The sequence below is a fragment of the Paenibacillus sp. QJM3NY_38 genome (genome assembly GCF_056173265.1).
Genome location: NZ_CM149665.1, coordinates 1835001 through 2065686, shown reverse-complemented (window position 1 = coordinate 2065686; position 230686 = coordinate 1835001). Strand labels below are relative to the sequence as shown.

Below are 230686 nucleotides of genomic sequence, written 5' to 3'. Positions count from 1 at the left end.
GCGCATCCGTTTCAGTACCGTATCATCCCCCGCTTGCAGCGGAATATGAAGGTGGCGGCACATTTTACTGGAGCGGTTCAGCACATCCAGCATCTTCTCATCGATCTGGCTTGCTTCGATGGAGCTGATGCGGATCCGTTCCAAACCGTCTACCCGGTCAAGATCCCACAGCAAATCGGACAATCTGTAATCTTCAAGATCATCTCCGTATCCGCCTGTGTGAATACCGGTCAGCACGATTTCCTTATAACCCGCTCCAACCAGCTGATGCGCCTGTTTAATGATGCTCTTCGGATCACGGCTGCGTGACAAACCGCGGGACCAAGGGATAATGCAGAACGTACAGAAGTTGTTGCAGCCGTCCTGGATTTTCAGAAATGCACGAGTGCGTTCCGCGAAATCCGGAACGTCCATTTCCTCAAATACCCGGGTCTTCATAATATTGCGGACAGCATTAATCGGCTGACGCGTCTTTTCAATATCATGGATGAAATCCATGATTTTATCGCGATCCTGGTTCCCGATCACAAGATCCACACCCGGTATATCCAGAATTTCTGCAGGCGAGGTCTGGGCGTAGCAGCCCGTTACAGCCACGATGGCCTCGGGATTGCGGCGAACCGCGCGTCTGATCATCTGACGGCTCTTCTTATCCCCTGTATTGGTAACGTGGCAGGTGTTAATCAAATAAACATCTGCGGTTTGTTCGAAGTCCACCTGGTCGTAGCCTTCATTTTTGAAGTATTGCCAGATGGCCTCGGTATCGTAAAAATTGACTTTGCAACCCAACGTATAAAACGCTACGGATGGCATGTTCAAACGCCCCCCATTTCTCCAGATTCATATAGTGCGCAGGCAAGCGCCGTCATGCCGGCAGTCTCGCAGCGAAGGATCCGTCTGCCAAGTCCAACGGATACGGCGCCTGCATCTTCGGCGGCTCGGCATTCCTCTTCCGTAAAGCCGCCCTCGGGTCCAACGACCAGCAGCAGGCTGGCCTCCTCGGCCGAATTCGACAGCGCCTGCTCTACAAAAGGCTTCAGCACGTCCCTCAGCTGGGAGCCATGCTCTTTTTCATAACAAAAATATACGGCATCATAGCCGGAAAACGCTGCAAGCAGATTTTTCCACGACAAAGGCTGTTCAACAGACGGTATCCGGTTACGATGCGCCTGTTCAGCCGCCTCTTTTGCAATCTTGCGCCAGCGCTCCAGCCGCTTCCCTTCCTTCTTGGCATCGTACTGAACAATCGTTCTGTCCGATAGAAAGGGCACAAAGGACACCGCGCCAATCTCGGTGCACTTTTGGATGACGGTCTCCATCTTATCGCCTTTCGGCAAGCTTTGAGCGATGCTCACTTGCAGACGCGGTTCCTGGGTCATCTCCATGGGTTCAATTACAACGGCAAAGACACCGGCCGCTTCGATGCTTTCAATCTCCACCATGGCTTCGCGTGATGCCCCATCGCTTACAATCAATTTATCACCAAGTCTGCCTCGCATGACCTTGGTAATATGACGGGCGTCATCGCCCGTAATCTCAACACGGTCTCCCTCGAATTGTTCGGGAGTCACAAAATATCGCTGCATCTTTAACCTCACCTAACTCCAAAATCGCCAAACCCCATCATACAACTTTTCGTGCTAACTGACCAGAGTAAATCAGAGCCGGTAACCGCCGGTCATCATAATGAACATGTCCAAAAATTTGGAAGACAGCGCATGTGCCGCATCATACAGGGGCTTGATCGTATAATCCTGGAACACGGGCAACAATATGATCAACAGGAAGAACAGGATCGACCATTGCTCAAACTTCTGAATCCTCGCACTGAGACGCGGAGGCAGCGCATTCTCAAGAACCCTGTAGCCGTCCAGCGGAGGCAATGGAACAAGATTGAACAGACATAGAAAGAAGTTGAGCAATATAAATATATTAAAGAACAAATGCACCGCTTGATCCGTCTTGGTAATTCCCACTGGAGGAATAATCCCAGTTTGGTACAGAACAGCATAAATGAGCGCACCAAGTATACCTAACATAAGATTACTCAGCGGACCCACCGCCGCCACAATAATGCTCATTCGGCGCGGGTTGCTGAAGTTCTCGCGATTGATCGGTACCGGCCGTGCCCAGCCAAAACCTGCAATCAGCAAGAGAATAATCCCCAGAAAATCAAAATGTACCGCCGGATTCAGTGTAACCCTTCCCAGCAGCTTGGCCGTTGGGTCTCCGAATTTATTCGCAAAATAGGCATGCGAGAATTCATGCACGGTAAAGGCAATAATCAAAGCAATCAGATAAAAAGGAAGTTGCTCCAGCGGATAAAATAACAGTTGGTCCAAAAACTCCATAATCAGTTTTTCCTCGCCACGAATGCAACCCAATCATCCTCGCGGCAGATGTCGGCAATTTCGAAACCGGAGGCAATCAGCGCCTTCTCTACGATCTCTTCTTTGTTCTTGTAAATGCCCGAGGCGATATAAGCGCCTCCCGGCTGAAGAGCCTGGTATACATCGTCGACAAACAACAGGATGACCTCAGCCAAAATGTTAGCCACTACAACTTGTACCGGCAGCGTCACGCCCAGATCCGATGGACCGGATTGATTGGTGATTACAGAGAGCAGATCGCTTTCCTTGACCGTAATCCGATCCTCCAAGCCGTTAAGGCGGGTATTCTCCATTGCGCTGGATACAGCAACCGGGTCCAGATCGAGAGCCAGTATCCGTGAAGCTCCCAAATGCGCGGCGCCGATGGAGAGAATGCCAGAACCTGTCCCGACATCTATGACTTCCTCTCCGCCCTTGATCACCATCTCGAGTGTGCGCAAGCATAACGAAGTCGTCGGATGCGTTCCTGTGCCGAATGCCATGCCCGGGTCCAGCTCAATAATCGATTCTTGATCGGATTCCGGCGTGTACTCTTCCCATGTCGGCTTGATTGTCAATCGCTCGGATACGCGGATCGGTTTGAAATACTGCTTCCAGGCCGTTGCCCATTCATTCTCATCGACGGTCTTCATCTCATACCTGACTTCACCTGTATCAATCCCGAATTCCTTCAGTTCATTCACGCGCGGCGTTATCTCATCACGGATCGCTTCCAGGGTCACCGTCTCATCAAAGTACCCTTTGATAACGGCTTGCCCTTCAGGAATATCGTTAAACGGAACGATCTCATCAAACCACTGTCCAAGGGATGTGTCCCGCTTCTTGTTTGTCGTACCGGATTCTTCGATCGAAACGCCTCCGGCTCCCGCCTCATGCAGGAAATTCGTAATCATCTCCACGGCTTCCTCCGTGGTATGTATCGTTAATTCATGCCATAACATGTGCTACTGTTCCTCCTCATTCATACATAGATATTATTGTACTATATTGAGGACCCCGGATACAAAGTTTGTACTAAAATACCATGAGGACTTTACCTACAAATCGGTCAAATGCGGTATAAGTCTATCAGCGTACTTTCTCAGAAGACAGACCTTATATGGCGGAAGTTTTACTTGCTGCATAAGGATGGATATCCTCCGAAGTTTATACTTTCTTATCTCTTCAACAAAAAAGCCCTGCTTACCACCTCCGTAACAAGAAAGGTAAGAGGGCTCTTCCAAACGCTGCAGCCAACAATTAATCTACATTTTTACTGGTTTCATCGAGAATTTTCTTCAATTGGCGTTCATCCGCCGCCTCGCTTCTGCGCAGAGCTTCCACATCATCGTGATCGGCTTCCATGGCCGAAAATTCAACATCCTCCGCCTTAGCGGATTGAAGCGCAATCATTTTCTCGGTTTTGCTTGATATCTTCCCTTTTTTTACGCGTCTCATCATGAATGCCGTTCTCCTTTCCAAAATAAAAGATCAGAGCCGTGCTTACCTTAAATCATGCCGCCGGATTCTTCGATTAACCGCATGGCTTGCGGGAATACGCCTTCGTCCAACACAACCGTCAGCAAAATATCCCGGCCTTCGGTTCCGTCCTCCCCGCCGCTGCTCATCCCGCTGGCGGACGGATCCGCCGCCCCGAGAATTCCGGCTCCCGGCCCCGAAATATCCGCATTTAAGGTCAGCGTCGTTAAGCTTGCAATGTTGCCTGTCAACGGATTCATCGGATCGTTGAGCTCTCCGCCGGGATCGGCGCTAAACCGGTCGATGGACATATCGGCAACGCGCAGCGACTGCAATTTGCGGGCTGCATGCTGGGCTTCTTCCGGGCTTTTAAAATACGCCAAAATATTTTTCTCTGCCACTTCATTTCACCTGCATTTCCTATTCAAGATTGCAACTTCCTAGCTGGAACTTCCCTAGGTTGCTTCATCGTCAAGTGTTTTATTCTTGAGGAATCGGCTGTTTAAGCTGGCAGACCACCTAAAGCTCCCTTCCGTCCCCAGAAAGAAAAAAACAGCAGGCCGAAGGTTGATCACCTTAAGCCTGCTGCTGTTCTTCTAAGTTATGAGGGGGGGTTAACCCCATCAGTTTGTATTAGTCACCGCGGAATGCTTTTTTTACACGGTCAAAGAAAGACTGTTCCTGCTCATGGGTCTGTTCGCCATCAAGGGAAGCAAACTGACGAAGCAGCTCTTTCTGATCATCACTCAGCTTGCTTGGCGTAACGACCACAACCTTGACGTGCTGGTCACCCTGTCCCATGCCGCGAAGCCGAGGCACCCCTTTGCCTTTCAGGCGGAAGAAGGTTCCCGTCTGCGTACCGGCCGGGATCTTCAGCTTCACTCTCTCCGTCAGCGTCGGGATCTCAATCTCGTCGCCAAGCGCAGCCTGAGCAAAGGTAAGCGGCACTTCACAATAAATGTCGTCCCCTTCGCGTTCGAAGAAGTCATGCGGCTTCACGCGGATGACAATATACAAGTCACCGGCCGGGCCGCCGCGGAAACCTCCTTCGCCTTCACCTGTCATGCGAAGCTGAGCTCCGTCGTCCACACCGGCAGGCACGCGAACATGAATCTTGCGCTGCTTCTTCACTTTGCCGTTGCCGTTACAAGTCGAGCAGCGGTCTTTGATGATTTTCCCTGTTCCGTTACAGTTCGAGCAAGCGCGACGGTTTACCATACGTCCAAACGGCGTATTTTGCACGACTTCTTGCTGCCCGCTGCCGTTACACACCGAACATGTATGCGGCTGCGTGCCCGGCTTCGCACCGGAGCCGTGACATGTATCGCATGTCTCTGTTCTCGGAATGGTAATATCCGTTTCCTTACCGAATACCGCTTCCTTGAATTCAACCGTCATCGTATATTGCAGATCGTTCCCCCGCTGAGGCGCATTCGGATCACGGCGACCATTACCGCCAAAGAACATATCGAATATATCTCCAAAACCGCCGAAATCACCGGAGAAACCGCCTCCGCCCATACCTTGGTTCGGATCGATATGACCATACTGGTCATATTGCGCACGCTTCTGACCATCGCTCAATACATCGTAAGCCTCTTTCACTTCCTTGAATTTGGCTTCCGCGTCAGCCGCTTTGTTCACGTCCGGATGATATTGGCGAGCCATTTTGCGGTACGCCTTCTTGATTTCATCGTCCGATGCATCCTTGCCGACACCGAGCACCTCATAATAATCACGCTTATCAGCCACGGTTTCACCCCAATCTCTTTATTACTCTTTTACATAAGGAAAGCCAAAGTGCGAAGATGCGCAGCTTTGACCTTCCCATACAATCTATTCAGATTAACCTTTGTTTTTATCTTCGTCAACAACCTCGTAATCTGCATCTACGACATTGTCTTTCTTAGGAGCGCCGGCGTCAGCACCTTCAGCACCTTGCTGTTCCTGTTGTGCTGCTTGCTCATACAGCTTTACGGACAGCTGCTGAACGATTTGAGTCAACTCCTCTACCGAAGCGTTAATCTCTTCGAGGTTATCGGATTCAAGGGCCTTCTTCACTTTGTCTTTCGCTTCGTTCGCTTTTTCCACTTCGGAAGCATCGACTTTGTCGCCCAGATCCTTGAGTGTTTTCTCGGTCGTGTATACGAGTTGGTCCGCATTGTTGCGAGCTTCTACCAGCTCTTTGCGTTTACGGTCTTCTTCGGCATGAAGCTCAGCGTCCTTCATCATTTGCTCAACTTCAGCATCGCTCAAGCCGCTGGAGGACGTGATCGTGATCTTCTGGCTCTTGCCAGTACCTTTATCCGTCGCCGATACATTTACGATACCGTTCGCATCGATGTCAAAGGTAACTTCGATTTGCGGCACGCCGCGCGGTGCTGGAGGAATGTCTCCAAGCATGAAGCGTCCCAGTGTTTTGTTGCCGGCAGCCATTTCGCGTTCACCTTGCAGCACGTGAATTTCAACGCTCGGCTGATTATCAGCATACGTGGAGAATACTTGGGATTTGCTTGTTGGAATCGTTGTGTTGCGGTCGATCATTTTGGTGAATACGCCGCCTGCGGTTTCGATACCGAGGGACAACGGAGTTACGTCGAGCAACACGACGTCTTTAACGTCACCTGTCAATACGCCGGCTTGAACTGCTGCTCCAAGCGCAACCACTTCGTCAGGGTTTACGCCTTTGTGAGGCTCTTTGCCTGTCAATTTCTTAATCGCTTCCTGTACGGCAGGAATACGAGTGGAACCGCCGACAAGGACGATTTTGTGAATATCGTTAGCGGTCAAACCTGCATCGCTAAGCGCTTGACGAGTCGGGCCAAGCGTACGCTCTACCAGGGTAGCCGACAATTCTTCGAATTTAGCACGAGTCAGGTTGATCTCTAGATGCTGAGGCACGCCGTCAGCAACGGTGATGAACGGCAGCGAAATCGTGGTTGTCAGTACGCCGGACAATTCTTTTTTCGCTTTTTCCGCAGCGTCTTTCAGACGTTGAACAGCAGCTTTGTCTTTGCTGAGATCGATGCCTTGCTCTTTCTTGAATTCGGCTACCAGGTAGTCAATGATCACTTGGTCAAAGTCGTCGCCGCCAAGCTGGTTGTCCCCGCTGGTTGCTTTTACTTCGAAGAAGCCATCGCCCAGTTCAAGAATGGAAACGTCGAATGTACCGCCGCCAAGGTCATATACCAGGATGGTTTGGTCTTCGGATTTCTCCATGCCGTAAGCCAATGCAGCAGCTGTCGGCTCGTTGACGATACGCAGCACTTCAAGACCCGCGATTTTACCGGCATCCTTGGTCGCTTGACGCTGGCTGTCATTAAAGTATGCAGGAACCGTAATAACCGCCTGGGTTACTGGTTGACCCAGATAGGCTTCCGCATCGGATTTCAGCTTCTGCAGAATGATAGCAGAGATTTCTTGCGGCGTGTAGTCTTTGCCGTCGATGGATTCTTTGTGATTTGTACCCATATGACGCTTAATAGAGATAATGGTACGATCCGGGTTGGTGATCGCTTGACGTTTCGCTGTATCCCCAACGATACGCTCGCCGTCTTTCTTAAATCCGACAACGGATGGAGTCGTACGAGCACCCTCCGGATTCGGAATAACTACTGCTTCTCCACCCTCCATTACGGCTACGCAGGAGTTGGTTGTTCCTAAGTCGATACCAATAACTTTGCTCATGTAAAAATTTCCTCCTTATTCATTCACACGAATCCTCGCATGATCTTCATCAATTTTTTATATGATAAACGACTATCGAAAGTCGCTTACATGCTCACTTTAACCATCGCAGGTCTTAATACTTTATCTTTAAGCATATATCCCTTCTGCACTTCCTCAACCACGATGCCTTCCTCGTATTCCTCGCTTTCCACCTGCATGATCGCTTGGTGATACTCCGGATTGAACGGCTCGCCTACACTCTTCATCGCGGTCAAGCCCTCGGTGGCAAGGACCGATTCCAACTGGCGAAAGATCATGCTGACTCCCTTGGAGAAGGATTCAAACTCCGGGTTCTCCTCGGATGCCTGAAGGGCACGCTCAAAATTGTCGATGACGGGCAGAAGCTCCGTAATCAGTTTGGAAGATGCATATTTGCCCAGATCCTCTTTCTCCTTCTGGGTGCGACGACGGAAGTTGTCAAAATCCGCTTGAACTCGCAGGGTACGCTGCTGGTGCTCCAGCACCTCAGCCTGAAGCTTCTCAAGCTCTGCTGAACTTGCTTCATCCGCCGATTCCGTTACAGGAATCTCCAGTTCGGGATTAACGGCTTCCTCTGCAGACCCGCTCTCACCCGTGTTTGGCGTGTTCTCCAAAGTTTCTTCCATCATTTCTTCTGTAACTGTATCTTGAACGGCATCCTTATGCTCTTTATTCAAGACGCCTTCACCTCCTTCATAGTCTAAAACAGTCTATCCGTGATTTGTTCTATACCTTAAGCATTATTCGCCTATTTCTTTCATCTTGATGACGTGATGAATCCGCAGCACGGCTGCTGCCACTTCACCGGCTGCCCGCAGGCCGTGAAGTTTAACCGGTGCCGGATCCAGCACGCCCAGCTCCTCATAATCAACAACCCGGCCACTGTCGCAATCAATACCCATGCAATCAGAGTCTGCACGAATTTGCGCAGCGCGCACTTCTTCCATCTTCTCGAGCGGGTTGTAACCGGCATTGAGAAGTATCTGCGACATCGGCTTGCGCAGAGCCGCCGAAACGGCTTCCATGCCGAAGGCTTCCATGCCTTTCTGAGCCTCCCGGATCCGTTCCAACTCGTAGGACACCGCGAGTTCGCTTGTCCCGCCGCCCGGAAGCACCCCTCCGGAAACCGCAGCCTGAAGTGCCGAGGCCGCATCTCCCGCGATTCTGGCCGCCTCGCCTACGACCTCGGAAGTGCTTGCCCCAACAATGACCGTCACGATACGGTCCTTGTCTTGGCTGCCGCAGGACAGCCGGATTTTCTCGATGCCTTCATCATAAGCGACACGCGGGGTATCACCCAGAAGGACCGCAAGCTCCTTCGAGTCTTTATGTAACGCCTTGCGGCGTATGGGAGTAGCTCCCGTCATATCGCTTACCCGGCGAAGATCCGCACGGGACACGCGCGGCACAACCATCATGCCGTGATCCAGGCAAAACTGCTCCGCATCCGGGTGGATGCCTTTTTCAAGCAGGATGAGTTTTACGGACAGCTCGGACAATCTCTCCAAATCTGAAGCGAACACTTTTCGGAGATCCATATATTGCGCAAATCCGGCTTCGGTTGTGAGCGCCTCTTCATCGATCTCATCCGGCTCCAGAGAATCAAACAGCACCAACACCTTTGCATCGTCATAAGACCTGGACTCGCGGGCGAAGATCGGTCGCTGTCGGAGCAGGACCCCCTCAAACACTTCATTCTCGGCATTCTCCAGGGCAATTATACTGTCTGCGAGCGAGTAGGAAGGATCCTGAAGACGGGTGATTCCGGCTTTCCGTGCAGCTTGCATAATCAGCTCCACGATGTCCTTCCGTTCACGCCCCGCAACGTACACCGTCCGTTCCAGCAGCGGATCATCCAATCCGTCGATCAGCCGAACCCGCTTGGTTAAAAGCTCCATCGACTTCTCGATTCCTTGACGCAGCCCCTCCACCACCTTGGATGCAGGCACTCCGCGGGTGATGCGGGAAACCCCTTCCTGCACAAGTGCGCCTGCAAGCACGGTAGCCGTTGTGGTTCCGTCGCCGATTTTCTCCTGCTGCGCTCTTGCCACCTGAATGAGAAGGCGGGCAGCCGGGTGGGTGACATCCATTTTATCCAGAATCGTTACCCCGTCATTGGTAATGACCACTTCGCCGCGGGGACCTACCAGCATCACGTCGAGCCCCTTCGGACCAAGCGTGCCTTCTACAGCGGACGTGACGGCCCGGACGGCATTACTGTTGTTTAATAGCGTAGAATAACGTTCATCTCCGTCCACTTGGCTCATCTGTCTCACTCCTTTATTTGTACCAGTGTGACAGCAGCTTCGTCAGATCATGGGATAACACATTCAAGATGCCGATCACCCGTGCATATTCCATTCTAGTAGGACCGAGAATACCAATCGAACCGAGCGCTTTTCCATCTATTGAATAAGTCGCAGTAATCAAACTGCAATTGGAAATCGCTTCATGCGTATTTTCCGTACCGATCTTCACTTGGACACCATGCTCACCGGGAGCAGGAGCCATGAGTTTCAACAGTGCGGGTGTCTGTTCCAGAAGCTCGAAAATCTCCCTTACCTTATCCACATCCTTGAACTCCGGCTGATTCAGCATGTGGGTCGTTCCGCTAAGATATACGCCGCGATGGTCCGGTTCATTGTTAAGGGCGATATCCAACATACTCATGAGGTCTTCATAATGTGAAATATGCCGCTGCATTTCCTCGCCAATCTCCGTATACAAACGGGTCTTGAGTTTATATAGAGGCACGTTGACCAGCTTCTTGTTCAGAAGATTGACCACTTGCTCCAGATCGGAAACGGACACACCCTGCGGAATCGAAACAATCTTGTTCTCGACTTGCCCTGTGCTGGTTACGATGATGGCTACCGCTTGATCCTCATGGAGAGGAAGAAGCTGGAAATGACGCAAAGACGTATGAAAAACTTCCGGTCCCAGCAGGATGGAAGTGTAATTAGTCATCTGAGACAGAATGCCAGCTGTATGCTGTATCATCTGCTCCATCACGTTCAGCTTTTCTGCAAAAAAGGATTTCATCATATGCAGTTCCGCAGGGTTCAAGGAAAACGACGAGGTGAGATGATCAACATAATAACGATATCCTTTATGTGACGGAATTCGTCCAGCTGATGTATGAGGCTGCTCCAGAAATCCGAGTTCCTCCAGATCAGCCATCTCGTTACGAATGGTTGCCGGACTGTACCCGACATCCCCACGTTTGGAAATGCTTCTTGAACCAACCGGCTCGGCAGAACGGATATAGTCATCCACAATGGCATTCAAAATCATGCGTTGACGATCTGTTAACATGTCGCTCCCCTCCTTGCTGACTGCTTAATTTCACTTTCGTTAGCACTCATCGCCATCGAGTGCTAACCGATATAACAAAAATACCAAACCGACCTGAGGATTGTCAAGTCAGTTCAGTACTTTAAGAACAGCTATTTCGTCACAGGCATGCTGCTTCTTGCAGTGAATGCAGTCGGTCCACACTTTCTCCGGGAAAATCTCCTTTTCCACGACGGCAAAGCCGTTTTTGATGAAAAAGGATACCTCGTACGTCAAGGCCATCACTTTCGGAAGCTCGCGCCGTTTCGCTTCTTCCAGAAGGGAATCCACCAGCATGGAGCCGATTCCTTGCCCTTTATAACCATCGGAGATGCCGAGTGAACGAATCTCTACAAGGTCATTTCCCAGCTGGCATAAGGAACCGCAGCCGATCACGTTTCCTTCGGATTCGGCCACCACGAATTCCTCGATTTGTTTCTCCAACACTTTTTTGGACCGGGGCAGCATAATGCCCTTTTCCGCATAACCCTGAATCATCTGATACAGCGGCTCAACATCTTCTAACTTCGCCTTTCTGCATACCGCCGACATTGTTGTCCGTCTCCCCTTTACACGCTCCGTCATGTTATGAATAAATATACAACAGAGCGCATATAAGTTCAATAGATTAATTTGTTGACAAGCTGCCTATAAATTCGGCAAACACATCGTTGCCGAACAGAATGCCTTTACTGCTCAGTTTATATCCGTCATCCGTGGAATCTAGAAGTCCCGCACCTATCATTTTATTCAGCGGGCCGGCGAATACCTCTTCCATAGAAATACCGAATTGTTGCCGGAACCGGCTGCGCGAAACGCCATCCAGGACTCGGAGCCCGACCATGAGGAAATCCTCCATCGCTTCTTCTCTTGATACCTCAAAGCTCTCCAATCGGGGAAGTCCTTGATTCGCTGTTTCATTATATGGGTTGACGCCTTTAATGTTTACATGGCGCTGACGACCGATGTATCCGTGCGCTCCCGCGCCCAAGCCATAATAATCCTCGTTGCGCCAATACGTCATATTATGCCGGCTCTCAAAGCCGGGTTTGGCAAAATTACTGATCTCATACTGTTTATATCCGGCAGCCTGCATCCGCTCCATTAATAGAAGATACATATTCAGCTCGTCCTCCTCATCCGGAAGCGGCAGCTGGTTTCGCTGGTACATCGTATGGAACAGCGTGTTTTCTTCAACCTTCAGGCTGTAGATTGAATAATGCGGGAGTCCAAGCTCCAGCGCCTTATCCACGCTTTCCGTAAGCATGTCCAAGGTTTGGTTCGGGAGCCCGAACATCAAATCGATGGACATATTATCAAAGCCTGCTCTTCTGGCATTCTCGAGACTGCGATATACATCATCCGTATCATGAATCCGGCCGATGCCGGTCAGCAAGCTGTTCTGGAAGGCCTGCACCCCGAAGCTGATGCGGTTCACGCCGCCTTCGCGCATGACGGACAGCTTCTCCAAATCCGTGGTGCCGGGATTGGCTTCCATCGAAAATTCAATGTCATCGGACCATTCCGGAAAATGGCGCTTCACGCTCTGCAAGAAGTATTCCATTTCATCCGGCTTCAGCACCGTTGGAGTCCCGCCGCCTACAAATATGCTTTTGATTCGTCCAGGCGGGTTGGCATGAACAGTCAGCTCCATTTCCTTATCCAGCGCGCGCAGATAATCCATTACCGGCTGGTCCTTCAACACGTAGGAATTGAAGTCGCAGTAAAAACATTTATTGGTACAAAACGGAATGTGGATGTACACCGCTTCCGTCCGTTGATCGTTTGCCGTCATTCTTTTCTTGCCCCCTCATGTACACCTCTGGCATGACTTACTTTAAGTAACTTCTCGAAAGTTCCTTCTCTACTATAACGCTATGCCTCTTGGAATGAAAGAAAGGAAAGCCGAGAATCGGCTTTCCCATCATTTACTTCATAAGACTATATACGCAGGACAGCCTACCCTGTTAACTCTTGGGCTGGCATTCCTATGCAAAATTTACTTGTCGTCGATTTTCAGTACCGCCATGAAGGCTTCCTGCGGCACTTCAACGCTGCCGACTTGCTTCATCCGTTTCTTACCTTCCTTCTGCTTCTCAAGGAGTTTCCGTTTACGGGAGATGTCACCGCCGTAACACTTGGCAAGAACGTTTTTGCGCATCGCTTTAACCGTTTCACGGGCAACAACCTTGGTACCGACAGAAGCTTGAATCGGCACTTCGAACATTTGACGAGGAATCAGCTCGCGCAGCTTCTCGCAAATCGCCCGTCCGCGGTGATAAGCACGGTCCTTGTGCACGATAAAGGACAAGGCATCCACCTGCTCGGCATTGAGCAAAATGTCCATTTTGACCAGATTGGATCGACGGTACCCGGACAGCTCGTAATCGAATGAAGCATATCCTTTGGTGCTCGATTTCAACTGGTCGAAGAAATCATACACGATTTCCGACAGCGGTATTTCATAGGTAATGGTAACGCGCGTTGTGTCCAGGTATTCCATGTTTACGAATTCGCCGCGTTTATTCTGGCAGAGTTCCATGATCGCTCCGACATAATCGTTCGGAACGATAATGCCTGCTTTAACATAAGGCTCTTCGACATAATCGACCTTGCCCACCTCAGGATAATGAGACGGGTTATCGATCTGGATTTGCTCTCCGTTCGTCAGCGTAATGCGGTAAATAACGCTCGGCGCAGTCGTAATCAGCGGTATGTTAAACTCTCGTTCAATCCGCTCCTGGATGACATCCATGTGCAGCAGGCCAAGGAATCCGCAACGGAAACCGAATCCGAGTGCGCTGGATGTCTCCGGCTCAAAGCTGAGTGATGCATCATTAAGCTGCAGCTTCTCGAGCGCCTCGCGCAGATCATTGTAGTCTGACGTTTCGATTGGATACAGTCCGCAGAATACCATCGGGTTGATTTTGCGGTAACCCGGAAGCGGCTTGGCCGTCGGACGCTTGGCATCCGTTACCGTATCACCGACCTGCGTATCGCCAACGCTCTTAATACCAGCCACGATGAAACCGACATCGCCGACGTTAAGCTCGTCCACGATGGACATGCGCGGCTTAAACGCCCCCACCTCAATGACCTCGAAGGTTTTGCCGGTAGCCATCATTTTGATCTTGGAGCCGGCTTTAATGCTTCCGTCAATTACGCGCACATATACGATAACGCCTTTGTAAGGATCATAATGGGAGTCGAAAATCAGCGCTTTCAGCGGTTCTTCCGAATCGCCGGTTGGCGCAGGAACTTTCTGAACCACCTGCTCCAGAATTTCCTTGATTCCGATGCCGGCCTTGGCAGAAGCTAATACGGCATCGCTGGCATCCAGACCGATGACATCCTCAACTTCCTGCTTCACCCGCTCAGGATCGGCGCTTGGCAAGTCAATCTTGTTAATGACAGGCAGAATTTCAAGATTGTTATCCAGTGCCAGATATACGTTGGCCAATGTCTGCGCTTCAATTCCCTGTGCAGCATCAACTACGAGCAGCGCGCCTTCACAAGCAGCCAGGCTTCGGGATACCTCATACGTAAAGTCGACGTGCCCTGGAGTATCAATCAGGTTCAATATATACTCCTCGCCGTCATCGGATTTGTAATTCAGGCGAACCGCTTGCAGCTTGATGGTAATCCCGCGTTCTCTCTCCAGATCCATCTGATCCAGTACTTGCTCTTGCATTTCACGCGAAGTTAATGCGCCCGTAAATTCCAATATACGGTCAGCAAGCGTCGATTTCCCATGGTCTATATGTGCAATGATACAGAAATTACGAATTTTTTGTTGTCTTGCTTGTACGTCTGTCATGCCTAACCCCCAACAACCACCAGATGTTTGAATCAACTTATTATACCAGTTGAGGGGATGCACAGCAATGCTGAGAATAAAGGTGAATTTATTCCGTGATCGATCCGAACATCGATACGACCCAGCGTATGCTTTTGTCAGACAGCTGCTGGAGCAGTCCTGCCGTCTTATCGGCCAGCACATCGGCAGGCGGTTGCGAACGCTCGGGAAGCAGGATGTCGCTGGGCGTCGGCTCATATTCGGGCAGGGTCTTACGAGCATCTTCTTCTAGAACAGCGGACTCTGATACGGGAGGGTTCTTGCGCGTCCCTCCCCATCCATTCCCTTGAGCAGCCCCGCCTTGCGGATCCTGCGCATGGTTTTGCTGCACAGTTTGCACGGCTCCGGTACCGTCTGCCGGTACTGGCGCTTTTGCCCCGCCAAGCTGCATGCCGACCAATATGCCGATGCCTGTCCATATGATAAGAGCCACCAACCGTTTTCCCATTCTTGACATCACTGAGTCCCTCCCCGATTTACCCGTTCACACTTGTCGACTTACCGCCGAGCCGTTAGCCTGCTTTGGCTGCTTGATCCTCTGTTCCTTTGTTGCTTCCGCCCTTGGTTCCCGCGGAAACGGACTGCTTCTTCGTTTGATCGTTGTCTTTTTTCACGCTGGCTTTCTCCGCCTCTTGCTCCTGCCAGTACACATCTGCAATGATGTCCGCCAACGCTTCAGCCGTCCGCTGCAATTCTTCCTTCGTATTATCGATGCCGCCGATTTCGATCAGGATACTGTTTGGCGACAGGGATTGATTATATTCCCCGTTCCCTTGATCCGCTGATTTGCCCCACACGCCCCGAGACACCCCGGGATAGGATTTTTCCAGCTTGGCATTGATTTTGCTTGCAAACGCCTCGTTCTGTCTCCAGTTCTCGTTCGCATGACCGATGATGAAGTAAACCTTGGCGTAGTTAACGCCGTTTACGGTTGCCGTCGTTTTGTTATAACGCTGAGAATCCCGATGGATATCGATCAGGTAATTAATGCCGTCGTTCTGGGACATGGCCTCCATGACCATCTGGCGCGAGTATTTATAAGAAAAGTTATAATTGTATCCTTCAATGGTAGATTGATAGTCACTTTTATCATGCAGGGTGCCAATTCCGTTGGCCTCAAGTCTTTTACTCAGAAAGCTGCCCACCAGCATGACGTTCTTGCTTGGGGATACAGCCCCCGGATTATCGGATGGATGCGTGAGCAGCGGGTTATATGCTTCCTGTGGGTGCGAATGATAGATGAGTACAGCTTTCTTTCCATTCGTAGACTTTCCGTCCTTGGAGGTGCTTCCAGGGTCATTCTTACTGCCAGGCTCGTCCTCCGTGCCCTGATCCGGGACATCCTCGCCATTATCTTCATTGCCGATCCCCCGACCGCCTTGGGGCGGCTCTTCCCCGGCATCAGCAGGGTCGCCTTCCGCCTGCTCCTCTGCGGGATCCGGCCGGTAATCCGCCGGTGCTTCCCCTTCCTCGTTCCCGGAGCCATGTGACAGCTGTACCGGTTGATTTGCCTTCATGCCGGGCAATTCGCCCGCAAGCAGGCTTTTCGGGTCCCTCGGGTTCACGCTCGTAAGCAGTTCAAAAACGAAGGTCGACATTTTCTCGCCGGAGAAGCTTGAGGTCTCTTTGGAAGCCGTCATATGCGGCATCTCCATGCCGATCATATCGATGAAAAAATGGCTGGATAACGAAGCGGCCAATCCTTTCATTGACGACACGGGCGAGGAATTCATCCGCTGTTCCGCCATCCCTCCAAGCCCTAGTAAAATAAAAAATATAAGAGAGCCTAGCATCAGTATAATGAGCGTTCGACCCATGCTCAGACCTTCCATGACCTTCCGTTTCAGTCTGGCAATATTCCAGATGCGAAACTTGCGATTGTTCATAACGATGTCCTCCTCGGTTCGCCGGGACCTATCCGGCCATCATTCCGCCGTTCCCGCGACTCTGTAATCTCTTATATTTCAAATCTATGAACCGGGGAGAATCGATAGAACTAGATCCATGAAAAATATAAAAGCTCCGATAGATTCGGAGCTTTTATACCGGGTTAGTGCGTGTACGCACCTACATTGCCGGGATCCACAGCCTCATGCAGCGCTGCGTTCAGGCCGGTTGCGACGATATTAGCGATGTCCTCTATAAATTCGTCAATCTCCTTGGGCGTTACGATAAGGTCATGGCCCAGCGGCTCCAGCACCTCCTTCACCAGCGCGAGGCGCTCACCTTCGGGTATATCATGGAGCATGCCCATAATTTTGCCCGTCTCCGGCGCACCTTCACCAAAATGGGACTTCATGAGCTCAATTGCATTATTAACGATGGTGGAAGCATAGCAGACGGTTGGAACGCCAATTGCAATGCAGGGAACTCCAAGAATCTCCTGTGTCAATCCCTTGCGTTTATTGCCGACACCAGAGCCGGGGTGGATCCCGATATCCGCAATCTGGATGGTCGTATTCACCCGCTCCAGCGAACGCGAAGCCAAAGCATCAATGGCGATGATCAGGTCCGGACGGATTTGTTCCACGATCCCTTGAACCGTTTCGCTGGATTCAATCCCTGTCAGACCGAGCACGCCTGGTGCTACGGCACTAACCTGACGATAACCTGGCGCCACCCGATCCGGCATAAGCTCGAAATACTGACGGGTTACCATCACATTCTCCACCACAAGCGGTCCCAGCGAATCCGGCGTCACATTCCAGTTGCCAAGGCCGACAATGAGCACGCTTGCCTTGGGTCCGATCCCGATCCGGGACATGAATGCCTCGAACTCACGGGCGAAGACAACGGACACCTGATCTTGAAGCTCCGTATCCCCCTTGCGAAGATCGGGCACCTCCAGCGTGACGTAATGGCCCTTCACTCTGCCGATTTGCGTAGAGGCTGCTTCGTTCTCCACGTCCAGCCTTGTAATCTTGATTCCGTCCTCCTGCACCACATCCTCCAACACACCAGGAATGGGCGCACTGCCTTTTCCTCCCGCCAGTTCTCTTGATTCCACCGCCAGGTCCGTTCGGACCGAATATTTTTGCAGATCCAGATCCATCTAAATTCACACTCCTCCTCATATTGCTAGTAGTGTGCGAGAGTACGGGAGAGATTATGCAGAAGTCCGAATGAGTATTGCTTTTTGTCCACCCCCATGCTAAAATATTTTAAGTTGTGAATCATTTCGCTCTATTGAAATGCCTTACAGGAGGTGAATGTAATGCCAAACATCAAATCCGCGATTAAACGTGTAAAGACAAGTGACAAACGCCACGCGCTTAACATTTCTCAAAAATCCGCGCTTCGCACAGCTGTTAAAACTGCTGACGTAGCGTTGAACGGTACAGAAATCGAAGCTGCTAAAGTTGCTTTCCAAGCTGCTTCCAAGAAGCTTGATAAAGCCGTTACGAAGGGCCTGATCCATAAGAACGCAGCTGCCCGCAAAAAGTCCCGTCTGGCGAAAAGACTGAACGCTCTTACGTCCCAAGCGTAAGTAACGTTTGTTGAATACGACATGGAAAAAGCCCTGAACAGTTCACGCTGCTCAGGGCTTTTTGTGGTACATTGATCGACGTGCTCTTCTCGGTAGACAAACCGCTTTATAGCGGACGTTTTTCTTGCGGGGTCAGGCAGGCGACCCTCTGTTGTCCATGCTTTCTGATTTCTAAAGAAAAAGAGCGTATGACTGCTCCTGCAGCCGTACGCTCTTAACTTGTTGCGGATGGTCTTTACGCACCAAGCCGCAGCAAAAACAATTCAATGCCCAGCACCTTATCCACGGCCCCGGTCTTCATCTGGTAATCCAGATTCGCCAGATGGTTCAGTATGCCTTCAAGGCGAGCTGTCTCAAACTTTCGGGCTTGCTCGCCCGCAATCTTCACCGCATAGGGATGCAATCCGATCTGGGAAGCAATTTGCTGCTGTGAGTAGCTCTGGGTGGATAAAGTCTTCACCTGCAGAATAATCCGGAACTGCCTGGTAATCAGCGCAGCAATCTTGATCGGCTCCTCGCGCTGCTTCAGCAGTTCGTAATAAATTCCGAGCGCCTTGTCCAATCGAAGATTCGCAATATCCTCTACAAGCGCAAATACATTCTGTTCCGTACTGCGCGCCACCAGCATATCCACGGTTGCGACATCAATCACACCGCCAGCGCCAGCATATAAGCACAGCTTTTCGATCTCACCTGATAATGCCTGAAGGCTGGTTCCCGCATTTCGCACGATCGCTTCCGCCGCACCTTCCCGCAACGTGCAGTCGCTTTTCTTTACCTGCTTGTCCACCCAGCGAAGCAAATCCTCCCCGCCCAAAGGCATGAAGGACAAAGCAACCCCCGATTTCTTGACTGCCTTGACTACCTTCTTCCGTTCATCCAGCTTTTCTTGTCCAACCATAAAGACAATCACACTATAATCAGCAGGATTGGTCAAATAGTCCAGCAAAGCCTCTGGACGATGATCCACTTTCCCGTTATCTTTTGCTGCGGTAAAAAAAGCCGTATCCCTGACCATGATCAGTTTTTTTTGAACCATAAAAGGAACCGTCTCCGCTTCTTCAATAACGGTTTGAATCGGAACTTCCCCTAAATCCATATGAACGAGGGCAAAATCACGGTCTTCTTTCGGGATCAGCTGGGCTTCCAGAAATTCGGCGAATTCCTTCATTTGAAATTTCTCGCTGCCATACAACAAATAGACGGCAGACACCTCTCCCTGCTTAACCGCCTTGGCCGCCGCTTTGGCATCCATCGGCGTCCCCCCTTTCTACTCTGTACACTATACCAAAAAAGAGTGCCTGAATGCGAGATGACAAGCATAAAAATGCAATCGTCCACACGAAAACAAAGAGACCTCGGCTTTTGGCAGCGGCAAGGTCCCTTCGTCCCAACACATCTATATAAACGCCGGCAAGTATGCTCTAGAAACACCTCGCCGCCGGTCATACGACGGTAGTTGGTATCATGCTCTCTCTAATATATAGTGTATTCATATCTCCCGGCATTGGTGCACCAATTGTATATATCTCTGAACATTTCTATGATTTAGGCTGCTTCTGCCCCGTAGATGCCGGTGGCTGGGACTTCTCAATGGAATAGACGGATTCAACCAATTCCTTATGGGTCTGCACCTTATATTTGAACGTTAAGCCGTCCTCGGACCATTGACCGGATACCCAGCTTCCGCCGAGCGGAATCTTCTCAACCGTTTCAACCGCATCCGGCGAAGTTTGGCTTCCCGATGGCAGACGATAGATAATCAGATGATCAGCCTCCAGCGAGGCTCGGTAGAGACCATCCGGGGACGACCACTGTTCCGGCACCATCGCCAGTCCTTGGTACGATCCGGATGACCTGTCGGATGATTCGGCGCTTCCCGTGACCGCATCACCGGCAGGATCGCTAATTGGAGGCAGCATCTCAGACGTGGTATCCGGTTCCGTAGGTGACGTCTGGACATCCATGGTTTCAGAACTCTGCTCAGGTTCTTTCGCCGGAGGGTCAGACGGACTTCCGGTATCGGTTTTTGGCACCTCATTGTTGCTCGTTGCAGGTTGGTCTGGCGCTTGGGGTTCCCCAACATCTTTCATCTGAACCGGTTTATCGGGTGCTGTAACATCTTTATTGGTGCCATTAGCCGCATCCGATGGCTGCTGTGTTGCCTTCGTATCATTCTGGGCAGGGTCGGAATTGGCTTCCGGTGACGATTCCGATGGCGAACTCCGCAGGCTTGCGGATGAATCGTTCCCATCATTCGATTCGCCTCCCGTCTCCGTGCCGCCTTCGGCGGCAAACGGCTGAGCCATTTCCTGATTCTGCGTGGCAGCCGATTCGTCATTCGTCCCGGCACTGGTCGTGCTAGCCTCTTCGTATGGAAGCTCCGCATCGGATAACATCTTCGGTTCATTATTAAAGATCGCTACGCCGAGAATAAGTACAGCCGCGGCGGCCCCGATAGCAGTTCTGCCGCCAATCGTGCTCCACCAGCTGCCCGCACGTCGCGGACGCCGCATTTCCGGCATCATTTCGGCTGGCTCCTGGCTTTTCAGTGCTGGAGGTACGACAAGGTTCTGGCGATCACGGTCAATGGCATCCAGTCTAGGCATGATAGCGTCTACCAGACTGACAGGCGGGGTTACGGCCGGAAGATCCTCAAGCTCTCTGTTCAATGATTTCAATATATTAAAGGTCTCCGCACACATGGGGCACACGGCAATATGCTGATACATTTGGGCCGTCTCCTCCGAAGTGAGATCCCGGTCCAAATACCGGTGCATACGTTCCACCACCTCTTGGCAATTCATCCTGATACACCACCTTTCTGATGCTCTTGGAGCATATTCTGCAGCTGCTGCCTGGCCCTGAACAAATAGGATTTCACCGTATTGAGCGGGAGGTTCAGACAATCAGCAATTTCGTTGTAGGATAGATCCTGCAAATACCTTAAGACAATGACCGTACGATGATGGTCCGGCAGTTGATTAATGGCTTCCTGAATATCCTGAGCCAGATATCCCGACATCACTTCCCGTTCTACATCGAGATTATCCCGAAACACCAGATCATGTTCATCGATGGAAACCGTCGGCTTTGTCCTGCGGAATTTATCAATGCATATGTTGGTGACAATCCGTTGGACCCAAGTTTTGAACTGAGCCTTCTCCTCGTAGGAGTTAATCTTCGTATATACACGTATAAGTGCTTCCTGGGCTGCATCCATTGCATCCTGTTCATTGTTTAAAATGTAATAAGCAGTTCGGTAAACATGTTGCTCAATTTCTCGCAATAGGGTGATTAGAGCGTCGCGATCGCCCGATTGAGCGGCTCTTATGAGTCCCTGCTCCACCACAGTGGATCCCCCTCTCCCTGCATACATACAGACGGATAAAATTAAAAAATGTTGCAGTATGTAACCTATTATTTTTTTAGGAAACTTCATCTAACTATACCAAATATAAAGATTATAGTCACCGCTGCATTTTTCCTATTAAAGATCATACTACGAATCGATGTCCCAAGGACAGCGGGCTGTTTATTCAAGGTAGCTTCGTGCGCGTGTCAATATGTCCCTCCTTGATCCTCATCTGTATTTCACCATGAAGATTGGTCTGATAGATGAGATTCGTGGAACGTTCCAACCGTCCTACCACATCCGGATGAGGGTGGCCGTACATATTGTTGACACCAGCGGAAATAACCGCTATCTTCGGCTTCCATGCATTCAGCCATAACTCGGATGTCGAGGTTTTGCTGCCGTGATGGGCAACCTTCATAACATCGATGCGGTCACCGGCAGCAGCAAGCCGTGAAATGATATCATTTTGTGAAGAACGTTCCTCCAGATACAACAATATTTTATGTTCCGCAGCTTGGTCTGTGTCACCCGTAAACAAGATCCGGCTGCCGTTCATTTGAAGGACAAATACTAGTGAAGCATGATTCTGCTCCTTAATCAACGGTAAAGGTTTTATGATTTCTCCACTTTCTGGGAAAACAGGCGCTAAAAATTGGATTTCCGTATGGCTGTCAAGCTTCCATACTTCCCGATCCACTCCAGCCTCGTATATGGGAATGCGCTGTTGTACAGCGGTTAACATCAGCTTCCGGAAGGAAGCGGAGTCAGTTAAGGTCCCGTTGAACACAACTGATTTTACCGGGATTTCCTGCAAGACAGCCTGAAGACCGCCTATATGATCCTGGTCTCCATGGGACATGATGACAGCCTCAAGCTGGTGCACGCCCCTTTTTTTCAACAACGGAACCACCACCTTCGCTCCTACCTCATACGGGGCCTTCCTTTCCTTCCAAGCATCCTTTTCCTTACGAAAATTCACCGTCCCACCACCGTCAATGAGAATATGCTTGCCCTCAGGTGTTGTTACGAGTATCGAATCCCCTTGTCCTACATCCAGAAATTGCACGAGTCCCGCTCCGTGCATAGATGGAGATTGATAGCCGCCGTACAGCAAAAAAACCAAAGCTCCGGACAGCAGGACGATCGCAGCTCTCGCTGCATAGCGTTCGATATAATCACTGGCGCGAAAAAAACCTCTCCATCGCAACGCACCGGCCCATTGATCCACGAGCGGAAACATGCCGGTTGCACCAGACAAATCTCTTTTACTATCCAAGGATACGCGTCCTTCCAATGGAACGGTATCATCCGATCCGATCCGCTCTCCTTCGCGAATTTCGGATCTCATCTTCAGAATGGACAGCAGCGAATACAGCACAACAAAATAACATAAGATCCAGGCTAACGACGGGGACGGCCACAACGTCATCAAAGCGGATGAACCATTCATCCATTCAACGACTCGAAACGTTATTTGGTTTAACCATTCTGTCACAGCTGCCAACCAGCCAGCTCCGCGCATCCATACCCACCCCACCAGCAATGACAACATTCCTAACGGAAGAACGACAAGGCTAATCACCGGAACCAGGATCAAATTGGCGAAAACAGATATCAGCGACACCTGGTTAAAATAATATATGGTTAGGGGAAAGGAGATCAGCTGCGCTACGACCGTAATTCCGACGGTTCCCGCAAGCCAGCGGGGCAAGAATGACAGCAGCGGCATCAGCTTCGGTACGAAGATCATCAAGCCCGCCGTTACGATGAATGACAGCTGAAAGCTGACGTTCACGAGAAAATACGGGTTCCACAGCAGCATGACGAGTGCGGCAACACTAAGAATATGCAGTCCATCCTTCAAAAGTCGCCGCCGTGCGGCATACAAACCGATCATCCCCATAATGCCGGCACGGACAATAGAAGGACTTGCCCCGGCAAGCAGGACATAAACGGGAATCAGCCACATGACCACAGTCAGCGAGGTCTCCCTCGTCATTCGAAGGGTTGTGCATACGAATAAGAGGCATCCCACAACCACTGCCACATGCATGCCCGATATCGCAAGAATGTGAGTCAACCCCAAACGCGAGAACTCCATAAACGTATCGGGATCCAAATCATCCCGATTGCCAATCACAAGTCCCTTCATATAACCCGCATGGATTCCGCCGTACAATTGATCCAGCTTGCCACCAAGCTTATGGCGAACGGCATCCGTCCATCTTAGAATATGACTTACATTCCAGCTGTCAGGCGGGGTGACCTTCGCTAGGTCAGAGCCCTTCACTTTGACCATCCAATGAATCTTCTGGGTTCGCAAATATTGAGCATAATTAAATCCGTCAAAATTGCGGGCTTCTCCAGGTTTTTGCAGCTCTCCGGTCAGCTCTATGCGGTCCCCGCGCTGCCATCGATGGACCGTCTCCAGCTCTGTTTTGTCCATTAGTTTCACTTGCACCCTGACGATATCATCCGTCTTCAGCAAGGTGCCGTTATCCGGATTCGCTTGTTTTTGGGGCGCTGGAGGCTTTGTTAGCTTGATATCAACTTGATGCAGGGCAACATTGAAATCCGCGCGGTCGCCATCCACTTCTATTGGGGTTGTGATTACACCAAAGGCAGTAACAGGAACAGCGTCCGTCGATGTCTCCCCTGAGAGGACCGGCTCGATATCACTTACATTGGCCGCGTCATGCCATTCCCAGTAAGTACCCGACATGCACAAGGAAAACAGCATGCAGAGCGTAAATAGGCGTCCCGCCCCCGCCCAATGACACACAGCAAACAGGATGAGAATCAGCCCGGCTGCAATCATGGCCAGCCTCCATCCGTCGTACAGGCATGCAGCACCGCTGCCGATTACCCACATCACGGTAAACACAAGTAATGGCCTTCGCTTCATGATTCCAACCAATCCCTTCATCATTAAAATAAAAAAAGGACCTTGGCCTGCATATGCAGTCAAAGGTCCTTCCTCTGTGACTTTCTATTCATTTTGTTCCGTAATCTTATACATGAATCATTCCGCTACCGTCATCAAGGTTTCGCGCGGCGGCTCATACGCTTCAAGCTGCCGGAACATAATCCCCTTCTGTTCCATCATGCGGGACACCTTGCCCGAATCCTTCGGATAAGGACGGTGGAACACAACCTCGACAATGCCGCTGTTGGCAAGCATATTCGCACAGGTCCAGCAGGGCTCATCCGTCACGTACACCGTGCTGCCTTCCCGATCGATCCGGTCCGTGAATAACAGCAGATTCTGCTCGGCATGAATCGTCCGGATGCAGCGCTGTTTCTTCACCATGCTCTCCTTGCCGTCCTGCACGACCAATTCATAATCCTCGGCGATCATACAGCCCGCTTCCGAGCAATCAGGCACCCCCATCGGCGCGCCGTTATAAGCCGTCCCGAGCAGCTTCTTCCCCTGCACCAGCACCGCCCCGACATGACGCCTCGGGCATTGGGAGCGGGTTGAAACCATAAAGGCAATATCCATGAAATAAGTATCCCAATCTTTACGTTGATCTGCACTCATCATTTGTCACCTGTTCCTTATCAATATCGCCTTTATTGTAGCACATAGCTAAAGTCCAACGTAAGGCTTCATCTTCTCCAGCATTTTGGGCCCGATGCCCTTTACGTTCATCAAGTCGGCCAAACTTTTAAATGGACCGAACTGATTCCGATAATCGATAATGGCCTTGGCCTTCGCCTCGCCAATGCCAGGCAGCTCCATAAGCGTTGCAGCATCCGCCGTGTTGACATTAATCAATCCGGATGGATCCGGAGCTGCTGGTGACTGCGCTGTACTGTTAACAGGAGCTTGCTGCTGTAACTGCTGACTGACACCTTCAGCCTGAGGCGGTACAAGGGGCGAAGAAGGTTGACCAGAAGCCGAAGACGGAGCTATATGGTCTGCTATACCGCTTCCTGCCGCTCCTTGGTCTTGGTCTGACATGGAGTCCTTCGCATTACTGGCAGGCTCGATCTGCCCCGCCTGCGTGCTCTTTGCAGCAGTCTTCGAATCCGTTCCGGCTCCAGACGGTTCCACATCCTTCTGCCGGGAATCAGCCCCGGACGTCTTCACACCCGCATTCTCTTCGGCCGCAACCACCTGCTCCAGCTGATCGTTCAGCGGCTGCCAGCCCTCGATCCCCTGATCCGCACCACCGGCAAACAAGATGAACCCGCAGCCAGCAATCGTTGCGGCAAGACTCCAGCCTAAAGATATCTTTTTCATCGATTGACCTCTCCTTAACTTTAAAGTTCATTTTGTACAAACCCAGGAATATTCTTCGGTTTCCCCACCGAAATCGCATGAAAAACCGTCATGAATCGGCATCTTCCCCGCATACATTAAACGTGAGGACGGTACATTTCTGCCGTAAAGCGCGAAAGGAGGGAACATACACATGAAGGTCGGTTTTATCGGTACGGGCAGCATGGGTAGTCTGTTGATCGATGCCTTCATTCAATCGGGCGCACTCCTGCCTGAGCAGATTCGGGTCAGCAACCGAAGTCCTGAGAAGCCGATGCAGCTGGCAAAACGTCATCCCGGTCTGACGGTATGCAGCTGTAACACGGAGACGGCTTCTCAGAGCGACCTGCTATTCCTATGTATAAAGCCGCTTGAATTCAAATCTGTCATCAGCGAAATCAAAGATCGGCTTGAAGCCCGGCAAATCGCCATATCCATCACAAGTCCGGTCCAACTGATCCATCTGGAATCATCGCTGCCCTGCAAGGTGGCGAAAATCATACCGAGCATCACCAACCTAACCGGAGGCGGAGCATCGTTATGCATGTACGGTTCCCGAATAAAAGAAGAAGACAGGCAGCTTATAGAAAGCCTCCTGTCTTATATCAGCAGGCCGCTCGAGATACTGGAATCGCACACGCGAATCACTTCCGATTTCTCCAGCTGCGGACCTGCTTTTTTAAGTTTATTCATGGAAAAATGGATCGACGCTGCCGTTGAAATGACCGGAATCGACCGCAGAACCCTTAATGCATTAGCCGGAGAAATGCTGCTTGGCACCGGCAAGCTGTTAACGGAGGAGGGCTTCTCCCCCGAACAGCTGCAAGAGCGGGTTGCGGTTCCCGGAGGCATCACGGCTCAGGCTTTAGCACTGCTGGATTCAAACCTGAACGGATTGTTCTACCAATTGATCCAAACCACACACGACAAGTATGAGGAGGATTTGGCAAAACTGGATGCTGCCTTCGGTTTTACGATTAACCGGCCACGATATTGACCAGTTTGCCCGGTACGGCAATGACTTTGCGAATACTCTTTCCTTCCAGCGCCTGCTTGACATTCGGAAGGGAGAGGCTATGTTGTTGCATGGCTTCTTGGTCCATGTCTTTCGAAATTTTGGCACGTTCTACGATTTTGCCGTTAACTTGAACGACTATCTCCACTTCGGCCTCTACAGTCCAAGCCTCGTCATACTCCGGCCATGGCACGTAGGTTACGCTCTCCGTGTAGCCTAAACGGCTCCACAGCTCTTCAGCCAGGTGAGGGGCCAGCGGGGAAAGCAGCTGCACGAAGTTCTCCATCGCTTTGCGCGGAAGCTCTTCCGTCTTGTATCCCTCGTTGATGAATACCATCAGCTGGCTGATCGCTGTGTTAAAGCGCATATGTTCAAAGTCTTCGGTCACTTTCTTAATCGTTTTGTGCAGTGTACGTTTGAAATCGTCCGTACCCTCGCCTTCCACGATTTTAGGGTTCAATTGACCGTCGTCCCCGATAAACAGGCGCCATACGCGGGAGAGGAAACGAAACGTTCCTTCAACGCCGTTGGTGTTCCATGGCTTAGTTGCTTCCAGCGGCCCCATGAACATCTCGTACACGCGCAGCGTGTCGGCTCCGTACTCGTTAACAATATCATCCGGATTGATGACATTGCCGCGGGATTTACTCATTTTTTCATTATTGTTGCCCAGGATCATACCCTGATTGACCAGCTTCTGGAAAGGCTCCTTCGTATCGACAACGCCCAGGTCATACAATACTTTGTGCCAGAAGCGTGCATACAGCAAATGAAGCACCGCATGCTCCACACCACCGATGTACAGGTCAACCGGCAGCCATTCCTTCTGCTTCTCCTTGGAGCACAATTCATCATTATTGCGTGGATCGATATAACGCAGGTAATACCAGCAGCTGCCGGCCCATTGCGGCATCGTATTCGTCTCGCGGCGGGCCTTCATGCCGGTTTCGGGATCTACCGTTTCCACCCACTCCGTAACGTTAGCCAGTGGTGATTCGCCGGTACCGGACGGTTTAATCTGATCCACATCCGGCAGCAGCAATGGGAGCTGATCCTCAGGCACGGTCTTCATCGTTCCGTCTTCCAGATGCAGAATCGGAATCGGCTCACCCCAGTAGCGTTGACGGCTGAACAGCCAGTCGCGCAGACGGTAAGTTACCTTCTTCTTGCCCTTGCCCTCTTGCTCCAGCCATTCATTCATCGCCTGGATAGCCTCTTCATTGTCCAACCCGTTCAGGAAGCCGGAATTCACATGCGCGCCACTGCCGCTGTATGCTTCCTCCTCGACATTTCCACCCTGAACGACTTCAATAATCGGAAGACCGAATTGCTTCGCAAACTCCCAGTCACGGCTGTCATGACCCGGAACCGCCATAATGGCACCCGTTCCATAGCCGGCAAGCACATAATCCGCGATCCAGATCGGCACTTTAGCGCCGTTTACCGGATTAATGGCGTATGCACCCGTGAATACACCGGTTTTATCCTTGGCCAGATCCGTCCGCTCCAGGTCGCTTTTACGTGCTGCTTGATCTTGATAAGCCTTGACGGCTTCACGCTGATCGGCTGAGGTAATCTTATCCACGAGGTCATGCTCCGGCGCCAGAACGCAGTAGGTTGCCCCGAACAGCGTATCCGGACGGGTCGTGAACACCTCCAGATGACCATCGTAACCTTCGATGTCAAAACGAACCTCAGCGCCTGTGGATTTGCCGATCCAGTTGCGCTGCATATCCTTCAGGCTTTCGCTCCAGTCCAGTTCATCCAGATCTTCAAGGAGACGATCCGCGTATTCGGTAATGCGCAGAATCCATTGGCGCATCGGTTTACGTACGACCGGATGGCCCCCGCGTTCGCTCTTGCCGTCGATGACCTCTTCGTTCGCAAGCACGGTACCGAGCGCTTCGCACCAGTTCACCGGCACTTCAGCCACATAGGCAAGGCCGCGCTTATAAAGCTGGATAAAGATCCACTGGGTCCATTTATAATATTCCGGATCGGTTGTGCTGATCTCGCGGTCCCAGTCATACGAGAAGCCCAGAGATTTGATCTGGCGACGGAACGTATCGATATTCTGCACGGTAAACTCGCGAGGATGTTTGCCTGTGTCCATTGCATATTGCTCCGCCGGCAGACCGAAGGCATCCCATCCCATCGGATGAAGCACGTTGTATCCGCGCATCCGCTTGTAACGGGACACGATGTCAGTTGCCGTGTACCCCTCCGGATGCCCCACGTGCAGGCCTGCTCCTGATGGATACGGAAACATATCCAGCGCATAAAATTTCGGTTTGGATGATGAATCTTCCGTTTTAAAGGTTTTGTTCTCATCCCAGTATTGCTGCCACTTCGGTTCGATGGCCTGCGGCTGATAGCCGTGGCCGGTTGGTTGATTGTCCGTCATACTCCATTGCTCCTCCTTCACAGTCAAGAGGCAAGGCCTGTGCCGTTGCCCAAAAAAACAAAAAAACCTCATCATCCATAGCGCTGATCGCTAGGGACGAGAGGTTTGATTCCCGTGGTACCACCCTAGTTAGCCAAAGGCATGCTTTGCCTTTCACTCCCTTTGCATCCTTATCGCGGATGAGACGACGATGCTTCAGCGGCCGAATCTGCCGAAATACAGCGGCCGGGTTAACACCATTGCTCCGAGGCGAGTTCATTCCTATCGTCAACCGGTTTTCACCAGACACCGGCTCTCTGCATGATCGAAAGTGGAACGATTGATCCTCATCATCGCGTTCATATTACCGTTTTAATGTGGCTATTATACCCAAAAAGTCCGATCAAGTCAACGAAAGCTCTTCCCCGCTTCTGCGATAATATTCCGGCGTCGTCCCGACCATGGCTTTGAACATCCGGCTGAAATGAGCCAAATGCTTGAAACCTGCCGCCTGGCTGATCTCCGTGATGCTGAGATGCGGATGGAGCCTGAGCAATATTTTAGCTTGGTTAATCCGCCGGTGATACAAATATTTAAACACCGTCGTTCCGGTAACCTCCTTAAATAAGGAGGATAAATAGTGTTTCGTAATATGCATATCGCGGGCGATTTGCTCCAGCGTCAGATCCTGCATGTAATGTTCCTCGACGAACGATACGACATGCTGGACATGCCGCTCTTTCTCGGAGATGGAGTCCTGATCCTGCACAGCGTCCTGGCACCAGTCCGCGATCACGTACATCATCTCCTGAATACGCAAGGTCATCCGTTCCTGGCGAAAACCGGCCGTGGATGCCGAGAGGCGATGTATATCGGCCAACATGCCTTCGAATTCGTCCCGATTGGCCCCTGTCAGTGTCATGCGATGATTTCGCAGCGATTCGAAGGGATCCAGCAATATCGATTTGGCCGGCTCCGAAAGCCCTTTGCAGATCCAGGCCGGATCGAAATGCAGAATGCTTCTGACGTATCTGGAATCGGGCTCAACATTCGGACAATGGAGGGTAAGCCCGTTCATCAGGAGCAGATCCCCCGGTTTCAGGGTGAAAACGGAATCGCCGATCAAATAAGTGCAGCGTCCTTCATGGAAATAATAAATTTCATAAAAAGCATGCGAGTGAAACTGCCCTCCCGACAGCGGCTGTTCATTGTAATAGGTCAGATCGAACGGCGCTTGCAGCTGCATGCGGTCAAAGCCTGGCATCATATCGGCAGATGAGGTCATCTAGAGAATCGCCCCTTTAGCGATTTTGGAGTTATATAACCCACAACGTAACGGGGTTTTCTCTATTATAAATGATTTTATGGAATGCGCACGGCCTCATTTTGGGCGTTGACGCACAATTCTCCGGCTTTGAAAGCATGCTCCTGGGACATGGCATGCTCCGTGCGTTCCAGACAATCCAGGATAAGCTCCCCGAAGAATGGATAGCCCACCTTGCCTTGAAGCTCCATATGAAACTCTCCCTCGCCATTAACCAGGTACAGATGATCGCCCTGCGGATGCCTGGCGATATCGATGTATTTCCGAAGCTCGATGTATCCTTCCGTCCCCAGAATAAAGGTTCTTCCGTCGCCCCAGGTGCCAAGGCCCCCGGGTGTCAGCCAGTCGACTCGGAAATAATTCGTGGCCCCGTTGTCTCCCACAAGCGTTGCATCTCCGAAATCCTCCAGCTCCGGGTAATCCGGATTCGCGTAATTCCCTACCTTGCTGCTGAGCACCTTGGCATCACGGCAGCCCGCAAAAAACAAAAATTGTTCAATCTGGTGGGAGCCGATGTCACACAGAATCCCCCCGTACTGTTGATGACGGAAAAACCAGTCCGGACGGGAGGATGCGTTTAAACGGTGCGGCCCTGTTCCCATCACTTGGACCACTCGCCCGATCGCCCCGTCCTGAATCAGCTTCCCGGCATGGACGGCACTCTCCACATGCAGTCGTTCACTGTAATAGACCATGTACTTCTTGCCTGTCTCCTCGGCTTTCGCGCGAGCAGCGTTCACCTGCTCCAGCGTCGTGAATGGCGTCTTATCCGTAAAGTAATCCTTGCCGTGCGACATGACCTTCAGGCCAAGCTCGCATCGTTCCGAAGGAATGGCGGCAGCCGCTACCAGACGCACTTCCGCATCCTGAAGCACCTGTGCCTCGGACGAGGCGACGGTTACACTTGGATAAGCCTTGGAAAAAGCCGCAACCTTCGCGGGATCTGGGTCATACACCCACTTTAGCGTCGCCCCGGCCTCGATCAATCCGTTACACATACCGTATATATGTCCATGCTCCAGCGACATAGCGGCAAAAATAAACTCTCCGGGCTTGCACACCGGCTGGGCCTTGCCCACCGGCGCATACAGCATTCCATTACTGCGGTCCATACCACGTGCCTCCTGATTGTGATTTAGTAGGTTCCAAACGTCTTGCTCATATCCACCGGCCCGATCTCCTTGACCGTTTTCTGAGCGGAAGATTGTGCGATCCGTTCCTGCAGCATTTCGTAATACAGGTCCTCGTTAAGAGGGAGATCAACCCAATTGTCGGTCCAGGTGGACAGATGCATGGCATTCGACAGCGTCAATCCGTGGATTCCCTCTTCACCGGGGGCAATCAATGGCGTTCCATGCAAAATAGCATCCGCAAAGTTCTGGATAATCCCGCTATGCTGCGGATTATCCCCCGAGATCGGCACCTCGCATTTCCAGCATTCCGGTTCGCCGAATCCCCCGGTATACTGCCGATTGAATTCCGGCTCCGGCACTCGGAGGCGCCAGAAGGTAAGCTTGCCGTCCTCGATGACGATTTTTCCGCGGTCCCCCGTCACTTCATATCGGTTGGTTCCGGGCGCTTCACCCGTTGTCGTAATGAAGACGGCCGTAGCCCCATTCTCGTATTCCGCATAAGCCGTCACGTCATCTTCAACTTCGATGTTTCGGTACTTGCCGAAAGCGCAAAAAGCACGAATTCTCTTTGGCATCATGCCGGTCGTCCACTGCCAGAGGTCCAACTGATGCGGAGACTGGTTAATCAGGACCCCACCGCCTTCTCCCGCCCAGGTAGCCCGCCATCCGCCTGAATCATAATAGCTCTGGGACCGGTACCAATTCGTTATGATCCAGTTCATCCGCCGGATCTCCCCGAGTTCACCTTCTTCTATGAGCTCTTTCAGCTTCTTGTAGAGCGGATTACAGCGCTGGTTGTACATTATCGAGAACACCTTGCCGCTGGCTTCTGCCGCGCGGTTCATTTCTCGCACTTGCTTCGTGTAAACGCCTGCCGGCTTCTCGATCAGGACATGGAGTCCATGATTCAGGCACTCAATCGCCACTTGAGGATGGGCATAATGAGGCGTCGCAATGATCACGGCATCGATCTCCCCCGAGGAGATCATAGCCTTCGTATCACTCCATATTTTCACGTCCGAGGGCAGCGTTGCCCTTGCTTCTTCCTGTTTGGCCGGATTCAGATCGCATATAGCGCTAAGCCGCGCTCCCTTGATCCGCCCGGACGCCAGCGACCTGGCATGCGAAAACCCCATCCCCAGTCCAATAACCCCTACTCTTACCTGTTCCATGTCTATAGCCTCCTTCAAAAGTGACCTACGCGTTTTGTTTCTGCTCTGACCACAGCTTCATCTGCTCGGCAAAACGAAGAAGCATTTCCCTAGACTCAAACGTTCCGCTAAAATCTTCGATTCCGTAGTAACCTTCGTAACCAACCGATTGCAGATCCTGTATGACCTGCTTCCATGGCACGGCCCCCTGGTTAAGTGGAACCCATTCCCCGGACCACGCCGCAGAGGTACCATCCTCGGCAGGCGTTTTGCGATAACCCCCGTTTTTCACATGGACATGAGCCAGGTACGGACCCAGAAGCTCCAAGCCCATCCGGTAGTTCTCGTAACCTTCATGGACCATGTTGCCCGGATCATACAGCACGCCGATATGCTGCGGATTAAAATGGGATACAAGCCGGTGCGTCAGTCCGGCGCTCGGGGCAATCGTAAGATGGTGCGTTTCCACCACGGCTTTGACCCCGTAAGCCGCAGCGAGATCCTGCACCTCATGGAGATAACGAACCGCCTGGTCGTACAGCTCATTATAATTGCGCTTCCGGTCGTATCCCGGGATACCCGCGCGAATAAATGAAGCTCCGATCAGCTTGGCTGCTTGCATGACCTTCTCCGTCGCTTCCACGTCGCCGCATGTCAAATAAGGAACGACCGCAAGACTGCGCCTGCCATGCTTGTCGGCCGCTTGCTGAAACTCGAGCCAATCCTCCTGCGTGCCGTTCGGATCCATGGAGCAGCGGTTATGCCGCCAGAACGAGGGCTTCTCCCCTGCAGCTTCTTCCGGAATCTCCTTAAAGCGCCATTCGATTCCTTCGATACCGGCATCCGCCGCGGCTTTTGCCAACTCCTCAGGCTGTAAGTCAGGAGTTGCGACTGTGAATACGGACAGTTTCATGCTCATTCATCCTTTCTCGTCCCAATAGATTAGTTTATGCATCATTTGACCATCGTTGAACTCAAATACAGTCATAGAAAGCGTACCGGATGCCTGGAAACATTCCTTAAGATAACGCTCTCATTTCTGTTCATCATATCTATTCCTCATCGTAGCACAGTCCCCGAAGCAAACCCATATCCCTTCTATCGAAGCTTAACCACAGTCAAATAAACCAGAAAAGAAGTGTCTTTGAATATAATGAATCCATGCTCGACAATAAAAAAGCACTTTCTCTCGTCGCTACCGACAAAAGAAAGTGCTTCTCGCAAAAGGATATTCGTTTATTTTACGGCAACGTAGAACAGCCGGGATGCATCCTGACCCGCTTCCACCCACTCAAAATCGGCATAACATTTTACATCCCGGAATCCGGCCTTAACCAGCTCGACCTTCATCCATTCGGGGTCATATCCCCGCTGCACATGCGTTTCCTCAAAGCGGCGGTAGACCGTGGGATCCTGGTCATCCCGTGCAAAGATGGAAAGATGATGCTCGATCTCCATCCGGCGTTCATCCATGTCGCATGTCCAAATGTAGGACACTTCCCTTTCGTCCAGCACAAATGGCTGATCTGCGTCATATCGTAAGAGCGTGTTCGGGTGATGCACATCAAACAGGAACGTGCCGCCTTCCTTGAGGCCGTTGTAGGTCCTTGCAAAAGCGGAACGGATGTCCTTTTCCTCCAGCAGATAGTTCACACAATCACAAAATGAAATGACGGAATCCACCTGCTCGGGCAGCTCCCACGAACGCATGTCCTGTTGGACCCAGCGGACGCTGCCTTCCCGGAACAATCGATGCCCCTGGGGTGTACCCTCCAGCTTGCGTCTGGCAACCGAGAGCATATCTGCCGACAGATCGATTCCCGTTACCTCGAAACCGGAGTTTACGAGCGGAATGGTGATGCTGCCTGTCCCGCATCCGAGCTCAACGACGCTTTTTGGCATTCCGTGCTTATCCCAGGCCGTTCTCGCAAAGCGAATCCAGTCCGGGTACGGCATGTCTTCCATGAGTTGATCATATACGTAAGCAAACTTGCGGTAAGACAACATGATGACACCACTTTCCTTAGAAGCTTCCCCTACCTTGCCGGGTTATTCGTTTGAACCGGAGTTCTCCTCTTTATTGACCATATACGTCCAGCTGTCCTTTTGGGTAACCAAACCGTCCTTCATCAGCTTGCCAAGCGCGCGTTTAAAGGCGGATTTGCTAATGCCGAACCGCTGCTTGATGATGTCGGGGGGCGTTTCATCCGAATACGGCATCGCATGGCCCGGTCGCTCCTTCAGAAAAGCGAGCAGTCGGTCTGCATCATCCGTCCGGCCAATCTCTTTTTGCGGTACCATCGACAGGTTAGCCCTGCCATCTTCCCGGATATGGCTTACCCGAACTTTCACCTCTTCGCCAAGCCGCAGCATACGCGTCCGTTCGGAGGAGTGGATCATGCCAATGGCGCCGAAACCGATCACACCGCCATCGATAATAACAAACGTGCCCATCTGGAGCGGTTTGTACACCAGGGCAGTGAACCACTGGCCCTTCCACGATTCAGGCGCATGAAACGCTAGCGGAGCAAGCTCTTGTTCTCCGGCGAGTTTCGCGCGGAGCCGTCCTTGCTTATCATGCTCCATGATAACAAATACATAATCTCCCACTTGCGGATGAAGCTCCCGCATCTCCGGCAATTCCCGGATCGGAAGCAGAAGCTGCCTGCCAAGCCCCATCTCGAGGAAACATCCCAAGCGCGGATGAACATCCGCTACCTCAAGCTTAGCGGTTTCACCTAACGTAAGGTAAGGCTTCTTCATCGTTGCGGCCAGGCGGTCTTCCGTATCGAAGAATATAAAGACCTCGACCGTATCCCCCGGCTCGATTTTACCTGTGAGCTCCGAATAGTGAAGAAGCACATCCCGATCTCCGCCATCCAGGAAATAACCGTAAGGGGACACTTCTCTGGAAACGACGAGTTTCGTTAATGTGCCGGCAATCAGACTCATACGTTCTCCACCACTTTAGCATCTGACCACAATCGCTCGATGTTGTAATATTCCCGCTCATCGCGATGGAAGATATGAACGATCACGTCTCCGAGGTCCATCAGCACCCAGCGGGCTGCATCCATTCCCTCCAGTCCGCGCAAAGCTACTCCCGCATCATGAGCCTGTTTACGGATTTCAGTTGCGATCGCCTGCACCTGAGTATCCGAGTTACCGTGGCAAATGACAAAATAGTCTGCGATCAGGGAAATTCCTCTAAGATCCAGGACCACGATATCCATCGCTTTTTTATCTTCAGCGGCAGTCACTGCCACATTTAACAATTCATTCGGTTTCAACGTCATGAATTCGCCTCCAATTGCTTAATTAGATCGTTTCGGGATAGTACCGTCAACGGAAAAATGATTTGTCTGCGCGAAAGCAGATGTCCAATCGTCGAATCAAAACCGGCTGCAAGCGCCTCTTCAAGGCTATGGTTGGCCAGTTCGCGAATATTATTCACGCCGGGGAAATCCCGTCCCGGTTCCATATAATCCGCAAGGCAGACCACCTTATCAAGCAGCGTCATGCCGACACGCCCCGACGTATGGTAACGGATGGCGTTAAGCACATCGGTATCCGTTACGCCATATTCGTGCTCTGCTACGAACGCGCCTACCTCAGCATGCCAAAGCTGTTTGTCGTAACGGAGCAGCTCTTCGGATAGCGCATGCTCCACCATCATTTGATGAAGCTTTTGCACGGGCCAATATTTGGCCACATCATGCAGGATGGCGGCTAATTCTGCCTTGACCGGATCGGCCCCGAACCGATCGGCAAGGATGACCGCGGTTTCCATTACGCCTTTTGTATGCTCCCAGCGCTTGGCCGGCATCTGTGAGGATACCGCTTGAATGAGTTCATCACGGCTGTACTCCATAAATACCGCTCCTAACAATATAATCGTATACACGGTCCGGCACCATATAACGGATGGACAAGCCTGATGCGGCTCTGCTCCGAATCATGGTGGACGATATTTCAATCAGCGGCATCTCCGCTGTCACTACCACCTTTTGCAGGAAATCAGGCAGATCATCCACCGATAGCTTGGTTCCAGGACGGTTAAGCCCAATAAAAGTGAGCATTTCCGCAAGCTCCCCGATCCGATTCCACTTGGGAAGATACGCTACCATATCCGCCCCGATAATGAATGAGAAATCATGCTCGGGATACGTGTCCCGCAGCTCTCTGACCGTGTCTACCGTATAGGATACGCCGCCGCGTTTCACTTCACAATCCAATGTACGAAAAGACGGATGGTCGGCTACAGCCTCAGCGGTCATCTCCAGCCTCATCAGGCCGGTTACGCCGGCATCTTCCTTGTGCGGGGGAATGTGGCTGGGCATAAACCATACCTCTTCCAGACCGTAAGCGTCCCGAGCTGATTCGGCTGCGAGCATATGCCCGATATGAATGGGATCGAAGGTACCGCCCATTATCCCTATCTTCATCCGGGTTCACCTCCCCTAATAAGAGAGTCATTCTATATTCATTAAGCTAATGCCATCAAGGCTCCCTTACGGCAGCTCGATGGTTTTGTGGTCTTTTGATTCTTTATAAAGCACGATCGTCTTGCCGATAACCTGTACCAGCTCGGCCCCGGCACCTTCAGCAAGCTCCTCGGCGATTTCGCGGGGATCTTCGAGACAGTTGTTGAGCACGGATATTTTCATGAGCTCCCGCTTCTCAATGGCCTCGGAAATATGCCGGATCAGATGCTCATTGCTTCCTCCCTTGCCTACCTGGAACAGCGGATCCAGATGATGCGCAAGCGAACGTAAATGTCGTTTTTGCTTTCCTGTTAACATGCTTGGTCATTACTCCTTAAATATTCAATTATTAAAGTGCGTGTTCAAAAAGGTCGATTTTCATCACCGAGAAGGTTGGATGAAGCTAGGGACTGAGGAGCGGAGCGTACGTAGTTTGTACGTGAGCACCGGAAGGCCCGGCTGAATTCAAGATTCGATGCCGAGTTGCTTCTTGATTCACTTCGTGTTAGATATAGGATTTATAAGTTATCAACGGAGTTGATGAAATTCTATATCGCAAGAAAACCAACTTCTGAATCGCGGTCGCTCAGCCTTGAATTTGCCTCGATTGGTTTTCTTATCAAAATCGGACTTTTTGAACAACCTCTTAAAGCCTGCAGCTTGTCGAAAGCTATATTGTAGCTTCTGCATAAGCATTAATCAATAAACACGAGATTAAACCTCGGATTGGAAGCTGGTCAGAACCGCTTCCTTCATCGCCTGAACGGGCGCCCTCAGACCTGTCCAATACTCAAATGCATACGCCCCCTGGTTGATGAACATCCCGAGACCGCCATGCACCGTGCATTGCCGAAGCTCGCTTTGCCGCAACAGCTCGGTCTTCAACGGATTATAGATCAGATCGCTGACAACGATCCCTTCGGGTATATATTCCACTGGAACAGGAAGCTCGGAAACCCGGGGAAACATGCCCACCGAGGTTGTGTTGATCAAGACATCGGCATCTGACAATGCCTCTCTGGCATGATCCTCACCGTATCCCCTCAAGTCAGCAAGCGAGCTCCACTCCTCGGCCAATGCCAGCGCTTTGTCGGGTGTCCGATTCACAATGGAAATCTTCTCAGGCTCTTCCCCGGTAAGGGCGTAGATGATTCCCCTGGCCGCTCCGCCGGCGCCGTAAACAACGATGCGTTTCCCTTTAAGGTTGGGACAGGCTTCATCCTTTAATGAACGAACATATCCGATGCCATCCGTATTATAACCCGTCAATTTGCCATTGTCGTTGACGATGGTATTCACGGCGCCGATGCGCCGCGCCCCTTCATCGACGACATCCAGATACTCCATAACCTCCACCTTGTGCGGGATCGTTACATTCACTCCGCGGAATCCCAGGGCTTTGACAGCCTGGATAGCGTCACGAAGCCCCTCCGGACGTATATGAAGGGGCACATAGGCCCCTGACAATCCCAGGGCGGTAATAGCCGCATCATGCATAGCCGGTGATTTGGAGTGACCGATAGGGTCCCCCATTACGCCAAGGAGCAAATAATCACGCTCGATCATTGGATTCACTTTCATTTCTCCCCTATCTCTCCCATGATAAACCGGGCTGTACCTAAGCGATTTTATCTCTTATATCAAGGATGGACGCGCCAGAACTTTGATTCCTTTAGGTACATGAACTGCCACAAGCGCACCCTGTTCACCATTGATCTTGATCCAGCCGAGCCCCGAGATAAACACGTCTTGGCGGGTTCCCTTAGGAATACGGATTTCATGCCTTGTCCATTCCGGCAGTTCTTCAAGCCGTTCCTTGGTCGGCGGTGAAAGCAGCTCTCCGGCATGTTCGGCAAATAACGAATCCGCCCGCTCCAGCTTGGTCCGATGAATCCCTAATCTGCCGCTAATAAAGCAAGTAAAGGATTGGTGCTCGCCTTGCAGAAAATCAAAGCGGCCAAAACCTCCGAAGAACAGGGTCTGCCCTTCGTTCAACTGGTATACCATCGGCTTCAGCGGATTCTCCGGCATGACCGTCCCCAGATCCTCACGGCTCACAAGCTCGCTGTAGCGCCATGGGTATACGATGCCCGGCGTATCTATAATATACCGGCCGTCATCCAGCGGAATATTGACCATATCCAGCGTCGTTCCCGGATAACGGGAAACGGTCAGCTCCTGATCCAAATCGCTGTAGTCGCGGATCAGACGATTGATCAAGCTGGATTTACCCACATTCGTGGCGCCAACCACGTAGACGTCCCGGTCTCCTCGATAATGCGCAACCGTCTCCAGCAGCCGCTCAAAGCCTTGATTCTTCTTCGCGCTGCAGAGCACGATGTCTTCCGTTCTCAGTCCATGCTCCTTGCACTGCTTCTGCACCCAATTGAGTACCTTGTTCCAATTGGTGACCTTCGGCAGAAGATCGGTCTTGTTAACGGCCAGAATAACCGGATTGTTGCCGACAAACCGCTGCAGCCCCGAAATCAGGCTCCCTTCAAAATCAAAGAGGTCCACGATATGAATAACAAGCGCATTCTTGCCGCCAATCTGTCCCAGCAGCCGTAAAAATTCATCCTGGTCTACGGCAACCGAGGAGGCTTCATTATAATTCTTAATCCGGAAACAGCGCTGGCAAATAACCGGGTCGCGGTCCCAGGCCTTCTCCGGCAAATAGCCCGGCTTGTCCTGTACTGCACTCTGAAGCGGTATGCCGCAGCCGCTGCACTTCTTGATGTCTTCTCCGCCAGTAGGCAACGTCATGATTTCGGTTCCTCCTCCATCCATAATCCTTTCTTGCGCAAACGGGTCAATGCGATCCGCTCCACCCGGCGATTGACCAGGCGCGTAAACCATCCCTCATCGTTGATGGCGATAGGCATAACCAGCACCGTATACAGACCCAGCCGATTCCCGCCATAAACGTCGGTCAGCATCTGATCGCCGACCACAACCGTTTTCTCCGGCGTGAGCTCCATCATCTTCATCGCTTTGCGGAACGGGGTATTACTTGGTTTACGGGCTTCATGCACATACTGGATATCCAGCGGCGTCGCAAATTTAGACACGCGTTCAAGCTGGTTATTCGAGACGATGATGAGCTGGAAACCGATCTCCTTCACCCTTTTGAACCAAACGACCAGTTCCGGTGTCGCAAGCGGCGCCTTGGCCCCTACAAGGGTATTGTCCAAATCCGTAATGATTCCGCGATACCCCTGCTCATATAATTCCTCAAGGTTAATATCAAAAACCGTATTCACACGGAGCTTTGGGATTAACATTTCAAACAAGTTCGTCACCTCAATTTCATACGAAAAACTATACCATATTCCGGTTCCTTAGTAAAAATAATCACGAGCCTTTTTCTTCCCGTATACCGCGTCGCTGCCTATACCGGCAAAAGACCACCCGGCGGCTGTTTGGAAGCGGACCGGGCGGTCTTGAAATCATCGATATCAGAACGTTTCATACCGAGTTATCCTGATACACGCAGGAACAACCACCATCACGCGGTCTGTCTTCTTGGATTAGGTAGATAGACGTTTCTCGGATACAATGCGGACCTTCTTAATAGACTTCTTCAGCTTCAGGGCATCCTGTTGGACGGAGCGCCATTGCTCTTCCTTCACTTCAGCCGGGCTGTACCTGGCAGCTTCAAATTGCTGCAACAGAGGTCTCAGCTCCACTCCCAGCTCAGGGTGTGCACTTACCCAGCGGCCTACCGATTCACGGAGGGTTTCATGTTCCTGCCTTACCAAGCCTCTGCGCTGTACGGAACGAATCCATCGTTCGGTCTCGGCAATGACTTTATCCGCGGCCGTCAGCGGCTTGCCTGCCCGTATACGCGCTCCAGCAAAACGCAGGCTGATGCGCATTCGCCATACGATGTACAGAATCCATAATACGATAACAACCACCGCGGCCGTTACAACAACTTTAACCCAGCCGGGCTGCTGATGATCGGAGGTCGCAGCTGGCGTAGCCTTGTCCTCTGCCTCTTCTTCTTCTTCAACTTCTTCCTCAATGACAGGCTCAGCGTCTGTGTCAGCCGTCAGAATCGGCATGCTAAAGCCCGGTGTCGCTTCAATCGGTACCCAGCCGTACTCGCCGAAGTACACTTCAACCCAGGAATGAGCGTCGGCATTCGTAACGGTATAGTTTCCGGGCTCAATCGAGGTTTGACCCTCGACCGGAACGTACTCCGATGCCGTCATTCTTCCCGGCGCGTAGCCTTTGACCCAGCGTGCAGGAATATCCAGCGACCGTGTCATCATCACCAGGGAGGTCGAGAAATAATCGCAATACCCTTCCTGGATTTCAAACAGAAACGCATCCACAAAATCATCGCTCTTCTTGCGTGTAAGATCCGGCGTGTTGGTATAGGTGAAATTGCTCGTTAAATATTGTTGCAAGAGCATGACCTTCTCATACGGCGTATCTCCGCCCGCGGTAATTTCTTCGGCCAGATCGGACACGCGGTCAGGGAAGTTTCTCGGCATCTGGATATACGCATCGTCAATCGAGCCGGAATATAGTTCATCATAAGTTCTGGTGCTCAGCTCATCGATTGGAATCACCGGCACTTCCGACGTTAAGGTATAACTCTTCGGATAGTCCGCATTACGAGCGTCGTCCAAATGCATCTCCGCGCCTTCGGTCACCCAGCTAAGCCGATCCGAATCGATATCCTCATCCAGGCTCTCCAGCTGACGAACGGAGTAGGCGCCGAACAATACCGGATACACCGTATCACTCAGCATCGTTACCGATTGCTCCAATGTTTTGGTAGGTACGGATCCGCTGGCTTCCCCCGGCAATTCTTCCCCGATGTCCACGCCCGTGCCGGAACGCCGGCTGCTGGCTCCATCAGCCCAACCCGTTCCCGAGTATACGGCTCTGGTTTCCCCTCGCCAATAGCTGCGTTCATCCGAGGTAATCGACATCACCGGTGAATAGTCAAAGTTAAAACCGCCGCCAAGGTCGTTGTCCTCCCGTCCATATCCGGACATGCTTTCAGACGGTGACTCGATAAGGGTTCCGGTACCGGTTGTACTGCCGCCGGATAACGGCACCCCGTTCCACTCCCGCCACGCCGTGTAAGGATCGGTTAACGTGGGCTTCACGTGCGGCATATTCACACCAGCTACAATGATCAAAGAGAAGATGACCAGGATGTTGGCAACAATCTTGAACGGATACTTCGATAAATTGACCCATCCCTGCGGAAAGCGTCTGCGGAACCGGTTAAAATGGCTGGATACGAGCCAGCCCATGCCCGCTCCGACAACCCAAGCGATTTCATCCCACAGCACGATTTTCGTAAAGGAATCCAGCACGGCAAAACCGATGACGTTGATCCCGACTACAAAAAGCACGCGCCCCTTGGTTTTGGCCCACCGCGCAAGGAACAGAAAAGCGGCCCAAGCGGCGATAGCAAACCACAAATACGGAAAAAGATACATGAGTTCCTCGGTCAGATCGCCTTCAGCGCCAAGGACAGGAACCGGATTACCGTGAGTTTTCAGCAAACTGTATACACAATACAAGATCAAAATAAACTGGATAAGCACCCGGTAACCTTGCTTGATCGGAAGCAGCGCTTCGGTAACCGCCGTAATGGTTAATGCTGCAATAACGATGGCAGTCGTTTCCGAGAGCCATATCGTCTCCGTAAAGGATACCCACTGCATCCCGATGATCCAGATCCATAGCATCGTTAACGTACTGAAGAAGGTAGTAGATAGTTTGTCCAGCCACAACTTCATCATGCACCACCTCCCAGCGCAGCCGGCAGCTCGTCAAGGGAAGAAACCGAATAGCTGGAAATCCCCCGGGATTGCAGAAGCGAAATGGAATCATCGCGTTTTTTCGTTTCATTGGAATTGGTTATTTGCAAGAAGCATGGGTTCATTCCCCGAGTTTCAACCCAGCGCATGATCTCTGAAGCGTCCTTGCCGCTCATCGGGCTGATCAGCAGGAACAGGGCCCCTTTTGGAAAATGGCGATAGGATTTCTCCAGGGAAGCAATCAATTTGGTTTTACGGTCATAATCCACGTCAACCAAATGCTGAATCATGCGCATCCGCTCTCCGGCGTGATCGGCGGGAGCGAACATCTGAGCTTCTCGGGTAGCCGTGAACAAGCCTGTACCCGCATGCTCCTTGGCACCATATTCGATCAGCAACGCAGCTGCCGATACGGCCAGCTCGAACTGCTGGGCATGATCATATCCGTCCGCGGTACAGTCCAGCACAATCATCGTTCTGGGAAAGGATTCATGCTCAAATTCCTTCGACTTCCACGAGCCGGTCTTCGCCGTTGCATTCCAGTGTATCCGGGAGATCCGATCGCCGTACACATAATCGCGGACTCCGTTGATCTGCGTGGTTTCCCGTCTGGAAGCCGAAACTGTGGTATGTGTACCGCCCAATCTCGAATTCCGTATGTTTCGCTGCCATTTGGGAATATATATGGTTCTCGGCAGAACGCGGAAATCGGTCTGAACCTCAATGCGTCCCTTGTGCTCCATTAATCCGAAAATATCCTCGCTAATGCATTCTGTCTTTGAAAAAGCGTACCGCCCTCGTTCAAGCGGAGGGGTCTGAAATACAAGCTTGCCCGCACCGCGAAGGTTCGGAATGACGCTATCTTCAAAGGACCAGGAGTCGCCGTTATGCCTTTGCAATACTTCACGCACGATCATATAGGGCATCGGCAGCAGTCCTGGAACATGGACCTCCAGCTTCACGCGGACCTGTTCACCGGCATGAAGATGTTCACCTCCATGCTCCGCTCCTCCCAGCACCCTTCGCTGGGCTTTCACCCGATTGACTCCGCCAAAGCCAGCACCGATCAAATAGATCGTCAGAAGGCTGACCATGGAGAATAGCATGAGCGAGGTTTTGCCCCCCTGAAATAATACGTACAAAAGACATAGGCACCATACCGCCAATACCGCTGCGAGTCTAGACGGCTGCATGCCATTCAAAAATAACGAAACCGCGCGGCGCATGCCTATCTCCCCATCTGAACAGGCACTTTGACCTGACGCAGTATAAACTCGAGGACCGATTCGGGACTCGCATTGTCGAGCCTGGCTTCCGGACGCAGCATGATCCGGTGCGAAAGCACGTATGGTGCCAGCGTCTTCACATCATCTGGCAGAACGTAATCCCTCTCGTGCAAGAAGGCATAGGCTTTAACGGCATTCATGAACGACAGCGTCGCACGGGGACTTGCGCCCAGCATAACGGAAGGGTGCTCGCGCGTCGACCGGGTGATATTCAGTAAGTAATCGGCGACCGGGTCACCGATGAATACCTCGCGAATCTCGCGTTGAATAGCCGATATGGTATCCATATGTGTCACCGGCTGAATCTTGTCCGCCAGTTGTCCGTCGCGTGAACGGTACATCAGCTGCTTCTCCGTAGCCGCATCAGGGTAACCCAGGCTCAGCTTCAGCATAAACCGGTCCAGCTGCGCTTCCGGGAGCATGTAGGTGCCTTCAAAATCGATCGGGTTCTGGGTCGCGCATAGCATGAAGGGATGCGGAAGTTCGTGGGTAGCCCCATCCACCGTTACGCTGCGCTCCTCCATGACCTCAAGCAGGGCCGATTGCGTCTTGGTTGTCGCCCGGTTGATTTCATCCGCCAGCAAAATGTTGGTCATGACCGGACCCGGTCGGAAGTAAAACATTTCATCTCGAGGGTGGAATACGGACACGCCCGTTATGTCACTCGGGAGAATATCCGGGTTACACTGAATCCGGCGATAGTCTCCCTGCATGGATTTTGCTAATGCTTTGATCAGTTGGGTCTTTCCTGTGCCGGGCACATCCTCGATCAGTACATGTCCGCCAGCGAGCAGCGCCGTAAGGAGCAATTGGATCTCAAATTCTTTGCCTAGCAGGCACGACTCCAGATTGGTTCGCACCGAGGTAATGATTTTCATGGATTCTTGGCTTACGGGCATGTATGACTAACCTCCTGTAAGGGAATAAATACTTATTTTAGTACTATTGTACATGATCGAGGTCCCGGAGTACATTCGATGAGATATTTTGGGTATTCACCTTTTTATTGCCGCTCTAAACAGAAAAAGACCCGGCATCATGCCAGGGTCCTTTTCTTCTTGATGATGATGGTTTTATCCCTTCGGACGAACAAACAGAGCAGCCAGGAAAGAGAAAATGATCGCCGAGGATATCCCTGCACTGGTGACTTCGAATATCCCCGTCACAACCCCGATCCAGCCGTCCCTCCCCAGCTCCGTCAAGGCGCCATGCACAAGCGAATTACCAAAGCTGGTGATCGGCACGGAGGCTCCCGCTCCCGCGAATTTGACAAGCGGCTCATACAATCCGAACCCGTCGGCGATGGCTCCGGCGACTACTAACGTACTCATTGTATGTGCCGGTGTCAGTTTAATAACGTCCATCATAATTTGCCCAATGACGCAAATCAGACCGCCAATAATAAATGCCCATAGAAACTGCATTGTGTTATCCTCCCATCTCTAAGGCTACAGCGTGAGCGATGCACGGTATGCTCTCACCCTGCTGGTAAGAAAGAGGCGACAGCAAAGCCCCGGTAGCAACGACCAGCACCTTTTTCAATTCGCCTTTACGCATCCGTTTTAAAATATGGCCATAAGTAACAACAGCCGAGCAGCCACAGCCGCTGCCCCCTGCATTGACGTATTTTTGTGTTTCCAAGTCGTAGATCATTAAGCCGCAGTCTGCAAACACCGTACCGTCCATGATGACATCATTTTGTTGCAAAAGATCCTTCGCGATTGGAAGCCCCACGGAGGCCAGGTCACCGGTCACGATCAGATCATAATCCTTCGCTTGCCGGCCTGTGTCTTTAAAATGCTTTGTTATCGTATCGGCTGCCGCCGGAGCCATCGCCGCCCCCATATTGAACGGATCCTTGATGCCCAGATCCACCACCTTGCCGATGGTGGCATACGTGACAGCAGGACCGTCTCCCTTGTCCGAAATGACGGAGCAGCCTGCTCCCGTTATTGTATATTGCGCATACGGCGGCTTCTGCGATCCGTACTCCGTCGGATAACGAAACTGCTTCTCAACCGTACAGTTGTGGCTTGCCGTACCGGCCATGACATACTTGGCCCCTCCTGAATCCACGAGCATGGAGGCCACCGCGAGGCTCTCCATTGATGTAGAGCAAGCACCGAATACGCCGATGTAAGGCACACCCAATTGTCTTGCAGCAAACGAACTGCTGATGATCTGGTTCATCAAGTCCCCGCCCACAAAAAACTGCAGCTCGTCTTCCTTGATGCCCGCCTTCTCAACCGCTTTTCTTGAAGCATCCTCCAGCAGTTTCCGTTCCGCCTTTTCCCATGTTTTTTCGTTAATCTCAATATTGTCGTAGATATAGTCGAAATCATCGGCGAGTGGCCCTTCGCCTTCCTCAGGTCCCACAATCGTCCCCGTGCCGATAATGACGGGTTTGTTCTCGAACTGCCAGGTTTGGCCGATCACCTTCATCTCTCGTTACCTCCCCTCAATGCCAAAAATAGCGTAAATGATACCGATAATAAACGCAGCCACGGTACCAAATACAATGACAGATCCCGCCAGCTTAAACATACTGGCCCCGACCCCAAGAACCAAACCCTCCGCGCGGTGCTCGAGCGCAGCGGAGCACATGGAATTCGCAAACCCCGTGACCGGCACGGCGCTGCCTGCTCCCGCCCATTGCGCAATTTTGTCATACACGCCGAAGGAGGTCAGAATGACGGAGAGTATAATCAGCACGGCGACTGTCGGGTTGCTCGCTTCGGTGGTGCTCATATCGAATACGGTCATAAAAAACTGCTGAATGCATTGGCCGATCACACAGATGAGACCTCCAATCAAAAAAGCGCGCAGACAATTTTTAAGTACGGCGCGAGGAGGTTCATGCTTTTTGGCAATCGCCTGATATTCTGCCGAGCTCATTGTGGTGATATCAGACTTAGGCTTTTGGTTAGAGCCTGACATTTCAATACACCTCCGCTTTCATTTAAGTATGGAATCCTTTAAAAACGCTAAAGAGCCATTATGGATATCACTCGATATCATTATGCTTTGAATGAACTCCCTTTATGTTTGGAAAATCATCCTTCTCACTTGGCAACCACGGCTTGTCCTAACATATTAAGTGGCCCCAACACGAAAATCAGCCTCCAGGAATCCCTGAAAGCTGAAGTAAGACTCGCCTGCCATCGTTGCTGGAGCCGGTCATTATATAAGAATGTATTTCAGCAAAATGACGAGGAGGATGAACAGGACCATAATGAGCAGAAGTTCTCTGACTTCGGCATGATAGACGTTTAGCTCAATCCCATGGTGCTTCATACTCTGCCCCTTCCCTCGGACGACAAAAATTCCACTTCGTTTCTATATCGTATTCCTATCCCGGATGCAGGGTGCTTGTTTCATTTATTTTAAAATGACGTGCTCCTAAGCGGCACGGGTTTTGTAGACTTTTCAGATGTATAGGGGCATACTAGAAAAGAAAGCACTCTTACATACCTTTTCTAAAGGAGCGAATTCGTAATGAATGAATCAACACTGGAATTATTTCGTACTTTGACTGAATTCCCGGCTGCACCGGGCTTTGAGAGGGAGCTTCGTTCCTGGTTGAAGAATGCCCTTTCGCCATATACAGATGAGTTCGTGCAGGATCGGCTGGGCAGTCTGTTTGCCGTTCTTCGCGGTAACGATGAAGGTCCAAAAGTCATGGTGGCCGGTCACATGGATGAAGTCGGGTTCATGGTAACCGGCATAACCGAAGCGGGGATGGTCCGTTTCCAGCCGCTTGGCGGTTGGTGGAGCCAAGCCGTGCTTGCTCAGCGCCTGCAAATCATCACCGACAACGGTCCTGTCGTTGGAGTTGTAGGCTCCATCCCGACGCACCTGCTGGATGAAGCGCAGCGCAGCAAGCCGGTCGACATCAAGACCATGTATATCGATATCGGCGCCGATAACAAGGCGGAAGCGGAGTCGTTCGGCATTCGTCCCGGATTGCAAGTAGTTCCGATCTGTGAATTCACGCCGCTCGCTAATCCAAAAAAAATCATGGCTAAAGCGTGGGATAACCGTTATGGCGTTGGTCTCGCGATCGAGCTTGTCCAGGCGCTCCATGGCGAGAAGCTGCCTAACACCGTTTACGCCGGCGCAACCGTCCAAGAAGAGCTCGGACTGCGCGGAGCACGGACTTCAGCCAATCTGATTCAGCCGGATATTTTCTTCGGACTGGATGCCAGCGCGGCGAACGACATGATGGGTGACAAGAGCCAGTTCGGCCAATTGGGTCAAGGCGCACTGCTTCGCATCTTCGATCCGACAATGCTGACTCACCGCGGCATGGTAGAGTACGTTCAGGATACGGCGGAGACCAACAAAATCAAATACCAATACTTCGTCTCGCCGGGCGGCACGGACGCAGGCCAAGTGCATCTTAGCGGCATCGGCGTTCCGTCCACCATCATCGGCATATGCTCCCGCTATATTCATACATCTTCGTCCATCATCCACACGGACGACTACGAAGCAGCTAAAGAACTTCTGATTAAGCTTGTGAAAGGTTTGGATCGTACGACACTACAGACGATTCTGGACCGCTCGTAAGCTAAATGAAAAAGGGCATCCTGCAGGTCTTGAATAGACCACGGGATACCCTTTTTCTCATTTTCCCTTCCTCTAAGAAGATAGCGTCTCCTTATGCCTGCCAAAGCGAAACGATATGAGCATCGTTACATAAACGATGACAACCAGCGCCGTATTCAATACGAATATCATCCGAAATCCGGTAAGCCCCCCTGCCCCTTGGGCTGGAAGCGCCAGCATGGCACCTCCCGCCGCCGTGCCAAACATCATCCCCAGATTTCGCGACAGTGCCAAAATGCTGCTGATCAGGCCGAGGTCCGTTTTGGATGTCCTGCCCATCACCAGAGAATTGTTTGGAGGCGTAATGATGCCCATGGAACCTCCGAGCAGGACGATAAGCAGAATCAGAAAAAAGATCGGATATGCCGGCGATACAAAACCGAGCACGATTAACGCTGCTGTCATGAGCAGCAGCCCGGCTGACAATAACGGGAATGTCCCCAGCTTGTCCGACAGGCTCCCGCTCAGAGGCGAGAATATGATCAGTGACAACGGATATCCCATCATGATCAGGCCTGCCGTGGCAGGTTCAACGCCCAGCTCGCTCAGCAGAAATACAGGCAGCACAAGCTGAGCCGAGAAAGCCGCCATGTAGGTTATGATGGTGACGATGATTCCCACGCTAACGCCTGCATCCCGGAACAGATCCAGCTTCATAAACGGGAGTTTCCCTTCCCCTGCTCGTTTCCACCGCGACGATAGGCACCACCCGATGAACGCGACAGCTCCCGCACCGAACACAATGAACAGCACCAAAACCTGCCATGAACTCCAGCCCCACTGAGCCCCCAAATTCACGGCCGTAACCAGTCCGGTTAGAGATATCGCAAAAAAGGCAGCCCCCGGCACATCCAACCGGCTTACGACTTTTTCCGGTTCGTCCTTGGGAATAAAGCGCTGGGCGAACAACCATGCAATCAAGGATATGGCCGTCAGCAGCCAGAAATTGCTCCGCCACGAAAACCACTGAATCAGTATTCCGCCAAGGCTCGGTCCGACCATCGAGCCTGCGGCAACAAACGTGCTGATGAGCCCAAGCGCTTTTCCGCGCTGCTCCTTCGGAAATACGGAGACGATCAGCGCCATATTGGTAGCTTGATACATGGCCGCTCCTATGCCTTGCAGAATCCGAGAAGAGATCAGTCCGTTTAATGAAGGTGACAAGGCGCAGCAGAGCGCCCCGGCCATAAACACAAAATAGCCGATATTGTGGACTTTCCGCCGGCCCAGCATATCCCCCAGCTTTCCCATGACCGGAAGCAATATGGAGATGACAAGCAAATAAGCGGTGACGATCCACTGGGCCGTAGGGATGGTGGAATCGAACGTTCTGGCGATATCAACAAGCGCAATGTTGAACATGCCGGCTGACAAGTTGGACAGAAATGCCCCTAAACAAATGGTATATTGGACGATCATCCTTGATCTGTTATTCATGCAGGACTCACCAGCTTTATTCATGAATTTCTGTGCCGCTCATAGAAAAAGCTCCCGCATGCGGAGAGCTTCCCAATGGGTTGAACCACGTTCTGACAAGCTAGCCGATAGCCGGCTGGGCGGTCGATATCGATCGCAGCGGTTCCTCAGGCATTTGATCCATCCAAATATCGATAAGCTCCGCCACTTCACTAACTTTCCCGAAATAGCCTTCAATATTCTGAAGGGTCATGTCATGCGCCGCTGAAGAATACGATGCGCAAGCGTCCGCTGCAAGCACGATATGATAATCTAGCATAAAACCGTCCCTTGCCGTCGATTCCACGCACACATTAGTGCTGACTCCCGTCATGATGAGGGTCTCGATCTTCAGCGTCTTTAATACCGAATCCAGCCTAGTATTTACAAAAGCGCTGTATCGGTGTTTATTGACAATGATATCATTCTCCTCCGGCAATACCTCGTAAAATTCCGCGCCCCAGCTCCCCCTTCGGCATACGTTCGCCGATCGTCCCGAGGACCTGGTGGTCCAAGCGTCGGAGTCCGTCGCTTTCTCATGAAGCGTCTGAATGAAAATGATGGGCACCTTCAGCTCCCTGGCCCTCTGAAGCAGCTTATGGAGCTGCGGCACCATCTCCGCTACCCCGTTAACATCGCAGCCCGCTTGAGACAGTGCTCCCTCTGGATGACAATAATCATTTTGCACATCGACCACAATAATCGCCGTTTTGCTGCCTAGCATCAGCTGATTTAAAGATTTCATCGTGACTCTCTCCCTTTCAGGTCGTGGATTTAAGACATCATGCACCTGCCGATCACTTCTTGGAATTGTTTACAAACTGCATATCTACCAGCGCATCATAGGTATAGTCCCCTTTAAATATCCCCGTCTCGATCATGACATCCATATCGTGCTTCAACGCCTCTTCCGAAATCATCCCGTCCAAGCTCCAGAGATTGTCGGCATAGGCCCGGTCCAAGGCAGCTTGGATCGCATCATCGGACAACGTCGGGAATTCGGCTATCAGATTTTTCTTGGCTAGTTCCTTATCCGTTTGCACAACTGTAAGCGCTTCGATCATGGCATCCGTGAAACTTTGAACGGCTTCCGGGTCCTTCTCGATGGTTGACTTCTTCACGCTGAGAACCGAGTACGAGAAATCCCCCAGGTCATGAAACTTGTAAAACGGCTCTTCCCATACATTCTTCGATATCCCGTCACTGATCTGCGGCTCGGCTCCGTTCGCAATGTCGGCCGCGCCCTGTTGGACCATCGTCACCACCGTGGAGCCGTCTGCCGGTTCCAGCAGCTGCACATCCTTCTCCGGATCGAGTCCGAGCTGAATCAGGAGATAGCGGGTTAGAAGGTTGGGCGTACCGCCGTGGCGACCGGCGTTAATCTTTTTCCCTTGTAAAAATGCCTTCAGGTCTTCGGGGGAATTGCTCGCAGGTGCGGCGCCTTTCTTGGCCATTAAATACACGTTCGCCCGGTTGACAACATTCACGACCGAAATGATCGGATCGGAATTGTTGTTGTTAGCCAAGGCATTGGACTCCGTCCCGCCGATGACGCCCCAGGCATCCCCGCTGACCACGGCGGTTACGTGCGCTCCTCCGGCCGCTTGGATGACCTCAACGTCGAGCCCTCTTTTCTCAAAGAAGCCTTCCCGCTGCGCGACGTACAGCGGCAGATATCCCGTGGAGTGAAGCGGCTCGGCGATCACGATTTTCTTCAACTTCCCGTCACCGGAAGCGGACGCGGTGCTGTTATCGTTTTTTTCATTGCCGCAGGCTCCAAGCAGACCGGTGACCATGAGCAGTGCGAACAGCAGTGAACGTTTCTTCATGTTTTGGTTCATATGAATTCCCCTTTTAATAGAAATAATGAGTTCGGTTATTCTGTCTATTGTTTGGTCAATCCCTTGGATAACCACTTCTCCAGCACCACCACGCCCCAGTACATCACCATGGACAGCAGCGACAGGACGACGACACCTACCCACACGAGGTTGATATCCAGTATCGTTCCCGCATACATAATCATCCGGCCGACGCCCTGGCTTGAAGCGATGAACTCGCCCACGATGGCACCTGCCAGCGCAAGGGCAATATTAATCCGCAAGCTGCTGATGATCCAGGGCATGGACCATGGTATGACAACCTTGGTAAAAACCTGATGCCGCTTGGCACCCAAGGAATACATCAGCTTCTCCATATCCGGATCCACACTCTTCACGCCGCTGTATGCGGAAAGCGCCGAAACAACAACCGTCATAGAGAAAGCCAGCGCCACCTTGGAAAAAAATCCGATTCCCAGCAGTATGACGAGTACAGGTGCTAGTGCGAGCTTGGGCATCGCATTTAAAATGATCAGATACGGCTCGCTGATGCCGGCATACGATCTTGACCACCAGAACGACAGTCCGAGCAGTGCGCCGAGAAAGGTTCCGAACACAAAACCGAGAATCGTCGAGCCGGATGTATACGTAATGTCCCGGAGAAGGGTTCCCTCGGTCATCTGGGTCCAGGTCGTGCGAAGAATCGCACTGGGGCTGCTCCAATAGTAAGAATCCAGCAGGCCGATCCGGGTGAACACCTCCCATACCAGAAAAACAAGTACAGCCACAGCGGCCCGCCCCCAAACGATTCGCCGGCTTCTGCGTCGCTCCAGCGCCTCTTCATCCAAGATGTACGGCATAACCTCCGGCCTTTTGGACGAACCCGCTGCAGGCTCCGCAGACGTCACGGCATGTACGATAAAAGCCTCTTTGCGTGCACTTTCCATTCCAGTTCCCTCCTCATTTTGTTCTTATCCCCTAAGAGATTTGTTCTTCATCTTGTCCAGCGGACAGCAAATCCATGAGATGATGCTTCAGGTCCATGAAGGCCGGAGACGTCATGTCTTCCGTTTTCCGGGGACGCTCCATCGTTACTGTAATTTTGGACTTGATCCGCCCGGGTCTGGACGAGAATACATAGATGTCATCCGATAAATAAATCGCTTCGTCAATGTCGTGGGTGACAAACAGCACCGTCTTGCCAAAATCCTCCCAGATCTGCAGCAGCCAATTCTGCATGGTCAGCCGAGTCTGGGCATCCAATGCGCCGAAGGGCTCGTCCAGCAAAATGATGTCCCTGTCGTAGAGCAGCGTCCGCAGCAGCGCGGCACGCTGTTTCATCCCTCCTGAAAGCTCCTTCGGATAATGCTTGTCAAAACCCTTCAGACCGTATTTTTCCATCAGGGGCAGCGCCCTCCCCACGGCTTCGTTGTAGGGTACGCCACGGACCTCCATACCCAGAATGATGTTGTCGAGGATGGTGCGCCAAGGCAGAAGCATGTCCTTTTGCAGCATATAGCCAACATAACCGGTTGTCCCGACGATATCCTTTCCGTCAGCCGTCACTTTGCCCGTAGAGGGCGGCATCAAACCGGCAATAATGTTAAACAACGTTGACTTGCCGCAGCCGCTGGGACCGATAATGCTGACAAAACGTCCCTCCTCAATCGCCAGACTCGTCTCCCGCATAGCTGCAATTTCTTCCCCGTTTCGGCGAAACCATTTGCTGACACCCGAAATTTCAATTTTGTGAGTCATGCCCCTTCCTCCCTCTCCTTTGAGTTTCATATTTTTTCAGAAACAACAGACATTTATTTTCAAAAGCGGATGTAACAAAAAATCGCCAGTCCAGCCCCAAGCCGCACACATGTATGTGCCTTGGTACCAAACTGACGATCGGCCCGCTCTCTACAAGAGTTCCGGCATGTCGTTCAGATATGCTTCGACCTCCTTCTCCAAGAATACGATGGTACCGGAAAACTCGGTCTCTGCATCATAGTCTTTAAGAATGGAGATGATTTTAAATTGAAACTGCTGTTCCAGGGAAGCTTTAATCTCCTGCTTGAACACCTGGAATAAAAGGTGGTCCAACTGCCGGGTAGAGAGGGGGTAATTCTCATCCAGCAGTTTGAGGACGGGGACTCTACTATTTCTCGATACAATGATGATTTTATTGCCAACGAAATCGACTTTTTGCTGCTTTACACCCACGTTAAATATTTTCTTATTTATCGCGTTGTAAACCCTCAAAAGATCCTGTTTGAGTTCGCCTGCTGTCATCATGGTTCAACATCCCTTTGTGTAAATTAATATTACATTGACCGGGGTAGGTATAGGGTGTTTATCGAGTTTTTTCTGTCCTTGGGTATAATTATAGGCGAATTTGGGTAGTTGTCAATACATATGCGTTAAAAAATATAACAAATATAGAATTTGTGTTATTTTATATAACATAGATATAACACATATTTAAATGTTGATTCGTTTGCTTCTGTCCAATGACGCTATATAAAGAGCAGTCCTGAGCAATCGTCGTGCCTGCCCCTTTCTGTCTCCGTGTTCTATCTCCCGTTAAAAATCCGTTCCAGGAACAAGACGCCCTCCCTCTTCTGGTACTCATTGACTTCATGGCCAGAGAACGGATAGTCTCTTATTTCTTTTGCCGCTTTCATTCGGTTGTATGCAGCATATATGGTTTCGGGCATGCAGACCGTATCCTTCCAACCAACGGATACCATGACCGGCACCTGGATTCGCGGCGCAAGATTCAGCATGTCGAAATACGAGAGATGCTCCAGGATTTGATTCAATTGCTCCGGGTAGCGCTTTATGTATTGGGCGATTTCGTTCAGCGAGCTAGCCGAATGAAGAATCCCGTAGTCCATCCTGCACATGTTAGGAATGTCGGCCACAATGGCCGCAACCTTCGGATTCAGAGCCCCTGCAAGCAAAGCCAGTCCGCCGCCCTGACTGCCGCCTACCACGGCAATTTTGTTCGGATCCACTCCAGGCTGCTCCGATGCCGCATCCACTGCCCTCACAGCATCCATTACAACTGCCATGTAATAGGAGCGACGAATATCCGTAATCCCCTGCGTCACCCAGCCCTTAACCACGCCGCTGTCCAATGGAAGCAGATTCCCCGTCTCTCCGGCCTGTCCCCTTACGTCCACGGCAAACACCGCATAACCGAGCATCAGCCAATGGGCATACCGTTCCGGAAATCCACGGTCTCCGGAATAACCCGGGAAGGTTACGATACACGCCCGAGGCTTCTCGTCCGTAGAAGATTTAGCGGGAGTTATATACCAAGCATGGATGGGCGTATCATCATAACCATGATAAGTGACCTTGGATACTTCCATGTAGGGATATGGCGTCGTTTCCGGTTGACTAACCATGTGGAGCGGCTTATTACCGTACGACTTCAATGCTTCCTCCCAAAATCGATTCAAAACCTGCTCGTCGATCGTGGGCTCCGGATACAAGTTACCAAGCTCTTTCTTCCGCTGTTCAATGGTATTCATTCTGAGTTTTAATCTCCTTTTCGCGAGTAAAGTGGAAGTTCATATGACATGGTTATTTCGGCAAAACATATGTAATCCCCTTCGAGACGGTAGGAATTCATGCCGGTTTATTACGAATCCTTCTCACAATAACAAATCGACAGTGGCTCCTATCGCTATCTTTCTTAAAAAAAAAATAAAAAGCGATCATAGATTTATAGAGTGGAACATATCATAATAGAAACTATGAAACCAATGGGTTGATATAAACGAAGGCCCGCCTCTAGCAAAACGACATCTAATAGCGAATGGAGACGATGAATATGCTGCAAGGTTTAACAAGCGCAGGACTCGGAAAACTTGAAAGCGATTTACAGTTTATCGAACTCGCGGCCAAATACGAATTCCAATGCATCGATATCGATGCCAAAGGTCTTGTAGACCGCCTTGGCGTGGAGGCGGCAGCCGATATGCTGAAGTCCCGCCAACTGGAGATCGGGGCCATCGGCCTTCCCATAGAATGGAGAGGAACGGACGAGCAGTTTCTAAGCGGCCTCGAGAAACTCCCGGCAGCTGCGGCAGCCGCCAAGGCTCTCGGCTGCACACGGTGCTGTACATACATTCTTCCTTCCACCGATGCACCCGCTGCTCATTTCATGGCGCTGGGCACCACCAGACTGCGGGCATGTGCCAACATTTTGGGGGCATACGGAATTCGATTGGCCTTGGAGTTCGTAGGACCGCATCATCTGCGCACCCAATGGAAGAACCCGTTCATCTGGACGGTACAAGAAACTTTGGATTGGATTGATGCCATCGGGGAGCCGAATGTCGGGCTGCTGTATGATGCATATCACTGGTACACCAATGAGATGACGGTTGCGGATATCCGGCAACTGCGCCCCGAACAAATCGTTCATGTCCATATAAACGATGCCAAGAACATACCCGTGGGAGATGTGCTTGATAACGATCGGCTTTATCCGGGTGAAGGCGTAATTAATCTGCCTGGGTTCCTTCAGGCTCTGAATTATATCGGCTATGCAGGCCCGGTGACACAAGAAATATTGACGCCTTCCACGCCGACCGGAACCCCTGAAGAATTGGTTGCTAAATCACGGCGAGCCTTTGACAGCGTATTCGGTGCTGCCGGACTGTAGTAGAGGATCCAGGCCATATAACGGAATGATTCCTCTTGTTCAGGGCACACTGAAACGGTAGATTAAGTACCTTTTCGGGAGGTTTCAGGTATGAACGGATTTGAGAAAGAGGAACGGGATAAATTTACGGATCTATCCACCGTGGAGTCACAGCGGAACGATTTAACCGCGGAGGAATTCCCGGAGGGTCCTTACGGATCCAGCCTGCGGACCGAAACGCTTGGTAAAAGCAGTCCATGGAGAGCGGATCAAAGACCACCGAACTCCTTCGATTACGAAAACAGAGGTCTCCACAAAGAGATGAAGCGAGATTATCCTTCGGAAGACCAGATCTTGCAAACCGAGTTGGACGAGGATGAAGCCTGACCCGCTCATGTCGCTAAATCCCCCTCTTTATCCTTTAATAGGACAAGGAGGGGGATTTTTTGCCAAAAACAGCCGCTGCAAGAAAGCATACCGCCTCTTCAGCATACATAAAATGGCATGAGAAAACCTGATTCGACGCGCCTTGATGGAAGAGGTTCCGTCATGACGGCGGGTTAACATCAGCATCAGGTTTGCACTCAACATATCGTTCACTCTTGGCCGTTTGCCTAATTTCCAAATAAGGGAGGCGAGGTGGACACCTTGTAGGAGGGGATCTGAATGCCTAGCCTGAAGCGTAAAGATGACTTTGTCGTTTATGTGGTAACATTGTCCAATATGAAACGGTACATCTCGATTGAATTCATTGGGGGGACGTGCGGGTACATCATCGGTCAAAGGGGACTGCATTCCGACATCTTCGGTATGCTCGGCAGCATGGCGGCACCCATGGCTATCCGGGCCGTGCTCCAATGGCAGGCACCTAAACCGAAGCGAGCCTCTTCCCGGAAGAGGCTCGCACTTTTGTTCCTTCTACATTAACACGCTTTACAAGTTCTGCTGCAGCTTGCCATCTCCCCCTACGGCATCAGCGCCTGCCCTGGGATCAGCATCGGAACCAGCCGTCTCTTCTTCCAGCATTTCTTTGCTGCCTCTCCGGAACTCCTTGATCGTTGTTCCGAGCGCCCTTGCCAATCGGGGCAGCTTGGACGGGCCGAACAACAACAGACCGATCAGTACCAATACAGCTAGACCTGTAAATCCGATATTCAACGGCATGAATCCAGTCTCCTTTCGCCTCTTTTTTCACACTAGCCCATAGGCCTGTTCATAAAATTTGCCCCTGACGGAAATGACAAGGCTTGCCGATCCGCCGCTTTCCTTGGGAAGCGCGGTAAGCAAACTCGCGGCTGGCCCGTCCCCGCTCCGAAGCTCCAGCTTGAGGACATTGGAATAGTTTTTCATCCGGTAAGGAACATTCTGGGACGCGTAGGCGGCTGGCCGAATCCAAAGCGCGGTATCCGAGGTCCTGTTCAAGGTCACTGCGGCTTCCGCCTCCTGATAATCCGGGTGATTGTCGATGGCCGCAGCCGTAAACAAGGCATATTTGCTCTGGAATGCTTTCTCCCCCAGGAACATCCCTTTGGAGAAATCATCGCTTCCCGTTCCGCCGGGAAGCGGAAGGGGCGTCCAGGACCGGTAATCCCATGAAGCCTCCTGAACAGCGTAGCGGAAGAGCGCCTCTACATCGAAGGAGCGTGCCGTCGAAGGCTGCATCGCACCCGCCTTCGTCAGCCGATGTTCAATGACTCCGTTATTATTTCGGAGCTCCACCTGAAAATGGTATTCCCTAAGATGGATATGCCCGAGCCTCCGCATTCCCGGAACGATCCATGCACCCTGGCAGTGCTCCATTTCCTGAAACTCCGTTTTTGAGCGATTGTATGGAAATTCACAGTTAATGAGCCGGGGGAGAACCGTGTATGGGCTTGCCCTTACCGGTCCGCTTTCCGCCCGGCAATTGATGAAAGTCGGCCTGATGACCCGATCCAGCACGATGGAAGCACTTTCCCGCGTCTGGATGGAGCAGTTCACGAATCTCGGATGGTTGATCCGGTAAGGAACACCGCTTCCGATGAAGCCGTCAATTTTAATCGGTGTGCTGTCCGGTTCGATCCGGCTCTCCCAGCCTGGGGCGAACCCGTTGGAATGATGATCCGTACCGGAAAAAAAGGAGTCGGACACAAGCAAATGCGATAATCCGAACTGTCCCTCGGTCCGGGCATCGTCAACGGGAGGGGTAAAGCCTGCGGCATCCGGCGGATTGCCTTCGTCACCGCCCAGAACGGCGAGCCCGATTTTGCCCTGAAACAGGCAATCTTTAATGGTGGCATATTCAATGGAGCCGTATTCCGCGGTTGCCGATAACCGCCCCGATGCATCCAGAAACACCCCCGCTTTCTGCCAGTAGCCGACAACAGAGACGCGATCCAGCTTCACATGAGTAGCATTATCAATCCACAGCCCAACATCGAACATGGCATGTTCATCCGTATGCTGGGTCGTAATATTCCCTAGCGCGTCGCGAATCTTGAAGTGGGACAGGATCTTGAGGTCGGACAGCTGGGTACCGTCTGCATCGGCATCCAGCTTCACGGCGCAGGTAAAGTCCCGAAAATCGTTCCGGTTGCTGGAATACGTCCGGGAACCGTTTCCCGTAAACATAAGGACGGTGCCGTTCTCCATATCCAGGATGCTATCCGGGACTTCATTGCGCCTTTGGCCAAAAGCATACCACGAGGAAGCACCGCTTCCGCGGACAAACGTATTACGGGGGATGATCAGCGTATCGGTCAATCGAAAAACCCCCGGCGGGAAAAACAAACTCTTTCCTCTGGCTGCTTCCAGAGCCGAACGAACCGCTTCCGTATCGTCGGACATTCCGTCGCCTACTGCACCAAACCATGCAGCGTTAACGCTTCCGTCATGCAGTCGCTTAAAGCGGGCTCCGGCAGCGGATGCAACAATCGTTCCGGTATTATCGGGAGAAGTGTTATCTGCAGGATCATATATGAAATGCCCCTCCTGTCCCGGGTCCGTAACGAAATAAATCAAATCCTCTCTCGGCTCCTCCATACCCCGGAGTTCAGCCAAGGTAACGGCAATGATATAACTCATGTTCATTAACAATGGTGGTTTGATTTTGTCATCGTCTCCATAAACGGCATCGGTTACAGCCGGAGCGCCTTGACCAAAAGCCGTTCTCGCCAATGGACCTTTCAGAAAATGCTCAGCTGCCAATGCCGCCCCCGCAAATCCGAGGGCGGACAGCATACTGCGCCTGCTCATTGGACGCTCCATCAGCGGCTGCTGCGCACGTTCACCTTGGACGTCATCACTTTCATGCCGACTGCTCATCATCGATCCCCCCATCATTCATCTTCTTAAACCTTGACGGTTTGCAGCCAAACCTCCATCGCCTTTTTAGCCTCGAGTGTGATAACGCCGCCGGATCTCACTGTCGATCCCATGGGCACGCCTTGAAGAGCGGCCAGCATTTTCGCCGAGGAGGGGTAACCGAATCGGAGCAGCGCGTCGAGATATACAAGCTCCCGGTGAAGCTTCTCCGCATGGGCCGATCCTTGCGAAGCCGCCCTCCAGAAGTCTAAAACAGAGCCTGCTCCGGCAGCCGAAACGATGGCCATGATTCCCTTAGCTCCTTGACGAATGGCTTCCAGCATGAACGGGGTGTTCGCCTGGTAAACAATCGTACCTTGAGCCGCCTCGATCTTACCCATTATGCCTTCCATCGTACAGGTTGTGTCCTTGATCCCGATCACGCTGCCAGTATCCGTTAACCTGGAATAGACCCAGGGTTCTATTGCATAGGGCTCCACCAAGGGCCACTCATAGAGTATGACCGGACATTCCGCTATATCGGCCAGCCCCGCGAAGTGATCCGCGAGCTTGCCTTGGTCGACCCCCATGCCGGCCGAGGGGACAAGAACGACGCCCGCAAGCCCCGTATCCATCACTTGCTTCAGCTCTTCCTGCTGCAGCTTCGGAGCCTCAAGATTGCCCGTAGCCACAACCGGTGTGTTCCCCGCCAGCTTCACAGCCCTTCTCATCAGCTCCAACCGTTCCGTTAAAGTCAGCCATTTCATTTCGCTGCTGCCGCATACGGCAAACAAGCCTTGGGGCCGGAAGGACAGCTGCCACTCCACGTAGCGTTCATAAGCCTCCCAATCGATGCTTCCGTCCTCGTGAAACGGGGTTAGCAGTAGGGAAAAGACGCCCTCGAACTTCTTGGTTAACTCCGCTTTTTTGGTCAAAGCCCATACCCTCCTATCCATATACGAGAGATCGAAAATTCCGAATGTTGTGGAACGTAATCAAGTTCCCATTATGCGCATCCTTGGCTCTGGCATCGCCCGATCGGCTGGCAATGAGCAGATCTTCCCCGTCGATGGCCATGCTGGCATAATGCCGCGACTGCTTCGGCGAGGCTCCGATCGACACGATAGCCGCAAAACACCAGTCGATGCAATTCGTTGAGTAATGGAGCTGAAGACGGTGCCGCTCGTTGTTCGGCAGATCGAAGCGCTCCGCCGGCAGGCGCTCCTTGCGCGTCATGCTGTCTGTGGACTGCGAGCTGAGCAGCCAATACAACCTGCTCACCTCGTCAAATAACAGATGAAACTTCATTTGCCCTCCCGGGCACGGGACAAACACTGCTCGTTTGCCGGAAGGCGTCGTCTCCAGCATCGTTGTCATTGTGCCGTCGTCGTTCTCCACTACTTTGGCGATGGAGGCAAAACCGGTACCTCCCGTATGAGCTCTCGCCCACAGATGAAACGTCCTGCCCTCGGGATCATACCAGTAATGGTCAGGATCGGTGAATTGAACGACGTTCGTTTCCAGCCAGCCGACGGGCGGGCAATTCAACTGACCCTTGAGGTAATCCGAATTTTCGGTGAAAAAGGGGACGCCAAAATAATCGAGACGATCCGACGGAAAGGCATCGACGGCTGTTAAGCGGGAAGCGTAAGTCCAGCTGACCGGCTCCAGCAGGTCAGCGTCTTCCCGTGCCCGCATGAGGACCGGCTGGATTTCGCTAACCGGCCACACCGTCATGTCATGCTGCCGAATATCCTCCATAACCAGGTATACATTCCCCTTGGCATAATGGACATTGCAAGGAGCCTGGTGCCAATCCCCTTCATCGGTCAGCTGGACCGGCTCGGACCAGGTAAGCCCCCCGTTATCGGATCGGATGATCATCAGATTGACGCAGTGCCCTAGAATGTAAAGTGCTCCTCCGGCCAGAAAGGGGCGTGCATGCATAAAGGGGAAGTCATGCGTATGCTGCCAAGTACGCCCTTTGTCGTCCGACACAAACACTTTCCCTTGTGTAATAAACCCTTTGCGTGAACCTTTCGGCCCCGGAAGATCGGGGACTCCCTTTCCTCCGAGATCCATTGTTAATACGAGCCGTCCGCCTGGCAGATTAATAATGGCAGGTGAGTAACAATAAACGGACTGTGGATCCGGCGACTCAAATACGGTGACATAATCATCGGCACACGGCCTAATCATGTGCGCGGTTTCTTCCATGTTCATGCGGTTACCCTCCCGATTCGGTTGTTATATGGGGCAGTAGCTTAACGCACGCTGCCGCCACCTTTGATGTCAACTACGGATATAACGGTCATATGCCTGCTGTTTGATTTCGATCATTTCATCCAATCCCATTCGCTTTAAATCTTCTACGTATTTGTCCCATTCAGCTTCAATGCCGCCTTCCACAATCCATTTGGCTTCCATCTTTCGGACATACGTCATGATGTCGGTTGCCAGTACGCCAAGACGTTTGTTCTCTTCCGCCGTCATATACAAATTAGGGTATGTCCGATCCTCCGGAACGATATAAGGCTTATAAATTTCATAAAATCCGTTGCGCAGTTTATCGCTTTCGCTCTTCTCCAGCTTTTGCAGCCATTCGCTAGAGACCAGAAGCGGGAAGGCCGTCGAAGGCGTCGTGCTGCCAATCCAAGTGGAGATATCCATTCCGTCCTGAGGCGGCACGATTTCAATCTTGCCGTCCGACTTCTCCTTCAGATGGCTGCCGAAGGGACCATATTTAAACTGCATCGCCGATTTTGGATCGTTCAATGTGTCCACCAAACGCATCGTCGCTTCGGGGTACGGGTTGTTCTTCGTAATCGAGAAGAAGTTGAGAATGATCCGGTTGTCCTGCCTTCTCCACAGTTGGTGACCCTCCGGTCCTTTCAGCGGAGGCATCGCCACGTATTCATGAACTCTGTCCCCCAGCTCATACGTTCCGTTAAAAGAGGCGATCAAACCGACCTTCGGCGTCTCGTCCTTCGTCTTGGATAGCATCTGTTTGGCATCCTGGGTAAAGGATTCCTGATCCAACAGCCCTTCCTCGTATAAGCGGTTCAGGAACGCGATTGCCATCTTGTACTCGGGAATGGCCGGCTCGAACACCACCTTCTTATCCTTGACGGAGAAGCCGGTAAGCGCATCGGCAAGCCCAAACGCCCCAAACAGCTCATAGTACCCATTCGTCGTCGTGTTGTGGCGGAAGGTTGACGGGATTTCATCCGCTTCGCCGTTCCCGTTCGGATCTTGCTCTTTGAACGCCTTTAGCACTGCAATCAATTCATCCGGCGTTGTCGGCACTTCAAGGCCGAGTTTATCCAGCCACGTTTTATTCAACATAAATGTGTTCCGATATTGAAAATGGGCCTGATCTTCAAACCACGGGATGGAATATATGTGTCCGTCCGGCGCCGTAGCCATCCGCCGTACTTGCGGATTCTCATCCAAAATTTTCTTGATGTTCGGCGCGTATTTGTCGATCAAATCCTCCAGCGGAATCAGAACGCCCTCCGTTCCGTAATCCACCACATCCTGTGTCGTCAGCCCGTTGAAAAATGCGTCCGGGAATTCTCCGCTGGCCAGAATTAAATTTTTCTTCTCGGTCCAGCTCTCAGACGGGATCTGTTCCCACTCGACATCGATATTCGTTTTTTCCTCCAGGTCCTGCACCAGCACCATTTCGTTATAATCCTTGTGATAATGCTGTTTGACCACCGGAATCCGGATGCGGATCTCTTCATTGACGACCGGAAGTCCCGTTTCGTTGAAATTCGCTTCGGTGCTTGGAGCCTGTGCACCTTCCTTTGCTTCATTTCCGCTGCTGCAGCCCGCCAGAAGAAGAGCCGCCGCCACCGCGTATGCCGTAGACCTCGCCATCCATCGTTTCAAGATAACCACCCTTTCGTGATCTTTGGATTAGCCTTTCAAAGAACCAATCATGACACCTTTCACAAAATACTTCTGAACCATCGGATACAGGATGAGCACAGGAATGCTGGCTACGATGATGACCCCGTATTTGATGGATTCCGACAGGCTGTTGCTGGCACCGAGATCCAGGTTCATTAGTTCCTGCACCTCGTTCTGGATGAGTATGTTCCGCAGGACCAGCTGAAGCGGGTACTGAGCTTCATCCCTTAAATAGATCAGCGCGCTGAAGAACGAATTCCAATGGCTTACCCCGTAAAACAGGACTAGAACGGCCAGAATGGATTTTGATAATGGAAGCGCCACTTGCAGAAAAAACTTGAAATCCGAGCAGCCGTCCATGGCTGCCGCCTCCCGGAGTTCATCCGGAATGTTGTGTTGGAAGAAGGTACGGGTAATAATCAGATTCCAGACACTGACGGCCCCTGGTAATATCAAAGCCCACATGGAATTCATCAAGCCCAAAGATTTAACCAGCAGGTAGGTCGGAATAAGCCCTCCGCTGAAAAACATGGTGAACGTAATGAGAAACATGAACAGATTCCGGCCGTACATGTCTTTGCGGGACAGGGGATAAGCCCCCGTAACGGTTATGGCTACATTGACCGCAGTCCCGACCGTCATGTAAACGAGCGTATTTTTGTATCCGACCCATATCGTCTGGTTCTCCATTATCCTCTGATACCCCTCAAGGGTAAAATCGACAGGAAACAGCCATACCTTGCCCCCGCTTACGCTAATCGGATCACTTACAGATGCGATGATAATAAAATACAATGGATATAGGATCACAATGAGCAGCAGTGTAAGAAACGCATAGTTGAATAAATCGAACACTCTATCCGCCCTTGATCTGGAATGCATGCCGGAGCTCCTCCTTTCTACCAAAGACTCGTTTCGGTCTGTTTTTTGGCGATCCGGTTGACGGTGACGAGCAGGATAAAATTCACGATGGAATCGAACAAGCCTACCGCCGCCGAGAAGCTGTATTGGGTACCCAGCAGCCCTGTCTTATACACATAGGTCGATATCACTTCCGACGAGTCCAGATTCAAGGAGTTCTGCATCAAAAAGGTCTTCTCGAAACCGACCGTCATGATCGAACCCAGCTGCAGGATGAGTACAATGATGATTGTCGGCAGGATCGAGGGGATGTCGATGTAGCGTATTCGCTGCAGTTTGGTCGCCCCATCGATGATGGCGGCTTCATGAAGCCCCGGATCCACCCCTGCCAATGCAGCCAAATAGATGATCGCCCCCCAGCCTGCCCCCTGCCATACGCCAGAAAGAACATGCAGTGTCTTGAACCATTCGGGCGAGCCGAGAAAAAAGACAGGATCCCCTCCCAAACCAACGATAAGATGATTGATCAATCCGCTGCCCGGGGACAGAAAAATCGTCAGCATCCCCACAATGACAACCGTCGATACAAAGTGAGGCGCATAGGTTACGGTCTGGACAAACCGTTTAAAACGGTGACTGGACAGTTGGTTGAGCAGAAGCGCAAGCAGGATTGGTATCGGAAATCCTAGAGCCAACCCGTATAAACTCAAGCCCAGTGTATTTTTGATTAAAGTCCAGAACTGGAAGGAATTAAAAAAACGCTCGAAGTGTTCCAAACCGACCCAAGGACTTCCGATAATTCCCCTTGTCGCCAAAAAGTCTTTAAACGCGATCTGCACGCCGTACATCGGTATATATTGAAAAATCACGAAGTACGCAAGCGTAGGTAAAAACAATAGGTACAGCTGGTAATGCACCCTGATTTTTCGCAGAAACAGCTTCATCCGTCGTATCACCCCCTCTCTGTACACCAACATAAAGGGAACGGCGGGAGGTGTAAATTTACCGTTTATGTACAGGATAAACGGGATGTGACAACGGAGTTGACGGCTTCTGCCGCCGATTGACGAACGGCATTGATCAAATATGACCTGTATATGCAAGCGTTTACAATCACTTGTGCTTCATGGTACGGTAATCGCCGGGCGTCATGCCTTCCTGCTCCTTGAACTTTCTAATAAATCCGGAGACGCTTCCGTATCCGATTCGGTCCACCACTTCCTGCAGGTTCCCTTCCCCATGCTTTAACAGCTCCTTCGCCTTTTCCATGCGCAGCCGGTTCACGTAATGAGAAATGGTGAAGCCCGTCTGCTCCTTGAAATAACGGCTCAGATACGAGGCGGACATCCCCAGCTCATCCGCCAGATTTTGCACCGAGAACTGCGTGGATCCGAAATGCTCCCCGATATACAACTTCATTTTCTCCACAGGCTCTCTGTTTCCGCTCTCCTTGCGTTCGCTTAAAATTCGGCGGATATCCGCGGAGATGTCCTTTACCAGTTCGATCAGGTCATCCACGGTTTCAAATTCCGTCAGTTTCACCACATCCGGATATCTCTCAGCCAGCGCCTCTTCATCAAGTTCCATGTCCTCCAGAATAGCCAGGATCACGTTGATCAGATCAAAACAAATGCACTTGACCATAAATAACGGAAGCTGCTCTTTACGAATCCGGTCGATCAGCTGACGGAGAAACACTTCTATGCCGCTGGTGTCGCTTTGGTAGATGAACTGCTTCAGCCGGTTCCATTGGCTCTTCGAATAACCGTTCCGGTTCGTCTCGGCTTCAGAAACGGCTTCGCGGAAAAAAATCAGGCTTCCCTTCCCCTTAATCAGTCTGTAATTTAGCGCTCCGCAGGCTTCGATATAAGATTTGCCCAGCTCCTCCAGCTTTACGTAAGAGTTACCGACCCCGATGGTAACATCCATGCCGAGTGAACGGCTAAGGGTCTCATGGGTCATCTTCAGCAGCATCTCCATCGTTTCAACAACTTCGTCTGTTCCCATTACCAATACGAGCTGCTCGGCTTCGAGCCCCTCGATACCGAAAACCTCCGTGCCCTGAGGGAGGGCTTCACACCATCCGTCCGGCAGTCCCGCAACCGACAGGTGTCCGTGATTTTTCGGAAAAAGAAGCACCATGACGGTATAAAACACGCTCTCTAATCGGAGCCCTGCCAGCTCTCCTTTTCCGCGCAGATCATCTTTGCTTTTGTATTCGCCTTTAAGCAGGTTCAGGATCAGGTAATACTTGAGTGCTGGACGGCTTCTTTCAATCTTCCGGTTCAATTCATCGTTGTTCTCGGACATCACATCCAGCGCTGATCGAATCGATTCAATCTCGCCAAGCCTACTCCCCGGGGGAATGTTCACTTTACTGTCGGCAAGCCGCTTTAGCATCCGGATCGGCTTATAATTCATATGGGTGGCAAAGAAAATAAGAATGCTTCCCACCAGCACAAGCAGCAGCAACCCGTAAAATGTCCTGCTTTTGGCCTGCTCCACCTTTAGCATGACCGTATCCTTGTCCACCAGCGTGATATAGGTCCAGCCGAACTTGGCAGATTCATCCTGAAACACGAAATATTCACGCTCTTCAACATTCAGCGTGCCTTGACCCTCGCTGTTTGCTTGCAAACGTTCTAGCAGGATTTCGGTTTTGCCCGGATCCATGCTCTGGGAAGAGGTGATCAGCTCCCCCTTCTCGTCCAAAATGAGCGTGTTGCTCCATGCATCCTCAAACTTCTTTTTAATTAATTCCTTAAAACGGTTTTCGTTGATCAAATATATGACCGTACCGAACGAATCGGATGGATTCGGGCCGATCGGCATCACGTAGGTAATATAGCGTTCGCGGCCACCAACCGCTGTTCGTACATCTTCGGATTTCCGTACGTAGGGAATGGTCGCTTCGTTAATGTCCCGATAGAATTGCTCCGGCTCCCAGTTTTCGAAGGTGTAGATTTTGTCTGTGAATTCGGCTGCGTCGTACGTGCTGTAAGGTGAATATACTTTATGATGTCCATGGAAATATAACAGGAAATTGGAGATGAAGGTGTTGGCGCTGACATAATTTCGCAGCTGGGAGATGGTGTCAAGCTCGGTAAACGGATTTTTTGTCACCTGGTAGGGGGTGAGGCGGGTGTTGCCCGAAATATGGAAGGCGATGTTGTGAAGCTCGGTCATCTTGACATCCACATTCTCTTTCACCTGGGAGAGCAGATTCAAATTGCTCCGGGTTACTTCGTCTTCCAGCAGCTGAATGAAGTACTGGTATACAAAAAAACCGACCATCATGACCGGAAGCAGTAAGATGACCACATACGTAACGACGTATTTGTACAACAGTTTGGAATTGAACCGGCTTAAGCCCATTTGCATTCCCCCTTTTTTCATCTATAGGATTTATTTTCATTGTAAGTGAATTATCGCATATGTAAATGCTCCGGCGCTGTCCATAAAACGGCGATAATGATTGGAGCAGGTTTGAAATGATGCTCTCCGCGGAAGAAAACCGCTTGTCCATTACGCCTTAACAAAATGCACCTATCCTCTGCACAACTCGTGAAGAGCCAAGCTTTAGATAGATGCAACGAGCCATCATGGCTTATCCGTTCTTGAAAATATTTCAACACCGCTTCTTCCTACCGTTTCTGCTTGTAAAACTCATGATACAGCTTCATCAATGCCCGCTTCTCGATCCGTGACACATAGCTGCGCGATATGCCGAGTTCCTTGGCGATCTCACGCTGCGTCCGTTCTTCTCCGCCCGCTTCCAGCCCAAAACGACCAATAACGACTTCCTTCTCCCGGTCGTCCAATATATCGAGGTTCCGATAGATCTTACTCTTCTCAATCTTTAACTGCACGGCATCCACTATATCATCCGCTTCCGTCCCTAAAATGTCAATTAATGTAATTTCATTTCCTTCTTTGTCCGTTCCTATCGGATCATGGAGGGATACGTCCTTGCGGGTTTTCTTGAGTGAACGCAAATGCATCAGTATTTCATTTTCTATACAACGGGCAGCAAATGTCGCCAGCTTCGTACCTTTGTTCGGCCGAAAGCTTTCAATCGCCTTGATGAGTCCTATCGTCCCGATGGAAATCAAATCTTCCAAATCCTCGCCGGTGTTATCAAACTTTTTTACGATGTGTGCGACCAGCCGAAGATTATGCTCAATCAGTTTATTCCGCGACTGAGGATCGCCTTCGGCCATTCGCTGCAGATGTTTAGCTTCCTCTTCCTCGGTCAGAGGTTGGGGAAACGCGTTGTTTTTCACGTACGAAACGAGCAGGGTCAACTCTTTTATGAACAAAGCAATTGCGGTAAACAATCCAGGCACTTTGGGACACCTCCTGCGAAGTTACAATGCAACCGGCCCTTATCGCGCTCGGTCTCTCGGTCTTCTCATTGTATGTAGGCAACGGCCCAGAAGTGCCTGTACGCGGGAAAGTGATTCGTAAAAACGTTTGCCGATTCCTCAACCAAGCAGCAAACAACAGCGGAAAAGAGTCATCTCTTTCAATACATACCAATATATCATGTTATAAAAATAGTCCATAACGACCCATGAATTGCTTTTGCCGCCACGGGATGTTTCTAATTTAAATTCATGCTTTTATCTCAAATCAATCATTCAATATCCGGCATGTCCACATCAAAACGAGGGAAGTTGACTTTTGGCAAATATACAATTAAGAACCGGCAGAATGACCGACAAGATATTCATTATACCCATACAATATAACAGCCATAATTTTTATCTATATAATATATTGACATTAAATTGGTATGTAATTATATTGAATGTAAGCGTTTTATATAATAACCTTACAAAGTGATTCCCAACCCTGAAGAATGAAGGGAGCAGAGCTTACCATGTACACGTTGGACTATTTTTCTGTATTACATGATTTGAACCGCACGATCATCGAAGGCACCTCAGCTTACCCGAAGCTCGGACATATGTTTAGAAACATGCTGGACAATACGCTGAGTTCGACCATTCAACGACAGCACGACGGTACCACCTTTGTCATCACCGGCGATATTCCGGCCATGTGGCTGAGGGATTCGGCTGCCCAAATCCGCCCCTTCCTCGTTCCGGCGGGTGAAGACGACAAGCTGGCCGATTTGATCGAGGGGCTCGTTCGCAGGCAAACGGCATTCATCCTGCTTGATCCATACGCCAATGCATTCAATGATTCGCCTTCCGGTCAAGGCCATCAGAACGACCGTACCGCCATGAATCCATGGCTATGGGAGCGCAAATATGAGATCGATTCGTTATGTTATCCCCTCCAGCTAGCTTACCTGTTATGGAAACAAACCGGCAGGACCTCGCATCTGGATCAAACGTTCCATTCAGCCGCCAGGGTCATTCTGGACATCTGGCGAACCGAGCAGCATCATGAAACCGACTCGCCTTATTTCTTCGAACGCTTCGATTGTCCTCCAAGCGACACGCTGCCGCGCGGCGGCAAAGGTGCGGAGGTGGCTTACACGGGAATGACTTGGTCCGGCTTCCGCCCGAGCGACGACGCCTGCGCCTACGGATACCTCATACCGTCCAATATGTTCGCTGTCGTTGTGCTTGGTTATCTGGCGGAGATTTGCCGTGATGTCCTGCGCGATTCCGAATTGGAAGCGGAGGCGGAGAAACTAGCCGATGAGATCCGTCATGGCATCGAGTCGTACGGCGTGGTCGATCATCCCGAATACGGCAACATTTATGCCTATGAAACGGACGGGAAGGGAAACCATCTGCTGATGGATGATGCCAACGTTCCCAGCCTTTTGTCCATTCCGTATTTGGGCTATACAAGCGCTGATGACCCGATCTATCAGAATACCCGCAGATTCGTGCTGAGCCACGCCAATCCGTACTATTATCAGGGCACTGCCGCTGCGGGTGTTGGAAGCCCCCATACGCCTGATCGTTATATCTGGCCAATTGCGCTGGCGATTCAAGGCTTGACGACTACCGATCGGGAAGAGAAACTTCGACTGTTACGGCTGATGGCGGAGACCGATGCAGGCACCGGCATGATGCATGAAGGATTTCTGGTCGATGACCCAACCCGTTATACCCGCCCATGGTTTTCCTGGGCTAACATGATGTTTTGCGAGCTGATGATGGATTACTGCGGCCTTCGGGTCAAAGCAAATGGTATCGGAGGAGGTCGTCGGGATCACCATGGGAACCAATAGGAAGCTTCGCGGCTGGGTCATCGGATATTTGTTCATTTTACCGTCCATTATCGGCTTCAGCGTTTTTGTCGCCTACCCCCTGTTGTCGTCCATGTATTACGCCTTAACAGAATGGAGCGGGTACGATTCTCCCCGTTTTGTCGGCTTTGAGAACTTTAGATACCTGTTCACCGAGGATCCTGCTTTTTGGCCTTCGATCAGGGCGACGTTTTACTTCGTAATCCTGAGTGTTCCTTTATCGCTGATCCTAGGCTTGTTGTTGGCCATGATGCTGAACAAAAACTTAACCGGCATCAAATGGTTCCGGACGATCTTTTATCTGCCCGTCGTCGTTCCCTCAATCGCCACGCTTACGTTGTGGCAATTTATTTATGAGCCGCAATACGGTCTGGCAAATTCACTGCTAAGAGAGTTCGGTCTGCCGCCTGGCACTTGGTTAACCAGCGAAACGACAGCGCTTCCATCCATCGTGTTAATCGGTTTATGGCAGGTCGGATCCAGTGTCATCATTTTTCTGAGCGGTCTGCAGTCGGTGCCCCAGGAAATGTATGAAGCGGCGGAAGTCGACGGCGCCTCCCGGTGGCGGATGTCGCTAAACATTACGCTGCCCATGATCACTCCGATCCTGTTCCTGCAGCTTATCCTCGGCATCATAGGCGCATTCCAGGCGTTTAACCAGGTTCAGGTGCTGACCGGGGGCGGCCCGAACTTTTCCACCTCCCTGCTGAATTACAAAATCTATACCGACGCCTTCAATGGAAGAATGTTTGGCTATGCCATTGCGGAGGTGTGGGTGCTGTTCGTCATCATCATGATTTTTACCGTTATATCCTACCGGTACTCCAACCGGTTCGTTTATTACGAAAGCGATAAATAAGGGGGTAAGAAGTGATGCAAGCGGAAGTACGGCCCAAACAACGAGGAAATCTGAATGCAGCGGACATACGCGTTAAGCGAAGAGTACGGTTGAACTGGACAGACGCCTTTCGTTTTGTCTTATTGGCTATCGGCGCCATTGCGATGCTGTTTCCCCTCTTCTGGATGGTTACGATTGCGCTGAAGAGTAACAATGATGTGTTCAAGATTCCGCCCGAATGGTTTCCTCGGGAATTTCATTGGTCCAATTTTGTAACCGGTACGAAGGAAATCAACTTTTGGCAAACGTTTGGCAACTCCCTGTTTATCGCGATTACCTGCACGATCGGGCAGATTATAAGCTCGGTGCTGGTGGGCTACGGTCTCGCACGGCTGAAGTTCCCGGGACGTAAACTGTGGTTCTCGCTTTTTGTAGGGAGCCTCATGCTTCCCGGATTCGTTGGCATGATCCCGATGTTTAACCTGTACACCAGCATCGGATGGTACGATTCCTGGCTGCCGATCATCGTGCCCGCCTTTTTTGGAAACGCCACGTTCTCGTTCCTGTTTGTGCAGTATATCAGAACGATCTCCGTTTCATTTGACGAGGCTGCCAAAATCGACGGGGCATCTGACCTTTATGTGCTGCTCAAGGTGCTGGTGCCTATGTCCATGCCGGTCATCATGACCATGGTGATCTTTGCATTCCAAGGGGCGTGGAATCAATATTTGGAGCCCCTGCTCTATATTATCGATCCAAGCAAATGGACGTTGTCACTGGCGATGGCTACCTATACGGGCACCTATGCGACAGCCTGGAATCTGTTTATGGCCGCGGATTTAATTTATATTCTGCCGATGCTGCTGCTCTTCTTCTTTGGCCAGAAGTTTTTTATGCAGGGGCTGGGCTCCATGAATTCCGCGGGTTTAAAGTAAAACTTCCGACCGTATGGGAGGTGATGCCGATTCTTGCTTGACTGAAGTAAAAAACATGGGATGTTCAGTTCATTAAATTACCATTGGGGAGGTCTTTCAATGAGACAGGGTGTTAGAAGGTGGGCCAGCGGAATCATCGCTTTACTGCTATTTTCAAGTCTGCTGGCCGCTTGCGGCGGCAACAGCGGCGGAGGTTCCGGTACGGCGAGCCCCGGGAACACGCCATCCGGGGAAGATAACGCCGGGTCCAAGAAACCCGTCGAAGTCACGATGATTACCTGGGAGTCGGCGGCCATGAACGAAAAAATCATGGCCTCCATGAAAAAATTCGAAGAGGAAAACCCCGACATCAAAGTGAAACTCATCCCTACTCCATTGGACAATTACGGTGTCAAGATTAACGGAATGATCACGGCGAAGAAAGCGCCTGACATCTTCATGACCGGAAACGACATGCTGCTCGATAATGCCGGCAAAGGACTTCTCTATGACTGGACGGAGCTTGCAACACAGGACAAAGCGTTCATGGAGGGCTTTTACGACGGCGTGGTAGACAGCTGGTACTATGAAGGCAAGTTGGTCGGATTGCCTGGACTCTTGAACACCTACGGCATTTTTTACAATAAAAAATCATTCCAGGATGCAGGCCTCCCGGAACCGAAAATCGGCTGGACCTACGATGAATTCTTCACGGCGATGGAGAAACTTTCGAGCAATCAGGGCGGTGTGCAGCAATTCGGTTATTACGCCCCCCTTGACCCTTTCCACGTCTCTCTCTATTCGGTTTCCGCCGGCGGCGCTCCCTTCGCTGATGCCATCATCAATCCAACGAAGGTGGAAATCAGCGACCCATTCAGGGAAGGCGTCGAGAAATATAAGTCAGCCATTGCAAATGGTTATATGAATCCCCCGACCTTTGACTTAACCAATGCCATGAGTTCATTCAAACAAGGTAAAGTCCCGATGACCCTGCAGGGGCAGTGGGTAGCGGATGATTTGATCCGTACGGCTCCGAAAGAATTGGAATGGGGCTACGTTCCGATGCCGGTCGTAAACAGCCAGACCGAGATTTATGACGCCGTAGGCTGGTCCAGTCCGGCAACGCTCAAAAATCCGGAAGCGGTCTGGAAAGTGCTCAAGTACCTGGATTCCAAAATGTACGAGGAAGTCCTCCCTTCAACTCCGGTGGCTCCTGCAGCCTATCAAGCCTCTTCCGCTGCTTATTACGAAGCGCTGAAAACGGCCGGACATCCTGAAGTGGGCGAAGGCCTTGATCATATCCTGAAATCCCAGAATACGCAGCCGGTTCGCTTCCTGTCAACATGGGCAGGCAAAGCGTACCCGTTCATCGAAGCATCATGGAAAAACATTCTGATGGGCAAAGCCCCGATCACCGAACTGGATGTGATGGCCGAAAAAATCAATAAAGTGATTACGACCGGCAAGTAGATAGTAACCGGGTATCGCTAAACTCATGAAGCCGATCATGAATGGAATGGATCGGCTTCGATTTGAAAATAAAGGAGGAACATTCATGTCACTCAGATCAGGTCAACTATTCAAGTTTCTGGCGGTGCCTCTGGCTATCGCGCTCATGCTCGGCTCCATGCCCGGCATCGGGTCGTCCAAGGCCTACGCCTATACCGCATCGGATGGGGATACAGCGATGAGAGCATTTAACGATACATTCTGGGATTCAAACGCCAAGATGTTCTGGAAGGACTCCAAGCGCGAAAAACATCAGGACTTCTGGGTGGAAGCAGAGCTGTGGGAATTGGTCATGGATGCGTATCAGCATACATCCGATCCCGCCTTGAAAGCCGAGCTTAAAACGCAGATCGACGATGTGTATGACGGCACCGTTGCGAAGTACGGCCAAGATTGGACGAATAACCCGTTCAATGACGATATTATGTGGTGGGCGATGGGAAGCGCCAGAGCCTATCAAATCACCGGGAATCCAAGATATTTGGAGGCCGCAAGAGATCATTTTGATTTCGTGTACGATACGCAGTGGGATGAAGAGTTCGCAAGCGGCGGCATTTGGTGGCTGAACAGCGAGCATAATACCAAAAATGCATGCATTAATTTCCCGGCGGCGCAAGCTGCACTTTATCTTTATGATATTACGAAAGATGAACATTATCTGAACGCGGCAACCAAAATATTCAGATGGGGCAAAACGATGCTGACGGACGGAAACGGGAAAGTGTTCGACCGGATCGAAATTGAGCATGGCGCGGTTCCGGATGCTACCCACTACAACCAGGGTACATACATCGGGTCGGCCGTTGGATTGTATAAAGCGACCGGAAATGCCGTTTACCTCGATGACGCGGTCAAGGCCGCTAAATTCACCAAAAACCATCTGGTGGATTCAAACGGGGTGTTGAATTACGAAGGACCTAACGGAGATCTGAAAGGCGGCAAAACGATCCTGATGCGAAATCTGGCCCATCTGCAAAAGACGCTGGATGAAACCGGCCAATACCCGGAATTCAGCGCTGAATTCGACGAATGGCTTGCATTCAATGTCGAGATGGCCTGGAGCCACCGCAATGCGGATCATATCGTGGATGGAAACTGGGCGGGACAGCTGCTGTCCGGAACTTATGAATCCTGGTCTTCAGCCGCTGCCGTTCAAGCTTTAAACGTGATCAAGCCGATGGAAGCGGAGCTTCGTTATGCCGTTAAAAACCCCTTCGAGAAAATCGAAGCGGAACGCTACAATATCGGGACCGGATTCGTTCTGGAAGGGGCATTCGAAGGCTCGCTGCAATTAGGCGGGATCCAGCATGGCTCTTATGCCGCTTACAAAAATGTGGATTTCGGATCAGAAGGCGCGATCGGCTTCATTGCCAGAGCGTCCAGCGGAACGGGCGGAGGTAACATCGAGATCCGGCTTGATTCCAAGGACGGCCCCAAAGTCGGGACGTTGAACGTAGAGGGAACGGGCGACTGGAATCATTATATCGATGCCGTCACCCTCCTTAAGGATGACCAAGGAGCGCCAAGCACCATTACTGGCGTCCATGATCTGTATCTTGTCTTCACCAAGACGAATGACGATTATCTATTCAATTTAAACTGGATTCAATTTACGACCACGGATCCGACGGAAACTGACGCCTATGCCAAACTGAAGGCCGGAAATTATGACAGCAGCGAAGGACTTAGCAAACATGCCGAGTTCGGATATTTGGACGGAATCCATCACAATGCCTATGCCTCTTATGAAGGAATTGATTTTGGATCCGGCGCGGCTGGTATCACTGTTCATGTGGCGAGCGGAAATCAAGGCGGCACGATCGAGGTTAAATTGGACAGTCTGGATGGACCTACCGCAGGTGTCGTTCCAATTCCGGCGCTGGGAAGCTGGGATAACTGGGTCGATATCATGGCGAATATCGATGACAGCTTGGCTGTAGGCGTTCATGACGTATACCTGGTTTTCAAGGGAGCAAACGGCAGCGACTATCCTCTCAATCTGGAGTGGTTCACCTTTACCACCATGAAAGGAAAAACAAGGGATGCTTCCGACAAGCTGGAAGCTGAAAACTATACGAACGGGGTAGGCTTCGGCAGAGAAACCGGCGGCGGGGAAACTTACCTGGCCGGGATGTTTGGTCCGAATAACCCTTATGCCATGTACAACTATATCGATTTTGGCAGCGAAAGCCCTACGCAATTCCATGTCAACGCAGCCAGCGCCACGGCTGGCGGGACGGTCGAGGTCAGACTGGATAGTCTGGGCGGTCCGGTCATTGCAACAGCCACCGTCTCAGGGACCGGAGGTTGGCAGAATTTCAAAGTTTTCTCGACGGATGTAACTGCCCCTGTAACGGGAAAACATATTGTATTCCTGTCTTTTAAAGGCGGAGACTGGTTATATAACTTTGATAAATTCACATTTGGCGATCCGGCCGTATTTACAGAGACTCCTCCTCCTCCTATACCTGAAGAGGACCATATTGCTCCCGGGGAGGTAGAGAATGTTCAGGCGAAGCGCGGCGAGGGCAGCATTACACTGTCTTGGGATGGTCCCTATGATATCGATGCTCAAAAAGTGCAAATTACGCTGCGGAGCGATGGACAGCAGGTCGGCGACGTCATCGAGGTGAATCGGGGAATTCAAACAGCAGTGATACGGGGAATCGAGGCGGGCAAGGATTACTCGCTCTTCATCCGGTCCGTTGATCGGTCCGGGAATGTTTCGCAGGGAGTCACCATCGAGGTTACCGATTCTCCCTCCTTCTCTCTGACCGCCAATGGAAAGAGCTTGGAAGATGGCGATTCTTTGGAGGATTACATGGTCCTCAGCTTCAAAATCATGGACACTTCCGCCATTCGATTTGCCGAAATAACCATCAACGGCAAAGCTTATACGCTGGATCCATTGACCAAGGATGCCATCGACATCGATCTGGCCGGGAATTTGGGCGACATAACGGCAACCGTTACGACTGAAGACCGCTCCGGTAACAAGCTTCAGAAAACAATCCAGTTCCAAGTCATCACGAGCGTGCATTCTATGAAACAATTAATCGCCCGATTCGTGGATTCAGGAGATGTTCGCGGGGCGATCATTCCTCAGCTGACCAACGCACTTAACCAGGTACAACATCATCTGGATAGGGGAAGACAGGATCAGACCGTCAAGCATATGCTGAATTTCACCAAGCACCTGAACAAGGAGGCGATGGGGCGTAACGTCAGTGACCAAGCCAAAACGGCATTGAATACCAATGCTGACTCCCTGATCCAAGATTGGCAGGCTGGCTTGAAGTAAACAAAATACGATAAAGCGGCAACCATGCTAACATATAAAAAAAGTGACTCCTGATGATTTGGGAGTCACTTTTTGCTTTAATTTACCTGTACTAATGAATCTTACGGTCCATACGCGCAAGGCCTGTCACACGTAGTACTGATAAGCAGAGGCTAGGTAAACTAGATAGCCTTCACAAGTCCGGGCTGCTTAGCCTTTCAAACAACCAGTCGTACGAATACCGGCCGCTAATTTCGTGTGCTCCGGGGAACAGATCAGTTCGCAGCCTCTCCTCCGCACCGGTGCGCCGATATATTTCCCTGAGCTCATGAGCTGCTGCTTCAAAGCCGGCAGCAGGAAATATCCGATCATGGGTTCCAGACTCCAGAAACAAGGGCCTGGGACAGATCAGTCCCAACCATTCCGGCAGCTCGGCATGGTTCAGGATGCCGGGGATGTAATTGCATACACAGTGCTGCATCGCCATAATGCTGTCCTTAAAAGTATTAGGGTACCCGGCAAGCACGGCAGCCCGTATTCGTTCATCCAGCGCCGCGCTCAAGAACGAGATTAGCCCGCCTCCCGAAAAGCCCATGATGCCGATTTGGTTAGCCTGAACCTCAGGACGCTCGGCCACGTACTCCAATGCCTTTAGCGTCTCGGCTACGCGGAGACCGGCGAGTGTCTTGCCATGCATCATGAGCCCGGTGGACAGTCGGTGGCAGGAGTTCGGGGCATCCGGATTCCGCGCGAGATCCGCATCAAGGCGCCGCTCACCGAAACCGGCAACATCCGGAGCGATCACCACCATGCCTCGTCGTACCAACTGGACAGCAAAATGCCGATGTATACCAGATGTATCAGGATCGCTTGATCCGTCCTGCCTCAGCCCAATAATCTCCCTGCTTCCATAGCCATGACCATGAACAGCGACGGCTGCCGGCATCGGCTTCATCTGATTCCCTTCCGGAATTAATACATATGCCGCAAAGGACAGGCCAGGTATGGCGGATAGCTCTACCCTCTCCCGAATATATCCGTCACATCGCTCCTGCTCAAGCAGTACAGGTTTGTGCCCTTCATTGGCTTCGAATTCGCCGATCAATTGCCGAAGCGTCTGCTTCAAATGCCCTTTGCGCTCTTCAGCACTCATGGAAACCTGCCTGTCTTTCGTTCGTCCAATTGCTTCGTTATACATGGATTCCAGCAAAGCATCTGCACGCCACATCCCATATTCACCGCCTTCCATTTACTCCCTGTTTTTAGACAAGGTGTTCCCCTGGATCAGATCATGCATTTCACCTGTATATCTGGGCATCAAGGCCCCATATTCACCAGAACGGCTTCGGGCCCGGTCGGTCTCCGGCTTCCCCCTTTGGGCTCCATGCTGACGACAATCCGCTTCGCTTTCTCTGCTCCGTAACCGTAATAATAGCTCTTTCCCTGCGGGCCCTGTACTAGCATAAAACCCGCACTCGACAGCCGATCCTCATCCTGAAGCCACACCTGATAGTCTTTCTCCTCCAAGGAATGCAGGCCATTGACAACGATCAGCATTTCTCCCGAGCCGCGTTTCAACCATACTAAGCCGCTGCCGTAGAAAGGTTCAATCGGCTGTATGACATACCGCTCGGTATCCTCGCTTTGCATATCGGCAATGCGCTGGCTTACCGCATGTTCGAAGGCCGCATGAGTCTGCCCCTCGTTTCCCTTCATGATGAATAAACCCGCAATCAACAGAATGAGCAGCGCTCCCGACAACGCCTGCAGGACAACGTGCTTTTTGATTCGGAGTCGGCCTTGGATTGACCGTATATAAGCCGCACGCATGAGCCTGCTGCGCACCCGGCTTTGAGGCATAGGTTCATCAGAGAATTTATTCTTATTCGTTGACTCACCAATGGCCATTCCCGCGCCTGCCGGCTGTGTCGATCTGACGAGCGGTTCTCCATGATCACAACCTCGATCCAGCTGTGACCCATGTTCATCGACAGGATAAGAAGGCATGAATAGCTCTACAGCCCCCATTAGCTTCGCCCATTCCGCCGCTGTCCCGGAACATATCTCACATTCTTTAAGATGTCGCTCGATATTCATGCTCTCCGCGTACGGCAATCGCTTCATAACGTAATCAACAAGCTTTTCCTCGGGGTATAACGAGCAGTCAACGTTGTCTTGCGCGAGAAACTCATGGTCTTGCTTTGAATGTTTCATGCTGCGAGCTCCCCCCTTCCTTCCCGCTCATCGCATCCAGCCGCCGCCTGACATTGTGAATGCCGTACCGGATTAAAGATTTAACGGTTCCGACAGGCCGGTTTAACAATTCCGCCATTTCCCGGTGGGAGCGCTGCTCGACATAACTCCCGTAAACCGCCATCCTCTGAAGGGGCGGAATCCCCTGAAGCGCCTCCTTTACCTGCTCCAGCTCCACCCGGCGCAAGGCGGCCAGCTCTACCGATTCCTGACCTTCGCCCCATGTCGTTTCCGGCAGAGCCTCTTCCATCCATTCGGCTTCAGCCATACGCTGCCGTTTGCGCAGCCGATCCATCGCCCTGCACCGTGTTCTCACGGCCAGCCAAGCCTCAACGCTTCCGCGTGCAGGATCATACTGATCCGCCTTATGCAGCACTTCCATAAAGATATCCTGGCATAGTTCCTCCGCCTCGGCCGGATCCTTGGTCATCTGCAAAGCCAGCCGGTAAACCAGGCGGGCATGGGTATCATAGAAGCGCCGGAACGCTGTGGCCGAACCTTCTGCAATCTCCTCCAGCCACATCGCAGAATGATCGTTCATCCCCGAACTCCCCCTAACCTGTTCTCCTCTCATACATCATGATGGCCTGCCTGCGCACGGCCATTTTCGATCAATATTTTAGCAAACGCTCCTTGTCTTTTGAATAAACCGAGGCACTTTTCAGCTTCCTTTAATGAATTTTTTAGGTAATTTTAATCTTTCCGATAAATCCAAACCCGGTGCTTCCAACGTACTCATTATGAATCCATAAAATTAGGAGGGGTAGTGTCATGAAAATGCTTAGAAAGAGAGCCAAGCAGCTGAACCTGCTGCTCTTGTTCATCCTGGGTACTTACTTGTTAAGTGGAGGAAATACCGCGTTCGCCGCCGGGGAAATCACCTTGTATACACCTTACACCTCGATTTCCGTTCCACCGGGGGAAGTCATCAATTATCCCCTTGAAGTCAAAAACAATACGAGCGGCGTCATTACGGTCCCGCTCCAAATCAACAGCCTGCCGAGCGGCTGGAGCACCAAGCTTAACGGCGGAGGCTGGCAGCTGAAAGAAGTGTCCGTGAAGCCGGGCGAATCGGAATCGGTGTCCTTGGAGGTTACCGTACCGCTCAAAGTAGATAAAGGCTCCTACCGGTTTCAAGTAACGGCGGGATCCATGGCCAGTCTGCCATTAACCGTGGATATCACGGAAAAAGGAACCTATCAAACCGAGCTCACAACCGATCAAGCCAATCTGGAGGGGCATGCCGATTCCACGTTTACCTACACGGTGAATCTGCAAAACCGAACCGCCAATAAACAAAACTATGCCCTCCAGGCCGATGCCCAGGCGGGTTGGAACGTTACATTCACCTCAGGCGGCAAGCAGGTATCCTCCGTCGAAATCGAAGCGGGTGCAAGTCAATCTATCACCGTCGATATCAAACCGCCTGCCGAAGTGACGGAAGGTTCCTTCTCCATTCCGATCCGTGCCTCCAATTCATCGACATCCTCCGAGCTTGCGCTGGAAGCCGTCATCACGGGATCTTATGGGCTGGAGCTTACAACACCAAGCGGTTTGCTCAGTACAAACGTCAATGCGGGCGGCAGCAAAACCATTGAGCTGCTGGTCAAGAATACGGGGACCGCACCTCTCTCGGATATTAATCTTAGCTCCGATACGCCGGTGGACTGGGAAGTAAGCTTCAACCCGAAAACGATCGAAAATCTGCCCGCAGGCAAATCCACAACGGTTGAGGCCAAACTGACGTCAAGCGACAAAGCCATTGCGGGTGATTATGTCACCAACCTGAAGGCCGCCGCGGCTGAAGCAAGTTCCGACGCCCAATTCCGCGTTGCCGTCAAAGGCTCCATGCTGTGGGGCTGGATCGGCGTGCTCGTCATTGTTGCTATTCTGGGAGGCATCTATGTTCTCATTCGTAAATACGGAAGGAGATAACCTTGATGGATACGGTCATTGACATTCACGAATTAACGAAGAGTTACAGCGAAACGAAGGCGGTAGACCGTTTATCCCTCCAAATTAAACGCGGCGAGATCTTCGGTCTGCTCGGCCCGAACGGTGCGGGCAAGTCCACCACGATCCTGATGCTGCTCGGACTCAGCGAACCGGATTCAGGAACCATTAACGTGCTCGGCCTCAATCCGACAAGAGAACCGATCCCGGTCAAGCGGCGGGTCGGATACCTGCCTGATGACGTCGGCTTTTACGAGGACCGAACCGGATTGGAGAACCTGATGCTAACGGCCCGGCTGAATCGAATCCCCGATTCCCAAGCCCGGGAAAGGGCACTGGAGCTGTTGGAGCAAGTCGGGCTCACGCAGGCAGCCCATAAGAAGACAGGAGCCTATTCCCGCGGGATGCGACAGCGGCTCGGGCTCGCGGACGTCTTGATGAAATCCCCGGAGATTATCATCCTCGATGAACCGACCTTGGGCATCGATCCAACAGGAATGGAGGAGCTGCTGCGTTTGATACGGAAGCTAAGCCGTGAGCAGGGCCTTACCGTACTGCTATCGTCCCACCAGCTGCACCAGGTTCAGCAGATTTGCGACCGCGTCGGCCTGTTCGTGCGGGGACGGCTTCTCGCCGAAGGGGATGTCGAGGGGCTGTCCCAGACCCTGTTCGCCGATGATCCAATTATGATCACGGTGGAGCTGGATGAGCTGCGGCCCGAATTGCGTGATGAGATCAGCGCCATCGAAGGGGTTCACCTGATCGAGGTTCCGGCTGTCGAAAGCGATCCGGCTGAGCATGCGGTCACCCGGATCAGAGACCTTCCAGCTAAGGTTCTGATCCGGGCCGATAGGGATTGCAGCCCTGAAATTGCCCGAGCGGTTGTGAATGCAGGTGTCCAGCTGTTCTCGCTGAACCGCCAGCAGTACGGTTTGGATGAAATCTACCACCGTTATTTTGCAGGAGGTGATGAGCATGGCAGAGCGAAGAGCGCCGAGCGTACAGGATAAGCTGGCTGACATTGGCCGCCGGCTGCAGTCCTACTCTGAAAACATCAAAAAAACATTTTCCAAGCGAACCAACACGCCCGGTCAATCAGCGACAGGAGAATCAGTCAAATCGACCACGCCTTCAGCTTTCGGCGTGCTGGTCCGCAAAGAGATCGCGGACCATATCCGGAGCTGGCGCTTCATATTACTGCTGGGCATCATTGCCTTAACCTGCGTGGCTTCGCTTTATACGGCTATGAACAGCATCCGGGAAGCTCTCGGCTCGGAGAACGGGGTTGATGATTTTGTCATCCTGAAGCTGTTCACCCTCTCGGACGGAACCCTTCCGACCTTCATCGGATTTGTCGGTTTCTTAGGTCCATTGCTCGGAATCGGCATGGGCTTTGATGCCATCAACAGTGAACGGAACAAAGGGACGCTCAGCCGAATCATGGCCCAGCCGATTCACCGCGACGACCTGCTCAATGCGAAGTTCGCCGCTTCCCTGATCGTGATCAGCATCATGTTTATCACGCTCGGGCTGCTGACCATGGCGCTGGGCACCCTGATTATCGGCATACCGCCAACCTTCGAGGAATTTTTGAGAACCATCAGCTTTCTGGTCGTGACCATTTTTTACGTTGGCTTCTGGCTGAATCTGTCCATTATGTTCTCCGTAAGATTCCGCCAGCCGGCGACCTCCGCCCTGTCAAGCATTGCGGTCTGGCTGTTCTTTAGCTTCTTTTTTGATATGATCCTGCAATTGCTGGCACGGGGATTGGCTCCGGACTCCGCCTCAGCCACGGCCCATGATGTCATGAACTATCAGAATCTGATGCTCTGGCTTGGCCGGCTGTCGCCATATACCCTGTTTAATGAGGCAACGAGCACTCTGCTGATGCCGTCCATCCGCAATCTCGGACCGCTCACGCAGGAGCAGGTGTACGGTGCCATCGCTAGTCCGCTGCCGTTTGGTCAAAGCTTGCTGCTCGTCTGGCCGCAAATTACCGGACTGACCGCAGCTACACTGATCTGCTTCGCCATCTCTTACGTCCTGTTCCTCCGACAGGAGATTAGAGGCCGGTCCTGATCTTTAGGTTATGCGAACAAGCTCATCTGAATTTTTCAGATGAGCTTGTTTTTTGCATGAGTTCTCAAGTTATGCTGCTCAGTCCTACCTTCCCTGCACGACCGCTTGCGACAGGAATCCGATCTTCTGCAGCCAGCCCGCGCACAGGCCCGTCCATTGCGAAACACTGGCATCTTCTTCCGCAAGACCAAGACCATGCCGGCCCTCCGGAAAAACATGAAGCTCAAACGGGATGCGCTGCTTGCTTAACGCTTTGGCATACATAAGGCTGTTCTCAACGGGAACCGCGCCGTCGTCAGCGGTATGCCATAGAAAGGAAGGAGGGGTCTCCGGTTTCACCGCAAGCTCAAGCGACAACGCATTTCTCAACTCTTCCGGCGGGTTCTCTCCCAACAGCCTGGTCATGGAGCCCTCATGGTAATAATCCTTAAAAGAAATGACCGGGTAACACAGGATGGAAGCGTTCGGGCGGGAGCTCTGCCGGTCCACAGCATCCACGGCTTCCGGGTTTCCTTCGTCGAAATGAGTGCTGGCGCTCGCCGCGAGATGTCCGCCTGCTGAGAACCCAAGGATTCCGATACGATCCGGATCGACGTTCCACTCCTTGGCGTGATGCCTTACAAGCCGGACTGCACGCTGGGCATCGCCCAGCGGATAGGGATGGCGATAAGGGGCCACACGGTAATGAACGACAAAGGCGGATAGCCCAATTGAATTCAGCCACATGGCAATCGGATCACCCTCATGATCCGCGCGCCGCTCGTACCCGCCCCCCGGAAGCACAAGCACGGCTCCGTGAGGGGTTTCATTTTGTAATAGATAAGGTGTCATGTAGGGTATGAACTTCTCTTCCACCGATTCATGTCCTGGAATATCCTGTTCCCAAAGTTTCATCATATCCATTCCTTTCTGTCTTCATATCCAGTCGTCTATCCATTCATTTCTTCAACATTTCTTTCAGCTTTAGGCACTCAGAGACCAAGCAAATCCAGTCTCAGCGGTGTAAACGTATCCAAAAGAGCGGAAGGTTCCAGAGCTTTTACCCCATGCTCCGCCCCGCCGGGAATGACGATGGTATCTCCCTGCCGCACCAGGGTCGTCTCACCGTTGATATAAAATTCGATGGCACCCTTCAGGCAGTAGCTCATCTGCTCATGGGGATGACTATGCAGTGCACCTTCCGCCCCTTCTTCAAAATGCACCTCCATCATCATCAGCCCCGTTCCGGGTTGAAACACCTTCCTTGTCACCCCAGGCTCCGCTTGTTCCCAAACGCCGATTTGCGCCATGCTCCTCCTCCTCTGCTAATCCAAGTACCGAATTTACGTGTTCATCGATTCATTAAATAAAAAAACCTTTATACTTCTTCGCCGAAGGGCCTATGTATTCCTATTATCCAAGTCATAAAAATTCAGAGCGTCATCCCGGCTGACTGATCCAATACATCTAGAGGTCCTGGCTCATAGATCATCTACCCGTACCTGCTCGTAGAGATGAGAACACAGAATCCGCAATATCCAGCTTTCGTCCCTGCAGCCCCCCGAGCTCATGCAGCGTATAGCGGATAAGAATCGCCTGTGTTCCCGCATTCATGTCCCCTTCAATCTCACCCTTGCCCAGTGGAACCGCCTCCGGCATGTCAGGATAATACTCACCTTGCTTCACTTGAGCCACATTCGGTGCCGGCGGGGAGTGATCAATTTCCCTGGAAAAGCCGCCGTCCGCCCGCTTGAGCCGCGCCATATTCCGCAAGGTGATTTCCGCGATCTCCAGAACGTCCTCTTCCGGAATCCGCAGCTTCATCGAGGTCAGAAGGCTGATCGGGTTCCGAATATAACACATGTCAACGGCCTTCTCGCTCCGCAAAGCGTGCAGCAGGGACCGGTATATTTCCGGCGTCCGCGGCAGTGGAGCCTGAAACCGGTTATAGAACGTCAACAGCTTGAAGGTTCCCGATATTCGGACATAAGGCGTGCCTTCGCCCCACAGCCCCGTCTCCGGATCTTGTATGCTCTCAAAATACGACAGCGCCTCACGTAAAAACGGCTCCCTCTCATCCTGCGGCATTTGGGATAAATAGGGTGCTGAGTTACACAGCCGGTCGCAGCCGCGCCAGCTGTTCGCAAGACTGATGGAACGCAGCCACTCCGCATAAGCCTCAGGAGCGCGGCAGTATGCCGGAGCCATATTCCGATTACCCGGCAGCGGATGCAATGGGGCTGCGCCCAACGTTCGGAGTGCTCCTACGCTGTAGCCAAGTGCACGGCCCACCATCACATCGTCTTTTCTCATCTTGGGATCAGCATCATAGAAATACCCCGTCCCAGGGTCTTGCTTGGACTGGAAAAAACGCACAAGATCCGCCTTGATGTCATCGGTCAGCCTTTGCTGAAGTCCGCAGCGCTCGATAATGCCCAACGCTTGTGCCGTCGATTCGATGTCCGTCGTGAACGCATCGGCATCCCTGGAACTGCGGGCGTAATAAAAACCGCCGGAAGCAGCGTCATACTGTCCTTCGAGCCATTCGAAGAAACCTTCAAACAGCCTGTCGCCCCCCTCCAGAATGTTCTCTAATCCCTTTGTCATGGCCTATCCCTTCTTTCAGCTGATGATGACGTTATATGAAAAATCCCGAAAAATCACCGTGCCTTTGCCGACGGCGTCCAGTCCGATGCGGAGGCTCTGAAACCCGCCAAACGTGTTGTGATGGAATCCTGAAACATCTGCCACTTTGTCATACCGGATCCATTCCACCCCATCGAAGCTGTAATAGAATGAAACGATATGCGCATCGTTAACCAACCGCAAAAAAGCCCTGCGAGTATGGTTCTGCATCGTGCCGTAGCCCTTGAATGACCGGAAATGCCTCACTCCATGCTCGTTGACTCCCATACCAAGATATGCCGCATCGTTATAATAGAGGAGCAGGCGGCCTTCTGCCGGACCCTCCACGATGATCTCAACCTCTGCTGAATAACGCTTATGGCCCGCCATATAGAGCAGCGGAGAAGATTTTTCCTCCTCGGAGGCGGCCTCGGCTACCAATTCATGATTCCCCGGACGGAACCGTGCAGAAGGCTCCACGCCTTCGCACTGCCAGTGCAACCCCAGCTCAGGACCGTCAAAGGGATCCCTGAATGAGGCTCCTTGATTCCCAGCATTGGTTTCTCCTTCATCATGCGGCCGATCGTACTGGTCAATAAGACTCTCACGGCCTCCTGCAGCACGAAACCATCCATCGGAAGTCCATTCGATCGGTTCAAGCAAGGTCTGTCTGCCCAGTGAATGGAACCCATTGGCATAAGCATGGTAGACCATCCACCACTGGCCATCCGGAGAGTCGATCAACGAGGCGTGTCCTTTGGACCACCAGCGTTCATCCCTGGATTCCGTATGGATAATCGGGTTGTACGGAGAGTGTTCCCAGGGCCCCCATGGCGTTCTGGATCTTGACGATACGGCCATATGGCTTGTAGGCGGACCGGCCGTCCCTCCGACGGCTGCCGTCAGATAGTAATAACCATCGTGAACGGTAATTTTCGGCCCCTCCAGGCTGTACGCCTCCACGACCCAATCGTCCGGATACCGCCAGCCGTTATACACATGTCTGACTTCACCCGCGATCGCGAGTCCGTCCGCCGTAAGCTCTACAAAATCACCGCCTGACATATGCAAATAACGCTTCCCGTCCGGTCCTGCCGTATGCCCTGGATCAATTCCCTTGATCCCCAGATTGATCGGTTTGCTCCACGGTCCCGCCGGACTGGATGCGGTAACGACCCAGTTCGTCCGCCCAGCCGGATAATAAATATAATACATCCCGTTATGCGCTACGAAATCCGGCGCCCACACATTCCCCTCGTAGTGGGGCAGCGCAGCCCCAACTCGGCTCCAATTGAGCAAATCGCGCGAATGCCAGATAACGAGCCCGGGCGTCAGCTTTTAGGAGGAATGCGTCATGTAATAATCCTCGCCGACCCGGATGATCGACGGGTCCGCATAATTGCCGGCAATGATTGGCGCATATCGTTTCTTTTCCAACACCAACCTTCGCTCCTCTCTATCCCTTGATGGATCCCAGCAGCGCTCCTTTGGCAAAATGCTTCTGCAGGAACGGATACACGCACAGAATCGGCAGCGTAGCGATGACGATGACAGCCATCTTCACCGTCTGCTCCGGCGGCCGGACAAATTCGTCCATGCCGGAGGTGTCTGCCGCCAAGCCGCTGGCAAGTATAACGATCTGCCGCAGGATGACCTGAACGGGCCATTTGGCCGCATCATTCAGGTACAAAATCGCCGACATATACGTGTTCCAGTAGGTAACCGCATAAAAGAGCGATATGGTCGCAATGGCAGGCATCGACAGCGGAATCACGATTCGGAACAGGATTCCCCAGTCACCGGCCCCGTCGATCTTTGCGGATTCCTCCAGTCCCTCAGGCAGGTTCTGAAAGAAGTTTCGCATGATGATAAGATTGAAGGCATTGATCGCTGTAGGGACAATCAGCGCCGCATACGTATCGATCAGCCCCATCTCCTTCACCACGAGAAACGTGGGGATCATTCCGCCGCTGAACAGCATCGTGAACAAGACCATGAACATGATGAAATTTCGGCCATCCAGATCCCTGCGCGACAGCCCGTAGGCCATCAAGCAGGTTAACAGCATGCTGAACAAGGTGCCTAAGAAGGTGACTCCAACGGAAACGCCAAGCGAGCGAAATACCGTATTGGTTGAAAACACATATTTGTAAGCATCAAGGGACCAAACGGTCGGAAACAGGACAAACTGCTTCTGCGCCAGCTCCGTCACCGTTGTGAAGGATCCGGCGATGACGTGAAGGAAAGGCAGGATGGTAACCAGGCCAATGATCAACAGCAGCGTATAATTCACGATATCGAAGATTCGGCTCGATATCGTTTTATCTTGTACCATAGCGGTCCACCTTTCTGTAGTTAATAGATGCCTTCTTCTCCGGCTTTTTTGGCCAGCCAATTAGCCAGCATTACCACAATGAGACCGATCAGCGATTTAAAGAACCCGACCGCCGTACTGAAGCTGAACTGACCTTGCTTAAGACCTGCGGTATAAACATACGTATCGAATATCTCCGCCACATCCCGGTTCATCGAGTTTAAGAGGAGATAAATATGTTCGAACCCAAGTTCCAGCACGTCGCCGATTTTCAAAATCAACAAAACGACGATCACGCTTCGAATCGAAGGAAGCGTAATATGCCACATTTGCCGAAAGCGGCTCGCCCCGTCAATCCGGGACGCTTCGTATAGACCGGGATCAATCGCCGCCATGGCAGCCAAATAGATGATTGTTCCCCAGCCTGCCTCCCGCCAGATAATCTGCAGGACATACATCGGCCGGAACCATTCGCTGCTCATCAGAAAATTGATTTTTTCGAATCCGGCCATAACCAGCAATTCATTAATGATGCCGCGATCCATCGAAAGCATGACAAATGAAATGGATACGATGATAACCCAAGACATGAAGTGGGGAATGTACACCAGCGTCTGGATAAATCGTTTAAACACTTCGCGCCGGACCTCGTTGAGCATTAAGGCTAGAATGATCGGCACCGGAAAATAGAATGCCAGGTTCAAAAAAAACAGCAGCAGCGTGTTACCCAAAATCGTGAAGAACATCGGCTCGGTAAACAGCCGTTCAAAATGCTTGAGCCCCACCCAGGGGCTTCCCGTAACGCCGAGATAAGCCTGATAATCCTGGAAGGCTATGATCAATCCCGACATCGGGATATATTTAAAGATCAGGAAGTATAAAAATCCCGGAAGAATCATGAGATAGATCGCCCGGTTTTTTATTATTCTTCTCATTCGACCGGTCTCCGGTATTTTGCGGGCGCTCTTGCTCATCCCGGCCTTCACTGCGGTTTCGCTCATGATCTCAGACTTCCTTTCTGTCCCGAAGCCTGCCGGAGACTGCAGCATGGCAGTCTCCGGCCGTTCGGGATGCTGGCTTGTTCATTATTTGGAAGATTCGTAGGAAACGTTGAACTCATCGATGATTTGCTGACCGCCGCTCTTAAGCCAGTTATCCACCACAGCCTGGAATCCGGCCTCATCGATATCGCCAAGCATAAATCGATACGTGCCGTCTTTAATCATCTCCTGCAGCTGTACGCCCTTTTCGTTAAATGTCTTGGAATCCAGTGAAGCCGAAGGATCCTCTATGAGGTATTCATTATTCTCCATAATCATTTCCTCGGATTTCGCTTTAACCGGGAGCATATGCTTCGCCTCATAAAATCCTTCAATTGTTAACGGCCCGCCGACCTGCATGGCTTGATAAGGCTTCACTTCGCGATCAGTCAGTTTCGTGTCTTCCGAAGGGATCACCTTGCCTTCTTCCAGCTTGTGATGCTGTCCTTCAACCCCCCAATAGATGAGGTTGCCAAGTTCCGTACTCATCAACTGATCCATGAAGGCAAGCACATCCTTTAGCTCTTCTTCCGATTTGATCGCTGTTTTCGGAAAGAGAATCACCGAGCCATAGCCGGGAACCGACCAGATTCCGAAGCCATTCGGGCCACCTTCGATTTTATTCTGAACATCGAGCTCCGCATCCGGATTCACTTCGACGACCTTGGGATGAAGGCTGGATACGTCCCCCATCGCTCCGATATAAACGCCCGACTTTCCGGTAATGAACAGATTTTGCTGATCGGTTTTGCTGGTAACCGGGAAATCCTGATTGATCAGGCCTTCCTGGTGAAGTTTCTTGAAGAATTTCATCGTCTCCATATATTCGGGGAACATAAATTCGGGAGCCAGTTTGCCGTCCTTCTCGCCCCAGTTATTTGGCGTGCCGAGCCACGAGCTGATCGTTTTGAACGCACCATAAATTAGGTCATTTCGATCCGTCAGCGGGATGGTGTCATCTTTGCCGTTGCCGTCAGGATCCTTCTCCTTGAACTGCTTCAGCATATTATAGAATTCGTCCACATTGGTCGGAGCGCTGAGCCCAAGCTTGTCGGCCCAATCCTTGCGGTAGATGATGCCCTGGCGTGACAAAGGCACTTCACGGTAAAGCGCATAGATTTTGCCGTCCACCGCCGTGTTCTTTAACACTTCAGGCTTCAGCTTGCTGAGGTTTGGGTACTGATCCAGCAATGGCCCGATTTCCCAAAATTGCCCGTTGCGGATCGCATCACGCATATTTACAAGCGAGGCGGCATTCTTCAGGTACGTCACCTGCGGCAGCGTTCCGGTCGCAAAGGATGCATTGACCTTTTCATCATAAGTGCCGTCCGGCACCCACTGAATGTCAAGCTTGGTGCCCGTTTTCTCTTCCAGCAGCTTCTCAATCATGTCGGAGGGAACTTCAGGGGTATGGAGGTTGGCCATAATCGAGATGGATACCGGTTCGTTCTTGTTCTCGCCTTGGGCAGGACTTCCGTTTGAGCTGCTGGTTGCTGCAGGGGCGGAGTTGCCGCCACAGCCCGCCAACACGGATAAAGCGGTTACAATTGCCAGAATGGTACTGGCTTTTTTCTTCTTCATCTTCTGACCTCCGTTTTAAATTTGAATAGGGACTGACAAGAAACAGCTTAGTTGAGGGAAGCCTGGTACGTATATAATCCTGAGATTGGATATGGATAGTTCGGTCACGCCCGGCATTTAATGCCGCGGAATCAAATCTAATGATTATGTTGTCAATGAGATCGCTCACGCAGTGCAAAACAAAAATACCGTCGGGGATATCAATCCCCTAGCGGTATTTATCATGTAAATAGGGTCCGACCGTGCTTCGGTAGGAAGCATTATATTCCTCGATAATCTGCCTGCCCCCTTCTTCCAGCCAACGGTCGATCTCGGCCTCGAAACCCTGCTCATCGATCATCCCTAACATAAATTGATAGGTGGCATCCCGTATGCGTTCATTCAATCTGACGCCGATTTCGTTATACATCGGAGACTCCAGCGGTGCGGAGGGATCGTAAATGAGGAAACTCTCATTATCGTAAATCAGCCGCTCGGCCTTATCCTTAACCTGATTCGTGTTAACCGGCTGCTGCATGCCCGGTATGGTGCTGAATCCTCCGACCATCAAAGCCTGATAGGGCTTTACATCCTTTTCCCTTAACTCAAAGGCATCCACGGCCATCGCTTTGCCATTCTGAATGGTATAATGGATCCCTTCGATTCCCCAATACATCAGGTTTGCAAGCTCAGGACTCATCAGCGCGTCATAGAAGGAGAGCACACTCTTCAACTCCTCTTCCGTAGCAATCGCGGACTTCGGAAACAGAATCACCGTTCCGTACCCCTGCGAAGCCCATATACCATACCCTTCCGGCCCGAGAACCCGATTGTGAACGTCCAGCACAGCATCAGGATCATTCGCCAGCAGCTTTGACTCCAGGGACAGGACATCCCCCATCGCGCCGATATAAACCCCGGCTTTTCCCGTTACGAACAGCTCCAGTTGGTCGGTCTTGCTGGTAATCGGGAAGTCTTCATTGATCAGTCCTTCGTTATGAAGCTTCTTGAAGAACTTCATCGTTTCCATATATTTCGGAAAGACGAATTCCGGCTGCAATGAATCGTTATACCATCCCCAGTTGTTCGGTGTTCCATAATAGGAGCTGATCGTCTTGAAAGCCCCATAGATTAGATCGTTGCGATCCGTCAAACCGATGGTGTCATCGATACCGTTATTGTCCGGATCCTTATATGTAAACCCTTTCAACATTTCATATAAATCATCAAGTGTTTCCGGTGCCGATAGCCCCAGCCGATCTGCCCAGTCCTTGCGGTAAATGATGCCTGAACGGGCTAAGGCTCGTTCCTGATACAGGCTGTACAATTTACCGTCGATGGCCGTATTCTTCAAAACCTCGGGCTTCAATCTCTGCAGATTCGGATAGTCCTCAAGATACGGGCCGATTTCCCAGAATAGCCCGCTCCGAATCTCATCCCTGAAATAGGATAAGGATGCGGCATTCTTCAGATACAGCGCTTGCGGCAAAGTCCCTGTTGCAAGCGAAGCAAACACCTTCTCATCATAACTCCCGTCGGGTACCCACTGAATATTAAGCTGAACGCCCGTTTTTTCCTCGATCCATTTCTCGATCCGATCGGAGGGAACCACGGTGGTGTGCAGGTTGGCCATAATTGAAATGCTGGTTTTACGATCAGAAGACGTACTTCCGCCATCCGCTCCCGATGATCGTGCCATGCTGATGCAAGCGGCCGACACCATCAGGATAGCAAGCGTAAGAATGACATAGTTTGACAGACGGGTCATCAATCCGTTCTACCTCCGTTCCCCCATGTTTCTTGCGGATCCCGTGTGTTTGGGATGATCCTAACATATGTACATCTTTTTTCATGACAAACCATGATGATCAAATACAGTGATTATTCTTTTTGAAATGATTATTGAATGTAACCCGGGTTGCCCATACAATGATTATACACTTTGTTAAACAGGAAGGTGTACCTATTGCATCCAAAAAGTAGCTTTTATTCTAAAATGGTCCTGTTCGGCTGTTTCATCAGCATCATTCCTCTCGTGGCCCTCGGCTTCTTCTCGTTCATGAAATCATCCACCTCCGTGCAAAACCACGTCAACAGCAGCAATATCCAGATTATGAATCAAACGAACAGCAATCTCGAACAGGTGCTGCGGACTGTGGATTATACACTGAATTACGTCATTAATTCCAATATTCTGCAAAGCGCGTTGTACCGGCCCCTGTCCTATTATGACTTCCAATTGTATAACAAACTGAGAGAAGAGATGAGTCTGCTGCAATCACCCGAGACCAAGGTTACGGACGTCATCCTTGCGAACACGACAACCAACTGGCTGATCAATAACCGGGGCATGTACAAATTTAATGAATACGCTTCCAAGGATACGCTGCTGACACTCATGGAGCTTCAAGGGAACTCCAATTGGGTGATGCTCGAGACGGAATCTCTCGGGTCCAGCGATACGCTCAGTTATGCCTGCCCCTACACGATTGCGCTGGTGAAGAAAATGCCGCTCTCCTCCTCCAGCGCCCGGGGTGTCGCACTCGCCACCATTCCCAGCTGCAGTCTTGCGGCTATGATGGATACCCCTTCCGAAACCCGGGAGGTGATGGTTCTGGACCATAATTACCGGATCGTTGTACATCCCGAGCAAGGAAAGCTCGGGCAATATCTGACCGATACCGGGTATGCGGAGACGGAGCTGGACCATTTTGACAGTAAATCGGGGCAGTTCGAGACGAAGATTGACAACAAGCCGGTGTCCGTAACGTTCGTCCGGTCCGATTTTAACGGCTGGTTGTATGCCTCCTTTACCGAAATGTCCGCCATTACCAAGGAGTCCCGCTCCATCGGCTGGTTTACGCTGTATATCTGCATGCTGATGATCGGTTTCAGCATTCTGCTGGTTTGGCTTGGAACGCGGAAGATGTACACGCCCATCCGGCACATTTTTGAAAATATCGTGGAGCGTCTGCCGGAAATCCAAGCCAACAAAAAGAGCGAGCTGCAAATCATCGATGAGCATATCCGGGATATGTTCAATTCAAACACAAAGCTCCGCAGCGAGCTTCGGCAGACCAGCCAGCAGGTGCGCACCTTTTTTCTCCATAAGCTGTTTCTGGGCAAGAGCAGTCCGCCCGAAGTCATGGAGCAGATCGAGCTGTTTGGCTTCAAGGAGCAGATATCCGCTTGGGAGCACCTGGCGGTGTTCACCCTTCAGATCGATATGCTGGACGAAACCCGGTATGAGCGCAAGGATAGTGACCTGCTGCTGTTTGCCATCAACAATATCATCGAGGAGATGATCCCCTCCTCCCATCGCCTCCCCTCTGTCATTATCGATCTCACACAGGTGACGCTCATCGGACGAGGCGGCATCACGCTGGAAGAATTCAATGACTATATCTATACATTATCGGAGGAGATCCAGAAGACGACGCGCAGTGTTCTCGATCTGGAGGTCAGCATCGGTATCAGCCTGCCTTACGAGAACCTATCCAAAACGGCACGCGCATATCAGGAAGGGCTCGAAGCCCTTAAACACCGCATCAAGCTGGGAACCGGTGTCATTATCCCTTATTTCAGCCTGAACTCGGGCAAGCACACCCGGGTCTATTTCTACCCGATGCAGGTGGAGAACGAGCTGATTGATGCCATCAAGCTGGCTGATGAAGATCGAGCAGTGGAGCTTCTAAAGCAGTGGCTGCTCGAAGTGTTTCGGAAGGATCGGACTCCGCATGATTATCAAATCTCGCTCATCCGGCTGTTAAATGATCTGATGATCGTGATGCAGGAGAACGGGATCATGCTCGAGCAGCTCGACATCCGGGACAGCTCTCTCGTGGAGGAGCTTCTTCGGCTCTACACCAATCACGATATCGAAAGCTGGTTTAAATCCCGCATCATCCGGCCGATGGTTAGTGTATTCCGGGATCGCCAGGACTCTCAATACCAGAATCTTTCCGAGCAGATGATCGAGATTATCCGCAATGAGTTTGATCGCAATATTACACTCGAGGAGTGTGCTTCCCGCCTCCATTACAACAATTTTTATCTTAGCAGCGTGTTCAAAAAAGAAACCAATATGTCCTTCAGCGAATACCTGTCCCAGTACCGCTTCAAAATGTCCAAGAAATGGCTTGTCGAAACCGACATGCCCATTAAGGATATTGCGGAGAAGCTAAGTTACAACAATTCGCAGAACTTTATCCGCTCCTTCCGCAAGCTGGAGGGGATGACGCCCGGTCAATATCGCAGCAAATACAAAACCGGACAATAAGCCTTAAAAAACGGCATCAGATTACCAAAAAAGGTCACCTGTGTCCCGTACTTTTCCTGCTGGAGAGAATCTACAATTAGAATAGTCACTTGTTTGTTGTGCTGATCTTGTGGATCATTTATGAAACTATCCCAAAAGGAGAATCTGTCAATGATACGAGAAATGCAGGCCGATATCGTCATTCTCGGCGGCGGGACAGGGGGAACAGCCGCTGCGCTTGCCGCCGCTAAATCAGGAAAGACGGTCATCATGACCGAGGAGACCACTTGGATCGGGGGACAGCTAACCAGCCAGGCGGTTCCGCCCGACGAGCACCCGTGGATTGAATCCTTTGGCTGCACGCGCAGTTACCGGCAGTTCCGCGAAGGCGTCCGCCAGTACTACCGCGATTTTTTCCCTATGACTCCCAAGGCCAAATCCAATGTGCAATTAAACCCCGGCAGCGGTATCGTGAGCCGGCTGTGCCATGAGCCGCGCACGGCCCTCGCCGTCCTGCAACAAATGCTGGCCCCGTACATTCACAGCGGTCGGCTTAAGATCCTCTACCAATATGCGCCAGAGTCTGCCGACGTTTCAGGGGATCGTGTGAACAGCGTAACCATTCGTCATCTTAAGACGCAGGATCAAATTGCACTTCACGCTCCGTTCTTCGTGGATGCCACCGAGCTCGGCGATTTGCTTCCGCTGGCGGGCATCGAATATGTTACCGGCGCCGAGTCCAAATCCCAAACAGGGGAACCGCATGCCGTTGACGGCGATCCGCTGCCGCAGGATATGCAGGGCTTTACGTATTGTTTTGCCGTGGATTATCTGGAGGGGGAGGACCACACGATCGAGAAGCCTGCCCTTTACGATTTTTGGCGGGAGTATAAACCCGATTTCTGGCCGGATAAGCTGTTAAGCCTGACCGCCGTCAAGCCGTCCACGAATGAGCCGGTCGAGTATGAGATCTTTCCGGGACACGGCAAGTTTCCGCTCTATCAATACCGGCAAATCCTGGACCCGAAACATTTCGCGGAAGGTACGTTCGAAAGCTCGGTATCGCTTGTGAACTGGCCGCAAAACGACTACTGGCTGGGCTCCATTATCGATGTGCCGAAGGAAGACGCTGCCCATCATATCTATCAAGCCAAACAGCTTAGCTTGTCCCTGCTGTATTGGCTGCAGACCGAGGTGCCTCGGCCGGATGGCGGGAAGGGTTATCCCGGACTGCGCCTGCGTCCCGATGTGGTCGGAACGGAAGACGGGATGGCCATGTATCCTTACATCCGCGAGTCGAGAAGAATTCAGGCCGAGTTTACGGTGCTTGAGCAGCATGTGGCAACCGAATCGCGGCCGGACGGCGCTTCGGAAACGTTCCCTGATTCCGTCGGCATCGGCTGTTACCGGATCGATCTGCATCCGAGCACGGGCGAGCGCCCATACATTGATATCTCGTCCCTGCCGTTCCAAATCCCGCTGGGCAGCTTAATTCCGAAACGGATGAAGAATGTGCTGGCTGCCAGCAAAAACATCGGGGTCACCCACATTACGAACGGCTGCTACCGGCTGCATCCCGTAGAATGGAACATCGGCGAGGCCGCCGGATATTGCGTCAGCTACTGCCTGGACCATGATATTCTGCCGACGGAAGTCCGGAACGACGAAGAAAGACTCGCCAGCTTCCAGCAAAAACTCGTCAGTGAAGGCATCGAGCTGGCATGGCCGGCACTGCGCCCAGTCTGATCCACCACTATTATAGAAACGCCAAGAAACCGGCTCAAGGGCATCGTCCATGGGCCGGTTTGTCCTGGTTCCGTTCATAACTCAAATCTCGTAACTCATAACTCCTCAGCGGTTACGAGTTGGACATCCTCAGGGAAATGACGGCTAATGCCGCACACCGACAGTTTGTAACCTTCTTCCACCGCATACTGTTTAAAATAGTAGGTCTCTCCGTTCTCGCCAAGCACAGGTGCCCACTCGCTGCCTTGCAGCTCCAGCGCAAAAGAATCCAACGGCAAATGCAGGCCTTTGCCAACAGCCTTGATATAGCTTTCCTTTAACGTCCATAGATCAAAGAAGCGGGAAAGCCGGACGGAAGGATCACAGTCTAACAGCGCGTTAAACTCAGTTATATGGAAATAGCGTTTGGCGATATCCATATTGATGGCTTCCATTTTCTCCACGTCAATCCCAACCGGCGTGCTGCTAACGGCGCACACGATCCAATGCCCGGAATGGGAAATGTTAAAATGCAGGTTGTCATACTCCTTTAAGAACGGTTTGCCATATGCGTTCCTTACGATTTCTATATGCATCGGGTCAAGTCCCAGCTTATCCCGAAGGATTCGATGGACCATAGCATCACCAAGCACCGATCGCTGGTAATCGCTCGCTCTTCTGAATTTGGATACATAATCCTGTCTTTCCGGTGATAGCGTCTGGAACAAGGCACGGAACGTCTCATCGCGAATTTGATCCGATTTCTTGATTGCGTATACTTCGATATGGCTTGGTTGGTCAGCATGAAAAGTATTCATAACTCCGTCCTTTCAATATAAAACATAGTCACCGTGTTCACTTCGATATGTACGTTCAGATCCCCTGCTTGCTTATTAGACTCCCTTTCCCCAATTCCATGTGTAAACGGACGAACGGATCGATGGATTGACAAAGGAAAGAATTCCCGAACATAATGGATGAATATCATACAGGGTGAAAGGTGGGGGGCGTTTGGACACACAAGGGGTTTTGGATCAAGCGGTCGACTTGTTTAAGGAGGAGCTCGGCGACAATCTGGTCGGCATTTACTTACATGGCTCGTTAGCTATGGGCTGCTTCAACCCGGACACAAGCGATATCGATCTGCTGCTCGTGGTGGCGGACAAGCTGACCCGGGATCATATGAGACGGCTGGCCAAAAAAATCATAGCGTTCCACGATGGAATGCCCAATCGACAGGGGTTGGAGCTTAGCCTTGTCCTGGAATCCAGTCTGCAGGAGCTCGTCTATCCGCCTCCATTTGAATTCCACTATTCCGCCTTTCATCGCGAGAAATACCTGACCGATGACGATTACATATGCGGCGGATTCCAAGACGCCGACCTGGCCGCCCATTACACCGTAATTTTTCATCGGGGCATTGCCCTATATGGCAAACCCGTTCAAGAGGTCTTTACTTCCGTTGACCGGCAGCATTACATACAAGCTATTCTCCATGACGTGGAGGGTGCGGTACAAGACATCACTGACTCCCCTATGTACTACACGCTAAACCTGTGCCGAGTGCTGTACTATCTGAAGGAAGGCGTGGTTTCCTCCAAACAAGAAGGCGTTGAATGGGGGCTGCGCACGCTTCCTCCGAAGTATCATCGGATTATAGAACGTGCCTTGCATCAATATAGCGGCGGAGCCCAGAATCCTGCGGATTCCGAACCGGATGAACTCATCGCGTTTGCCGGCGATATGCTGGAGCAAATCCATAATGCTCTAGAATAAGGATCGCGGGGATCGCGGGCCGGACGCTCCTGAAGGAATGACCTCCATTTATGCGGAAGAGCTCCACTTAAACTAAGAAAGTCTCAGAGGGGGAAGTTTTCCCCCTTAACCAGGGTTTACTGAGATACCCGGACGCTGCACAAATCAAGCTGAAGGGGTTTAAACAAGGATGCTTTGCCATGATTTAAATCCAAAAAGTGCTCAATACAATCACCAACAGGATAAATAATACCAAGACAATGCCTACTGAAGTTCCATATCCGCCGTGACAGCATTTATCGTAACTCATCGATATTAACCTCCTTGCATTGTGGAATGGTACAGTTTATGTACATAGATGCCCTTAGACAGGGCATTTCGGCAATGATGGTCAAAATGTGTTTTTGTCCAATATCTATGCCATGGCTCACCTCCTATTTATTGGAACTTTGTGAAGACTCCTGTGTAATATTTACTTTAAGGAGCTGATCACATTCTGAAGAGAGGTGCGCAGTATGAAAAAATTCAGGTCTGGAAGATCCCGTTTAGAAAACTCGGCAAACATCGTTCCCCTCTTATCGGATATCGTGTTATAAATCCCAAGACTGATGATGAAAATATTAAACTGAAGGCTGGATGGATGGCCTCTGCGACGTACTGTAACCCCATTTAGAATTAGAATGTCTACTACGGTCTCATTATCAAAAAGGGGGTAATTGGTTGAAGGTTTTTATAAACTGTATTCGGTATTTAATTATCCCGCGTCCTTTTCGATTATTGGTTCTGTGGGGTTGAATTGTTTTATTTATATCTGTTGGAATTAGATTCAGTTGGTTCTTCTAACTCACTTATACTTGATGACTTTATTATATTGGAAAGTTTCTTATGGATAAATTAACGCTTGTAATCGTGAAGTCTCTGGCAGTTGTTATATTCATCCTTCTATTTATCGGTGTTTTCTTACTTGGCAGATTTGTTGGTAACGCAACTCCTTGGTACATAACAACCTCTTTGCTCATACTGCTGATTCTTAGTTGGATTCACTTAAGAATAAAAATAATCACTAATGATACGGATCGATGCTCCATCCGTATTTGACAGATCGTTTTTTTGTGCTGATACTGAGCACCTATGTACAACAAAGACCCGTTCGTTATTAACGAACGGGTCATCTGCGTTTAACGGTTAATGAATTCAACCATTTGCAGCATTCGAGTTAATACGACCGCTCCCTCAGCCCGGGTAGAATGGGCTTCCGGAACGAACCGGTCAGAAGAACGTCCTTCCATCAACCCGGATTTGACGATGGCCGACACGGCCTCTTCGGACCAGGACGCAATGCGTTTGCGATCCTTGAACCCTTCCAAAATGGTGTCCGTATTTCCTGTATCCAGATCCGTACCGGCAAGCTTCAGTGCACGGAGCAGCAAGACACTCATCTGCTCACGGGTGATCTCCTCGTTCGGACGGAACGTACCGTTGCTAAAGCCTTCGATCAGCCCATGCTCCACTGCCGTAGCGACTGCGGCTGCATACCAATCGTTTGCCTTCACGTCCTGGAAGCTCGCATGGTCACCCTGATCCTTCAATCCGAGCGCACGGACGAGCATCGCCGTGAACTGCGCTCTCGTGATCGGTTCGTTCGGGCCAAAACGCGTATCACTTAATCCCTCGATCAATTGTTTCGAAGCCAGCAGCGAAATGTCCTCGCGGGCCCAATGGCTGCTTAAATCCTCAAACGTCTTCGCATGGGAGACAACGGAGTAAACGCCGCTATCCCTCCACTTAAACTCCGCTTGGGATTTACCGTTCGACGTGCGAATGAGCGCCGGTACGAAGACCAGCTTGCCGGATGCCGGATCCATCCGCAGCACCGTCGTTTGGGATGGACTGACGACACTGGATAGAGCCTTGGTAAACTTAGCGTAAGGTCCCTTAAGCGCTGGCAGCGCAGATAACGTATCCCCCTGTTTCCAAGCTAAGGTTATGGAAAGTGATGCATCCAGCTTGGAGGCTCCTGCCTCCAACGCTGCCTTTACCCGATCCTCTTCTTCTTTTGAAGCTAAAGCGACGCGAATTTGCAGACTTTCCGCCGTACCCCGTTGTTGTAAAGCTTCCGACAGCGAATGCAGCGGAATTTCCAATCGGCCTTGGGAGGATTCCAACACAATGGAGCCCCCCGGCAGGTCCTTCACGGCAGCACTCAACCCCTGAACAGGCAAGTGAAGAACGACGGAATCCGAAGCGTCGGTCACCGAATACGTAAGCACGCGTGAAGCCGCCGGCAGCTTGCTGAGCCGTTCCACGTCGCTGAGCATGCCCTTCTCGCTCGCATCCGCTACGATAACCGTCCCACCGCCCGGTGCCGTCTCTTTCTTGATGCTCAACCGCTCTGGCTCCGACGGATTAGGAGGTGGTGTTGTCGATCCTCCACCGGGTGAACCGGATCCTCCGCCCGGAGTACCCGGATCGGATCCGCCCTCTCCCGTAGTAGTCCGGATGACCTCAAACGTCTTGCTGTTGGTTTTGAATTCGTCAACGAACACGTCCACAGTAATCGAATTGACACCCGTTTGCAGAGGCACATTAGCTGTAAAATCACCTTTCGCCGACAGAGTCGCATCGGCACCGTTCACCTTCACGGTCGCTTGGCCGGGTCCGAGAACTTCCACAAGCCCTTTCAGCGCAAGCTGACTGTCGCGCGTTTCTTTGCCCTCGTCGTCCATCAGCCCGCTTAACACGGCTGAACGAACCTGATCCCCGGTATTGTAGGCATTGGCAACGAGCTGACGCAGCGTTCTCGTGCCTGACGGATCCAGGGTGGAAATGACAAAACCTCCCTGCGGAATAACACTGTTATTCTCTTCCGGCGCTCCCCAGCTCCAGTTGATCGCTTGGTTCCGGTTGACCACGCGGGTCACATGGCCCGTGTGGTCCACCACCACTTCAACCCCGAAGCGGTTCGTACCCGTGGAGTATCCGAAAGCTTCCGTCATCACGTTGACGTTGCCCTCGATCCGGTTGATATTATAGAAATTGCCTTCCAGGAACGAATCCGGACTTCCCGGCAAGCTCATCCCGAGCTGGTAATCCTTAACCCACTCCTTATCTTGGAGAGCAGCCGCCGCGATCGGCCAGTTGACCTGGGATGCGTCAAACAGCATCAGTCCGTTCGTGGACTTCAGCCCCGCATGGAACACTTCGCGCTGGACGGCCGGCGCCTGCACATTGTTCATGGCAATGCCTGCATACAGCGGAATTTCACCGTTCGTTACGATATTGCCGAGCGTAATATATTTCTGGATTTCCTGGCTGGTGGTTTGATAAGCCCCGATCATCAGAAAATCCAAATACTCGATATACCCGGTTTGATAGTATTCCGGCGTATACACCGATTCGTCCGGCATGCCGAGCGCGGGATTGAACCGGAAGTTCTTGCTGCCCCAGTTCACGCCGTTCAAATAATACGTTTCATACCAGGATCCAACATAAGAGGATACCTCGATCTTTCTGCCTGTTGAAACTTCATAGGAATCCACCAGATCCTTCACTTCGCCGAAGAAGCTCTGAATCGTCCCCGAGCGGAATTCCCACCAGTCCTGAATCAGCGGGCCGTATACCCGAACATTGTTTTCATAGTAAAAGATATCGTTTGGCCATTGGTTAAGCTGCTTGCCTCGGGCCTGCAAAAACTGCTCGAACTTCACGCGGGTTTCGTCGCTGAAGTCGGCCCCCTCGTTGTCATATCGGCTCCGGTCATGGACAACGCCGTCCACATTATAGTTCTTAATGATTTCTTCGAATGTTCGAAGCTGATAATTGCGAACCTCGTCATTGGACGGGTTGACGAAGGCTACCAAGCCCTGCTTTTTGCTTTCGCGCAGACGCTTGATCTCGCCATTGTTCTCCGCGAAATATACACGTTCCTCCCAATCGAGGTGATCGTTCAGAACCGCATACTCGTTATGGGCAATCGATCCTTCGGCAAACACGTTGATCGCCGCATGAATCTCTAATCCAAGTGCGTGACCATGATCAATAAACTCCTGCAATAAGTCCAGATCCGGACTTGCGCCTGCTTTTTCGGGTGCCTTGATCTCGCTGACATAAGGTCTGCCCGTCAAATCGTTCTTCTTATAAGAGACATAACCTTCAACGCCCTTCACATCAAATGCCACCGAGGTAACGCCCGTTTCCTTGGCTTTTTGCAAGAATGCCAAAACATCCTCGCTCGTTTTAAACTTTCTGACATTGGAAGCCTGGTCCACCCAGAGAATGACTTCTTTTTCCGGGGAGAAATCAGGTCTTGCAAACACCGCAAGATGACGTACATCCTGCTCGATATCATTCTTCATCACTTTGACTTCGATATAATTGGTGCCGCTTGTTAACGTGTAGTTATGCGTGAAGGTACCATCCGCTTCAAAAGGCACCTCGTTACCGTTCACTAGGAGTTTGATCGCGGTAATGTCGTCCATGTTGTCGATGCGCCCCGTGATAGCGGTACTGCCCTCTGTTACGGTGTACATCGTCTGGTTATCCAGCGTGAGCCGTGCAATAAGGCCATTGCCGCTCATGATGTCGCGTACCTGAACCACTTCCCCGTTCTTGCGCAGCTTGATCATGTCGCCGACCTTAAAATTCTCGGCTAAATAGCGCTTGATGTTATTACCTGCATAGCTGTTGTCCTGTGCCATCAGCACATAACCGCCTTCGGGAATTTCAAGCTCGGTCGGTCCGGTCCATACAGGCGGCTTCCCGTTAATCGAAGGATTGATCACCTGCAATACGCGGTTGTTGGCATCCACCTGTACGGCGACATTAGTCTGGGGAACCGTGATGGAGCTGCCATAATCCCTTGTAAAAATCGCTACGATGTTCGGTACGCCCGTGACATCCTTGTCGACATAGTCCAGCTTCTTGCGCGGGCCTTCAATGTCGATCGTAATATCCTTCGGTGCCGCTTCGACTTCAATATAATCCTGGTTCTCGATCGGTTCGTACACGATGTTCAGCGTTTGAACGGCCAATTCGCCGTCTCCCTTAAACAGCTTCACCTCAGCCGCGTTCGGGCCCGGCTCCAAATAAACATTCGTGCGAAACATGCCTTCCGCCGTAATCGCAGTTTCATCGCCATTAACCGTTACGCTTAAATCCTGATCTGCGGCATAATTTGCCACAAAACCCGCAATCTCAATGACCGGAATATCCACGGTCGTATCAGTTAGTGTAATCAGATGCAGCTCGGGTGGCAGCGGATCCGGACCTGGACCCGGCCCCGGCTGCTCCGGCAGGAAATCAGCCGCAGTCACTTCTTCGCCTGCCCGCATCAGCTTCACCGTATCTCCCGTTTTGTTATGATTGAAGAGAGGTTTCTGAAAAACAGATTGATCCCACGCATTGGCGCCGCCAGCCACTACAACGTAACCACCGGCCGGAATTGGAAGCAACGTTCCCGGATCCCAAGTAGTCGGAGGATCGACGTCCGGTCCGAGAATGTCCAGCACTTGACCGCCGGCATCCACAGAGACCGCAACATGAAGCGTAGGCACCCATACCTCATCTTTATATACGGAACCCGTAACCGTTGCGCCGCTGGTATACAGCGCCAAATAATCATTTTTCCCTTCCACCGTATCGCCCGCCACGTTGATATCCGTGAACTCCAGACTCTCTCCGCCTTGGGAGACCAGGGTAACCGGTTCGGGAGCCGCGCTTTGAACCGGAGGAATTTCGTTATCCGCGAACGCGGAAGACCCAACCGGAACAATGAGAGAAACGATCAGTGACAGACTGAGAAACAGCGCGATTCGCCTGCGAAATAAACGATACATCAAATGATTACCACCTTTCTCCTATTCAGAATGAACGATCACGTGAATATGAAATTCAACGGTCACCCCCTTTACGAATTTTGAAAAAGCAGCCGCCAGCGCAGACTGCTTTTTCAAATGAATCATTTACTTCGTGGATTGAAACCATTCATTGGCTGCGGTCACCATATCGGCTCCACCTTCGGCTCTCCACTGAGCCAGGAATTGATCGTAAGCATCAATCGGCTTCGCTCCGGAAATGAATTGCAGCACATTGTCATCGAGCATAGTCGACAATTTCAGCTGGTTTTTGGATACGGCATCAATAGGCGGAGCTGTCGACATAGGATCTACAACCATAATTCCTTCGGCATTTTTCTGATACTCTTCGAAATGCGCCTGAAGAACAGGATCTTTACGTACACGTGCTTGCCAGTAGATCGGATACTTTTCTTCATCTACCCCGGTTAGGAAGTTGCTTGCATTATTCAGTTCATCGTTAAATATCGGCAGAATCGGATAGTATTTCTCATCCTTAACTTCATGGTGTACGCCTTCCTTACCAAGCGCTATGCCTTTAAATGTCTCAGGCTCCAACTTCGCATTGAGGAAATCCATGGCAGCTTCCTTATTCTTCGAAGATTTCAGGATAGCCACATACCAAGTTGTATTCGTTTTAACTCCAATAGCAGCCTTACCATCTTTGCCCTTCAGGTAAGGGATAATGGATGTTTTTGCTTCCGGGAAATTTTTCGTCAGTGCCTCAATCGTTGTCCCGGCGCTCCACCAAGGCAGTTCATACATCGCAGCTTTACCACCCGAGAATTTTTCAATGGATTTCTGTGCGGTATTAATCGGAGTCTCGGTATCAAGCAATCCTTCTTTGTACAGTTTGTTCATAAAAGTAAGATATTCTTTCATTTCAGGCAGTTCAGCCCGATGCACCAATTTGCCATCGACTTCCTTCCAATCGGTGAAAACGCCAAATGTTGCGGCAATGTTACCATAGATAGCTGGAGCCTTATTGCTCACTGTGAGTGGAATAACATTCTTCTTCTCTTTGATCGTTTTGAGCACATTGTACAGTTCATCGGTGTTCGTCGGTGTGGACAGTCCTAATTCATCCATCCAATCCTGTCTGACCACCAGTGCCTCGCCGATACTTACTCCTGCCCCAGTCTCGGGAATGCCGTAAATCTTCCCGTCGATGGTGGCACTGCCGAAGGACTCCTGCTTAATGGATTGCTTAATATAATTGCCGTGGGATTCCAGAAGCTCATCGATCGGCTCGAGCGCTCCTGCAGAGGCCAGATTGTAGAACTGAAGTGCATTCAATTTCACCAAATCATAGTTATCTTTACTGGATACGAGCAGGTTCAGCTTCTCATCCGCGTTCTCAGCCGGCAGCAGTTCGTATTCCACATTGAATCCGGTTCTTTCCTGGATGTACTTGGCCACATACTCAGTCTTCGGATCAAACAATCCATATTGCATGATCATGCGCAGACCCGGTTTTTCAGCCGTTGTGTCTTTGTTCCCCTCATCCTTCGGGGTGCTTGCCGGTGTGTCCGATGGTTGAGCCGCCGGCGTGTCCGTCGTGCCGCCTCCCCCGCCGCCGCATCCGGACAGCGCCAGCGTGAATCCGAGAATCCCGGCCAGTACCGCGGATTTTTTAATCTTGATCATGGATAACCCTCCTTGTGATTGAGAAATTCAATGAATTCTGCCATCTGAGCAATACGAAGCGCATCACCACCTTTATGAAGTAAGCTCTAATGAATCTAGCCTTTAACCGAACCTACCAGCACGCCTTTGACAAAATACTTTTGCAGGAATGGATACACCAGCAAAATCGGGATCGTTGCCAGCAGGATCGAGGAAGCTTGTATGGACTGAGGTGTTGCGTTAATCGCGGCGTCGACATTATCCTTCAGGAAGTCCCCGCTGGACGAAACCAGCAGCTCCTTCAGGTACAGCTGCATTGGCTTGATCGCCGGATCGGTAATGTAGATCATCGCCGCAAAATAGTCATTCCAGAAAGCAACCGCAAAGAACAATCCGATCGTTGCCATAACGGGAAGCGAGAGCGGTACAATGACCGAGACCAGGATACGGATATTCCCCGCGCCATCCAGCTTGGCGGACTCCTCCAGCTCATCCGGAAGCCCCTCGAAATAGTTTTTAATGATGAGCATGTTGTACACGTTCACCATCGCCGGGAGGAATAACACCGGGAAGGAGTTCACCAGATTCAAATTTTGCATGAGCAGGTACGTTGGAATCAGTCCGCCGCTGAAGAGCATCGTGAATACGAAGATCAACAGCAGGCCTTTCCGTCCCCGCAGCCGGTATTTGGACAACGGATAAGCCGTCAACGTAGTCAGAAACAAGCTGCAAGCTGTTCCGATGATCGTCAGAAAAATGGATACCTTGAGCGAATTCAAGAACATGGAATCCTGCAGCACGTACTTGTACGTTTCGAATTGAACCCCGACCGGGAGCAGCCCAACCTGACCCGATATGACAGCTCCCTCGCTGCTCAAAGATTTTGCGATCAGGTTCATGAAAGGCAGCAGGGTCGTTAAGCCCATCACGATGAAGAACGTATAATTGAATACCGAGAAGCATTTTTCCGAAAACGACGTTTGGATGACACCTCGGGTGGTGTTTGTTCCTTCCAAAGCTTTTTTGTGATCCATTTGCGCCACCCTTTCTTTACCAGATCCCGCGCTGTAAGTATTTTCTGCTCATGGCATTGCCCATGATGACCAATGTGAAGGATATAACGGCTTCGAACAAGCCAACCGCGGTCGAGAAGCTGTAATCCTGGTTCCCGAGACCCTGCCGGTATACATAGGTTCCAATGACATCCGATACCTGGTACACCACCGGATTGTACATGACGAGAATCTGTTCCGTTCCCGCTTCCAGCACGTTTCCGAGCCGCAGAATAAACATCAGGACAATAATCGGGGCAATCCCCGGGAGCGTAATGTGCCACAGTTGCTTCCATCGTCCGGCCCCGTCGATCTTCGCGGCTTCATACAGCATCGGATCGATCATTGTAAACGCTGCCAAGTATACGATCGTACTCCAGCCCGTTTCCTTCCAGCCTGCCGAGGTGATCAGCACGCCTCGGAACACGCTGTTATCCAGGAAAAACGCAATCTGCTCCATTCCCAGGGATACCAAAACTTTATTGACGATTCCTCCGTTCGTTGAGAGGATATCGATAAATAATCCGCCGACGATGACCCAGGACAAGAAATGCGGAAGATAGATGACGGTTTGCACCGTGCGCTTAAATACCATATTCCTCAGCTCATTGAGCATCAGGGCGATAATGATGGGGAGCGGAAACAAGATCATGATTTTCAGGAAGCTGATGATGACCGTATTTTTAAATACCTGAGCAAAGTCCGGCGACGTGAACAGCTTCTCGAAGTGCTTCCATCCCACCCACGGGCTGTCGGCAAATCCGGTGAAGATGTTGAAATCCTTAAATGCAATCGTTATGCCGTACATCGGCGTGTACTTGAACAGCAAAATGAACAAGATGCCCGGTACGAGCAGCAAATAAAGATCCCACTCTTTCCATATGTCCGACCCTAATCGGCCCCAGTACCCTCGTTTTTTCTTCATCTCTCTATACGGTGCCGGCGATGGTTCTATCGTGGGTTTCATCGACTCGTCTCCCCCTTTCTATTGATTCAATCTCCTTGGTTACTACAAATTGTAATTCCCGGCGCAGGGACTGAGTAGGCGAGGATCATTACTATTTATGGTAATATGATGTTGTGTTGGGGCATGGACGTCAGTAATTATGCCATGAGGTTGCGGTGGGTGTTTCATGATGTGTTAACTTGTCACGATCGGCTAACCGTTGCTCCACTGAAATTCAAAACTGAAAATACACTGCCAAAAAAAGAGGATTGTTCATCACTCCGCATGCGGATTGTTCTTCCGATCCCTGTTACCCCCGGTTTTCTTCCGAATGAAAGAAACAATCTTGAAATCCGGGGATAAAGGGGACCGCTGCCGCTTCTCCAGAACAATTCCGCCTGCTCCGTTGAAGCTTGCTCAAGAATGATGTTGGCATTCGAAGACGGCAATACCGTGCTTCGTCGCCAAGGTGTGCCTCGCTGCTTTACGCCAAGCTTGGCCTCCCTACAAGCCCCCAAACCATACCCGTGCGGGTGATTACTTCTGCCCTGCCGATGGTTGGGGCTGGGGGTATAAACCAAACGAGCCGTTCGGGATGTACGCCCCGAACGGCTCGTTTGGTTAGTTTATGTAACTGCGCACGCTCTGCTGTGCTGCGTTTTGCCCCCTCCCCCCGTTATCATGGGGGAGGATGGGGACCCACACGGACCAGCGGAGCGGGCGAATCAATTCCGGAAAAGCGTAGCGGTCGCCTTTGGAGCCAAATTTCCACCACAATAAAATCGTTCATGAAATTTGGAAACAACAGCGATTGGAGGAACGATACGACCGCGTAGCGGGCTTTCATATCTCTCCCTTCCCCCAACCTCAAGTGGGAGGCTTTTGGGTGGTTTGGACCCACGCGGACCAGCGGAGAGGACGAATCGATTCCGGAAAAGCGAATGCGGTCGCCTTTGGAGACGAATTTCTTCCTCTGTAAAATCCATTCCAGGAAATTCGGCGACAACAGCGATTGGAGGAACGATACGACCGCGCAGCGGGCTTGAAGAGGTTAGCAAGTGCCCTTACTTTTTTGCCCCACACACCCAGTCCATCCCCCAAAACTCACCCCTTAAACTCCCCCGGATTCACCCCCCAATACTTCCGAAACACCTTGGTGAAATAACTGACATCGCGGTACCCGACCAGCCGGGCGGCATCGTACACCTTAAGTCCTTCCTGCAGCAGCGACTTGGCCCGCTCCATTTTGCGTTCCAGCACATAGGTCGAGAAGACAACCCCCATTTCCTGCTTGAACAGCCGGCTGAGGTAGGAAGAATTGACATAGAGCCGATCCGCCACCGTATGCAGCGTAATTTCCTGATCCATTTCCTCCTCAAGCAGGTTCAGAATATCCTTCACCACCTGATGGCTCGTCGTTTTCCGCTGCTCGCTCATAAAGGAGACGATATGTTTCACCGTGCGCTCCAAGAGCGACCAGGTTTGCATTTTGGTGCTCAGCAGCTTGACGTTATGAAAATATTCGATATCCTCGCCGACGACTTTTTTTACCGTCCAGCCCTGCTTCTGGATCATCCGGGTAAAGAAGCTGTTCATGTACAGAACCGCCTCATGAAATTCGTCCGAGGATTCGGATCTGGAGAAGGCTTCTTCCCACAACCCCTTCAGCGCCTCCAGGGCTTTCGTCTCGTCGGCCGTTTCCAGCGCGATCTCCAGCGTCTTCTCCAGATTCTGCTGCACGATCACGCCCTGGATATCCCGCTGGAGCTGCTCCCGGTAAGGAATCGCAAGATCGTGTCCGTACACGACCCGGTCCTGAAGCGCCCGGCAGGCCTGCGCATACAGCAGGCTCATATCTTCAATCGCCCCGATAGAAGCACAGATGCCGGCACTTGCCGTCAACTTCAGCACTTCCTTCGTCTGGGAGAGCAGCTTGGATACATCGGCATTCAGCCGCAGCATGGCCTCATTGGCGTCTTGATTTTCCTCCACGATCCACACCATCAGCAGCATACTCCCGGAATCCGACGTGATCCAGAGAGAGGGATGGGACAACAGCTCCTTGGCCAGGCACTGCATCGTAAACTGCAGCAGCTCGACATCTCCCCGTTGAAACCGGGTCTCATCCTCGGGCAGCGGATCCAGTTCGACCACAGCTACCGCAATACGGTCATGCTCCTGCAACGGAATATATAATTCATTGCTCTTGTTAAGAACATCCTGTTTTGCATATTTGCCGCTCACCCATTGAATAAAAAAGAGATTTTGCAGATGCGGAAGATTGTCCTTCCATTTTTGCTCCAACGCCGCCTTGCGCTGCCACTGCTCCAAATCCTCCCGAAGCTGCTGCCTCGCTTCAAGCACCGCTTCGAGAATATCCTCCTCGCCGGCAGGCTTCAATAAATATTTGGACACCCCGTATTCCAGCGCCAGCTGCGCGAACTCGAAGTTGTCATGTCCGCTCAGAATGATCATTTTCGTCAATCGGCTGATATCCTGCCGGCTTCGCAGCTCGCTGAGGAGTGTCAGTCCATCCATTTCAGGCATCTGCACATCGATCAGCATGATATCCGGTTTCTTCCGGCTTACAAGCTCAAGGGCTTCGACACCGTTGGACGCCATGCCCACCACTTCAATTCCATGCTTGTCCCACGGGATATTGTAAGCCAGTGCATTACGCAGCCGGGGTTCGTCTTCCACAATCATGAGATTCATTCAGGTCCTCCCTTTCGAGCGATCTATATATGAGTACCTACTTCGGGTTAACTTCCTTGCAGCGTTCCAGTGGAATGGAGATCGTGACGGTAGTACCTTCGCCTGAGACACTGTGAACCGTCAGTTGGGCTTCCTTGCCATAATACAGCTTCATTCGGCTCAGCACGTTCCGAAGACCGAACAGATCCTTCACATGGTCCTCATCCTGGGAAGACGCCGGCACGCTGCGCGAACTCATCATCTCCAGCTCATGCTGGATATAACGCAGCCGTTCTTCCTTAATCCCCGGCCCGTTATCCTGTACGCTAATAACCACGGTCTGCCCCTTTTCGATCCGGCTGGATATGACCAGGCTCCCTCCGGAGGATTTACCCTCCATGCCATGAATGATGGCATTTTCCACCAAAGGCTGGAGCAGGAGCTTGAGGAGCGGAACATCCTTACTCTCTTCCGAAATGTGATAATCCACAGTGAAATTGTCCATGAAACGAAGCTGCTGAATTCGTAAATAGTAGTGCAGATGGGTGATGCTTTCCTCAATCGTGAACACCTGCCTGCCCTTATTTAGGCTCAACCGAAAAAACTTCGACAGGTTCATTACCATCTCGCTGATCTCATCCGCATCGTAGTTTTTGGCCGTCCAGTAAATCGAATCGAGGGTATTGTATAGAAAATGCGGGTTGATCTGGGATTGCAGAAACTTCAACTCGGTCGTCGTTAATCGCAGCTGCTGCTCATAATGATCCTCGATCAGATGCTTCTGTACGACGGCCATCTTGTTAAACGACTGAATGAGAAAGCCAAACTCGTCCTTCCGCTTGGTATCGACATGAATATTCAGCTCCCCGCTGCTGAGCCGCTTCATCCCGCGCGACAATTTCAACACAGGGGAGGCAATTCCGCTGTAAACCACCCATGAAATAATGATGGCCAGCAGGATGCTCAGCCCGATGATCGCAACCGTGAACAGGCGCAGCTGATCAGTCTCTTTGTACAGCTCGCTTTTCGGCTGAACCAGCGCGAGGCGCCATGCGGAGTAATCCGAGTCAATCGCTACGGTCATATCCTTGTCGGAAATGTTATCCTCATGCACTCTGCCGGTCTCCACCACCACTTGTCCCTTTTCGTTCAACAGGGCGATACGGCTGTTCTCGGAGGGAAGCAGCGTCTTGATGATATTTAACAGCTTGCTCTTGTTAAAAGATACCACCAGCAGATTCGACTGCCGCTCGCTGTTGTACAGGTCCATCGCACGAATCAAGGAGACGCTGTCCGTATTCGTCATCTGGCCAAAAGTGATGCCCTCCGCCACTGGGGATTCCGACATCACGTAGGAAATCCCCGTTCCGTTCCTCCGGGCAGCTTCGACAAGCCATTCCCGCTGCGTCTCACCCGTCAGCTCTTTGACGCCATAATGAGTAGAGATTAACCTACTGGATGCCGGATGATACACCGAAATTTGGGATACAAACCGGTTCACCGAAACGGAATTCAATAACTGATCCAATATATCCGAGAAATCCACGATCGAATGAGGGGAGAAGTTGGTGCTGTTTTTGTTCAACAGCTCATTCATTCCAGGATCGCTTGCAATCAGGGTGGATATCTCCTCCACGTTTTGCAGCGCCAGATCAAAATGATTCATCGCTGACGAAAGCGCCATCTCCGTCCGCTCGACCGCCTGTTCATACAGAATATCCCGGGACCGTTCCACCGCAAACAGGCTGATGATGACCAGCGGCAGCAGGATCAGCAGAAAATAACCGGTTAAGCGGGTTTGAATATTTTGCGAAAACCGATCCCGTACCCAGCGAATCAACGCCATCATTCGAGTCCCCCCTCCTTTGGCGGCCGACATCATTGTTTGGAGTACCATTCATTCACTTCCTTCGTGATTTCATCTCCTCCTTCTTCCTTCCACCTCTTCACATAATCATCGAAGGCATCCAACGGTTCCAGTCCCATAATGATCTTCGTAAACACGTCCTCCAGATTTTTAAGCTTATTGCTGTACTTCGTCATGGCAGGTGTGGGAACGCCATAGAATGCATTCGGGGTTATATGCGAATGAATCATCTGCAAGTTGTTGTATAGGTTGAAATCGCCTAGTGAGTCAAGCCGCTCCTTAAACAGCATTTGGTCCGGCACATCTACAAGCGACTGATAAATTCCACGGTACAAATGCTTGTCGTGAAGCGCAAAATCCGTAACGATCGCCCCCTCCTCCCAACGCCAGATTTCGTTCTCGAAGCCGAGCTTCAGCGTCTTATAGTCACTAGCAATAAAGTCCAGAAACTTAATCACTTCGGCTGCTTTCTCCGATTCGGCGGGAATGACATTGTAGCCGCGGATAATATCCTTGCCTTCCACCCCTTTGAGTCCGTCCGGTCCCGTCGGATACGGTAGCGGAATCCACTTTGCCTCTGGATCCTTGCTCATATTGGCCGCAATCGGTCCCCGCGTATCGTACCATGCTGCGGAGAAGAGGCCCACCGTGCCATTTTCTATTTTTTCGAACAGATTATTTTGCAGGTTAAGAGGAAACTCCCGATCGAGCAGATTCTCCTGATACAGCTTGGCAAAAAACGCGAGGGCCTCCTTTGTTTCAGGCAGAATGCTTCCGTTCACCAACTGCCCATCCCGTTCAAACCACGTATTCCGCTGCGTGCCGAAGGCGCCGAAGAACGGGGAAGACCTGCCTAACTTCGATGTCAGGGTAAGGCCGATCGTATCCTGCACACCGTTGCCGTCCGGATCATCGAGCGTGAAGGCACGGATGACTTCGTAATATTCCTCCAGTGTTTCAGGCGGCTCCAGGCCAAGCCGATCAAGCCAATCCTTTCGGACATACATCAGCTCTGCCCCGGTCACCTCATTCAAGCTTGGCACCGCATAGATTTTACCGCCATATCGAACCCGATCCCAGACCTCCGGCGGAATTTTCTCTTTTAGATGGGGACCATGCTTGTCGATTAACTCATCCAGCGGCATAAATGCCTTTTGTTTGACATAATTGTCGAACCACACCGGTTCATACGTATGAAGCATATCCGGCAAGTTGCCGGAGGACATAATGACATCCAGCTTCTCGTTGTATACCTCAGGCGGCGGAAGATTAACTCCGATTTCAAGTCCCGTGCGCTCTTCAATGTAATTCAGATACGGATTGTCATTCTCGTCCATGCCGGCAGGAAACGTCATCCCGAGACTGGAAATAACGATGCTGATGGATGCGCTCTTCGGTTGATTCTCCGGCGGATGTTCTCCCTCAGAGTCCGTCTTGTTACACCCGGCAGCAAAGAGCATCAGAAATACACAGACGGGAAGCAATAGAACGTTACCTTTAAGCAGCCTTGACACCCTTCGATTCCCATGTTGAAATAACTCATCATTACAGGCCTTGTTCATCGGCATATGTCCTCACTCCCTCAGCTAGTAAGCTAATATTACTATATAACGATTTTATGGTGAGTTAGCTCACCTTTATAATCATTCTGTAATGTTTTGCAGCTTCCTTCACCCCGGACAAAAAGAAAAGAGCCGTCCCCGGTCTTCCCAAACCAGGGTGCGGCTCTATCTATAACAAAAACATTCATCCTGACATCAAGGACCATGACGTCCCTTTTTACAGCTCGTGTTATTGTTTGGCACAACACACATGCAAGAATAAGCTCCCGCTCCAATTGATCGGCCCGCCCAAAATAGTGAGGACAGTTAGACCAATAATATTATTTCGGTTCCTCTTGTTCGCTGCCGTCTTCCAGAAGCGGAATTTCTTTACGCTGCTCTTCCGATTGCACCTGGATCACTTCGAACGTACGGCCGCAGTGGGCACAAAACTTAGCGTTCATAGCGGAGCTGTTCCCACAGCCTCTGCACACCTTCTCATCCGTAAGATTGGCGATTTGAAGCAGATTTTGTTCGATTTCAAAATTCAATTGATGAATCTTGGCCACGTAGCTCTGAATACTCTCCTGATCAGGCGGCCATTTCCCAGCTTCGGTTGCAGCAAATACAACCTTGCCGATTTCCAGAAGCTGTTCATCGATGTCGCTTTTTTTACCGTTGTTTTGCAGCTTTAACCGATTGATCTCCACCAGCGTTTTGGCTTTGTTTCCGGCGTCGGACACACCGGCCTTAAATTTATCAAAAAAACTCAAGTATGCTCTCCCCTCTCTGTTCACCCGTTTGAAGCAGTATTTATTTTATATTCCTACAAGGAGATTCTCAGAATTTTATCATGATCGGTATAGTTCATGCCAGCACCAAGCCCTCTTGCAAACACCTGAATCGGAACGTACGTCACGCCGTCGATCACTTTTGGAGCGACCGTAACGGATTCCGATTTGCCGTTGTAAAAAACGGTTTTGCTGCCAATCGTAAGTGTTATTTTATGATTGCCTCTTTGCACGCCAATGCTGGCCGCTTCGCGATTCCAGGTAACCTCAGCTCCCATTCCTTCAGCGATTTCCCGCAGCGGCACCAAATTGACGTTGTTATACACCAACGGCTCACTGCCAAACTTCACCACGCTGCCGTTCACGAAAACTTTAAGACCCGACTTGGCATAAGCCGGCGCTGCCGGCTTCGGCGTAGCGGATTTTGTTGTACCGTTCTTCGATGATTTTGCTTTAGGCGTGGATGAGGACGACTTGCTGCCTGAAGAGCTTCCTCCGCCGTTATGATAATGATACTCGCCATAAGACAGACCCCAGCGTTCGCAATTGGTACGGCAGGTATGCCCGCCATTGGCATCCGTTCTTCCCGGATGAGCAGAAACAACCGAACCGGACACAAGCAATAAAGCGATGGTGCAGCACAGCATTTTTTTCTTCATAACTAACATTACCCCCTGGTATAATATTCCTCCACTACATTCTAGCATATTTTGTATATAGCAGATGAATATATAGAGGGCTACATAACATAGAAGAAAGACTATTGCATGCTGATGATCGCTTGCCTTGTTTCATTTTCAACCCCCGCGTTTATTCGTTACATATAACAGATCCTTTTGTGCCAAAATATTGCCAGAAAGGAATGAGGCCCTGATGAATAAAAAGAAACCTGAATATGATGGACAGTTCCCCGGCGTTGACCCTATTCCCGAACCCGATCGTCCGGATCAAGCCGCAACCGATAAACTCGACGATCTGGTCCTTGGCGTTTTGGAAGACAAAGATGAATCGAAAATCGATATCGATCCCGATACGGAAAATTACGATAAACTTCGCAAAAAGTAAGACAAGTCTCGCTTCAATATAATGTAAAAAATGAAATCAATCTGTAAAAGTGTTCAAAAATAATTTATCGTTCTCATTTTGAGAACGATTATTTTTATGTTATGATTAACATAGAAGCTTGGGACGAAGGGGGAGTAACCGTGAACTGTTTCTTAAAAACAGCAAGAATTCTTTGGATGCTGGTACTTGTTCTGGTTACGGCATTTGCCCTTTACATTCCCGTCCAGGAGTACTACAGCAGCGAAACCCATGATGAGCGGTATGTATACAAGCATGACCATCATCTGAAAGCGGCTGTTCTGAAACACTCTCACATTCTCTCCAAACTTAAGGCAGCCGGCAATGCCTTGCCGCTGTTCTTATTGATGTCGGCCGTTCTCATGCTGCAGGCTCCCAAAACACGTCTGCCTTATCGGCCGATCATTCCGCTTCGACTCCGGCTTTTATTATTATTCCCCATTAAATACACATCGAAGTTCGTTTAGTATCCTCCCCTTTTTCGCTTTCAAACTGACTGCGGTTTCTTAAATTCGCCCAATTTCTCATTTCTCAGGCAACCCTACGATCAACCTGTGATGATTTACGTATGCACATAGGTTTATTAAAGACTGTACAATTTCATCCTGAATGGATTGTTGTATTTGGCTGCGTATATTTTGAGATCCGTGTGACCGGTCTGCAAAAAACTAAAAAAGTGTATTTTTAGGAGGATTTTAACCTATGCATGTTCGCGAAACAGATTTGCCCGGAATTGGTAAGAAGTTCGTAATTGATACCCGCGGTGGCGATAAACTGGTCATTATCATCCACGATGACGGCCGCCGTGAAATGTACCATTATGAGCATGACGATCCGGACGAAAGCATCTCCATGATTTCCCTGGATGATGATGAGGCTCGCCAAATTGCCGCCATCGTTGGCGGTCTCACTTATAAACCTAAAGCGCTGGAAACGATCGACATCGCGCTGGACGAATTGATTATCGAATGGTATCGCATCGAGCCCCATTATTACGGGGCGGGCAAATCGATTGGTGATTTGGGCGTACGTCAAGCCTCAGGTGCAACCATCATTGCCACAGTTGATAAAAACAGTAAACAAATCAATCCCGGACCTGACGTTATTATTACGCCGGACTCGACTCTCGTTGTCGTCGGTGAACGTCAACAACAGCGGCTATTTAAACAAATCTTGATGAACGGACGTGGTTGATGAATGGATCATTTGGTTTTAGAAGTTGGACTGGCGATTTTCCTGATCGCCCTGGCGGGGTTGCTATCAGCTAAACTCCGGTTTTCCGTCGTCCCTTTCTACATTCTGGTGGGGATGGCGGTAGGGCCTCATGCTTTTCATTTTGGATCATTCGATTTTCGTTTTATAGAAAGTGCCCCATTCATCGACTTTATGGGTCGCATCGGCGTGCTGTTCCTTCTGTTCTATCTTGGCCTTGAATTCTCGGTCGGCCGGTTAATCAAATCAGGGAAGTCCATCGTTGTTGGCGGCAGCATCTATATTGCCATTAACTTTACGCTTGGACTGATGATCGGGATCTTTTCCGGTTTCCCCGTGGCGGAAACACTCATTGTTGCGGGAATAACCACCATCTCCTCAAGCGCGATCGTAGCGAAGGTGCTGGTTGACCTGAAAAGAACGGCGAATCCCGAAACCGAGATGATTCTTGGTATTATCATGTTCGAGGATGTTTTCCTGGCTGTCTATATCTCTATTCTGTCCGGTCTCGTATTGAGCGGATCATCATCGCTGGGCGGAGTACTGTTATCTGCGGTGATCGCCCTCGGATTTATGCTGCTTGTCCTTATTATCGGCCGTAAAGCCGTACCGCTTCTGAATAAAGCATTAAATATACGGTCGAACGAATTGTTTGCCTTAGTTGTTTTTGGCGCGTTGTTCCTCCTCGCAGGATTCGCCGAGACGATTCATGTCGCCGAGGCCATCGGCGCTCTGCTCGTCGGGCTTGTCCTGGCTGAGACAGAGCATCGTGAACGCATTGAGCATTTGATATTACCATTCCGTGATTTCTTTGGAGCCATATTCTTCTTTAGCTTCGGTTTAACGATTGTACCTTCCGAGCTTGGCGGAGCTGTGTGGTTATCGCTGATCGCCGTGATCATCACGCTCCTTGGCAACTTTATTGCAGGCATGCTTGCAGGACGCAGTGCGGGATTGTCCTCCAAAGCATCCTCCAATATCGGTCTGACCATCGTATCCCGCGGAGAATTCTCCATTATTCTCGCGAATATGGGTAAAGCGGGCGGGCTTGCAACCTTCATTCAGCCGTTCGCAGCACTGTATGTGCTGATACTGGCCATACTCGGACCGCTGCTCACCAAGGAGTCCAAGCATGTGTATAACTTCTTGAACAAAATCATTAAATTTAAAGACTATAAGGAGAAGAAACCGGTTAAACCGAAGCTAAAGGATGAAAGTGCTAGCGGATAAAGGAGGGTACATTGCCTATGGTTCAAGCCCCGGTCCGGGTAACGAACGGTCCGCAAAAGGTCGTAAATAAGGCAAGTACACGAAGAAGAATGAGCATGGCTGCCATCGGAGGCCTGATAGCGGCATTCGGTTTAGATTTATTTCTTGTTCCCAGCGGCATCATCGCGGGCGGCGTGACGGGAATCTCTGCGCTCGCTTCGCATCTGACGGGACTTCATACCGGCATGTTTCTGTTTGCATTAAACCTGCCTCTGCTCCTGCTGGCCTACCGTAGGTCCAACCGGGAAAAAGCCGTCATTGCCACCGTCGGGCTGCTTACTTTTTCCGTATGCTCGATCCTGTTTTTTCCGGTTCCCGCTCTCATTGACAGCAACATCGGGAGCGCAGGTATCGGCGGCATTATCCTTGGGCTGGGCATCGGACTCGGCCTTCGTTACGGCGTCGTCCTGGACACACTCCAAATGCCCAAGATGCCGCAGCAGATGTCACATCTGTTAACCCGTTTAAAGCTGCCATACGTCCATATCATGGTCAATACATTCGTACTGTCATTGGCCGGACTGCTGCTCGGCTGGGAACGAGCGATGTACTCTGCAATCGCATGCCTGATGGCGCTGGAGACCGGACGTATTACGACTTCAAGCCTTCCGCTTAAACGAGAGGTCCGAATTCTCAGCGTGAGCGAAGCGGAAATCAGACACAGCATGAAAGCCATCATGGGGTATGAATCCCAAGCTCCTAACACGAAAGATGACGCTATGCATGATGGTGACACCATCGGTTCGATGCAGCTGGTCTATCGGGTTCACATTCTGGAGATGCCCAGGTTCAAATCCATCGTGAGAAGCCTGGATCCGAATGCCGAGATTACCATCATTCAGAAGTAAGTTTCTCTCTAACATGTAACCAGGCCGGCTAAGGGTTTGCCCTAGCCGGCCTGGTTTTTAAGATATCAGGAGTATAAACTCCGAAGCTTAAGCCTTCCTGATATCGCAAGAAAAACATCCCCTAACCGCGGTCTGTCTTCTAAAGAAAGTAAGTCGATAGACGTTTTTCTGATGATATCTCTGCTATTTACGAAACTGCTGGATCAGAAACAGAATCAACGAGCCCACCACGCTGATGACGAGGCAGGTTACAATCGGAAAATAAATTTTGACATGGGGTTTATCCACCACGATGTCACCTGGCAGCCGGCCGACAAATCGTCCAATGACAGGCCACAGCAGCCCGATTACAATTAGAGCGCCACCTATCCATAATAGAGCCCGAGTTACAGGATGCAAGGGTACGGTCACCTCATTCATCAAATCAAACACGTAAGCACGCGTGTTTCCTTGTATCATAGCGGATTTGGGGTGCCGCCTGCAAGGTCGGGTTCTTCCTGTCAATCAAGCGATCATCCTTTCACCGCCCCCGCCGTCATTCCGTCGATAAAATACTTCTGGAAGGCCATGAACAAAATAAAGATCGGAATGATCGATAAGAAGGAGCCGACAATTAATAAATCATAGTTGTTCCCGTAAGGGGTCAAGAGCGTCTTCAATCCGATCGGAAGGGTATACTTGCTATCGTCGCTGAGCACCATGAACGGCCACAGAAAGTTGTTCCAGCTGTTCATGCCGTTCAGGATCGCCATAGCAGCGAAGGATGGCTTCATCACAGGCAGGATCAACCGCATATAGATTCCGTATTCCGTCGCGCCGTCCACCCGCCCTGCCGCAATCATTTCTTTTGGAACCCCTCTTAAATACTGCCTGAAGAAGAAAATCGTGGCCGCGCTTGCGATCCCCGGCAGGACTATCGCCGAGTATGAATTCATGAGGCCCAGGTTGTACGTCAGGGAGTATAGCGGAAGAAGAAGAATTTCAAAAGGAACCATCATAATCAGAAGCACGCAGATAAACAAGAAGTTCTTGCCGATGAAATCGTAGGCTGCAAACCCGTAAGCAACGGTTGCGCTGACCAGCAGGGTTAACGTAACCTGCACCACCGTAAGGAGCAAGGAGTTAAAAAACCACATGAAGTAGGAGTGGTCGCCCGTAAACAGGTAGGTGAAATTGTCCAGGCTCATCACCGACAGATCAAATTTCAGATTCAGTCCATACCGGATCAAATCCTCGCCGGGTTTAAACGAGGCAATGGTGACGGCGTAGAAAGGGACCAGGATTAAAAAGCAAAGTATGGAGAACAAAATGAAGAGGATTATTTTGACCAGCGTTTCTCTTCTCATCCTCAATCCTCCTTCTTGAACATGCCGGAGAGCTTCAGCTGCGTCAGGTTAATGAGCATGGTGATTGCCAGCAGCACAATCCCTACAGCGGCCGCATAACCCAGATTGTTCTTCTCAATGCCTTGACGGTACAGATAACCAACGATTGTGAGGCCTATATTTTTCGGGGAGTTGTTGCCGTTCCAGAGCATCATGCTCTCGATAAACATGGCAAGCCCCGCATAAATGCTGATCGTTAACACATAAATCGTGGTTGGCTTCAGCAAAGGCATCGTGATTTTGGTAAACTTCTGAAAGGCCGAAGCCCCATCGATGGATGCCGCCTCGTAATATTCGCCCGGGATGTTTTTGAGCCCCGATAAAAAATAGAGCATATTCACTCCCGTCCACCGCCATGTGGCAAGAGCTACCAGAGCAATAAAACCGGTAACCTGTCCCTTCAGAAACTTCACCGGGTCGATCCCGAACCACCCCAGTATACTGTTAATGAGCGACCCTTCCATCTCGCCGAACATCAGCCGAAAAATGGTGCCTGCTACAACAACCGACGTCAGTGCCGGGAAGAAAAAGGATGACTTGAAAAACTCTCTTCCCCACATAAACTTATTGTTGATCAACACAGCGAACAGCATGGGAAACGGAATGAGAATAAGGAGCGTCAGGATCATGTATATCGCGCTGTTCGTCACCGCCTTCAGAAAGACGCCGTCCCCCATCAGCTTCCCGTAGTTAGCCAAGCCGATCCAATCCGCCTCCTGCCCGAGCTGCGTCTTCTGAAAGCTCATGCTAAACGAGCTGCCCAGCGGAAACACCCAGAATATGAGGAATACCAGAATAAAGGGCAGGACAAACACGTAAGGAGCAACCTTTTGCGAGTACAGAAATTTTTTAATCATGATTCTACTCCTTTAATGAGAGCCGCTCACCGACGAATCCATGAGCAGCTCTTCGTTTTTGTACCGTTTGAGCGAGTGTCATTTCAATTCCTGTTCAATTTGCTTCTGGGCATCATTCAGTGCTTCGGTAATGTCCTTGCCATCCTCAAAAATCTCGTTAAAGGTCGTGGTGCACAGGACGTTATTGATGGTAGGCGATGCGGAGGTCGATTTGATTAACCGGATTTCATCCCGGATCTCATTCAACACTTCAAACGGGTTATTGACAAAATATTTCACGAACTGATTCTCGGCATTGTGCGTAACATCCTTCATATCCCAAACGTCCATATTAACCGGATCGAATCCCAGCGTGTTCCAGATCTCTTTATTGGCATCCAGGGACAGCTTGGCGAATGCCAGAAAGTCTTTCGCCAGCTGTACGTCTTTTGCGGTCTTGGTAACGACCGTGCCGGTGCCGCCGCCGCCAACCGATCTTGGCATTCCTTCTTCAATGACCGGAATCGGCGCAATGGCTATTTTCCCGGACAAGTCGGACATGTAGTTGGTGTATCTGGACATTTGCCACAGCGGCATAAAGGCCGTAGCGTAATTTCCTGCATTAAACTCCCCATAGGCTTCTTCGGTATCAGGCTGGCCGCCGGCAATGGTCGCTATGACATTGTTATCCTGCAAGTCCTTGAGCAGCGTCATGGCCTTCACCATCGCTTCCGAGTTCACGATCGGATTGCCGGAATCGTCCGTCAGATCCGCGCCTTGCTGTGCCAATAGCATGGAAGCTTGCCAGGCTGCGCTTGTATCGGCTGTTCCCATGTACTTGCCTGTTTTTTCATACACCTGGATACCCGCCTGCTTGAAATCCTCCCAAGTTACGATATCCTCATAGTTGACCCCGGCCTCCTCCAAAATCTCGGTATTATAGAAGGCAACGGATGCGCCAACATGGGTCGGGATGCCGTAGTTAACATCTTCCTTGCTGTATAGGTCAATTCGGGATTTGACAATGGTATCCCAATATGGATCAATCACGTCATTGAGCGGTTCCAGCTGCGGCGTACCGGACAGGAAATCCGGAAACTTCCCAAGCTCGATATCCGCAATGTCGGGTGCCCCTGTCCCCGATTGAACCGCTATAGACAATTTGTTATGCATGTCGTCATACGGCATGACCGTCACGTTCAGCTTGATTTGGCGTTCGGGATTCTCAGCGTTCCATTTACCCAGCATTTTCTCGAAATGCTGTCCATGCAGCTCAACAAACGTCCAATAAGACAACTCCGTAGCGCTTTCCCCTGCCCCGCCATCCAGAACCGAGGTTTCGCCGCCGGCATTGTTCGATTTACCGCACCCCCACAGAAACAGCGTCAAACATAACACCATGAATACAACCATCCATTTTTTCATCATCCTACTGGACCTCCCTTAATGTTCGTTCATACAAACCTACACTTCAAAAATCGTACTTCTGCTCTCCTCCAGAAATAAAGCGCTTTCATAATGTGTGTAATTTGATATGAGTATTTGGGAGATGGGGCAGTCCATGATTCAACTCCCCCGTGAATTTCCTTAAGCTTTTTTCAAGCGAATAACGTTCCATGATGCTTTGCCCAACCTTGCGGTAACTATGCCATTATCAAGCTTAGCTCCACCCTGATGATGAGGCTTGACTCTTTCCTCGGATGCGGTATTCACCGCTTTCAGATCCTCATGCTCCATCACGATATGCTCCAACAGTCGGTAGCCTTCAAAGCTGCGCACATCACATTCGAGCTCCAATGCTTCCTCCAGATGACGATTCACGGCAAAGATCGTAATTTCTTCATCCTCTTCGTTATGAACAACCGCACTGTCCAAATACGGAACATCGGTAAAATCCTTGGAATCATACTTCGGTGACTCAACGATCGGCAGCAGCGATACGCCCCGTCCAAATCTGGAAGCATGCAGATACGGATAAAAAATCGTCTGCTTCCAAGAACGGCCGCCGTTCTCGGTCATAATCGGCGCGATTACGTTGACGAGCTGTGCCAGGCAAGCCATCTTCACCCGGTCTGCGTGGCGCAGGAAGGTGATCAGCATGCTGCCGACAAGAATGGCATCCTCGAAATTATACACATCCTCCAACTGCGGCGGAGCAATGCTCCATGGATCAATCTGCCTGTCGGCGTCATTGGAATGGTACCAGACATTCCACTCGTCGAAGCTGAGATACATCGTCTTTTTGCTGCGTTTCTTAGCCTTGATGTAATCGCAGGTGGATTTGACCGTATGAATAAAGTGATCCATATCCAGGGAAAGGGCCAGATAGTTGGCGGTATCGTTATCGCGGTTACCGTAATATTGATGCAGCGATATGTAATCAACCGCCTCGTACGTATGATCCAGCGTCACGGCTTCCCATTCAGGGAATGTCGGCATCCCCGTGCTCGAGCTTCCGCATGAAACCAGTTCAATGGTCGGGTCGACAAGCCGCATGGCTTTTGCCGTCTCCAGCGCAAGCCGGCCGTATTCCGTCGAGGTCTTATGTCCGATCTGCCAAGGTCCATCCATCTCGTTGCCAAGGCACCAGGTCTTGATCTTGTGCGGCTGTTCATAACCATGACTGCGTCTTAGATCACTCCAGTATGTGCCTCCGGGATGGTTGGTGTATTCCAGCAGATTTCTGGCGGCGTCGATCCCCCGAGTACCCAAATTCACGGCCATCATGACATCCGAGCCCACTTCCTTGGCCCAGGATATAAACTCGTTCGTGCCGACATCGTTCGGCTCCAGCGTTCTCCAGGCCAGCTCCAGCCGCTTTGGCCGTTCGGCAACAGGACCTACGCCATCTTCCCAGTTATAACCCGATACAAAATTCCCGCCGGGATATCTTATAATCGGGACATCCAGTTCCTTGATCAGTTCCTTCACGTCGTTACGAAAGCCGCCTGCATCCGCGGTTTCATGACCGGGTTCGTAAATCCCGCCATATACAGCGCGGCCCAGATGTTCAATGAACGAACCATAAATACGGTTATCAACTTGCGCGATCCGAAACGACTTATCCACGATCATACGTGCTTTCAATTTCTCAGCTGCCAAGTCCTTCACCTTCCGTCGATATAATTATGAAACAATTCAAATAATATTGAATGAATTCGTTTTCATGTATAAAATATCATATGAGAGGTCGGCTGTAAATATAGAAATGTAAAATGATTTATATAAATTAGAAATAAATTGTTTCCCCCCTAAAAAATCGTTTGGTTCTGCTCAAAATCACCACTTTTTCGTATGTCTCGATTTATTATTTTCATAATAATTTCAAACAAAATGATTTTTAACTATTCAAATTGTTATTTTTCAATCAAATTCATGAAGAATTAGATGACATCTTTATTTAGCGCTCATATTGATTTATAATTATTTGAAATAAAAGTCTTTCCCTATTTACCATCGTTATATAATCCTCTAATCGGAAGAAGGTTTGAGATAAGATGATCTACATTAAAGATTTAATGAGCGGGCTTGATATTTTTAAAGCGCTCAGCTCGGAAATTCGCATTCAAATTCTGGAACTGCTGGCCAAGAACCAAAGCTTGAACCTGAACGATCTCGCGAACAGGCTGAATCTCAGCAATGGCGCTATTACCATGCATATCAAGAAATTGGAAGATAGCGGCCTGATCGAAATCAATACGACTGGGGGGAAGCATGGCATTCAGAAAATCTGCTACCTGAATAAAGATACCCTCATGGTTGATCTTCGCAGCAAGGACATTGATAACTTGTACGAGGTGGAGATTCAGGTCGGCCATTACAGCGATTATCATGCTATCCCGACCTGCGGGCTTGCGACCAAGGACAGCATTATCGGAGATTTTGACGATCCGCGTTATTTCGCCGATCCGGAGCGGATCAACTCGGAGATCATCTGGCTTACCGAAGGTTTCCTGGAATACCGGATTCCGAATTATTTGAAGTCCAACCAATCGTTCCGCGAGATCCAATTCTCTCTAGAGCTTGGCTCCGAGGCGCCGGGATATTGCGACAATTATCCATCGGACATTTTCTTTTACGTTAACGGGATCGAGATTGGCAGCTGGACAAGTCCGGGGGATTTCGGAGACAAACGCGGTACCTTCAACCCGGAATGGTGGCCGCCGCATTTGAATCAATACGGCATGTTGAAGCTGATCCGGATTAACAAGGAAGGCAGCTTTATCGATGGATGCCGCATTTCGGATGTCGGGCTGAACCAGATTCAGCTTGATTACAAGAGCGAGCTCACCTTCAGGATCGCCGTTAACGAGCGATCTGTTAATAAACGCGGTTTAACGATTTACGGCAAGCATTTCGGCAACTACAGCCAGGACCTGTTGGCTCGCGTGCTGTATGATGTGAAGGAAGATTAAGAGGGAATTAGCGGTATCGGTGGAATACAAGCCTCACGCGTACAAGAACCGATGGATTATGATACGTTATTTGAATGCTTTGAGACACATAGGATTTCAACAAAAAGGGGCTCTCCATGATCATTCGATCATAAAGGGCCCCTTTTTCTTGGATACCATCATATGCCTGTGTTAAGAACAAGAATGATAACTTCACTGTTTTATTGAACGATTACAGTTCATGATTCATCCACTTCCATGGACTGTCCCGTCTTTTCTAACCAACCTTGGCCTCGTTCAATGCCCTCAAAATGGTATGGCGGTCGCGCAGCGTGTGCGCCTCCTGAAGACTCTCCCGGAACAGCTCGTCATCAATGCCAAGCTCCTGCAGGGTTGACGGACCTCCGGCTTGCCGCAGCAGCTCGGCGATCTCCTCCTTCGAAGGGACCTTACGCAGCCACTCCCGAACCTGCTCTCTATATGTCTCCCAATGTGTAGGCTCGGCATGAGGATACATGCCCTTATCGGCCGCGTCGTGATAAAGGCTCGATATTTCGCTGCAGGCCACCCCCACTTTGGCACCATGCAGCAGGGCCCGGTTGCCGCGGCGCAAGTACTCCATCTCCCAATAATGCGACAGATGATGTTCCGCCCCGGAGGCAGGGTGGGACTGACCGAACAGCAGCATCGCGATACCCGACTCGATTAAAGCCGTCATCAGAATGCGAATCCCTTCCTCCGTGCGCTGGCCAATCGCCTCCACATGCTGAATGCAAGCCTCAAGCGCCTTCTCCGTAATGGCCGCCACCTGTTCATCATAGGGCTCGCCGGCCGTGGTCGAAGAGAATTTCCAATCCAGCAGCGATGTATATTTGCCTAGCATATCGCCAAAGCCTGCCGCTACCAGCGGCTGCGGTGCCTTCACAAGAATGTCCGGATCGGCGAATATCGCGATCGGAGCTGTGGCCGCAAAGGTTTGCTTGACTCCCCGGACCACGATCGGCGCTCCCGCCGAAGTAAAGCCGTCGACCGAAGGTGCCGTAGGTACCGAGATAAACGGCTTGCCGCTCCGATGACTCACAAAGCGCGTAATGTCATGAATGGTCCCGGACCCCACAGCGATCAGGCATCCTGTCCCTTCAGGCTCCACTTCGATAAACAGCTGCATTAAGGAGCGTTCATCCGCGACAACGTCGCCTTGCTCATCTGGCTGAATCAGACACAGCCGGGGCTTCTGACCATCGGCTTCCAGGCTCTGCACCAGCTTTTTACCCGCCGCTTCATACGTATTCGCATCTGCAACAACGATTGGTGAACTGAGGCCCTGCCGTTTAAGATACGAAGGCACGTCTTGCACAGCGCCAGGCTCAAGCACCATGGTTTCTAGCCCGCGGAACGTCGGCTGCAGCTCCCTAATCCGGTTCATTAAACCTTTTGCATCGTTCAAGTAATCCGTCACGTTCGTTCCTCTCCTTCATCCCATCCTGCCGTATTTATTCAGGCTTCTAGTCTGACAGGGCCTATTCAGCCGTTTGCTTAATCCGTTTCAGCCGCTTCATCACGTCGTTTTCGCCCCGGCCAAAATAGTCATGCAGCTTGCTGTATTCCTGATACAGCTGCTCATACACTTCCACATGCTCCGGAATCGGCTTGAAGGTCTCTTCCTTCACCCGTGCCATCTTCTCGGCGGCATCGATAATCGAATCATACCCGCCCTGCGCCTCGCCCGCAGCGACTGCAGCGAACATCGCGGCACCAAGCGCCGGCGTCTGTTTGGAATCAGCCACCATAATTTCGCGATTCGTCACATCCGCATAAATCTGCATCAAGAGACGGTTCTTTTGAGGCAGTCCGCCGCAAGCATACAGGACGTCCACCGCGACACCGTTCTCGTGAAAAGCGTCCACAATTTTGCGCGTGCCGAATGCGGTCGCCTCAAGCAAGGCACGGTAGATTTCCTGCGGCTTCGTCAACAGGGTCATCCCTAACATCAGCCCGGTCAGATCCGTATCCACCAGCACGGAACGGTTGCCGTTCCACCAATCCAGTGCAAGCAATCCGGTTTGACCCGGCTTATAGGCAGCCGCTTCTCGCTCAAGCCATTGATGCACGCCGATTCCTTCCTCGGACGCAGCTTCTTTTACATACGCGGGAAGTGCTTCCTCGACGTACCATTCAAAAATATCGCCTACTGCCGATTGCCCGGCTTCATAACCGTATAATCCGGGAATGATGCCATCCTCGACGACACCGCACATCCCTTCAACCTGCTTCTCTTCGGTACCGAGCAGCATATGGCAGATCGATGTGCCCATCGCCATCACCAGCTTGCCCGGTGTGACGACACCGACCGCAGGCACCGCGGCATGAGCGTCAACGTTGCCGACGGCCACGGCAATCCCTGGAGTTAAGCCCATCATCTCCGCCATCTTCTCAGTAAGACCGCCTGCGCTGCTGCCGAGGGGACGGACCTCTCCGCGCAGCTTTGTATCGGTCAGATCCTCCAACCGGGGGTCCAGCGCCTTAAAATATTTCTTGCTTGGATATCCGTCTTGTTTATGCCATATCGCCTTGTAACCAGCCGTACAGCTGTTGCGGACAATCTGGCCGGTCATTTGGGAAATGACCCAATCGGTCGCTTCCAGGAATCGGTCCGCACGTTCATAGATCGCCGGTGCCTCATCAAGAATTTGCCAAACCTTGGCAATCATCCATTCGGAAGAAATCTTCCCGCCATAGCGAGGTAAAAAGGCTTCTCCGCGCTCGGCGGCAATCTCGTTGATCGTGTCTGCTTCAGGCTGGGCGGCATGATGCTTCCAGAGCTTAACCCAGCTGTGCGGCTGGTCGGCCAGCTCCGGTTGAAAGCAGAGCGGCTCCCCAAGCTCGTCAACGGGCAGCATGGTGCAGGCCGTAAAATCAATGCCGATGCCGATCACATCCGCCGGATCAATGCCGGATTGCTGAATAACGGCAGGCACGGATACCTTCAGAACCTCCAGATAATCCCCTGGATGCTGAAGCGCCCAGTCGTGCTCCAGCTTCTTACCGGAACCTGGCAAAAACTCATCGATGACATGATGCCGGTAGGGCGTAACATGATCCGCTATTTCCTGCCCGTCAGCCAAATTAACCAACACAGCACGTCCGGACTGCGTTCCGTAATCGACACCAATGGTGTATTTATTCCCCATCTCATTTCCTCCTACAGATGAAATCATGAATGATGAATACAATCGTTACTTTTGACCGTAATAGGCATTAACTCCATGCTTCCGCAAAAAATGGCGATCCAGCAGCGTCTGATCCATCGGTTCGGTTTCCGGATTAATTTGCTGCATCCGGGCTGCAATCTTGGCGCACTCTTCCAGCACTACCGCATTATGCACCGCATTATGCGGATCCTTGCCCCACACGAATGGCGCATGCGAATGGACAAGCACACCGGGTACCATGTTCGGATCCAGGTCCGCGAATCGCTCGACAATAACGTTGCCCGTCTCCAGCTCATAGGCCCCCTCAATTTCTTCGCGGGTCATGGGCCGCGTAACCGGAATCTCTCCGTAAAAATAGTCGGCGTGCGTCGTTCCGTAGGCAGGAAGCGCACGTCCAGCTTGAGCCCAGCTCGTTCCCCATGGTGAGTGGGTATGCACAATTCCGCCGATCTCTTTAAAGTTCTGATATAGGACCAGATGAGTCGGGGTATCGGAGGAGGGACGCATATCCCCTTCAACGACATTTCCCTTCAAATCCAGAACGACCATGTCGGCCGCTTTTAATTCCTCATAAGGCACACCGCTTGGCTTAATGACAAACAGTCCACGTTCACGGTCGATGCCGCTGACATTTCCCCATGTAAAGGTAACGAGTCCGTGCTTGGGAAGCTCCAGATTCGCCTCCAGCACCTGCTGCTTTAAATCCTCCAACATGAACAACCGCTCCTCTCTATATTTGAAAAAAATAGTTGTACGTACAAGTTGGCAGACAAGGGTCCGAAACTCGGACCCTTTACTCCCTTATTCTCTACCGTTTCTTCACCGATTCTCTCTCCACCAACTCCGGCTGAAACACCGTATCCTCTATAACGGTATGAAACTCAATCATACTAATTAATTGTCTGGCCGCCATGATTCCCATCTCTGTTTTCGGGTGGGTCATCGTCGTCAGCTTCACGCCGGAAGCAACGGCAAGCGTCGAATCATCGAAGCCGACCATGGACACGTCCTGCGGAATTTGCAGTCCGCATTGCCCGGCAGCCTCCACTAAAGATACAGCCAGCTCGTCGTTATAACATACAAACCCCGTCGGTCGCTGCTCCTCCGGCTGCTTCAGCAACTGGATGGCCTGATCATACGGAAGACTTCCCTTCTGCTCCGTTGTATACGTAACCACCCGCTCCGGTGAAACGGGAATTCCAGCCTCGCGATGTGCACGTAAGAAGCCTTTCAACCGGTTCACGCCTTGAAGATCATCCCGCTTGAAGAATCCGGCTATCGCTTGATGTCCGTTCTCGATCAAATGACGTGCGGCCTTGTATCCGCCAAGCTCATCATCAAGCTTCAGACAAGGACATTCCAGCTCCCGATACTTCTCATTGATCATCAAAAACGGAATTCCCTTCTCCTGCAGGGACAGGAAATACGTCAAATTCGGGTTCCCCTCCGCACTCTTGGTCGGCTCGATAATGAGCCCGCTGAGCGGCTGGCTGGTCATGAGCTGAAGACTCTCCATCTCCTTCTCCTTGTTGTTATCGGTACTGGAGAGCAGCAGGCGATATCCCTTGCTGCGCAGCTCCGCCTCCGCTCCCCGAACGATATGCGGGAAGATATAATCCGAGATGTAGGTTGTAATGATGCCGATCGTCTTAACCTGCTCACTCTCCCGCCGGTCGGGATTTCTGGCGAACGTCCCTTTGCCCTGGATCCGTTCCAGCCAGCCCTCCTTCTCCAACTCGCCGAACGTTTGGCGGACCGTCTGGCGGCTTACGCCGAACTGGTCGGCGATTTCATGCTCCGAAGGAACCTGTTTGCCTGCTTGAAGCCTTCCGGATTCAAACCAGGAGAGCAGTTCGTTTTTTAATACAATATATTTGGGTATCCGTCTATTATTCATCATTCACCTCTAGCCTCACGCACTCATTATGTTAGGATCACCTGCAATCCTAAGTTATCTCGCTATTGTAACACAGGCCAGGGGAATGCCGACAGAACCAGTTACCGCAGACGGTATGCGGCTTCACTCCAACGGAGCTCGTTCTTGAAGCGCGGTATCGTTGTATCCTTATCAATAATGACCGTTTCAATGCCGACCATCTCCGCCCAATCGCTCAAATGCTCTGCCGTCATAGCATAAGAGAGGACGGTATGATGCGCTCCGCCAGCCAAAATCCACGCTTCCGCAGACTCTCGAAGGGATGGCTGCGGTTTCCACAGCACACGGGCGACCGGCAGCTTCGGCATCGGCTGTTCAACCTTGACGCCATCCACCACATTCACCAGCAGTCTGAAGCGATGGCCCAGATCGACCAGGGAAGCATTCACAGCTGGGCCGTCCTGTCCGTTAAACACGAGACGTGCCGGATCCCCCTTACCTCCAATCCCGAGCGGATGAACCTCCAGCGTCGGTTTATCCAATGCGATGGTCGGACATACTTCCAGCATGTGCGATCCAAGAATCATATGATTCCCCGGCTCAAAGTGATAGGTGTAGTCCTCCATGAAGGAAGTGCTTTTATTGCCGGCAAGCACCTTCAATACACGGGTCAGGGCAGCTGTTTTCCAATCCCCTTCCCCGCCGAAGCCGTAACCCGACTCCATCAGACGCTGTACGGCGAGTCCCGGAAGCTGCTTCATTCCATGCAGATCCTCAAAGGTCGTCGTGAATGCGCCAAAGCCGCCTTCCTCAAGGAAACGACGAAGCGCAATCTCGATCTGGGCTTGGTACGCAATGGAATCGCGTACGGGGCCATCGCTAAGCCCTTCCTTGGTTATCGAATACAAATCGGCGTATTCATTCAAGAGGGCTTTTACCTCATCATCGCCAACTTCATTCATGGACTGCACAAGATCGCCGATGCCATAACCGTTCACGGACCAGCCAAGCTTGATTTGCGCTTCTACTTTATCTCCTTCGGTTACCGCCACCTGGCGCATATTATCGCCGAAGCGGGCCACCTTCAGCCTGCGGCTTTCGGCATAGGCCGCGGCGGTCCGCATCCATCCGGCAATGCTGTCGCGAACCTCCCCGTCTTCCCAATGGCCCACAACCACCTTGCGGGCAATGCCGAGACGGGCACCGATATGACCATACTCGCGATCACCGTGCGCGGATTGGTTCAAATTCATAAAGTCCATATCAATCGTTTCCCAAGGGATATCCCGATTGAATTGGGTATGGAAATGAAGAAGCGGCTTCTGCAATTGGGATAGCCCCGCGATCCACATTTTGGCCGGGGAGAAGGTGTGCATCCAGGTCATAATGCCTGCGCAGGACTCATCGTTGTTAGCCTCAAGAATCAGGTTGTATATTTCATCGGGTGTCGTTACGATCGGCTTGAACACAATGGGATAGGAAAATACAGGATCTTTATCAAACTCCGTTGCCACGATGCGGGAATGCTCAGCTACCTGCTCCAGCGTTTCGGGACCATACAAGTGCTGGCTTCCGGTGACGAACCAAAAAGAATGCGGTTTCAATTTCATAATAATAACGCCTCCTGTATGAATGCTTGCTCACTAATTTGTACATACCTATATACAATCGTTATCAATATACTTATAAATGTACGTACAAGTTGAATCACTCACATTCTAACCCCGCATCTCAAAAATAGCAAGATCAAAAATAAAAAAAAGAGCTGCCCCTGCAGGTGGAAAAAACGAACCCTTACAGAGACAACCTTCTATTTATTCAAATGATGATGATAATTTACCTCCAAACGCCAATGAACTTGAATGAATACTCTTCCTTAGACCGTCAAATAATGCTCGAACTGCTCCATATCGATAGCATCCTGTACCCCTTCGGCAACAATTGTACCTTTATCCATGACATAGATATAGTCGGCTACGCTCCGGACAAACTCGATGCTCTGCTCCACCAGAATGACCGACGTTTCCCCTTTGGCTTTGATCCCCCGGATCACGTCTTGAATTTCCTCCACGATGGAAGGCTGGATTCCCTCAGTCGGCTCGTCGAGCAGCAGAACCTTGGGTCTGGAGGCGAGCGCCCTCGCAAAGGCTAGCTGCTGCTGCTGACCACCGCTTAAATCACCGCCTTGACGGTGGTACATTTGGGGCAGCACTGGGAACAGGGCTAACACATCCTCCGGGAATGCCTTCCTCCTCGGCACGATTGGCTCAAGTCCGAGCAGCAGATTTTCCATCACGGTAAGCTGGGGGAAAATCTCGCGCCCTTGCGGAACATATCCGATGCCGCCTCTCGCTCTTTTTACGGAATCCCAGCCGGTAACCTCCTGCTCGCCAAGAGTCATCCGTCCCTGTCGGATTTTCAGCTGCCCGGTCAGGGTCCGCATGAGCGTGGTTTTGCCGACGCCGTTGCGCCCTACCAGACATACGACCTTCGCCGGGTCGACAACCATGGATACGCCGCGGAGGACGGGACTCTCCCCGTAGCCCGATTCAATGCCCTGCAGCTTGAGCATTCGCCTCCCTCCTTTTTCCCAGATAAACCTCGGCTACCAGCGGATCGCGCTGAATCTCCTGCATGGAGCCTTCCTTCAGCAGTTTCCCTTCATGCATCACGGTAACCTTAGCGGCAAAAGAGCGCACAAACTCCATATCGTGCTCAACGACAACGACGGAGCATTCCTTGGCGATGCGCTGGAGGAGTGCACCGGTCTTCATCGTCTCCTCGTCCGTCATCCCCGCTACCGGCTCATCGAGCAGCAGAAGCCGCGGCTTTTGAAGCAGCAGCATGCCGATCTCCAGCCATTGCTTCTCTCCATGCGACAGAGAGCCTGCCCGAACGTGTATCCGATCGGGCAGCCCAATCAATTCCAGAACCTTCTTCATCTCGAACGTGGTGCACCGATTTCTCCTGGCCTTCAGCGCACGGAACACGCTTCGATCGGGATCGACTGTCAGCTCCAGGTTTTCTTTGACGCTCAAGTTTGGAAATATCGACGGCGCTTGAAATTTTCGCCCCACACCGAGACGGGCGATTTCATACTCCCGCTTTCTGGTGATTTCCAGTCCGTCCCCAAGCAGCACCTTTCCTGCGGCAGGCTTTGTTTTCCCGCAGATCACGTCCAGCATCGTGGTTTTTCCCGCGCCGTTCGGGCCGATCAGAAAATGCAGCTCATGCTGACGCAGTGCCAGATTCATACCGTTTACCGCTACAAACCCGCCAAAAGTGACCGTAATGTTCTCCGCGGACAACACGATGGGGGAAATACCGATATCCCTGACTTCTCCATGGACAGCTAGCGGCATATCAACTCTCTTCGCGTACGGCTGCATGCACAGTCCCTCCTCTTCGAGATAATGACGAAACCACCTTGCTCCACAATCCGGTCAATCCTTTTGGCATCAACACAACAACGATGACAAATAATGCACCCAATACGAGCAGCCATCCTTCCGGATAAGCCTCGCTGATCCCGGTCTTGGCTGCGTTCAGCAGCACGGCGCCAATAATAGCGCCGATCAGCGTACCCCTGCCGCCTAGAGCGACCCAAAGCACCATTTCAATGGACGGAACGATGCCCATCATCGACGGCGAAATAATGCCGACCTGAAGGACAAACAGCATGCCTGCAAGCCCGGCCAGACCGCCCGATACGGCAAAGGCAAAGGTCTTGTAACGGGAAGGGTCAAAACCCAGAAACCGCACCCGGTTCTCCCCATCTCTTGAGGCTTCCAGCACCTGGCCCACCCTGCTGTTCACAATTCTTCGGCACAGAATATAGGCTCCTGCCAAAGCGGCAAGCGTAATAAAATACAACCCGATTTTCGTTGACGGAGCGTTTAGATTAAAACCCAAAATGGAATTGTATCCCGTTAGCCCGTTCGTGCCCCCTGTCCACTGCTGCTTGCCTACAAACAGCGTAACCACGATCATAACCAGAGCCTGCGTCAGAATCGTAAAATATACGCCGACGATCCGGTTGCGAAACGTAAAGAATCCAAGTATCAACGCAAGCAGGGCCGGGAGCAGCATCCCGAGTAGCAAGGCTGCGGGGAACGATCGGAATGGCTCCCAGAACCATGGGAGCGCCGTTACTCCGCTCCATCCCATGAAATCAGGCAGGGACGCGCCGCTGGCGTCCAGCTTCAAATACATGGCCATGGCATAAGCGCCTAATCCAAAGAACACGCCGTGCCCAAGGCTTAGAATGCCGCCATAGCCCCAGATCAGGTCAAGCCCAACCGCCAGGATCGCCAAAGCCAGAAATTTCGTTAACAAACCGAGGCGAAAAGGGGTCGTGAACAAAGGTGCCATACACATCAGGAGCAGTACCGCGCTCCACATCATCCGTTTCGATCGGCTGCCGGGGTTTCCTGTCAACCATTTCAGCACCATACCATCCCCTCCTCTCTAATCCAGGCTGCGTGTTCGAAGTGCAACGAGCCCGCGTGGCTTCCACTGCAGGAATGCCACGATGCAGGCGAATACCAGCACTTTGCCGATGGATGCCGAAGTGTAAGTCTCAAACAGCGTATTGAACACGCCGATGCCCAGTGCCCCGGCAACCGTGCCGATCAACTTTCCAACGCCGCCGAGGACCACCACCATGAAAGCATCGACAATATAGTAGGTTCCGATCGAAGGACCGATCGGGCCGAGCAATGTTAACGCGCAGCCAGCAATGCCGGCAATGCCTGAGCCGATCGCAAACGTCAGGCCGTCCACGCGTCGGGTTGAAATACCGAGACACCCGGCCATGCTTCGATTTTGCATCACCGCCCGCATTCTTCGGCCTTGGACCGTTCTATAAATATAGAGATACATGGCTGTCAGCACGACGGCCACCAATACGATGATGAACAGCCGCTTGTACGGAAGGACGATGCTTGAAGTGATCGCCAGCCCGCCGTTTAGCCAGGAAGGGCTGGTAACAGCCACATTCGGCGCGCCGAAGATGAATCTTGCGATTTGCTGGAGCATCATCCCGACGCCCCATGTGGCGAGCAAACTATCCAGCGGCCTGCCGTACAGATGGCGTATGAGCACCATTTCAAGCAGCCATCCGACGGCGGCTGCAACCAAGAACGATACAAGCAAAGCCACGATGAAATAGGTGTCGAACCAGGATTTCGGCATATACGCGGTAAACAAACCTTGCGTGACGTACGTTGAGTAAGCACCGATCATGATCAGCTCGCCATGGGCCATATTAATGACATTCATCAAGCCGAACGTCACCGCTAAGCCAAGAGCAATCAATAATAGGATCGAGCTGACGCTGAGTCCGTTAAACACTTGCAGAATCGTCATTCCCATCCGGGTGAACCTCCTTTCACGAAATAGCCCGAAGGCCATCCATGCATGAGATCAAGCTTTATTCTCCGCTTAATCCCTTCGCCCAATCATAAGTTTTCAGATAAGGGTCCGGTTTAACGGGTTCGCCCGAATTCCAAAGCTCCTTGAATTGCCCGTCAGCCTGCACCTCGCCGATGCGCACCGTTTTATGAATGTGCTGATTCTCCCCATCAATGGTTACTTTTCCTTCCGGAGCGGCGAACTCAATGCCTTTTGCCGCTTCCTTCACCTTGGCCACCTCCGTTGTTCCTGCCTTCTCCACCGCGGCCTTCCATAAGTACACCGCCGTGTATCCTGCTTCGATCGGGTCAGCCGTCACGCGGTCAGCGCCGTATTTTGCTTTGTATTTGTCGACAAAAGTCTTGTTCTCCGGAGTATCGGTAGATTGATAATAGTTCCAGGCTGCCAGATGCCCCTCCAGTATATCGGCGCCGATGCCGCGGATCTCCTCCTCCGCCACGCTGACGGACAGCGTGGTCATATCCTTGGAGGTAATGCCCGCATCCTTCAGCTGCTTGAAGAAGGCCACGTTGCTGTCGCCGTTCAGCGTGTTATAGACGATATCGGGCTTCGCCTCCTTGATCTTGGCTATAATCGTGCTGAAATCGGTATGGCCCAGCGGCGTGTATTCCTCTCCCGCCAGCTTGCCGCCCTCGGCCGTCAACTGGGCCTTAATGATCTTGTTGGCCGTTCTTGGGAACACATAATCGGAGCCGAGCAGGAACATTTTTTTGCCGCGGTTCTCGAGCAGCCAGGACACCGAAGGCACGATTTGCTGATTGGTTGTGGCGCCCGTATAAAAAATGTTAGGGGAGGATTCCAGCCCTTCATATTGAACCGGATAAAATAAAAGACCGTTGTTTTGTTCGAAAACAGGGAGCATGGCTTTCCGACTGGCGGAGGTCCAGCCTCCGAATACGGCGGCAACTTTATCCTGCTGCAGCAATTTTCCCGCTTTCTCCGCGAAGGTCGGCCAATCGGAGGCACCGTCCTCGATTACGGGTTCGATCTGCTTGCCAAGCACGCCGCCAGCTGCATTGATTTCTTCGATGGCAAGCATCTCCGCATCCTTAACGGATACCTCGCTTATTGCCATCGTTCCGCTGAGTGAGTGAAGAATGCCAACCTTAATTGAATCGCCAGCGGCTTCTACCCCCGGACTCCCGTTATCCGCACCGGCGGTTGGAGCGGCTTCCTTTTCCGTCACGCAGCCTGACATCAAGATTGCACATAAAACAAATGAGGCCCAGCCTTTAACGATCACGCTTTGTTTCTTCATTCGCTCCCAACTCCCTTTTTTACGTTTCCGAACATTCTATCTGCAAACTGCCTTCTCTGTTCGTTATCCCACATTATAGTTGCCTTATATTTTCTATGTCAATAATCATGACATTATTTTATTTATTTTTTCAAAAATAATAAGATTTCAGTTTATTTTTCGTAATTTAAGTAATATTTTCTTACATAAAAATAAAGAAATCCTGCAACTCACTCTTAACCTTTAAATTTATGTTATATTTTCTAACATAAAAAACAACCCTTGATTTCTCAAAAGGTTGTCAACACCGTTACGCCATTTATCTGATCATTTTCCTGTTCGAAATTGAAATCGGTACCCGATCCGGGTAATCCGTAATAATCCCATCCACGTTAATTTGAAGCACATAAGGAATTTGCAGCATATCCCGGATGGTCCAGACCATTGTTTTCAGCCCGGATTGATGTATCTTTTGAACCAGCCCTTTGGATACCAGCCTCATCGATACATTCACATACTCCGCATAGGTCTTCATATCTACCAGCCGCTGCTTGGATAAGTCGCCCGCACTGGTGATAACAACGCCCAGCGGGATATCGGGCATCAGTTGACGAAATCGAAGGAGCGAGTCCGTATCTGCTGACTGCACGATGATCAGGTCCTTGTACCTCTCACCACCATCAGCGCCGATGTTATACCTTTTCAACTCGTCTGCGACCCTTTGCTCGATACCCGGATACCGGGAGGGAGATTTCAATTCGATCAACAGCCCGATGCGCCCCGCGAAATGCTCAAGCACCTCCGCCAAAGCGGGAATGACTTCTCCTTTAAACGCCGAATCGTACCATGAACCTGCATCCAGCATACGCAGCTCCTCAAAGGTTAAATCGCCTACTTCTCCCTGCCCATCGGTGGTTCGCTCAACCGTGGAATCATGAATCACAACGACCTGTCCATCCTTGCTCAATTGGACATCCAATTCCAGCATATCCGCTCCCATATCAAATGCTTTAACAAAAGATGCCATCGTATTTTCCGGGGCATAACCCGACGCGCCCCGATGGGCGATATTAACCCAGGATTGATCGCGCTCATTCTCCGACCTCATCCAGACTTCCCGTTCCCCGGTTTGATGATAAGGATAATGCGGGACATCAGCCGTATTTTGAGAACCGGTCACTGCAAGCACAGCTGTTAGAATTACAATCATTCTTTTCATCGGGTCATCAATCTCCTAGTCGTACCTTGTTCACTTCATAGCTAGCCTTGCTGAAGAACATTTCAGGGCAGCCTGCCCATCCCCATTGATGCTAGTTCTTCCCTTTCTGCTGCAAGTTCAGTCAGATATAAATGAAGTCGGCTAGATGTTCACCAGGTATAATTATGGTTCATTTAGGAATTAGCTCTTGTAATATGAACATAAATGGAGTAATTTGTACTTATATGAACATTATGAATTCATTATAATAGAATGATGAGGAGATGAACGAACATGGAAAGACGTTATGCATCACACCCTAATGAAGTGAAACAATATGACACAGAAAGACTTCGCAAGGAATTCCATATCCCCGTCCTGTTTACGCCTGACAAGCTGGAGCTTGTCCTGACGCACGAAGATCGTATGATTATCGGTGGTGCCGCTCCCGTTCAAGAACAAGTCAAATTGGAAACCGACCTTAAAGAGCTGGGTGTTTCCTCTTTCCTGGAACGCCGTGAGCTTGGCATTATCAATATTGGCGGACATGGTACCGTACTGGTGGACGGTGCGGAGCATGAACTGAACAACAAAGAATGCTTGTACGTTGGCATGGGCACGGAAGAGGTTATTTTTAAAAGCACGGATCCATCCAACCCAGCCAAATTCTATTTGAATTCTGCGCCAGCGCACCAATCATTCCCGACAGCCAAGGCCACTCTGGAGGAAGCCGATTCCAGCGCTTTGGGCGATATCAAAAATTCCAATGATCGCGTAATCTATCGTTTCATTCATCAAAAAGGCATCGAGAGCGCCCAGCTTGTCATGGGTATGACCCTGCTGAAAGAAGGAAACATGTGGAACACGATGCCTGCCCATACTCACCCAAGACGCATGGAGGCATATCTCTATTTTGATTTACCGGAAGAAGCGGTTGTCATCCATCTGATGGGTGAACCCAATGAAACGCGGCACATCGTCATGCGCAATGAGCAGGCCGTGATTTCGCCAAGCTGGTCGATCCACAGCGGGGTAGGCACAAGCAACTATACCTTTATCTGGGGCATGGCCGGAGATAATAAACGTTATGATGATATGGACCCGGTGTCCATAAAAGATTTAAAATAGAGGGGATTATCCATTAACCCACGGAAGAGTTGAGATTCATATGAACCCGTTACGACGCTATGAAAAAATAATGGAGTACCTTCTAACCCATAAAGAAGTGACTGTCGCCGACCTAAGCCAGCAACTTCAAGTAACCGGAAAAACCATACGCGAGGATCTGACCAAGCTGGAGGAACAGGGGCTAATCGTTCGTGTGCATGGTGGAGCTGTCCTTGCGCACAGCGATCAATTCGGCATCCTGCCGTCCAAAGAACCGCTTGCCAAACATCCGACTGAAAAGACCGAAATCGCGCTGAAAGCGCTGAAGCATATCAATACCGATGACATCATTGCCTTAGACGGAGGCAGCACCACGCTGGAGATTGCCCGCAGGCTGGAGGATGTGCCTCTGACGGTCATTACGAACGATGTGTATATCATCAGCGAATTGGCGACCAAGAATCATATCCGTTTGGTCGTTCCGGGGGGCTACCGGGTCCGAAATATGCTCGCAGGCCCTGAAGGCGTATCGTATGTATCACAGCTGAACATTCAAAAAGCCTTCATATCCGCCACGGGCGTCCATCTTGATCATGGATTGTCCATATATACCGGGGACTTGATCCCTTTCAAACGGGCATTAATCGAAACTTCGCTGGAGGTTTATGCCGTTGTCGATCATCACAAATTTGGTCAAACGGCATTAAGGACATTTTCATCCCTGCAGGAGATCAGCGGCATCATTACCGATGCGGGACTGCCACCCGAGACGATCAAACAATATGAAGGTGCCGGCGTTACCATGCTGTAAACGCCGCATGAAAACTCAAAACCGGCCTAACTTCATAATCACTAATAGAGAGCATATGAGAGGGGATACTGGAGCATGAACAGGTTTGACTTATCAGGTAAAACCGCAATCGTCACCGGCTCCGCCAGAGGACTAGGGCAAGGCATAGCGATAGCTCTGGCCGAAGCCGGCGCGGATATCGTTGCCGTGTCCATGAATACAAGCGCCGAAACGATAGAAGCCATTACTTCACTCGGCAGAAAAGCTTCCGAAATCAAGGTCGATCTAAGCGACCAGAGCAAACTCCAGCAAACTTTTGACCAAGCACTGGAGCTGACGGGGCATGTGGACATTCTCGTAAACAATGCGGGTATTATCCGCCGGAAGCCTGCCAAGGATCATGGTACTCAAGATTGGCTTGACGTGATTGACTTGAATCTGAATACCGTATTTTTGCTGTCCCAACTTGCCGGAAGACATATGATTGAACGCGGCAGCGGCAAAATCATTAACATTTGCTCCATGCTGTCCTACCAAGGCGGAATCAACGTGCCCGGATATACGGCAAGCAAGCATGGTGTTGCCGGCCTTACGAAAGCTTTGGCCAATGAATGGGCAGCCAGCGGCATCCAAGTGAACGGAATTGCTCCCGGTTATATCGAAACCGATAATACGGCAGCCATCCGTCAGGATGAGGAACGACGGACTTCCATTACGGAACGTATTCCTGCCGGACGCTGGGGAAAACCCGAGGATATTGGCGGACCCGCCGTATTCCTCGCTTCCGCCGCTTCGGATTATATGAACGGACATGTACTTTGTGTTGATGGCGGATGGATGGCCCGTTAAGAAGCATAAAGCGCTGTATCAAGAGCATGTCAACGTTAGCTTCAATTCTATCTAGCAAAAATAGGCTGCGCTTTTCCACTGCTGCTGCAGACGGAAATAGCACAGCCTATTTTCATTCTCCTCTTCCATCCGATTAGAGACCCTAAGTTCTTACCGTGTACCGACATTTCACGAATATACGAACCATCCTTTGGGACATCCTAACTTTACGAAATGGGCCTCGAAGGACCGTGAATAAAGAAAGGATGGTTTCTGGAATCATGCGCGGAACAAAATCGATACGTTGGATCAGTCTTGCCTGTTTATTCACACTGATCGCTTCAATTGTACTTGCCGGATGCACGCCTAACAGTAATGACCGGGTGCCGACCCCCAACATGGGCGTAAATCCTTACCGGGTGAACACGGGCTTCCTGCTTCGGAATGCCGTGGAGCGCGGGACCCTGCGAATTGCAACGGAACGGGATTATCCCCCTTTCAGTTACCATGGAACGGGCGGAAGACTTACAGGTTTTGATGTGGAAATCGCTGAAGAGGTTGCCCGTCATATGGAGCTAAGAGCAGAATTCGTTGAAACCGAGTGGGAGAATCTGCTGCCAGGATTGACGGAAGGCAAATACGACGCCGTCTTCAACCAGATTGAAGACAAGCCGGACCGGCGGGCCCTCTATGATTTTTCCGTCGCTTATCTATCCTCAACCCCTGTTCTGCTTGTGCGTTCCTCGGGTGAAGATCAGATTCGCACCTTCTCGGACATCAAGGATAAGCGTGTCGGCCTGAACCCAACCGGAATTTATAAGGATATGGCCAAGAAGCATGGAGCGGAAATTGTCCCGATCAAATATATATCAGACGCAGCTAACAAGCTCGCAAACGGAGAGCTGGATGCCGTCATTTCGGACCAGTTATCCGTAACCAACCTGAAGCAGCAGTTCCCGAATCTGCCGGTCGCTGCCGCCGAATCCGCCGATCAGGTGTCCGAGATTTCCGCAGCCTTTGTAAAAGGGAATCCGGATCTCGTGGCCGCCGTTGATAATGCACTGGCTACCATGCAGCAGGACGGAACGTATCTGACCATTTGGAACAAATACTTTGGAGACGCCCCGATGAGTTATAAAGGCATCCATGATCGCAAGGTTAAATAGAATTTTCTAATTTCCTGACAAAAAGGCGCCTGCTCCGCTGGATTCCAGCATAGCAAGCGCCTTTTTTAATGTGCATATTATGATTCTTCGGTTGTCTCTCCCGCATCCGCTTCCTTAGCTTCCGCTTCATCCACCGTCTCTGCAGCCTCAACAGCACGTGGCACGATGACGGTTGCGAGAACCTCCTCATCCGAAGCGTGCAATGTAATACCTTCCGGTACTTTAATATCTGCAACCGTAAGCTTGTCGCCAATCTCCAGAGCGGATACGTCCGCTTCGAGGGTAGTAGGCAGCTCGCCCGGTAATCCCTCTACTTCGATTTCGGTCACCTGGGTTTGCAGAATACCGCCAGATTTCGTTCCGGCAGCAGTACCTTGATAATCCACCGGTATGCTGACACGAACCGGCTTGTTCATGGAGATCCGCAGAAAGTCCACATGGGATACAGTGCCGCGTCTCTTTTGAATGTCCTTAATCAAAACCGGAATTTTACCGGAGCCTGGAATATCAAGCTGGAATACCTCTGAACGTCCGGTGTGGAACAGCTTGGCCGTATCCTTGAAATTAACAGCTACAGGGATGCTTTCCTCGCCCGCGCCGTATACAACGCCGGGGATTCCGCCATTTTCGCGAAGCACTCGGCGAGAAGCCCGGGTAAATTCATCACGAACATCTGCTTGGAGTTGAACTGTGTTTCCTTTTGACATGAGTGACTTCCTCCTTTATCGAAAACAAAGTCTATCTCATTATTACCCTATTTACCTGCTAACTAATCATGAGTTTCAGATGTTTTAAATTTCAATCCTGTGGGTAATGTATGGTACCCCTTTTGAAATATAAATAATAGGAGCCCCCTTTTCAGTACAATAGGAGGGCTCCTGATTTTTTCAATATACAATCCTTATATACAATCCTCAACTCGCCATATCCCGCTGCTCTTGGCCTTCGGAGCCGTCGTCTTTGACACTTAGCAGCGAGATCCGTACCTTGGCTTCGTCTGGCGGAATATCGATAAACCAGTCGTTCTCGCCTTCCCGATCCTCCCATTCATTCAACCTGACGATACAGCCAACCCGCTTGGTTCCGGAAGCTGCGTAGAAGACCGCTCGAGCTTTGCCGCCGTCCACTCTTGAGAATGGCACGCTGCCATCCTCCACGCCTGTTCCCCACACCCATACGTTCCAGCCATCATATGCTTGATCACGTCTTTCATATTCAATCTCAACGGTAGTCAAGCCTTGCTTCTTCTGGGTCTGGTCTTCGTACAACACCATCAGCGAAAGCCCTGGGACCGCTATAGCTCCTTGGTCCAACATCTCGATCGTATCTGTACCTGCCTGACGATCATTCACCACGATGCTCCAGCGGTAAGGTGTAGGCGGCAAATCAACCGTCATTTCATGCTCATTCCCGTTCACGATCACTACAATCTGGCCCCAGCTATCTTGTTGATGATGCGTTAATCGGTACGCGATAATCCGATCGCTGCTGCGCAGCACTTCCATATGTTCCTCGATCTCTTCTCTTGCAGCCATACGAAATGCCGGATGAGCTTTGCGCAAGGCAATAAGGCCTTTGTAATAGTCAAACACGGGTTTGAATCGTTTCTTGTTCGACCAGCGGATCGCATTAACGGCATCGCCGCTGCGGTAGCTGTTATGATCGCCAAATTTCGTGCGAAGCAGCTCATCGCCGGCATGCAGCAGCGGAATCCCTTGAGAGAGCAGGACGATCCCGTTAGCCAGCAAGCTGCGGCGCACAGCCGCTGCCGACATTACATCTTCATCAGGAATACCGGCATAGGGTGTTGAAGCAGCCGTAGCCTGCCATACATCGCCGCCGTTAACCAGCTTCCCGTCCGTCATGCGAAGCAGACCTGCCTGTTCTTCCATCCCGCAAGCAACCAAAATTTTGTCCCACAGATTCAAATTATCGTGCACGGTGACATAATTGACCGTCTCATCCGGATGAAGCGCAAAATCATGGATCGAGCCCATCATCCCTTCAACGACAGCGCCCTCGTACCACGGTTCGCCCGTAGCAAAGCCTCGGCCGCGCCCGTCATTGTCACCCTTGATGGCATGCCGGAAATGATCATTAAATACAGCGAAGCCTTGACCCTTCTGGCTTCCTTTGACGGTTTGCTCTGTCAACGGACTCATTCCTCCCGTCCAGGGCTCACCGTAGAACAAGAGAGAGCTATCGACCTCACGACGCAGCTCGCTTACAATCTCTTTCATCGTTGTTGTATCGATCAGAGCCATCAGATCAAATCGAAAGCCGTCGATATGATACTCCTCGGCCCAGTACCTTAAGGAATCCTTGATATATTTGCGTACCATCGGCTTCTCTGTAGCCAGCTCGTTGCCTACACCTGAACCGTTCGATAAAAGTCCATATCCATCCTTGCGATAGAAATACCCTGGCGCCAATCGTTCAAACGGACCGTCATCCACCGTATACGTATGGTTGTAAACTACGTCCATGACGACACGGATTCCCCTTGCATGCAGAGCCAGAATCATCTCCTTCAGCTCCCGGATGCGCAGGATCGGATCCATAGGATCTGTCGAATATGAACCTTCAGGAACATTGTAATTCTGCGGATCATACCCCCAGTTATACTCGCGGCTCAAGCTGCCGGCTTTATAGCCGTCCAGCTCATTGACCGTTCGAAAATCAAATATCGGCAGCAGATGCACATGGGTCACACCTAATTCTTCGAGATGATCCAATCCAATGGTATTCCCTTCGGAATCCCGCAGGCCACCTTCTGTGAATGCCTTATATTTACCTCTATATTTCATTCCCGAATCGGTATGAATCGAGAAATCGCGTACATGAAGCTCATAGAGCACCGCATCCGTAGGCTTCAGCAGCTTGGGTCTAACATCCTGCTCCCACCCCGGCGGATTGCTCTTCGCCAGATCGACAACCACCCCGCGGCAGCCGTTGGCTGACACCGCTGTTGCATAAGGGTCAACGGCATAGTGCACGTCGCCGTCCGCTGACTCGATTTGGTACATATAATAGGTTCCGTGAAGATCCCTGTTTACGACAGCCGACCATATGCCGTCGCCATTACGTTCCATCAAATATAATGTGCCACGCTCGTGATCCGTTACGAGACCTTGCTCGTTATACTCTCCCGGGCTTTCATACAAAGCCAGTTTCACATGAACCGCATCCGGAGCCCACACCTGAAAGGCCGTTCCCTCTCTTCGGCAGGTTGCCCCCAGCTTAACACTTGTGCAGCTCTTGATCATGTCCATAGTCATCATCACCGTCACTTATAAGTAGATTTACTTCCTAGTATGGGCGCCTGAATCATAAGACAGACCTCTAGCACATGAATGTAGAACGCTTTCATATATCATGATATGCCAAAAGCCCTGATTTGGTTTGGGTTTGATGCCAAATAACTATATATTTAGGCTATTATACTAGCAAATATGCCGGGTGTCTTTCTTTTGACAAAAAAAACATCTGCCCAAATGGACAGATGTTGTCAATGTAAAGCTATCGTGGAAAAAGATTGGTAGAGTCCCCAAAAAACAAACGAAATACGTCACTGCATGGATCGATCAAGTCGTTAAGTTGTCTTCCTTCTTACTCAGCTGCCGTTTCTATGGATTCCACCAGAGCCACAACTTCCTCTGCGGTACCCATTTCAAGCGCCTTGGCAGCGAGTGCCTGCATATCACTGCGGGACAGCTTCCCGATCTGGCTGCGCGCCGGCAGAATGGATGTAGCGCTCATGCTAAACTCATCCAGCCCCAAACCGAGGAGAATCGGAATCGCCGTGGCGTCACCAGCCATTTCGCCGCACATGCCAACCCAACGGCCTTCGCGATGAGCGGCATCGATGACCATTTTAACCAGTCGCAGAATCGCCGGATTATAAGGTTGATACAAATAAGCAACCCGTTCATTCATGCGGTCAGCGGCCATCGTATACTGGATAAGGTCATTCGTTCCGATACTGAAGAAATCAACCTCTTTGGCAAACTGATCCGCCAGGACCGCGGTAGATGGAATCTCCACCATGATCCCGAGTTGGATCTCCTCGGATACCGGAATGCCTTCGCTTACAAGCTTGGATTTCTCTTCCTCCAGAAGCGCTTTGGCTTCACGGAATTCACCGAGCGTCGCGATCATAGGAAACATGATGCGCAGATTGCCGTGGACGCTTGCGCGGAGCAGTGCCCGAAGCTGGGTTCTGAAAATATCCTGACGGTCCAGGCACAGCCTAACGGCCCGGAATCCCAGGAACGGATTCATTTCCTTAGGAAAATCCAGATAAGGCAGCTCCTTGTCCCCGCCGATATCGAGCGTGCGGACAACAACCGGCTTGCCTTCCATTTTCTCCAGTACCGATTTATAGGCGACATACTGGATCTCTTCGGAAGGAAGTTTATCCCTGCCCATGTACAGGAATTCTGTGCGATACAGTCCTACCGCTTCTCCGCCATTCTCCAGCACGCCGGTCACATCGTTCGGTGTCCCAATATTGGCGGCCAACTCCACATGGATCCCGTCCTTGGATACCGTTGGTTCGGAGCGGAGTTTCTTCCATTCCTCGACCTGTTTGGCATAGGCATCCTGCTTCGCACGGTATTGGGCCACGATGGCTTCCGTAGGATTAATGATGACATCCCCTTCCAGTCCGTCAACGATGATCAAATCCCCGTTTTGGACCGAAGAGAGCACGTTTTTCGTTCCGACGACAGCCGGAATTTCAAGCGAACGGGCCATGATGGCAGAATGCGAGGTGCGCCCGCCAATATTGGTCGTGAATCCTTTAACGTAGTTGCGGTTCAACTGCGCTGTGTCCGAAGGAGTCAAGTCCTCTGCAACCACAATTACTTCTTCGCTGATTTCTGAAGGGCTGACATAATTCAGGCCCAGCAGATGCTTGAGAATACGTTTGGTTACGTCACGCATATCCGCTGCCCGCTCCTGCAAGTAAGCACTCTTCATGTTCTCGAACATTTGAATGAATTGGGTTGCCGTTTCATTTAAGGCGTACTCCGCATTAACCGAATCGGAAGCGATTTTCGCTTTGACTGGTTCAATCAATTCCGGATCATTCAGGATGAGAAGGTGAGATTCGAAAATCTCAGCCTTCTTCTCCCCGAGTTCCTGAAGCGTGCGGGCTTTGATCGCTTCAAGCTCAGCCTGGGACTGAGCCAGCGCCGCATCCAGCTTCGAAAGCTCGGCATCCGTGTCTGCCACTTGCTTTTCCGTAACAGAATAATCAGGGTGCTCCAGTGTAAATGCTCGTGCAATCGCGATGCCCGCGGAAGCCGCGATTCCTTTCAAATTATTCATGAAGCTCGCCTAACCCTTCGTTCACCATCACTTCTTGCAGTGCTGTCAGCGCTTCGCTCTCATTGCCGCCTTCCGTGATCAGTGTCAATGTATCACCTTGCTCCAATCCGAGGGACAGAACGCCCAGGATCGATTTCAGCGTTACTTTTTTGCCGTTAGCTTCAGCAAATGAATTGGTGTCCTGGAATTTGTTAGCCGTATTTACCAATGCTGTTGCCGGACGTGCGTGAATTCCATCTTCGTCAATAATTTTGAATGTTTGTTGCATGTTCATCATCCTACTTTCGTATATTTTAATTTTTTTAGAATCCTTGAGATCACCGTGAGGTTAAGGCTTTGATATGGTGATGATCCCTTTTTCACCGCTTTTTACTTCACCGGTCTTGTTCAGCTTCACGGAAGCTCCCTCCGGCAAATTCGAGAAGATCACAGGAGAAATAATCGATTTGGCATTCTCCTTCACATAATCCAGATCCACCTGCATGATCGGTTGGCCCGTGGATACCAGATCCCCCTCTTGTACAAGAACTTCAAAACCCTGCCCCTTCAGCTTAACGGTATTGACGCCGATATGGACAAGCACTTCCTTACCGCCATCGGACATAATGCCGACCGCATGCTTGCTGGGGAATACGTTAAATACGGTTCCGTTAACAGGAGAAGCGATCGTTCCGTTATGAGGTAATACCGCAAATCCATCTCCCGTCATTCGTTCTGCAAAGACAGGATCAGGCACATGGGAAATATCCATTAGCTCTCCATCGACTGGAGATACGATTTCCTCCATGACAAGCGTTTCCCCGTCCTGACCAGCCTGCTGCTCCTCTTGAGCAGTCGGCATCGTCTTCGGATCCGCTGTTTCAGGCGCGATTGTCGGCGTTATTCCCGACATAATGTCCTGGATTTGCGATTTGATAGTATCGGAACGTGTTCCGAATATCGCCTGGATATTATTCCCCACCTCCAGCACACCTGACGCACCCAGCTGTTTCAGCCTTGCCTTATCGACATGGCCCTTGTCTTTCACCTCTACCCGAAGCCGGGTAATGCAGGCATCCAGATGCGCAATGTTAGGCTGGCCGCCAAGCGCAGTCAGAATGTTAAGCGGCAGATCATTTTTACTGTTACCGCCTGATCCCTGGGAAACTGATTCCGACTCCGTTGCGGAAGCTTCCTCTCGGCCCGGCGTCTTCAGATTGAATTTCCGAATGACAAACCGGAATCCGAAATAATAGATTACTGCCATGATAGCACCAACAATGAGTACATTCCACCATGGGGTCCGGTTCGGAATGACACCGAATATCATGTAATCGATCAGACCGCCCGAGAAGGTCATGCCAATCTTGGTACCCAGAATATGCATGGTCATGAATGACAGACCTGCGAACAGTGCATGTACGGCGAACAAGATCGGCGCGACGAACAGGAAGGAGAACTCAAGCGGTTCCGTAATCCCTGTCAAGAAGGAGGTCAGCGCTGCCGAACCCATAATACCGGCGACAAACTTTTTGTTCTCCGGTCTCGCTTCATGATAGATGGCAAGCGCAGCCGCAGGAAGACCAAACATCATAAACGGATACTTACCCGTCATGAAGGTGCCTGCCGTAAACTCGACGCCATCCCGAAGCTGAGCCATGAATATATTTTGATCACCGCGCACCATTTGACCTGCCTGATTCAAATATTCTCCGAACTCAAACCAGAAGGGAGAATAAAAAATGTGGTGCAGACCGAACGGAATCAATCCGCGTTCCACAACGCCGAACACAAAAGCGGACAGCGTCAGGTTTTGTTCCAGCATGAAATGGGATGCAGTGTTAAGCGCAGACTGGATCGGAGGCCATATAAAGACCATCAACAGACCAAGCAAAACGGAGGTTGCAGCCGTCATAATCGGAACAAAGCGTTTTCCTGCAAAAAAGCCCAGATAGGACGGAAGCTCTATTTTGAAAAATCTTCGGTACATGCTTGCCGCTAATATACCTACAATAATCCCGCCGAATACCCCAGTGGCTAAGGTCGGAATGCCAAGCACGCTGGCATATTCGTAATTCGTGCCAATCATCGATGGCGTCACGCCGATCACGCTGCCCATGGTAACGTTCATGACGAGGTAACCGATGATAGCCGCAAGCCCGGCCACACCTTCGCCTCCGGCCAAGCCGACGGCAACCCCTACTGCAAACAGCAAGGATAAATTCGTGAACACGATTTGTCCCGCATTCATCATGACGGTGGCAGCTGACTGAACCCAAGCCGCATCGAGCCACGGTGCGTACTGCAGGAAATCGGGGTTGACCAGCATATTACCAAGGCCGAGCAAAAGTCCGGCCGCCGGCAATATGGCCACGGGCAGCATCAGAGCTTTACCGACCCTTTGCAGTACGCCAAAAAGCCGCTTAAACATGAAAATTCTCACCCTCTATCTAGTTGTGGTCACAAGCTGATTGTAGAGCATCATAAAACAACCAAATCAAAAAAAGGCATGAGTAACCACGGGAAAATGGATGGCTAATCTCATGGATTAGATTACCCAGAAATGGGTAATAACAACCAAATTCCTGCAATACTCATGCCTGATCGAATCAGTTACACGTTTGATTTGAAGTTTTATGCTTCATAACTGTTCGTATTGTAACACCGTTCATTTTTCGTTGCAACCACATGGTAAGGGACTTAATAAAATCTTCACATTTGCTCGCCCTGCTCTTTGCGCTGGACCAGCCGCTCCAGATGAATGGTCAAATAACCGGCCTCGGCGGGATATACAGGCTTTTTCAGCCGCTGCTCCATCATCTTCGTCAGTTTCCATGCCAAGGAATACGTTTCGGGATATTCGCGCTTCAGCAGACCATCCAATGAACTCGTCTCGTTCACCGCTTCTCCCCGCCGAATCCGCTCCAGGGCAAACCGGAGATGAGTCAGCAGACGGGAATAATCCAAGGTATCCCTCGGGATGGCATAATCCAGCTGCTGTTCAACGGTACGTACTAAATCCGCAATCAGTTCCGAATGCTTGCGAACCTCCGAAATGTGCTGGTTTGTGAGGGCACCGTGAAAATGAAGGGCAATGAATCCGATTTCTTCTTGGCCCAAGTCGACCCCAAGCTTCTCCCGGATGGTACGGACGGCGTATTCCGCCATCTCGTACTCTTCAGGATACATCTCTTTGGTTTCGTATAAAAAAGGATTATGGATATAGAGACCTTGGGCATGACGTTTAATGGCAAATGCAATATGATCAGTCAACGCTATGTGGATATGCTCATTCAGAGGAGCGTCGCTGGATTTGGCAGCATTCAGAATAATGTCATTCATCGCCTCAATCAGTTTCTCATCGATATGAGGCACCAACTGCTTATACTGCTCCTGCTCCTCCGGTTTGGTCAAAATGAACATCTTCTCGGCAGCGGAGGCCGGGATAAGGTCTTTATTCTTCCGGTTAAAGCCTATTCCCTTGCCAATAACAACAACCTCGCCATGTTGAGGATGCTTCGCTATGATTACATTATTGTTCAACACTTTAGCCACTTGTAAGCTGCTCACGTTTGCACCTCTTTTTGATTCATACGCGTATACTCGGATATCTTATCAGAAATATAAGTGCGCGGCAAAATCATATGTGGTTGCCAAAGTCTCCAAAGTGCCGTACCGCTGCCTGTGACCGCTATCCCAGTCATACTTGCCGCTCGCTCTACTCTTCCTTAGCAGCACTTGTCTCAACAGGCACCGGTACAAGTTCCTGTTCAACAGCTACCGGCTTTTGGACTGGAGAAGCTTTCTTCGTCGTCAATCCCTTAATCAGTTCTTCCACATCAATCCCTGACACACTCTTCAGCATTTCAGGCGCAGTGGACATCAGCTCGGTCACATAATTGCTCACGCGAGCCGCACCTTCGCCTTTGCCTGTATCTACAACCGTCAGCTTGTCGATGGACGAAATTGGCTGAGCAATCTTGCCGGCAAGCTCAGGCAGCATTTTTACGATGATATCGAGCACAGCAGCTTCTCCAAACTTCTGGAACGCTTCGGCAAGTTTCTCCTTGGCATCGGCTTCGGCAATACCGCGCAGGCGGATGACTTCGGCTTCGGCCGTACCTTTGGCACGCTCGGCATCCGCAACGGCCAGACCATCCAGGCGCTTCTGTTCGGCAGACGCTTTGGCCTGGGTTTCGATGGAGTACTGCAAGGCATCCGCTTCGCGCATCTTACGGGCCTTATCCGCTTCGGCCGCCTGCTCAACGGCATAGCGATCCGCTTCGGCTTTCTTCTTCACGTCCGCGTCGTACTGCTTCTCGCGAATCATGATTTCTTTTTCCTGCAGATCGATTTCGCGCTCTTTACGAACGAGCTCAACCTTCATTTGTTCCTCAACTGCCGTCTGTCTGGCACGGGCTTCCTGGATATGATAAGCTTGGTCCGCTTCGGCCTTGGCCGTATCCTGCTCCTTCTTAAAGGAAGCGACCTTCAGCTCCCGCTCCTTCTCGGCTTCCGCGATATTCGTATCGCGTACGACCTCGGCCTTCTGTCCTTCTTCCTCCGCGCGCGCTTTTTGAATCCGCGCGTCGCGCATCGCTTCGGCTTCGGCAATCTCCGCATCCCGCTTTACGGTAGCGATCCGCGGTTTACCCAGCGCTTCCAGATATCCATGCTTGTCGCGAACGTCCTTAATGGTAAAGGATACAATCTGCAGACCCATCTTCTTAAGGTCTCTTGCAGCGACACCCTGAACTTCCTGCGCGAACTTGTCGCGGTTACGGTATACTTCCTCTACCGTCATGGAACCGAGAATGGCACGAAGATGACCTTCCAGCACTTCCTGTGCTTCGCCTTTCAGCGCTTCAATCGGCTTGCCCATGAATTGCTCGGCTGCTGTTGCCACGTCTTCGATCGAGCTTCCCACTTTTATGATGGCTACCCCATCGGCCATAACCGGAACGCCTTGCTCCGTGTACACTTCAGGTGTCATAACATCCAGTTTATGAGATAAAAGCGATACAAATTCGGAGCGCTGAAATACGGGGAGTATAAAAGCGCCGCCGCCGCGAACGATTTTGATTTTGCGGCCGGATTCATCCTCCGATAAATTTTTGCTTCCCAAAAAAGAACCGGTTACGATCATCGCTTCATCCGGACTCACCGTTTTGTAACGGGCCCAGAACGCAAGTCCTAACACAACAATGACACCTACGACAATTGACGGAATTACTAAGTATTCTGGCATTGAATCAATCCTCTCCTTTTCGTTCTTCCAGTTCGGACACTCTCAGGACACCCTCAACAACGTCAACAACCACCACGCGGACTCCTGCGGGAAGATTTTGGCGATCAAAGCTAGACGCGATGTGCGTTGTGTTGCCTGCGCCAATCTTGACCATCACTTCGCCGAATCCCTCTGCAGGAAGCGGTACGGTGACAATGCCGATCATCCCAGCCAGCTCCTTGATAGAGAAGCCCGTCGAGTTCTCGCTGTTCTCCATCGGTTTCACGTACCCGAAATAGACGAGAATCGAAATGACGATAGCCGCTAAGATAGACAGCGTTACATGGGCACCTGCCGCCAATTCCGTGTATTTCGTCAGCATGATTCCGGTACCGCCAAATACGGTGATTCCTCCAGCGATCACAACCGGATTGAAAAAATCCACTGACAAAAAGTCCAACAATCCGTCAAGCGCCGAGCTAAGTATGTCGCCAAGCACCACGGTTACGATGGCAAATATCACGCCTCCGATCAGACAGCCCCAATATAACGCTTCCATGTTGATTGCCCCCTCTGAAATCCCTTACTGTGTATAACAAGTAATACGGCAAAATGTTTGCTAAAGTTTCAATTATTTCCCTCAAACGTATGGAAATCTCTTCATATCTATATTCGACACACCCGCAAAAAAGCCTGCACGGCATGAACCGGCAGGCTTTATAACCATTTCAATTCCTTGTCATATAACGACAGGACAACCCTTATAGCGACATCCGATAAATCTCCACGACGACTTCACGCTGCAGCTTGCGGAAGTTGCCAAAAGGACCAAATCGCATCGCCTTATCGGCCATTGCCTCGATCTGGCTGTCGTCAATATCGTACGCCCCCAGCGTGCTTGGCGCACCGATGGAAGACCAGAAGCGGCGAAGCGCTTCGATCCCTTCCAATCCGACGGCTTCATCGGTCTTTCCTGCCGGGTCAACTCCGAATACGTTCACGGCAAGAGACTTAAAGCGCTGAGGATCCGCACTCCGATTATATTTCATCCAATTCGGGAACAGGATCGCCAAGCCGCCGCCGTGCGGAATGTCGTAAACGGCAGATACTGCGTGCTCGATATTATGGGTTCCCCAGTCGCCGGCCATCCCCATATTGATCATGCCGTTCAGCGCCATCGTACCGCAGTACATGATCGTCTCGCGGAGCTCGTAGTTCTCCAGGTCCTCAACCAGCTTCGGCGCCGTATCGATAACGGTCCGAAGGATCGTCTCGCAGAAGCCGTCCTGCACCGGCGTGTTGGTATCCTGGTGGAAGTAATGCTCCAGTACGTGAGACATGATATCCACGATACCGTACACCGTTTGATCCCTCGGAAGGGACAACGTATGTACAGGGTCAAGAATGGAAAATGCAGGGTAAGCATGAGGGCTTCCCCAGCCCATCTTCTCTTGGGTTACTTCATTGGTGATAACGGATCCGCCGTTCATCTCCGATCCGGTTGCAGCCATCGTAAGCACGGTTCCAAGTGGGAGACCCGCTTGCGGAACGGCTTTGCGTTCGACGAAATCCCACATATCTCCGTCGTATTTAGCACCAACGGCGATGGCCTTGGAGCAGTCAAGGACGCTTCCACCGCCAACGGCCAGTATAAGATCAATGTTATGCTCCCTGCACAATGCCACGCCTTTGTGGACCGTCGACAGGCGCGGATTCGGTTCCACACCGGCAAGCTCCGTTACCACCGCATTCGCTTCCTTCAGTAACGCGATAACCTGATCGAACAGCCCGCTGCGCTTGATGCTGCCGCCACCATATACAAGCAATACGTTCCGGCCGTATTTAGCCACTTCACCACTTAAAGCGCTCAGCTTGCCCTTACCAAAAATCAACTGAGTCGGATTATGAAAGACAAAAGGTCTCATGTACATTACCTCCATCGCATCTGGTTCGCATCTATTTTTTATCTTGCATGCTTTTTCATTCTATACCATTCCCCTTATGCAAAACAAACAGCCGTCCTTCTCCAGAAAGATCGGCTGTTTGCATAATGATCAACTTCAATACATCATTTATCCATAAATGAATGTCTATTTGCTGCTTTGGACGTATCCCATATGGCTCAGGAATCGCTGAAATGCCTGTTGTCCTTCTGCCGTCTGTTTATATACTCCGGCATGCTCCAAAATCGTCGTGAACTTGTGGCCGACCTCCCGGCGAATCAGCTCGATCGCCCCGGCTTTATCCGGCACGGCTGTTTCCTGTCCACGCAGCTCCTCGATCCAGTCCCCGTGGACGGCAAGCGGATGGTCCGCAGCCTTGCTGTCCGCGTACAGTTCCTCGTTCCCCGCCAAGATGTCGGCGATTTGATCGAGCTCTTCCTTAAGCCTGCCCGGCAGGATCGCCAGCCCCATCACTTCGATCAGGCCGATGTTTTCCTTCTTGATGTGGAACATCTCCCGATGAGGATGGAAAATCCCTTCCGGATATTGCTCATTCGTGCGATTGTTCCGCAGAACCAGGTCCATCTCGTAGATGCCCTCGTCATTTCGGCGGGCAATCGGAGTAACCGTATTGTGGCGGACGCGCTCTCCGTCCACTTCGCTGAACGCTTCAATGTCTGCTGAAGGATCACTGTAGACTTTCCATGACTCGTAAATGCCGTTCGCGCATTCAAGAAGCGAATTCCGATCGCTTGAGGATAGCCGAATCACCGACATCGGCCACTTCACGATGGCCACGGATACATCTGGATAATCCGCGTGCGCAAACCCGGCCACCTTCGGTGCTTTCTGGATCGGGAAGGTATGCCGTCCTCCCTGGAAATGATCATGCGTGAGAATCGAGCCCCCGACAATGGGGAGATCCGCGTTCGATCCGAGAAAATAATGCGGATAAGCATCAACAAAACTCAAAAGGCGGGCAAGCGTCTCTTTGGTCAGCTTCATCGGCACATGGTCATGATGGAATACAATACAGTGCTCATTATAGTAAACATACGGCGAGTATTGGAAAAACCACGGTTCCCCGTTTAGCTCCAACGGAATAATGCGCAGGTTTTGCCGTGCCGGGTGATTGACTCTGCCTGCGTAACCGACATTCTCGCGGCAGAGCTGGCATTTCGGATAAACCGGCGGAGGCAGCAGTTTAGCCATGGCGATTTCCTTCGGACTTTTCTCCGGCTTGGAGAGATTGATGGTAATCTCAATATCGCCATACGGGCTGGCGTGCCGCCAGTATTCATTTTTGGCTACGCGATCCATGCGAATGTAGTTGGAGTCGATGCATAGATTGTAAAATTGGCGGGTTGCCGCAATGATCCCCTGCTCCTGCTGGACCGTCCGGAACTGAGCCGTTACGTCCGAAGGTCTCGCCATGAGCCGACCCATGATTTTGGCGTCCAGCAAATCCCGGTACGTATCGGTATTCTCGGGAATCATTCCATGCGCTGCACCGTAATCGATCATCACGTCGAGCATAGCCTGCGGCCCATCCGGTACAGGGCCGTTCACTTCGTCTCCGTACGGCTCGCTGAACCCGAAATCCTCCAGCAGCAGATTGCGGCTGTAATCCGCATCCGCTGCTTGGATAAGACCTTTATGAAGTGCAAAACGCACAAGCATTTCAATTGCATGAAGAACCTGCTTGGATTCGGGAGTTCCTGATGTTGCTGCATTCATCGTCATCGTCCCCCTTGGATTAATTGTCACCGTAACCGTCCGGGTGACTGCTGTGCCATTTCCACGCGCTCTCGATAATCTCTTCCAGCGTCGTTCTGGATGGGGTCCATCCGAGAACGGTACGTGCTTTATCCGAAGATGCTACCAACACGGCAGGGTCACCGGCACGCCGCGCCTCCATGACAACCGGAATGTCAGCCCCCGTCACCTGCTTTGAGGTCTCGATAACCTCCTTAACCGAGAACCCGAGTCCATTGCCAAGGTTAAACACATTGCTGGACTCTCCGCGGCGGAGGTAATCAACCGCGCGCAGATGAGCGTTCGCAAGATCGCTGACATGAATGTAGTCACGGACACAAGTGCCGTCAGGTGTTGAATAATCGTCGCCAAACACCGAGATGCTTGGGCGCTGTTTCAAAGCGGTTTGCAGGACAAGCGGGATCAGATGGCTCTCCGGACGGTGATCCTCGCCGATTTTTCCGCTGGCATGCGATCCGGCTGCATTGAAGTAACGAAGGGACACATACTTCACGCCAAGCACGGTATCAAACCAGGACATCATCCGTTCCATCATCAGCTTGGTTTCCCCGTACACGTTCGTCGGCTGCGTACGGTCCGTTTCCTCGATCGGCACCTTCTCAGGCTCGCCGTAGGTTGCTGCCGTTGACGAGAAGACGATCTTCCGGACACCCGCTTCATTCATGGCTTCCAGCAGGCAGAGCGTTCCGTATACGTTGTTATCGTAATATTTCACCGGATCCTTCATGCTCTCGCCAACCAGTGAATTCGCGGCAAAGTGGATAACGGCATCAATATCGTTTTCCGAGAACAACTGCTTCAGCAGCGCCTTGTCGCGCAGATCGCCGACATACAGCTTTCCACCCAGCAGCGCTTCGCGATGTCCCGTCTCCAGGCTGTCGATCACAACAACTTCTTCCCCTTGCTCCAACAGCTCCGCTACGGTATGAGAACCGATATATCCCGCACCGCCAGTCACTAAAATAGCCATATTATTCGCCCTCCTTCACTTCATGCACACCTTGACCTACGCCGCATACATAGAAGTCCGGCTTCAGTCCCGTTCTGGCTTCGTACTGCTGCCCCACCTCCGCAATGAAACGCTCCACCGCATCCTCGTGTACGAGAGATACCGTACAGCCTCCAAAGCCGGCTCCTGTCATTCTGGAACCCAGCGTGCCCGGAATCCGCTGTGCTTCTTCCACCAGCGCATCCAGCTCGTCGCCTGTTACTTCGTACAGATAACGCAAGGAGTCGTGGGACTGATTCATATATTGTCCGAATGCTTCCAGATCTCCGTTCCTCAAAGCCTTCACGGAATCATGCACACGCTGGTTTTCCTCAACGACATGCTGGGCACGTCTACGGACGGTTTCATCCCGGATGCTGTCCTGTAGGCTGGCGAATTGATCCGGATTCAGCTGAGCGAGATACGATAACGCCGGCAGCTCCTTCTGCAAAATTTCCAATGCGCGGTCACACTCGCTGCGGCGTTCATTGTATTTGGAATCAACGAGTCCGCGCCGTTTGTTGGTATTCGAAATCACGATTTTGTAAGCTCCGGTCCGGAATGGAACCAGTTCGTATTCGAGCGTATCGCACATTAACAGAATGGCATGATCCTGCTTGCCGTTGGCTACGGCGAATTGATCCATAATGCCGGAGTTGACGCCGACGAACAGGTTCTCCACCCGCTGCGAAAGCTTCGCAATCTCTACCGTATCCGTCTCCTTGCCTTCCATCTTCAAGAAGGCGTAAGCCGTGACCACTTCGATGGACGCCGAGGACGAGAGACCCGCGCCGTTCGGAATATCTCCATGGTAAAGCAGGTCGTAACCGCTGCTAAGGTTACAGCCGATTTTATTCAGCTCCGTTAGGACGCCAACCGGATAATCTGTCCATTGATCGCTTTTGTAGCCATAATCCTCATCCAGGCTGATCGTTAATTCATAAGGGATGTTGGTGGATGAAAAGCTCACCTTGTTATCGTCGCGAGGCCTTATAATCAAGGTCGTGCCAAACTCCAAGGCGGCCGGGAGCACGTAGCCTCCGTTATAATCCAAATGCTCCCCGATCAGGTTCACGCGGCCGGGCGCGTTAAATATGCGAACCTTATGCTGGCTCTCACCGTGCTTGTCCATAAATCTTTCCATAAGCTGTTCCGTCGTCACTGCCCATCACTCCATCCTGTACATATGGTAGTTTTACTGTCTTCAGTATAATGGAAATCTCGTTAACCGATAATGAAATCTTGTGCGTTACATATGGATTTATGTGACTTCTGGAGGTACAATAAATTCATAGAATCAACCCTGTCCTCACAGTTCCTCTTTTTCCCAAACTTATTGTAAAGGAAAATGAATAATGAAACCAACCTATTCTGTTGCTTCCAATCCTGCGCAGCAAGGCAGCGATTCGCTTCACGTCCGATTCGCCGGCGAGAGCCAGACCTTGCCGGAGCATGCATTGGGTCCGAAAATATACGATCATTACTTATTGCATATCATCGAGTCGGGACATGGCATATTCCGAACCGAAACCGACAGGTATCAGCTCGGCCCCGGCGACTGTTTCCTGATCCATCCCGGTCAGATTGTCAGTTATGTATCCGATGCGAGCCATCCCTGGCGTTACCGATGGGTCGCCTTTGATGGAGAACACGCCGGCGAAGGGGTACACCGTTCGGGACTCACCCCCGAAAAGCCTGTCCTCCATCTCATGGAGAACAACCCGATTCCGGGCTACGTGTCCCTCATTCAAAGCCATTTTCAATCCAGGGAGGAGAGCTCCCATATCGCCGCCATCGGTTATATGCATTTAATCTGGGCCGAGATCATGAACCGGAGTGACCGACCGTCCCGTTTAACGCTGGCAGAGCCGCAGGTTCAGCGCACGGTGAAGCAGATGATCAGTTATATGGCTTCCCAATACGCCCATCCCGTCTCGATTGAACAAATGTGCGCAAGCCTGGGCTACAACCGGGCGTACCTGTCGCGCATCTTCAAGCAGGAAACGGGCATGACTCCGATTACGTATCTGCTTAAATTAAGAATCGACCAATCCAAGCGGCTGCTGCGCGAACGTCCCGATTTGTCCATCGAGCAGGTTTCCGCATCCGTTGGACTCACCGATCCGCTCTATTTCTCGCGTCAGTTCAAGCGTCTCGTCGGTCGATCCCCTACAAGGTACCGCAAGGATATCCTCTCATCATCCGCACTTTCTTAACGATATCGTTTGCCCGATATATCTGAACGAAAAAGGAGCGCCTGTCAGGTCTGTCATCCATCCTGAGGCGCTCCATTCATGTAGCTTGGTATCTATGTTATGTGTTCAGCATGCAATCCTTAGTGGTAATCATTATCCCTCCGCAGAAGAGGCGTTCTCCGTTTTCAGGATCGCTTCAATGCGATCCAGTTCTTCCTTCGAGAACTCCAGGTTGTTCAAGGCAGCCACATTGTCCTCGATCTGGCTCACCTTGCTTGCCCCAATCAGGGCAGATGTCACCCGGCCGCCGCGTAGGACCCAAGCGAGAGCGAATTGGGCGAGACTCTGATTCCGCGCTTGAGCGATTTGGTTCAAAGCTCTGATCTTGCGCAGCACTTCTGGCGTGATATTGCTTTCGTTCAAGAATACGGATGCGCTTGCGGCGCGTGAATCGCCGGGCACGCCATTCAAATATTTGTTGGTCAATAGTCCTTGAGCCAGCGGAGTGAAGGCGATGCTTCCGACCCCGTTCTCTTCCAGGACATCGAGCAGTCCGTTCTCCACCCAGCGGTCCAGCATGGAGTAGCTTGGTTGATGGATGAGCAGCGGAGTTCCCAGGCTTTTCAGAATCGAGATCGCTTCCCGCGTCTTCTCCGGCGAATAATTGGAGACTCCGACATATTGCGCCTTGCCTGAACGAACAAGATGGTCCAGCGCTACCATGGTTTCCTCAAGCGGCGTTTCCGGATCCATCCGATGATGATAGAAAATATCGACATAGTCCAGGCCCATACGCTTCAAGCTCTGATCGAGACTTGCAACCAAATATTTACGCGAACCGAAGTCGCCGTAAGGTCCCGGCCACATATAATAGCCCGCTTTGGACGAAATGACGAGCTCATCACGGTATGCCTTAAGATCTCTTGAGAGAACTTTACCAAACGTCTCTTCGGCAGAGCCTGCAGGCGGTCCGTAATTGTTCGCCAGATCGAAGTGGGTAATTCCCAAATCGAAGGAGCGCGTTATCATATTACGCCCGTTTTCATACGTGTCGACACCACCGAAATTATGCCATAATCCAAGGGAGATCGCCGGAAGTTTCAATCCGGATCGCCCCACGCGGTTATACTTCATTCCTTCATAGCGGTCTTCGCTAGCCACATAGGTCACTTGCAATCCCTGCCTCTCTAAGTGATAGGTCCATTGCTAAATTCCATCTTATCGTGTTTGGTCGTCCTTTGACAAGAAAACGATTACAGTCATAGGTGCAACAGCGCGTCCGCCGCTATCGCCGTTACGTGTTGATCAGCTTATCCACCTGCGTCAAGACCTGACCGATCCGATCCGCAATCAAAAGGCCTGCGCGGTGATCGTAAGGGGTTGGATCTGCATTCAGCAAAGCTACCTTGCTCCCATGAAAATAGGATATCAAACTCGCAGCGGGGTGTACCGTCAGCGAAGTCCCGCCAATAATCAACAAATCTGCCGTCGATATTTCCTGGATCGAGCGCATGATGATGTTCTGATCCAATTCCTCTTCATACAGCACGACATCCGGACGCACCAGTCCTCCGCAATCCTTGCAGCGTGGGACGGTTTCCTTGATGTCCAGAATATCCTGGAGGCTGTAGAACCGGGAGCAATCCATGCAATAATTGCGGTGCACAGAGCCGTGAAGCTCCAGCACCTCGGAGCATCCGGCGGTCTGATGCAAACCGTCAATATTTTGCGTGATCACCGACTTCAGCTTACCGTCATGCTCCAGTCTCGACAATAACCGGTGACAGCCGTTCGGCTGCGCATGCGGATGAAGCATCTTGCTTCGGTAAAAGTCGTAAAACACTTCCGGATGTTTCATGAAAAAAGTGTGGCTGAGCATGACCTCCGGCGGATACGGAGATTGGTGCTCGCTCTGGTATAGTCCGGCTGCCGAACGGAAGTCAGGAATCCCGCTCTCCGTGGAGGTACCGGCTCCCCCGAAAAAAACAATGTAGTCGCTTGCTTCGATCCATGTTGCCAACTGCTCGATCTTTTCCCTGTTCTCCACTCTTTTACACCTCCGTACAGCCCTTAAATTAACACGTCTACCTGTACACGTCTAATTCATTATAATCGGATATGACGACATCGGCATCTGTCAGATGTACAGGTTCCCCTTCATCTGTCATTAAACCCACAGCCAGAGCCGCGCCTGCTTGCTTCGCCATTTGCATATCCGCGTTGCTGTCACCGATCACCACCGCTTCCTCGGGCATAATCCCAAGCAGACGGCAAGCGGTCTCGGTCATTTCCGGGTGCGGCTTGCCGTTTCGAACCTGATCTCTTCCCAAAATGGCTGTAAATGAAGTGTGTAGCCCCATCCACTCCAGCTGTTCCTTGGCATTAGAGGTGTCGTCCGAAGTCACCACAGCCATCTTCACGGACGCCAAGCTGCATTTCTTCAGAAAATTCTCCAGCCCGGGCATCGGGAATGCCGGCTTCTGCTGACGAACCTCATACATGGCGTTTTTCGTAATCTGATGGACCTGCATAATCGCTTCGTTCCAGGGCATTCCTGCAGCGTACAGCTGCCAAGCCAGCAGCCCGTTCGTCTCCTCCACGGTACCCATGGCGAGAGGACCCTGAACGTCGTACCCCGTCATACGTCCGCTTGCATCATGCTTAGTGCCCAGCACCTGCTCTTTAGGCAGCGTGAAGCCGGCTCCCATTAATCCCAGCCGTTCCTCCATGAACTTGAGCACATAATCGGCCCATCCTCCCCACAGCGCCATAAAATGGAGCAGCGTTCCGTCTTTATCAAACAAAATCCCTTTGCAGGGAACGGTTCGTCCCTTCACTTGAACAAACGGCAATGTTAAAAAACCTCCCTATCCTATTCTTGATCATACTCTTATTAAACCATGAAATAAACTCTGATTTAAGCGGAAATAACGCCGGACTAAGAAATCGATCCGAAATGGAAATTTACCAATCTTTAGTCGAATGTTTTGATTCATGACAAATAAGCCGTGGTAAGTAACATATACGCATAGCAAATACGACGGTAAAGGAGTGATTTGTGATGGCAACAAGCAGCAATCGAAAGATGACCCGCGAAGAAGCAGGACGTCTTGGCGGCGAAGCGACCGCGAAAAAACACAGCCGAGAATTCTACCAGGAAATCGGTAAAAAAGGCGGCAAAGCGACGTCCAAGAACCATAGCCGCGAGTTTTACCAGGAAATCGGTCAAAAGGGCGGCGAAGCCACCTCGCGGAATCATAATCGTGAATTCTATCAGGAAATTGGCCGCAAAGGCGGCAAGAAATAGCATCACCACTCAAAAAGGAGCCTGATCCCACCCAAGGGAAACAGGCTCTTTGCATGCCATCGCAGCTGGCGTCTTTCCATTGCTTCCTATTAATATCATTGTAGAAAAACCTACCTTTTTGTGATAGACTCATTTAAAACCTATTCGCTGATTACAGGTACCCGGCTGCTTTGCCGGAAGACCGCGCTAAAGCGTAACAATTTTATAATAGATCTGGGGGGAAATCGACATCATGACAACCAAAAAAATGCGTTCAGACATGATCAAAAAAGGCTTTGACCGCGCGCCGCACCGCAGCCTTCTGCGTGCAGCAGGCGTTAAGGAAGAGGATTTCGGCAAACCGTTCATCGCCGTATGTAACTCTTACATCGACATCGTTCCGGGTCATGTGCATCTTCAGGAATTCGGTAAAATCGTGAAGGAAGCGATCCGTGAAGCTGGCGGCGTTCCGTTCGAATTCAACACCATTGGCGTGGATGACGGAATTGCCATGGGTCATATCGGCATGCGCTACTCGCTGCCAAGCCGCGAGATCATAGCGGACTCCCTGGAAACCGTCGTATCGGCTCACTGGTTCGATGGCATGGTGTGTATCCCGAACTGTGACAAAATCACGCCCGGCATGCTGATGGGTGCCCTGCGCGTTAATATCCCTACGGTGTTTGTCAGCGGCGGGCCGATGAAAGCCGGCGTGGACAGCAAAGGCCGCAAATTGTCCCTGACCTCCGTATTTGAAGGCGTCGGCGCTCACCAGGTCGGCAAAATCAATGATGATGAGCTCCTGGAACTGGAACAATTCGGTTGTCCAACCTGCGGTTCCTGCTCCGGCATGTTCACCGCCAACTCCATGAACTGTCTAGCCGAAGCGCTGGGTCTTGCTCTCCCTGGTAATGGTACCATTCTGGCCATCGCCGAAGAGCGTAAAGAGTTCGTCAAGCAATCCGCCAAACAATTGATGGAGCTCGTCAAAATGGACCTCAAGCCGCGTGATATCGTAACCGTTGAAGCAATCGACAACGCGTTTGCGCTGGATATGGCGATGGGCGGTTCCACCAACACCGTGCTTCATACGCTGGCTCTCGCACAAGAAGCCGGTCTCGATTACCCACTGGAGCGGATCAACGAAGTTGCTGACCGCGTTCCTCACATCTCCAAGCTGGCTCCAGCTTCGGATTACTTTATTGAAGACGTACACTTGGCAGGTGGTGTGAGCGCGGTTCTGCATGAGCTTCTCAAGAAGCCGGGCGCACTGCACGGGGATCGCATCACTGTAACAGGCAAGACGCTGGCCGAGAACGTAGCGGGCTGTGAAATCCAGGATCAGAACGTCATCCATCCGATCGATTCCCCGTATTCCGAACGCGGCGGTCTCGCGGTACTATATGGCAATCTGGCTCCTGAAGGTTCTATCATCAAAGTCGGTGCCGTTGACCCATCGGTTGGCGGATACCATAAAGGGCCTGCTATCTGCTTTAACTCTCAGGACGAGGCGCTTAGCGGAATTGCCAACGGCAAGGTCAAGGAAGGTCATGTGGTTGTCATTCGTTATGAAGGGCCTAAGGGCGGACCTGGTATGCCGGAAATGCTGGCGCCGACCTCACAGATCGCAGGTATGGGACTCGGAGCCAAAGTCGGTCTGATCACAGACGGACGCTTCTCCGGTGCTTCCCGCGGTATCAGCATCGGACATATCTCGCCGGAAGCGGCGGAAGGCGGACCTATCGCTTTCGTTGAAGACGGAGATATCATCGAGCTTGACCTGAATAACCGGACCATTCAATTGCTGGACGTTTCCGACGAGGAAATGGCTGTACGCCGCAGCAAATGGGTTGACTTCGAACCGAAAGTGAAGACCGGTTATCTTGCTCGCTACTCGAAGCTTGTTACGAACGCCAGCTCAGGCGGCGTATTGAAAATCTAATTCATCATTCGTACAAAGCAAAGGGGTTATCCCTCGCAGGCATTGAAGCCTGCGGGGATAACCCCTTTTTAATATCCACGCTACATCTATTAGATAATCCAACATAATGACAGTAAACCATCGATTCGATGAACTACATGCCCTGCGATGCACCGGCAACCGCCAGGTCAGCCACATGTTCCTGCTCTATTTCCTGCTGCTCCTCGGATGGAGGCTGAATCTGACTCTTCTTCTCAGCATAACGCCCGATCAGAACATCCACCGGCATCATTAGCATTTTTGGCTCCATGATCTGACTGCCCTCTTTAAGACGGGCCTGCCCTTTCGGATGAATAACGCTAAGCAGCAGTTTCAGATACAGTCTGGACGAGCTTGCAAACAGTCCCCGCGGTAAATCCATGACATGAAATCCGAATTGCTCCGGTCCCCGTGAAATCATGGTTACAGCATACAATCCCTTGATATCCTTGTACTCAGGCCGTTCCAATACCATATTAGCCAGAGAAGGAAGATCATTCTGCACGGCACGAATCATTTTGATAGCGAGCTGCACTTCCGAACGGGAGCGGCTGCCGATCTCAAACAATTTTTTGTTATCAAAATGGAGTTCCAGCACCTGGTCTCCCTTTTCTAGCTGGCTGCCATCTTCCATCACGACCGTTTTGCCTGTAAAAGCGCGCTTTCGGAAATGCAGCATCGGATCTGCCGGCGAGACCGTTTTGAGCGCAAATACCGCATGAAATCCTTTTTCCCACAGAAGCCACAACGAGACAATCATACGCTTCAGAGGAGACAGTTTCTTCGCTTTCGCTTTGCTTTCCTTCGCCATCATATCGTCGATTCGGATGCTTCTCATTCCCTTCTGCTCTGCGACTTTCAGAACACGTTCTAGCGCGATCAGCATTTGCTCCGGTGCATCGGGATTCGCCCCCATTGTCGTGCCGCAATCATGTAGGAGCATAACCTCACCACCGTTAAGCTTGGAAAGCATTCGCTGGGTCAGCTTATCGGCGCCGATTTTGCTCCGCCAATCATTAAACATCGAGGACCATAGGATGATCCGGCAGCCGGTATTTTTGGCAAAATCAAATAAATTCACGATTCCCCACGGCGGTCTGTAATAACTCGATCGTTCACCAGTGATGGAGTAAATAATATCATCCGTGCGCTTGACTTGTTTACGGACAGTGACCGGCCGCATGAACCAATTGCTCTTGTGAACATAGTTGTGAATCCCGATCAGATGACCCTCACAATGAATGCGTTTTACAACTTCTGGATGTTTCTCGGCATGGGAACCCACCAGGAAAAACGTCGCCTTCATATTATACTGCTTCAAAAGATCCAGAAGTCTTGGTGTATAGAGCGGATCAGGACCATCATCAAAGGTTAAGGCAAAGTCGTTCGAGCCTGTTCCCCTGCGAAATACTCGGAAACCAAATATCCGGGTCAAGATGCCGGGAATAAATGCATAAAAAGATGAAAGGTAAAACAACCATAGCAGTAATGTTTGCATGCTAACTCCCCGCTTTTTATTTCTTTTTCTAATGAACCCACTATTATTATTTTAGCATAGCACTTAAAGAAATAGGCTTTTTTTTCACAAATCGTGTACAATGATATCAATTAATAAAGTATAAAGGAGCCGATATCCCACTATGCTTCCCTTGTATAAAAAATATTGGAGAACCGCCTTTGATATAGGTTTAATCGTGCTTACGGTTTACCTCATCATGTTCATATTCAGCAAGCTGTACCAAATTGCGGCTCCGGTGTTTTTATCTTTCCTCGTTTTCCTGATTATCGAGCCTTTCTCCAAATTTTTGCACCGCAGAGGGCTCCCGAAACCATTTGCCGCGGCAATATCCGTTCTGCTCTTCCTGCTCGTCATTCTGGGCGTCCTGTTCGGAGCAGGGGCTCTCATCGTGTCGCAGTTCATGAACCTGCAGGATAATTTGCCGGCTTACACCCAAACGATCCAGAAACATTTCTCGGAAACCCTCGTATTCCTGCAGACCAGGCTCGACGCCCTGCCACCGGATCTGACAGAACGTCTGAACGGTTATTTCCAAGACATCACTACCTTTGCCCAAGGTGCTGCAGAATCATTTTTCCATTATGTCGTCGGATTTATGGGGTCGTTCTCCTCGTTCATCGCGAATTTCGGGGTTGCGATTATCCTTGCCTTCTTCCTGAGCACTGAGATCGGCAGCTGGCGGAGAATCGCCAAAGACAAGACGCCGAGAACCCTCAAGACGGCTTTTGTTTTCCTCAAAGATAATGTATTCAAGGCAATTGGCTCCTATTTAAAAGCTCAGATGAAGCTGGTCAGCATTACCTTTGTTATTGTATATATAGGACTTCTGATATTAGGTACGGGAAATTCCCTGTCCGTTGCGCTCATCTGCGCCGTGTTCGATGTATTGCCGCTGCTGGGTGTTCCCGTTATTCTTATTCCGTGGATTACCTATTTGTTCATCGTCGGGAACACGGGACTCGCCATTGGCTTGATCGTGCTGCTTGCCGTGGTTGTCATTTCCAGACAGCTGCTCGAGCCTAAAATTACAGGAAACTCGATCGGCGTATCCTCTGCATTCCTGATGTTGTCCTTTATGATGATCTCGCTTTCCATTTTTGGAGTTGCCGGTTTGATCCTGGCGCCCATCCTGCTGATTCTCATCAAGGAACTGCTTACGCAGGGATATCTGAAGCAGTGGATCCGGCTGCCGAGCGAAGAATTCGATGTGTCTCCATGGGACATGTCCCGTTCTTACGCAGAGCCGGAAGCCGATTCAACCGAAGCCAAGAAATCGGAAACCTGACCGAATATGTCGGTTGCCTGATTGCTGCTGTTCGGGTTCCGATTCTCAACCAATACAGCCACGGCATAACGTGGCTTCTCCACTGGGCCGTACCCGACAAACCACTGGTTGTTTCGGGCACGGCCTTTCACTGTTACCTGGGCCGTACCGGATTTACCTGCAAGAGTCCATATGCGATTTTTTAATGAGCTGCCTGTTCCCTCTTCGACAACGTCCTTCATCCACCCGAGCAGAATGGAAGAGGTTTCCCGGGAAATACCTTTTCCAGATGTTCGTTCCTGTAAAGGATCCGTATCTTGCAGCAATTGTCCGTTAGCATACCGAATCTGCTGTAAAATACGGGGCTGGGTCTTCACCCCGCCATGAAGCAGCGTTACCATCGCATTGGCGGCTTGCAGCGGGGATACGGCAGCATCCCTTTGGCCTATGCCTGTCTGGACTCTAACACCTGCATCTGAGGCGTCAGCCGAGCTGGAAAATACCGTACCCTTCTCTTCATGATCCAACGGCGCAAAAGAACGGAGACCTAGAAACTGCTGAGATTTCCAACCTACCGTTTGCCCGAATCCCAGTGCGGCGGCCGCATCCGCCATTTGCTGAGCGGACAGTCTCTCCGCAAGTGTAGCAAATACAACGTTGCATGATTCCGCGAAGCCTTCACGAAGATCTATCGTTCCATGCCCCCCCTTTTTCCAGCAGGACATTCCAAACTTACCGTATTCGCCATCACAATGGAAATGTTCGTCTTCAGAGCTTAAACCATGCTCAAGTATGGCTGCAGCCGTGACCAGCTTGAAAATGGACCCTGGTGTGGCTGCCTTCAACCCACGATTCTCCCACTGACCATCCTTCGGATGAATCTGCTCCGGATTGTAGAATGGTCTTGAAACCATGGCCACGATATCCGCATTTCGGGCATCCAACACAACAACCGCCCCTTCTTTCATGCCCGCTTTCTCCGTTATAGCCTCAATCCCTTGTTGAATATCGATATCAATCGTGGTGGATATCCGTAACGGATAGTACCGATTGTCAGGCGCCTTCACCATGGGCTTGATATCCTGAATGACTTCATTGGTGCTGTTAACCGGAAAATAAACGATGGTCGGCCCTTGCCCCCGTATCAAGGAATCCATTGTTTTCTCCAAGCCACTGGTTCCGGTAACCACTGGATAATCGTCAAAGAACAGGCTTTCCTTACGCTGACCGGACACAAAACCAAGCCACTGCATTCCCGATTGGCGATTGCCGTATCGCTGCTCATAAGGAAGAACCTTGAGTTTCGGAAGTTCAAGCTCTTGAATCTGCGTTATCTCATCTTTGGTTAAGGAACGAGGAATGAGGGATTTGTCCCCATGCCACAATTCTGGTTCCTTTAACTTACCCCAAGTCTGTATCAAATGCTCCTTATTCGTTCCCAGTATACGGGCCAGCTTCACTAACTGATGATGGGAGTTCTTTAGTTCCTGCTCGCCAGCAGGAAACATCACGGCTGCCCAGATGAGTTTGCCCGTGAGCGGCTTTCCGTTCCGATCCGTAAAATGACCGCGACCCGAATCCAGCACAATGCCCCGCTCCCTCTGGATCAGCGATGCCTCAACCATCGTATGCCGGCTGCCGGGAACCCGCTGATGCTTCATCACAAGCTGCACCCATGCAAGACGCAGCGTCAATACGGCGATTAAAAGCGTGAGTATCAGCCATCCGTATGTAATTCGCTTATTGCGGATAAGCCTCATGTCTTGCTCCTCCAATATGGTCTATTGTCTCATCATTATTTCCATATGGAAGCTGCCTCAATCACCCTCGCTTCTCTACCAAAATGAGCTCTTCAGAAAAGACGCCCCTGATTAAAACGTTGACTCTTAATCCGGTTTCTTTGGCTGCTTCCAGGGCGGGTCACCATATTTGTGCAGATACTGATTTATTTTGAATAGGGTGAACGGAACGATGATGAGCAGGAGCGTGCATATCACAACAAGCGGATTTAACAAAAGGTCATAGCGAAGGTCCATCATTTCCCCTCTTCTCTTATTCGGTACCGGTAACGGTTCCAATGGTTCTGACTTTTGCGTCAACGTTCACATGAATCTTGCATTGCGAAAATATAGATTGGCCACGGTCCCAGTCATTCTTGTAACGCACCCATGTGCGATATTCCCGCTCTTGGCATTTTTTCCAAAACCCCAGGAAGTCGGTTTTATATTCGTTCTGCGCCTTAAGAATAACGTCCATGGCAATTTGCTTGATCCGTTGCTCGGCTTTGCGTTTGATCTCTCCGTTTAATTCACGAACGTTTTCACCTTGATCCAGCTCCGATTCTCCAATATTTCCTCTGACCGAAATCTCAACATCAAATTCAGGAAGACCCCGTTCATCCAGATGGACGCGAATGATCCGGTTGAACTCCTTGACTTCATAAACAAGCTGTTTGCCGTGAACAACCAGTTCCAATGATGCTGTTTTGACCGTTCCCTGGATCATATTACGGCCCGTGGTTTCATCCTGGTCCAGAAAACCCTTGAACTCGTAGTTCTCACCGTTAAACACTGCGGCCCCACTGGTGGATATTCTGTCATCCTCCGTGATGGAAATCTTAGGTAGGGCATAACTGGACTTGGATAGCAGAAAATGATGCAGTTCACCAATATTTGTAGGAGGCGTTATGGATTCGCTCTTGTCCTTATTCTCTTGCGTTGAACGAATATATTGCGCAGGCAAGGTTTCAATCTTCGAATGGGTTTCCAGTATCTTGCTTGCCTCTCCATGAGAGACCATAATATTAGATGCTCTTCGGTTCTCCGGATCCCTGACGAATAAATCCAGTACATCGCCAACGTGCTCCGTTTCAACCAGTTTCTCCGAGATGACGATCACTTGGTTATGGGCAAGATAAGGAGAGCGGCTGATCTCATTCGACATCTTCCGTGCAGCCTTGAATACGCTGTCCGCGGTTGAGGATAGATTGATAAAAGGGCTTCCTCCCTCATTCTTCTGACCGCTGGACCCTTTCATCTGTGTAGGCACGACAATTTGAAACGTAAGCTTAATTTGTCCATCCTCTGCCGCATCAAGTGCAGTACCTACCACAAATCCACGCTCCTCGATTTCTATGCGGTCCCAGCAGCCTGCCAAAGGCCATACCAGCATGAACAACATCAGCATCCGAAGCATTTTAGCCATTGCCCTTCACCCCCCGTATCTTGGCCACCAAGAGCAGCAGAGCCGGAAGCAACCAGGCGAATCCGATACCCATATAGCTGATCCATTCGGCAAATACGTTAAGCTCCCTGAGCGTGCTTGGCAATAAACCGAGTATGAACAGGATTGGTGCCAGAATGAGGATCATCGTAAATCTGCGATATTTAGGAAAAACGGATTCCAGTGCCAGTAAAGCTACATCAAACGCCATCGCATTCGTGCTGAATAACGTCATCAACCAGATGACAAAAAAGAAAAATTCAAACCGTTCAAATATACCCCCAGGGACCTCAACCTCTTTAGCCAATTCCGCTAACGGATACAGTGTATTGGAGACCACGATCGGTCCAAAAACACCAATGACAAAAACGAAAATAATGAAGTAGATAAAGATGGGTATTAACACCCCCCGGAAGACGGAACCGAGAAGCTTGCTTTTCCTGACAACGTAAATGTTATAGAACAGCATAATTTCGAGCCCTAAATAGGAGAATACCGTATCTTTTGAAGTGATAACGATTCGTCTCCAGTCGGTTTTAAACACAGGCAGCAGATAATGCATGTTTAAACTTCCGAGATTCAAAATTACGATCAGCAGCATGATCGATACAACGATGGGGAAAAAAATCAGATTCAGGCGTATCAAAGCGATGCTCGGCCCTGCGACTGCGTAAATGAGCACCAGTAAGTAAATTAAACCGATGATTTCCTCCGGCGTGTTATCAAATAGATATAGTCTTGTGATGGTGGAAACCCCGCGCACTTGATAACTGACAAACAACAATAGGTATAGACTGATCAGCAGCGTCACCACATGAGCTGCTTTTCGATTCAGGATGATCGTTGCCATCGCATGATAATTTTTGCCGGGAAACCTTGATGCCAACGCCCCGATCGCCCATGCAAATCCAAGAGCGATCATGCCCCCAAGCATGATCGACATCCAGCCATCCGAAAAATGGGTGTTCCTTGCAATCGTATTAGGGAGCGTAAGGATCCCGAGTCCTATCAACATATTACTAACAGAATATACAATCTCTTTACTGCCAATCGATTGATTGCTTAATTGGTTATTGTTCATTACAAATCACCGCTTTTTTGCCCGATGGATGTCTTGGGGCTTCATAAATAAAGGTCTGCGCGTAAGCCAAGTCACCGGCACGCGGATAAACATATCCTTCCAATCATGCTGAATAGAGGGTGCAACGGGACTGAGATAAGGGATTCCAAAAGTGTGCAGCCTCATCAAGTGGATACAGATCATGATAAAAGTCAACACGATCCCGTACAGTCCCAGAATGCTTGCAGCAATCATGATTGCAAAGCGCAGCATTCGAAAAGATATGCCTGCGCTGTAAGATGGAATGGCAAAAGACGATATCGCTGTCAGTGCCACAATGATAACCATAATCGGGCTCACGATCCCAGCCTGAACCGCAGCCTCCCCTATTACAAGTCCTCCGACAATACCAATCGTCTGACCTATCGGCTTCGGTAGGCGGATTCCCGCTTCACGCAGCAATTCCAGTGTAACCTCCATCAGTAAGGCTTCGATCACAGCAGGGAAAGGCACGCCTTCCCGGGAAGCAGCAATCGAGAATACGAGTTTAAACGGAATCATCCCTGGATGGAAAGACAGAATAGCAATATACAGCGCGGGTAGAAACAAGGTAATTCCGATAGCCGCGAGACGCAGCAAGCGTATAAGCGAGCCAATGCTCCATCGTTCATAATAATCTTCTGGGGAATGTAACAGAGAGACAAAAGTAAACGGTAGAAGCAGCACAAAGGGGGTACCATCCAGCAAAATCGCTACTTTTCCCTGCAGCAGGGCAGAAGTCACTTTATCAGGTCGTTCGGTATTCAGGATCTGCGGAAACGGCGATAAAAAGCTGTCCTCAATCCACTGCTCTACCGTCCCGGATTCAGGAGCATAATCAAGATCCAGTGACTTCAGCCTGCGGTTCACTTCTTCAATTAGATCGGGATTCGTCAGGCCTTTAATATAGATGACCGCAAGGGATTGATTGGATCGTCTGCCGATGATGTGCGTGTCGATCGTCAGATTAGGCTCCCGAATATGTCTTCGTAAATAGAGATATGTTCGTGTAAATGCTCTCCGTGAATCCCACCCTCGGCCCGCGAACCAGCGCTTCGGTTTGAGGCTCCTCAATGCTGCGTGCCGGCCACTTGCGGCTTTTGATCAGTAAGACTTCATCCGTCCCCTCCAGCATTAAAGCCGTATCGCCCGAGAGAATGATAGGAATCACCTCATCCCATCGCCTTGTACGATTGGTTATCTGCAGCGATATCATCCGATTCTCAATCTCGTGCAGCATCATATGAGCACTTATCATGGATTCCTGGGAAAGCTCCTGATTTTGCTGGATCGGCTGGATAATCTGCTCCTTAATCAACAATTGATCAGATAACCCTTCGAGGCTGACAATGGCAGAGGTATAAGCGCTCCCTCCAACCTGCAGCACTTTCGTGGTAAGGTCGCTAGGATCGTTGAGTAACAAGCTAAATGTTGTCAGATTTTCCTTAAGATTCGTTGACAGGAATTCAGGTGTATGACCAGGCTGCCATGTATTCAAGTGACCTCGACTCCTTCAACCATATTCTCCGTTATCATTGCCTCTGAAAGTTATTTTTATCCGGCATCAAAAATAGCCTCACAAAGTGGAGCCTATGCTTCGTTGCTTATTCGCTTCGCTGAAAACTAATAAATTCAGTAATATGAAAAAGGCTGCCCCATCAGCTTAAGCGGATGGAGCAGCCTTTGAATTATATTTCAATCTTACAGTCTAAAACGAGACAAGGTCTCTTTCAGGTCATTCGATACATTCTCCAGCTGCGATGATAGATTAACCAGCTGACTGCTAACGCTTTGCTGCTCTGTAGAGAGAGAAGCCACCTCTTCCGAAGTCGCGGAGGATTCTTCGGCTACCGCGCTCACATTACTCATCGCTTCCGAGAGTACATTTTGAGATTCATTCAGTTCATCAATCGAATGCGTTACCGAATCCAAGGACTCGATAAAATCGACCATCTGCTGCTGAACGGATACGAAGATATCATTCGTCTCCTTAACAGCATCCATCTGACCTTTGAAAAGTGGATTCGCATCCAGCAATACCTGGACGGTTTCATTCATCTCCGTCATGATGCGGTCTGTAATCTGGCTGACCATATCGATGGACTGCCTGGATTGGTCTGCCAGTTGGCGGATCTCATCGGCCACGACCATAAAGCCTTTACCAGCCGCCCCAGCACGGGCAGCCTCGATTGTTGCATTCAATGAAAGGATATTCGTTTGCTTTGTAATATTCTGAAGTACGTCCAGCACTTTGACAACCGAGGAAGTTGTCTCCTTCAAGCCATCAACCTTGTGCATCATCGAACGGGTCATATCCTCAGTCTGATGGGTCTTATCCAGCAAGTCACTCAAATGCTTCGTTCCAAGCTCACTCGCGCTTTCCACGTGACGGGCCGATTTGCCCATCTCTTCGTTGGCTGATACGACCATTTGCATCTGCTTCGAGATATTGTTGGTCAGATCGCTGCCGCGCTCGGCTTCAACCGCCAGACTGCTGGCACCGTTGGCAATCTCCTCGGTCGCTACGGCAATTTCTTTGGCGGAAATTGCCGTCTTCTTCGAGGCATCACTTAACTCGGTTGCCGTTCTAAGCACTTCCTGAGCGGTATTGCTCGTTTGCTGAACGAGTCCGGTAATCTGCTCCATCATATCGTTAAAGCTTGCGGAGAGCTGACCGATTTCGTCCTGGCTCTTATGATCTGTGCGAACATTCAAATTGCCTTTGGCGCCTTCCTTCATCAACAGGTTAAGCTTGCCTAATGGACGGGCAATCATTCTTACCATCCAAATCCCGATCAGAATAGCAAAAATAACATCGATGGCAGCCACGATAAGCGTGATGACCAGTATGCTTGATGCATCCTTTGTCAGCTCGCTGGTTTGGACAGATCCTACGAGCTTCCAATCGTTGGTGTTCAGCGTATTATAGACCGCCAGTACATTTCTTCCTTCCTCATCCTTCGTTCTTACGTCATCCGTTTTGGTGTCGGCCGGAAATTCCTTCGCAAACGTCCAAGCGGTTTCCGAACCCACAATGGAGGACTCGCTGGAGGAAACAACGATGCCTTCCGGACTGATCAATTGCAGCTGGCCGTTCTCGCCCAGGTTGATTCCCTTCAGCTGCGTGTCCAGTACCGAGGCGTTAAGTTCAAACATTACCACATACGTTGAAGTCAGATCGTTCATAGACCCCAAAGAACGGGCAATCGTGAAATATGGTGCCCCGCTGTTCTGCATCGTTGGCAGCCACATAATCTTCTTGTCGCCTTCCTTCAATTCGGTATACCAGCTTTGCTCAAGGACGGTTTTCGAGGACTCCGAGGCTTGACCTGCCGATATGATCTTCTCACCCTTGGTAGGGATCAAATAAATGGCTCGGATCGACGAATCCGATGTTATCTGATTGGATAGTTTATCCCGAATGCTGCGCTCCACCGTAAACGCGTCGTAATCGCTTAACTTTTTATCCGTGTATTCAGACAACAACTTCTGCAATTCAATGTCATAGAAGATTTGTCTACCGGCATTCTCGTACTTCTCCAGAATGATGTCGATTTTCTCAGAGGTTTGAATGATCGTCTGCTGATTGCCGTTTGCAGCATTCTTCTCAATCGTGCTCTTCGCCTTATCGTAGGACAGATAACCCAAGACGATCACAAAAAATACAATCGCTGACAAAAAGATCAGGAACAACCGGATTCCGACGGATTTCGCCGGGTTCATCGGCATCCGGCTTACAGCCGTTCCCACGCTTGCAAAAAACGACTTGGCAGTATGTATCCCTGTTGATGCCGAAGGTTTTTCTTTTTTCTCTTTGATACCCCCGGGCTTCTTGCCCTTTTTCGGCTTCTTATCATGCTGCTCAACTTCTGACATTAGCTGTTCACCTACCACAATCATATTATTAATACGTCGGTCCAATCCCTTGAAACGTATTCGTTACTCTTTATTTCGACAATTGGAGGTGTTTTCCTTTGGGTTTTCGCAAAAAAATAATTCTTAATCCCTAATTTTTTCACAAATAAAAAGAATCCAAGGTCCATCCACAGACCCGGATTCTCAATTGTGTAGTTCTTTAGAACTATATTTTGTTATCCTTTACGCTTTCTCATCATATCAAAATGGCGCACCGGCTGATCCACCTTCATGCGAATGAGCTGCAAAGGATGGCGAGCTGCATCAAGTTCATTGCCGTTCTCATCCTCAATAGGACCAACTGCCTGCTTAAAGAAGGTTCCTTCCGGTCCGAAAAACTCGATTTCATCCCCTGGCTTAAAGTGGTTCCGCTGCTGAATGACAGCCGTTCCCGACTTCTCGTCATACTCCATCACCAGGCCGGCGAAGTCATAAGGGACCGCCTTCTCTTCGGGTTCATAGATATGATCCTCATGGTCAGGTGTATCATAGAAGAACCCGGTATTCAGCGGTCGATTGGCCGCTTTATTAATTTCTTCGATCCATTCCGGCTTCAATACATAATGATCAGGGTCAGCCATATAGGAATCAATCGCCTGTCGATATACATTAACCACAGTCGCTACGTAATGGATCGATTTCATCCGTCCTTCAATCTTGAAGCTGTCGATTCCCACCTCAATCAGATCCGGAATATGCCCCAGCATGCAGAGATCCTTCGACCCCATCGTAAACTGGTTGTCTTCCGGCTGAAACAGCGGGATCTGTGTAACGCCCGGTTTGAATGGGGACGGAGCAGGGGCTGGCTGTTCCATCAACTGCTGCTCTTCCGATATACACTGGCCTTGCTCTTCTCTTCCATCCACAAACAAATCGTATTTCCAACGGCAGGATTGGCAGCATCCGCCCCGGTTGGAATCACGATCCGTAAAATGATTGGACAACACGCAGCGACCGGAGAACGAGGAGCACATCGCGCCATGGATAAAGGCTTCAATCTCAATATCGACATGCTCTTTAATCGCCGCGATTTCCTCCAGACTCGCCTCGCGTCCAAGTACAACCCGCGGCAATCCTTCATCCTTCCAGAACTTCACGGCCTGCCAATTCAGCGTGGATTGCTGTGTGCTCAGATGAACTTCGAGCTTGGGCGCGGCACGTTTGGCCACTTCAATAATTGCCGGATCTGCGGCGATGATTGCCGCAATGCCTGCTTCCTCCAAACTTCGCAGGTAGGCTTCAATTCCCTCAATGTCCTCATTATGCGCATATATGTTGGTTGCCACAAATACTTTGGCGCCGTATTTCTTGGCGAACTCCACGCCTTCTTTCATTTCTTCAAAGCTGAAGTTGTCCGCATTTGAACGAAGCCCGTATTTCTGACCCCCAATGTATACCGCATCAGCGCCATAATGCACCGCAAATTTCAGTTTTTCCAGATTACCCGCCGGGGCGAGCAATTCCGGCTTGTCCAGGCGATAGCGTTTGCCCTTGTACTTTGGCTGTGCCATTGCTTCCATGCTGTCCACTCCTTAATAAACTTGTTCCTTATAGAAAAATCCAAACGACAATTCACGTTCCGGATCCTGAATCGCACGAATTCCGTCCATCCACTCTTCCTGAAAAGCATAAGTGGATGCATCTGCAGCATATAAATCAATCGCTTGGCGATAGGTTCGAATCACCAGCTCATTGTAATGCCGCGGCTTCAGCAGCGTCTCAACCTTAAAGCTATCCATGCCTGCTGCCATTAACAGATGCAAATCCTCCAGGATGCAAATATCCTCCGAACTCATAATATGGGTTCCGTTGATATCTTCATAGATCGGATATTTCTCTTCTTGACGCTCAGCTTCAATGAGAAACAAACCGCGCTCCTTGCCAAGGCTGCCTTCATTCACCGGTCTGCCCTGCTGCTGCATATAGCTGTTCACCAGGCGCCGCTTGGAATGATAGATGTTGGTCATGCCATGAACCTGAACCTGTGCTTCCAGCTGAAGCTGCGGCTTCATGTCGGTTACCTCGTCCATATTTAATTCACGCGCAAGAATAACCCGGGAGGCGCCTTTGCTTCCCCAGTAATTGGCCGTTGAATAGTTGGTGGCGGTCATTTCTGCGTTCCAATGAAGTTTTACCTGTGGAGCCAGCTCTTTTACGGTAGTGAGTACGGATGGATCGTTAAATTCCACCGCGTCTACCCCGATTTCTCCGAGCGCCTTAACATAGGCAGGCAGCTCGGGCAGCAAATCATTTGTCATCAAGTTGTTCAAGCTGACGTACACTTTGCTTCCTCGTTCATGAGCAAGCTGTACGACTTGGGTTATTTCGTCCAAAGTCAGACTGCCAGGCAGTCTCATGCCGAATCGATCCTCGCCAACGAGCAGTGCGTCGGCTCCCGCTTCCAGGTAAGCAGCGGCATCAGCCAGAGACCCGGCTGCTGCCATTAATTCAGGTTTGATACTCATTTAAAAAATCCTCCCTACTTAGAGGTTGTTCAACAAGACTCTTCTGAGTACGAGCTGGATCTGTTCCTTGTCACTCAGCGTATCAGCGGACTTGCTCAACACGTAATATTATTGTTGTGCCATCTTCTTGCTGGTCTCGATATTCTTCAAATGCTCTTTATACGTTTTGGCAAACAGATGCTCTTGTGTACCGTCTTTCTTTGTTACATAGAACAAATAATCGGATTTCTCCGGATTCAAAGCAGCCTGAATCGATTCCAGGCTCGGGCTCGAGATCGGGCCAGGCGGCAGACCCTTTTGACGATATGTGTTATACGGGCTTTCAACCTCAAGGTCGGCATAAAGCAATCGTTCCTTCGGTTTATCCAACAGATATTGAACGGTTGCATCGATTTCCAGCTTCATGTCCTCTTCCAATCGATTATATATAACGCCAGCCACCAGGGCACGCTCCTGATCTGCAACCACTTCCCGCTCCACCAGCGAAGCGATGGTCATGAGTTCATGGAACGTTATGCCGCGAGCCTCCAATTGACGCTCCCAACCCGGAATTTCGGCCAAACGTTTCTCCGTTTCTTTCAGCATGGTTTCTACAATGCCTTTTGCCGTGATATCCTTCTTCGGAAGTTCATAGGTCGCAGGGAACAAGTATCCCTCGAGATGATGCCGGAGGTCTGCCTCCTGGGGAATTTCTCCAGCAATCGGAACATCCCAGCCGGCAGGCTGATCCACAACCTTCAAGAATTCCTTCTCATCGATTCCGCTCTCTTGAGCGATGGTCTCTGCCATCTGAAGGATCGTATATCCCTCAGGGATCGTGAAACGAACCATCTCCTCGGGCTTCACTTCGCCATTGTTCATCTTCGATAACAGTTCCTTGAACGGAGTGCCTGGGGTTGCCTCATAGGTTCCTGCCATCAGACGGCTTCCTTCCCCGCTAAGCTTTAAATAACCTTTAAGTATAAGGGCATTCTTGATCAGTCCCTTTTCCTCAAGCAGATCGGCGATAGAGGACGTGCTCATGCCGGACTCCACGGTGAATTCGACGGGAGTTTCCGAGCTTTGAACGGGCTGTAAACCATTCCATACGTAAAATACGGCCCCGCCCGCAAGGAGGATCAGGACCAATACTGCTATTGCCAGTTTCTTCAATCTACTCATCCCTTCACACCAAAAGGGGCGGACAGCTCCGCCCCTTCCTGAACTTTCATTTGAAAATTAAGCATGTGCTCCTGCAGGAGGGAACTTAATCCTCGTCTCCTTCGGGAAACGTCAACTCATCATAGAGCTCTGACACATTCTCCCATTCCTCGTCGTCGTCAATGGTTGCCAGCTGCAATCCGCCGTCCTCGCCCTTGACGATACGTAGCACCTCGTACTCCTCATCGGTTCGATCCGGCTGAACCAGAATGGCATACCCTTGACCATCCACTTCAAATTCGGCGGCAATATCATAAACCTCGATATGGCCTTTATCGTCCTCAAGCTCGACACTCTCACCGAATGCTTCCTTAAGTACTTGGGTCCATACGATATTCTCAACCGAAAAATCAGACATCATTCGTCTCTCCCGTCCAGCTCTTCCACGAGCGTATTGAAGGTTTCTTCAACAATGGCCCATTCTTCATCGTCTTCAATCATAAACAATTTCAAGTCGTCTCCGTCTTCCTCATAACGGAAGGCGTAGACCTCGTCTGTCTCTTCGTCGGCAGACTCCCTTGGTACGACCATCATATATTTAGCATCCGAGCCATCCACTTCGAATTTCATGATGACTTCGAATTCTTCCTCGTTGCCTTCATCGTCGGGAATATAAATAATTTCCGGTTCTTCTTCCATACCAATATGCTCATTAGCCATTGTAATCACCCTCACCTTTACCTTTTAGAATCCAAGTAGTTTTGCAAAATCAAGCTTGCCGCCATTTTATCTACAACCTGTTTTCGCTTCTTTCGGCTGACATCGGCTTCAAGCAATGTCCTTTCAGCGGATACTGTTGATAGCCGTTCATCCCAAAGGTGAACGGGTAAGGATAGGGACTCTCGCAATGTGCTTGCGAATTCCATGCAGATTTCGCCCCGCGGACCAATCGTGCCGTTCATATTTTTAGGCAAGCCGACCACGATTTCACCGACCTCGTTATCTTTAACGAGTGCGGCAATTCTGTCCAGTTCGCCTTCATCACGGCGGCGCTCGATAACTTCAACCCCTTGGGCCGTCCATCCGAACGCGTCGCTTATGGCAACACCGATTCTGCGGTCCCCGTAATCCAATCCCATGATCTTCTTCATCCCTGTGTGCTCCTAACGGTGACTGGCTAAATAGAACCGGACCAGTTCTTCAATCAATTCATCTCGCTCTTTTTTCCGGATCAAACTTCTGGCATTATTGTGCCGAGGTATATAAGCGGGATCCCCGGACAAAAGATACCCTACGATTTGGTTAATCGGATTGTACTCCTTCTCTACCAGCGAATCGTATACCGAAAGTAGAATGTCCTGGGCGGAAGCCTCCTTTTCATCACCTTTTACATTGAACTTGACAGTCTTATCCATGGAGTCCATGTGTGACACACCTCGCTTCTTCAAAGAACATGTTTACCATGCTTCGTCGAATAAATATTTACCAGCTTGATCTAGTTATATCATAACATAATCCTAAGTCTCTACGGAAATCGAAAGCGAAATATTTAGAGAGTGTTCCAAAAAATTCGGGATTGTGTACAGCAAAACGTTGGATCCCGCTTACGATTGCTTGCTGTACACAATCTGGACAAATCTGTTACACGCCCCGGGCTATGAGATCCTCGGCGTGCTGCAGCGCCTGGGTCAGTTTGGAACCGTCCTTGCCGCCGGCTTGCGCCATATCCGGACGGCCTCCGCCGCCTCCACCGCATATTGAAGCCACTTCTTTAACGAGCTTGCCGGCATGATAGCCCTGCTTCACCAGATCCTGCGGAACGGCTACGACGAAATTCACCTTGTCGCCTGCTTTGGAGCCGAGCACGAGGATCGTCTCCGGCAGCTTGCCCTTCAATTCGTCAGCAATGCCGCGGAGTCCATCCATGCTGCCAGCCTGCACTTCAGCTGCAAGCAGCGACGTGTTTCCGACCTGCTTCACTTTATCGGTCAACTGGCTAGCCTCAATCGCTCCGAGTTTGCCTTGCAGGGACTCGTTCTCCCGGGCAAGATCCTTCACCTGCTGGTTCAGGCCTTCAATCCGCTTCGGCACGTCCGCAAGATTGCTCTTCAACAAACCTGCGGCTTGCTTGAGCAGGTCCATTTGGCTCTCCAGATGCTCATAAGCGTAACGTCCCGTTACGGCTTCAATCCGGCGAACGCCGGAGCCGATGCCGCTCTCGCCAAGCAGCTTGAAGATTCCGATCTGGGAGGTGTTGCCTACATGGCATCCGCCGCACAGCTCGATGCTGTAATCTCCGACCTGAACGACACGGACGATATCTCCGTATTTCTCTCCGAACAACGCCATGGCGCCCATCGCCTTCGCTTCATCAATGGCCTTGCGCTCGATAACAACCGGAATGCTCTTCCATACCTGTTCATTCACGCGGCGCTCAATATCGGCCAGCTCCTCAGGCGTAATGCTGCCGAAGTGGGAGAAGTCGAAGCGCAGACGCTGCGGTTCAACAAGGGAACCTGCCTGATTGACATGATCGCCCAGCACTTCCTTCAACGCTTTATGCAAAAGGTGTGTAGCGGTATGGTTCTTGACGATATCATTGCGCATAGCGGAGTCCACCTGCGCTTTGACCGTATCGCCCACTTTAAGCTCGCCGAGCTCTACGGTTACGAAATGCACATGCTGTCCATGCGGAGCCTTGAAGAGACCTTCCACTCTGGCACGAACGGATCCGCCTTCTATCATCCCCTGGTCGCTGACCTGACCGCCGCTTTCGGCATAGAACGGGGTAACGTCCAGAATGACCTGACAGGTCTCGCCTTCACTGACGCTGTCTGCGAAGCTGTCACCTGAAACAATGGCGAGCACTTTCGCCTCGCTGACGGTGTCATTATATCCAACAAATTCACTTTTAACCGTATAATCGGAAAGAACGCCGCCTTGAACCTTCATGCTTTCCGTTTCATGACGGGCCGCACGCGCACGGTCACGCTGTTCCTTCATCGCAGCATCAAAGCCTTCACGGTCCACGGTCAATCCGTGTTCGGACGCATAATCCTCCGTTAAATCAAACGGGAAGCCATACGTATCGTACAATTTGAACGCGTCGCTGCCGCTGATGACCGATTTGCCCTGCTTCTTCGCATCGGCGCTAACGTCAGCCAGGATGTTCAAGCCGTCGGAGAGCGTTTTGTGGAACTGTTCTTCTTCCGTTGCGATGACCTTCTCGATAAAGGCGCGCTTCTCAACGACCTCTGGGTAGTATACGCCCATAATATCACCTACGGTTCCGGTCAAAGTATACATGAATGGTTTGTCCAGCCCAAGCACCTTTCCGTAACGAACCGCACGGCGGAGCAAACGACGGATGACATAGCCGCGTCCTTCGTTGGAAGGCAGCACGCCATCGCCTACTGCGAACGCAACCGTACGGATATGGTCTGCAATGACCTTCAGTGCGATATCGTACTCCGTCTTCTCATTGTATTTAACGCCGGCTAGCTCTGCCGTCTTCTGAATGATCGGCTGGAACAGGTCGGTATCGAAGTTGGACGCTACGTTTTGCAGGATGGAAGCAAAGCGCTCAAGTCCCGCACCCGTATCAATGTTCTTGTTCGGAAGCGGTGTATAGCTGCCGTCCTTGTTGTGATTGAACTGGGAGAATACGAGATTCCATACTTCGAGCCAGCGTTCATTCTCACCGCCAGGGAACATTTCGGATTCCGGAGCATTCGTGTCGTATCCTTCGCCGCGATCATAGAAAATCTCGGTACAAGGTCCGCAAGGTCCTTCGCCGATATCCCAGAAGTTATCCTGCAGCTTAATGATGCGTTCCTTCGGAAGTCCGATTTTTTCGTTCCACAATTTGAAGGCTTCCTCGTCTTCCGGATAGACGGTAACGGACAGCTTCTCCGGATCGAAGCCGATCCATTTCTTGTCCGTCAGGAACTCCCAAGCCCAGGTGATAACCTCTTCCTTAAAATAATCCCCAATGGAGAAGTTGCCCAACATTTCGAAGAATGTATGGTGACGACGGGTTTTGCCGACATTCTCAATATCATTGGTCCGAATACATTTCTGCGAGTTCGCAATTCGCGGATTTTCCGGCTTCACGCGCCCGTCAAAATAAGGCTTGAGCGGAGCCATGCCTGCATTAATCCAGAGCAGGGACGGGTCATTGTGCGGAACAAGCGATGCACTTGGCTCGATATTGTGGCCTTTCTCTGCAAAAAACTCTAGCCATTTGGAACGGATTTCACTAGCTTTCATCTCTACACTTCCTCCAGTCATAATATGGCGCCCGGATCACTTGGTTCCGAACACAAAAAACGCCCCTGAATTAAATTCAGGGACGATGTTCTCGCGGTACCACCCTGGTTATCGTCCATTCATCCTCCAGCAGGGTCCTCCTGGAATCACATATGTGACGATCGCCTCGTAACGGCTGGATAACGGGGGCCACCCGGTGAATTTGAATCACACTCAAAAATTAGCATTCGGCTTAGGTTCGCTTCCAGGTTCTCGCAGCCAGCCGGAAATTCTCCGGGCAGGAACCTGTTCTCTGGGCAAGGTACGCAAAGCCTACTTGATTTTCTCATCGTTTTGTTCGTTTATAGGTTTATCATTTCAAGTATATATAGGGCGAAACTATCTGTCAATGCATGAACATTGCCGCTACAGACTGGAGTCTTCAGCCGGATTTCCTTCTGACATAATAAGCGAAAAAATGCTGCAGCAGCACTTTGATGACGGCAAAGACGGGAACAGCCAAAATCAAGCCCACGGTTCCTGCGATCTGACCGCCGACAAGGAGCGCAAAAATGATCAGGAGCGGATGCATATGCAGCTTTTTCCCCACCACTTGGGGCGAAATGATATTGCTCTCCAGCGTCTGGCAGATCATATTAACGGCCACCACCAGCAGCACCATCTTCCAGGAAATCGTGGACGCCATCACAAGCGCAGGAGCCGCCCCGAGAAAAGGGCCCAAATACGGAATGATGTTAAACACCGCCACGATGCTTGCCAGCAGCAGTGCGTAAGGCATACCAACGATCATATAGCCTACATAAGCCAGTACGCCGATGATTAAGCATACCAGGAATTGTCCGCGAACATAGTTTCCAAGAGCCGTGTCGATTTCCTTAAGCAGCGTAACAATCGACTTCCGGCGGCTCCGCGGCAGATAGGATACCGCGGTTCGCTGGAACACCTCAAAATCTTTTAATATGTAAAAGATCAAGAATGGAACAATTAACACGTTAAACAGGATATTAATCGTGTTGCCGATATTGTCCATGAAATCCGAGATCCCTCCGGCCAGCCTCGATTCCATCTGCAAGAACCAGCTGTTGACGCCTGTCCTTACTCCCGGAGGCAGCAGCCTGCTGTCCAGATTGGTCATCAAGCTTTGGGCGTTCATCGTTAATTCAGGCAAGTGCTCGTTGAGCTCCTCCAGCTGTCGAATCAGCATCGGAATCATGTTCATCAGAATGACGGCAAGCGACGTGAGAAAGACGGCATAAATGAGCAGCACCGCCATGCTCCGCGGAACTTTGCGGTCAGAGAGCATGCATACAACCGGATTGAGCACATAAGATATGATCATGGCAACCAGAAATGGCGCCAGGACAGCTTTGAGAAATCGATAGACATCCAGAAACAGCGGACGCAGCAGCCAGACAAAGTAAAGAGAGATGAGTCCGAGCATTAACCATACCAACAATCGAAACCATTTGTTTTCGGTCAGCTGTTCCACACAGGCACCCTCCTTTTTCGAAAGCTACCCTGTAGTATATGTACAAGCATCCAGAAATAAACTAACATTTCCGCCGGACAAAGTGAAAAAGACTCCTGCTTCGTCAGCCATACAGGCCTTCAGCAAGGAGTCGTTATCTTACAATATGTACGCGTTCTTTAGGAAGACGCGTGCATAGGAGGGAAATCCGGCTGCATTTCATCACCGAAGAACAAATCATCCAGCGAGCTGAGCGTGCCATCCTCTTCTACCTGGTATACGGACATTTTCTCTCCGTTGACTGTCAATTCGATAAAGCAACCCCAGCAATAAAACTGGTGGGAGCCGATTTTCCCGATATCTTTGGAACTACAGTTTGGACATTTCATCCTACCTCACCCTATCCGTTCACAGAATTAATGGCTTTTTCCAGACGCTGTTCGCTCATCGGGGGTACCATAACGGCACTTTCGCCGATAGCCATTTCCGCTGTGCAAGGCAGCCATTTGCGACCTTCGATCAAATCCGAGACAAATCCATCGGATATTTCCAACCCTAGTATTGTATTGCCCTGTTCCTGCTCAAAATAAACATCCGATATACGCCCGAGCAGGATACCATCCTCTGTCAAGACCTGCATCTCTTTCAGTTTGCGCTTGCCCAAAAGGTACGTAAGCGGTATATCATTGGCGCCCAGCTTGCGGACAGCCTCTTGGCTCCGGATCATGACGGCATCTTCCCCGTATGCTACGATATCTTCCCATGAGACGCTTTTCACATGCGAGGAAAACAAAGCCTTGCCTTCCAACTCCAACCCGGTAATCAACCAGTTCTCATCTAGTATAAAATCGTGGATTTTGCCGATTTCCTTACCGTTCTCCACGTCGAATACAGCCAGTCCAATCATTTCTTGAAGTTTCATATACAGTGGACACCTCCTCATCCTTCATGGTTTGAAATCAGCCGCCGGTCAAAATTTCGTTAGCCTGACGGGCCATTTCCAAGGATGAAATGGACGAACGCATACCCCCTATTCCCTAGAAGGAGAAATCCCTTAACATCTATTTACGTAACCGATTAAGGATGGTTCCAATTTTTTGGGCTGTGTACTCCATTTCTTGTGTAGTATTACCCAAACCGAAACTAAAACGAATCGCGGAGCGCAAAACAGGATCAGAAAGTTTCATTGCTTGGAGTACATGGGATATTTCCAGAGATCCCGACGTACAAGCCGAGCCGCTTGCCGCCGCAATTCTTTCCATATCGAGGTTCATCAGCATCGTCTCCGTGTTGGCACCGGGAAAGCTGATATTTAGGATGTGAGGTAGGTAATGTTCCGAATTTCCGTTGATCACAAAATCATCCTCGCCAATCTCCTGACGAAGCCCTTCAAGCAGCGTCGATCTCAGCTCGCGATAATGCCGGATACGCGCCTCCATATTATGAACGGTCCATTCCACTGCTGCTGTAAAACCGGCAATTCCAGCCATATTCTCTGTTCCGGCGCGACGCTTCTTCTCCTGCAGCCCTCCGAACAGACGCGGAGATACGCTGAGACCTCTGCGGACAACCAATGCTCCGACGCCCTGGGGGCCGTTGATTTTGTGGGCGGAAAAACTCCACATATCCACAGGAAGCTCGCGGCAGTTGATCGTTTCCGATCCCAAGGCCTGAACAGCATCGGTATGAAACACGATGCCCCGGCTGCGGCAGAGCTCGCCGATTTCGCTGATCGGCTGAACGGTGCCTACTTCATTGTTGCCATACATAATGGTGACAAGCGCTGTGTTGTCCTGAATTGCACCCGCAATGTCCTCCACAGAGACACGCCCGGTAGAGTCGACGGGGACATAGGTAACCTCACAGCCCCTCCGTTCCAGCTCATGGCATGTATGAAGCACCGCATGGTGTTCAATCGCCGACGTAATCACATGCTTGCCCTTCACACCTAGCGACTCCAGCAATCCAAGTATAGCCAGATTATCGCTCTCGGTTCCGCCGGCCGTGAACACCAGCTCGTCCGATTGGCATCCTAAAAGGGACGCAATTCGATCACGCGCCCCATTCACGATCTTCTTCGCTTCCCGTCCAAAAGCATGAACGCTTGAAGCATTGCCGTATTGGCTTGTCATCACCTTCATCATCCGCTCGGCAACCTCCGGATGAACCGGGGTTGATGCGGCATGATCCAAATATACTGATCTCATATCCGTCACCCTTAAATATAGAACATATAGTTGTCTGCAGCAGACTGTTCCTGATAGTTGATCAGATAATCCAGCGTCGTGGAATCCAGCACTTCAGCAATGCTGTCGCGGATGCGCAGCCACAGATCCCGCTTCGCCGGATCGTCCTCTTCCGTGAAGTCCACAGGGGATATCGGTCCTTCCAGTACGCGGATGACGTCCCCGGCCGTTATGGATGCCGGATCACGGGACAGGATATAGCCTCCGTATGCGCCGCGGATGCTTTTGACCAGCCCCGCATTCCGCAGCGGTGCGATCAGCTGCTCAAGATAATGTTCCGACAGCTGGTTCTTCTCGGCAATGCTCTTCAGCGAAGTCGGCCCTTCACCAAACCTGGCGGCCAGCTCCATCATAATGGTTAATCCGTATCTTCCTTTTGTTGATATCTTCAAAGGTGACACCTCTTTCGGTAATTGTATATTATGTCCATCCTGTAATGAGTTGTAGGTGGCGGGTGAGCGATAAATACGGCGTAATCTACGTGTGAAGCAGCTTATCCTGTATTTTTCTCCGTATTCCGATCATTACCCTCAGCTTATGGTAACATATCCTGGACCTCAATGGGTAATATTCCAGCTGGAATGATTGAAAAATGTTCACCCTGAGTGGACAAAATGAAACGTGTGAACCTTGTTCCAATATGTTAAAATACCTCCATGGGCACAATTCAATATGAAAATGGTGATAACGATGTCAAAAGAAAAACATAACACTCGTATCGTTGTCGGCATGTCGGGAGGAGTCGACTCCTCCGTAACAGCGCTCCTGCTCAAACAGCAGGGCTATGAAGTGATCGGCATCTTTATGAAAAACTGGGATGATACCGATGAGCTTGGCTACTGCACAGCTGAAGCGGACGCTGAAGACGTGCGCCGCGTGTGCGAGCAGCTCGACATTCCCTACTATACCGTCAATTTCGAGAAGGAATACTTCGATAAAGTATTTACCTATTTCCTCGATGAATATAAAGCTGGGAGAACGCCGAACCCCGATGTCATGTGCAACCGTGAAATCAAATTCGGCGAATTTCTGAACAAGGCCATGGATCTGGGAGCCGACTATGTCGCTACCGGCCATTACGCCCGCGTCATCGAAGAAGACGGACAGTACCGGCTGCTGCGCGGCGTCGACAGCAACAAGGATCAAACCTACTTCCTCAATGCGCTGAGCCAAGAGCAGCTCTCCAAGGCGATGTTCCCGATCGGGCATCTGCCGAAACCGGAAGTTCGCCGACTCGCCGAAGAAGCCGGACTGTATACCGCCAAGAAAAAAGACAGCACCGGCGTTTGTTTCATCGGCGAACGGAATTTCAAAGAATTTCTTGGACAATACCTCCCCGCCCAATCCGGCGATATGGTGGACATTGTCACCGGTGAGGTGAAAGGCCGCCATGATGGCCTGATGTACTACACGCTGGGACAACGCCAAGGTCTCGGAATCGGCGGCTCAGGCTCCGGAGAGCCTTGGTTTGTTGCCGACAAGGATTTGACTAACAATATTTTGTACGTTGTTCAAGGCGATCATCCGTGTTTGTATTCAACCGGACTCGTTGCCTCCGGAATGAACTGGATTGCAGGACAAGACGCTATGCCCAAAGACGCCTACACCTGCACCGCGAAATTCCGCTACCGTCAGCCGGACCAGGAAGTAACGATAACGCCGCGCGAAGACGGAACCGTTCATGTCGCGTTTGCAAAGCCGCAAAAAGCGATCACGCCGGGCCAAGCCGTTGTCTTCTACCAAGGGGACGAATGCCTTGGCGGCGGAACGATCGAAACGGCGGATAAAGTTCCTTATTAATCCGCTGGCTTAAACGAAAGAGCACACACTTCACACGGAAGATTCCGTAAAGTGTGTGCTCTTTTTTACGTGTTAGCGAAGAACATATTCTACCGTTTCTCCGCGTTCCAGGCTGGGGGATACGTCAATGAAACGCTGATTCGAGCTGCCCCGGAAGGGAAGCGAGACATCCCTTAACTCCAACTGGAATTTGCCATCCACGATAACGTCGCACTGTTTTGCCAATTCGCGCAGCTTCGGCTGTCTCATCAGCGCCTCAAAGGTGAAGCCCGTGTAGGCCCATATGCTTTTCCCGGGACAGAGGGTCCTGAGCTTGCTTACAAACGCCGCGCATTCCTCCGGCGAGAAGAACGGGTCCCCACCGCATAAGGTCACGCCATCCAGCAAAGGGTTGTCGACGATATCCTGCAGTATGGACGCGGACAATTCTTCTGTAAACGGCTCCCCCGCTTCAAAGTCCCAGGAATCCGTATTAAAGCATCCGGCGCAGCCATGACGGCAGCCGCTCACGAATAGAACTGCCCGAAGTCCTGGGCCTTCATTAATGCTCTCGGGGATATATCCGCACACATTCACAGATGCTTCACCCGATCCCTGACCTCAGCCTGCTTGGCCGAATTGAAGCGCTCCGTATAATTGCCCGTTAGGTATCCCGTCACCCTCCGCAGCCGCTGGAAGTTCCCATTGTCTTCTGTAGCGCCGCATCCTGGGCAAGAGCTTCCGATGATCCCTTCGTAGTTGCATGCCGGACAACGGTCGACAGGATGGTTTACGGAGAAATATCCAATGTTCTGCATCAGGGCAAACTGCACGATGTCCCGAAAAGCAGCCGTATTCTGCCGGGCATTGCCGTCGAGCTCCACATATGAAATCGCTCCTGCATTACACAGCTCATGGAAAGGAGCTTCGGAACGGATTTTGCGGTACGCGGCCATCGGATAGTACACCGGAACATGAAACGAGTTCGTATAGTACTCACGGTCTGTCACACCCTCGATCACACCGAAGGTTTGCCGGTCCAGCTTCGTGAATTTTCCGGACAGCCCTTCTGCCGGCGTGGCAAACAACGTAATGTTCAGATCGTATTTTTCACTGGCCGCATCGCAGAATTGACGCATATGTCGGATGATTTCGATTCCCAGCCTGCGGCTGTTCTCATCCTCTCCGTGATGCAGTCCGGTCAACGCCTTCAGGCATTCTGCAAGCCCAATGAATCCAAGTGCCAGAGTGCCGTGCTTAATCAGTTCGCGTACCTTGTCCTCCGGGGCCAGGTCTTCGCCGCCTTCCCACACGCCTTCCCGCATCATAAAATCGGACGCTTTGGCCGGTTGGTCCGCCTGCAGCTCGTAGCGGTGAATCAAACCCTCTACCGCAATCGTCATATACTGATCCAGCTGCTCGTAGAAGAGGCTCAGGTCGGGCATATCCCGCTTGCCTTCGACGATGCCATGCTCGATGCCGAGACGAACCAGATTGATCGTATTGAAGGACAAGTTGCCTTTTCCGCTTAGGCGGTTTCGCCCGAACCGGTCTGAAATCGTCCGTGTCCTGCAGCCCATGGTGGCAATAATCGTGTCTGGCTCGTCCGGCTTATAGTAGACCAGATTAAACGACGCATCCACGTTGACAAAGTTCGGGTAGAGCCTGCGGCTTGAGCACTCAACGGCTTTCAGGAACAGATCGTAATTGGGCTCCCCTTCCGCCTGGTTAACCCCTTGCTTGCACTGGAAAATATGCTGCGGAAATATCGGCGTCTCTCCCCCGCCGAGCCCTCTCATCGTGGCATCCAGCAGAGCGTGGGACACCAGCCTTCCTTCCGTTGACGTGCACATTCCATAGTTCAATGATGTGAAAGGGATCTGTCCGCCGGCACGGCTGCTCATCGTGTTCAGATTGTGAATCAGGGATTCCGCAGCCTGCTTTACTTCATTCACCGTTTCGTTATATGCGTAGTGATATATTCGCGGGAACATGTCCTTCAACTGCTCGTTGTCTATGTATAATTCGTTATCGGGAAGAACTTGTACATTGCGTCTATGCTCGCCCTGCTCCACCTCTCCGAAGTAGGCAAGCCCTTTCCGAAAATGCCGGCGAAACGATTTGCCGACATACGGGGCCAGATCCCAATCGATTTTATTTCCGGACACGCCGCCGAATTGACTGTTCTGCTGAGATTGAAATATGATGGCCACCAGCGCCATCGCGGTCATGATGCTCTGCGGCGGCCTGACCGATCCGTTACCGGTATTGAATCCCTTGGCCAAAAGACGGTCAAACGGGATGAAAATACAGTTCGTCGTACCGAGTGCATACTGGTCCAGGTCGTGCACGTACACATAACCATCCCTGACCGCTCTCATGAGCTCTCCGGGCAAGATAAATTTGCTTGCCATCCATTTGGCATACTCGGAGCCGATCCGACTCATTTTTCCACTGAAGGATTCCCCGTTGAGATTCGCATTCTCCCGCAGCAGATCCAGATTCGTTACCCCAATCACATCCCTGCTGATCTTGTAGAGCTCTCCCCGCCGCATCCGCTCCAGATCACGGGCTTCCCTGTAATGTTGGTAGGCTGCCGCTGCCTCAGCATAACCTGTGCTTTCCAATTGTTCAACAACGATATCTTGAATTTCCTCCACACTCACCTGCTCCATCCCCGCGGTGGCGCGGGCAACCTCCTCGCCAAGCTGCAGGGAAGCCTCCTTGCGGGACACACCCTCAACAGCTATAAAAGCTTTATCCACTGCCTTCACAATCCGGCTTATCTCAAAATTCACCAGGCATCCGTCTCTCTTCATGACTTTCATGAAACGATCAACTCCTTCTTCTCAGATCATTCACACACTATATATAGTTTCGTTTAATCAATTTACATCCATATATAGTTTAATGCTGTGAGGTAGATCACGTCTGCTGATCCTATGAAGCGTATGAGCGATTCCTGATAACGTCCTTAAAGGACATGAATCCCAACAGAAAAAAGGCACTCGAGTGATCCACTGATCACATCGGGTACCTTCTTGTTTAACCACAGTAGAATTAACTTTCGGCAGGCAGCATCGGGGTTGGTGTCGGCTTAGCATAACCTGTGCTGTATTTCTCGTCGATTGCGGTCCGAATATCCGTCAGACTTTTGCCCTCGCTGCTCATTTTGGCAGATTCCACGGCAATGTCCAGGCATACCCCGCAGCGGGTGCCATGATCATCCCACACCACGGTGCCGTCCTCCTGGATCTCATCAATAAAACAGTTCAGGTTGCTCTCATGACCGGCGCTGTCCCCACAGCCGCAATAACAAGGGATGTATTTCAGGACATCACTGACCTGCGCGGACAAGGCATAGATCGTTTGGAGCTCGCTGGTCTGGCTCTTCAAAAAGGCAGGCAGCTCATCAATCGAAGCCGTCGCCTCCTGGATATCCCCGTTGGACAGCTGCGTCTGATGTCCATGCTCATGCGCTGCCTCGGTTGCCTGTCCACTTTCGACCTGCTCCTGGGCGCTTTTCCCCGAACAGCCGCTCAGCATAAGACCGACGGACAGCAGCAGGATGACAAACCGTTGTTTCCCTGTTTTCATCTTTCGTTACCTCCATTTAACTAAACTAGCAGCCGTAGATCCCATTATCGCAGTAAGGCCCTATTCTTCGCGTCGTAATCGCTGGTTGTGAGCGATCTTGGCTTCGTTCCCCTGCTCCGTCGCCTGATAGAACACCCTGCGGGAGAGCTCCTTCGGCAAATATTCCTGCTTCACGTAATGGCCCGGATAATCATGCGGGTACTTATAGCCGACATGCCCCAGCTTCACCGCCCCCGAATAATGCGCATCACGCAGATGAAGCGGGACCTCCGCCGATTTTACTTCATCCATGGCGGACATCGCCCGTGATATGGCGGTCACAACGCCATCGGATTTTGGACTTTCCACCGCAAACAGGATAGCCTGGGCGATATTAAGCTTGGCTTCCGGCCAGCCGTTATTCCGGTAGGCGTCCAGTGCGCTTACCGCCTGCACCATCGCTTGCGGATTAGCCAGCCCGATATCCTCGCTGCTGGCAGCAATCAAGCGGCGGATGAACACCATCGGGTCCATCCCCAGCTTTTCGACCGCATACAGGAACCAGAACAATGCCGCATCGCTGGAACCCCGAATGCTTTTATGAAAGGCGGACAGCACGTCATACTGCGTGGACTCGTCCGCCTTGACGAGCGGCTTGCGTATCGATTCCTCGGCCACATCCAGCGTAATATGGACCGTGCCGCCTGCATCAGGCGGGGTCGTCATCGCAGCGAGCTCAAGCGCATTCAATGCACGCCGGATGTCGCCGTTCGCCATCGTTGCAATATGATCCAATGCTTCCTCATCTGCCTGAAGCTTCATGAATCCAAGACCTTTATCCGGATCGGATAGCGCGCGCTGCATCGCGATCAAGGAATGGTTCTTATTCAGCGGCTCAAGCTGGAACAAGGTTGAACGGCTCATCAAGGCCCCATTTACATAATGAAAGGGGTTCTCTGTCGTCGCGCCGATAAATATAATCGTGCCGTTCTCCACGGCAGGCAGCAGCGCGTCCTGTCTTGAGCTGTTAAAGCGGTGGACCTCATCCAGAAACAGGATCGTTTTGGTGCCGTACAGACTGCGGTTGCTCTGGGCTTGCTCAATGACCTCCCTGACGTCCTTAACCGAGGCCTCCACGGCATTCAGCCGAACGAAGTACCCCTTCGTTTGCTGTGAGATAATATGCGCAAGCGTTGTTTTGCCGCATCCCGGCGGGCCGTACAATAAAATGGAAGAGACTTGGTCTGCCTCTATGGCCCGTCTGAGCAGTTTGCCCGGACCAATAATATGTTCTTGTCCTATATATTCATCCAGCGACGAAGGGCGCATCCGATCGGCCAGCAGCCGGGAATCCCGGTCCCCTTCACGCCCGATACTGAATAAATCCATTGCTACACTTCCTTGTCTGATATCAATGTAAAGATAAGCCGGTTTCAATCAAATCCGTCACACTCTATCATACCATATTCAATTTCGCCATGCCTGTAGAAACCCTATGACATCCACTCTAGTGATTCGGAAATCCAGCGAAAATCGCTGCCCCTTAACATGATAACGAACTTTTAATCTTTCCGGAGCGTTACATATTATAGGAAATTAAACAGGGTATCCGCAGTGAGGAAGACGAAGTCTCATTAGACCATGAAAGCTCGAAGGGAGGTTTTTGAATTGAAACGAAAACCTATGCGAAAAATGACCCTCTTCATCATCTTGGCAGCTGCACTTTCCATCCTCATCGTTTGGACCTTGATCCGGTATATCGAGAATCTGGGCTCTTCCTACCAAATGCTTGGTTAAGCAAAAAGCAGAACAAAAAGTCCCGCAGAGAAAGCACATGCAGACATGTGCCACCCCACGGGACATTTTCCCATTTTTCCACTTCACACTGAACATTACAACGTTAGTAACACAATTTCAACTTACTCCACGGGCCAGCCGCTGGCAGTAATTTCTGAGGTCTCCGTCCTGATATAAGTTGGCAGCTGCTCACCATGCAGCAGCCACAGCTCATGCAGCGCCCGCGTACATCCCACATACATCAGCTTGGCATCCCAAGCTTTTTCCGCGTAATGCGCCCGATCTGCATCCGCCACCACAACCGCATCGAACTCAAGCCCCTTGGACAAATAAACAGGAAGCACGGAATAACCGCCCTGATACGTTCCTTTGCTGCCATCGATCAGATTCAGCATCGGCCATGCAGTAATGAATTGCTCATGCAGCTCTTGCGCTTCTCGCAAGGTTCGAGTGAGTATAGCGACCGTCCGATATTCCTTAGCGATGAGTGCCTCCATCGCCCGTTCCAAATCTCTCGTTCTGGATTTCGCCGAATCATAAGGAATCAGGCGAACGGTATCGCCGCTCCGGAATACCGGAACGGCAAGCAGATCACTGCTGACACCCTTCTCCAAAATGCCGTTCGCAAATTCGATGATCTCCATCGTGGAGCGATAACTGCGCGTCAAGGCAAAATAGGCTGTTTCCTCTTCCTTAAACAGGGAGCTCATCTCTTCCCACGCATGAACGCCGCGATAGGCATGAATGCCCTGCGACAAATCACCTAATATGGTGAAGGAATGTCCTCTGACGAACAGGTCCAGCACAGCCACCTGAAATGGCGAGAAATCCTGTGCCTCATCAATAACGATATGGTCAAAACGCTGCTCTCCGGTAATATCATTCAATAAACAGTGGAAATACAGCAAGGCAGGCAAATCCTCTTCGCGGACCACATTCTTCTTCAGATCTTTACGCGTTGCGGCGAGCACCTCGGACGGAATCAGAGCGGATAGCTCTTCAAACCACGATCCGGTTGCCTTAACCGCCCCAAACAATTGTTTATATAATGAGACCGGCTCAAATTTCGGCCATCGGTTCCCATAAGCCTTTTCTCGTTGAGCCGCTTTTTTCTTCCGTTCTTTCATCACGGCCGCTGATGGCGATTTCTTCAGCTCCATCTCGACCCAGCGGTGCAGCCTGGCCAGCAGCCGTTCCTTCCGTTTGGCCAGCGGATACGGTTTATATTCCTGGTAGAACCATTCCGCGATCGTCTCCTGTTTCAGTACAGCCCCATCCCATGGAGAGAAGTCCCCGTCCGGAAGAGCCTCCGCTTCGATGGATTCCACGCAGCGCCGGATGATCTCCATCAGTCTCAATGAGCCTTTGTAGCGCCCGCTGACATTATCGTCAATATCCGGGGTACCCTGACCTGGCTCTGTCTCGAACCATTGATGAAGCGTCTGTACATGATCATCCGAAGCGAGCTGAATATCGAGCAGCTCCGCTGCCCAATCGCCAAACGTGCGCTGCTGTATATCGCCGACTCCGAGCTCAGGCAGCACGTCAGATATGTAGTCCAGAAACATCAGGTTGGGTGCGAATATGATCATTTTCTCCGCGGTTACCTGCTCCTTGTACTGATAGAGCAAATAGGCCAGCCGATGCAGCGCCACCGTCGTTTTTCCGCTTCCCGCCACCCCTTGGATGATAAGTGCGGTATTTTTGGCAGCCCGGATGATTTTGTCCTGCTCGGCCTGAATCGTGGATACGATATCCCGCAGCCGGTTATCCTTGTTCTCCCCGAGACGGTAAACCAAAAACTCATCGGATACCGCAGGTCCGCCGCTTTCTCGATTGTACGTATCCGATACCCGTTCCAAAATTTGCTTTCGGATCACGACGTTGCGTTTTAAATACACTAGCCCCTCGATGATTCCTTCGGGTGCTTCGAACGAAGCCGGGTCGGTACCGCCGGTAAACGAATAAAAAAGACTCGCGACCGGAGCTCGCCAATCAATCACCATCGGGTGATCCCCGGCATCTTCCTTATCGAAGCCGATCTTCCCGATGTAGAGCGGTTTCTTCGCTCCCGTTCCGCTCTCCTGAAAATCCAGCCTCCCGAAGTAAGGCTCCGGCAAACTTTTGGCGAGGGCCTGCCGTTTCTCTTCCCGCCCCGCTTCGAGCACCTGCTCCGTAAAATCATGACCCGTGTATACCGGAATCCCGCGCAAACGTTCAAGCTGACGGTCAATTTCAACGATAACCTCGTTTAGCCTTGACTCTTCTTCTTGATAGGCACTTTGAAAAGATTCTGACACTTTCAGTTACCTCCTAAGAAACATATTTTTTTTCGCATCGAAGTCTGGCTTTAAAGGCCGTGACACAAAAAGGAGTTTCATTGTAGCACAACTGGCCCGGATATACTAGCAATGCTCTGTCATAGGAATTTTATTGTTTGGGTTTGTTGTCCTGATCGCTTTCGTCCACGGCAGAAAAAAACGCAGCGTCCTTTGGCTGGACGCTGCGTTTGGTTAACCAAACTCAACTTTGCCGAAAGGCTGTTCTTACTCCCTGCCTTCCGTTTATCTATCATTTTCTCGAGCCGAGTTTAATTTTGTCCGGACGCCTCGTTATAACGAGATGCCGCCTTTTTCGAGCAGTTCTTTCACCGTTACGCTCACCATAATCAGTCCGGCCACAGGCGGAACGAATGCATTGCTTGCCGGAGGCTGCTTCGCTTTCCGGATTTCAGGAGCATTCTCGGGTACAATCTTCTCCGTAACGTCCTGGCGGGGCTTCATCGGCTCCTCTAGTGAGAAAACAACCTTGACCCCTTTCTTGATGCCGTCTTTGCGCAGCTTGGTGCGTACAATACGGGCAATCGGATCCATGGACGTTTTGGAGATGTCAGCTACCTGGAACTTCGTGGGGTCCATTTTGTTGGCTGCCCCCATGCTGGAGATGATCGGAATACCGCGCCGCAGGCATTCCTTGATCAGATGTACTTTATAAATAATCGTATCCGACGCATCAATCACATAATCCAGATCGAATTTAAACAACTCTTCATACGTCTCTTCGGTGTAGAACATGTTCAGGGCGATCGCTTCACATTCCGGATTGATCAGTTTGACACGTTCAACCATCAGGTCTGCTTTCTTCTGACCTACCGTGGTCGTTAAGGCATGGATCTGCCGATTGATGTTGGTGATATCCACCACGTCTTTGTCGATCAGAATGATACGGCCTACCCCGGAACGGGCGAGGGCTTCCACCGCAATGCCCCCCACGCCGCCGATACCCAGCACGGCTACCGTGCTGTTCTTCATCACTTCAAGGCCCTCAGGACCAATGGCTAATTCCGTACGGGAAAATTGGTGCAGCATAATTCAAGCAACCTCCTTTATCAAGAACAACGGACTTATTTCTCGTCGCCCGGCTTCTTGGCGAGTTTGATATGCAGCTGCTCCAGCTGTCCTCCGTCCACCTGGGAAGGAGCGTCCATCAACAGATCCGTTGCGCTTGCCGTTTTCGGGAACGCAATCGTTTCACGCAGGTTCGTGCGTCCGGCAAGCAGCATCACCAAACGGTCCAACCCGAAGGCGATTCCGCCGTGTGGAGGAGTACCGTATTCAAAGGCGTCCATAAGATAACCGAATTTGTCGTGAGCCACTTCCGGCGACATACCAAGAGCCGCAAACATTTTCTCTTGGATCTCGCGTTTGAATATCCGCATGGAACCGCCGCCTACTTCATATCCATTCAGCACGATGTCGTAAGCTTCCGCGCGCACGGCAAGCGGATCCGTATCCATCAATTCCAGATCTTCGTCTTTTGGACGGGTGAACGGATGATGCTCGGCCACATAACGCTTCGCCTCTTCATCATAGCTGAACAGCGGGAAGTCCAGCACCCAAGCAAACTTGTACTCGTTGTCGTTGATCAGGCCAAGCTGACGTCCGATTTTCAAGCGGAGCGCGCCAAGCACGTCGGCAACCACTTTTTTATTGTCTGCGGAGAACAGCAGCAAGTCGCCGTCTTCGGCTCCTGTGCGTTCCCTTACCGCTTCAATTTCCTGCTCGCTGAAGAATTTCACGATCGGCCCCTTGAACTCGCCTTCTTTCACTTGAATCCAAGCAAGACCCTTCGCTCCGTAACGGGCTGCATATGGCCCCAGATCATCAATTTCCTTACGTGTCCAAGTCCCGCAGCCTTTAGCGTTCAAACACTTCACTTCGCCGCCTTTTTCAATGACGGAAGAGAATACTTTGACGCCGCTATTTGCAACGATATCGTTCATTTCGATCAATTCCATACCGAAGCGGAGATCCGGCTTGTCGGAGCCGTATTTACCCATCGCATCAGCATAACTGATACGCTGGAATGGTGTTGCAAGCTCAACGCCGATGGTTTCCTTGAACAGCTTCACCATCAGCTGCTCCATCATGTTCAGCAGGTCGTCGCGCTCCATGAAGGACGTCTCGATGTCGACCTGGGTAAATTCGGGCTGACGGTCAGCCCGCAAGTCTTCGTCACGGAAGCAGCGTGCAATTTGGTAGTAACGTTCAAGCCCGCTCACCATAAGGAGCTGCTTATAAATTTGTGGAGATTGCGGAAGCGCAAAGAATTCACCTGCGTGTACGCGGCTCGGTACGAGATAGTCGCGTGCGCCTTCCGGGGAGCTCTTGGTCAGAATTGGCGTCTCCACGTCCACGAAGCCCTCGTCATCGAGGAAGTCGCGGAATACTTTCGACGCTTTGGAGCGCAGCATCAGCGTTTTTTGCATCTCTGGACGACGAAGGTCCAGATAGCGATACTTCAAACGAAGCTGCTCATCCACTTCCACGCCGTCTTCGATAAAGAACGGAGGCGTTTTGGCTGCATTCAGCACTTCAATGCTTGTCACTTGAACTTCGATTTCGCCAGTAGGCAAATTCGGGTTGAACGTTTCTGGATCACGCTTTACGACTTTACCGGATACGGCCACCACGAATTCGCTGCGGACCTTATCGGCAACAGCCAAAGCTTCGCCTGAGAAATCCGGGTTAAATACGATTTGCATGATGCCGCTCCGATCGCGAAGATCAATGAACAGCACGCCGCCCAAGTCGCGGCGGGTTTGTACCCAGCCGTTCAGTGTTACAGTTTCTCCAATGTTCGCGGTTGTCAGATGACCGCATTGATGCGTCCTTTTCATCGTTTATCATTCCCCTTTACTATAATTAAGTCGCTTCATGCGACGATTAAACCAATTCTTGAACCAGAGCGTCCAATCTAACCGTACGCTGCTCGCCGGTCTCCATCGACTTCAGTGCAATCTCTCCGCGCGCCAGTTCATCTTCACCCAAAATGGCGGTATAACGAGCTTGCAAACGGTCGGCGGACTTCATCTGGGCTTTCATTTTCCGGCCAAGGTAATCACGTTCGGCAGCTACGCCCTTGCTTCGCAGTTCGTAGATCAATTTGGCCACTTCCTGCTCAGCGGCTTCACCCAGCGCCACCAGATAGACATCCAGCGGCTTGGCTGCAGACAGATTAACCCCTTGGTGTTCCAGAATCAATTGGATTCGCTCAAGACCAATCCCGAACCCGATGCCAGGCTGATCCGGTCCGCCGATCTGATCGACCAGTCCGTTGAACCGCCCTCCGCCGCCTACCGTATCAATCGCGCCGATGCCCTGGGCCTTGAATTCAAATGCGGTATGCGTATAATAGTCCAATCCCCGAACCAGTCTTGGATTGATTTCATACTCGATGCCCATCGCATCCAGGTACCCTTTCACTTTCTCAAAGTGCGTGCTGCATTCCTCATCCAGGCTGTCCAGAATCGAAGGCGCCCCATCGAACTTCCCTTGGTCCTTCTTGCAGTCCAACACGCGCAGCGGGTTGCGTTCCATGCGAGACTGGCAATCCGAGCATAAGTTCTCTTTCATCGGTTCCAGGAAAGCAAGCAGCGCACTGCGGTAAGCCGCCCGTACCTCAGGCGTCCCTACAGAGTTAATCTCTGCTTTTACCCCGTTCAGCCCAAGCTCCTTATAGAAACTGTATCCCAGCGCAATCACCTCGGCATCGATAGCCGGATCTGCCGTGCCGAACACCTCGACGCCGAACTGATGGAACTGACGGTAACGTCCCGCCTGTGGTCGCTCGTAGCGGAACATGGGACCCATGTAGTACAGTTTCGTGACGTCAGGCTCTCCATACAGCTTGTTTTGCACATATGCCCGCACGACGCCTGCCGTTCCTTCCGGACGTAGGGTCATGCTGCGATCCCCTTTATCCTTGAACGTATACATTTCCTTCTCTACGATGTCGGTGGTTTCGCCCACCCCGCGTTCGAACAACTCGGTCTGCTCAAAGATCGGTGTGCGAATTTCGCGGTAGTTGTATCTCCGGCACAAATCGCGTGCCTTCTCCTCGATAAACTGCCATTTCTCGACGGCACCTGGCAGGATGTCCTGCGTGCCTGTCGGTTTCTCGAATTTCTCGTTTGCCATCTTCATCCCTCCACGTCCTATGACATCTTCACCCTTGGAACATGTCCATGGCCTTGATCTGGTTCATTTCTTGAAATTAACTTAGAACTAACTATGGAAAAACTCCTGGGGAGTCATTTCGCAACAAGCCGTGAAAACTAAAAAATCTCCCGCCCCGCTGTCCTAAGACAACAGGGACGAGAGATCGTTATATAATCACCCGTGGTACCACCCACATTCCGGCATTGACACACCTTTAATCAGTGCGTTCAATCATCCGCTTATTCCGTATAACGCCCGGCCGCGCAGTTCGGCTACTGTCTATCCCACCGGTTAACCGGTGCTTGCTTCGCCGTCTGTTCTCGGGGAGGTCATTCGTCCACTCATCAAGCGAATCCTTACAGCCAAGGGATTCTTCTCTGGTCTTGTGGGGATGGAGTACTTGTTCCCGTCATGAAATCTGTTATTAATAAATATAGTATACCCAAAACATTATATTTTTAGATTCTAATGAACTACTACACTAAAGTCAAGAAACTTTGTTGAAATTCCCCGAAAAAAGAAAAAAACCTACAAACCACGTTGTAGGTCCAAAACATATATTATATAAAAAAGGGGGTCATGCTGTTATTATAAACAGGGAATATTAAAGAAACATTGAACAAACGTTACAGTTATGTTACAAGCAAGAAAGCGCTTTTATTGTTATAGCCGCAAAAAGGCTGCTCCATCAGCGGAACAGCCCTATTGCGTTCCCAGGGACAGCTCCCCGAGCATGATGATCTTCCATCTCCTAAAAGGGAAATAACGCTGCTAGCTTCTTCGCTAATTAGTCAAATCGCTCCACATAAGCGTTATTCGCCCGCAAATCATGTACGATCTGATCGTAATCCTCGTCCCTTACCTTAACGGACAGCGTATATCTCAGATCATCATAGTCCCGGTCCGTCACGTCCGCTTCGCGCCACGCATCGCCCAGTGTGTCATCGTCGTGCGGTCGATCTTGTGCTATATCGCGGCTGTCATTGGCGTCACGGGAGCCCACGATGACCCCGGGAGCCCCGACCACTCCGCCGGGCGCTCCCATCGTTGTAGCTCCTGCAGTCGCTCCACCCGTGCCGGAATTACCCCACGGCACCAGCGGTACGAGGATGTTGCCTCCGCCTCGAACCGAATCCTGAAGCTGTCCCACCTCCAGATGCTCCGTGTTGTACGTTAACAGCCTCGTCCTTGCGCCTTCAGCGTCGTCTTCCGTTCTGAAATAAGCTTGAATTTGTCTAGACATGTCCATTCCTCCTTTTTTCAACCCAAGTGTTTGAAAGACCGGTATAACATGGACAACCATAAATACAGCATGCAGCCCTTTCTTTCTTACAGTGCCTTTAAGAGCTCACGCACAAAGGCCGGCTCATCTTTCGGCGTCCGGGACGTAATGAAGTTGCGATCCACGACGACTTCCTCATCCTTAAAGTTAGCGCCGGCATTTACCATATCATCCTGAAGCGGAGGATAGGAAGTGATCGTGCGTCCCTTCAGCAGGTCGGCACTTGCCAGAATTTGCGGCCCGTGGCATATCGAGGCAATCGGTTTGCCTGCCTTGTCCGCCGCTGCAACAAACTGCAATATATGGGAATCCAGACGCAAATTTTCCGGGGAAGAGCCGCCTGGAATAACCACCGCATCATAATCGTTTATATTGACGTCGGCAATGGCTTTATCCGTTGTATACGATGCCTTGCCTTGTTTACCCATAACCTCTTGTCCTTGCTTCAACCCAATAATATCAGCTTGATGCCCCGCTTCCTTCACGGCATCATAAGGAGTTTTCATCTCGGAATCTTCGAATTGGTCAGCTAGTAGAAATGCAACTTTGCTCATCTGGCATGTCTCCTTTCATGAATGTCCTCGATTTGTTATTACCCTGGAATGTCCTTTTTATAACAGCGGAATGGACGAAAGCCCCGCGATCTGCACCATTCAGGTACATGGTCATGATAGGGGGTCTGTGGGACTCACAGCTTATGAAAAGAGCCTGAGAATATTCTCAGGCTCTTTCATGAAGTCACCAGCAGTGACACACGATCTTATTTGGTCCTACGATCTCGGCAGCTGCTTCCGCATATGTCCCTTTATGCTGATGAGTTGTACAGGATCTTCCGAAGCTGCAACCATGCGCTCTGTGCTCGCTGCTTCCCTAATGTCTCCGGACCCGACCATCGTGGGCAAACTGCTCCATATCGAAAATTTGGGAGGTTGGCGCATAGCGAACACGGCTCCTTTTTTGTGTGAATGCCTCACAAGCATTTGTTCACTCAGGATGCCCCATCTCTCCAATATGATGCATGCTGCCCGTCTTTTTTAACCGTTTATGATCTGCTGTCAATGATCAGGGTTACCGGTCCCCAATTCGTTAGCGACACGTCCATCATGGCTCCGAACACCCCGGTCTCAACCTGCAACCCCTTCGCTATGAGCTCGCGGTTAAACGCTTCATACAATGCATTCGCTTCATCCGGTTTGGCGGCGGCCATGAAATTCGGACGTTTTCCCTTACGGGTGTCACCATAAAGTGTAAACTGGGATACCGACAGAATAGCTCCGCCCACGTCCTGGACGCTAAAATTCATTTTTCCATCCTCGTCCTCAAAAATGCGCAGTCCCGCAACCTTCTCGGCAAGGTATTTGGCATCCTTCTCTTCATCCTCGTGCGTCACACCGACCAGCACCATCAATCCCGCTTCAATTTGGCCAACGATTTCATTGTCAACCGTGACTTGCGCATGCTTACATCTTTGAATAACCACTCTCATTGTGTTTAGCTCCTTCTTTTCCATAAGAAAAATGTCTATCGATGTACTCTCTAAGAAGACAGACCGCGTTTATCGGTAGTTTTTCTTGCGATATCAGGCAGACAGATCCTCCGAAGTTTATACTCTGATATCTTAAGAAAAATGTCTATCGATATGCTCTCTAAGAAGACAGGCCGCGTTTATCGGTAGTTTTTCTTGCGATATCTGGCAGCAGATCCTCACACTTAAAATAAAACGGCCTGTCTCCCGCAGGATAACAGACCGCATTCGTATAATCATCCGAGACTGTACATGTCCATGAAACCCCGGAGTCCGTTAACCACGCTACCGTGCCATCACTTGCGTCACTGCATGATTCGATGAACGGTATATACATCCTTCACCCGCTTGATTCGCTCCACAACGGAATGGAGATGATCCGTATTGCGGATCAAAATCGTCATGTGAATCATTGCCATTTTGTTCTTGTCAGATCGACCGGTCACAGCGGAAATATTCGTTTTGCTCTCTGAAACGGCCTGAAGAACTTCATTTAACAGTCCGTTGCGATCATGGCCCGTCACTTCGATATCGACGCTGTAGTTAGCCTCAACCGCCGTTTCCCATTCCACCTCGATGACGCGAGCGGCATCCTCGCCTTCACCCATGGACGGCAGATTGGCACAATCCGAACGATGGACCGATACGCCGCGTCCGCGGGTAACGTAACCGACAATATCATCGCCGGGTACGGGATTGCAGCATCTCGCGAAGCGCACCAGCAGATTATCAATCCCCTTCACGCGCACGCCGTTAGTCGGACGGCTTCGTTTCTCCGCCGGCTTGATTTCCTTCATCTCGGAGGTCAATTCAAGCTGATTCGCTTCCTCCTGCTCCTTACGGAGCTTCTCGGTCACTTTGGTACAGATTTGAGCGGCCGTGATCCCGCCAAAGCCAACCGCCGATAACATATCCTCGATATCATTAAAGGCGAATTTCTTGGCCGCCTCCATTAATTTATCATCGGTCGTCCATTCGGACACCTCAAGACCGAGGCGCTTGATTTCGCGCTCCAGCATATCGCGCCCCTTCTCCACATTCTCTTCCCGCTTCTCTTTCTTGAACCACTGCTTGATCTTACTGCGGGCATGGGAGGATTGGGCAATCTTCAACCAGTCCTGGCTCGGACCGTACGAATGTTTCGATGTTAAAATTTCCACGATATCGCCGGTCTTGAGTTGATGATCCAGCGGAACGATTCTGCCATTGACCTTGGCACCAATCGTTCGATTTCCTACTTCAGTATGAATTCGGTAGGCAAAATCGAGAGGGACGGAGCCTGAAGGCAGCTCGATCACCTCGCCTTTTGGCGTAAACACAAAAACCAAATCGGAGAAAAAGTCCATCTTCAGAGATTCTACAAATTCCGAGGCATCCTTCGTCTCATGCTGCAGCTCCAATATTTCACGGAAGAACGTCATCTTGTTATCGAAGCTGCCTCCGTTGCCTGCGGAACCTTCTTTATAGGACCAGTGAGCCGCGATACCGTACTCTGCCGTACGATGCATCTCCCAGGTCCGGATCTGAACCTCTGTCGGTTCCCCATTCGGTCCGACCACCGTCGTATGAAGAGATTGATACATATTCGTTTTTGGCATGGCGATATAATCTTTGAAACGGCCAGGCATCGGCTTCCACAAGGTGTGGATGATGCCAAGCGTAGCATAACAATCCTTGATATTGTCCACAATAATGCGGATTGCAAGAAGATCATAAATTTCGTTGAATTGCTTGTTCTTCACCGTCATTTTCTTAAACACGCTGTAGATATGCTTCGGCCTGCCCGATAAGTCGGCTTGTATGCCCATCTCGTCGAGCTTCTCACGGATACAGACTATGACATTGTCGATATACTGCTCACGTTCAGCCCGCTTCTTGTGCATCAAATTCGCAATGCGGTAATACTGCTGCGGATTCAAGTAACGAAGCGCGATATCCTCCATCTCCCACTTGATCGCGGAAATACCTAGACGATGAGCGATCGGACAAAAGATCTCTAGCGTTTCATAGGAAATACGGCGCTGGCTTTCCTCGGACTGATACTTAAGCGTGCGCATATTGTGAAGCCGATCCGCCAGCTTGATCACGATCACCCGGATGTCCCGGGCCATCGCGATAAACATTTTACGATAATTTTCGTTCTGCTGTTCTTCTTTGGATCGGAATTGGATACGTTCCAGTTTCGTTAAACCATCCACCAGCAGTGCGCAGGTATCCCCGAAGCGCTCACGGATCTGCTCGAGCGATACAGTTGTATCCTCAACGACATCATGAAGCAACGCAGCAATAATAGACAACGTGTCCATCTGCATATTCACCACGATGTCTGCAACCGCAAGCGGATGAAGAATATAAGGTTCTCCCGATTTCCGCACTTGTCCGTGGTGGGCTTGCTCCGCAAATTCATAAGCTTCCTGGATGCGGAGAAGATCGGGTTCTTTTATATAGGCGCTGGCCTTTTCGAGTAATCGCTCTATGCCCATTTTGGAGTCCTTCTCTTCCCTTTCTATATAAAATGGAACCCGCCCTTGTCAAAACGTGCAGGTTCCCTCGTGATTGTTTTCCTATCATTATGACGCTTGTGACGTTATACGTCAACATGTCGAGCGTTCAGACACTTATAGTATGCCCGTTTCCGGCTCGGAGACATCAAAACTTGACATGAAATGAATATTTTGACGAACTGTAAAAATTAATGTTGAAAAAACGAACGATTGTATTTAATCTATTAAAGATCGTACGCGAACGGTCCTATATTTAAAGTCCTAAGAGGAGTGAAATGGTTTGCAACGAGAAATTCAAGTAGATGAGAAACTTCCGTTTGGCCCAGGCTTTCTTCTGAGCCTGCAGCATTTGTTCGCCATGTTCGGAAGTACGGTGCTTGTACCGAACCTATTCGGCGTGGATCCCGGCATGATCCTGCTGATGAACGGCATCGGCACACTGCTCTACATTTTTTTATGTAAAGGGAAGATCCCGGCCTACCTCGGCTCAAGCTTTGCCTTTATCTCGCCGGTTCTGCTCGTGCTCGCCGACGATCCGGAAGCCAACTATAGCAAGGCACTGGGCGCCTTTATCGTAACAGGGATTATCTTCTGCCTGGTAGCTCTTATCGTTAAATATGCAGGAACCAAATGGATCGACTTTGTATTCCCGCCAGCGGTAATGGGTGCCATTATTGCCATGATCGGGCTTGAGCTTGTACCGGTTGCCGCAGGTATGGCCGGCTTCTTACCAGAAGAGGGACAATCCCTTGATCCTAAAATCATTACGATTTCACTAGTGACACTTGGTGTCACCGTACTCGGATCCATCCTGTTCCGCGGCTTCGCCAAAATCATTCACATCCTGATCGGAATTGTTGTCGGTTACGCTCTCTCCTTCGCGCTAGGCGTGGTAGACACCGAGAAAATCGCGAACGCAAAGTTCCTGTCTGCTCCTGAGCTGACAACCCCGGTATTCGATAACGGAGCGATCTGGTCCATCATTCCGGTGGCAATCGTTGTGATCGTTGAGCACATCGGGCATTTGCTGGTAACAAGTAATATCGTGGGCAGAGACCTTTCCAAAGACCCTGGCCTGCACCGTTCCCTTCTCGGTAACGGTATATCCACCATCCTGTCAGGATTCGTAGGTTCCACACCCAATACCACCTATGGTGAAAATATCGGGGTCATGGCACTCACAAAGGTATACTCGATATTCGTAATTGCCGGAGCAGCCGTTATTGCGATTCTGCTCTCCTTCTCTGGAACGTTCTCCGCCGTTGTAGCCAACATTCCTACACCTGTAATGGGCGGCGTATCTCTGTTGCTGTTCGGGGTTATCGCAGCTTCCGGTCTTCGGATCTTTGTTGAGCAAAGGGTCGATTTCTCCAAAGCAAGCAACATGATCCTGGCTACGCTAGTTCTGGTAACAGGAATTAGCGGCGTGACATTGAAGATCGCTAACATCGAGCTAAAAGGTATGGCCCTGGCTACTATCGTAGGTGTTCTCATGGCCCTCCTCTTCAAAGTCTTCGAGATTACCGGCCTCTCCAATGAAAAAAATGATGAGCCGCTCGTAGAAAAAACGCCGGATTGAAACGACAACTCGATTGCAAAATAGAAAAATGCCCTAAGCTGACTGCTCAGGGCATTTTATTATTTCCCGGGAAAATCAGGGAGAATGTTGTCGATTACTCGTATTGCATTAATGTAAATACATCGATTCCATCCAGCTTCGAACGGCCATTGAGATCAGCCAGCTCGATCATGAATGCTGCTCCAACAACGTTTCCGCCCAATTGACGAATGAGGTTAACCGAAGTGGCAATCGTACCGCCTGTTGCAAGAAGATCATCCGCAATCAATACATTTTGTCCCTTCTCGATTGCATCGGTATGCATCGCCAAGCGATCTTTACCATATTCGAGGTCATATCCCACTTCGATCGTTTCGTAGGGAAGCTTTCCGCTTTTGCGAATGGGCGCGAATCCTACCCCAAGAGCATAAGCCAGCGGAGCACCTACAACAAATCCACGGGCTTCGGGACCAGCTATCACATCAATTTTGAGGTCGGATACCAAGACCTTCAATTCTTCGATGGCTTTGCGATACACCTCACCATTCTTCAGCAGTGTAGTAATATCTTTGAAGCTGATCCCCGCCTGCGGAAAATCGGGAATGACACGAATATAATCTTTAAAATCCAAAATAATCTCCTCCTGTATAGTTGCGGTTAAGATACGCCTTTTGTGCGGGACATCATCCATTGGGTTAATTGTTCCGTACCGGCATGCAGCAGATGCTGCTCCATATCTGCCAAATCGCTTAGTTCACGGAAGTGACGGGAAGCATCCAGCGGCTTTTTCTCCGGCTTCGGTATAAAGGTAATCTGTCCCTCATCACGCTGGATGAACGCCAATTCCTCAAACACATCCAGTACTTTGAGCAGCATGCGTTCGGACAAGGACGTCTGCTTCTGCAGACGTGCTACAACCTCATTCTCCGACACGGGAGCGGACGTCATTCCGGCAAGTGAAACGTACAGCTTTTTAAACTGTTCGCGGTCCGGAATTTGCAGTCGTTCGCGCAGGTTCCGGGTCGGATGCAGCATGAATATATTAGGAACGGAATGGAAGGCTGACATGAATGCATCCAATTGTTCAGCCGTCTCCGGTACATCCAGTACGAACAAAACGGAAATATCTTCTTGACTGTTCTCAGCAATATCATTATCCGGCATGATGCCAGCATTCCTATCATATACCCAAAGGCACATATCATACAATTGACTTTTTATTTCCGGATGTGAATCTTTTGCGTACACCACTGCCGAACGGACTGCCGTGCAGCGCAGATGCGGCTCCAGCTCCGCTCTCCACCTCTGAATTTCCTGTATCGGCTCCTTGATCCCGCGGTAGTCAAACACCTGTTGATAAGGGGCGCAGATATCCTGAATCATGAGCTGTACTTTACGGCTCCCGTTCCATTCATTCACGGAAAGCTCGCCAAGCACATCCACAACCGATCCCACCGGCAAAATATCGGCTAGATGTCCCCAGCCGAATGAGATTGCATCGATAACCTCCCGCTTTTGCTGCAAACGAAGCTTCAGATGTTTCCCCTCTTTGCCGATTTTGCGGACATCCTTGATGACAACATCCCGAAAGACAATCTTCGGCACAGCATTGGCCATGCCAAACGGGCCTAACTGTTCAATTTGTTCAATAACAGGCACCGATACCTCCGACAAGCTAGCCTCCAGGTCCGCTTCACAGATTGCAATCAGATGCTCTTCTTCGAGCGCTTCTTCCGCATATCGAAGAAGTCCCTGTTCAAATTCCTCCAAACGGTCCCGATGGAGGCTCATGCCCGCTGCGGATGGATGACCCCCAAAGTGGTCCATGACGTCTTTGCAGGAATGCAGAGCCGCATAAATATCGAATCCTGGAATCGATCGGGCGGAACCTTTGCAGTTCCCCGTCTCGGGATCAATCCCGAGAATAACAACGGGCCTGTAGAATCGCTCCAGTATTTTGGAGGCCACAATGCCAACTACGCCCACGTTCCAGCCTTCACCCGCCAACACGATTACAGGAGGAACCTCCTGTCCTCTCCAGCGGTTTTGAACCATGCCCAGCGCTTCCTGGACGATGTTTTCAACCACTTGCTGCCGATCCTTGTTCAGCCCATCCAATTCCCAGGCAAGCCGCTCCGCTTCTTCCCGGTGTTCTGTTGTAAGCAGCGTAACGGCACGGCCTGCATGATCCAGACGGCCACTGGCATTAATCCGTGGTGCCATCGAGAATGCCACATTAACGGCTGTCACCTGCTCCACATGGATCCCTGATACCTCAAGCAGGCATCGAATGCCTTCATACTTCGTATTCCGCATCGATTCGATCCCGTGCTTCACAAGCACCCGATTCTCCCCCGTGAGCGGCATCAAGTCAGCAATGGTTCCGATAGAAACAATCTGAAGCCATTCCTCCGGCGGGTCTCCAACGAGAGCCTGTGCCAGCTTGTAAGCCACGCCTACGCCCGCCAGTCCCTTAAAGGGATAGGGACATGTAGGGATTTTCGGGTTGATCAGCGCATAAGCTTCTGGCAGCACCTCAGGCGGCTCATGATGGTCCGTGACAATTACGTCGATCCCAAGGCTGTTGGCATACGCAATCTGTTCGACTGCGCTAATCCCAGTATCGACGGTAATGACCAGACTGACCCCTTGCTGATGGGCCCAATCCAGCGCGTGATTATGTAAGCCATAACCTTCATTGGATCGGTGAGGTATATAAATATCATAAGATGCACCCAAGTAACGCATCAGATGAATCATCAATGACGTGCTGGAAACACCGTCTGCATCATAATCGCCGTAGATTAGAATATGCTCCCGATCCTCCAGCGCTTTACGAATACGCGGTACAGCCTCCCGCATCCCTTGCATGAGATAAGGGTCATGCGTCAGCTCAAACGTTCCATATAGAAATCTCCGTCCATCCTCGGCTGAATGTATCCCTCGTGACGCCATGAGCGAAGCCACCATCGGTGGCAACGACAGATCCTGGGCCAGCCTATCGGTGATCGATGACTCTGCCGAGTGTATTCTCCATTCATATTTGGAATACAGCACAGGGACTCACCTTCCTTTTCCTGCCTTTTTCCTGCCTTTTTCCTGCTGTCTTATACCTGTTAGCTCCAGACGCTACTGCGGCAGTGTCGGCATATCGTTGTCCATCAAGTCAAAGTTCGATTTATACGGATAACCCGGTTCATAGGGTACAACGTGAACCTTGGCATCCGTAACCTGAATAAAACGATGAGTTAACAGCTTCCGGATACGCTCGGCAATTTCTTGAGCCTCCAACACGGACGTCCGGGGATTCACGGTAATTTTCACTTCAATATTCACATGACGGATCTGCCCGTATTCCTGAACCTTCAGTTCCTCGATCGTGATCACGCCATGTACCCGCTGAATCGTATCCATGAATTCGGCTTCGTGCTCATGCCGCTTCTCTTCCACGAGGGTACCATAAACGGAATGAACGATTAATATATACCCCTTGCGGATCACGAGACAAGCCACAATCAGAGCCGCAACCGAATCCATATAGAGCAGGGGTGTCCAATCGAAGTAGGAGCCCCCCATCGCTAGTGACACGCCGATCAATACCGTTAGCGAAGAGTACAAGGTATATCGATGATCAGCGGACAGCACCTCGTACCTGGGGTCATTGTTTCTTTTTATCTGCCGGGATTGGTACTGAAACACGGCTTCATTCACCGCGAGTGATATAAAAACTGCAAGCAATGCCGATTCGGTCGGCGGCTCCAGGTCGCCTGATGCCATGGTTTGGATCGCGGATACCGCAATTTGAATACCACCCATGATCAATAAAACCGCAAATAGGATCGAGATGACCGGTTCCGTTGTGCCCGAAACGTTCCGTTTGTCCCGAATTAAGTTTTTATTGCCGAATATACCGAGGCTTGGCAAACGGTCCACCAATAAAGTTACGGCATTCGCAGCAGAATGCAGAGCATCTCCGATTAGAGCCTTACTCCCGGATAAATAACCGGCGATCCCTTTGCACAAGGCCAATGCAAAATCCGTTACAATGCCTGTCCAAAGGACAGTCTCCGTATGATTCAAACGTTCATTGCTCACTTGAGGCCCCCCTCAATGTCACTATTGATCCTGTGCTTATCACGCTGTTAACTTTAGAAAGCCGCGTCGCCAGCGACGCGGCTTTCCACTTGTATAGGATCCTCTGCTATCTAGACTGTTACACCAACAGCGGCTCAATTAGATTTCAATCTTATCTTTGCTTGGCTTAGGCGAATTTGGTTTATTGCTGACATTGCGCCCTTTAAGGAGGAGCCACAACGGACTCGCGATAAAGATCGAAGAGTACGCGCCGAATAGCAACCCGATACAAATCGCCAGCGAGAACATCTGAATCGACTCACCGCCAAGCAGAAGTATGAAGAACGCTGCAATAAACACGGATAGTGCCGTATATATCGAACGGCCGAGTGTCTGAGATAAGCTTTTGTTTACCAGATCCTTAAGATCCGAGTACCGCTTGATCTTGGCAAACCTTAGATTTTCCCTGATCCGGTCAAAGATGACGATCGTATCGTTAATTGAGTAACCGATAATCGTCAGAACGGCAATAATGAATGTCAGGTCTACCTCAAGACCGAGGATAGAGAAAATACTGATAACCACAAACGCATCATGCAGCAGGGCTACGATGGCTGCTATCGCAAAGCGCCATTCAAAGCGGATGCTGACATAGATGATAATTCCGATACAGGAGATCAATACGGCATAAATTGCGTTTCGGCCCAGCTCTTTTGCCATTTCGGGGTCCACCGTGTTGACCTCGAAAGTAGCCTTTTCATCCAGCTTCTCGATGCCGGTACGCATCTTCATATCCTGATCCTCGGTCAGCACCTCTCTGAATCGGATATTCACGCGGTCATTACCAGGTGTAATGCTCGCATCTTCACCGATTCCCGCCTCTTCTAACACGGTATCAATCTGCTCCGTAGTCAGCGTTTTGGAGAGGGAAATGTCCACGTTCGAGCCGGATTGGAAATCAACGCCGTAGTTAAGACCACGAGTCAAGAGGAATACCAAGCCCAGAATCGTAATTGCAATGGACAGTATATAGAAAAACCTGCTTTTGCCTACGAAATCGAAGTTCTTAAAGCTCACGAATGTCACGCTCCTTTACGCCATATTGGCTCGGTTTGCGGGCCCAACCAATATTCACAAGCAGATTGAGCAAGAAACGGGAGAAATAAACGTTCGTGGCAATACTCACGATGATCTCCAGAATCAATACAAGCGCAAAACCTTTGACCGCGCCAGTACCAAATCCGAACATGACAGCGGCAACGAGTATCGTCGTCAAGTTGGAGTCCATAATAGCTCGCAGGGATGACTTACCGCCTGCTTTCACCGCGGATGGAACACTCTTGCCAGTTCTGATCTCTTCCCGAATGCGCTCATAGGTGATGATATTGGCATCAACCGCCATACCAATACCTAAAATAAATGCCGCAATACCTGGAAGCGTCAGCGTAAAGTCAGCCCATACGAAAATAAGGATCAGAAGCCATGTATGCAAAATAAGTGCAAAGCTTGCCAGCAAGCCCGGTACACGATATCTGATAATCATGAATAGCAGGATCGCAACAGAAGCGATCAGACCGGCTTGTAAAGTCTTTGTAAGAGATTGCATGCCAAGCGTAGCCCCTACGCTCTGCGAATATTTCTCAACCAGTTTCAGCGGCAGGGCGCCGAGATTAATCGTATCCCGGATCTGCTTTGCTTCATCCAGCGAATAATTCCCCGTAATTTGAGCGGTACCGTCCGTTAATACGGCTCGTACCGTCGGAGCTGACAGCAATTGGTCGTCCATGAAGATAGCCAGCTCTTGACCGAGAAGACGTTCTGTAATTTCAGCAAACTTCCCTTTGTCCTTCACTTTAATATCTATCATAGGCTGATTAAGCTGATCATAGGCAACCGATGCGCCGTTCTCGACGAAATCGTCGCCGCGGAGCTCAATTTTACAGAACTCCTCGCCTTCTTTGCAGCCGTCATTGCTTCGGAATGTGAGGTTTGCAGGTTCTTTCATTGTTTTTCGAACTTCAGCCTCATCCGTTACGCCTGCCACCTTTAAGCGAATCCGGTTCGTTCCTTCCGGCGTAACCTCAGGTTCTGATGTTCCCATTGCATCCGCACGCTTTTGCAAACTCTTTGCGGTTTCCTGCAGTGCTTCTTTTGTGACTTGCTGCCCTTCCATCAAAGGCTCCGCTTCATAAAGGATTTCGAATCCACCCTTAAGATCCAAACCTAGACGGACGTCTTTCAGCAAGCCCGGAGTTGTAACGGCCATTAATACAGTGATCACGAGTACGGTTCCGACGAAACTGATAATTCTCTTCATGCCGTCCTTTGTTCCCCCTTTTTACTCAATATTCCTATTATAGCGATGTCATAAAACCCAGTCAATTTATCAAAATTTGTCGGCTTATGAATGAACCCTTATATCCGCAAGGCAAAAGGGACCTCTTCGATTAATCGAAAGAAGATCCCTTATATGCTGATATTGTCATATAGTTCATCAACGCTGTCGCCTTCAAGGACAGAATGTCATTGACCAGTTTATGGAGGGAGGGAACGCCTTCCTTTTCATACTTGCTGCTGACACAGTTCCAAATATCGTCGCTAGTCACATATTCGTACCCAATCAAATGCATTTCCTCAACCTTGCTCAAGCATACCATTTCAATGGTGCTCATCAATTCTTCCTCGCTCATTTGCTCGAGTTCCATGCAATATGGCCTCCTCACTGACTCCCTGTTGTCCCTAAGTTACATTCGACATGATACATTGCTTTCCTTCTATTCCTACCATGTCCTGAAAAAAAAGTAAAGTCATCAGATGGGACAGGTAGGGCATATCCATAAGAATAGCCATGTCGTGTCATCGTATTCAGTCTTAACCAGGGAGTGGGATGGACAGTGAACAAGCAATCATTTATTAAAGGAACGCTGATTTTACTTGCAGCCGGCATATTAAACCGCCTACTCGGTTTTATCCCCCGGATCGCCCTCCCCCGGATCATTGGACCCGAGGGTGTCGGAATTTACCAACTGGGCTACCCCTTCTTTATTGTGCTCGTGACCATCATTACCGGCGGAATTCCGCTGGCCATTGCCAAAATGGTTGCCGAAGCGGAAGGCGCCGGGAAGCGGGATGCTTCCCAAAAAATTCTGCATGTCAGTCTAATGCTGACGCTTACAGCAGGCACCCTCTTTATGGGACTCAGTCTGCTCCTTGCCCCTTGGGTAACCGGCGTGCTTTTGCCGGACGAGCGTGTATACCAGACCTTTATCAGTATGACGCCCATGATGATCATCATTGCCGTTTCGTCAGTCTACCGCGGATATTTCCAGGGCAAACAGAACATGATTCCCTCCGCAAGCTCCTCCGTGATCGAGACCATTGTCCGCATTATTTGCATGCTGTGGTTTGCACATCTCTTGATGCCCAAAGGCATTGCTTATGGGGCAGCGGGCGCCATGCTCGGAACAGCCGTAGGAGAATTGATTGGCATGATCGCACTGCTGCTGCAATACTCCGGCGAGGGACGGCGAACGAGTAAACTTTTACCCAAGCCCCAAGAAGCTGTATCCGAAAAAAAAGCAGACGAAGCCCCCCCGACGAATCAAGGCATTTTGAAACGTTTACTCGGCATTGCATTGCCTGTTACGGGGGGCAAGATGGTAGGGTCCTTCTCCTACCTGCTGGAGACGATTCTGACCAATCGCAGCCTGGCTATGGCAGGTATAGCGACATCCGTAGCCACAGCCCAGTACGGTGCCCTGCAAGGGATGATCATCCCGCTCCTGCTGCTGCCCGGTGCACTGACGGTTTCCCTGGCCATCTCTCTGGTACCTTCACTCTCGGAAGCAGCCGCCCGTAATGACCGGTCTACGATTCATAAACGGATGAATCAATCCCTTCGGCTAGCGCTTGTCTCGGGAGCTCCGTTCGCCATCATTATGTTTGTCCTGGCTGAACCATTATGTCTGCTCCTGTACAACAACGCGGAGATTAGCGATATGCTCAAAATCATGGCGCCGTTTGCCTTGTTCCTGTATGTGCAGTCCCCGCTTCAAGCTGCCTTGCAAGCACTGGACCGTCCAGGCCGGGCATTACTGAATACGTTATTCGGGGCGATCATCAAAATGAGCCTCATTGTGTATTTGGCATCCAATCCCGCCTTTGGCATAAAAGGAGCCGTCATTGCCATTATCGTAAACAGCATTGCAGTTACAATACTCCACGGTTTCAGCCTATCGAGGCTGATCGGCTTTCGATTCCGCCTGCTGGATTATGTCAAAATCGGGGCAGTTATGATCATTATGGGTGCCTGCGTTCTCTATGGGTACAAACATCTTCCGTTTTCGGCCGCGCCATGGTTGCAATTTTGGACCTCCATCGCAGCTGGTATTCTGGTTTATTTCATCATGATTTTTATGACCAAGCTGGTAACACCACGAGATTTGGAGCGAGTGCCTGTCATCGGTGCCTGGTTCAATAAATTTAGCCGCCGTTAGATTCTGTCTTTACGGTCAATGTAAATCCGGCCTTTATGGTCAATAGAGCATAGAAAAATATCCTTAAAATCCTTAGCACCGAAATTCTGGATCTCGTTCTTAAGCCAGAACCGCGTTTTATGAATTAATTCAAGGTTCTCGTCCTGCACCTTTCCATCCAATATAAGCGGTATGGGCAGTCCTTCATACGTAATTTTATCGTAAGGAATATCTACGACTGTAGGGTTTTCTTTTTCGAATTGAGATGAAGTGGATGAAGAGTTGGTGGCGCCTGAGGTGTTGGATGAACTTGAAGAGCTATTCGAACTGCTGTCGGAGCTGCTGTCCGTATCCTCCGGAATCACGGTAAGCTGGCCGGATGTTTCGAGTATCGCAAATTCGACGTCCGCGAGGCTGTCAATGTCTTTGCCCCTCAGCTGCTGCATCAGATCATCCAAATTATAGCGAAGCCTTGCCATCTCTTTGCGATGGAGTCTGCCCCGGGACACCAACACGCTCGGCTTTCCGTCAGCAAATAGCCGTATATTTCGATTTTTTAAGCCGATATAAGCAAGTCCTACCTGAATGGCAACCAAAACGGCGATAGGAGCAAGTCCCTCCCAAATCGGCTTTTTGATATCTTCAAGAACAAAAACGGCGATCTCTGCAATCATGATGGATATGACCAAATCGAAGATGGACAGCTTTCCAATTTCCCGTTTGCCCATGATTCTCATGGTGACAAAGATGACCACATACATCAGAATGGTCCGCAGAATCAGAATAGTCATATGAGACATAATCAATCCCTCCTAGCTTATCGAACATTCTCATGTACAGCTATTCTGGCCTGCTACTGCTGTTCCCATTCGATTACAACAGATTAATTAATGGAAATCATGTTAATCCGTCAGCAAAATATTCAGTTTGTACTATATGTACAGGCTTGGCCATACAATTTAATGATCAAGATTTGTTAAGGGGGATGATTCATGGAACCGATCCGGCGAGTCTTCACTTTCAGGATCACCAATCCGATTCTTTCAGGACTATTGTATTCTTTTTTCTGGATGTTTCTTGGCGCGTTGGTATTATCCCTGCTTCTATGGGGCAGCGGGCTGGCCGAAGATGATTTATCGTTCTACACGTTTCTTGTACATGCCGTCTCCGCCTTTATCGGGGGTTGTGTGAGCGGCAAGCGCGCAGGAAACAAAGGTTGGTATTACGGCTGCCTGACAGGGCTGGTATACGGCGTTACACTGCTCGTCATCGGTTTTCTTGCTTTGGATAGCTCCTTATCTCTCGGAGATTTGACGCTGATTGCCACGGTATTTGCTGGCGGCGCCATCGGGGGGATGTTCGGGGTCAATTTGAAAAAATAACGCTGGCTCAAATGCTCTCCATTACTTAAGGACTTCTGCTTCCCATTCTTCACGCTCATATAAAAAACAAAGGCCGGCTCCCATGAGGGAGTCGGCCTTTGCTTTAACGATTACATTCCATATGTATGTGATACGTCATTATGCATCCGCATTCACACTATGGCTTATCGAGTTACGGTCGAACGTTAACTTCGTTACATCGTTCACTTTCAAGACCACAATGTCGTCGGTAATCTCCACAATCGTGCCGTGAAGACCTCCGATCGTTACCACTTTGTCGCCCTTGGACAAGGCGCTAAGCATGGCATTTCTGGTCTTCTGTTTCTTCTGCTGTGGACGAATAAGCAGAAAATAAAAGATGACAAACATCAGCACGAACGGCAAAATCAATCCCAAAATGCCTCCGCCGCCTTGAGTCTGTCCTGCTGCGAGATCAAATGAAGTTCCAAACATTTCTTTCCCCCCTTTCACAAACTTATCATGATGGCCATGATCTTGCTTTAGAACCCTTTTTCATTATCGTGTAGGCCGTACTTATCAAAAAACTCATCGCGGAAGTCAAGCAGACGATCTTCCATAATACTCTGACGCACATTTCGCATCAAATTAATCAAGAAATGCAGGTTATGATACGTCGTCAATCTTAGTCCAAACGTTTCATCACTCTTGATCAGGTGACGCAGATAAGCACGCGAGTAGTTACGGCAAGTGTAGCAGTCGCATTCCGGATCCAGCGGTCCGTAATCCCTGGCATATTGAGCATTTCGAACGACAAGACGGCCTTGACTTGTCATCGTTGTCCCGTTGCGAGCGATCCGCGTCGGAAGCACGCAATCGAACATATCCACACCACGAATCGAGCCCTCAATCAACGCATCGGGTGATCCGACTCCCATCAAATAGCGAGGCTTATTGTTCGGCAGCAGGGGCACCGTGTAATCCAGCACTTCATACATAAGCTGCTTCGATTCTCCCACACTAAGTCCACCAATAGCATAACCCGGGAAATCCATGGAAGTCAAATCACGGGCGCTCTGACGGCGCAGATCCTCATGCATGCCTCCCTGAACGATGGCGAATAGGGCCTGGTCTTCCGGTCTGGCATGACTCTTCAGGCAGCGTTCAGCCCAGCGAGAGGTCCGCTCGGTGGATTGTTTAACGTATTCATACTCCGCAGGATAAGGCGGGCATTCATCAAAAGCCATCATAATATCAGATCCGAGCGCGTTCTGAATCTCCATCGCAACTTCCGGGGAGATAAACAGTTTATCTCCGTTCAAGTGGGAACGGAAATGTACGCCTTCTTCCGATATTTTTCTCATTTCTGCCAAGCTGAATACCTGGAAGCCACCGCTATCGGTCAGGATCGGACGGTCCCAGTTCATGAATTTGTGCAGTCCGCCCGCTTCTTTCACAATATCATGTCCAGGACGCAGGAAGAGGTGATAGGTGTTGCTCAAAATAATATGGGCATCCATGGCTTTTAACTCTTCCGGGCTCATGGTTTTTACGGTTGCCAATGTTCCGACAGGCATGAATGTCGGCGTATCGATCACGCCGTGCGGGGTGTGCACTCTGCCGAGCCTGGCGCCTGATTGTTTGCACGTTTTAATATGTTCATAAGTAACAGCTGCTGCCATTGTGATAACCAACCTCCGAATTAATAGATAAACATCGCGTCGCCAAAGCTGAAGAACCGGTATTCCTTCTCAACAGCCTCCTTGTACGCTTTCATAATGTGTTCGCGACCGGCCAGCGCACTGACCAGCATCACCAACGTGGATTTCGGCAGATGAAAATTCGTGATCAGCGCATCCACGACGGTAAAAGCATAACCGGGATATATGAAAATGCTCGTCCAGCCGCTGCTTTCGCGAAGAGGCTCGCCGTTTCGCTCCGATCCAACCGTCTCCAGCGTTCTGCAAGAGGTGGTTCCTACAGCGATAACCCGGCCGCCGCGCCGTTTCGTCTCATTCAGCAGCTCAGCGGTTTCCTGGGAGAGGGAATAGTACTCTTCATGCATGACATGATCCTCAACCTGATCCACGGACATCGGACGAAATGTCCCCAGTCCGACGTGCAGGGTAATGAAGGCGATGTCCACTCCCTTGGCCTGGATCTGTTCCAGGAGAGCTTCCGTGAAGTGCAGGCCAGCCGTCGGTGCAGCCGCGGATCCTTCATGCTTCGCATATACGGTCTGATAACGATCGCGGTCATCCAGCTTTTCCTTAATATATGGCGGGAGTGGCATTTGCCCCAGTTCATCGAGGATTTCTTGGAAAATTCCCTTATACGAGAAGGATAAGGTGCGGGCACCCATCTCTCCTTCTTCCTCGATGACCGCTTTTAATTTTCCGTCGCCAAAGGAAATGACGTTTCCTTTTTTCAGCTTCTTGCCAGGTTTTACAAGTGCTTCCCACCGGTCTTGCCCCATATTCTTCAGCAGAAGGACCTCTGCCTTCGCACCGGTGTCTTCCTTTGCACCGAATAATCGGGCCGGGATTACCTTGGTATCGTTTAATACAAGCGTATCTCCCGGATTCAGGTAGTCTATGATGTCCGCAAACGTTTGATGGCGTATATCTCCGCTCTGTTTATCCAGCGTGAGGAGCCTGGAGGAACTTCGATCCAGCAGCGGTGTCTGCGCAATTAAATGTTCGGGTAATTCAAAATCATACAAATCCACATTCATGTCGGTCAGTCCTTCGTAATAGTCGTGTTGCGGTAATAGTGTTGGAGTATCTGCTTGTAATCATACCCTTCGTCTGCCATTCCCTTGGCACCCCATTGAGACATGCCCAGTCCATGACCAAAGCCTTTACCGGTAAATTTAAAGCCGGGAGAGCTTTCAATCACGCGTGCTTTCCCCGTTCCATTCATCACAACGGTACCGGAACCTTTGACATTTCCGTTGCCGCTCCCTGAGATGACGGACACCGATTGGCCGCTTGATACCGTTGATACCGCACCATTCGCGCTCAATACAGTATAACTTCCGGTTGATTCAATATCAAACAATGTGCTTGGCAGACCGTTAAAAGCCGAGCGGAACATATCCGGATATTTCACGTCCAGCACTTGACCGTTGGCTTTAACCGCAAGGGCACGTCCGGACGGGCCTCGCTCCGTTACATCCAGCGAAGTAATGGTAGCAGGCAGGCTATTGGAGGTTTTTCCTTTTAGAGAGGCGAGCAATTGATCCGAAGTATAGGGGCCGCGAGCCCAATCATAGCTGTTGGATTCCGCCACTTTCTCCAGGACGACAGCCGTTTCGCCCGGATTCATCTTGCCTACAGGCTCAACATTCGATTGGATCAATGGGAGTGGACGTACGTTCGTATCCTTGGCGGTAACCGTCATATACAGGAGCCCTGCCGATGTTTTGTTTCCGGTTTCCTTCACATTGTCCTCACGTACATAACCTGTAACACCACTCGGAAGAAGTACATGATACCAGGATTTCAGCGCCGCCTGGGACGAGGAGTCTCCAGGGCTTTCCACCGCAGCAAACAGATCGTTACGGTTACCCCACACCTCAGTGGAATCTGCCGTCATTCCTCCGCTATTGGAAGAAAAGACCGTTTCCACAATTTTGCCGTCCTTCATGACAACTTCGCCGTCGGTTGCATCCACTGCTTGAATAATGCTCGGATACTCATAGGCGGTCCCGTAATAAGCCTGGCTTAACGTTGTGTCCACGACATGAGCTACTTCGAACTTATTACCTTGGAAGAGCGCATAGCTGCGCGCTGCCACAGCCTGTGCTTTCAGTGCTTCAGCCCCCCAAGTAGACGGCACCTCGGCTCCAACGACGGAATACAGGTACTGCTGGAACGGGAGCTCATTGACAAGATACAATTGACCGTTCTTTTGTCCGATCTCCAAAGCGCCTCGATACGAACGATCCGATCGTTCCTTCACATTCGTTCCGGCGCCTGAAGTCCCTTCTAGACGCAATACGGACTGCCCCCCCGACAACATATAATGCTGTGTCGCTTGAGGAGTCGCCAGGTTCAGACTTACATCTCGTCTCATAATCAGACCCGGAGCTGACGCATTCTGTTCAACGAGGGAGCCGGATAGTATAGAAGCTTCCTGTTTGAGCACAGCCAGATCGGCTGTGTTGGCTGCCTCGCCGACCCACACCTCATAAGCGGATGCACCTCCGCTAGGCACCACAACATTAAAAGCATCCATGCCGGCATCCACATACGTCTTACGCACAGACTCGGCTTCAGCCTCCGATCCGTACGATCCTGCTGTCAGATGCAGCCCGCCTTTAACCGAAGGAGTTTGACCATTCAGATGAGCAGCCGCCGTCTTTGCCGTTCGGGCAGCCCCGTCCAAGGCCGCTTTCTCTGTTCCGTACATACCTGCATATAGTTTGTAAACATTGCCGTCCGCAAACAGCAACGGTTTGTCATTCGTCGCTTGCAGTTTTTTTGCTGCTTCCGAAGCCGTTTTCCAATCCGTGGTCTCAAGCACCTTAACGCGGTATGTATCCACACTCATTCGGACCTGCTGGTTTGCTGGGATGTTTATCAAAGCCTGCTGTGCACCGGATGCAAGCAGCGATGCCGTCAGAGCCTCAGCGGATTTCAGTGTTACGGCATTGGTTGTTGATTTATACTGGCTTCCCAGATCCAGGAACATCGCAACACGAATCGTATCTAATGAAGGAGCGGCCGCATGTACCGCAGGCGCGCTCCATAAGGTTCCGGCAACAGCCAGTGACAAGAGTCCTTTGGTGGTCCAACCGAATAATGATTTCGTCCAGTTCCTATCCATTTACGTATTTCCTCCTGTAGCTATTAGGATTTGGTATGAAATGTATTGATTCTATAATTTAATGACGATCCTCAGGGAAGGGAATGCCTAAATGTTGATAAGCTGTGGGCGTTACAACTCGTCCGCGGGGTGTACGCTGCAAGAAACCGATCTGTAAGAGATACGGTTCATAAACATCTTCAATGGTTTGGCTTTCTTCTCCAATGGTTGCCGCAATGGTATCCAGACCTACTGGTCCCCCGCGGAAGCTTTTGATCATGGCATTCAGCATTTTATGATCGATAAAGTCCAGACCCATCGGATCGATCTGCAGCATCTTCAACGCTTCCTGAGCGATGCTAGGCGTGATCATGCCATCTCCTCGAACCTGGGCGTAATCACGCACCCTTTTCAAGAGTCGGTTGGCTATGCGTGGCGTCCCGCGCGATCTCAGGGCAATCTCTTCTGCTGCCTCTCCTAATATCTCGATCCCTAAAAGATCGGCGTTGCGCGACACAATGTAACTCAACTCGTCGACCGTATAGAATTCCAGACGGCTTACCACGCCAAAACGGTCCCTTAGTGGCGCTGAGAGCAATCCAGCCCGGGTGGTGGCGCCAATTAAGGTGAACGGTGGCAGATCTAGACGAACCGAGCGTGCGCTTGGCCCTTTGCCGATCATAATATCCAGCGCAAAATCCTCCATCGCCGGATACATCACTTCCTCTACCGTCCGGTGCAGGCGATGGATCTCGTCAATAAACAGGACGTCTCCTTCCTGCAGATTGGTGAGAAGCGCAGCCAGATCTCCCGGACGCTCAATGGCCGGACCGGAAGTCGTACGGAGATTAACGCCAAGCTCGTTGGCGATAATATTCGCCAGCGTCGTTTTTCCGAGTCCTGGAGGTCCGTACAACAACACATGGTCAAGCGCTTCGTTACGCATTTTTGCCGCTTCGATATATACCTTGAGATTTTCCTTAACTTGATTCTGTCCTATATATTCAGCCAAATAACGTGGACGAAGACTAAGCTCGACAGCCTGCTCGTCCATCATCAGATTGGCGGAAATAATTCGATCATCCATCTATTAAACTCCTCTCCTGCAGCGATCCTCTAGCCGGCGTATAGCTGCTGCAGTGCCCGTTTCATCAGCACGTCAACGGATTCACCGCTTGCGGCAGAATCCTTAATCTTAAGCCAGACCTTATCCAGCTCGCTATCCGTATAACCAAGAGCCTTCAGTCCTTCACGTGCCTCAGACCACGCCGAGCCGTCAGCTTCCGGTTCAGGCTCCTGAATGGCAAACAGACCGGTCATCATGCTCGCATTTCCGAATCCCTCGAGCTTGTCCTTCAGATCCAGAATCATGCGCTGCGCTGTTTTCTTACCGATTCCCGGAAGCTTGATCAAGAAGGATACATTCTCTTGGTAGATCGCGGAAACCACATGGTCCGGAGATCCCCCGCCCAATATGCCGAGCGCCACACGCGGGCCGATTCCCGAGACTTCAATCAGTTTACGGAACAGCTTCTGTTCCTCCCGCGTCGGAAATCCAAACAGCAGGATGGCATCCTCACGGACATGATGATGGGTAAACACCGTAATAGTTCCGTCGGTTTTGGCAAAAGCATACGGATTCGGGCAGAATACCCGATACCCTACTCCTTGAACATCCAATACAATATATTCACTCTCTAAGTGGACAACCTGTCCCCGTAAAAAATCGATCATTTTCGCAATACCTCATTTAACTTGGAATTCAGTGTATAGGAATGGGCGTGACAGATCGCTACAGCCAGTGCATCCGCCACATCGTCAGGTTTGGGAATGCTCTGCAGCTTCAGGAACATCCTGACCATCTCCTGTACCTGTTTCTTCTCGGCCTTGCCATAGCCGACAATCGCCTGCTTCACCTGCATCGGCGTATATTCCGCAATTGGGAGCCCGCGCTGGACTGCAGCCAGGATGAGCACCCCTCTGGCCTGGGATACGGACATCGCCGTGGTTACATTCCGGTTGAAAAATAACTTCTCGAAAGCAACGGCCTCAGGCTCATATTTATCAATAAGCTGCCCCATGCCCTCGTAGACGTGGTGCAGCCTCTCTTCATCCGGAGTATGGGCTTCCGTCTGGATACAGCCATACTGTACCGGCGTGACTTTACTTCCAACCTTATCTACAAACCCGAAACCTACAATCGCAATCCCGGGGTCGATCCCTAAAATGCGCAAACCAATCTCTCCTCTGATGAAGCGAACATATGTATCGTTCTCTCATTATAACAAAAGATCGACCACTATTGAGGAAAAACTTTGATCCTTTAAGCACCGGTTACGTATCCTCTATATTGAGACCGCTAACATACCTGTCCAACGCAAAAAACTGCCCGGGAAATTTCCGGGCAGCACCATTTTCGGTCACCAAGCGACAAGGCCGGGAGGTCCTATGGGGTCGGGTTCATGACATTTTCAGCCATATCCCGGGCATAGTCGCTAAAGGTTGACAGAACACTGTTATACTCTTCCATATCTTGAATTCGAATCCCTTCCTCAAGCTGCTGAATCACATCTCTAGGCAAAGACGACTCCATCGAACCGACATCCAGCTGAAAGAAGGTCCGCATCACTTTTTCTTCCTCCGGTGGTCCATCGAACAAGGTTAAGTTTCCGTTGGAATCAATGCTCATATAGGCTTGCCTCTTACAGGTGGGTGAAAGGTCGGATACGGTTTGCTCCAGCCAGACTTCACCCTTGTTATCCAATCGTCCCTGCCATAAAGGATTTTTATTCATCAGTTCATAAATGCCATCCGCCGTAAGCTTTCCCATATCCTGCTCTTCGATGCCACATACATAGGTGATCCGAACATGAACATGCTTCTTTCCCTTCGAGGTATTCAGCTTTTGCATGAATTCCCTCTGATCCTGCCGGCGCTCTTCCAACTTATCATCCTCGATCTGCAAGTAATGCATCGTTTCTACGGCCAGTGGCGTATCGTCGGATGCAGCAGTGAGCAGCTTATTCATCTGATCCTTTATATTCTGGCCTGACCATATCATGATACCTGCGATCAATAGGATCGCACAGGACCAAATCGCGCGTCTCCAGCGTCTCCAGCGTTTTCTGAACAGCTTCTTAAAGAAATGAAAAACACTCAAGGTTATCCCCTTCTATTCAATGTTTTTCATATTGTGACCGGGAAGCTGCCAAATTATTCAGTTCCGCTTTTGCCATCAGCCTCATTTTCAATCCATAACAAAGAAAGACCGCCTTCAGTTGCACTGAAAGCAGTCTTTCGATCGAATCGGGATGACACGATTTGAACATGCGACCCCCTGGTCCCAAACCAGGTGCTCTACCAAGCTGAGCTACATCCCGTTATTTAATGCCGGTGAAGGGACTCGAACCCCCACGGTTTCCCTCACGATTTTGAGTCGCGCGCGTCTGCCAATTCCGCCACACCGGCACAATGAAATTTCATAATGAGTTAAGTAATTATTTAAAAAATGGCACGCCCTGAGAGATTCGAACTCCCGACCTTTTGATTCGTAGTCAAACGCTCTATCCAGCTGAGCTAAGGGCGCAAAATGGAGCGGACGACGGGAATCGAACCCGCGACCCTCGCCTTGGCAAGGCGATGCTCTACCGCTGAGCCACGTCCGCAATGTAATATGTATTCCGTCTTATGCTCTCTTGGTAAAGATGGTGAGCCATGAAGGACTCGAACCTTCGACACCCTGATTAAAAGTCAGGTGCTCTACCAACTGAGCTAATGGCTCTTATTACTAAGAGTAAATGGCGGAACTGACGGGATACTCTCTCTTCGTTCGAGACTGCGAAGTCTATACTAACGAAGATGCAGCTTCAACGAACCCATGATGGATTCTCATCCCTGAAGCTTATAAAAATGGCGGAACTGACGGGATTCGAACCCGCGATCTCCTGCGTGACAGGCAGGCATGTTAGGCCTCTACACCACAGTTCCACGAGGCATTATCGCTATCGCGATATAAATTGGTTGCGGGGGCAGGATTTGAACCTACGACCTTCGGGTTATGAGCCCGACGAGCTACCGAACTGCTCCACCCCGCGTCATTAAAAAGGTTGCTTATATGGGGTCCCCGAAAAGTAATCGGAATTACCTGCGAAGCATGTGCTTCACTATTTGGGGATAAATCATGGTGGAGGCTGAGGGGATCGAACCCCCGACCCTCTGCTTGTAAGGCAGATGCTCTCCCAGCTGAGCTAAGCCTCCGTCTGGTTTGTTGCTACTTAATTAAACGCTTCTCCTGAAGCAATTAAGAAAGTGGTGACCCGTAGGGGATACTCTCACTTCGTTCGAGACTGCGAAGTCAATGCTTACGAAGTTATCCTCCGACGAACCGGCGGGATTCTCATCCCTTGATGCAATTAAGAAAGTGGTGACCCGTAGGGGATTCGAACCCCTGTTACCTCCGTGAAAGGGAGGTGTCTTAACCCCTTGACCAACGGGCCATATATGAAGTCCTTGCTGGCGGAGAGAGAGGGATTCGAACCCTCGAGACGCTTTTGGCGCCTACACGATTTCCAATCGTGCTCCTTCGGCCAACTCGGACACCTCTCCATAAGTGGCTCCCCGAACAGGACTCGAACCTGTGACAACTCGATTAACAGTCGAGTGCTCTACCAACTGAGCTATCAGGGAATATGTATCCGCTTGGCGACGTCCTACTCTCCCGGGACCCTTCGGTCCAAGTACCATCGGCGCTGGAAGGCTTAACGGTCGTGTTCGGTATGGGTACGCGTGGAACCCTTCCGCTATCGCCACCAAACGTATATTCAGGATCCGGCATCGCCAAATGCCGTGATCATCCTCCATGAAAGTATAGCTTGTACACTTACAATTCAGTTTTGATCACCTGAAAACTAGATACGAAACGAAATTTGCGTTGATTAGAATCCGTAGCATTACCCGATGTGGTATCGGGGTCCCCGGAAAGTATTCGGCGTTGCTTCAAAGCTTCGCTTCACTTTTTGGGGTAATTTGGATAAGCCCTCGACCGATTAGTATTGGTCAGCTCCATGCATTGCTGCACTTCCACCTCCAACCTATCTACCTCGTCGTCTTCAAGGGGTCTTACTAGTTGGGAAATCTCATCTTGAGGGGGGCTTCACGCTTAGATGCTTTCAGCGCTTATCCCGTCCGTACGTAGCTACCCAGCCATGCTCCTGGCGGAACAACTGGTGCACCAGCGGTACGTCCATCCCGGTCCTCTCGTACTAAGGACAGCTCCTCTCAAATTTCCTACGCCCACGACAGATAGGGACCGAACTGTCTCACGACGTTCTGAACCCAGCTCGCGTACCGCTTTAATGGGCGAACAGCCCAACCCTTGGGACCTACTTCAGCCCCAGGATGCGATGAGCCGACATCGAGGTGCCAAACCTCCCCGTCGATGTGGACTCTTGGGGGAGATAAGCCTGTTATCCCCAGGGTAGCTTTTATCCGTTGAGCGATGGCCCTTCCATGCGGTACCACCGGATCACTAAGCCCGACTTTCGTCCCTGCTCGACTTGTAGGTCTCGCAGTCAAGCTCCCTTATGCCTTTGCACTCTTCGAATGATTTCCAACCATTCTGAGGGAACCTTGGGGCGCCTCCGTTACTCTTTAGGAGGCGACCGCCCCAGTCAAACTGCCCGCCTGACACTGTCCCCGTACCGGATCACGGTACCAGGTTAGAACCTAGATACGATCAGGGTGGTATCCCAACGTCGCCTCCACACAAGCTGGCGCTCATGCTTCTAAGGCTCCCACCTATCCTGTACAGATCGTACCCAAATCCAATATCAAGCTGCAGTAAAGCTCCATGGGGTCTTTCCGTCTTGTCGCGGGTAACCTGCATCTTCACAGGTATTAAAATTTCACCGGATCTCTCGTTGAGACAGCGCCCAAGTCGTTACGCCATTCGTGCGGGTCAGAATTTACCTGACAAGGAATTTCGCTACCTTAGGACCGTTATAGTTACGGCCGCCGTTTACTGGGGCTTCGGTTCACAGCTTCGGGATTACTCCCTAACCGCTCCCCTTAACCTTCCAGCACCGGGCAGGCGTCAGCCCGTATACTTCGCCTTACGGCTTCGCACAGACCTGTGTTTTTGCTAAACAGTCGCTTGGGCCTTTTCACTGCGGCCCCCTCGGGCTATTCACCCTACCGAGGCACCCCTTCTCCCGAAGTTACGGGGTCATTTTGCCGAGTTCCTTAACGAGAGTTCTTCCGCGCGCCTTAGAATTCTCTTCTCGCCTACCTGTGTCGGTTTGCGGTACGGGCACCTTCACCTGACTAGAGGCTTTTCTTGGCAGTGTGAGATCATGACCTTCGCTACTATAATTTTCACTCCCCATCACAGCCCAGCCTTATCGATGTGCGGATTTGCCTACACATCAGCCTCACTGCTTGGACGGACATCCATCAGTCCGCGTCACTACCCTCCTGCGTCACCCCATCGTTCATAACGGTTTACGGTGGTACAGGAATTTCAACCTGTTGTCCTTCGATTACGCCTTTCGGCCTCACCTTAGGTCCCGACTTACCCTGAGCGGACGAGCCTTCCTCAGGAAACCTTGGGCTTTCGGCG

General features: G+C 50.9%; 194 protein-coding genes, 11 tRNA genes, 2 rRNA genes, 2 pseudogenes and 1 other annotated feature (2 of these 210 only partly in view). Of the genes and pseudogenes, 36 read left to right on the top strand and 173 right to left on the bottom strand.

Translation table 11 applies throughout. The features are described 5' to 3' along the window. The 17 genes from mtaB to gpr form a co-directional block, all read right to left on the bottom strand. On the bottom strand, positions 1-813 hold the 5' portion of the coding sequence (gene mtaB / locus AC0VZ8_RS09055; RefSeq protein WP_194541629.1) for a tRNA (N(6)-L-threonylcarbamoyladenosine(37)-C(2))-methylthiotransferase MtaB. Its footprint begins 531 nt before the window's first position; 813 of the gene's 1344 nt are visible here — the first part of the coding sequence; it begins with the start codon at positions 811-813; its stop codon lies off the left edge, out of view. A 2-nt stretch (positions 814-815) separates the two neighbouring features. Next, positions 816-1586 carry an RsmE family RNA methyltransferase gene (locus tag AC0VZ8_RS09050; RefSeq protein WP_475486672.1) on the bottom strand — a complete coding sequence of 257 codons (771 nt, stop codon included), beginning with the start codon at positions 1584-1586 and terminating at the stop codon, positions 816-818. Positions 1587-1658: 72 nt separating this feature from the next. Continuing rightward, entirely contained in the window at positions 1659-2351 is a 693-nt protein-coding gene (locus tag AC0VZ8_RS09045) for a site-2 protease family protein (RefSeq protein ID WP_475486671.1), read from the bottom strand. 2 nt (positions 2352-2353) lie between these two features. Next, positions 2354-3331, bottom strand: coding sequence for a 50S ribosomal protein L11 methyltransferase (gene prmA, locus AC0VZ8_RS09040; RefSeq protein ID WP_071222922.1), 978 nt, complete (start codon positions 3329-3331; stop codon positions 2354-2356). Between the two features lie 298 nt (positions 3332-3629). After that, positions 3630-3830, bottom strand: a complete 201-nt coding sequence (locus AC0VZ8_RS09035) for a YfhD family protein (protein ID WP_009590798.1) — start codon at positions 3828-3830, stop codon at positions 3630-3632. Positions 3831-3877: 47 nt separating this feature from the next. Continuing rightward, positions 3878-4249 (bottom strand): hypothetical protein, encoded by a 372-nt coding sequence (locus AC0VZ8_RS09030; protein WP_260064291.1) that lies wholly within the window; start codon positions 4247-4249, stop codon positions 3878-3880. Between the two features lie 232 nt (positions 4250-4481). Then, on the bottom strand, positions 4482-5600 hold the full coding sequence (dnaJ, locus tag AC0VZ8_RS09025) for a molecular chaperone DnaJ (RefSeq protein ID WP_071222920.1): 1119 nt from the start codon (positions 5598-5600) through the stop codon (positions 4482-4484). Between the two features lie 93 nt (positions 5601-5693). Then, complete coding sequence (gene dnaK / locus AC0VZ8_RS09020; protein ID WP_071222919.1) at positions 5694-7535, bottom strand: molecular chaperone DnaK; 1842 nt, start codon at positions 7533-7535, stop codon at positions 5694-5696. 86 nt (positions 7536-7621) lie between these two features. Beyond that, entirely contained in the window at positions 7622-8233 is a 612-nt protein-coding gene (gene grpE / locus AC0VZ8_RS09015) for a nucleotide exchange factor GrpE (protein ID WP_475486670.1), read from the bottom strand. Between the two features lie 63 nt (positions 8234-8296). Further along, a complete protein-coding gene (locus tag AC0VZ8_RS09010) occupies positions 8297-9823 on the bottom strand; it encodes a TCP-1/cpn60 chaperonin family protein (RefSeq protein ID WP_475486669.1) in 1527 nt (508 codons plus the stop codon). A 13-nt stretch (positions 9824-9836) separates the two neighbouring features. Then, complete coding sequence (gene hrcA, locus AC0VZ8_RS09005) at positions 9837-10871, bottom strand: heat-inducible transcriptional repressor HrcA (protein ID WP_071222916.1); 1035 nt, start codon at positions 10869-10871, stop codon at positions 9837-9839. A gap of 108 nt (positions 10872-10979) precedes the next feature. Further along, entirely contained in the window at positions 10980-11441 is a 462-nt protein-coding gene (locus tag AC0VZ8_RS09000; RefSeq protein WP_071222914.1) for an N-acetyltransferase, read from the bottom strand. Between the two features lie 76 nt (positions 11442-11517). Then, entirely contained in the window at positions 11518-12684 is a 1167-nt protein-coding gene (gene hemW, locus AC0VZ8_RS08995; protein ID WP_475486668.1) for a radical SAM family heme chaperone HemW, read from the bottom strand. Between the two features lie 204 nt (positions 12685-12888). Then, the gene (gene lepA, locus AC0VZ8_RS08990) at positions 12889-14706 is read right to left on the bottom strand and encodes a translation elongation factor 4 (RefSeq protein ID WP_071222909.1); all 1818 of its coding nucleotides are present in this window, start codon (positions 14704-14706) and stop codon (positions 12889-12891) included. A gap of 88 nt (positions 14707-14794) precedes the next feature. Continuing rightward, entirely contained in the window at positions 14795-15202 is a 408-nt protein-coding gene (locus AC0VZ8_RS08985) for a hypothetical protein (RefSeq protein ID WP_475486667.1), read from the bottom strand. Positions 15203-15257: 55 nt separating this feature from the next. Then, the gene (locus AC0VZ8_RS08980) at positions 15258-16631 is read right to left on the bottom strand and encodes a stage II sporulation protein P (RefSeq protein ID WP_475486666.1); all 1374 of its coding nucleotides are present in this window, start codon (positions 16629-16631) and stop codon (positions 15258-15260) included. Positions 16632-16795: 164 nt separating this feature from the next. Then, complete coding sequence (gene gpr, locus AC0VZ8_RS08975) at positions 16796-17797, bottom strand: GPR endopeptidase (RefSeq protein ID WP_260064303.1); 1002 nt, start codon at positions 17795-17797, stop codon at positions 16796-16798. A gap of 162 nt (positions 17798-17959) precedes the next feature. Between gpr and rpsT the strand changes: the two genes are divergently transcribed. Then, positions 17960-18232: a 30S ribosomal protein S20 gene (gene rpsT, locus AC0VZ8_RS08970; protein ID WP_053489175.1), complete on the top strand. Its 273-nt coding sequence runs from the start codon at positions 17960-17962 to the stop codon at positions 18230-18232. 235 nt (positions 18233-18467) lie between these two features. Here the strand turns inward: rpsT and holA are convergent, their stop codons facing one another. From holA to AC0VZ8_RS08940, 6 genes are all read right to left on the bottom strand, one after another. Then, on the bottom strand, positions 18468-19487 hold the full coding sequence (gene holA / locus AC0VZ8_RS08965; RefSeq protein ID WP_220686066.1) for a DNA polymerase III subunit delta: 1020 nt from the start codon (positions 19485-19487) through the stop codon (positions 18468-18470). A gap of 286 nt (positions 19488-19773) precedes the next feature. Further along, positions 19774-21039 carry an anti-sigma factor family protein gene (locus AC0VZ8_RS08960; RefSeq protein WP_475486665.1) on the bottom strand — a complete coding sequence of 422 codons (1266 nt, stop codon included), beginning with the start codon at positions 21037-21039 and terminating at the stop codon, positions 19774-19776. Beyond that, complete coding sequence (locus tag AC0VZ8_RS08955) at positions 21036-21584, bottom strand: RNA polymerase sigma factor (RefSeq protein ID WP_036644490.1); 549 nt, start codon at positions 21582-21584, stop codon at positions 21036-21038. Before AC0VZ8_RS08955 ends, AC0VZ8_RS08960 begins: the two co-directional genes overlap by 4 nt. Before the next feature lie 187 nt (positions 21585-21771). Further along, a complete protein-coding gene (locus tag AC0VZ8_RS08950) occupies positions 21772-24558 on the bottom strand; it encodes a ComEC/Rec2 family competence protein (protein ID WP_475486664.1) in 2787 nt (928 codons plus the stop codon). Between the two features lie 54 nt (positions 24559-24612). Further along, positions 24613-25131, bottom strand: a complete 519-nt coding sequence (locus AC0VZ8_RS08945; protein ID WP_113058344.1) for a deoxycytidylate deaminase — start codon at positions 25129-25131, stop codon at positions 24613-24615. Positions 25132-25179: 48 nt separating this feature from the next. Then, the gene (locus AC0VZ8_RS08940) at positions 25180-25836 is read right to left on the bottom strand and encodes a ComEA family DNA-binding protein (protein ID WP_475486663.1); all 657 of its coding nucleotides are present in this window, start codon (positions 25834-25836) and stop codon (positions 25180-25182) included. A gap of 172 nt (positions 25837-26008) precedes the next feature. Here AC0VZ8_RS08940 and comER point away from each other — a divergent pair, with 172 nt between their 5' ends. After that, positions 26009-26851 carry a late competence protein ComER gene (gene comER, locus AC0VZ8_RS08935; protein WP_216533802.1) on the top strand — a complete coding sequence of 281 codons (843 nt, stop codon included), beginning with the start codon at positions 26009-26011 and terminating at the stop codon, positions 26849-26851. Here comER and leuS read toward each other — a convergent pair. From leuS to spoVAC, 20 genes are all read right to left on the bottom strand, one after another. Further along, entirely contained in the window at positions 26832-29273 is a 2442-nt protein-coding gene (gene leuS, locus AC0VZ8_RS08930) for a leucine--tRNA ligase (protein ID WP_260064308.1), read from the bottom strand. The two genes, comER and leuS, sit on opposite strands and share 20 nt — an antisense overlap. Before the next feature lie 89 nt (positions 29274-29362). Continuing rightward, positions 29363-29615: a binding site (T-box leader), on the bottom strand. Positions 29616-29655: 40 nt separating this feature from the next. After that, the gene (locus AC0VZ8_RS08925; protein WP_475486662.1) at positions 29656-30537 is read right to left on the bottom strand and encodes an AraC family transcriptional regulator; all 882 of its coding nucleotides are present in this window, start codon (positions 30535-30537) and stop codon (positions 29656-29658) included. Between the two features lie 77 nt (positions 30538-30614). Beyond that, positions 30615-31688, bottom strand: coding sequence for a Gfo/Idh/MocA family protein (locus tag AC0VZ8_RS08920; protein ID WP_475486661.1), 1074 nt, complete (start codon positions 31686-31688; stop codon positions 30615-30617). A 23-nt stretch (positions 31689-31711) separates the two neighbouring features. Beyond that, entirely contained in the window at positions 31712-32881 is a 1170-nt protein-coding gene (locus tag AC0VZ8_RS08915) for a Gfo/Idh/MocA family protein (RefSeq protein WP_475486660.1), read from the bottom strand. Positions 32882-32906: 25 nt separating this feature from the next. Next, complete coding sequence (locus tag AC0VZ8_RS08910; protein ID WP_071222887.1) at positions 32907-33773, bottom strand: sugar phosphate isomerase/epimerase family protein; 867 nt, start codon at positions 33771-33773, stop codon at positions 32907-32909. A 323-nt stretch (positions 33774-34096) separates the two neighbouring features. Continuing rightward, complete coding sequence (locus AC0VZ8_RS08905; protein ID WP_071222886.1) at positions 34097-34867, bottom strand: class I SAM-dependent DNA methyltransferase; 771 nt, start codon at positions 34865-34867, stop codon at positions 34097-34099. Positions 34868-34909: 42 nt separating this feature from the next. After that, the gene (locus AC0VZ8_RS08900; protein ID WP_071222885.1) at positions 34910-35812 is read right to left on the bottom strand and encodes a CvfB family protein; all 903 of its coding nucleotides are present in this window, start codon (positions 35810-35812) and stop codon (positions 34910-34912) included. Beyond that, positions 35809-36156 (bottom strand): ribosome silencing factor, encoded by a 348-nt coding sequence (gene rsfS / locus AC0VZ8_RS08895; protein WP_071222884.1) that lies wholly within the window; start codon positions 36154-36156, stop codon positions 35809-35811. Before rsfS ends, AC0VZ8_RS08900 begins: the two co-directional genes overlap by 4 nt. Further along, a complete protein-coding gene (gene yqeK / locus AC0VZ8_RS08890; RefSeq protein ID WP_475486659.1) occupies positions 36153-36731 on the bottom strand; it encodes a bis(5'-nucleosyl)-tetraphosphatase (symmetrical) YqeK in 579 nt (192 codons plus the stop codon). Before yqeK ends, rsfS begins: the two co-directional genes overlap by 4 nt. Then, positions 36715-37305, bottom strand: a complete 591-nt coding sequence (locus AC0VZ8_RS08885) for a nicotinate-nucleotide adenylyltransferase (RefSeq protein WP_475486658.1) — start codon at positions 37303-37305, stop codon at positions 36715-36717. The genes yqeK and AC0VZ8_RS08885 overlap by 17 nt, the downstream gene beginning before the upstream one ends. A 66-nt stretch (positions 37306-37371) precedes the next feature. Beyond that, complete coding sequence (gene yhbY, locus AC0VZ8_RS08880) at positions 37372-37662, bottom strand: ribosome assembly RNA-binding protein YhbY (RefSeq protein ID WP_071222881.1); 291 nt, start codon at positions 37660-37662, stop codon at positions 37372-37374. 396 nt (positions 37663-38058) lie between these two features. Further along, positions 38059-38925 carry a shikimate dehydrogenase gene (locus AC0VZ8_RS08875; RefSeq protein WP_071222880.1) on the bottom strand — a complete coding sequence of 289 codons (867 nt, stop codon included), beginning with the start codon at positions 38923-38925 and terminating at the stop codon, positions 38059-38061. Between the two features lie 54 nt (positions 38926-38979). Continuing rightward, positions 38980-40107, bottom strand: coding sequence for a ribosome biogenesis GTPase YqeH (yqeH, locus tag AC0VZ8_RS08870; protein WP_475486657.1), 1128 nt, complete (start codon positions 40105-40107; stop codon positions 38980-38982). Further along, positions 40104-40634 (bottom strand): YqeG family HAD IIIA-type phosphatase, encoded by a 531-nt coding sequence (locus AC0VZ8_RS08865; RefSeq protein WP_009592142.1) that lies wholly within the window; start codon positions 40632-40634, stop codon positions 40104-40106. The genes yqeH and AC0VZ8_RS08865 overlap by 4 nt, the downstream gene beginning before the upstream one ends. Before the next feature lie 237 nt (positions 40635-40871). Further along, entirely contained in the window at positions 40872-43112 is a 2241-nt protein-coding gene (locus AC0VZ8_RS08860; protein WP_260064315.1) for a DUF4129 domain-containing transglutaminase family protein, read from the bottom strand. Beyond that, on the bottom strand, positions 43109-44356 hold the full coding sequence (locus AC0VZ8_RS08855; RefSeq protein ID WP_475486656.1) for a DUF58 domain-containing protein: 1248 nt from the start codon (positions 44354-44356) through the stop codon (positions 43109-43111). The genes AC0VZ8_RS08860 and AC0VZ8_RS08855 overlap by 4 nt, the downstream gene beginning before the upstream one ends. A 2-nt stretch (positions 44357-44358) precedes the next feature. Then, complete coding sequence (locus tag AC0VZ8_RS08850; RefSeq protein ID WP_071222876.1) at positions 44359-45315, bottom strand: AAA family ATPase; 957 nt, start codon at positions 45313-45315, stop codon at positions 44359-44361. A gap of 174 nt (positions 45316-45489) precedes the next feature. Further along, on the bottom strand, positions 45490-45840 hold the full coding sequence (spoVAE, locus tag AC0VZ8_RS08845) for a stage V sporulation protein AE (protein ID WP_015734153.1): 351 nt from the start codon (positions 45838-45840) through the stop codon (positions 45490-45492). A 4-nt stretch (positions 45841-45844) separates the two neighbouring features. Continuing rightward, positions 45845-46858, bottom strand: a complete 1014-nt coding sequence (gene spoVAD / locus AC0VZ8_RS08840; RefSeq protein WP_071222875.1) for a stage V sporulation protein AD — start codon at positions 46856-46858, stop codon at positions 45845-45847. 6 nt (positions 46859-46864) lie between these two features. Beyond that, positions 46865-47353: a stage V sporulation protein AC gene (gene spoVAC / locus AC0VZ8_RS08835; protein WP_071222874.1), complete on the bottom strand. Its 489-nt coding sequence runs from the start codon at positions 47351-47353 to the stop codon at positions 46865-46867. A 558-nt stretch (positions 47354-47911) separates the two neighbouring features. Between spoVAC and AC0VZ8_RS08830 the strand changes: the two genes are divergently transcribed. After that, entirely contained in the window at positions 47912-48985 is a 1074-nt protein-coding gene (locus AC0VZ8_RS08830; RefSeq protein ID WP_071222873.1) for a M42 family metallopeptidase, read from the top strand. Positions 48986-49057: 72 nt separating this feature from the next. Here AC0VZ8_RS08830 and AC0VZ8_RS08825 read toward each other — a convergent pair whose 3' ends face one another. The 7 genes from AC0VZ8_RS08825 to AC0VZ8_RS08795 form a co-directional block, all read right to left on the bottom strand. Beyond that, positions 49058-50461: an MFS transporter gene (locus AC0VZ8_RS08825; RefSeq protein ID WP_475486655.1), complete on the bottom strand. Its 1404-nt coding sequence runs from the start codon at positions 50459-50461 to the stop codon at positions 49058-49060. Between the two features lie 100 nt (positions 50462-50561). Then, positions 50562-51224, bottom strand: a complete 663-nt coding sequence (locus AC0VZ8_RS08820) for a cysteine hydrolase family protein (protein WP_071222871.1) — start codon at positions 51222-51224, stop codon at positions 50562-50564. 52 nt (positions 51225-51276) lie between these two features. Continuing rightward, positions 51277-52320 carry an ABC transporter substrate-binding protein gene (locus AC0VZ8_RS08815; RefSeq protein ID WP_475486654.1) on the bottom strand — a complete coding sequence of 348 codons (1044 nt, stop codon included), beginning with the start codon at positions 52318-52320 and terminating at the stop codon, positions 51277-51279. Positions 52321-52364: 44 nt separating this feature from the next. Beyond that, positions 52365-53246: an ABC transporter permease gene (locus AC0VZ8_RS08810; RefSeq protein WP_071222869.1), complete on the bottom strand. Its 882-nt coding sequence runs from the start codon at positions 53244-53246 to the stop codon at positions 52365-52367. Between the two features lie 31 nt (positions 53247-53277). Beyond that, on the bottom strand, positions 53278-54057 hold the full coding sequence (locus AC0VZ8_RS08805) for an ABC transporter ATP-binding protein (RefSeq protein ID WP_260064322.1): 780 nt from the start codon (positions 54055-54057) through the stop codon (positions 53278-53280). 150 nt (positions 54058-54207) lie between these two features. Further along, positions 54208-54582: a Na-translocating system protein MpsC family protein gene (locus AC0VZ8_RS08800; protein WP_071222867.1), complete on the bottom strand. Its 375-nt coding sequence runs from the start codon at positions 54580-54582 to the stop codon at positions 54208-54210. Between the two features lie 278 nt (positions 54583-54860). Next, entirely contained in the window at positions 54861-55826 is a 966-nt protein-coding gene (locus AC0VZ8_RS08795) for an acetylxylan esterase (RefSeq protein WP_260064323.1), read from the bottom strand. Between the two features lie 302 nt (positions 55827-56128). Here AC0VZ8_RS08795 and AC0VZ8_RS08790 point away from each other — a divergent pair, with 302 nt between their 5' ends. The 3 genes from AC0VZ8_RS08790 (at position 56129) to AC0VZ8_RS08780 (ending at position 57871) form a co-directional block, all read left to right on the top strand. After that, positions 56129-56965 (top strand): sugar phosphate isomerase/epimerase family protein, encoded by an 837-nt coding sequence (locus tag AC0VZ8_RS08790; RefSeq protein WP_475486653.1) that lies wholly within the window; start codon positions 56129-56131, stop codon positions 56963-56965. A gap of 90 nt (positions 56966-57055) precedes the next feature. Further along, entirely contained in the window at positions 57056-57331 is a 276-nt protein-coding gene (locus tag AC0VZ8_RS08785; protein WP_475486652.1) for a hypothetical protein, read from the top strand. Between the two features lie 279 nt (positions 57332-57610). Beyond that, positions 57611-57871, top strand: coding sequence for a hypothetical protein (locus AC0VZ8_RS08780; RefSeq protein ID WP_235613232.1), 261 nt, complete (start codon positions 57611-57613; stop codon positions 57869-57871). Between the two features lie 6 nt (positions 57872-57877). Here AC0VZ8_RS08780 and AC0VZ8_RS08775 read toward each other — a convergent pair whose 3' ends face one another. The 9 genes from AC0VZ8_RS08775 to sigK form a co-directional block, all read right to left on the bottom strand. Next, on the bottom strand, positions 57878-58108 hold the full coding sequence (locus tag AC0VZ8_RS08775) for a twin-arginine translocase TatA/TatE family subunit (protein WP_475486651.1): 231 nt from the start codon (positions 58106-58108) through the stop codon (positions 57878-57880). 27 nt (positions 58109-58135) lie between these two features. Further along, positions 58136-60250, bottom strand: a complete 2115-nt coding sequence (locus AC0VZ8_RS08770) for a glycosyl hydrolase family 28-related protein (RefSeq protein ID WP_475486650.1) — start codon at positions 60248-60250, stop codon at positions 58136-58138. Positions 60251-60273: 23 nt separating this feature from the next. Next, positions 60274-61161: a dihydrodipicolinate synthase family protein gene (locus AC0VZ8_RS08765; RefSeq protein WP_475486649.1), complete on the bottom strand. Its 888-nt coding sequence runs from the start codon at positions 61159-61161 to the stop codon at positions 60274-60276. A 13-nt stretch (positions 61162-61174) separates the two neighbouring features. Then, entirely contained in the window at positions 61175-62449 is a 1275-nt protein-coding gene (locus AC0VZ8_RS08760) for a sialidase family protein (protein ID WP_475486648.1), read from the bottom strand. Positions 62450-62518: 69 nt separating this feature from the next. Then, the gene (locus AC0VZ8_RS08755) at positions 62519-64120 is read right to left on the bottom strand and encodes an extracellular solute-binding protein (RefSeq protein ID WP_475486647.1); all 1602 of its coding nucleotides are present in this window, start codon (positions 64118-64120) and stop codon (positions 62519-62521) included. A 27-nt stretch (positions 64121-64147) separates the two neighbouring features. After that, positions 64148-65023 carry a carbohydrate ABC transporter permease gene (locus AC0VZ8_RS08750; RefSeq protein WP_071222859.1) on the bottom strand — a complete coding sequence of 292 codons (876 nt, stop codon included), beginning with the start codon at positions 65021-65023 and terminating at the stop codon, positions 64148-64150. Between the two features lie 17 nt (positions 65024-65040). Continuing rightward, positions 65041-65946, bottom strand: a complete 906-nt coding sequence (locus tag AC0VZ8_RS08745) for an ABC transporter permease (RefSeq protein WP_235613231.1) — start codon at positions 65944-65946, stop codon at positions 65041-65043. A 169-nt stretch (positions 65947-66115) separates the two neighbouring features. Next, positions 66116-68377: a helix-turn-helix domain-containing protein gene (locus AC0VZ8_RS08740; protein ID WP_071222858.1), complete on the bottom strand. Its 2262-nt coding sequence runs from the start codon at positions 68375-68377 to the stop codon at positions 66116-66118. 269 nt (positions 68378-68646) lie between these two features. Then, positions 68647-69348 carry an RNA polymerase sporulation sigma factor SigK gene (gene sigK, locus AC0VZ8_RS08735; protein ID WP_006208952.1) on the bottom strand — a complete coding sequence of 234 codons (702 nt, stop codon included), beginning with the start codon at positions 69346-69348 and terminating at the stop codon, positions 68647-68649. 536 nt (positions 69349-69884) lie between these two features. Between sigK and AC0VZ8_RS08730 the strand changes: the two genes are divergently transcribed. The 5 genes from AC0VZ8_RS08730 (at position 69885) to AC0VZ8_RS08710 (ending at position 77796) form a co-directional block, all read left to right on the top strand. Beyond that, positions 69885-71216 carry a glycoside hydrolase family 125 protein gene (locus AC0VZ8_RS08730; protein WP_475486646.1) on the top strand — a complete coding sequence of 444 codons (1332 nt, stop codon included), beginning with the start codon at positions 69885-69887 and terminating at the stop codon, positions 71214-71216. Continuing rightward, a complete protein-coding gene (locus AC0VZ8_RS08725; RefSeq protein ID WP_071222856.1) occupies positions 71203-72093 on the top strand; it encodes a carbohydrate ABC transporter permease in 891 nt (296 codons plus the stop codon). Before AC0VZ8_RS08730 ends, AC0VZ8_RS08725 begins: the two co-directional genes overlap by 14 nt. A 14-nt stretch (positions 72094-72107) precedes the next feature. Then, positions 72108-73007 (top strand): carbohydrate ABC transporter permease, encoded by a 900-nt coding sequence (locus tag AC0VZ8_RS08720; RefSeq protein ID WP_260064331.1) that lies wholly within the window; start codon positions 72108-72110, stop codon positions 73005-73007. A gap of 99 nt (positions 73008-73106) precedes the next feature. Beyond that, positions 73107-74456 carry an ABC transporter substrate-binding protein gene (locus AC0VZ8_RS08715; RefSeq protein WP_475486645.1) on the top strand — a complete coding sequence of 450 codons (1350 nt, stop codon included), beginning with the start codon at positions 73107-73109 and terminating at the stop codon, positions 74454-74456. Between the two features lie 85 nt (positions 74457-74541). Continuing rightward, the gene (locus AC0VZ8_RS08710) at positions 74542-77796 is read left to right on the top strand and encodes a carbohydrate-binding protein (protein ID WP_475486644.1); all 3255 of its coding nucleotides are present in this window, start codon (positions 74542-74544) and stop codon (positions 77794-77796) included. 172 nt (positions 77797-77968) lie between these two features. Here the strand turns inward: AC0VZ8_RS08710 and AC0VZ8_RS08705 are convergent, their stop codons facing one another. From AC0VZ8_RS08705 to AC0VZ8_RS08695, 3 genes are all read right to left on the bottom strand, one after another. After that, a complete protein-coding gene (locus AC0VZ8_RS08705) occupies positions 77969-79003 on the bottom strand; it encodes a dienelactone hydrolase family protein (protein WP_475486643.1) in 1035 nt (344 codons plus the stop codon). Between the two features lie 89 nt (positions 79004-79092). Next, on the bottom strand, positions 79093-79989 hold the full coding sequence (locus tag AC0VZ8_RS08700; RefSeq protein ID WP_475486642.1) for an anti-sigma factor: 897 nt from the start codon (positions 79987-79989) through the stop codon (positions 79093-79095). Further along, positions 79964-80569, bottom strand: a complete 606-nt coding sequence (locus tag AC0VZ8_RS08695) for an RNA polymerase sigma factor (RefSeq protein ID WP_260064337.1) — start codon at positions 80567-80569, stop codon at positions 79964-79966. Before AC0VZ8_RS08695 ends, AC0VZ8_RS08700 begins: the two co-directional genes overlap by 26 nt. 230 nt (positions 80570-80799) lie before the next feature. Here AC0VZ8_RS08695 and AC0VZ8_RS08690 point away from each other — a divergent pair, with 230 nt between their 5' ends. The 3 genes from AC0VZ8_RS08690 to AC0VZ8_RS08680 are packed head-to-tail and all read left to right on the top strand — an operon-like array spanning position 80800 to position 84060. After that, positions 80800-81963: a COG1470 family protein gene (locus tag AC0VZ8_RS08690; RefSeq protein ID WP_260064338.1), complete on the top strand. Its 1164-nt coding sequence runs from the start codon at positions 80800-80802 to the stop codon at positions 81961-81963. 5 nt (positions 81964-81968) lie between these two features. After that, entirely contained in the window at positions 81969-82991 is a 1023-nt protein-coding gene (locus tag AC0VZ8_RS08685) for an ABC transporter ATP-binding protein (RefSeq protein WP_475486641.1), read from the top strand. Next, positions 82957-84060: an ABC transporter permease gene (locus AC0VZ8_RS08680; protein WP_475486640.1), complete on the top strand. Its 1104-nt coding sequence runs from the start codon at positions 82957-82959 to the stop codon at positions 84058-84060. The genes AC0VZ8_RS08685 and AC0VZ8_RS08680 overlap by 35 nt, the downstream gene beginning before the upstream one ends. An 84-nt stretch (positions 84061-84144) precedes the next feature. On the opposite strand, the gene AC0VZ8_RS08675 is transcribed toward AC0VZ8_RS08680, so the two are convergent. The 8 genes and pseudogenes from AC0VZ8_RS08675 to AC0VZ8_RS08640 all read right to left on the bottom strand — a co-directional run bounded on the left by AC0VZ8_RS08675 (position 84145) and on the right by AC0VZ8_RS08640 (position 93346). Next, positions 84145-84954: an alpha/beta hydrolase gene (locus AC0VZ8_RS08675; protein ID WP_071223060.1), complete on the bottom strand. Its 810-nt coding sequence runs from the start codon at positions 84952-84954 to the stop codon at positions 84145-84147. A gap of 77 nt (positions 84955-85031) precedes the next feature. Further along, positions 85032-85349, bottom strand: coding sequence for a cupin domain-containing protein (locus tag AC0VZ8_RS08670; RefSeq protein WP_071222848.1), 318 nt, complete (start codon positions 85347-85349; stop codon positions 85032-85034). A 178-nt stretch (positions 85350-85527) separates the two neighbouring features. Next, positions 85528-86646: a hypothetical protein gene (locus AC0VZ8_RS08665; protein WP_475486639.1), complete on the bottom strand. Its 1119-nt coding sequence runs from the start codon at positions 86644-86646 to the stop codon at positions 85528-85530. A gap of 15 nt (positions 86647-86661) precedes the next feature. Next, a pseudogene (locus tag AC0VZ8_RS08660) lies at positions 86662-88101 on the bottom strand (family 43 glycosylhydrolase). Positions 88102-88120: 19 nt separating this feature from the next. Then, the gene (locus AC0VZ8_RS08655) at positions 88121-88999 is read right to left on the bottom strand and encodes a carbohydrate ABC transporter permease (RefSeq protein WP_071222846.1); all 879 of its coding nucleotides are present in this window, start codon (positions 88997-88999) and stop codon (positions 88121-88123) included. A 20-nt stretch (positions 89000-89019) separates the two neighbouring features. Next, complete coding sequence (locus tag AC0VZ8_RS08650; RefSeq protein ID WP_475487665.1) at positions 89020-89913, bottom strand: ABC transporter permease; 894 nt, start codon at positions 89911-89913, stop codon at positions 89020-89022. Between the two features lie 150 nt (positions 89914-90063). After that, complete coding sequence (locus AC0VZ8_RS08645; RefSeq protein ID WP_475486638.1) at positions 90064-91599, bottom strand: extracellular solute-binding protein; 1536 nt, start codon at positions 91597-91599, stop codon at positions 90064-90066. Between the two features lie 208 nt (positions 91600-91807). Further along, on the bottom strand, positions 91808-93346 hold the full coding sequence (locus AC0VZ8_RS08640; RefSeq protein ID WP_475486637.1) for an extracellular solute-binding protein: 1539 nt from the start codon (positions 93344-93346) through the stop codon (positions 91808-91810). Positions 93347-93544: 198 nt separating this feature from the next. Between AC0VZ8_RS08640 and AC0VZ8_RS08635 the strand changes: the two genes are divergently transcribed. Beyond that, positions 93545-95857, top strand: a complete 2313-nt coding sequence (locus tag AC0VZ8_RS08635; protein ID WP_475486636.1) for a helix-turn-helix domain-containing protein — start codon at positions 93545-93547, stop codon at positions 95855-95857. Between the two features lie 150 nt (positions 95858-96007). Further along, complete coding sequence (locus tag AC0VZ8_RS08630; protein WP_475486635.1) at positions 96008-97582, top strand: FAD-dependent oxidoreductase; 1575 nt, start codon at positions 96008-96010, stop codon at positions 97580-97582. Between the two features lie 95 nt (positions 97583-97677). On the opposite strand, the gene AC0VZ8_RS08625 is transcribed toward AC0VZ8_RS08630, so the two are convergent. Then, positions 97678-98379 (bottom strand): 4'-phosphopantetheinyl transferase family protein, encoded by a 702-nt coding sequence (locus tag AC0VZ8_RS08625; protein ID WP_475486634.1) that lies wholly within the window; start codon positions 98377-98379, stop codon positions 97678-97680. 193 nt (positions 98380-98572) lie between these two features. Here AC0VZ8_RS08625 and AC0VZ8_RS08620 point away from each other — a divergent pair, with 193 nt between their 5' ends. Beyond that, positions 98573-99337 carry an aminoglycoside adenylyltransferase domain-containing protein gene (locus AC0VZ8_RS08620; RefSeq protein WP_475486633.1) on the top strand — a complete coding sequence of 255 codons (765 nt, stop codon included), beginning with the start codon at positions 98573-98575 and terminating at the stop codon, positions 99335-99337. Positions 99338-99521: 184 nt separating this feature from the next. On the opposite strand, the gene AC0VZ8_RS08615 is transcribed toward AC0VZ8_RS08620, so the two are convergent. From AC0VZ8_RS08615 to AC0VZ8_RS08570, 10 genes are all read right to left on the bottom strand, one after another. After that, positions 99522-99626 (bottom strand): YjcZ family sporulation protein, encoded by a 105-nt coding sequence (locus AC0VZ8_RS08615; RefSeq protein WP_127596271.1) that lies wholly within the window; start codon positions 99624-99626, stop codon positions 99522-99524. An 868-nt stretch (positions 99627-100494) separates the two neighbouring features. Next, the gene (locus AC0VZ8_RS08610) at positions 100495-105150 is read right to left on the bottom strand and encodes an S-layer homology domain-containing protein (RefSeq protein WP_475486632.1); all 4656 of its coding nucleotides are present in this window, start codon (positions 105148-105150) and stop codon (positions 100495-100497) included. Positions 105151-105276: 126 nt separating this feature from the next. Next, on the bottom strand, positions 105277-106815 hold the full coding sequence (locus AC0VZ8_RS08605) for an extracellular solute-binding protein (RefSeq protein ID WP_475486631.1): 1539 nt from the start codon (positions 106813-106815) through the stop codon (positions 105277-105279). Positions 106816-106910: 95 nt separating this feature from the next. Continuing rightward, positions 106911-107828, bottom strand: a complete 918-nt coding sequence (locus AC0VZ8_RS08600; RefSeq protein WP_071222839.1) for a carbohydrate ABC transporter permease — start codon at positions 107826-107828, stop codon at positions 106911-106913. A 16-nt stretch (positions 107829-107844) separates the two neighbouring features. Beyond that, positions 107845-108813: an ABC transporter permease gene (locus tag AC0VZ8_RS08595; RefSeq protein ID WP_475486630.1), complete on the bottom strand. Its 969-nt coding sequence runs from the start codon at positions 108811-108813 to the stop codon at positions 107845-107847. Between the two features lie 1083 nt (positions 108814-109896). Then, positions 109897-111507, bottom strand: a complete 1611-nt coding sequence (locus AC0VZ8_RS08590) for a response regulator transcription factor (protein ID WP_475486629.1) — start codon at positions 111505-111507, stop codon at positions 109897-109899. Between the two features lie 37 nt (positions 111508-111544). Beyond that, the gene (locus AC0VZ8_RS08585; protein ID WP_475486628.1) at positions 111545-113335 is read right to left on the bottom strand and encodes a sensor histidine kinase; all 1791 of its coding nucleotides are present in this window, start codon (positions 113333-113335) and stop codon (positions 111545-111547) included. Between the two features lie 29 nt (positions 113336-113364). Further along, complete coding sequence (locus AC0VZ8_RS08580; protein ID WP_475486627.1) at positions 113365-114921, bottom strand: extracellular solute-binding protein; 1557 nt, start codon at positions 114919-114921, stop codon at positions 113365-113367. A 314-nt stretch (positions 114922-115235) separates the two neighbouring features. Further along, positions 115236-115667, bottom strand: coding sequence for a zinc ribbon domain-containing protein (locus AC0VZ8_RS08575; RefSeq protein ID WP_220686100.1), 432 nt, complete (start codon positions 115665-115667; stop codon positions 115236-115238). 53 nt (positions 115668-115720) lie between these two features. Next, on the bottom strand, positions 115721-116344 hold the full coding sequence (locus AC0VZ8_RS08570; RefSeq protein ID WP_475486626.1) for a stalk domain-containing protein: 624 nt from the start codon (positions 116342-116344) through the stop codon (positions 115721-115723). Positions 116345-116558: 214 nt separating this feature from the next. Here AC0VZ8_RS08570 and AC0VZ8_RS08565 point away from each other — a divergent pair, with 214 nt between their 5' ends. From AC0VZ8_RS08565 to AC0VZ8_RS08545, 5 genes are all read left to right on the top strand, one after another. Further along, complete coding sequence (locus AC0VZ8_RS08565; protein ID WP_071222831.1) at positions 116559-116750, top strand: hypothetical protein; 192 nt, start codon at positions 116559-116561, stop codon at positions 116748-116750. A 140-nt stretch (positions 116751-116890) separates the two neighbouring features. Next, on the top strand, positions 116891-117235 hold the full coding sequence (locus AC0VZ8_RS08560) for a hypothetical protein (protein WP_162487655.1): 345 nt from the start codon (positions 116891-116893) through the stop codon (positions 117233-117235). Positions 117236-117470: 235 nt separating this feature from the next. After that, positions 117471-117962 carry a cation:proton antiporter regulatory subunit gene (locus tag AC0VZ8_RS08555; RefSeq protein ID WP_071222829.1) on the top strand — a complete coding sequence of 164 codons (492 nt, stop codon included), beginning with the start codon at positions 117471-117473 and terminating at the stop codon, positions 117960-117962. A 3-nt stretch (positions 117963-117965) separates the two neighbouring features. Further along, positions 117966-119210 (top strand): cation:proton antiporter, encoded by a 1245-nt coding sequence (locus tag AC0VZ8_RS08550; protein ID WP_071222828.1) that lies wholly within the window; start codon positions 117966-117968, stop codon positions 119208-119210. A 17-nt stretch (positions 119211-119227) separates the two neighbouring features. Next, positions 119228-120097 (top strand): YitT family protein, encoded by an 870-nt coding sequence (locus AC0VZ8_RS08545; protein ID WP_260064450.1) that lies wholly within the window; start codon positions 119228-119230, stop codon positions 120095-120097. 183 nt (positions 120098-120280) lie between these two features. On the opposite strand, the gene AC0VZ8_RS08540 is transcribed toward AC0VZ8_RS08545, so the two are convergent. The 5 genes from AC0VZ8_RS08540 to arfA form a co-directional block, all read right to left on the bottom strand. Further along, positions 120281-120496, bottom strand: a complete 216-nt coding sequence (locus AC0VZ8_RS08540; RefSeq protein WP_071223055.1) for a DUF2905 domain-containing protein — start codon at positions 120494-120496, stop codon at positions 120281-120283. Positions 120497-120609: 113 nt separating this feature from the next. Then, positions 120610-121443 carry a carbohydrate ABC transporter permease gene (locus AC0VZ8_RS08535; protein WP_475486625.1) on the bottom strand — a complete coding sequence of 278 codons (834 nt, stop codon included), beginning with the start codon at positions 121441-121443 and terminating at the stop codon, positions 120610-120612. A gap of 2 nt (positions 121444-121445) precedes the next feature. Beyond that, positions 121446-122339 carry a carbohydrate ABC transporter permease gene (locus tag AC0VZ8_RS08530; RefSeq protein ID WP_194541558.1) on the bottom strand — a complete coding sequence of 298 codons (894 nt, stop codon included), beginning with the start codon at positions 122337-122339 and terminating at the stop codon, positions 121446-121448. A 78-nt stretch (positions 122340-122417) separates the two neighbouring features. Beyond that, the gene (locus AC0VZ8_RS08525) at positions 122418-123746 is read right to left on the bottom strand and encodes an ABC transporter substrate-binding protein (RefSeq protein WP_475486624.1); all 1329 of its coding nucleotides are present in this window, start codon (positions 123744-123746) and stop codon (positions 122418-122420) included. A gap of 159 nt (positions 123747-123905) precedes the next feature. Then, complete coding sequence (gene arfA, locus AC0VZ8_RS08520; protein WP_475487664.1) at positions 123906-125393, bottom strand: arabinosylfuranosidase ArfA; 1488 nt, start codon at positions 125391-125393, stop codon at positions 123906-123908. Positions 125394-125815: 422 nt separating this feature from the next. Between arfA and AC0VZ8_RS08515 the strand changes: the two genes are divergently transcribed. After that, positions 125816-126733: an ArsR/SmtB family transcription factor gene (locus AC0VZ8_RS08515; protein WP_475486623.1), complete on the top strand. Its 918-nt coding sequence runs from the start codon at positions 125816-125818 to the stop codon at positions 126731-126733. A 256-nt stretch (positions 126734-126989) separates the two neighbouring features. Here the strand turns inward: AC0VZ8_RS08515 and AC0VZ8_RS08510 are convergent, their stop codons facing one another. From AC0VZ8_RS08510 to AC0VZ8_RS08460, 11 genes are all read right to left on the bottom strand, one after another. Continuing rightward, positions 126990-128171 (bottom strand): sn-glycerol-1-phosphate dehydrogenase, encoded by a 1182-nt coding sequence (locus AC0VZ8_RS08510; RefSeq protein ID WP_260064379.1) that lies wholly within the window; start codon positions 128169-128171, stop codon positions 126990-126992. 61 nt (positions 128172-128232) lie between these two features. After that, positions 128233-129903: a ribulokinase gene (locus AC0VZ8_RS08505; protein ID WP_475486622.1), complete on the bottom strand. Its 1671-nt coding sequence runs from the start codon at positions 129901-129903 to the stop codon at positions 128233-128235. A gap of 45 nt (positions 129904-129948) precedes the next feature. Continuing rightward, positions 129949-130638, bottom strand: a complete 690-nt coding sequence (gene araD / locus AC0VZ8_RS08500; protein WP_475486621.1) for an L-ribulose-5-phosphate 4-epimerase — start codon at positions 130636-130638, stop codon at positions 129949-129951. Between the two features lie 94 nt (positions 130639-130732). Next, positions 130733-131821 (bottom strand): substrate-binding domain-containing protein, encoded by a 1089-nt coding sequence (locus AC0VZ8_RS08495; RefSeq protein WP_475487663.1) that lies wholly within the window; start codon positions 131819-131821, stop codon positions 130733-130735. Between the two features lie 101 nt (positions 131822-131922). Then, entirely contained in the window at positions 131923-133410 is a 1488-nt protein-coding gene (gene araA, locus AC0VZ8_RS08490) for an L-arabinose isomerase (protein ID WP_475486620.1), read from the bottom strand. A 266-nt stretch (positions 133411-133676) separates the two neighbouring features. Next, positions 133677-134372 (bottom strand): urea ABC transporter ATP-binding subunit UrtE, encoded by a 696-nt coding sequence (gene urtE / locus AC0VZ8_RS08485; RefSeq protein ID WP_475486619.1) that lies wholly within the window; start codon positions 134370-134372, stop codon positions 133677-133679. Next, complete coding sequence (urtD, locus tag AC0VZ8_RS08480; protein WP_475486618.1) at positions 134350-135189, bottom strand: urea ABC transporter ATP-binding protein UrtD; 840 nt, start codon at positions 135187-135189, stop codon at positions 134350-134352. Before urtD ends, urtE begins: the two co-directional genes overlap by 23 nt. Continuing rightward, a complete protein-coding gene (gene urtC, locus AC0VZ8_RS08475; RefSeq protein ID WP_475486617.1) occupies positions 135164-136252 on the bottom strand; it encodes an urea ABC transporter permease subunit UrtC in 1089 nt (362 codons plus the stop codon). Before urtC ends, urtD begins: the two co-directional genes overlap by 26 nt. A 15-nt stretch (positions 136253-136267) precedes the next feature. Beyond that, positions 136268-137173 carry an urea ABC transporter permease subunit UrtB gene (urtB, locus tag AC0VZ8_RS08470; RefSeq protein ID WP_475486616.1) on the bottom strand — a complete coding sequence of 302 codons (906 nt, stop codon included), beginning with the start codon at positions 137171-137173 and terminating at the stop codon, positions 136268-136270. Positions 137174-137231: 58 nt separating this feature from the next. Then, the gene (gene urtA, locus AC0VZ8_RS08465) at positions 137232-138491 is read right to left on the bottom strand and encodes an urea ABC transporter substrate-binding protein (protein WP_475486615.1); all 1260 of its coding nucleotides are present in this window, start codon (positions 138489-138491) and stop codon (positions 137232-137234) included. A gap of 298 nt (positions 138492-138789) precedes the next feature. After that, positions 138790-139689 (bottom strand): glycerophosphodiester phosphodiesterase, encoded by a 900-nt coding sequence (locus AC0VZ8_RS08460; RefSeq protein ID WP_475486614.1) that lies wholly within the window; start codon positions 139687-139689, stop codon positions 138790-138792. Between the two features lie 273 nt (positions 139690-139962). Between AC0VZ8_RS08460 and kduI the strand changes: the two genes are divergently transcribed. The 4 genes from kduI (at position 139963) to AC0VZ8_RS08440 (ending at position 143559) form a co-directional block, all read left to right on the top strand. Next, positions 139963-140796: a 5-dehydro-4-deoxy-D-glucuronate isomerase gene (gene kduI / locus AC0VZ8_RS08455; RefSeq protein WP_071222810.1), complete on the top strand. Its 834-nt coding sequence runs from the start codon at positions 139963-139965 to the stop codon at positions 140794-140796. Between the two features lie 40 nt (positions 140797-140836). Then, positions 140837-141586: a DeoR/GlpR family DNA-binding transcription regulator gene (locus AC0VZ8_RS08450; RefSeq protein ID WP_475486613.1), complete on the top strand. Its 750-nt coding sequence runs from the start codon at positions 140837-140839 to the stop codon at positions 141584-141586. 75 nt (positions 141587-141661) lie between these two features. Further along, on the top strand, positions 141662-142414 hold the full coding sequence (kduD, locus tag AC0VZ8_RS08445; RefSeq protein ID WP_475486612.1) for a 2-dehydro-3-deoxy-D-gluconate 5-dehydrogenase KduD: 753 nt from the start codon (positions 141662-141664) through the stop codon (positions 142412-142414). Positions 142415-142674: 260 nt separating this feature from the next. Then, positions 142675-143559 (top strand): transporter substrate-binding domain-containing protein, encoded by an 885-nt coding sequence (locus AC0VZ8_RS08440; protein WP_260064389.1) that lies wholly within the window; start codon positions 142675-142677, stop codon positions 143557-143559. 77 nt (positions 143560-143636) lie between these two features. Here the strand turns inward: AC0VZ8_RS08440 and AC0VZ8_RS08435 are convergent, their stop codons facing one another. The 12 genes from AC0VZ8_RS08435 to AC0VZ8_RS08380 form a co-directional block, all read right to left on the bottom strand. Further along, complete coding sequence (locus tag AC0VZ8_RS08435; RefSeq protein ID WP_071222806.1) at positions 143637-144266, bottom strand: 50S ribosomal protein L25; 630 nt, start codon at positions 144264-144266, stop codon at positions 143637-143639. Positions 144267-144473: 207 nt separating this feature from the next. Next, positions 144474-146825: a type I pullulanase gene (pulA, locus tag AC0VZ8_RS08430; protein ID WP_475487662.1), complete on the bottom strand. Its 2352-nt coding sequence runs from the start codon at positions 146823-146825 to the stop codon at positions 144474-144476. 343 nt (positions 146826-147168) lie between these two features. After that, positions 147169-148890 (bottom strand): phosphoenolpyruvate--protein phosphotransferase, encoded by a 1722-nt coding sequence (ptsP, locus tag AC0VZ8_RS08425; protein WP_475486611.1) that lies wholly within the window; start codon positions 148888-148890, stop codon positions 147169-147171. Further along, positions 148883-149158, bottom strand: coding sequence for an HPr family phosphocarrier protein (locus tag AC0VZ8_RS08420; RefSeq protein WP_071222804.1), 276 nt, complete (start codon positions 149156-149158; stop codon positions 148883-148885). The genes ptsP and AC0VZ8_RS08420 overlap by 8 nt, the downstream gene beginning before the upstream one ends. A gap of 60 nt (positions 149159-149218) precedes the next feature. Beyond that, positions 149219-151300, bottom strand: coding sequence for a glucose-specific PTS transporter subunit IIBC (gene ptsG, locus AC0VZ8_RS08415; RefSeq protein ID WP_475486610.1), 2082 nt, complete (start codon positions 151298-151300; stop codon positions 149219-149221). 281 nt (positions 151301-151581) lie between these two features. After that, a complete protein-coding gene (glcT, locus tag AC0VZ8_RS08410; RefSeq protein WP_194541539.1) occupies positions 151582-152439 on the bottom strand; it encodes a glucose PTS transporter transcription antiterminator GlcT in 858 nt (285 codons plus the stop codon). A 148-nt stretch (positions 152440-152587) separates the two neighbouring features. Continuing rightward, positions 152588-154117 (bottom strand): flotillin family protein, encoded by a 1530-nt coding sequence (locus tag AC0VZ8_RS08405; protein ID WP_260064394.1) that lies wholly within the window; start codon positions 154115-154117, stop codon positions 152588-152590. A 4-nt stretch (positions 154118-154121) separates the two neighbouring features. Further along, positions 154122-154655 (bottom strand): NfeD family membrane protein, encoded by a 534-nt coding sequence (locus tag AC0VZ8_RS08400; RefSeq protein WP_071222800.1) that lies wholly within the window; start codon positions 154653-154655, stop codon positions 154122-154124. Positions 154656-154857: 202 nt separating this feature from the next. Beyond that, a complete protein-coding gene (locus AC0VZ8_RS08395; protein ID WP_475486609.1) occupies positions 154858-156021 on the bottom strand; it encodes an iron-containing alcohol dehydrogenase in 1164 nt (387 codons plus the stop codon). A gap of 165 nt (positions 156022-156186) precedes the next feature. Continuing rightward, entirely contained in the window at positions 156187-157776 is a 1590-nt protein-coding gene (locus AC0VZ8_RS08390) for a UDP-glucose--hexose-1-phosphate uridylyltransferase (protein ID WP_475486608.1), read from the bottom strand. 19 nt (positions 157777-157795) lie between these two features. Next, entirely contained in the window at positions 157796-158785 is a 990-nt protein-coding gene (gene galE, locus AC0VZ8_RS08385) for a UDP-glucose 4-epimerase GalE (RefSeq protein WP_071222797.1), read from the bottom strand. Between the two features lies 1 nt (position 158786). Next, positions 158787-159965, bottom strand: coding sequence for a galactokinase (locus AC0VZ8_RS08380; RefSeq protein ID WP_475486607.1), 1179 nt, complete (start codon positions 159963-159965; stop codon positions 158787-158789). Between the two features lie 193 nt (positions 159966-160158). Here AC0VZ8_RS08380 and AC0VZ8_RS08375 point away from each other — a divergent pair, with 193 nt between their 5' ends. Continuing rightward, a complete protein-coding gene (locus AC0VZ8_RS08375; protein ID WP_071222795.1) occupies positions 160159-161019 on the top strand; it encodes an AraC family transcriptional regulator in 861 nt (286 codons plus the stop codon). Between the two features lie 132 nt (positions 161020-161151). Here AC0VZ8_RS08375 and mgrA read toward each other — a convergent pair whose 3' ends face one another. The 3 genes from mgrA to AC0VZ8_RS08360 all read right to left on the bottom strand — a co-directional run bounded on the left by mgrA (position 161152) and on the right by AC0VZ8_RS08360 (position 163850). Beyond that, a complete protein-coding gene (mgrA, locus tag AC0VZ8_RS08370; protein ID WP_260064453.1) occupies positions 161152-162168 on the bottom strand; it encodes an L-glyceraldehyde 3-phosphate reductase in 1017 nt (338 codons plus the stop codon). 124 nt (positions 162169-162292) lie between these two features. Next, the gene (locus AC0VZ8_RS08365; protein WP_475486606.1) at positions 162293-163045 is read right to left on the bottom strand and encodes an NAD-dependent protein deacylase; all 753 of its coding nucleotides are present in this window, start codon (positions 163043-163045) and stop codon (positions 162293-162295) included. Between the two features lie 37 nt (positions 163046-163082). After that, a complete protein-coding gene (locus tag AC0VZ8_RS08360; RefSeq protein WP_475486605.1) occupies positions 163083-163850 on the bottom strand; it encodes an HAD family hydrolase in 768 nt (255 codons plus the stop codon). Positions 163851-164059: 209 nt separating this feature from the next. Here AC0VZ8_RS08360 and AC0VZ8_RS08355 point away from each other — a divergent pair. After that, positions 164060-164299: pseudogene (locus AC0VZ8_RS08355) on the top strand (KGG domain-containing protein); the annotation flags it as partial. Positions 164300-164537: 238 nt separating this feature from the next. Continuing rightward, positions 164538-166226 (top strand): dihydroxy-acid dehydratase, encoded by a 1689-nt coding sequence (gene ilvD, locus AC0VZ8_RS08350; protein WP_475486604.1) that lies wholly within the window; start codon positions 164538-164540, stop codon positions 166224-166226. A gap of 133 nt (positions 166227-166359) precedes the next feature. On the opposite strand, the gene AC0VZ8_RS08345 is transcribed toward ilvD, so the two are convergent. Beyond that, the gene (locus tag AC0VZ8_RS08345) at positions 166360-167742 is read right to left on the bottom strand and encodes a polysaccharide deacetylase family protein (RefSeq protein ID WP_475486603.1); all 1383 of its coding nucleotides are present in this window, start codon (positions 167740-167742) and stop codon (positions 166360-166362) included. 142 nt (positions 167743-167884) lie between these two features. Between AC0VZ8_RS08345 and AC0VZ8_RS08340 the strand changes: the two genes are divergently transcribed. Further along, a complete protein-coding gene (locus tag AC0VZ8_RS08340; protein WP_071222789.1) occupies positions 167885-169048 on the top strand; it encodes an AI-2E family transporter in 1164 nt (387 codons plus the stop codon). Here the strand turns inward: AC0VZ8_RS08340 and AC0VZ8_RS08335 are convergent. From AC0VZ8_RS08335 to cymR, 19 genes are all read right to left on the bottom strand, one after another. Then, on the bottom strand, positions 168997-170787 hold the full coding sequence (locus tag AC0VZ8_RS08335) for a peptidoglycan D,D-transpeptidase FtsI family protein (RefSeq protein ID WP_475486602.1): 1791 nt from the start codon (positions 170785-170787) through the stop codon (positions 168997-168999). The two genes, AC0VZ8_RS08340 and AC0VZ8_RS08335, sit on opposite strands and share 52 nt — an antisense overlap. Before the next feature lie 292 nt (positions 170788-171079). Continuing rightward, positions 171080-172231 carry a Ger(x)C family spore germination protein gene (locus AC0VZ8_RS08330; RefSeq protein ID WP_475486601.1) on the bottom strand — a complete coding sequence of 384 codons (1152 nt, stop codon included), beginning with the start codon at positions 172229-172231 and terminating at the stop codon, positions 171080-171082. Further along, on the bottom strand, positions 172224-173330 hold the full coding sequence (locus AC0VZ8_RS08325) for a GerAB/ArcD/ProY family transporter (RefSeq protein ID WP_475486600.1): 1107 nt from the start codon (positions 173328-173330) through the stop codon (positions 172224-172226). Before AC0VZ8_RS08325 ends, AC0VZ8_RS08330 begins: the two co-directional genes overlap by 8 nt. Positions 173331-173336: 6 nt before the next feature. Further along, entirely contained in the window at positions 173337-174422 is a 1086-nt protein-coding gene (locus AC0VZ8_RS08320; RefSeq protein WP_475486599.1) for a spore germination protein, read from the bottom strand. Then, positions 174316-174846: a spore germination protein gene (locus tag AC0VZ8_RS08315; RefSeq protein ID WP_475486598.1), complete on the bottom strand. Its 531-nt coding sequence runs from the start codon at positions 174844-174846 to the stop codon at positions 174316-174318. Before AC0VZ8_RS08315 ends, AC0VZ8_RS08320 begins: the two co-directional genes overlap by 107 nt. 203 nt (positions 174847-175049) lie before the next feature. Further along, positions 175050-177224 carry a methyl-accepting chemotaxis protein gene (locus AC0VZ8_RS08310; RefSeq protein ID WP_475486597.1) on the bottom strand — a complete coding sequence of 725 codons (2175 nt, stop codon included), beginning with the start codon at positions 177222-177224 and terminating at the stop codon, positions 175050-175052. 215 nt (positions 177225-177439) lie between these two features. Beyond that, complete coding sequence (locus tag AC0VZ8_RS08305) at positions 177440-178783, bottom strand: peptidase U32 family protein (RefSeq protein ID WP_475486596.1); 1344 nt, start codon at positions 178781-178783, stop codon at positions 177440-177442. A gap of 12 nt (positions 178784-178795) precedes the next feature. After that, the gene (locus AC0VZ8_RS08300; RefSeq protein ID WP_260064414.1) at positions 178796-179728 is read right to left on the bottom strand and encodes a peptidase U32 family protein; all 933 of its coding nucleotides are present in this window, start codon (positions 179726-179728) and stop codon (positions 178796-178798) included. Between the two features lie 108 nt (positions 179729-179836). After that, on the bottom strand, positions 179837-180880 hold the full coding sequence (mltG, locus tag AC0VZ8_RS08295; protein ID WP_475487661.1) for an endolytic transglycosylase MltG: 1044 nt from the start codon (positions 180878-180880) through the stop codon (positions 179837-179839). A gap of 94 nt (positions 180881-180974) precedes the next feature. Then, positions 180975-181289, bottom strand: a complete 315-nt coding sequence (locus AC0VZ8_RS08290; protein ID WP_071222780.1) for a DUF1292 domain-containing protein — start codon at positions 181287-181289, stop codon at positions 180975-180977. After that, the gene (locus AC0VZ8_RS08285; RefSeq protein ID WP_071222779.1) at positions 181286-181588 is read right to left on the bottom strand and encodes a DUF1292 domain-containing protein; all 303 of its coding nucleotides are present in this window, start codon (positions 181586-181588) and stop codon (positions 181286-181288) included. Before AC0VZ8_RS08285 ends, AC0VZ8_RS08290 begins: the two co-directional genes overlap by 4 nt. Before the next feature lie 17 nt (positions 181589-181605). Continuing rightward, positions 181606-182019 (bottom strand): Holliday junction resolvase RuvX, encoded by a 414-nt coding sequence (gene ruvX, locus AC0VZ8_RS08280; RefSeq protein ID WP_194541519.1) that lies wholly within the window; start codon positions 182017-182019, stop codon positions 181606-181608. 12 nt (positions 182020-182031) lie between these two features. Beyond that, complete coding sequence (locus AC0VZ8_RS08275) at positions 182032-182292, bottom strand: IreB family regulatory phosphoprotein (RefSeq protein WP_006208869.1); 261 nt, start codon at positions 182290-182292, stop codon at positions 182032-182034. Between the two features lie 217 nt (positions 182293-182509). After that, a complete protein-coding gene (gene alaS, locus AC0VZ8_RS08270) occupies positions 182510-185137 on the bottom strand; it encodes an alanine--tRNA ligase (RefSeq protein ID WP_475486595.1) in 2628 nt (875 codons plus the stop codon). Between the two features lie 421 nt (positions 185138-185558). Further along, positions 185559-186626 carry an AI-2E family transporter gene (locus AC0VZ8_RS08265; RefSeq protein ID WP_071222776.1) on the bottom strand — a complete coding sequence of 356 codons (1068 nt, stop codon included), beginning with the start codon at positions 186624-186626 and terminating at the stop codon, positions 185559-185561. A gap of 158 nt (positions 186627-186784) precedes the next feature. Continuing rightward, positions 186785-186994, bottom strand: coding sequence for a hypothetical protein (locus AC0VZ8_RS08260; protein ID WP_071222775.1), 210 nt, complete (start codon positions 186992-186994; stop codon positions 186785-186787). A gap of 11 nt (positions 186995-187005) precedes the next feature. Beyond that, positions 187006-187527 carry a PRC-barrel domain-containing protein gene (locus AC0VZ8_RS08255; protein WP_071222774.1) on the bottom strand — a complete coding sequence of 174 codons (522 nt, stop codon included), beginning with the start codon at positions 187525-187527 and terminating at the stop codon, positions 187006-187008. A gap of 139 nt (positions 187528-187666) precedes the next feature. After that, positions 187667-188812, bottom strand: a complete 1146-nt coding sequence (locus AC0VZ8_RS08250; RefSeq protein WP_339295941.1) for a cysteine desulfurase family protein — start codon at positions 188810-188812, stop codon at positions 187667-187669. 11 nt (positions 188813-188823) lie between these two features. Continuing rightward, a complete protein-coding gene (gene cymR, locus AC0VZ8_RS08245) occupies positions 188824-189243 on the bottom strand; it encodes a cysteine metabolism transcriptional regulator CymR (RefSeq protein ID WP_071222772.1) in 420 nt (139 codons plus the stop codon). Between the two features lie 298 nt (positions 189244-189541). On the opposite strand from cymR, the gene mnmA reads away from it, so the two are divergent. After that, entirely contained in the window at positions 189542-190651 is a 1110-nt protein-coding gene (gene mnmA, locus AC0VZ8_RS08240; protein ID WP_162487654.1) for a tRNA 2-thiouridine(34) synthase MnmA, read from the top strand. A gap of 72 nt (positions 190652-190723) precedes the next feature. On the opposite strand, the gene nrdG is transcribed toward mnmA, so the two are convergent. The 4 genes from nrdG to AC0VZ8_RS08220 all read right to left on the bottom strand — a co-directional run bounded on the left by nrdG (position 190724) and on the right by AC0VZ8_RS08220 (position 195595). Further along, positions 190724-191227, bottom strand: a complete 504-nt coding sequence (nrdG, locus tag AC0VZ8_RS08235; protein ID WP_475486594.1) for an anaerobic ribonucleoside-triphosphate reductase activating protein — start codon at positions 191225-191227, stop codon at positions 190724-190726. Beyond that, a complete protein-coding gene (locus AC0VZ8_RS08230; protein ID WP_475486593.1) occupies positions 191224-193458 on the bottom strand; it encodes an anaerobic ribonucleoside triphosphate reductase in 2235 nt (744 codons plus the stop codon). The genes nrdG and AC0VZ8_RS08230 overlap by 4 nt, the downstream gene beginning before the upstream one ends. Positions 193459-193690: 232 nt before the next feature. After that, the gene (locus AC0VZ8_RS08225) at positions 193691-194227 is read right to left on the bottom strand and encodes a PCYCGC motif-containing (lipo)protein (RefSeq protein ID WP_475486592.1); all 537 of its coding nucleotides are present in this window, start codon (positions 194225-194227) and stop codon (positions 193691-193693) included. Between the two features lie 60 nt (positions 194228-194287). Then, positions 194288-195595: a replication-associated recombination protein A gene (locus AC0VZ8_RS08220; RefSeq protein WP_260064421.1), complete on the bottom strand. Its 1308-nt coding sequence runs from the start codon at positions 195593-195595 to the stop codon at positions 194288-194290. Between the two features lie 279 nt (positions 195596-195874). Between AC0VZ8_RS08220 and AC0VZ8_RS08215 the strand changes: the two genes are divergently transcribed. Next, positions 195875-196003: a hypothetical protein gene (locus AC0VZ8_RS08215; RefSeq protein ID WP_259445409.1), complete on the top strand. Its 129-nt coding sequence runs from the start codon at positions 195875-195877 to the stop codon at positions 196001-196003. Between the two features lie 122 nt (positions 196004-196125). Here AC0VZ8_RS08215 and AC0VZ8_RS08210 read toward each other — a convergent pair whose 3' ends face one another. The 9 genes from AC0VZ8_RS08210 to AC0VZ8_RS08170 form a co-directional block, all read right to left on the bottom strand. Further along, positions 196126-198303: a HelD family protein gene (locus tag AC0VZ8_RS08210; protein WP_260064422.1), complete on the bottom strand. Its 2178-nt coding sequence runs from the start codon at positions 198301-198303 to the stop codon at positions 196126-196128. Between the two features lie 312 nt (positions 198304-198615). Then, on the bottom strand, positions 198616-199371 hold the full coding sequence (locus tag AC0VZ8_RS08205; protein WP_475486591.1) for a tRNA threonylcarbamoyladenosine dehydratase: 756 nt from the start codon (positions 199369-199371) through the stop codon (positions 198616-198618). Positions 199372-199406: 35 nt separating this feature from the next. Continuing rightward, positions 199407-201182, bottom strand: coding sequence for an aspartate--tRNA ligase (aspS, locus tag AC0VZ8_RS08200; protein WP_475486590.1), 1776 nt, complete (start codon positions 201180-201182; stop codon positions 199407-199409). 46 nt (positions 201183-201228) lie between these two features. Beyond that, the gene (hisS, locus tag AC0VZ8_RS08195) at positions 201229-202482 is read right to left on the bottom strand and encodes a histidine--tRNA ligase (RefSeq protein WP_475486589.1); all 1254 of its coding nucleotides are present in this window, start codon (positions 202480-202482) and stop codon (positions 201229-201231) included. Between the two features lie 808 nt (positions 202483-203290). Then, positions 203291-203746: a hypothetical protein gene (locus AC0VZ8_RS08190; protein WP_475486588.1), complete on the bottom strand. Its 456-nt coding sequence runs from the start codon at positions 203744-203746 to the stop codon at positions 203291-203293. 86 nt (positions 203747-203832) lie between these two features. Then, on the bottom strand, positions 203833-204339 hold the full coding sequence (locus AC0VZ8_RS08185) for a type 1 glutamine amidotransferase domain-containing protein (RefSeq protein ID WP_475486587.1): 507 nt from the start codon (positions 204337-204339) through the stop codon (positions 203833-203835). A 216-nt stretch (positions 204340-204555) separates the two neighbouring features. Further along, on the bottom strand, positions 204556-204723 hold the full coding sequence (locus AC0VZ8_RS08180; protein ID WP_194541505.1) for a hypothetical protein: 168 nt from the start codon (positions 204721-204723) through the stop codon (positions 204556-204558). Positions 204724-204827: 104 nt separating this feature from the next. After that, the gene (gene dtd / locus AC0VZ8_RS08175) at positions 204828-205271 is read right to left on the bottom strand and encodes a D-aminoacyl-tRNA deacylase (protein ID WP_194541504.1); all 444 of its coding nucleotides are present in this window, start codon (positions 205269-205271) and stop codon (positions 204828-204830) included. A gap of 344 nt (positions 205272-205615) precedes the next feature. Next, complete coding sequence (locus AC0VZ8_RS08170) at positions 205616-207793, bottom strand: RelA/SpoT family protein (RefSeq protein WP_071222760.1); 2178 nt, start codon at positions 207791-207793, stop codon at positions 205616-205618. Positions 207794-208094: 301 nt separating this feature from the next. Here AC0VZ8_RS08170 and uraA point away from each other — a divergent pair, with 301 nt between their 5' ends. After that, complete coding sequence (uraA, locus tag AC0VZ8_RS08165) at positions 208095-209393, top strand: uracil permease (protein ID WP_475486586.1); 1299 nt, start codon at positions 208095-208097, stop codon at positions 209391-209393. 94 nt (positions 209394-209487) lie between these two features. Here the strand turns inward: uraA and AC0VZ8_RS08160 are convergent, their stop codons facing one another. From AC0VZ8_RS08160 to AC0VZ8_RS08135, 6 genes are all read right to left on the bottom strand, one after another. Further along, positions 209488-210003, bottom strand: a complete 516-nt coding sequence (locus tag AC0VZ8_RS08160; protein WP_071222758.1) for an adenine phosphoribosyltransferase — start codon at positions 210001-210003, stop codon at positions 209488-209490. Between the two features lie 26 nt (positions 210004-210029). Continuing rightward, positions 210030-212429: a single-stranded-DNA-specific exonuclease RecJ gene (recJ, locus tag AC0VZ8_RS08155; protein WP_475486585.1), complete on the bottom strand. Its 2400-nt coding sequence runs from the start codon at positions 212427-212429 to the stop codon at positions 210030-210032. 72 nt (positions 212430-212501) lie between these two features. After that, entirely contained in the window at positions 212502-213467 is a 966-nt protein-coding gene (locus tag AC0VZ8_RS08150; RefSeq protein WP_071222756.1) for a cation diffusion facilitator family transporter, read from the bottom strand. 138 nt (positions 213468-213605) lie between these two features. Next, complete coding sequence (gene secF / locus AC0VZ8_RS08145; RefSeq protein ID WP_074961950.1) at positions 213606-214523, bottom strand: protein translocase subunit SecF; 918 nt, start codon at positions 214521-214523, stop codon at positions 213606-213608. Beyond that, positions 214513-215763, bottom strand: a complete 1251-nt coding sequence (gene secD / locus AC0VZ8_RS08140) for a protein translocase subunit SecD (RefSeq protein WP_074961948.1) — start codon at positions 215761-215763, stop codon at positions 214513-214515. Before secD ends, secF begins: the two co-directional genes overlap by 11 nt. A gap of 130 nt (positions 215764-215893) precedes the next feature. Beyond that, the gene (locus AC0VZ8_RS08135; protein ID WP_006208841.1) at positions 215894-216151 is read right to left on the bottom strand and encodes a post-transcriptional regulator; all 258 of its coding nucleotides are present in this window, start codon (positions 216149-216151) and stop codon (positions 215894-215896) included. A gap of 189 nt (positions 216152-216340) precedes the next feature. Between AC0VZ8_RS08135 and spoVB the strand changes: the two genes are divergently transcribed. Next, entirely contained in the window at positions 216341-217942 is a 1602-nt protein-coding gene (spoVB, locus tag AC0VZ8_RS08130) for a stage V sporulation protein B (protein WP_071222755.1), read from the top strand. Here the strand turns inward: spoVB and AC0VZ8_RS08125 are convergent. Beyond that, entirely contained in the window at positions 217939-218721 is a 783-nt protein-coding gene (locus tag AC0VZ8_RS08125; RefSeq protein WP_475486584.1) for a YetF domain-containing protein, read from the bottom strand. The two genes, spoVB and AC0VZ8_RS08125, sit on opposite strands and share 4 nt — an antisense overlap. A 192-nt stretch (positions 218722-218913) precedes the next feature. Here AC0VZ8_RS08125 and AC0VZ8_RS08120 point away from each other — a divergent pair, with 192 nt between their 5' ends. Next, positions 218914-219303: a TIGR04086 family membrane protein gene (locus AC0VZ8_RS08120; protein WP_071222753.1), complete on the top strand. Its 390-nt coding sequence runs from the start codon at positions 218914-218916 to the stop codon at positions 219301-219303. Positions 219304-219441: 138 nt separating this feature from the next. Here the strand turns inward: AC0VZ8_RS08120 and yajC are convergent, their stop codons facing one another. The 21 genes from yajC to AC0VZ8_RS08015 form a co-directional block, all read right to left on the bottom strand. Beyond that, positions 219442-219756, bottom strand: a complete 315-nt coding sequence (gene yajC / locus AC0VZ8_RS08115) for a preprotein translocase subunit YajC (protein ID WP_071222752.1) — start codon at positions 219754-219756, stop codon at positions 219442-219444. 47 nt (positions 219757-219803) lie between these two features. Next, the gene (tgt, locus tag AC0VZ8_RS08110) at positions 219804-220943 is read right to left on the bottom strand and encodes a tRNA guanosine(34) transglycosylase Tgt (RefSeq protein ID WP_071222751.1); all 1140 of its coding nucleotides are present in this window, start codon (positions 220941-220943) and stop codon (positions 219804-219806) included. A gap of 20 nt (positions 220944-220963) precedes the next feature. Then, positions 220964-221995 carry a tRNA preQ1(34) S-adenosylmethionine ribosyltransferase-isomerase QueA gene (gene queA / locus AC0VZ8_RS08105; RefSeq protein WP_071222750.1) on the bottom strand — a complete coding sequence of 344 codons (1032 nt, stop codon included), beginning with the start codon at positions 221993-221995 and terminating at the stop codon, positions 220964-220966. Between the two features lie 5 nt (positions 221996-222000). Next, on the bottom strand, positions 222001-224091 hold the full coding sequence (locus AC0VZ8_RS08100) for a SpoIID/LytB domain-containing protein (RefSeq protein ID WP_475486583.1): 2091 nt from the start codon (positions 224089-224091) through the stop codon (positions 222001-222003). Positions 224092-224149: 58 nt separating this feature from the next. After that, positions 224150-225157: a Holliday junction branch migration DNA helicase RuvB gene (ruvB, locus tag AC0VZ8_RS08095; protein WP_475486582.1), complete on the bottom strand. Its 1008-nt coding sequence runs from the start codon at positions 225155-225157 to the stop codon at positions 224150-224152. Between the two features lie 29 nt (positions 225158-225186). Further along, positions 225187-225804 carry a Holliday junction branch migration protein RuvA gene (ruvA, locus tag AC0VZ8_RS08090; protein WP_260064435.1) on the bottom strand — a complete coding sequence of 206 codons (618 nt, stop codon included), beginning with the start codon at positions 225802-225804 and terminating at the stop codon, positions 225187-225189. Further along, positions 225801-226304 carry a crossover junction endodeoxyribonuclease RuvC gene (ruvC, locus tag AC0VZ8_RS08085; protein ID WP_071222746.1) on the bottom strand — a complete coding sequence of 168 codons (504 nt, stop codon included), beginning with the start codon at positions 226302-226304 and terminating at the stop codon, positions 225801-225803. Before ruvC ends, ruvA begins: the two co-directional genes overlap by 4 nt. A 212-nt stretch (positions 226305-226516) precedes the next feature. Then, on the bottom strand, positions 226517-227230 hold the full coding sequence (locus AC0VZ8_RS08080) for a BofC C-terminal domain-containing protein (protein WP_071222745.1): 714 nt from the start codon (positions 227228-227230) through the stop codon (positions 226517-226519). Between the two features lie 146 nt (positions 227231-227376). Beyond that, a tRNA-Pro gene (locus AC0VZ8_RS08075) sits at positions 227377-227450 on the bottom strand. 8 nt (positions 227451-227458) lie between these two features. After that, positions 227459-227538 (bottom strand) — tRNA-Leu (locus AC0VZ8_RS08070). 41 nt (positions 227539-227579) lie between these two features. Beyond that, positions 227580-227656 (bottom strand) — tRNA-Arg (locus AC0VZ8_RS08065). Positions 227657-227660: 4 nt separating this feature from the next. Continuing rightward, a tRNA-Gly gene (locus AC0VZ8_RS08060) sits at positions 227661-227735 on the bottom strand. Positions 227736-227775: 40 nt separating this feature from the next. Further along, positions 227776-227851, bottom strand: a tRNA-Lys gene (locus AC0VZ8_RS08055). Between the two features lie 129 nt (positions 227852-227980). Next, positions 227981-228057, bottom strand: a tRNA-Asp gene (locus AC0VZ8_RS08050). A gap of 30 nt (positions 228058-228087) precedes the next feature. Beyond that, positions 228088-228164, bottom strand: a tRNA-Met gene (locus AC0VZ8_RS08045). A gap of 87 nt (positions 228165-228251) precedes the next feature. Then, positions 228252-228327 (bottom strand) — tRNA-Val (locus tag AC0VZ8_RS08040). A gap of 164 nt (positions 228328-228491) precedes the next feature. Next, a tRNA-Glu gene (locus AC0VZ8_RS08035) sits at positions 228492-228566 on the bottom strand. Positions 228567-228583: 17 nt separating this feature from the next. After that, positions 228584-228675, bottom strand: a tRNA-Ser gene (locus AC0VZ8_RS08030). Between the two features lie 5 nt (positions 228676-228680). Continuing rightward, positions 228681-228756, bottom strand: a tRNA-Asn gene (locus AC0VZ8_RS08025). Between the two features lie 10 nt (positions 228757-228766). Continuing rightward, positions 228767-228883, bottom strand: a 5S ribosomal RNA gene (gene rrf, locus AC0VZ8_RS08020). A gap of 212 nt (positions 228884-229095) precedes the next feature. Then, positions 229096-230686, bottom strand: a 23S ribosomal RNA gene (locus tag AC0VZ8_RS08015); it runs 1339 nt beyond the window's last position.

Bases quoted from the DNA above. Each gene is read 5' to 3' on its own strand.
- AC0VZ8_RS08850 (WP_071222876.1), bottom strand. From the start codon at position 45,315: ATGCCCGTAAGCCAAGAATCCATGAAAATCATTACCTCGGTGCGAACC.
- AC0VZ8_RS08260 (WP_071222775.1), bottom strand. From the start codon at position 186,994: ATGAAATGTCCAAACTGTAGTTCCAAAGATATCGGGAAAATCGGCTCC.
- AC0VZ8_RS08885 (WP_475486658.1), bottom strand. From the start codon at position 37,305: ATGAAGATAGGGATAATGGGCGGTACCTTCGATCCCATTCATATCGGG.
- AC0VZ8_RS08450 (WP_475486613.1), top strand. From the start codon at position 140,837: ATGAACCCGTTACGACGCTATGAAAAAATAATGGAGTACCTTCTAACC.
- araA (WP_475486620.1), bottom strand. From the start codon at position 133,410: ATGAAATTGAAACCGCATTCTTTTTGGTTCGTCACCGGAAGCCAGCAC.
- AC0VZ8_RS08100 (WP_475486583.1), bottom strand. From the start codon at position 224,091: ATGGATAGGAACTGGACGAAATCATTATTCGGTTGGACCACCAAAGGA.
- spoVAD (WP_071222875.1), bottom strand. From the start codon at position 46,858: ATGAAGGTGATCGGCCAAACCTGGCAGTTCGAGAACAAACCCGTCATT.
- AC0VZ8_RS08390 (WP_475486608.1), bottom strand. From the start codon at position 157,776: ATGAATGCAGCAACATCAGGAACTCCCGAATCCAAGCAGGTTCTTCAT.
- AC0VZ8_RS08665 (WP_475486639.1), bottom strand. From the start codon at position 86,646: ATGACAAAGGGATTAGAGAACATTCTGGAGGGGGGCGACAGGCTGTTT.
- queA (WP_071222750.1), bottom strand. From the start codon at position 221,995: ATGAATGTGGATTTGTATGATTTTGAATTACCCGAACATTTAATTGCG.
- AC0VZ8_RS08730 (WP_475486646.1), top strand. From the start codon at position 69,885: ATGTACACGTTGGACTATTTTTCTGTATTACATGATTTGAACCGCACG.
- AC0VZ8_RS08670 (WP_071222848.1), bottom strand. From the start codon at position 85,349: ATGGCGCAAATCGGCGTTTGGGAACAAGCGGAGCCTGGGGTGACAAGG.
- AC0VZ8_RS08820 (WP_071222871.1), bottom strand. From the start codon at position 51,224: ATGAAATCTTTAAATCAGCTGATGCTAGGCAGCAAAACGGCGATTATT.
- urtB (WP_475486616.1), bottom strand. From the start codon at position 137,173: ATGGGAATGACGATTCTGCAAGTGTTTAACGGACTCAGCGTCAGCTCG.
- AC0VZ8_RS08710 (WP_475486644.1), top strand. From the start codon at position 74,542: ATGTCACTCAGATCAGGTCAACTATTCAAGTTTCTGGCGGTGCCTCTG.
- AC0VZ8_RS08285 (WP_071222779.1), bottom strand. From the start codon at position 181,588: ATGGCTAATGAGCATATTGGTATGGAAGAAGAACCGGAAATTATTTAT.
- AC0VZ8_RS08630 (WP_475486635.1), top strand. From the start codon at position 96,008: ATGATACGAGAAATGCAGGCCGATATCGTCATTCTCGGCGGCGGGACA.
- AC0VZ8_RS08690 (WP_260064338.1), top strand. From the start codon at position 80,800: ATGAAAATGCTTAGAAAGAGAGCCAAGCAGCTGAACCTGCTGCTCTTG.
- AC0VZ8_RS08775 (WP_475486651.1), bottom strand. From the start codon at position 58,108: ATGCCGTTGAATATCGGATTTACAGGTCTAGCTGTATTGGTACTGATC.
- AC0VZ8_RS08650 (WP_475487665.1), bottom strand. From the start codon at position 89,913: ATGAGAAGAATAATAAAAAACCGGGCGATCTATCTCATGATTCTTCCG.
- AC0VZ8_RS08205 (WP_475486591.1), bottom strand. From the start codon at position 199,371: ATGCTGCACCAATTTTCCCGTACGGAATTAGCCATTGGTCCTGAGGGC.
- AC0VZ8_RS08525 (WP_475486624.1), bottom strand. From the start codon at position 123,746: ATGATGAAAAAATGGATGGTTGTATTCATGGTGTTATGTTTGACGCTG.
- AC0VZ8_RS08940 (WP_475486663.1), bottom strand. From the start codon at position 25,836: ATGAAAAAGATATCTTTAGGCTGGAGTCTTGCCGCAACGATTGCTGGC.
- AC0VZ8_RS08590 (WP_475486629.1), bottom strand. From the start codon at position 111,507: ATGAATCTCATGATTGTGGAAGACGAACCCCGGCTGCGTAATGCACTG.
- AC0VZ8_RS08515 (WP_475486623.1), top strand. From the start codon at position 125,816: ATGATCTACATTAAAGATTTAATGAGCGGGCTTGATATTTTTAAAGCG.
- lepA (WP_071222909.1), bottom strand. From the start codon at position 14,706: ATGACAGACGTACAAGCAAGACAACAAAAAATTCGTAATTTCTGTATC.
- AC0VZ8_RS08400 (WP_071222800.1), bottom strand. From the start codon at position 154,655: ATGGAAGCGTTATATTGGGGCTGTCTGATCGGAGGCGTGATATTTGCC.
- comER (WP_216533802.1), top strand. From the start codon at position 26,009: ATGAAGGTCGGTTTTATCGGTACGGGCAGCATGGGTAGTCTGTTGATC.
- hisS (WP_475486589.1), bottom strand. From the start codon at position 202,482: ATGGCAAACGAGAAATTCGAGAAACCGACAGGCACGCAGGACATCCTG.
- AC0VZ8_RS08925 (WP_475486662.1), bottom strand. From the start codon at position 30,537: ATGACCTCATCTGCCGATATGATGCCAGGCTTTGACCGCATGCAGCTG.
- aspS (WP_475486590.1), bottom strand. From the start codon at position 201,182: ATGAAAAGGACGCATCAATGCGGTCATCTGACAACCGCGAACATTGGA.
- AC0VZ8_RS08605 (WP_475486631.1), bottom strand. From the start codon at position 106,815: ATGATCAAGATTAAAAAATCCGCGGTACTGGCCGGGATTCTCGGATTC.
- AC0VZ8_RS08585 (WP_475486628.1), bottom strand. From the start codon at position 113,335: ATGATGGCGTTGATTCGCTGGGTACGGGATCGGTTTTCGCAAAATATT.
- AC0VZ8_RS08700 (WP_475486642.1), bottom strand. From the start codon at position 79,989: ATGAAACATTCAAAGCAAGACCATGAGTTTCTCGCGCAAGACAACGTT.
- AC0VZ8_RS08305 (WP_475486596.1), bottom strand. From the start codon at position 178,783: ATGGAAGCAATGGCACAGCCAAAGTACAAGGGCAAACGCTATCGCCTG.
- AC0VZ8_RS08225 (WP_475486592.1), bottom strand. From the start codon at position 194,227: ATGAAAACAGGGAAACAACGGTTTGTCATCCTGCTGCTGTCCGTCGGT.
- holA (WP_220686066.1), bottom strand. From the start codon at position 19,487: ATGGATGCCAAAGCGGCGGCCAAGGCGGTTAAGCAGGGAGAGGTGTCT.
- AC0VZ8_RS08125 (WP_475486584.1), bottom strand. From the start codon at position 218,721: ATGTCTCATATGACTATTCTGATTCTGCGGACCATTCTGATGTATGTG.
- AC0VZ8_RS08135 (WP_006208841.1), bottom strand. From the start codon at position 216,151: ATGGAACTCGAGCAAATGAGCGAGGAAGAATTGATGAGCACCATTGAA.
- AC0VZ8_RS08695 (WP_260064337.1), bottom strand. From the start codon at position 80,569: ATGAACGATCATTCTGCGATGTGGCTGGAGGAGATTGCAGAAGGTTCG.
- AC0VZ8_RS08960 (WP_475486665.1), bottom strand. From the start codon at position 21,039: ATGAATTGCCAAGAGGTGGTGGAACGTATGCACCGGTATTTGGACCGG.
- ruvX (WP_194541519.1), bottom strand. From the start codon at position 182,019: ATGAAGAAGATCATGGGATTGGATTACGGGGACCGCAGAATCGGTGTT.
- galE (WP_071222797.1), bottom strand. From the start codon at position 158,785: ATGGCTATTTTAGTGACTGGCGGTGCGGGATATATCGGTTCTCATACC.
- AC0VZ8_RS08810 (WP_071222869.1), bottom strand. From the start codon at position 53,246: ATGGAAAGTGCACGCAAAGAGGCTTTTATCGTACATGCCGTGACGTCT.
- araD (WP_475486621.1), bottom strand. From the start codon at position 130,638: ATGTTGGAGGATTTAAAGCAGCAGGTGCTGGAGGCGAATCTGGAGCTT.
- AC0VZ8_RS08645 (WP_475486638.1), bottom strand. From the start codon at position 91,599: ATGAAGAAGAAAAAAGCCAGTACCATTCTGGCAATTGTAACCGCTTTA.
- urtA (WP_475486615.1), bottom strand. From the start codon at position 138,491: ATGAAGAAACAAAGCGTGATCGTTAAAGGCTGGGCCTCATTTGTTTTA.
- AC0VZ8_RS09045 (WP_475486671.1), bottom strand. From the start codon at position 2,351: ATGGAGTTTTTGGACCAACTGTTATTTTATCCGCTGGAGCAACTTCCT.
- ruvB (WP_475486582.1), bottom strand. From the start codon at position 225,157: ATGGATGATCGAATTATTTCCGCCAATCTGATGATGGACGAGCAGGCT.
- AC0VZ8_RS08550 (WP_071222828.1), top strand. From the start codon at position 117,966: ATGGATCATTTGGTTTTAGAAGTTGGACTGGCGATTTTCCTGATCGCC.
- AC0VZ8_RS08825 (WP_475486655.1), bottom strand. From the start codon at position 50,461: ATGAATAACAGATCAAGGATGATCGTCCAATATACCATTTGTTTAGGG.
- AC0VZ8_RS08170 (WP_071222760.1), bottom strand. From the start codon at position 207,793: ATGGGCATAGAGCGATTACTCGAAAAGGCCAGCGCCTATATAAAAGAA.
- AC0VZ8_RS08495 (WP_475487663.1), bottom strand. From the start codon at position 131,821: ATGAATAATAGACGGATACCCAAATATATTGTATTAAAAAACGAACTG.
- dtd (WP_194541504.1), bottom strand. From the start codon at position 205,271: ATGAGAGTGGTTATTCAAAGATGTAAGCATGCGCAAGTCACGGTTGAC.
- AC0VZ8_RS08705 (WP_475486643.1), bottom strand. From the start codon at position 79,003: ATGTGGCGTGCAGATGCTTTGCTGGAATCCATGTATAACGAAGCAATT.
- AC0VZ8_RS08190 (WP_475486588.1), bottom strand. From the start codon at position 203,746: ATGTCTAGACAAATTCAAGCTTATTTCAGAACGGAAGACGACGCTGAA.
- AC0VZ8_RS08325 (WP_475486600.1), bottom strand. From the start codon at position 173,330: ATGAACAATAACCAATTAAGCAATCAATCGATTGGCAGTAAAGAGATT.
- AC0VZ8_RS08685 (WP_475486641.1), top strand. From the start codon at position 81,969: ATGGATACGGTCATTGACATTCACGAATTAACGAAGAGTTACAGCGAA.
- AC0VZ8_RS08830 (WP_071222873.1), top strand. From the start codon at position 47,912: ATGAATGAATCAACACTGGAATTATTTCGTACTTTGACTGAATTCCCG.
- AC0VZ8_RS08220 (WP_260064421.1), bottom strand. From the start codon at position 195,595: ATGGATTTATTCAGTATCGGGCGTGAAGGGGACCGGGATTCCCGGCTG.
- AC0VZ8_RS08675 (WP_071223060.1), bottom strand. From the start codon at position 84,954: ATGAAACTTTGGGAACAGGATATTCCAGGACATGAATCGGTGGAAGAG.
- AC0VZ8_RS08595 (WP_475486630.1), bottom strand. From the start codon at position 108,813: ATGAAACCCACGATAGAACCATCGCCGGCACCGTATAGAGAGATGAAG.
- AC0VZ8_RS08545 (WP_260064450.1), top strand. From the start codon at position 119,228: ATGGTTCAAGCCCCGGTCCGGGTAACGAACGGTCCGCAAAAGGTCGTA.
- pulA (WP_475487662.1), bottom strand. From the start codon at position 146,825: ATGATCAAGAGCTGCACAAGTGTTAAGCTGGGGGCAACCTGCCGAAGA.
- dnaK (WP_071222919.1), bottom strand. From the start codon at position 7,535: ATGAGCAAAGTTATTGGTATCGACTTAGGAACAACCAACTCCTGCGTA.
- AC0VZ8_RS08335 (WP_475486602.1), bottom strand. From the start codon at position 170,787: ATGAGGCTTATCCGCAATAAGCGAATTACATACGGATGGCTGATACTC.
- AC0VZ8_RS08580 (WP_475486627.1), bottom strand. From the start codon at position 114,921: ATGCCGATGAACAAGGCCTGTAATGATGAGTTATTTCAACATGGGAAT.
- yajC (WP_071222752.1), bottom strand. From the start codon at position 219,756: ATGTTTGGAACTTCATTTGATCTCGCAGCAGGACAGACTCAAGGCGGC.
- leuS (WP_260064308.1), bottom strand. From the start codon at position 29,273: ATGACGGACAATCAACCAACCGGCCACGGCTATCAGCCGCAGGCCATC.
- AC0VZ8_RS08715 (WP_475486645.1), top strand. From the start codon at position 73,107: ATGAGACAGGGTGTTAGAAGGTGGGCCAGCGGAATCATCGCTTTACTG.
- yqeH (WP_475486657.1), bottom strand. From the start codon at position 40,107: ATGACGTTGCCTACTGGCGGAGAAGACATCAAGAAGTGCAGCGGCTGC.
- AC0VZ8_RS08180 (WP_194541505.1), bottom strand. From the start codon at position 204,723: ATGCGCCAACCTCCCAAATTTTCGATATGGAGCAGTTTGCCCACGATG.
- hemW (WP_475486668.1), bottom strand. From the start codon at position 12,684: ATGACGGCAAACGATCAACGGACGGAAGCGGTGTACATCCACATTCCG.
- AC0VZ8_RS08640 (WP_475486637.1), bottom strand. From the start codon at position 93,346: ATGACCCGTCTGTCAAACTATGTCATTCTTACGCTTGCTATCCTGATG.
- ruvA (WP_260064435.1), bottom strand. From the start codon at position 225,804: ATGATCGATTTTTTACGGGGACAGGTTGTCCACTTAGAGAGTGAATAT.
- AC0VZ8_RS08625 (WP_475486634.1), bottom strand. From the start codon at position 98,379: ATGAATACTTTTCATGCTGACCAACCAAGCCATATCGAAGTATACGCA.
- yqeK (WP_475486659.1), bottom strand. From the start codon at position 36,731: ATGGAGTACAGCCGTGATGAACTCATTCAAGCGGTATCCTCACAGATG.
- AC0VZ8_RS08230 (WP_475486593.1), bottom strand. From the start codon at position 193,458: ATGAAAGTCATGAAGAGAGACGGATGCCTGGTGAATTTTGAGATAAGC.
- ilvD (WP_475486604.1), top strand. From the start codon at position 164,538: ATGACAACCAAAAAAATGCGTTCAGACATGATCAAAAAAGGCTTTGAC.
- AC0VZ8_RS08680 (WP_475486640.1), top strand. From the start codon at position 82,957: ATGGCAGAGCGAAGAGCGCCGAGCGTACAGGATAAGCTGGCTGACATT.
- AC0VZ8_RS09035 (WP_009590798.1), bottom strand. From the start codon at position 3,830: ATGATGAGACGCGTAAAAAAAGGGAAGATATCAAGCAAAACCGAGAAA.
- AC0VZ8_RS08770 (WP_475486650.1), bottom strand. From the start codon at position 60,250: ATGATGAGCAGTCGGCATGAAAGTGATGACGTCCAAGGTGAACGTGCG.
- rsfS (WP_071222884.1), bottom strand. From the start codon at position 36,156: ATGACGTTGAAACCGAATGAATTGTTAAATGTGGCAGTGACTGCCGCT.
- AC0VZ8_RS08785 (WP_475486652.1), top strand. From the start codon at position 57,056: ATGAACGGATTTGAGAAAGAGGAACGGGATAAATTTACGGATCTATCC.
- AC0VZ8_RS08460 (WP_475486614.1), bottom strand. From the start codon at position 139,689: ATGAAAAGAATGATTGTAATTCTAACAGCTGTGCTTGCAGTGACCGGT.
- AC0VZ8_RS08815 (WP_475486654.1), bottom strand. From the start codon at position 52,320: ATGAACCAAAACATGAAGAAACGTTCACTGCTGTTCGCACTGCTCATG.
- AC0VZ8_RS08555 (WP_071222829.1), top strand. From the start codon at position 117,471: ATGCATGTTCGCGAAACAGATTTGCCCGGAATTGGTAAGAAGTTCGTA.
- AC0VZ8_RS08310 (WP_475486597.1), bottom strand. From the start codon at position 177,224: ATGTCAGAAGTTGAGCAGCATGATAAGAAGCCGAAAAAGGGCAAGAAG.
- AC0VZ8_RS08535 (WP_475486625.1), bottom strand. From the start codon at position 121,443: ATGAGAAGAGAAACGCTGGTCAAAATAATCCTCTTCATTTTGTTCTCC.
- AC0VZ8_RS08910 (WP_071222887.1), bottom strand. From the start codon at position 33,773: ATGAAACTGTCCGTATTCACAGTCGCAACTCCTGACTTACAGCCTGAG.
- AC0VZ8_RS08760 (WP_475486648.1), bottom strand. From the start codon at position 62,449: ATGAACATGGAAGAAACCGCGCACATGATTAGGCCGTGTGCCGATGAT.
- urtC (WP_475486617.1), bottom strand. From the start codon at position 136,252: ATGGTGCTGAAATGGTTGACAGGAAACCCCGGCAGCCGATCGAAACGG.
- AC0VZ8_RS09010 (WP_475486669.1), bottom strand. From the start codon at position 9,823: ATGAGCCAAGTGGACGGAGATGAACGTTATTCTACGCTATTAAACAAC.
- hrcA (WP_071222916.1), bottom strand. From the start codon at position 10,871: ATGTTAACAGATCGTCAACGCATGATTTTGAATGCCATTGTGGATGAC.
- spoVAE (WP_015734153.1), bottom strand. From the start codon at position 45,840: ATGCAGTTTCTATGGGCATTTATTATTGGCGGTCTGATTTGCGTCATT.
- AC0VZ8_RS08405 (WP_260064394.1), bottom strand. From the start codon at position 154,117: ATGCCAGAATACTTAGTAATTCCGTCAATTGTCGTAGGTGTCATTGTT.
- ptsG (WP_475486610.1), bottom strand. From the start codon at position 151,300: ATGTTTAAGCGGCTTTTTGGCGTACTGCAAAGGGTCGGTAAAGCTCTG.
- AC0VZ8_RS08725 (WP_071222856.1), top strand. From the start codon at position 71,203: ATGGGAACCAATAGGAAGCTTCGCGGCTGGGTCATCGGATATTTGTTC.
- AC0VZ8_RS08600 (WP_071222839.1), bottom strand. From the start codon at position 107,828: ATGGATCACAAAAAAGCTTTGGAAGGAACAAACACCACCCGAGGTGTC.
- ptsP (WP_475486611.1), bottom strand. From the start codon at position 148,890: ATGAATAATTTGAAAGGAATCGCGGCTTCCGCGGGCATCGCGATTGCA.
- AC0VZ8_RS08185 (WP_475486587.1), bottom strand. From the start codon at position 204,339: ATGAGCAAAGTTGCATTTCTACTAGCTGACCAATTCGAAGATTCCGAG.
- AC0VZ8_RS08790 (WP_475486653.1), top strand. From the start codon at position 56,129: ATGCTGCAAGGTTTAACAAGCGCAGGACTCGGAAAACTTGAAAGCGAT.
- AC0VZ8_RS08915 (WP_475486660.1), bottom strand. From the start codon at position 32,881: ATGGAACAGGTAAGAGTAGGGGTTATTGGACTGGGGATGGGGTTTTCG.
- AC0VZ8_RS08980 (WP_475486666.1), bottom strand. From the start codon at position 16,631: ATGAACAATCGCAAGTTTCGCATCTGGAATATTGCCAGACTGAAACGG.
- AC0VZ8_RS08300 (WP_260064414.1), bottom strand. From the start codon at position 179,728: ATGAGTATCAAACCTGAATTAATGGCAGCAGCCGGGTCTCTGGCTGAT.
- rpsT (WP_053489175.1), top strand. From the start codon at position 17,960: ATGCCAAACATCAAATCCGCGATTAAACGTGTAAAGACAAGTGACAAA.
- AC0VZ8_RS08800 (WP_071222867.1), bottom strand. From the start codon at position 54,582: ATGATGACAGCAGGCGAACTCAAACAGGATCTTTTGAGGGTTTACAAC.
- kduI (WP_071222810.1), top strand. From the start codon at position 139,963: ATGGAAAGACGTTATGCATCACACCCTAATGAAGTGAAACAATATGAC.
- AC0VZ8_RS08290 (WP_071222780.1), bottom strand. From the start codon at position 181,289: ATGATGTCTGATTTTTCGGTTGAGAATATCGTATGGACCCAAGTACTT.
- secD (WP_074961948.1), bottom strand. From the start codon at position 215,763: ATGAAGAGAATTATCAGTTTCGTCGGAACCGTACTCGTGATCACTGTA.
- AC0VZ8_RS09050 (WP_475486672.1), bottom strand. From the start codon at position 1,586: ATGCAGCGATATTTTGTGACTCCCGAACAATTCGAGGGAGACCGTGTT.
- prmA (WP_071222922.1), bottom strand. From the start codon at position 3,331: ATGTTATGGCATGAATTAACGATACATACCACGGAGGAAGCCGTGGAG.
- AC0VZ8_RS08740 (WP_071222858.1), bottom strand. From the start codon at position 68,377: ATGGGCTTAAGCCGGTTCAATTCCAAACTGTTGTACAAATACGTCGTT.
- urtD (WP_475486618.1), bottom strand. From the start codon at position 135,189: ATGCAGCCGTACGCGAAGAGAGTTGATATGCCGCTAGCTGTCCATGGA.
- arfA (WP_475487664.1), bottom strand. From the start codon at position 125,393: ATGATCGTGGATAAGTCGTTTCGGATCGCGCAAGTTGATAACCGTATT.
- AC0VZ8_RS08610 (WP_475486632.1), bottom strand. From the start codon at position 105,150: ATGTATCGTTTATTTCGCAGGCGAATCGCGCTGTTTCTCAGTCTGTCA.
- spoVAC (WP_071222874.1), bottom strand. From the start codon at position 47,353: ATGTCAGGCTCTAACCAAAAGCCTAAGTCTGATATCACCACAATGAGC.
- AC0VZ8_RS08395 (WP_475486609.1), bottom strand. From the start codon at position 156,021: ATGAGACCTTTTGTCTTTCATAATCCGACTCAGTTGATTTTTGGTAAG.
- mnmA (WP_162487654.1), top strand. From the start codon at position 189,542: ATGTCAAAAGAAAAACATAACACTCGTATCGTTGTCGGCATGTCGGGA.
- AC0VZ8_RS08275 (WP_006208869.1), bottom strand. From the start codon at position 182,292: ATGGACTCCATGGATAAGACTGTCAAGTTCAATGTAAAAGGTGATGAA.
- AC0VZ8_RS08855 (WP_475486656.1), bottom strand. From the start codon at position 44,356: ATGCGCCGCGCGGTTTCGTTATTTTTGAATGGCATGCAGCCGTCTAGA.
- AC0VZ8_RS08255 (WP_071222774.1), bottom strand. From the start codon at position 187,527: ATGAAACTTCAAGAAATGATTGGACTGGCTGTATTCGACGTGGAGAAC.
- AC0VZ8_RS08440 (WP_260064389.1), top strand. From the start codon at position 142,675: ATGCGCGGAACAAAATCGATACGTTGGATCAGTCTTGCCTGTTTATTC.
- gpr (WP_260064303.1), bottom strand. From the start codon at position 17,797: ATGGATCTGGATCTGCAAAAATATTCGGTCCGAACGGACCTGGCGGTG.
- AC0VZ8_RS08330 (WP_475486601.1), bottom strand. From the start codon at position 172,231: ATGGCTAAAATGCTTCGGATGCTGATGTTGTTCATGCTGGTATGGCCT.
- AC0VZ8_RS08505 (WP_475486622.1), bottom strand. From the start codon at position 129,903: ATGGGGAATAAATACACCATTGGTGTCGATTACGGAACGCAGTCCGGA.
- AC0VZ8_RS08340 (WP_071222789.1), top strand. From the start codon at position 167,885: ATGCTTCCCTTGTATAAAAAATATTGGAGAACCGCCTTTGATATAGGT.
- AC0VZ8_RS08795 (WP_260064323.1), bottom strand. From the start codon at position 55,826: ATGAATACCATTGAACAGCGGAAGAAAGAGCTTGGTAACTTGTATCCG.
- kduD (WP_475486612.1), top strand. From the start codon at position 141,662: ATGAACAGGTTTGACTTATCAGGTAAAACCGCAATCGTCACCGGCTCC.
- AC0VZ8_RS08985 (WP_475486667.1), bottom strand. From the start codon at position 15,202: ATGTCAAGAATGGGAAAACGGTTGGTGGCTCTTATCATATGGACAGGC.
- urtE (WP_475486619.1), bottom strand. From the start codon at position 134,372: ATGCTCAAGCTGCAGGGCATTGAATCGGGCTACGGGGAGAGTCCCGTC.
- AC0VZ8_RS08750 (WP_071222859.1), bottom strand. From the start codon at position 65,023: ATGCATTCCAGATCAAGGGCGGATAGAGTGTTCGATTTATTCAACTAT.
- AC0VZ8_RS08530 (WP_194541558.1), bottom strand. From the start codon at position 122,339: ATGATTAAAAAATTTCTGTACTCGCAAAAGGTTGCTCCTTACGTGTTT.
- AC0VZ8_RS08345 (WP_475486603.1), bottom strand. From the start codon at position 167,742: ATGCAAACATTACTGCTATGGTTGTTTTACCTTTCATCTTTTTATGCA.
- AC0VZ8_RS08780 (WP_235613232.1), top strand. From the start codon at position 57,611: ATGCCTAGCCTGAAGCGTAAAGATGACTTTGTCGTTTATGTGGTAACA.
- AC0VZ8_RS08945 (WP_113058344.1), bottom strand. From the start codon at position 25,131: ATGAGTGCAGATCAACGTAAAGATTGGGATACTTATTTCATGGATATT.
- alaS (WP_475486595.1), bottom strand. From the start codon at position 185,137: ATGAAAGCTAGTGAAATCCGTTCCAAATGGCTAGAGTTTTTTGCAGAG.
- AC0VZ8_RS08905 (WP_071222886.1), bottom strand. From the start codon at position 34,867: ATGTTGTCTTACCGCAAGTTTGCTTACGTATATGATCAACTCATGGAA.
- AC0VZ8_RS08565 (WP_071222831.1), top strand. From the start codon at position 116,559: ATGAATAAAAAGAAACCTGAATATGATGGACAGTTCCCCGGCGTTGAC.
- AC0VZ8_RS08875 (WP_071222880.1), bottom strand. From the start codon at position 38,925: ATGAAAGTGAATCCAATGATCGAGCGTGATTATTTGCTCCTTGGCGTA.
- AC0VZ8_RS08435 (WP_071222806.1), bottom strand. From the start codon at position 144,266: ATGTCAAAAGGAAACACAGTTCAACTCCAAGCAGATGTTCGTGATGAA.
- AC0VZ8_RS08615 (WP_127596271.1), bottom strand. From the start codon at position 99,626: ATGAGTTACGATAAATGCTGTCACGGCGGATATGGAACTTCAGTAGGC.
- yhbY (WP_071222881.1), bottom strand. From the start codon at position 37,662: ATGTTAACAGGAAAGCAAAAACGACATTTACGTTCGCTTGCGCATCAT.
- AC0VZ8_RS08920 (WP_475486661.1), bottom strand. From the start codon at position 31,688: ATGGACCGCAGTAATGGAATGCTGTATGCGCCGGTGGGCAAGGCCCAG.
- AC0VZ8_RS08120 (WP_071222753.1), top strand. From the start codon at position 218,914: ATGGAACCGATCCGGCGAGTCTTCACTTTCAGGATCACCAATCCGATT.
- tgt (WP_071222751.1), bottom strand. From the start codon at position 220,943: ATGGCAGCAGCTGTTACTTATGAACATATTAAAACGTGCAAACAATCA.
- AC0VZ8_RS08375 (WP_071222795.1), top strand. From the start codon at position 160,159: ATGAAACCAACCTATTCTGTTGCTTCCAATCCTGCGCAGCAAGGCAGC.
- AC0VZ8_RS08860 (WP_260064315.1), bottom strand. From the start codon at position 43,112: ATGATGAAGTTGTGGCTGGACAAACTATCTACTACCTTCTTCAGTACG.
- AC0VZ8_RS08420 (WP_071222804.1), bottom strand. From the start codon at position 149,158: ATGCAACAAACATTCAAAATTATTGACGAAGATGGAATTCACGCACGT.
- AC0VZ8_RS08805 (WP_260064322.1), bottom strand. From the start codon at position 54,057: ATGACTCACAAAATTGAAATTTCGGGTGTCAGCAAATGGTTTCGCCGA.
- AC0VZ8_RS08570 (WP_475486626.1), bottom strand. From the start codon at position 116,344: ATGAAGAAAAAAATGCTGTGCTGCACCATCGCTTTATTGCTTGTGTCC.
- AC0VZ8_RS09000 (WP_071222914.1), bottom strand. From the start codon at position 11,441: ATGTCGGCGGTATGCAGAAAGGCGAAGTTAGAAGATGTTGAGCCGCTG.
- AC0VZ8_RS08655 (WP_071222846.1), bottom strand. From the start codon at position 88,999: ATGGTACAAGATAAAACGATATCGAGCCGAATCTTCGATATCGTGAAT.
- AC0VZ8_RS08900 (WP_071222885.1), bottom strand. From the start codon at position 35,812: ATGAGTCTGATTGCCGGCACATTAACGAAACTCGTCGTTTCCAGAGAA.
- AC0VZ8_RS08250 (WP_339295941.1), bottom strand. From the start codon at position 188,812: ATGAGATCAGTATATTTGGATCATGCCGCATCAACCCCGGTTCATCCG.
- AC0VZ8_RS08745 (WP_235613231.1), bottom strand. From the start codon at position 65,946: ATGAAGCTGTTTCTGCGAAAAATCAGGGTGCATTACCAGCTGTACCTA.
- AC0VZ8_RS08720 (WP_260064331.1), top strand. From the start codon at position 72,108: ATGCAAGCGGAAGTACGGCCCAAACAACGAGGAAATCTGAATGCAGCG.